The sequence below is a fragment of the Celeribacter sp. genome, from assembly GCF_048270365.1.
GTDB lineage: Bacteria > Pseudomonadota > Alphaproteobacteria > Rhodobacterales > Rhodobacteraceae > Celeribacter.
This window is the reverse complement of the sequence record NZ_JBLWTA010000007.1, coordinates 1-225843: the sequence shown is the minus strand read 5'-3', so window position 1 is coordinate 225843 and position 225843 is coordinate 1. Positions and strand designations below refer to the sequence as shown.

The window sequence follows — 225843 nt, the reverse complement described above, 5'->3', positions numbered from 1 at the left end:
TTCATTTTAAACGGCGCGATTTCCTGTTTGTTTCGAGGTCAGATTACATAAAAGTGATTCGCTCGCTAGGGGAGAAATGCCGCAGCCAGCACGAATTCAGCAAAAATACCACAATATCAACGGCAGGTTGTGCCCGGTTTTGCAAAATATAGCATAGTTTCACAAATCTAGACTCCAGAAACGCACAAAGACCTGTTTTCTCCTAGAGAGCGGCCCGCATCCGACGCAGCCGAAGCGCATTGGAGACCACAAAAACGGACGACATCGCCATCGCGCCAGCCCCCAGCATAGGCGACAGTTGCAGCCCGAAGGACGGGTACAGCACACCGGCGGCCACGGGAATGAGCGCGGCGTTATAGGCGAAGGCCCAAAACAGGTTCTGCCGAATATTGCCCATGGTTTTGCGGCTCACGTCCACGGCGGTGACCACCGCACTCGGATCGCCGCCCATGAGCACCACATCGGCGGCTTCGATGGCGACATCCGTGCCGGTGCCGACCGCGATGCCCACATCCGCCGAGGCCAGCGCGGGCGCATCGTTGATCCCGTCGCCGACAAAACCGACAGCGCCGTGGCTTTCTTTGAGGGCCGCGACGGTTTTCGCTTTGCCCTTCGGCAGAACCTCGGCCTCGACGTGATCAATGCCAAGATCACGCGCCACGGCCTCCGCCGCGCGGCGCGTGTCACCGGACACCATCGCCACTTTGATCCCGCGCGCATGAAGCGCCTCAATGGCTTTGCGCGACGCCGGACGGATCGGGTCGGAAATGCCGAGGACCATCGCAGCCACGCCATTGCGCGCCACGAGAACCGGAGTGCGGCCTTGGTCGGCCAGCTCAGCCAGCGGCGCTTCAAAGGCGCTGACGTCGATCTTTTCGCGGGTCATCAGACGCATATTGCCAACCAAAAGCGAAACATCCCCGATCTCCGCCTTGATGCCGTGACCTGCAATCGCGCGGGCCTTGTCGACCTCCGGCAGGCGCAGCCCGCGTGCCTCGGCAGCGCGCTCGATAGCACGGGCAATCGGGTGTTCGGATTTTGCCTCGACGGCGGCCACCTCGGCCAAAAGCGCGGCCTCGTCGCCCGCCAGCGTCACAAGACCGGTGACATCCGGGCGGCCTTCGGTCAGCGTGCCGGTCTTGTCGAAAGCGATGACTTTTACCTCTTGCAAAGCTTGCAGCGCATCGCCTTTGCGGAACAAGACACCCAGCTCGGCGGCGCGCCCCGTCCCCACCATGATCGAGGTCGGAGTCGCCAGACCCATCGCGCAGGGACAGGCAATGATCAGCACCGCAACACCTGCGACCAAGGCATGCGCCAGCGCGGGCTCCGGCCCGACGGCAAACCAGATCACAACGGTCACGGCGGCCAGCGCCATCACGGCAGGCACGAAATACATCGTCACCTTATCGACGAGCGACTGAATCGGCAGCTTGGCGCCCTGCGCCTCTTCGACCATGCGGATGATCTGAGCCAGCATCGTGTCCGCGCCGACTTTCTCGGCGATATAGGTCATTGCGCCCTCGCCGTTGACGGTACCGGCGATGACCGGACTGCCTTCGGCCTTGGCGACCGGGATCGGCTCGCCCGAAATCATCGCCTCATCGACATGGCTGTCACCCGTGAGCACCTTACCATCCACCGCGATCTTTTCGCCCGGACGCAGGTGCAACACGTCGCCGACGACGACCTCTTCAATGGGCAGTTCGATCACTTCGCCGTCACGTTCCACCCGCGCGGTTTTGGCCCGCATGCCCGCGAGTTTGCGAATGGCCTCGCCGGTGTGCCCCTTGGCCCGCGCTTCCAGAAAACGCCCCAGAAGGATCAGGGTCACAATGACGGCGGCGGCTTCGAAATAGACGTTCTGCGCGCCCATCGGCACCGCTTGCGGCCAAAAGGTCACGAGGGTGGAATAGAGAAACGCCGCCCCGGCGCCCAGCGCGACCAAAGCATTCATATCCGGCCCGCCTTTCAACAAAGACGGAATGCCTTTGGCAAAAAACACCCGACCCGGCACGGCCAGAACCACAGCGGTCAAAGCAAATTGCACCATACGCCAGAGCCATTCCGGCACCGTCATCATCCACCAATGATGTAGCGCAGGGATTAGATGTCCGCCCATTTCAATGATAAAGACAGGCAGAGTGAGCGCGGCGGCGAGGATCAGTTTCGATTTGAGCGCGCGCGCCTCATCGGCTTTGCGGTTCTCCGGCGCGGCGTCGCGGTCGATGCGCGGCTTGGCCTCATAGCCTGCTTTCGCGATGGCCTTTGTGAGGCTCTCGACATCCTGCACACCGCTCAAGAATGTGACCGTCGCCGTCTCCGCCGCCAGATTGACGGAGGCCTCCGTGACGCCTTCTTCCTGCGCCAAAGCGCGTTCAACCCGGCCAACACAAGACGCGCAGGTCATGCCGTGGACGTCAAACACCAGTTCCTCGACCCGCGCCGGATAGCCCGCCTTGTCCAACACCGTCACGAGATCGGAGACCTTCACCGCATCGCCAAACGACACCTCCGCCGTCTCGGTCGCGAGGTTCACATTGGCGGTCTCGACACCTTCTGTGCCCTTGAGCGCGCGTTCGACACGGCCCACACAAGAGGCGCAGGTCATACCTTCGACGGAAAGGCGGGTGGTGTGCATTTTGTCGCTCTGGCTTTTGGATCAGGATCGGCTACATATGTAAGGCAATGAATGCGTGAAGGCGAGTGCGGCCCCGCGTTCTCCGACAACTTCTCTCAGAAAGGCGACATTATGTCCGTATTTTCCGTCCCCGACATGAGCTGTGGTCATTGCAAGGCCTCGATCACCGAAGCCCTTGAGGCCATCGACGACACGGTCGAGATTGACGCCGACATGGACACACGCGAGATCGACGTGTTTTCCGAAGCGGGTGACGAGGCCATTCTTGTCGCGCTGAAAAATGCAGGCTACCCGGCAACGCTCAAATCCTGATCCCGTTCTTGACTTGCCGCCCTCCGGCCCATTGCAACACCTTCCGCGCCACGCGATAAAGGGGGGAACACGAGGGGCGGAGGGCGCAGGTCATGGCAGAAGCAGGTCTTTGGACGGGAACAGAGCTATTGCTCTGGGACTTGGATCATCCAAAAGCTATGCCCCAGCGTGTTGCGCTGCCCCAAGGTCTCACCGAAGACACCCGCCCGTCTCTCATTGCCGGTGCGAGGACAACACCCCGCACCCTGCCCTGCACGGCCCTGCCCGAGAACGTGCCAAATGGCACGATCCCCTCGCTGACGCAGACCAATCCCCTGACCGTGACCCATGGCGAAGAGGTCGCCATGGCGGGGTTCATTGCACTCAACCCCAAATTCGATGGCATCCTCTGTTTGCCCGGCGCGCAGAGCACGCTCTGGGCGCATGTGAGTGCCGAAGAGATCGTCTCCATGCGGCGATTTCTGACCGGAGCGATGGTGTCGAGTGCGCTTGATATGGGGCTGACCCTGACGGATGAGGATACCTTTAAAGAGGCGCTCTCCGACACGATGTCCCGCCCGGAAAACGCCGCCATGAGGTTGGCGAGCGCCCAGGCGGAGATGTTCCAAAACGGGATGAGCAAAGCCGAGGCGGCGTCCCTCGCCAGCGCCGCTTTGATCGGCGCGGAATTGGCGGCGACACGCGCCTACTGGCTCGGGCAATCCGTCGCCCTCATTGGCGCAGCAGAGACCTGCGCCCCCTATCGCGTCGCGCTCGACAGTCAATTCGTCCCTTTCATCGCAACCAATGAGGCCGCAATGTACCGCGCAGGTTTCCAACTCGCACAAGATCGGATCACGGGATGAAGACACAATTCGACAAGCTCCAAGACGGGCGTACCGTCCATGCGATCACCCTGTCGGCGGGCGATCTTTCGGCCACGGTGCTGACCTATGGCGCCATTCTCAACGACGTGCGGCTGCGCGGTGTGCCCTATGGGCTGACGCTGGGCAGTTCTGACATCGCCGCCTATGAGAACGGGCCGATGACTTACTTCGGCGCGATTGTCGGCCCGGTCGCCAATCGCATTGCGGAGGCGCAGGCCGAGTTGGACGGCGAGACCTTGCAGTTCGACGCCAACGAAGGCCCGACCACGCTGCATGGTGGGGAAAACGGGCTTCACACCGAAATTTGGGACATCGCGAGCCTGACGGCGACCTCTCTGACGCTCACCCTCACACTGCCCCATGGCAAGGGTGGTTTTCCCGGCAAACGGTTCCTGACCGCGCGCTATACGGTGTCGGCGCCCGCCACATTGACGCTTGAGCTAACGGCCACGACGGATGCGCCGACGCTGATAAACCTCGCCAATCATGCCTATTGGACCTTGGACGGCACGCCGACCACAGAAGGGCATGTGCTGCAGGTCTTTGCGGATCGCTATCTGCCCATTGATGCGCGGTTGATCCCGACGGAGATCACAGCGGTCGCAGGCACCGCGTTCGATCTGCGCGAAGGGCGCGTGCTCAGCCCCTCCGCCCCCCAGCGCTACGATCACAATTTCTGCCTCGCCGAGACGCGTGGCGCGGTGAAGCCCGCCGCCGTTCTGCGCGGCACCTCTGGCGTTGAAATGCGGATGGATACGACCGAGCCGGGACTACAGGTCTTTGACGCTGCCCCCATCAGCAGCGGCAATTTCGCCGGTCATCGAGGCGTGCCTGAGATCGGCTTTTGCGGCGTGGCGCTGGAGGCGCAGGGCTGGCCGGATGCGCCGAACCGCCCCGATTTTCCCGCCGTCCGGCTCGACCCGGATGAGACCTACCGGCAGGAAACGCGCTGGCAGTTCTCTAAAAAATAAGGCGGGGAACATCCCCGCCTCACTCTTTCCGCTTCATCTTAAAGCGCGCCCTCGTACCATTTACGAATGGCCGCACGACTGTCGTCATCGAGATACATGTAGCTGCCCGCCGGTGGCATCGCATGGGTCACCCCGGCCTGTAGCCAGATCTCTTTCGCGAGCGTCGCCACCTCCTGCGTGGTCTCCAAACGAATGCCCTTGGGCGGCGAGGCCATGCCCTCCCAATAGGGCTCTTTGGCGTGGCACATCGAACAGTTGGTGACGACGATGTCATGCACATCCTCGAACCCCTCGGCAGACGCGAATTTCTGTGCCAACGGGCCAAGGGCCGCCTCGTCTTCGCCACCGTCCTGCATGTAAATCCCGGCGGTCGACAGCCACATCACGATCAGGAACAGACCGACAGTGGCGCCCCAAGTCCACCACAGCATCCCCTTGCGCGCATGCATGGTGTTGAAGAAATGCCGGATCGTCACGCCCATCAGGAAGATCAGCGCGGCGATGATCCAGTTGTACTGCGACGCAAACGCCAGAGGATAGTGGTTCGACAGCATCATGAACAACACCGGCAGGGTCAGGTAGTTGTTATGGGTTGAGCGTTGCTTGGCGATTTTGCCGTATTTCGGATCGGGCGTGCGCCCGGCCTTCAGATCCGCGACAACGATTTTCTGGTTTGGGATGATGATGAAAAACACATTGGCGCTCATCACCGTCGCGGTAAACGCGCCCAGATGCAGAAACGCCGCGCGGCCCGAGAAGATCTGGGTATAGCCCCAAGCCATCGCCACGAGGATGATATAGAGAAAGATCATCAACCGGGTGTTGTCATCGCCGAACTTCGATTTGCACAGAAGATCATAGAGAATCCAGCCGATCGACAGCGACACGATGGAGACGATCACCGCCACCCAAGGCGCCATTTCCAAGACGTTCGGATCGACGAGATAAAGCTCGGCGCCAAGGTAATAGACCACGGCCATAAGCGCCGCTCCCGAGAGCCATGTGGCGTAGCTTTCCCATTTGAACCAGATGAGGTCCTCGGGCATGCGCGCCGGTGCGACCATGTATTTCTGGATGAAATAGAAGCCACCGCCATGGACCTGCCACTCTTCGCCTGCGACGCCTTGGCGGCGGTCGGAAGACGGATGCAGGCCCAGATCAAGCGCGATGAAATAAAAGGACGAGCCGATCCACGCAATCGCGGTGATCACATGGACCCAGCGCAGAGCAAATTCGGCCCATTCCCAGAAAATCGGTAATAAACTCATCTTAACTCCCCCGGTACGTCGAATAGCTGAATGGCGATAGCAAAAGCGGCACGTGATAATGGCTGTCAGGATCGTTGATCCCGAAGCGGATCGGAATTTGATCGAGGAACAGCGGCTCTTCGCCCGCTTGACCGGTGCGCTTCAAATAATCGCCCGCGAAAAAAATCAATTCATAAGTGCCGGTCTTGAATTTTTCCACGGGCAGGATCGGCGCATCTGTGCGCCCGTCGCTGTTGGTGACGGCTGTGGCGATTTTCTTATGGCTGTTGCCGGACACGCGATAAAGCGCGATTTCGATCCCTTCTGCGGGGAGGCCCTTGGCCGTGTCGAGAACATGGGTGGTTAAAAAACCGGACGTCATGGAGAAGCTGCCCAAATTGTTAGCGTTTACATGCAAGACTGTCGGAAAGCTTTGAGCGCGGCAACAATCATTCTCGCCAGATTGCATACAAAAGAGTATTCGATATTCACAAGCCTACCAATTAGTCAAAAAACACGAAGGCCAACGGAAATGCCGAAAAATCCACCGCGTTATGTTCGAAACATGTCTGGTTATGGCGCTCATGCGCCCGATCCGCAGTGGCCTGGTGGTGCGAAAGTCGCGGTGCAATTCGTGTTGAACTATGAGGAAGGCGGCGAAAACTGTGTCCTGCATGGCGATGAGGCCTCGGAGGCCTTTCTGTCCGATATTGCGGGCGCGGCCATGTGGAAGGGTCAGCGCCACTGGAACATGGAATCGATCTACGAATATGGCGCGCGCGCCGGGTTCTGGCGGCTGCATCGCCTGTTCACAGGCGCGGAGATTCCCGTGACGATCTACGGCGTGGCCACCGCTTTGGCCCGCTCCCCCGAACAGGTCGCCGCGATGCAAGACGCGGGCTGGGAAATTGCCTCGCATGGCCTCAAATGGGTCGAGCATAAAGACATGCCCGAGGAAGAAGAGCGCGCGGCGATTGCCGAGGCCGTGCGTCTCCACGAGGAAGTCACCGGCGAGCGGCCCTATGGCTGGTACACCGGGCGCTGTTCTGCCAACACCGTGCGCCTCGTATCTGAGGAGGGCGGGTTTGATTATGTGTCCGACACCTATGACGATGACCTGCCCTATTGGCTCGAAGTCGGCGACCGCGATCAGCTCATTATCCCCTACACGTTAGAGGCCAATGACATGCGCTTTGCCACGGCTCCCGGCTATATCACCGGCGAACAGTTCTTTACCTATCTCAAGGACGCCTTCGATGTGCTCTATGCCGAAGGCACGGAAAACACGCCGAAGATGATGAACATCGGGCTGCATTGCCGTTTGATCGGACGTCCGGGCAAATTGGCGGGGCTCAAGAAGTTCATCGAGTACATCAAGCGCTTCGACGACGTTTGGACTCCGCGGCGGATCGACATCGCGAAACATTGGGCCGCGACGCATCCGCATCAGCGCAAGGCGAAGCCGTCTCAGATGTCCAAAGAGGCGTTCGTCGAAAAATTCGGCGGTATCTTCGAACATTCACCATGGGTGGCGGAACGGGCTTGGGGGCTGGAACTCGGTCCCGCGCATGACACGTGGATCGGTGTGCATTCCGCGCTCTGCCGCGCCTTCCGCTCCGCCTCCGTCGCCGAAAAGGACGGCGTGTTGATCGCGCATCCCGACTTGGCCGGAAAACTGGCGCAGGCCAAACGCCTCACCGCTGAGAGCACCTCGGAACAGGCCTCGGCAGGCCTCGATGCGCTGACCGACGACGAGCGCGCCACCTTCGAGCGACTCAACAGCGAATACACCGAAAAATTCGGCTTCCCCTTTATCATCGCCGTGAAAGACAATACCAAGGAGACAATCCTCGCGGCCTTCCACGCCCGACTGGACCATTCCAGAGACGAAGAATTCAAAACGGCCTGCCAACAGGTCGAACGGATTGCGTGGCACCGCTTGCAGGACATGGATTTCTAAGAGACACCAATGAGCTACGAATACACCTACTGCGCCCCCACGGGCGGCCTGCCCGATCAGAACAATCACGCACGTGAACGTGCCGTGTTTACCAATTCCTATGCCGTCATCCCACATGGGGTGATGTCGGACATCGTCGTGAGCTATCTGCCCGGCTGGGACAAGACCCGCGCCTGGACCCTGGCCCGTCCGATGACCGGCTTTGCCGAAACCTTTGCCCAGTTGATCGTCGAGGTCAGCCCCGGCGGCGGGTCCACCGATCCGGAACCCGATCCGTTGGCGGAATGCGTGCTTTTTGTCCTCGCAGGTCATATGCGCATCACCATCGGCGCGCGAGCCTATCAGCTTGAGCCCGGCAGCTATGTCTTTGTCGCGCCGGGTGACAAATACACCGTGCAAAACGACAATGACACGCCCGCGACCTTCGTGTGGATTCGCAAGCGTTACGAAGCCGTGCCGGGGATCGACGCGCCCGAAAGCTTTGTCACCGCCGATATGGAAAAACCGCCGATCGAGATGCCGAACACCTCGGGCTATTGGTCGACCTCGCGCTTTGTCGATCCGCATGACCTGCGCTATGATTTCCACGTCAATATCGTGACCTTCCTACCCGGCGGCACCATTCCTTTCGCGGAGACCCATGTGATGGAGCACGGTCTCTACGTGTTGCAGGGGCGTGGCGTTTACCTTCTGAACCAAGACTGGGTCGAGGTTTCCGAGGGCGATTTCCTCTGGCTGCGCGCCTTCTGCCCGCAGGCCTGCTACGCCGCCGGTCGACGCCCTTTCCGCTACCTGCTCTACAAAGACGTGAACCGTCACGCGAAGCTGGAGCTGGGATGAACCGCAACATCACCACAAAACCGCTCACGCCGGAGGCCTTTGCGCCTTACGGCGATGTGATCGACGCCAAAGGCGCGCCGGATAAGATCATCAACCAAGGCAAATGCGGACGCTACCACGACCGTGCCTCGGTCGATGTGACCCCCGAGACCGGCGGGCGTGTCGGCGTGTCGGTGTTTCACGCCGAGTTGCGGGACTTTCCCTATGCGCTCGACCTGATCGAACGGCACCCGGAGGGCTCGCAGTGCTTTGTGCCGATGTCCGCCGATCCGTTCCTGATCATCGTCTCCGATGGCCCCGACGCCAAGCCCCACGCTTTTGTCAGTGACGGCACACAGGCGATCAATTTCCATAAGGGCACATGGCACGGCGTCCTGACCCCCCTGTCCGGCAACGGCATGTTCGCCGTGATCGACAGAATCGGCGCCACCCCCAACTTAGAGGAGCATTGGTTCGAGACGCCGTGGGAGGTCATAGAGGGTTAAGACGGCCTCGTTTTGTGCGCGCGTCGGCAATCTGCGATTTTCGGTCACTTTCCCTCTTGACCCTCTGAGCCGATCCGTCTACCTACGCGGCACTTCGGCGGAGTAGCTCAGTTGGTTAGAGCAGCGGAATCATAATCCGCGTGTCGGGGGTTCAAGTCCCTCCTCCGCTACCATATCCCCTACATCTCAGACTGACACCTCGCGCGACCACAAGCGCGTCGATTGCATTCGGTTTGCCCGCAATCGCTCCCGACCGATTTTGTCCAATCTCTCGGCACAGTTGCGCATCGGGCTGCGGCACATTGCCTTACCCAATAGATTTACTTGCAAGCAATTCGATACCTCACAGGTATTACGACATATCCCGCAAGGCATTGAGAAAGAGGTGGATCACCGTCAGATTCCCCGCCAGCCTTACAGACGGGAGGAGTCATTATGCGCAATATCACAATCGACAACATCACCGATGCCGTTATCAAATCCATGGATACGGACATCCCCGCGCGCAACATGGAAATCATGAAAGCCGCGCTCAAGCATGTTCATGAGTTCATGAAAGAGGTCAATTTGACCTATGATGAATGGCTGGAAGCCATGGAATGGATGCGCCGCGCCGGCGATATTTCCAGCGACGCGCGCAACGAATTCATCCTGATTTCCGACATCATGGGCGTCGAAGTTCTGGCCGATATGCTCGACAAGAAACCGACCCATAACGAAACCATCTCGACCGTGCTCGGGCCGTTCTACCGCGAAAACCCGCCGGTGCTTCCGAAAGGCGCCTCGATCATCCAGAAGGATTTCGAAGGTCAGGAAACGGTCCGCGTCTCCGGCACGATCCGCGACACCGACGGCAACCCGGTGCCGGGCGTGACCATGGACGTCTGGGAAGATGCGCCCAATGGCCTTTACGAACAGCAAGACCCGGATCAGCCGGACTTCAACCTGCGAGGGCGGTTCATCACCGACGAGAATGGCGCATATGAATTCGTCGCCATCCGCCCGGTGCCCTACCCGATCCCCTATGACGGCGCTGCCGGTGAGCTTTTGAAATACATGGGGCACCACCCGATGCGCCCCGGTCACGTGCACTTCATGATCATGAAGGATGGCTATAAGACCCTGATCTCGCAGATTTATGACAGCACGACCGAATATCTCGACAACGACAGCGTGTTTGCCGTGAAAGAAGACCTCATCGGCGAGATGGTCAAAGCCCCCGAGGGCGCCGACACCGATCTCGTGATGACGTTTGATTTCGTGATCCGCGACAACGCGCTTGTTGAAAGCGTCGCAGCCGAGTGACCCGATAAACCCTTTGGATGGGCTTCGGCCCTTCCTCTTCAGGAACGGCACGCTTCCCCGTGCTGTTCCTCCAATTGAACGTCTGGGAATTGCCATGAACACCCCCCTTTCCGCACAACCGCTCACCGGCCACCCCCAGGGAGACCTGATGGAGGCGACGCGCATTCGCGCCGTCACCTCTTGGATCATTGAGGCCCCGACCCGTCGCAAACACAAGCTGTCGAACACCTCCATCAGCTATCAGGGCTATGTCTTCGTCCGCGTCACATTGGACAATGGCGTCGAGGGCTTTGGCGAGGCCTCCACACTGGGTGGTCCGCGCTGGGCCGAGGAAAGCGTCGAAGCGATCAAGGCCAATATCGACACCTATCTGGCGCCCGCGTTGATCGGCAAACCGGCCTACCTGCTGGAAGCCGCCGCCGGTGACATGGCCAAGGCCTGCAAACGCAATTACGCCGCGAAATCCGCGCTCGACACCGCGCTTTTGGATGCCACAGGCAAGAGCCTTGGCGTGCCCGCACATGTGCTTCTTGGTGGCGCGCGGCGAACGTCCTTTTCTGCGATTTGGGCGCTGGCGTCGGGTGACGCGGCGCAAGAGGTCGAAGAGGCGCAGGGCATGATCGAAAAAGGTTGGTTCAACCGCTTTAAGATCAAGCTGGGTTTTGCCGATCCGCAAACCGATCTGGACCGTTTGGCGGCGCTGCAAAAGGCCCTGCCGACCGGCACGGACATCATCGCCGATGTGAACCAAGGCTGGTCCGAGGCCGATTTCATCCGCTACCTGCCGCGTCTCGCGGATCTTGGCGTGAGCTTGGTGGAGCAACCCCTGCCCGCCGGTCAAATGGCCGCCATGGCGCGGATTTCCGAGCGCTCACCGATCCCGATCATGATGGATGAGGGCGTTTTCACACTGGAAGAGGCCCTCGACGGCTGCGCCCGCGCGGCGGGCTCCGTTCTGTCGCTGAAACTGTGCAAACACGGCGGTGTGCATCAACTCAAACAAGTCGCGGGCATCGCGCAGGCGGCGGGCGTACAGCTCTACGGCGGTTGCCTTTTGGAAAGCTCGGTCGGGGCCGCGGCGCATTTGCATGCCTTTGCCACCTTGCCGGCACTCGAATGGGGCACCGAGCATTTCGGGCCGAAAATCCTGATCGAAGACCTCTGCCGCAACGCGCTCAAATACGAGAATTTCGAGGTGCATTTGCCGGACGGCCCGGGTCTGGGCGTCACGCCCGATCTCGACCTGATCGAAAAATACGCCCGCAAAGATTGAGGACCAAACATGACACATGACCTGCGTGTCCGCTTTGAGGACATGGGCCGGAAACTGGCCGAGAAACCGCATCTCAAGCGGCTCGGCGCGCTGTTTTCCGAAACCGTCCTGATTGAGATCGACGGCAACGAATATTACCTCGCCTTTCACCGTGGCGCGCTGGAGCGCATGACCGAAGGGCCGAGCCGCCAGACGCCCTGGCGTTTTGCGATCCGCACCGACGGCGAGGCGCTTGAAAAATTCTGGCAGCCGATCCCGGAGCCGTCGTTTCATGACATCTTCGGCTTTGTCAAAACCGGGCGTGGCCGGATCGAAGGCGACATTCTCGTGCTGGTGAAAAACCTGCGTTTCTTCAAAGAATTCATGGCGCTTGGTCGCCCAGAGGAGGCCGCAGCATGAGCGCGCAACCTGCATATGAACCGATTATCGGCCGCTATGTGACCATCGAGGTCAAAGGCCGCAGCTACCGCGTTTTTGTCGAAGAGGCGGGTCAGGGCCAGCCGGTGATCTGTTTCCACACCGCTGGCGCCGACAGCCGCCAGTGGCGCCACATCATGAACGATGCGGAACTCACAGCCAATTATCGCTTCATCGCCCCCGACATGCCGTGGCATGGCAAAAGCCTGCCGCCCGAGGGGTTCGAGGAAGAGGAATATCTTTTGACCACCGAGGTCTATGTCGAGACCGTGTTGAAACTGGTCGAGGCGCTGGCGCTGGAAAATCCGATCTACGCGGGCTGTTCCATGGGCGGGCGCATCGCGCTGCAACTCGCGCTCAACAACCCGGAGCCGTTCAAGGGTTTCATCGCCATCGAGGCCTCGGATTTCCAGCCGGCGTGGTATGACATCGACTGGTTCCACCGGCCCGATGCCCATGGGGGCGAAATGGGGGCCGCTTTGGTGTCCGCCAATATCGCACCGCAGGGGCCGAAAGCCGAGCGCTGGAACACCCAGTGGATGTTCATGCAATCGGGGCCCGGCGTGTTCCGCGGTGATCTGAATTTCTACACCAAGGACGACAGCCTTGTCGGCAAGCTGGGCGGCATCGATACGTCGAACAAACCCCTGCACATCATGGTCGGCACCTACGACATGACCTGCACGCCCGAGGACGCCAAACGCACCGCGGATCAGATCCCCGGCGCCACCCTTGCCGTGATGGACGGGATCGGGCATTTTCCGATGAGTGAAAACCCCGCCACCTTCCGTCCGCATTTCGTCGAAGCGCTCGCGAAAATGGGCTGAAGGGGCTGCCAGAGGGCCTCTCTTGGACTTTAAACGTCTGAAATACTTCATCGCCGTGGCCGAAGAATTGCACTTCGGCCGCGCCGCCACGCGCCTCGGCATGGCGCAGCCGCCGCTGTCGCGTCAGGTGGCCGCACTCGAAGATCAGCTGGGCGTCAAACTCTTTGACCGCAGCCGCAATCAAGTGCGCCTGACCGACGCGGGCGAGGTGCTTTTGGACCGCGCCCGCGACATTCTCGCCAATCTCGACAGCGCTTACCGCGAGGCCACCCAGATCGGGCAAGGCGGCGCCGGGCGGCTCAGAATTGCCTTTGTCGGCTCCGCGACCCACGGCCCGCTGCCGACGCTGATCAAATCCTTTCGCTCGCATTACCCGAATGTCGATCTGTCGCTGTCGTCCATGAACAATGCCGATCTTGAGCGTGCGTTGATTCAACGCGACATCGACATCGCGGTCGCCCGCCCGCATCTGTCCGGCGCCGAAGAGCTGCGCTCCGCGCAACTGTTTTGCGAACCGCTCATTCTGGCGCTGCCCGATGGCTCCACCCATGCCCGAAGCACCAAGCCCGTGCAGCTCAACACGTTGAAAGACGAGACCTTTGTGCTCTATCCGCGCCGCCCGCGCCCGTCGTTTGCCGATTTCATCCTGCGCACCTGCGCCGAGGAAGGGTTTTCGCCGAAAGACCAGATTTTCGCACAGGATTATCAAACCGCGATCTCACTCGTGGCCGTCGGCGTCGGTCTGGCCGTAGTGCCCGAAAGCGTGTCGCATTCGCCGCGCTCTGGCGTCACCTATCGCCCCTACGAAGGCCATAATCCCGGCACCAGCCTGACGGCCCACGCGCGTCTCGACAATCGCAAGCCTCAGGTGCTGAATTTCTTTTCCTTGCTGCAAAAGTTCACACGGCGTGCCTCTTAGGCCACCACAAGCTGGCTTTCACCACAACCCCGCGTAACCGCTTTTCGTCGGCCCAAGTTGCGGGTAACATCACACCATGTCTGCGCCCGCGCCCTCCCATCGAGACATCGACCCCGACAGGATGATCGCCTGCCCGGCCTGTGACGCTTTGCTGGTCGACCGGGATGTGGCGATGGGCGACACCGCCTCTTGCCCGCGCTGCGGAACGGTGATTGAGGCGCCACGCCCCTTGGCGATGACCCGGATCATCATGCTGGCTCTGGCCGCGCTCATTTTAATGATCGCCGCCGTGTTCTTTCCGTTTCTGGAACTGGGCGCGGCGGGCATGGTGCGACGCAGTTCGCTTTTGGACACGGTGATGGCCTTTGCGACCGGGCTAACAGCCCCCTTGACCATTGCCATGGCTGCACTGATCGTGATCCTCCCCGTGACACGGTTTCTCTCCCTTCTATATGTGTTGGGACCGATGGCCTTTGGCTGGCGCCCCGCGCGTCATGCCGCAAGCGCCTTTCGTCTGGCCGAAGCGCTCAGGCCTTGGGCCATGGCGGAGGTCTTTATCGTCGGCGTCGCCGTGGCACTGGTCAAAGTGGCGGGGCTGGCGCATGTCTCTTTGGGGCCTGCGTTCTGGGCCTTTGTGGCCTTGGTCATCGTGACCGTGTTGAAAGATAATTTTATGAGCAGAGTGACCGTTTGGAAAACGCTGGACGCCCGCCGCACATCCTGACCGCGCGCGACGCGGGCCTTGTCGGCTGCACGCAATGCGGCAAGGTGCACCTGCCCTCTGCGGCGGTCTGTGGCCGGTGTGGCGCGGCACTTCATGCGCGCGACATCGCCAATCTGCAAAAGGTCTGGGCCTGGCTGATCGCAGGGATGGTGGTCTATATCCCCGCCAATCTTTACCCGATGCTTGCCACCGCCAGCCTCGGCCATACGACTGAAAACACCATTCTCGGCGGGGTGGTCGAGCTGATGCATCATGGCTCTTACGGGGTGGCCGCCATCGTCTTTGTCGCCTCGATCATCATTCCGGTCGCCAAATTCATCGCCATCGCCTTTCTCGGTCTGACCACCACGCGGCGGGTCCGCATGTCGGCGCATCATCGTCACTTGCTGTTCGAAGTGGTTGAATTCATCGGGCGCTGGTCGATGATCGATGTCTTTGTTGTCGCCATCCTCTCCTCTCTGGTAAGGCTGGATTTCGCCGCGACGATCACACCGGGGATCGCCGCGATCAGTTTCGCGCTCTCTGTGGCCTTCACCATGATGGCGGCCCTGAGTTTCGATGAACGCCTGATTTGGGATGCTTTGGAAGATGAGTGACACAAACGAGCAAAAGCCCGAGACGGGCCCCGCAGACATAGTGATCTCGCCGCCCAAACACAGCTTTTGGCGCAATCTGTCCTATGTCTGGCTGGTGCCTCTCGCGGCCCTCGTGGTTACGCTCTTCATCGCTTGGCAAAGCTGGGCCGAGCGCGGCCAGCGGATCGAAATTCTGTTCGAAAACGCCGCAGGGATCACCGCCGATGAGACCACATTGCGGTACAGGGACGTCGAAATCGGCGTCGTCGAGGATGTGAAATTCGCGCCTGATCTGGCCTCCGTCGTCATCGGCGCGCGGATCGACCGCACCGTCGCCGCCTCTCTCCCCGAAGATGCGCAATTCTGGATCGTCCGGCCAGAGGTCTCCGCCAGCGGCATCACCGGCCTCTCCACCGTGCTTTCGGGCGCCTATATCCAGGCCGCTTTCGACCCCGTGCCCGAGGCGAAAGCCACGCGTTTCACGGGCCTCGAAGAGACACCGCTGATCCTGCCCGGCATGCGCGGCACGAAAGTGACGCTGCGCACCGATTCCGGCAGTCAGCTCACCCCCGGCGCGCCGATCTTTCACCAAGGCATCGAGGTTGGCAAAATCGAGACCCCGCGCCTGACGGACAGTGGCGAGGGCGTCATGGTCGATGCCTTTATCAACGCGCCCTATGATCGCCGCCTGACCAGTGCTGCGCGGTTCTGGCAGGTCTCCGGCTTTTCGGTCAACATCGGCCCCAGCGGGCTAAACCTCTCGGTCGGCTCGATTGCCAGCCTCGTGCGCGGCGGCATCGCCTTTGACACGGTGGTCTCCGGCAGCGAACCGATCCGCAGCGGGCAGGTGTTCGATCTTTACGACGACGAAGACACCGCGCGCGCCAGCGTGTTTCGCGAGGAAATCGAGAACCCGGTCGATCTGACCGTGGAATTCGACGAATCCGTCAGCGGCCTGACGGCTGGCTCCTCGGTGGTCTACAAAGGCGTCAAAATCGGCTCTGTCTCCTTCCTTGGCGCCTTCATCGAAGAGCGCAATGACAGCCAAGAGGTCGTACTGCGCTCGGTGATCTCCATCGACCCGCAGCGGCTGGGCTTAGATGCCGAGGCCCCCACCGCAGAGGTGATCGCCTTTTTCTCGAATGCGGTCAAAAACGGGCTGCGCGCACGGTTGGCGACGCAAAGCATTTTTAGCCGCTCCCTCGTGGTCGAGCTGGTGGAACTGCCCGATGCCGCGCCGGATACGCTGGGCATTTTCGCGGAAACGGCACCTTTGTTGCCCTCTGTCGCCTCCGATCTGCCGGATATGGGCGCCACCGCCGAGGGGCTTTTGCAACGGGTGAACGACCTGCCGGTCGAGGAACTTTTGGATCAGACCATCGCCACATTGGCCGCCGTGGAGAGCCTCGCGGGGGACGAAAACCTGCGCGCCGCCCCCGATGCCTTTGTCGCGCTTCTGGACGATGCGCGCGGCCTCATCGGCAGCCCGGAGACCCAAGCCCTGCCCGCAGAGTTGAACACCGCCGTCTCGGAACTGCGCGCCGTCGCCGAACAGTTGCGTCAGGCCGATGCGGTGAACCGCCTCGTCGCCGCACTTGATGCCGCCGAAGAGGCCGCCACCTCCGTCACGGATGTCGCGGGCAAGATTGACACGGCGACCGAGACCCTGCCCGCTCTGATCGCGGATTTGCAGGCGCTCACCGAAAAAGCCAATGCGCTTGAGGTCGAACAATTCTTGGCCGCTGCCTCCGCCTTTCTCGAAGGCGCGGACCGCCTGGTCGACACGCCCGACATGCGCGCGCTTCCGGCCAGCTTGACCGGCGCGTTGGACGAGGCGCGCGAGGCCTTGGCCGAATTGCGCGAAGGCGGCTTGATCGAGAACACCAATGCGACGCTGGCCTCTGCGCGCGAAGCGGCGTCTGCGGTCGAGGATGCCACCGCGAACCTGCCGGAGCTGTCGCGCCGGATCGAGGCGCTGGTGGCCGAGGCCGAGCGCACCCTATCGGATTACGGCTCGCAATCCAGTTTCAACCGCGAGACAATTTCGTCGCTGCGCGAAGTGCGCGCCGCCGCCGAAGCGCTCAGCAAACTCGCCCGCGCCATCGAGCGCAATCCCAATTCCCTCTTGTTTGGACGGTGATCGATATGGTTCGTTTTCTCCCCCTCGCTCTTCTGGCCCTCACCGCCTGTGGCGGCACCGAGCCGCGTTATCTGATCGATAGCGCCCCCGCAGCGACCACGGCCGAAACCACGCAAGTGCGGATGCAGGTGGCGACGCTGGAGATGCGCGAGGTCTCCCTACCCGCCTATGCCGAAGAGTCGCAGATTTTGATCGAGGGGGCGGATGGCGCCCTGACGCCTTTGGACAACGCGCTCTGGGCCGACGAGCCACGCCGCGCCGTGACCCTGCGTCTGGCGGAGGCGATTTCGCGGGGCGGCTCCGCAACGGTCGCCGCCGAGCCTTGGCCGCTTGAAACGCCTGCGCAGGCCGCTGTGCATGTGCAGGTTTCCGATATGTTGGCGCGCGCGCCAGGACGATCAGAGGGACAATCAGAGGGACAATTTGTCCTGAAAGGTCAGTTTGCGGTTTCCTCTTATGACCATGTTGTGCGAGAACGGATCAGTCGGTTCGACATCTCTGTGCCATTGCCGGATGCGAGCCCCGCAAGCATTGCCCGCGCATCGGGTCAAGCGCTGCAAAATTTGGCGATTGAGATCACCCAAGACCTGCGCCGATAACTTTCTCCGATTCAATTCCTGTCAAGCGCTATCTACATATTGACAGTAGACCCCCTCAGGAAGCTATATGATGTTGCTTCGGTTCCATCGACTCGTGTCGGTGGCTAAGAGGGAAGATCGGTGTAAATCCGGCGCTACCCCCGTAACTGTAAGCGGTGAGCGAGGTTGAAAATGCCACTGGGGCCGCCCTTTGAAAGGGGCTCTGGGAAGGCCAGCCAAGCCATGATCCGCGAAGTCAGGAGACCTGCCAAAGCGGAACAGAACCACGAACGGAGGGTTCGGGGGCGCGGGGTTTCCGCTGTCCTCGGCACGACACAAGAGGACAAAGAGCAATGACCGCCCAGACCGCGACCCAGAACGCCACCGACACCATCATCGTTTACTCGAAACCCGCCTGCGTGCAATGCACCGCCACGACGCGCGCGCTCGATGCCAAAGGCATCAGCTACGATGTGATCGACCTGACCCAAGACGACGACGCCATGTCCCGCGTGACCGGCCTCGGCTACCGTCAGGCACCTGTTGTCGTCGCCGGTGAGGATCACTGGTCCGGCTTTCGTCCCGACATGATCGCACGCCTGTCCTGATCCGATGTCAGACGTGTGTCCAGAGCCGGCGCTGCCAAGCGGCTTTCCGGATATCGTCTATTATTCTTCCACTTCGGAAAACACGGTGCGTTTCGTCGACAGGCTCGGCCTTCCGGCGAAACGCATTCCGATCTCTCCGAAGGATACGAGGCCGGTGATCGACCGGCCTTTCGTCCTGATCTGTCCGACCTATGCGGATGGCGAGGGGCGCGGCGCGGTTCCGAAACAGGTGATCCGCCTCTTGAACGATCCCGACACCCGCGCGCTGCTGCGTGGTGTGATTGGGTCTGGAAACCGAAATTTCGGCACTTTGTTTGCCAGCGCGGGCGATGTGATCGCCCGGAAATGCAATGTCCCGCTGCTCTACAAATTCGAGCTGGCGGGATTTGACAATGACATCGCGCGGGTTCGCGCCGGATTGGAACAGATGGGCCGGAACCTCGGCCTCGCACAAATGGGGGATGCGCCATGCTCGACGATGGCTTGAAGAGTGGCCAAAAATCTGGCCTGAATGGCACCACGGATTATCACGCGCTCAACGCGATGCTCAATCTCTACGACGAGAACGGGCATATCCGTTTTGAGGCCGACCGCATGGCGGCACGTCAATATTTCCTGCAACATGTGAACCAGAACACCGTGTTCTTTCACTCGCTCGACGAGAAGCTCGGCTATCTCGTGGAGGAAGGGTACTATGAGGCGGCGGTTCTGGACCAATATTCCAAGAACTTCATGCGCAAGATTTGGGACGACGCCTACGCCAAGAAATTCCGTTTCCCGACCTTCTTGGGCGCCTTCAAATATTACACGTCTTACACGCTGAAAACCCGCGACGGGCAGCGCTATCTTGAGCGCTATGAGGACCGTGTGGTGATGACCGCGCTGGCTCTGGCGCGCGGTGACGAAGCTCTGGCTTTGTCCTTCATGGACGAAATGCTGTCGGGTCGTTTCCAGCCCGCGACGCCGACGTTTTTGAACGCAGGCAAGCAATCCCGTGGCGAGTTGATCTCTTGTTTCCTTTTGCGTCTCGAAGACAACATGGAAAGCATCGGTCGCGGCATCAACTCCGCGCTGCAACTGTCGAAACGCGGTGGCGGTGTGGCGCTTTTGCTGACCAACATCCGCGAGCACGGCGCGCCGATCAAAGGTATCGAGAACCAGTCTTCGGGCGTCATTCCGGTGATGAAGCTCCTCGAAGACAGCTTTTCCTACGCCAACCAATTGGGCGCACGTCAGGGTGCCGGTGCCGTTTACCTGAACGCGCATCACCCTGATATTATGCGGTTTTTGGACACCAAACGCGAAAACGCCGACGAGAAAATCCGCATCAAGACGCTGTCTTTGGGCGTGGTGATCCCCGACATCACCTTTGAGCTCGCCAAGAAAAACGCCGATATGTATCTCTTCTCCCCGCATGACGTGGAAAAGGTCTACGGCGTGCCCTTCTCTGAAATCTCGGTCACCGAGAAATACGAAGAGATGGTGGACGACAAACGCATTCACAAGAAAAAGATCAACGCGCGGACCTTCTTCCAGACCATCGCGGAAATTCAGTTCGAAAGCGGCTATCCCTACATCATGTTCGAGGACACGGTGAACCGGATGAACCCGATTGCGGGTCGCATCAACATGTCGAACCTCTGTTCCGAGATTTTGCAGGTCAACGAGGCCTCCGAGTTCAACGATGACCTGTCCTATAGCCACCTTGGCACCGATATTTCGTGCAACCTCGGCTCGCTGAATATCGCGAAAACCATGGACGGCAAGGATCTGGGCCAGAGCGTCGGCACCGCCGTGCGTGCGCTGACCGCCGTGTCGGAAATGTCCGCGATTGACTCCGTGCCCTCGATCCGTCGCGGCAATGACGAAAGCCATGCCATCGGCCTGGGCCAGATGAACTTGCACGGCTTTTTGGCCCGCGAGCACATCCATTACGGCTCCCCCGAAGGCGTCGAATTCACCTCCGTCTATTTCGCCGCCGTCGCCTATCACGCGATCCGCGAGAGCAACGCTTTGGCGCGCGAACATGGCGAGAGCTTCAAAGGCTTTGCCGACAGCGACTATGCCAATGGCAGCTTCTTCGACAAATACACCGACCGCGATTGGTTGCCGGAAAGCGAAAAGGTGACATCTCTCTTCGAAGGCATGGACCTGCCGACCCGCGAAGACTGGGCCAAGCTCAAAGAGGCGGTGATGAAGGACGGGCTTTACAACCGCAACCTTCAGGCCGTGCCGCCGACCGGGTCTATCTCCTATATCAACAATTCGACCTCCTCGATCCATCCGATTGTGTCGAAAGTTGAGATTCGCAAAGAGGGCAAGATCGGCCGCGTCTATTACCCGGCCGCCTTCATGTCGAACGAGAACCTAGACTACTACCGCGATGCCTATGAGATCGGGCCGGAAGCCCTGATCGACACCTATGCGGCGGCGACCGAGCACGTCGATCAGGGGCTGTCCCTGACGCTGTTCTTCCCGGCAGAGGCCACCACGCGCGACATCAACAAAGCGCAGATTTACGCGTGGAAAAAAGGCATCAAGACCATATATTACATCCGCTTGCGTCAGGCTGCCCTTGAGGGCACCGAGGTGCAAGGCTGCGTGTCCTGCACGCTCTGAGGAGAAAGAGTATGAAAGACATGACCGATATCCGCATTCCGCGCGCGATCAACTGGAACCGTCTGGAGGACGACAAGGACCTTGAGGTCTGGAACCGTCTGACGGTGAACTTCTGGCTGCCGGAAAAAGTGCCGCTGTCGAACGACATTCCGAGCTGGGCGACGCTCAAGGATTTTGAGAAAACCCTGACGATCAGGGTGTTTACGGGCCTCACGCTTTTGGACACGATCCAGAACACCGTCGGCGCGCCGTCTCTCATGCCCGATGCGGTGACGCCGCATGAAGAGGCCGTTCTGACCAACGTCGCCTTCATGGAGGCCGTCCACGCGCGGTCTTATTCCTCGATCTTCTCGACGCTCTGCTCAACGAAAGAGGTGGACGAGGCCTTCCGTTGGTCCGAAGAGAACCCGCATCTGCAAGCCAAGGCGCGGGCAATTCTCGAGACCTACGCGCCCGGAAACGATCCGCTGAAACGCAAGATCGCTTCGGTGTTCCTCGAAAGCTTCCTGTTCTATTCGGGCTTCTACCTTCCGATGTATTGGTCGTCGCGCGCGAAGCTCACGAACACCGCCGATCTCATCCGGCTGATCATCCGCGACGAGGCGGTGCATGGCTATTACATCGGCTATAAATTCCAGCGCGGTATGGAGAAGCTGCCGGAAGCCGAGCAACAGGCGCTCAAGGACTATGCCTATAGCCTTTTGTTCGAGCTTTACGAGATCGAGAACCAATACACCGAGGAGCTTTATGACGAGATCGGCCTGACCGAGGACGTCAAAACCTTCCTGCATTACAACGCCAACAAGGCGCTGCAAAACTTGGGCTTTGAGGCGCTTTTCCCGCCGGAGGTCTCCGAGGTGAACGCCGCTATTCTCGCCGCGCTCAGCCCCGACAGCGAGAACCACGACTTCTTCTCCGGGTCGGGCTCCAGCTACGTGATCGGCAAGGCGGTCGCGACCGAGGACGAAGACTGGGATTTCTGATCTCGGGCATCGCAAAACCAAAAACGGCAGGCCGCAAAGCCTGCCGTTTTTCATTTGTGATATAACCTCTTAGCGGATCGCCAAACCGGCCTCATCGAACAGATGCGTGCGGCCCTCACCGAATTTCAGCCCGACCTTTTCACCCGGCTGATGTGGCGCATCGCCCAGATCACGAATGGTCATCTGCCCCGCGCCGTTTTCGGCATCGACGATGATGTAAGTGTCGGCGCCGAGGTATTCGACCACATCGACCACACCATCGAGATCACCCTCGCCGGGCGACACGATGGAAATGTGCTCAGGCCGAATGCCCAGGTCCTTGCCCTTATCGCCCTGTCCCGTTGAGGCTGCCGGAATGACGTTCATTTTCGGAGAACCAATGAACTGCGCGACGAAGAGGTTGCCGGGGCGTTCGTAAAGCTCTTTCGGCGAGCCAACCTGCGCGATCTTGCCCGCTTCCAACACGACGATGCGGTCCGCCAAAGTCATCGCCTCGACCTGATCGTGGGTCACATAGATCATCGTGGATTTCAGCGAACGGTGCAGTTTCGCAAGCTCATAGCGCATCTCCACGCGCAGCGCAGCGTCCAAATTCGACAGCGGTTCATCGAACAGAAACGCCGTCGGATCGCGCACGATGGAGCGGCCAATGGCGACACGTTGCCGTTGCCCACCGGAGAGGTCTTTCGGACGTCGGTCGAGATAGTCGTCGAGCTTCAAAACCCGCGCGGCCTCGTCGACCTTTTGCTTGATCACATCCTTCGGCTCACCAGCGGCTTTCAAAGCAAAGCCCACATTGTCGCGCACCGACATATGCGGATAAAGCGCATAAGACTGGAACACCATCGCGAGGCCCCGTTTCGATGGCGGCTCGGCGGTGGCGTCACGCTCGCCCACGAAAATCTTGCCGCGAGAGGTCTCTTCCAGACCCGCAATCATCCGCAATAGCGTCGATTTCCCACAGCCGGACGGCCCCACAAAAATGATGAATTCGCCTTCGTCGATCTTAAGATCAACGCCCTTGATCACCTGTACGTCGCCGAACCATTTCTCGACGGCCTGTAGCTCAATGCTCGACATCGCTTACTCCTTCACAGTCTGTTGCGGGGCACGGGTCTGACCGCACCACGTCAGCCAGACGGCAGCCGTCCAGCCAAAGGAGGCCCCGCCACAGGGCGTGCCATCCATCGGATCGTAATATTCCCAAAACCCACCGCCCTCGATCAGGCGCGCGGTCTCGTCGCGAAGCCGCGCTTCGGCCTCTTTGCGGCCCATGTCCTTGAGCCCCATGGCGATGAGCGAATTGACCACCGGCCATGTCGGCCCGCGCCAATAGCGCCGCGGCTCGAACCGTTCGCTGTCCGGGTCGGCGGAGGGGATGCCGTAGGACACCTTGTCCCAAATCCGCGCGAAATGGGCGTCCAGCGCCGGGCGCGACACCCCCGCGAGATAGGACAAGAAGGCCCCCGATCCCAAGACATTCGCGAAGTTTCCGGTCCGCATGTCATAGGCGTCGAACCAGCCCTTTTCGGCGTTCCACATCTTGTCGAGCCCCTCACGAAGCTGCGCCTCTTGCGCCTGCAAATTGGTGACATCCTCACCCAAGATGCGCCCCAAGGCGATCAGGTCAGAGAATGCCCGCAGAAGCACAAAGGTGATCCCCGGATCGGCCATCAGGAAGGGACCGTTCTCGACCATCTCCCGGTCGTCCCAATTCACGGAACGGCCAAAGGCAAGGATCGCCAGATAGCGGTCGTAATCCCATTTCTGCGGGCGCTCCTCGACTTTGACATGGGTGGTGTCGCGGCGCAGATAGGGGTCGTCCTCATTGATCGCAATGCCCTCCATGCCGAGGTCCCAATCGGGGCAATTGTCCCGCCCACTCTCCCAAGGATGGATGATCGCGACAGGCCCGTCTTTGCAGCGTTCCTTGATCCACCAATCATGCCAGGCGACCAGTTTCGGATAGAGCGCTTTCACATGCGGCAGGCCCGCTTCCGGGTTCCTCTCATAGATTTTCCGAATGAGCGTCGCGGCCACGGGAGGCTGCGAAATGCCCGAGGTCGGCGGCTCATGGGTCGCGCCCCAGACCTTAGGCCCCGGAAAATAATCCGGGTCGACCTTATGGAAAATGATATGCGGCACCATGCCGGTGTCCCATTGCGAGGCGAACAAAAGCTCGACCTCCGCCCAAGCACGGGTCATATCGAAGGTCGCATAGCCCCAGGCGGAGAACATGCTGTCCCAGTTCCACTGATAGGGATAAAGCCGCGCGGTCGGGATGGTGTAGCCGCCGCGATCATTGCCCAAAAGGACATCACGGGCGGCTTGGTCGATGGGGTTTTGATGTGTCATCCTTTCACACTCCCCGCCGTCAGGCCCTTGGTCATGAATTTTTCCAGCCCCAAGAACAGCGCCATGATCGGCACGGTGGCGATCACCGAGCCTGCCATCAGGTGTTGCCGTGGGATTTCCGACGAGTTGAGTGAGGCAATCCCGCGCGTCAGGGTGAATTTCGACGGATCGTCCAAAAGCATGAAGGCCAAGAGGAACTCGTTCCACGCGATCATGAAGACGTAAAGCGACACGGAGGCAAGCGCGGGCAAGCTGAGCGGCAGGGTGATTTTCCAAATCACCTGAAGCCGTGAAAGCCCGTCCATCAGCCCGGCTTCTTCGATCTCTGCGGGCAACCCGCGGAAGTAGCCTTGGAGCATATACAAAGCCACCGGGATCGTGGTCACCGGGTAGATCATCACGATGCCGGTGATCGAATTGCGCAGCCCCATCATCGAAAAGGCGATGTAGATCGGAAGCGCCAGAACGATCATCGGCACCATGTAGATCAAGAGGATAGACCGCGAAAACGCCGCCTGCCCTCGGAACCTCAGACGCGCGACCGCATAGGCGCCAGGAATCGCGAAGAGAAGCGTGATGAACACGGTCAGCACCGAAATGTAGAACGAGGTCCACATATAGGAGCCGAAATTGAACTCCGTGATCAGCTCGACATAGGAGCGGAACAGACCCCAGCCTTGCGACAGGTCGATGGAGAAATCCAAGGGGTTCTGCATCAGCTGCGCCTGGTTTTTCAGACTGGTCATCACCATCACGTAGAAGGGAATGACCACGATGGAGGTGAAGAAAATATAGCCAAACCCCCGGAGCGTGCGGATCACCGCATCCTCAAACTCATGCCGCGTCAGAGCGCCCATGATCAGCTCTTCGACAAAAACCTTGAGCGGCCAGCCGATGCCGATCCCCATGAACACAGCCGCCGCTACGCGCGCCACCAAAGAGACGTTGCCGGTCAGAACCGGGCCGATCCCAAGCGACAGGGCAATAAAATAGACCACAGTGAGTAGAGCGGAGGCGACCAAAGTCGTCCCGCCCCAGACAAGCGCCAATCCCGTGGGAATGCCAAAAATCACGGACCACGTCAGAGAGGGCCGGAACGCTTCGCCGGTGGCGAAACTCATCGCCACAGCGACGGTCACCGCGATGACAAATGTCCACAAAACGCCCAAGGCGGGGCCGGTGAGATATCCGAAACGGAGGTGTTTCATAGCCCCTCCTCCTTCGACATGAATTTGAAGAAGAACACGGAGAACAACAGCAGACAGGCAAAGATCACCACGGCCACCGCAGCACCCGCGCCGATGTTCGACACCGCAAAGGCCTGTTCATAGACGTTCACGGTCAACACCCGCGTGCCCGCGTTGCCGCCGGTCAAAAGGAAAATGTCGTCGAACTTGTTGAACGTCCAGATGAAGCGCAACAGGAAGAGCACCGAGAGAATGCCCAAGAGCTGCGGCAGGCTGAGATACCAGAACTGCTGAAACGGCGAGGCGCCATCCATATCGGCGGCCTCATACATATCGGTCGAGATCGACTGCATCCGGGCGAGGATGAACAGGAACGACAGCGGGAAATAGCGCCAGATTTCAAAGAGCGTCACCATGATCAGCGCCAGGGGCCGTTCACCAAAGAAGTTGATCGCCTGATCTGTCACGCCCATCTGCACCAAAAGCGCGTTGGCGGAGCCAGAGAAGGGATCGAAGAGCAAAATCCACGCAAAGGCCACCGCGATCACCGGCGCCACATAGGGGAAGAGGTAAAGCCCGCGCAAAATGCCTTGACCCTTGAAGGAGTGATTGAGCAGCAAGGAGGCGAAAAGCCCCATGACCAGCGCACCCACTGTGCCAAAGACCGTGTAAAACAGGGTCACTCCAAGAACGGAAAAGAACTCGCCTCCGTCAAATACGGACACAAAGTTCTTTAAGGTGAACTCATTGTTGGTGAGCACGAAAGAGGCTTTGCCATCGACCTGAACCGGCGTGTCCTCGACATCGCCCTCCGCATCGAACCACGCCTGCTCGGTCACGACAGGGATGTTCAGCGTCTCACGATAGCCGCCCTCCCAATCGCCCAGATCACAGGACAAAATCCCCTCGGCGATCTCACAGCGCGGGTCCAACTCCCCCGCCAGCGTCAGCCCCTCTGGCCATGCGTCTTCCAATGTCACGCCGGTGATCTCGGATCTCGGAGACGAGTTGCGCAGCCGGTATCGAAGCGTCGCCTCATCGCCTGCCGCCGCAGGACGGCCCCGCAGGTCTTCGCGCACGACCGTATCCGGCGCCCGCAAATCCGACAGTGAGACGGGTTTCACGGAAATCCAGAAGATCGCCAAGAGCGGCAGGATTACGACCAGTGAAACGGCTAAAATCGTAGGGGTCAAAAGGCCCCAGGCAAGGCGCGCCTCGGAACGGGCCAGAGGCCCGGCCCCGCGCGGAGGTCCGATGTCCGACATGGAAAACTCCCTGTCTGTTCTGAAAGAAAGGGGGTGCGTGCACCGCACCCCCGAAAGGCGCTTATTCGATCGCGCCCAGTTCGGCGTTCATCTCGGCCACGGCCGCCGCCGCGTCGATTTCACCGTCGATATATTCACGCACCACGCGGTTGATGACCTGAGAGTTGATCATCTTGGAGGCGAGCGTCAGTTGGCCTTCGGTCACACCCCAACGCTGAGCCACGTCGAGACCGCCGACGATTTCGTCGATCATGTCTTGCGCATAAAGATCACCCAGCGGCGCTTTGCGGTCCACACCGGCTGGCAGCTCTGCCCATTCCTTGGCGAACAATTCCGGGTCATCCGCTGTGCCACGACGCACCGGGAATTTGCCCTCGGGCGCGATGGACAGCGTCTGGGTGTAGCCCTCATCCATGGAATACATCACGAATTCCTCGGCAGCATCCGTATCCGCATCCGACGTGATGCCGAAATAACGGATGTCACCCCAGGCCGCGCCGTCCGGGTTGGACGGACCGGAGAAGGTCGTCACGATGCCGGTTTTCGAGGCCAATTCGCCAGAGGTCGGATCGTCGTTGATCGTGGGTGGCGAGCTGTCGCGCAGGCCGGCCAGCTCATCGAGGATGAAGGGCGACCAGATGATCATCGCCGCATTGCCAGAGAAGTAGAGCGTGCGGGACTGGTCCCAATAGAGATCACCCGGAGGCGAGGCTTCGGCGATGGCTTTATAGAAATCAAGCACTTCGGTGGTTTTCGTCTCATCCAAAGGCGCAAAACCACCCTCGTCCACCGGGCTCACGCCATTGGCGAGGAAGACATGTTCCAACACCTGCGACATGAAGTTTTCATCCACCTTGGTCGCGGCCACGAAGCCATACATTTCCGGCGGATTGTGGAGCTTTTCAAGTGCCGCTTCGACAGCGGCATAAGAGGTCGGCGCCTCAAGCCCCGCTTCGTCGAAGAGGTCCTTGCGATAGACGATCATCTGGGTCCAGCCATCGACCGGCACGGAGGCATAGCCATCATCCATCGCCGCCATCCCCAGAGCACCGGGGGCGAAGGTGTCGACGCCCAACTCTTCGATCACGTCGGTGGCGGCATCCATATCGAGGATCCCCGCCTCGGCCCAAGGCAGCGCATATTGCAGCGTGTGATAGATCACATCCGGCAAATCGCCCGCAGCAAAGGCCGCAGTGGCCCGCGTGCCAAGCTCGGCCTCGGTCACCGGGATCACCTCAACAGCCGTGCCGGTTTTTTCTTCGAACGCCTTGGCCATCTCTTCTTGTTTCGCCAAACGATCCGGCTGTTCCTCGGTGGTCCAGAACCGCAACGTGTCGGCACTTGCCGCAAAGCTGGTCAACGCAAGCGCGGTCGCCGCCGTTGTCAAAAGGATGTGTTTTTTCAGTGTCATCGCTCTCTCCCTGAGTTGATGCATTCAATCGTTACGACTGCGATCCACCGACAGGCGGATCACATGATGCGCCAGTTCTTCTGGCGTCTTGTCCGGACGGCCCGTCGAGCCTCCCGGGCGAAATTCTGCGGCAATGAGATCTTGTTGAAGCGGCGCATTGAGATCGCGCACCCGCGCCATAAGCATCGCACCCAAAGCCGCGCCGGCTTTTCGATTGTCGACAGCAAAGGTGGCCAAACGCGGCCACATCGCCTGCGCCTCGGGCGAGCCGTCATAGCCGATGATCGACAGGTCCGACCCGATCTTGAGCCCCATCTCATGGGCGACGTCATAAACCCCGCGTGCCAGAGTATCGGTGGCGCAAAGAATGGCGGTGGGCGGCTGTTCCAGAGCCAACAACTGACGCGTGGCCTTGGCGGATTCTTCCGGGTCCAGCACCTCTTCGATCATCAAGGCCGGGTCAAACGCCAAGCCTTCCTGCTCAAGTCCCGCGCGATAGCCGTCGCGGCGCAGATGCGAATAGGCGTAATGGCTGGCAGAGCCGATATAGGCGATCCGCTCATGTCCCAGTTGCGCCAGCCAAGTCACGGCCTCTGCCATAGAAGCCTCACTCAACGCATCAAAATAGGACGTCTCAGCGTGATTTTTACTGCGGCCATAGCAAATATAAGGTGCATTTTCGCGATCCAGAAAGGCGATGCGCGGATCGTCCCACAACACGCGCGGCAAGATGAAGCCATCGGCTTTGCGATGCAAAATCAGGTCGCGCATGATCCGCAAGGTATCGCCTTCGCTCTCAGAGGTCGCGATGGTGAGCGTCCAGCCTTCAGCAGAGGCGGCTTGGGTCAATCCGGCGAGGAATTCAGCCAGAAACGGCGCGTGGGCGTCATGTTCAGACAGCTCGATCACGAGCCCCAAAGAACAGCTGCGCCCTGTCTTGATCGCCTGCGCCTGGCTCAAAGGACGATAGCCCATCGCCTGAGCGGCACGAATGACACGAATGCGGGTGGTTTCGGAAATATCCGGATAACCGTTCAACGCACGGGAGACTGTGCCCTTCGTCAGACTGAGCGCCTGAGAAAGATCGGTGATCGTCACCCGCGCATTATCGCGGGAGCGTCGATCCGGTTTTACGTCTGACCTCACCTGATTCGCCTCCTCACCATCACAAGAAACTCCGAAACCGGTTTCGGCAACGCGTTTTTATCAAATAGTCCATTTTGGCAGCGCGGCAAATTTGCTGCACTGCCAAAATGGAAGCTATTGATTGGAGGGGGATTTTTCAGGCGATGCGGAAGACCTTGGCCGCCTCTTCCTTGGAAATATTGGCCTTGTCATGGGTCGAGGTCACCCGGCCTCGCTCCATGAAAACAAGGCTGTCGGCGAGGTCGTAAGCAAACTCGAAATACTGTTCGACCAGCACAATCGCCATGTCGCCACGGTCCCGCAAAAGCGAGATCACGCGGCCGATTTGCTGGATGATATTGGGCTGAATCCCCTCGGTCGGTTCATCCAGAAGCAAAAGCTTTGGCTTGATGATCAACGCGCGGGCGATGGCCAATTGCTGCTGCTGCCCGCCGGACAAATCGCCGCCGCGCCGGTGCATGAACTCCTTGAGGATCGGGAACAGCTCAAAGATTTCATCGGGGATAAAATGTTCGGATTTCGGCAAACAGGTGAACCCGCTTTCGAGATTTTCCTTCACCGTCAAAAGCGGAAAAATCATCCGGCCTTGCGGCACCACGGCGAGGCCTTTCTTGGCCAAATCATGCGCAGGCACACGCCCGACATCTTCGCCGTTGAGCATCATCGAGCCACCAGACCGCGGGTGCGTGCCGGAGATCGCCTTGAGCAAGGAGGTTTTGCCCACGCCGTTCGTCCCCATGACACAGGTCACTTTGCCGGCCTCGGCCGAGATGTCCACGTCATAAAGAATTTGCGAACCGCCGTAATGGAGAGAGAGGTTCTTCACATCGAGCATGGTAGTCTCTCCTTATCGACCCAAATAGACGTCAATCACGTCCTGGTTTTGCGTTACGTGATCCAGAGAGCCCTCGGCCAGAACCGATCCCTCGTGCAACACGGTGACCTTGCACTCGAGCCGGCGGACGAACTCCATATCGTGTTCGACCACCACCACGGCGCGGGTTTTGGCGGCCTCTTTCAAGATGTCCGTCGTGTGTTCACGCTCGCCCAAGGTCATCCCGGCGGCTGGTTCATCGACCAGCAAAAGCTTCGGGTCCTGCGCCAGAAGCATGCCGATCTCCAACCATTGCTTTTGCCCATGCGACAGCTCGCCGGATTTGCGCTCCAACTGGTCGGAAAGTCCGATCTCGGCGGCAAGTTCCTCGACCTTTGCCAAATCCTTGAACTTCGGACGAAAGAACAGAACTTTGAGCGGATTGCGGTCGTTTTTGACCGCCATCAGCAGGTTTTCGAACACCGTTTGGTCCTCGAACACCGTCGGACGTTGAAATTTGCGGCCAATCCCGGCGCGGGCAATCTTGGCCTCGTTCATGCCAATGAGATTGCGCGACAGCTCGCCCCAGAGAACCTTGCCCTCATCGGGTTTCGTCTTGCCCGTGACAATATCCATAAAGGTCGTCTTGCCCGCCCCGTTGGGTCCGATGATAGCGCGCATCTCGGCGGGGCCGATCTCGAAGGACAGGTTGTTGATCGCCTTGAACCCATCGAAAGAGACGGAAATGCCGGAGACTTCGAGAAGTGTGCCTTTATTGCTCATTTCTCCGCCTCCTCTTCGCGCAGGCTGCCTTTGTCGGGACCAAGCGGCACGCCGTGCCGGTTTGGCGACATGCGATGGGTGATCAGGTCGAACAACCCGCCGATGCCTTTGGGCGCGAACAGGGTGACGAGGACGAAGGACAGGCCCAGAAGCACCAACCACCAATCAACCCATTTGATCGTGTAAAATCCGAGGTTGATGTCGGGCGCTTGCCCGCCTGTGAAATAGGTCGAGACCAGCGAGACGAACCCGGCGCCGATCACCGCGCCGTAGATGCGGCCACGTCCGCCGATGGCGACCCAGACCGCGAGGTAGATGGAGGCGATGGGGGCGATCTCGGCGGGATTGATGATGCCCGCTTGCGGATAATAGAGCGCCCCACCGATGGCCGCGATCACGGCGGTGAGGGTAAAGACGAAAAGCTTGAACCCTTCGACGGAGTAACCAAGGAAACGTACCCGCGCCTCGTCATCTCGGATACCGCGAATGACGGAGCCGAATTTGCCGGAGACGATGAAGGCGGCGATCAGATAGGTGAGCAGAAGCGCGAAAGCCGAGGCCCAGAAGAACCAGATCGAAATATTGTCCTGTGAGATCGCATCCGCGCCGGGCAGGTTTTGCAGGCCCGAAAGGCCGTTGTTGCCGCGTAGACCGCTGTCGTTCTGGAAGAGGTAGAGCGACAAAGCGAGGGTCATCGCCTGGGTCAGGATCGACAGGTAGACGCCCGTGACCCGCGAGCGGAAGGCCAGCCAGCCGAAGACCAGCGCAAGGATACCGGGAACCAACACGACCAAAGCGATCTGCGCCCAGAAACTATGGGCGAACGTCCAGATCAGTGGGAAATCCGACGAGCCAACGACACCGAAAATCTGCGTCCCGATGGCGTCCGAGATTTCCGACGACGTGGGTGGAATGGGCGCATTGGCCATGCTCTCAATCACGATGATCTCGGTGCGAGCATACATCAGCCACATGCCAATCATATAGCCGCCCAGACCGAAAAAGGCGAAATGGCCCAAGGAGAGGATACCCGTGTAACCCCAGACCAGATCCATCGCGATGGCCACCAAAGCGAGGCAAAGCGTCTTGCCCAGCGTTTTGACGAAAGAGGTCGAAAGCGCGCCGGAGCCATAGGCCTCCGACATGAAGGTGACGGCGAGGGTGAAGATCGCAAGGACCGCGATGAACACCATAAGGGAGGGGTTTTTCTTGAAGATTTCCATGGATCAATCCCTCTTAATCGCCAGCGGCACGGCCCTTGAGAGCAATGATGCCCTTGGGTCGGAACTGAATGAAAATGATGATGAAGACGATCATATAGGTCTGCGCCGCCAATGTGTTCGACGGGTTGAACCATTCGATGCCCTTTTGCAGGAAGCCAATCATGGTCGCGCCCAAGAGCGTGCCCCAAATGTTGCCAACGCCACCGACGACCACGGTCATGAAGCTTTGGACGATATAGTCGGAGCCCAGCTCGGAGGTGACTTTCGCATAGAGCCCGATCGCCACCCCGGCGATGCCGGCGATGCCGGAGCCGAGGCCGAAGGTCAGCATGTTCACCTTGTCGGGGTTGATGCCCATGGAGGCCGCCATGCGCGGATTTTGCGTCACGGCGCGGGTCTCGAGGCCCAGACGCGTTTTCTTCATGATGAAAAGGAAGACGCCCAGAAAGATCAGCGCGAGGATGAAGATCGCGATGCGGATGTAGGAGATCGACACAACGTCGTTGAAGGACAAAGCGCCATCGAGCCAACCGGGCGAGGTCAGCGGGCGAGCCTGAGTGCCGAAGATGTTCTTCGCCAACTGCTGCAGCGCGATGGACACACCGAAGGTCGCCAAAAGCGTTTCCAGCGGACGGTTGTAAAGCCAGCGAATGATCAGCCGCTCCATCGCCACCCCGGCGGCGAAGGTGACGGCAAAAGCCAGAGGGATCGCGAGAAGGATCGAGACGGTGTAATCCGGCACGATCTGTTGCACGACATAGCCGGTGTAGGCCCCCATCATGATGAATTCGCCATGCGCCATGTTGATCACGCCCATGACGCCGAAGGTGATCGCCAACCCGATGGCAGCGAGGAAATAGATCGAGGCGAGAGAGAGACCATCGAGCGAGAGATCGAAAAACTGGTTCAGCCCGACAGCGCGGTTGATCGAAGCCAGCGTCGCCTCGGCGGCATCGGTGACCGCCTGTGACGGCTCATCATAAACCTCGGCAAAGCGCAGGCCCGTAACGGCCGCCTCCATCGTGAAATTCGGATCGAAGGCGGGCACAACGCCCTCTTGCGCCAGCACCGTATAGGCCCGGTCGCGGGCCTCTTGCGTGTTCAGATCGGCCAAGGGCACGCCTGCGACGGCGCCATTTTCGATATGGGTTTCGAGGGCGGCTTTGCGCTCTGATATACTCGGCTGGGTCTCGATCACGCCTGCGGAGACCAAGAGGTCATAGGCCGCCTCGACCGAAAGATCACGCGACCCGGCACGCAACTCGCGTTTGACATTGGCCGCCTCGGACAGGCCCTCTGCGAGCACGATCCTGGTCGAGATCACCGGGTTGAGGGCTGCCCGCGCATCCAATGAAAGCGACCCTTTGAAACCTTCGATGGCCTCGACCCGCGCGGTCTCATCGGGGTCATAAGAAATGGTTAAAAGCCGTTCGGCGGTCTCTTTGAGCGCTTTGATCTCCGGATCGGTCTCTCCCTCAATCGAGGCCCGCAAAGGGGCAAGGTGCGCGGCTTCGCCATTGCGCTGAATGGCCAAAAGCGCCTCACGACGAAGGTCGGGATCGGGCGCATTCAGTTGAAACTGCACCAAAGCCGCGCCGATCATCGCGCGGATGCCGGAATTTGGTTTCAGCTGTTCGAGATCGTCTTTCGTCGCGGCACCAACACTTTCTCCCGTGGCAAAATCGATCAAATCATAGGTCGAACTGTCGATCCTCTCGGCCTTGAAAAACAACCCGTCGCTTGTGCGTTGCCACATGTCCCTGGCTTGCCAGGCCTGCAACACATCCTGCGCCGCAGGCAGACCGGACCCCGCGATAGCGTCAATAGCCGGACCGATGGTGCGACGTGAAGATTGAGAAATGACCTCGGCGTGCTCTTGCAGCACATCCTGAATGGTTCGGTCCTGCGCCTGTGCCGCAAAGCTACAGGACAGCATCAGCAGGCAAGCTGCAATAAAGCTGCGAAGCATGAAATGTCTTTCCGAGCGGGAGGAAGAGAGGGCGAAAGCCGCCCTCTCCAGAGGCATCAGATCAGCTTAGTAGTTGGATTTGAGCTGAACGCAGGTCTCGGTCTCGGTGTTGTACATGCCACAACCGAGGTCTTTCCAATCGGAGACCAGAACGGCGCTCTCCGGCAGGTAGTCGGTCCATGCGTCGCCCGGCACCTCTTCGGTCTGGGAGATGATGTCGAACTGACCATCGGCAAGGATTTCGCCGATCAGCACCGGTTTCGAGAGGTGATGGTTCACATTCATGATGGCGGTGCCGCCGGTGAGGTTCGGGAATTCCTGGCCGTACATCTCGGCACGCACGGCATCGACATCGGTGGAGCCGGCGGCTTCGACGGCGTTCACCCACATGTTGAAGCCGATGTAATGCGCTTCCATCGGGTCGTTGGTCACGCGGGAATCGTCACCGATAAAGGCATGCCAAGCGTCGATGAAGGACGCATTCTCTTCGGTGTCAGCGGACATGAAGTAGTTCCAGGCCGCGAGGTGACCGACGAGGTTGGAGGTGTCGAGACCCGACAGTTCCTCTTCGCCCACCGAGAAGGCTACGACCGGAATGTCATCAGCGGAGACGCCCGCAGCGGCGAGTTCTTTATAGAAACCGATGTTCGCGTCGCCGTTGATGGTGGAGATCACGCCAACCTTCTTGCCATCGGCACCAAGTGCGACAACATCCGCCACGATCTTGGACCAGTCGGAATGGCCGAAGGGCGTGTAGTTCACGAAGATGTCTTCCTCCGCGATGCCTTTGTCTTTCAGATAGGCTTCGAGGATGTTGTTCGTGGTGCGCGGATAGACGTAGTCGGTGCCGAGCAGAGCGAATTTCTCCACGCCCAACTCATCGAGGAAATAATCCGTCGCGGGGATCGCCTGTTGGTTCGGAGCAGCGCCGGTGTAGAACACGTTCTTGGACGATTCCTCGCCTTCATATTGCACCGGGTAGAACAAAAGGCCGTTGAGTTCCTCGATCACCGGCAACACAGATTTGCGCGACACGGAGGTCCAGTTGCCGAACATCACATCAACGTCGTGCACGGTCAGAAGTTCGCGCGCTTTCTCGGCAAACAGCGGCCAGTCGGAGGCCGGGTCGACCACGACGGCTTCGATTTCACAGCCGAGCACGCCGCCCTTGGCGTTCTGCTCCTCGATGAGCATCAGCATGGTGTCTTTCAGCGTGGTTTCCGAAATGGCCATCGTCCCCGACAGCGAATGCAGCACGCCCACTTTCACCGGGCAGTCGGCAGCCATGGCGCCAGAGGCAATCGCGGTGCTTGCAAACAGAGCAGAGGCCAGAGTGGCTTTGAATTGAGTTTTCACTTCCATGTTCCCTTGTTGGAAGCCGCAGAGCTGTCACGCTTCTCACGAATGAGATATCCAGTATTTTGTTTTTTATGGATAAAACGCCAACAGCCCCCTTATGCAGCGTTAAAGATTTACATCTCTTGTGCTTCGGCCAAAGAGGCTTTCGCACATGTCCCCGCGGCGGGTGGTGATCCATCTGAAACCCTGAGGTCTGAGGTTCCCCTCGCACCGCACAAGAAGTCTGGAGTTGCCCCAAACACGCACACAAGACTGTATACATATGAGCGGGGCGCAAATGAGCCGGGTCGCAAGCTCCGCCTAAATTTTAGTCAGACAAAGCGATCAATGACGCTTTGCTGCGCGTCGCCAAAATTCTGCCGGACCGCAGTTGTGTGAGCACGAATCCATCGCCCACCTCTCCGGTTGCACCAGAAAATAAGACTCTAAACACAAAATTAGGGGCTTGCTGCCATGATCCATCCGATCGGTTCGACGCCCGGACCGCAAATCGACGTGAAATTAACGACTGGAAAGTGTTGGATCAGATGACGACGACGCGTGACATAAAACATCGTATTGGCAACATTTTCGGCTCTGTCGCAGCCAAAATTCTCGGGATCTTGTTTGCACTGGTGGGCACCACTTTGGCGGCGATTCTCGTCTCCGGCTCCTTGATCTCCACAATCAATGATGAAGCAGAAAATCTGGTCACTTCGTCCCTTCCGCCTCTCGAAACCGCCTCTGAAATTTCAAATGCTGTTTCCTCCCTCAAAGACACCGTGAACACTTTATTGATCACCAACTCGCACTTGGCGATCCAAACGGCATTGAACGATGTTGAAGAGGCCAGCGCACATCTCCAGAGCCACATGCAAAGCGTCGATCGCACGAAATATCCCGGGCTGGACGAAGAGATGGCGACACTCACCGCCAATCTCGCGACCCTGGAGGAGGCGCGCGCGCAGGAGCTTGAGGCACAAAAACTGAATATGCAGGCGCTCGCCGAGTTGAGTCAGGATGCCCGCACCCTGAGCGATGACTTGCAAAGCCGCATTGAGGGCGCCTCTTTTTCTCTACTCATGGCGGGAAACACCGCCAGCTCGAAATCAAGCCGCAACCTGAGCCAATTGCTCAAACGCGATGTCGATGCGCTCAAACTCGCCCTGATGCTAAAGGCCGAACTCAACATGTCCGTCGGACTGACCCAGGCTTTGCTCGAGACCAATGATTTCGGTTTGCGCGCTGAGCTTCATGAAAAGGCCATCGCGGGACAAACCCGTGTCGAGGCGATCTTGGACGATATGGAAAAGAACAAAGTCGCCAAAGGCTATGTCGACACGCTGCGCGACGCGTTGGCTTTCCCGGGAGAATTCCTGACCCTGTCGCCATCCGAAATGAAAACCCGCGCACGTCTTTTGCATGCTGCTCAAAACGATCTCGACGCCCAAGTGTCCAGCATTGTTGAGCAGACACTGTTCACATTGGACAAGGAAAGTGCCGAGGCCCTGGACACCAATGAGGAGGTGCTCAAAGGTCTTCTGGACACGGATGTGCGTCGCATCACGGATCTGGCCCGCTTTGACACCACCATCAAAACCGTTCTGATCAAAGCCATGCAAGGTGCCGCCTCCAACAACAGCGGTTACATTCAGGCCCTTCAGTTCGAAATCGATGAGATCACCCCCAAACTCGAGGCAGATATCGCCGAGCTCCCCAAAGAGCTCCACGCGATCTTGTCCTCCGTTTTGACTCAGGTGGACCCGAACACCGGTTTGCTGGCCACGCGCCTCAAAACGCTGACCGCGCGGAGCGAAGGCTTTCTCGCCACATCCGCCGTCTCTGAGGATTTGTTGAACATTTCCGAAATCGTCGTCCAGATTTCCAGCGACTCCATTGCCGACATCTCGTCCGCAAGCCAGGTCTTAATGTCGACCGCACAAGGTGCGTCGAAAACCATGGGAGGCATCACCGCCTTCGCCATTGCGATTGTCCTCGCGGCGCCCATTCTGACCTATCTCTTCATCATGCGACCGCTCAGCGCCGTCACGGCAAGCACAGAACGTCTGGCCGTTGGGGAAATGTCCGAAATCAAACGCGTCGGCGGACGTTACGGTGAGATCGCACGGCTCTTCTCCGCCCTGAGCGTGTTCCGCAACAACCTTGTGGAAAAGGAACGCATGGAGGCCGAAACCGCCGAGCGCAAACAAAAAGAAGCCGAAGCGAAGGCCCAAGCCGCAGAAGACGAACGAGCACGCGAAGCCGCGGAACAAGACCGTAAAATTGAACAAGAACGTCGGGAAAGAGAACAGGAAGCCCGTGCAGAAGCCGAACGCCGCAAACTCGAAGACGCTGCCGAGGCAGAGCGCAAAGCACGGCATGCCGAACAGACGATGGTCGTCGACGCTTTGGCCGACGGTCTGCGCCGCCTGTCCAAAGGCGACGTGCGCCTGACCATCGATCAGGTCTTCCCAGATGGCTATGAGCAACTGCGCCAAGACTACAATGCAGCCGTCCTGTCCCTGCGGTCCGTGGTTGAGAAACTCTCTGGAACCTCGCAAACGATCCACACCAACTCGAGCGAAATTTCGAATGCGGCGAATGATCTGTCGCAGCGCACGGAACGCGCCGCCTCGATGTTGGGTGAAACCGCCTCTGCTCTGACCGAATTGACCGCCGCCGTCAAATCCGCAGCCGATGGCGCAGCCTCCGCCAACAACACTGTGAATGGCGCAAAGGCCAATGCGCAAAACGCAAGCACCGTCGTGCAGCAAGCGATCTCCGCTATGGACGCGATCTCGGATTCCTCTGAGAAGATTTCGAAAATCATCTCCGTCATCGACGATATCGCGTTCCAGACCAACCTTCTGGCTCTCAACGCTGGTGTGGAGGCGGCACGCGCGGGAGACGCCGGTCGTGGCTTCGCCGTCGTTGCCTCTGAAGTTCGTGCCCTGGCACAAAGATCTTCGGAAGCCGCGCGTGAGATCAATTCTTTGATTTCGGTCTCCGGACAAGAAGTCGGTCGTGGCGTGACCCTTGTAGATCAAACGGGCGAAGCTCTGCGTTCCATTGTTCAAGATGTGTCCGTGATTTCCACCCATATGGCCGAAATCGCCACCTCAGCCGAACAGCAATCGGCCGGCATTTCCGAGATCAACAGCGCCGTCGCCAATCTCGATCAGACCACGCAACAAAACGCTGCCATGTTCGAACAAACGACCGCCGCAAGCTTCTCGCTGGCGAATGAGGCCTCGACGCTCAACGATATTGTCGCACAGTTTGTTTTGAGCGACACAGGCAGAGACCAAATGCCTCTGGATGATGAGACAGGTCCTGTGTCCTTGGCCTCGTAGCCCGATCAGGGACGAAAGGTGGTGATGCCAAAATACGCAGATGCCTGTCTTTTGTCCCTGAATGACATCACATGCAGAAAAGACAATCTGGGTATGTTCTCACGTCATTAAATCTGGATAAAACCTTGATATGTCTCAAGGAAGATACACGGCACTTGGATGCAATTATCCGAAGCCGAAAATTCCAGCACAGCAAGGATTGCACGTGACCATATTTCAGAACGTCCCATTCGATCAGCTAAAGGTCGGAATGGAAGCCGAGGTCCGACGCCTCTGCGTCGCAGATGACCTTTACGTCTTCGCCCATGCCTCCGGAAACCTGAACCCAATGCACCTTCCTCACGAAGATGGTGATAAGGATGGCAAACCCGAAGCCGTCGCACCGTCTTTTTGGGTCGGCTCTCTCATTTCAGCAGTGCTGGGCAACAACCTTCCCGGCCCGGGAACGCTCTATAAATCTCAGAACTTGAAATTTCTCGGGCGCGCGCATGCAGGCGATGAACTGATCGCCAGAGTCAAACTGATCCATAAAAGCGATGCCCGGAGCGCGATTTTCGAAACGACAGTGTCTCTCGCCGATGGCACCCTCTTGGTTGAAGGCGAAGCCGAAGTGATCGCCCCCGAAACACATGAGAGTTTCGACATTCATGATGTCCCCGGACTGACGGTCGAAAGCCACCGCCATTTCGACAAATTGCTCGAAATGACCTCCGATCTTCCCGCCACTCGCATGGCCGTAGTCGCCCCGGAAGAGCCAAATTCGCTGCGCGGCGCCATGATGGCGGCCGAACACAATCTGATCACACCCATTCTCTTGGGCGACCAAGATAAAATCCGCAGCACGGCGAAAGAATTGGGATTGTCGCTCGATGGTATCGAATTGATCCATTGCACCACTCATCGCGAAGCCGCGCAACTGGCCGTCACCATGGTCCGCGAAGCCCGCGCCAGCGCGATCATGAAAGGCCACCTGCACACGGACGATCTCTTGCGCCCCATTCTGAGTTCGAATGGCGGCCTCAAAACTGGGCGTCGGCTCAGCCATATTTTTGTGATGGATGTGCCCGGTCTCGATCATCTTCTGATGGTCTCGGACGCCGCCATCAATATCGCCCCAGACCTGCCGACCAAAGTCGACATCGTGCAAAACGCGATCGATCTGGCGATCAGCCTCGGCATCGAGACCCCGAAAGTGGGCGTCCTTTCCGCCGTCGAAACCGTCAATCCTAAAATCCCTTCCACCTTAGACGCGGCGGCGCTCTCGAAAATGGCGGACCGCGACCAGATCAAAGGCGGGATCGTAGACGGCCCGCTCGCCATGGACAATGCAGTCAGCCTGACCGCCGCCAAGACCAAAGGGCTCAAAGGCGGTGTCGCAGGACATGCTGAAATCCTCATCGTGCCGAACCTTGAAAGCGGCAATATGCTGGCCAAGGAATTGACTTTCATCGCGCATGCCGAAGCCGCAGGCGTCGTGATCGGCGCGCGGTGTCCAATTGTTTTGAACTCGCGGTCAGACAGTGACAAATCCCGCCTGGCCTCTTGTGCCGTCGCGGCCCTTCACGCCAAACGCGCGCGGGAGATTACCTGATGGGTCAACGCATTCTCACGATCAACGCGGGCTCTTCTTCGGTCAAATTCGCGCTCTACACCTCTGGCGAAACGCCGGACTGTCTGGCGCAAGGCCTGGTGCAGGGCATTGGATCGACCCCGAGTTTCAAATTCAAATCCGGGAGGCCGACGGACACAAACCTCATCGACGCGAAAGATCAGACCCAAGCACTCGAAGTCATTCTGAAAGAGATTACCCCTCTACTCGACGGCCAAGACGTCGCAGGCGTCGGGCACCGGATCGTCCATGGCGGTCCCCTGCGCGCCACGCCCACGGAATTGACCGAGGACGTACTGGCCGATCTAGCGACCTTCAACCCGCTGGCCCCGTTGCACCAGCCACACAACCTGTCGGCCGTCGAGGCGGCCAAAGAGGCTTTCCCTTACGCGCTGCAAATCGGCTGTTTCGACACCGCATTTCACCGCAATCACCCATGGGAAAACGACATCTACGCCATCCCGCGCAAATATTATCAACAGGGCGTAAAACGCTATGGCTTTCACGGGCTGAGCTACGATTATGTCTCACACCAACTCGTGCGGGATCACCCAGAGCTGCACGGCAAACGGATCATCATGTGTCATTTGGGCAGCGGCGCGTCGATTTGCGCGGTCAACAATGGAGTGTCGATCTCATCCTCCATGGGGTTTTCGCCGCTGGATGGCATCCCAATGTCCACCCGCTCGGGCCACCTCGACCCCGGGATCCTTTTGTATCTCATGGAGACAGAGGGCATGACGGCCAAGGAACTGACCCACATGCTCTATTACGAATCCGGATTTCTGGGCCTGTCGGGCATCAGCCATGACATGCAGGTGCTCGAAGCCTCGGACGCACAGGGCGCCAAAGATGCTGTCGAGTATTTCGTCTACCGTGTGCGACGAGAGATCGGTGCCATGGCGGCAACGCTTTCGGGCATTGATGCGCTCGTCTTCTGTGGCGGCATCGGGGAAAATTCTCCCAATATTCGCCTCCAGATCATCGAACGTCTGGGCTTTTTGGGCATCGAACCCGATATCAAAGCCAACGCTCGAAACGCCACACGGATTTCCAAAGGCGCCACGCCCGTCTTCGTCCTGCCGACGGATGAGGAACAGGTGATCGCCAATGCCGTAGCCAAGGCGCTTGTGCCCGCGCATTAAGCCCGTGGGTTAACTCTCTGCGCTCCGCAACACACGTGCGGGGCGCACCCGCATGGCGCGCCATGAGAACAAGAGCGATGTCAAAGACGTCACAAAAATACCGCCTATAACGATCCAAAGCGCGGCCCCGAGCGACAGGGTGAAATCGGCCTCCATCACGAAATGAAGCACCGCCCAAGCGGCCGTCGCGCCAGAGACTAAGGCAACCAAACCAGCACCCAAACCAAGGATCAACGCACGCAACGCAAAACTTGTCAAAATCCGCGCCCGCCGTGCGCCCAAGGTTTTCAACACCGCCGCCTCATAGCGCCGACGCTCTTCGCCCGCCGCCGCCGTGCCGATCAGGACCACGGCGCCGGTCACCAGCGTCGCAATCGCACCCAAAGTTGTGGCGCTGGCGATGCTTTGCAGCACGGAGACCACACGGTCGATGGCATCGCGCACGCGGATCGTGGTGATGTTCGGATAGGCCCGCGCCAGATCTCGGATCAGCGGCGCTTCGGCCTCTTCCTCGGCATAGATCGTCGCAATCCAGGTGTGCGGCGCACCTGCGAGGGCGACCGGGTTCATGGTCAAAACAAAGCCCATTCCGGCGCCGGAGAAATCCACATTGCGAAACGAAGTGATCGTCCCGGTGATGTCGCGCCCGAGGATGTTGACCGTCATCTCATCGCCGAGCTTCAAGCCCATTTCTGCAGCTTCTTCGGCGGCAAAACTGATCTGCGGCGTGCTGTCTTCTGCGCGCCACCATGCGCCTTCGGTCACCTCGGTGTTGTCAGGCGGTATCGCTGCGTATGTGATGCCGCGGTCTCCGCGTAGCACCCAATGCGGACCTGCGACCTCTTGGGCATCGCGGCCATTGATCTGGGTGATCAGACCTCTGAGCATCGGCGCACTTTCGAACCGGGTGACGCCGGGATCACCTGTGACCCGCGCGGTGAGGCCGTCGATCTGATCCGGTTGAATATCGACGACATAATAGGACGGCGCGCGTTCCGGCAGTTCCTGCGCAATCGCGCCGCGCATATTGGCGTCGATCTGACCGATGGCGGAGAGCACCGTGAGACCGAGCCCAAGGGACAGCACGACAGAGACCGCTTCGCCCCCCGGCCCGCCGATGGACCCAAGCGCCAAACGCAAGGGCAAAGGCGCGCCCCGCCAACGTGACAGGCGGCGCGCAATTGCGGTCAGGGCACGGCCTGCCAACACGAGAAACACGAAGGCAACGGCCAGCCCGGCGAAGGCCCAGAGCACAAGGCTTTTGCTGTCGGAAAAACTGACGGCCACACCTACGAGTGAGGCAATCAGCAGGACAATTGCCGCAAGATAAGGCCAACGCGGCCAGCCCCGCAGACCGAAGAGCGCGTCGCGATAGAGCGCGGCCGGGCGAATGCGCTCAGCCCGCGCCAAGGGCCAGAGTACAAAAATCGCGCTGGCAAGAAAGCCATAGAGCGCGGCCTCCACGAGCGGCATGAGATGCGGCGTGGCCTCGACAGGCACCGGCAAAAGCGTGCGAATGATGGGAAAGGCGATCAGCGGTAGCAAAGCACCAACCACCAGTCCACCGAGGATGGCAAAGCCCGACAAGGTGCCAATCTGAAACGCATAGGCGAGGAAAATCGTGCGCCGCTCGGCGCCGAGGGTTTTCAGCGTCGCGATGACCGAGATTTTGCGATCAAGATAGGCGCGCACAGCGGCAGAGACGCCAACCCCGCCAACAGCCAGCCCTGCCAGACCGACAAGGACCAGAAAGGAGCCGAGCCGATCCACGAACCGGTTCACGCCGGGGGCACCGTTGCGGGAGTCACGCCACCGGAAACCGCCGGAAGCGACCTCGGCCTCGGCACGGGCTTTGAGTGCGTCGAGATCCGTGGTGTCCGGCAGATCGAGCCGGTAAGCGCTTTCGAACAGGGTGCCGGGCGCCAAGAGACCGGAGCTTTGCAAGGCGCTCAGAGAGGTGATGCTGCGCGGCCCAAGCGAGAACCCCGCGCCCGCGCCATCCGGCTCGCGGGTCAGCTCGGCCATGACGACAAAGGGCACATCGGCCAAAGTTACACGATCGCCGATCTCAAGGCCCAGCCGTTCGAACAACATGCGATCCAGCACAATGCCGGGCACACCATCCTGACCGGCCAGCGCCTCTGACAGCGGAATATCCGGGGAAAGCCCAACCGTCCCGATCAGGGGATAGGCGCTATCGACGGCTTTCACCTGCGTCAGCGCGCGGTCTTCGCCCGCGCCCAGCATCGAGCGGAAATCGGCAATTTCGGAAAGCGCCAGAGAGTGGCCTTCCATCCAAGCACGTTCACCCTCGGTGGCGAAGCGGTAGGTGAATTCCATCTCCGCATCGCCGCCCAAAAGTGCGGCACCCTCGCGGGCGAGGCCTTTGGAAATCCCGTCGCGCACAGAGGTCACCGCCGCAATCGCCGCGACACCCAACAACAGGCTGAGGATTAAAACCCGAAAGCCTTTGACGCCCGCACGCAATTCGCGCCGAGCGATGGTCCATGCCAGCCGCGTGCTCACGCCTGTGGCTCCGCATCAATCCGACCGTCGCGCAACCGAACAACACGGTCACAGCGCGCCGCAAGTTCAGGCGAATGCGTGACCATGACAAGGGTCGCCCCATGGCGATCCCGCAGCCCCATCAACAATTCCATGATCGCCTCACCCGTCGTGCCATCGAGATTGCCCGTCGGCTCATCGGCCAAGAGCAATTCGGGACGCGGTGCAGAGGCCCGCGCCAAGGCGACACGTTGCTGTTCTCCGCCCGACATTTGCGCGGGATAATGATCTGCGCGTGCATCAACACCCACGGCCTCCAGTTCTGCCCGCGCGCGCTCGAACGCGTCGGTCACCCCCGCAAGTTCCAGCGGGATCGCGACATTTTCCAAGGCTGTCATCGTCGGAATGAGGTGGAAAGACTGGAACACCACCCCCATATGATCCCTGCGAAACTGCGCCAGTTGATCTTCGTTCATGGCACTCAGATCGCGTCCGAGCACCGACACCCGACCGCCGCTGGCCTGTTCCAGCCCACCCAAAACCATGAGGAGCGACGACTTGCCCGACCCCGACGGCCCAACAAGCCCAAGCGTCTCGCCGCGTTTGACCTCAAGTGAAATGCCGCGCAAAATGTCGACTGGCCCCGCATTGCCATCCAGAGACAGCTGGATGTCTTGGGTGGCGATGATCGGCTCTGTCATGATGGGTCCTTGAGGAGGTATCTTATTGATCTTTGTCACATATGGGGCGGCCCGCAGCCTCGGCAACCGTCTCTCTCTCATCTTGGTCAAGATTGTCTTGATAACCCTGCCCGCGATGGCCGCCTCAGAGCCAGTACGCATCGTGGCCCTTGGGGATAGTCTGACGCAGGGCTACGGGCTTATCCAGCAGGACGGGTTCACCGCGCAATTGCAACGCTGGCTCGATGCCCATGAGGCGGAAGCGACCATCGTCAATGCGGGTGTGTCTGGCGACACGACGGCAGGCGGGCTGAGCCGAGTCGATTGGACGCTGACGCCGGATATCGACGGCATGATCGTGGCGCTTGGCAGCAATGATCTGTTGCGCGGGCTGTCGCCCGAGCTGTCGCGGGCCAATTTGACCGGCATTATGGAGGCGGCAGAGGCAAATGACATTCCTGTTCTGCTGGTCGGCATGCAGGCCCCTGGCAATTATGGCGCCGAATACAAAGCGCAATTCGATGCGATCTACCCGGAACTGGCCGAAGAGTTCGGCACGCTCTATTTCGAAGGTTTCCTGAAACCGCTCACCGATTTGGCACCTTGGGAACAGATGCTCGACACCCATATGCAGCCCGATGGCATTCACCCGAATGCAACCGGCGTGTCGGTCATTGTCGAAGCGATGGGGCCGACGGTTGCCGAACTTGCCGATCTGGCGCGAAAGTGAATTTACTCAGGGCTTTGGGTGATCGTCGTAGTCGCCGGTGAGGATGCGGTTCGCATCCCCGTCCGGGTCGTCATATTGCCGCGAACGGATCGACCAGAAGAACCCCGCAAGCCCAAGCCCACCGAGAAAGATCGAGATCGGGATGAGATAGACGAGCACGTTCATGATTTACCTCGGAGGCGCAAAGCATTGAGCGACACGGTGATCGAGCTGAACGACATGGCCAAGGCGGCCGCCAAAGGCGTGGCGAACCCCGCCAAGGCAATCGGCACAGCGATCAGGTTGTAAAGCGTCGCGATATTGAAGTTTTCCTTGATCCGCTTGGTGGCGGAGACGGCGACCTGCGTGGCCTCGCCCAAGGGCGCGAGCGTTTTGCCCAAAAGCACCATGTCAGACACGACCCGCGTCGCCTCCAAAGCAGAGGCCGGGGAAATCGACACATGGGCTGCGGCCAGTGCTGCGGTGTCGTTGAGGCCGTCGCCCACCATCAGGACCTTGCGCCCGGAGCGGGTCAATTCACCCACGCGCAGGGCTTTGGTCTCCGGCAGGCATTCTGCATCCCAGGCTTCGATCCCGATCCGCCGGGCAATGTCGGCCACGGCGGCGGGCGCATCGCCGGAGAGCAGGACCACATCCTTGCCCTGACGTTTCAGCGCGGCGACCGCCTCAGCGGCACCGTCGCGCAGGTGATCGACAAAGGCGAAAGCAACAGGCGCGTCCTCACCGATCTTGAGATAGGTGGCGGTTTGCGACAGGGCGTCCGCGCCGAGCCAAGTGGCGCGGCCAAGGCGCACAGTTTCGCCGTTCAATTTGCCCTCGACACCCTGCCCCGGCACCTCAACGATATTGGTCACATTGGCCGGGGTCACGTCGGCGGCACGTGTGGCATCATAAAGCGCGGCGGACAAAGGATGCGCAGACCCCGCAGCCAAGGCCATCGCCACACCGCGCGCATGCGGCGAGATTTCGCGGAGGTTCGACAGCTCCGGCTTGCCCTCGGTCAGAGTACCGGTCTTGTCGAAAACCACGGTGTCGACCTCGGCCAGACGCTCGAGCGCGGTGGCGGATTTGATCAACATCCCTGCGCGGAACAGATGCCCGGAGGCAGCTGTAGTCACAGCAGGTACAGCGAGACCCAAGGCACAGGGACACGTGATGATCAGAACCGCGACCGCGATGTTCAACGAATGACGTACATCACCCGTGCCGATCATCCAGCCGACAAAGGCAAACAGCGCCAAAAGATGCACGACGGGCGCGTAAATCTGCGCCGCACGGTCGGCCAGAGAGGTGTATTTGTTGCGCGAGGTTTCCGCCATGGCGACGAGATCGGCCATGCGATGCAGCGAACTGTCCTCGCCTGCGGCGGTGACCTTGACCACCAGTGGGCCGGTCAGATTGACCTCGCCTGCCGAAACGATGGTATCCACACCCGCCTCAACCGGCAGGCTTTCGCCCGTCAGCAAAGAGCGGTCCAACTCGGAGGCGCCTTCGACGACGATGCCATCCACAGGCACCCGCGCGCCGGGCACGACGCGCACCAAAGCCCCTTTCGCCAGTTCGGTGATCGACACCACGGTGCCGTCGGCCAAAGTGGCGCGGGGCACTTCGAGGGCGGCCAGTTCTTCGGCGGCGGAGCGCGCCACGGAGCGGGTGCGGTAATCGAGATAGCGCCCGGCCAGCAGGAAGAAGGTCAGCGACAAAGCCGCATCGAAATAAGCGTGACGCCCGGATTCCATCGTCTCGAACAAAGACATGCCACCGGCCAGAAGAATGGCGAGCGAGATCGGCACATCCATATTGAGGCGCTTGGCCTTGAGCGCGGTCCAGGCAGAGCCGAAAAACGGCTGCGCGGCATAGGCGATCGCGGGCAAGGCGATGGCGGCGGAAATCCAGTGGAACATGTCACGCGTGACATCGGAGGCGCCGGACCAAACCGCAACGGACAGGAGCATCACGTTCATCATCGCGAACCCTGAGACCGCGATGCGGGTCAGGATGGCGCGGCCTTTCTTGTCCGTTTCAGTCGCAGAGATCGCGCCCGCGTCCAGCTCATAGGCCTCGTAACCTGCGCGGGTCAGCGCACCGATCAGCGTGTCGACAGAGACGTCTTCGTCGGCTTCGATCTGCGCGCGTTTCAGCGTCAGGTTGACCCTTGCTGCGCGCACGCCGGGTTGTTTCATCAACTCGCGTTCGACGCCCGAGATACAGGCCGCGCAGTAGATCGCGGGCAGAGACAGGACAAAGCGCGTGTCACGCACATCACGCGCATGCGCCGCCTCTTCGGCGGCGGGGGCCGCAACACAGGCCGGACAGGCCGAGATTTGGACCTCAGACATGTTGGTCTCCCGCGCTCAGCGCTTCACATGAATGACAATGCGTTGGGTGAAATGCGTGCCGTCCACCGCCTTGGCGACCATGCGGTAGTTCCAGTTGCCTTCAGCGAGCTTGCCGGTTTCGGCCACATAGGCCTCGCCGTTGAACACGAACTCCGGGTCTTGGTCATCCACCACAGTGGTCGCGCGCCCTAGTGTGCCGCTGATCTCGGCGACCTCGACGGGGTTGCCCTCCGCATCGCGAATATAGACAAAAAGGTTTTCCTGATCGTCCACCGCCTCGACGGTCCAGCCCAGAGCTTCCTGAGCTTCTTTGTCACGATTGAAGGTCTGAGAGACGCCGTAGGAGTTGGCGGTCTCGAGGCCAGGGAAGGTCTTCACGGCCTGAACGGCCATGAAGATGTTGACACCGATGATGATGGCAAAGGCCGACACCGTGATGATGAGGACGTGTTTACCGGTAATCTCTTTTCCAGTGATTTCGCGTGCCATGTTTATTGCCCTCGCCCATTGAACACCGAAGAGACGGAGACGCGTTCGTTGGACTCGCCGTCTTCGACCCAGAAAGTGAACTCTGTGCGGTCGGACGTCGCCGCCTCGGAGCCTGCGGGGGCTTCGACATAGGCGCGCACGATCCGCATTTCGTCGGCGTTCACGGGGATCGTATCGCCCGCGTCCGTATCGGAATCCTGCAACGTCACCGTCAGAGTATCGTCGCCCGTGACGCTAACACGGAACTCACGGGTTTCGCCATGCTTGTTGCGCAGACGCAGGTCGTAAATGTTGCGGATCGCGCCATCGGATTGCAGGACGTAGGTCGGGTTGCGCACCGGTGCCACGGTCATGTCGATGTCGGAGCGGATGAACAAAGCAAATAACAAAGCAAAGCCCACTGCGGACCAGAGCACCGTGTAGAGAATGGTGCGCGGGCGGAAGATGTGTTTCCAGACGGGCTTCGGCTCTTCCCCCGCGATCTCACGCGGCTCGTCGGTCAGCGCCATATAGTCGATCAGGCCACGCGGCTTGCCGATCTTATCCATCATTTCGTCGCAGGCGTCGATGCAAAGCGCGCAGGTGATGCACTCAAGCTGTTGCCCATCGCGAATGTCGATGCCCATCGGGCAAACGTTCACACAGGCCATACAGTCGATACAATCGCCAAGGTTCTCCGCGCCTGCGCCCTTGCGGTGTTTGCCGCGCGGTTCACCCCGCCAGTGACGGTAGCCGACGACCAGCGTGTCTTCATCCATCATCGCGGCCTGAATACGCGGCCAAGGACAGGCGTAGATACAGATTTGCTCCCGCGCGATGGCGCCAAAGAACACGGTCGTCGCGGTCAGGATCGCCATGGTCAGATAGGCCACAGGATGCGCATGCCCGGTCACCAGATCGATCAAAAGCGTCGGCGCATCAGTGAAATAGAACACCCAGGCCCCGCCGGTCGCCAGACCGATCAGAACCCACGAGAGGTATTTGAGCGCCCGCAAGCGGACTTTGCGGAAATCCCATTTCTTTTGACGATGCAGACGCAGACGCGCGTTGCGGTCGCCTTCGATCCAGCGCTCGACCAGAATGAACAGGTCCGTCCAGACGGTTTGCGGGCAGGCATAGCCACACCAGACACGCCCGGCGGCGGAGGTAAACAGGAACAGGCCAAGCCCCGCCATGATCAAAAGACCCGCGATGAAATAGAATTCATGCGGCCAAATCTCGATCCAGAAGAAGAAAAAGCGACGATTGGCCATGTCGATCAGGATCGCCTGATCCGGCAGCTCAGGCCCACGGTTCCACCGGATCCACGGCGAGAGGTAATAAATCCCCAGCGTGATCGCCATGATGATCCATTTGAGATTCCGAAACTTGCCTTTGACACGGCGCGGGAAAACCGGCTCGCGGGAGGCGTAAAGTTTTTCTTCGGGGGGGGTGTCGGTAGAGCTCATGGAGCGTTGCCTTTTTACACTGTTCGCGTTTTCACCTTATTGCGGGCGAGGGTTTACAGAGCCTTGATGTGAATCAAACTTTTGTGACCCTCGGGCAAAGATGCATCAAAAACACGCCTTTTTCCTGCGACATCCTGCCTCACACCTCCCGATGCGAAGAGAACATCGATAGAAAAAGCCGCGGCGCTGGCGTGCCGCGGCTTTCAAAATTTGTGGACACCGACCCCGAAGAAACGCGCGAACAGGATCAAGGGCCGGTGCCGCAACCCGAGCGTCGCCGCCCGGATTCGAGTGTTATTGGCCGCCGCCCAACTGGTGGACGTAGAGCGCGGCTGCGTTCACTTCGGCTTGCGACAGACGCTGGCCCCAGGCCGGCATCACGCCGAAACGGGCGTAGTAGACCGTCTCGTAAACCGTGTCGTGATCACCACCGTAGAGCCAGATGGCGTCGGTCAGGTTCGGTGCACCTTGGTAGATGTCACCCGTGCCGTCTTCGCCATGACAAGAAGCACAGTTGACTTCGAACACTTCCGCACCAGCGGCCGCGAGATCGAGATCATAGGTGCCACCCACGAGGTTGGTGCCGTCGCCTTCGGGATCAGACAGGGACATGGCAAACGCCACGGCCTGATCGATTTCCTCTTCGGTCAGCAGCTCGTCTGCGCCGAATTTCGGCATCTCGGAGTAGCGGGCCTCGTCGGTTTCGTTACGAACGCCGTGCTGAACGGTATAGGCCACCTCGTCGATGGTGCCACCCCAGAGCCAGTCGTTGTCCAGCAGGTTCGGGTAACCTGTGTTGCCAGCAGCCCCCGAGCCGTGACACTGCGAACAGTTGGCCCGGAACACGGCAGCGCCCATGTTCACACCATAGTTGTGCACGTCAGAGCCAACCTCGATCGCGGTGATGTCGGCGGCTGCAAGCTCTGCGTTCACGGCTGCGTTCATCTCCTCGAAAGAGGCGATCTTGTCGGCCACTTCGGCGCGGGTCGACCAGCCGAGCATCCCGGTGGTGGCGCCTTTGACCAGCGGCCATGCGGGCATGGCGATGGTATAGGCAATGCCCCAGATGATGCAGAGATAGAAGGTGTAAAGCCACCAACGGGGAAGCGGGTTGTTCAGTTCTTCGATCCCGTCCCACGAATGGCCCGTGGTTTCCACGTCTTTCTTATTGCTCATGTCCTCGCCTCCTTTTCGGCGGGTTTGTCTTCATGCCGGAAGATGATGTCGGCCGTGTCACGATGTTCCTTGCGGGAGCCCGGGCGAAACGCCCAGAACACGACGCCCACAAAGAACAGGAACATGGCCAAAAGCACCCAGCTGTCGGCAAATTCGCGAAGGATGTGATAATCCATCTCATCAACTCCTTAGCGGGAGGCGTCGGGCGTAAAGGTCGAGAAATCGACCAGAGTACCGAGCATCTGCATATAGGCGATGAGGGCATCCATTTCCGTGATACCGTCTTGACCGTCGAAGTTGGACACAACAGCGCCGGGGTAGCGTTCCAGAAGGCCATCGGTGTCGGCCCACACATCCACCTGCGTTGCAAAGTCTTCTTTCGCCAGCTCGATCATCTCGTCGGTGTAAGGCACACCCACGATGCGATGCGCGGACAACAGATCCTCGATATATTCGCCATCGATGTAACGATCCGCGAGGAAGCCATATTTGGGCATCACCGATTCCGGGACCACGGATTGCGGATCGGTGAGGTGATCCACATGCCAGGCGTCCGAATACCGACCGCCCACACGGGCCAAATCGGGTCCGGTCCGCTTGGACCCCCACTGGAACGGGTGATCGTATTTCGATTCCGCTGCCAGCGAGTAGTGACCGTAACGTTCCACCTCGTCGCGCATCGGGCGGATCATCTGCGAGTGACAGACATAGCAGCCTTCACGCACGTAGATTTCCCGACCGGTGAGCTCCAGCGGGGAGTAGGGGCGCACGCCCTCTACATCCTCGATGGTGTTTTCCAGGTAGAACAGCGGAGCGATCTCGACGATCCCGCCCACGGTGACGACCAAAAGGGCGCCAACCATGAGAAGCGTTCCGTTGGTTTCGATGATCTTATGCTTATCAATGAGAGCCATATTCGAAACCCTCCCTTATTCGGCCGGCACGGCAGCAGCTTCAACCGCTTTCACGGGGCTGCGACGCACGGTCATGACGAGGTTGTAGCACATGATGATCGAGCCGGTGAGGTAGAGCACCCCGCCCAAAGCACGCACCACATACATCGGATGTTTGGCGGACACGGTGTCGGCGAAAGCGTTCACGAGGAAGCCTTGGCTGTCGACTTCGCGCCACATCAGGCCTTCCATGATACCGGTCACCCACATCGACGCGGCGTAGAGCACGATGCCGATGGTGGCGAGCCAGAAGTGCCAGGACACGAGACCAAGCGAATAGAGACGCTCACGGTTCCACAAACGCGGCACGAGGAAGTACAGAGCACCAAAGGTGATCATCCCGTTCCAGCCCAGAGCACCGGAGTGCACGTGACCGATGGTCCAGTCGGTGTAGTGAGACAGCGAGTTCACAGCCCGGATCGACATCATCGGACCTTCAAAGGTCGACATGCCGTAGAAGCCGATGGAAATCACCATCATACGAATGACCGGATCGGTGCGCAGTTTGTCCCATGCGCCAGACAGCGTCATCAGACCGTTGATCATCCCACCCCAGGACGGCATCCAGAGGATCACGGAGAACACCATGCCCAGCGTCGACGCCCAGTCGGGCAGCGCGGTGTAGTGCAGGTGGTGCGGACCGGCCCAGATGTAGAGGAAGATCAGCGCCCAAAAGTGGATGATCGACAGTTTATAGGAGAACACCGGACGTTCGGCTTGTTTCGGCACGAAGTAGTACATCATGCCCAGGAAGCCTGCGGTCAGGAAGAAGCCCACAGCGTTGTGGCCATACCACCACTGTGTCATCGCGTCCTGAACGCCGGACATCACCATGACCGAGCGCGAGCCCAGGAAGGAGATCGGGATCGCCAGGTTGTTGACGATATGCAGCATCGCGATGGTGATGATGAAGGACAGGTAGAACCAGTTGGCGACGTAGATGTGCTTTTCTTTGCGCTTGAAGATCGTGCCCATGAAGGCCAGCAGATAAGCCACCCAGACGATGGTCAGCCACAGGTCGATGTACCATTCCGGCTCAGCGTATTCTTTCGACTGGGTCACCCCCATCAGATAGCCGGTCGCGGCCAGGACGATGAAAAGGTTATAGCCCCAGAACACGAACCAGCCGAGGCCGCCGCCCCAAAGACGCGCCGCCGAGGTGCGCTGCACCACGTAGAAAGAAGACGCGATCAAGGCGTTGCCGCCAAAGGCGAAAATCACCGCGGAGGTGTGCAGCGGGCGCAGACGCCCGAAGTTGCCGTATCCTTGCAGGAACTCGAAGTTCAACTGCGGGAAAGCAAGCTGGAAGGCAATGAACGTCCCCGCGAGGAAGCCCACAACGCCCCAGCCGGCGGTGGCGATGACACCGGCGCGCACAACGCCGTCAAGATAGCCGGTCGGAGCCGGTTTGACGTCACCCGTCGTGCGCAGGGTGTAGATAAAGGTGATGGCTGCTGCGGCCATAAAGATGAGCGCATGCACTTGATATGCAAAATCACGCCCGTAGTTGGCGGCAAGGCCGAAGAGAATCACGGCGATCCCCAGCACTGCCAGCTTGATATAGTTCCACATGTTGCGTCCCTTCGTTCATTCGCCCTGTTCTTTGGGCATAGTCGTCCCGCGTTCGACCCACGGGTGCCGACAGTGAGCGGTTTGTCTCACATCTCTGTGACCAGCCTTGATCTGAGTCAAAACACTCACATTTAGGATTTTTCTGCGTTAAATTCCCAGTCTCTCTCTTTTGAACCGCGATGATCCGTCGCAGGTCTGTCCGCAGTCCTGTTCGCAGGACAATTCTGCCCCTTCTCAGCGATTTCACAAAGACAAAATGCAACCCTCACGTGCACAAACCGTAAAGAGGGGTATTTTTGTTGATCTCAATCAATGCGATACTCACTGAATGGACTCATGATCTGTTCAGAAACGATAGATACGCGAATGGAGGCGGACATGCCCTTCAAGACCATCACAACCATCATCTGCAATATGGACGCCGACCGTCATGCGCTTGACGCAGCGGTGGCTCTGGCCCGACGCGAAGAGGGGCACCTCGACGTGATTTGCCTCGGCCTCGACCGGACACAGCCGGGATTTTATTACGCTGGCACCAACGCCATGGCTTTGCAGGACAACCTGCAACAGGCGCAGGCCGACAGCAAAAAAATCGAGGAAGAGGTCAACGCCTACCTCAAGGCCGAGGAAATCCCCTGGGTCACCAACCCGGTGACGGCCCAGATGGCCGGTCTGACCCCGCAGCTCGCGCATTTCCTGCGCTTCTCCGACGTGGTCGTCCTGCCCCGCCCCTATGGCGCCGGTCGCGGACATGAACACGAAGAGATTCTCGAAGCCGCGCTGTTCTCCGGCCATGTGCCCGTGCTCGTCGTTCCCGATGGCGTGAACGTCCCCGCCAGCATCGACCGCGTGGTCGTGGCTTGGAACGAAAGCGCCGAGGCTCTGGGCGCCGTGCGCTCCGCTCTGCCGATCCTGCAAAAGGCCGATCTGGTGGACATCACCATCATCGATCCGCCGCAACACGGGCCCGACCGCTCCGATCCGGGTGGCACCCTGTGCCAGATGCTCGTGCGTCACGGTGTACGTGCCGAGGTTTCCGTTCTGGCCAAAACCATGCCCCGCGTCTCCGACGTCTTAATGCGTCAACTGACCGACAAGGACGCCGACATGCTGGTGATGGGGGCCTACGGTCACTCGCGGTTCCGCGAATCCATCTTGGGTGGCGCAACCCGGCATATGCTTGAGCTTGCCGAGCTTCCGGTGCTGATGTCACACTGACATCTCATTGATAGAAAAAGAAAAACGCGCCTCAGGGCGCGTTTTTTCATGCCTTTCTGTCGACCTGATTTCAGATCATCAGGCCGCCGTCGGTGTCATCGCCGGTCTCGATCTGAAGCCGATCGAAATCGGGAATCACCACCTTGCGCTTGCCCTCAAGCGTGATCACCCCATCGCGTTTCAACGCAGACATCTGGCGCGACACGGTTTCCAGCGTCAGCCCGAGATAATCCGCCATAGCCTCTCGCGTGAGCGGCAGTTCGAAATTCATGCCGTCGCCGGCGGTGGTCAGCTCGAGAGACGCTTCGCGCCGCGCGATGATGGCCAGCAGAGAGGCAATCTTTTCCCGCGCCGTCTTGCGCCCGAGAATCAACATCCACTCCCGCGCCGCATCCAATTCGTCGAGCGTCATTTCCAACAGGCGCTGGCTGACATGCGGCGTGCGCAGCATCATCTGCTCAAAGGGTTTGCGCCGAAAACAGCACAGCGTCAGATTGGACACCGCGACCACATCATAAGGCGCCGCATCGCGCCCAGGACGTCCAAGGAAATCCGACGGCAGCAAAAGACCCACCATCTGGGTTCGCCCGTCTTCCATCGCTTGGCTCAGGGACGCCACGCCAGTCACGACAGAGGCCACGAAATCCATACGGTCCCCGGACCAGACAATCGGCTGCCCCGCCTCATAGGAGCGATAATATTTGATCGCATCCAGTTCCTCGAGCTCATCCGTTTCGCACCGCGCACAAACGGCCCGGTGGCGGATCGGGCAAGAACCGCATTCCTTATGGTCAAATGTCATATCGCTCATCAGTGCGCTCGCAATTCTTGATCTGGGTCAATGCACCAAATCTATGATTCACTAGAGCGTATCCCTATGAACAAACACACGCAACTCCGCAAGCTTGGCCTCTTCGATGCCCGTGTGCCTCGGTACACGAGCTATCCGACAGCGCCGCATTTTGGCAACACAACCTCTGCGGAGGATGTGCAAGGCTGGCTGAATTCCCTGAATTCTGCACAGCCAATCTCGCTCTACGTGCATGTGCCTTTCTGTCGGCGCCTCTGCTGGTTCTGCGCCTGCCGGACGCAGGGCACAAGCACCGCAGGCCCGGTGGCCACCTATGTCGAGACGCTCAAGGCGGAACTGGCCCTGATCAAGGCGCAGCTTCCCAAAGGCATCGAAATCGGCCACCTGCATTGGGGTGGCGGCACGCCGACTTTGCTCGAAGCCGAGATGATTGCGGACCTTTCCGCCGCCATCCGCGATGTGGCGCCTTTCGCCCGGGACTATGAATTCTCCGTCGAAGTGGACCCGAACGAAATCGACGACGCCCGTCTCGATGCGCTGGCCGAAGCGGGGATGAACCGCGCCTCCATCGGGGTGCAGGATTTCGATCCGCAGATTCAGGAAACCATCGGTCGCATTCAGTCCTATGAGACGACGAAAGCCGCCGTCGACGGGCTGCGCGCGCGGGGTATTCGGTCTCTGAACGCCGATATCCTTTATGGCCTGCCCGGTCAAAACCCTGAGAAAATCTCCGAAAGTGTTCAAAAACTCCTGTCGCTGTCCCCCGACCGTGTGGCGCTTTTCGGCTATGCCCATGTGCCGTGGATGGCGCGGCGTCAGAACATGATTCCGACCGACGCGCTGCCGACCCCCGAAGAGCGGCTTGACCTATTCAACATCGCTCGCGATCTCTTTGTCTGGGACGATTACGCCGAAATTGGCATCGACCATTTCGCCAAGAAGGGCGATGGCCTTGAGGTCGCGCAGCGCACCGGCAAACTGCGCCGCAATTTCCAGGGCTACACCGACGACAAATGCCCGACCATGGTGGGCGTCGGCGCCTCGTCGATTGCGAAATACCCGCATGGCTATGCCCAGAACCAGCCGTCCACCTCGAAATATCAGGCCGAGGTGCGCGCCGGAAACCTGCCCATCGCGAAGGGTCATGTGTTCTCGCCGGAAGATCACCTGCGTGGCCGCATCATCGAAGCCCTGATGTGCGATTTCCGCGTCGAATCCGCAGAGCTCGCACAGAACTTCGGCCTCTCCGCCGAAGGGTTCGACGCCTTTGCGACCAGCGTGCAAGAGGCCTTCCCCGAGATGCTCGACATTTCACCGGAGCGCATCGTCATTCGCGAAGAGGCGCGGCCTCTGACCCGCATGATCGCCCGACATTTCGATGCCTATGACATGACACAGGCACAGCATTCCTCGGCGGTTTGACCCCGCTCATATCGCTCTTCAAAGACCCGCTTATGGCGGGTCTTTTGCTGTCCGCCCCTTGCCTTCCCCTCTTGCCTTCCCCGGCGAATTACAGGACACCCGGCGCAACAACCGGAGACCGACCATGGACATTCTTTCCCGCCTTCAATCCATTACGCCGCATGTGCTCACGGGCGAGGACGCCCTGCCCTATGGCCGCGATTGGGTCGGGAAATACGAAACCGCTCCGCTGGCCGTGGTGCGTCCCGCCACGACCGAAGAGGTCTCTGCCATTTTGGCCCTTTGCCATGAGACCGGTACGCCCGTGGTGCCGATGGGCGGCAACACCGGGCTGACGGGGGCCACCGCCGCAGAGGGCGCTTTGATCCTTTCCCTCGATCGGATGCAAACCATCCGCGAGATCCGTCCCGAGGCGCGCCTCGCTGTGGTCGAGGCCGGGGTGATCCTTCAGAACCTGCACGAGGCCTCCGCCGAGCATGGCCTGACATACCCGATGACCTTTGGCGCGAAAGGCTCCGCACGGATCGGCGGCACTTTGGCCACCAACGCGGGCGGTTCCAACGTGCTGCGCTACGGCAACACCCGCGACCTCTGTCTTGGTATTGAGGTCGTGTTGGCGGACGGGCGTGTGCTCGATCTCATGAGCGAGCTGCACAAAGACAATTCGGGCTACGATCTGCGTGATCTGATCATCGGCTCCGAAGGCACCTTGGGCGTGATCACCGCCGCCGTGGTGAAACTCGCGTCCCTGCCCTTGGCCTATGCCTCCGCCATGGTCACCGTGCCGGATCTCTCCGCCGCGCTTGATCTGTTGAACACCTTGCAAACCCGCACCGGCGGCATGGTCGAGGCGTTTGAGTATATGCCGCGCGACTATATGGCGAATTTGAAACGCTTCCGCGCCGATCTGACCCCGCCTTTGGGCCATGATCAGGACCATACGATTTTTCTGGAAGTCGCCTCAACCATGGCGCGCGACTGCATCCCCGACGAGACTGGCCAACTGCCGCTCACCGCGCATCTCGAAGAGACGCTGGGCGAGATGTTCGAAGAGGGCCTCGTACTCGACGCGGCACTGGCACAGAGCGAGGCGCAGCGACGTGTGATGTGGGAAATTCGCGAGGCGGCGGCGGAAATTTCGGTGGCGATCAAGCCCGTGGTGATCAACGACCTCTGTGTGCCTTTGGATCAGATCGAGACCTTCCTGAGCCGCGCCGAGACCACGCTGCGTGCGCTCGATCCCGGCTTTGGCACCTGTGTCGTGGCCCATCTGGGCGACGGCAACATTCACTACACGGTCTATCCGAGCACGGATGATCTTGCCGATCCGCTGATGGAAGCGGTGGAGGACATCGTGAAAGACATGCGCGGCAGTTTTTCCGCCGAACACGGCATCGGGCTGTCGAAACTGCCGTCGATGCGGCGGCGCAAGGACCCGGTGGCTTTGGAGATGATGCGTGCGGTCAAGGCGGCGTTTGACCCGAAAGGGATTTTGAACCCCGGAAAAACGCTGCCCTAAGCGTTATTTCCAGTCAAAGAACCCGGCGCCCGCACGTTCCAAAAGCTTTGTCGCAAGTTCAACACCCATCGCCGCGCCATTTTCGACCGGACCGGAGATTTCATCCATCAGGCTCTCAGAGCCATCGGTGCGCAAAATCTCGCCACGCAGACGCAGCGTGCCGCCTTCGATCTGCGCCAGACCCGCGATTGGGGTCTGACAAGAGCCGTCGAGTTTCGCCAGAAACGCGCGTTCACAAGCCATCGCCTGTCCCGTCGGCACATGGTGCAGCGCGGCGAGCATCTCGGCGATATGGCTGTCAGCCGCGCGATGTTCGATTGAAATCGCGCCCTGCGCCACGGCGGGGAGCATCTCTTCGGCGGTGACCGCCTGACGCGGCACGTCGTCATAGCCCAGGCGGTTGAGCCCGGCCATGGCAAGGAAGGTCGCATCGGCCACACCCTCTTCGAGTTTGGTCAAACGGGTCTGAACGGAGCCGCGGAATTCCACGACGTTGAGATCGGGCCGCTTGTTCAAAAGCTGCGCTTTGCGGCGCAGGGACGACGACCCAACGGTCGCGCCCAACGGCAAATCTGCAAGCGCCTTGCCATCCAGCGTGATGAACGCGTCAAAGGGGTTTTCGCGCTCCAAAAACGTGCCGAGCACCAGACCCTCAGGCTGTTCCACCGACATGTCTTTCGTCGAATGCACCGCAATATCGACCTCGCCGTTCAACAGCCGGTCTTCGATCTCTTTCGAGAACAGCCCCTTGCCGCCCAACTCGCGCAGCGCGCGGTCCTGTACCCGATCGCCGCGCGTGGAGATCGCGACGATCTCAAAGACCGCTTCGGGCAGATCGAAAGCCTGCATCAACAGCGCGCGCGTCTCATAGGCCTGCGCCAGCGCAAGCGGGGAGCCACGGGTGCCGATTTTCAGCGGTTGAGCGGGGGTCGGGAGCGTCAATGTCATGGCCAAGGCTTACCTGCGGCGGATCGGCCTGACAAGCGCGGAAAGTGCCTTGTGCGCTTGACAAATCCGCGCAAGGCAGGGACCAGTGCGGGGCAGTATGAATGGGAGGCCCAGATGACCGACAAGACGATCCTGAAAGCTCTGAAAGGCGAAACGCAAAAGGTTCCGCCGATCTGGATGATGCGTCAGGCCGGGCGGTATCTGCCGGAATATCGCGCGACGCGGGCGGAGGCCGGGGATTTCCTGTCGCTGTGCTACAACTCCGATCTGGCCGCCGAAGTGACGCTTCAGCCGATCCGTCGGTTCGGCTTTGACGCCGCGATCCTCTTTGCCGACATCCTTTTGCTGCCACAGGCCTTGGGCGCCGATCTCTGGTTCGTCACCGGCGAAGGCCCGCGCCTCTCGACCATCACCGAAGACGCCGATTTCGCCAAGCTCAAAGGCAAGGACGACATCCACGACAAACTCTCGCCGATCTATGAAACGGTAAAAATCCTCTCGACCGAGCTGCCAAAAGAAACGACGCTCATTGGTTTTGCCGGCGCACCCTGGACCGTGGCAACCTATATGATCGCGGGCCGTGGCACGCCGGATCAGGGGCCTGCGCATGCGCTCCGCGAAGGCAACAATGCCTTGTTCGAGAAGGTCATCGACCTTCTGACCGTTTCGACCATCGAATATCTCGACATGCAAATTCGTGCGGGTGCCGAAGTGGTGAAAATCTTTGATAGCTGGGCCGGGAGCCTCAAGGGGGAGGCCTTTGAAAAATACGCAGTCGAGCCAGCGCGGATCATCACCCGCGAATTGAAACGTCGCCATGGCGACATTCCAGTGATCGGTTTTCCGCGCGAAGCGGGCGACGGCTACATCGATTTCCACAAGAAAACCGGCGTTGATTGTGTGGCGCTCGACAATTCCGTGACACCCGAATGGGGCGCCGAACATGTGCAGGTGGACGGCTGTGTGCAGGGCAATCTGGCCTCCTCACATATGGTTACGGGGGGGCAAGCCCTGATCGACGAGGTGCGCCATGTGCGTGCCGCCTTCTCAAAAGGCCCGCATATTTTCAACCTCGGCCATGGCATCACGCCGGATGCAGACCCGGACAATGTCAGCCTGATGATCGAGACATTGAGAGAGACCGTCTGAGCGATCCCGAACGACAAAGCCCCGCCAAAGAGCGGGGCTTTTCTTTAGTCCTCATCGTGTGACGCGCTGTTGAGCACGCCCCGATAATTCAACCAAATCTCTTCGCACTGATCGCGCGCCCACGGACCGCAACCGTGCAGGATTTCGTATTTCCCGATGAGATACGGCAAAGATCCGACACTCGGCGCCTTGTGGAACTGCCCCAACAACAGCACTTTCTTTTCCATATCCGACAGCTCCGCCCGCAAGATGCGCGCATATCTTTGTCGCAACTCAGAGGCCCGCTTTTCATCCGTGACAGGCAGGGCCTCAAGCTCTTCGAGACAGTACCGCAGGAAATTGTAATACCCACCCGGAAACATCTCCCGCGCATCCTTGCCAAGGCTCTGGCTCTCCCTTTCGCCGACATCCTCACACAAAGTCAGACATTGGTCCTGCGCGTCTTGATTGGCCTGCATCTCTTTCTGCTCGCGCAGCCAAAGGTCATGCCAAAACATGAATTGTGCATGGAACTGACTTTGCATTTGCAAGGATTGCTGGGCCTGAAACTGTGCCACCTGTTGGTTGTGCGCATCCGCCGCACGGGACAATTCCCGGGTCTGTTCCTCGACACTTTTGCGAGTTAAGGACAATTCCTGACGCTGCCAGGTCAGGGACACCAGAAATCCCGCAAAGGCCAGGCCGCTGAACAACGCGTTCAACAGCCCCATGGAATCGCCAAGCTCATTCCAGGCCAGATTTGTCGGACGGTCCAAAGACAGAACACTCCAGACATTGATCGCAAACAAAACCGCAACCAGCATCAGCGCCAAAAAGGCGAACCCATATTTTTTCATAAACATCCTAATGCACATAAAGACTTAAAGTATATCTCACACCCACTTCGCCATCGGCGGCAGGGACATCAAGACCGCATCTGGGTTGTGGCCCGTTTCAAGGCCAAATTTCGTGCCGCGATCATAGACAAGGTTGTATTCGGCATAGAGGCCCCGGTGGACGAGTTGGCGATCTTTGTCCATCTCCGACCACGGCATGTCGCGGCGTTTTTCTGTCACACCGAGAAAAGCCGGAAGGAAGGCGCGGCCCACGTCTTGGGTAAAGGCGAAATCCTTTTCCCAATCTCCGGTGTTCAGATCGTCGTAGAAAATTCCGCCGACGCCCCGCGCACGGCCCCGGTGCGGGATGTAGAAATACTCGTCCGCCCAGGCTTTGAAGCGCGGGTAATAGTCGGGATCATGTGCATCGCAGTGTTCTTTTTGCACCGCATGAAACGCCGCCGTGTCTTCAGAATATTCGATGCAAGGATTCAGATCGGAGCCGCCGCCGAACCACCAGCCATGCGGGGTCCAGAACATCCGGGTGTTCATATGCACGGCAGGCGTATGCGGGTTCTGCATATGCGCGACCAGCGAAATGCCTGCCGCCCAAAAACGCGGGTCGTCTTTCATCCCCGGCAGACCTTTGCGCGCGGCCATCGCCATTTGGGCACGCTCACCCAAAGTGCCATAGACGGTGGAGACATTGACGCCGACCTTCTCAAACACGCGTCCGCCGCGCATGACGGACATCAACCCGCCACCCGCGTCCGAGCCGTCTTCAGACTCGCGCTCAGTCTCGGTCACCTCGAACCGACCTGCGGGACGCCCGGCGAAAGGACCGCTCAACTGCGTGTCTTCGAGGGCTTCAAAAGCCGAAACGATCTGATCGCGCAGGTTGCGAAACCACGCGCTCGCGCGTTCTTTTTCGGTCGTCATCTCGTGGCTCATCGGGCGTGGTCCTTCTCTTTCTGCGCAGCATGCCAGAGGTAACAGCAATCCTGTAGCGGCGGCAAGTTCCCTTCCCCTGCGACGGAAAGGCGCTATGGTGGCGTGTAAACGTCAAAAGGAGACTCGTTATGCGTTGGCTCATTCCCCTCGCCATTGTGCCGCTGCTCGCGGCCTGTTCAGAACAACAGATGTGCATCTCGCGCGCGACCAAAGATTTGCGCCAAGTGCAAGGTTTTATTGCCGAAGCCGAGGGCAATCTGTCACGCGGCTATGCCTTGGTCGAAAAGCAATATGTCGATTATGACATCCGCCGCTGTGGCACCACGGATGAGGGCAAGGCGATCTATTGCCGTGAGCGCGACATCCAAACCCGGCGCGTGCCGAAATCCATCGACCTCGATGCCGAGGCCGCAAAACTTGCGGCTCTCCAAAAGAAAGAGGTGCAGCTTTCGGTTCAGGCGCAGGCCGCCGTCGACTCCTGCAAAATTCAATATCCTGAGTAAGGCTCAGTGCGTCGGCGCAAGCACCGGATCCACCAGGGTCCGGCCACCGTCGACCGTCAGGATTTGCCCGGTCATGAACCCGGAACAATCCGACGTCAGATATTGCACCGTCTCCGCCACTTCCGAGGCGGGGGCGACGCGGCCGAGGGGCGTCTTTGACACGATCTCGCCCCGAAAATCCGGGTTTTCGGCCAATCTGTCCTTGAGGCTCGAACTCATCACCGACCCGAAGGCCACCGCATTCACCCGGATGCGATGCGGCGCGAGAGACACAGCCATGGCGCGGGTCATCTGATCAACTGCCGCCGACGAGATTGAAAAGGCCAAAAGCTCCGGCTGACACCGCCGCGCCGCAATCGACGACAGATTGACGATCGAGCCGACCAAGCCCTCATCGTCATCGGATTTCTCAGAGTTCTTGATCATCCATTTCGCCACCTGTTGCGTCAGACGCAGCGAGGTCATCAGGTTCTGCTCCAGAAGATCGGCAACATTGTCCTCCTCGACCGAGAGAGGATCGCTCATCAACACCTGACGCGAGGCATTCACGAGGATATCGACACCGTCAAAGGCGTCAATCGTCGCAGACAGCAGATTGGCGATGGTCAGTTTTTGACGCAAATCCCCGGCGAAATAGGCCAGTTTGGTCTCTTCGGCCTCGGCCTCTTCACCGTATTCGGCGACCAGGCTGGCCTCATCCATATCGGCGCACATCACATAGGCGCCTTGCTCCAGAAAATGCCGCGCGACGGACAGACCGACGCCATTGGCGGCACCTGTGATGATGGCCACCTTGCCCTCAATCGAAAAGCTCATCAGAGACTCCCTGTTGTGTTAGCGCCGAGACTAAAGCTTTGTGGCGGCCCTGCGAAGGGGTTTCGCAGCGTGAAGCAATTTGAAACCGCCGGTGACGGCAATCTCATCGACCGTGCCAAAGAGAGAGGCAAGTGTCGCCTCATAGGGCAGTTGCCGGTTGGCCACCAGCCAAAGCTGGCCCTGTGGTGACAGCATCCGTGCCGCGGCGGTGATAAAGGCCTGACCCAGTGCCGGGTCCGCCGCCCGCGTGGTGTGAAACGGCGGGTTCATGATCACCGCATCCAAAAGATGCGGCGGCTTGAATTTGGTGGCGTCTTCCCAATGGAACTGTGCGCGCTCGTCCGTGATATTGTCCTTCGCAGAGGCAATCGCGGCGGCTTCGGCCTCGACGAGATGCAGCTCTTTCACACCTTCGCGCGCCAGAATCGCGCGAGACAGATAGCCCCAGCCCGCGCCAAGATCGGCGATGCGCGCCGGAAGTTTCGCAGGCAAAGCCTCGGCCAGCGCCTCGGACGCCTTGTCAATGCGGTCGACGGAGAACACGCCCAGTCGGGTGGTAAAGCCGTCGATCAAATGGAGCGGTCCGGGATTGGCCCAGTCCGAGAAATCCCCCCCCGAGAACCGGATCGCCTTGCCATGCGCTTTGGAGACGACCTGCGTCTCGACCCGTTTCTTGATGTCTTTCCAGAGGCTGTCGATGCCATCGGTCTTTTGCCCGTCTACAATGACTTGGTCCGCGCGCGCAGCGGCATCTGCAATCAAGGCACGCGCTTCGGCCTTGGCACGCGGCACAGCGACGATGGCGAGATCGAATTGACCGTCTGCTTCGGTCACGACCTCATAGCCTTGCGCTTTGAAGGCGTCGGCATCGGGTTTAAAGCCCTGCACGATCTGTACCTCAGCACCTTTCAGCGCAGAAAGATCGGCGTCGGAGCGCGGGCGATAGACCGCGACACGGGACGGGGGAGCCCCATCAAGCAGGAGGAAAAGACGCGGAGACACCATGTCAAACAGGCGAAACGCCTATTCCTTTTCCATGGTGCATTGCAGCGGATGCTGATGCCGACGGGAAAAATCCATGACCTGCGTGACCTTGGTTTCCGCGATCTCATGCGGGAACACGCCAACCACGGCGAGGCCCTTTTTGTGCACGGTCAACATGATCTCCGTCGCCTGCGCATGTCCGATCCCGAAGAACCGTTCGAGCACCAACACGACGAATTCCATCGGCGTGTAATCGTCGTTGAGCAACATGACCTTGTAAAGCGGCGGACGCTTCGTCTTCGGCTTGGGTTTGAGCGCAAGACCGACATCGCCGTCCTCATCCGAACGGTCGTCATTGTCAGCCATCATCTGCGGTGCGAGGATCACTCGGGCCTCCGATTGTCGCGTCTCTGGGGTTTGGGTTCACCTTTGCCGATATATAGCCCCTTTTGCGCATGAATAAAGAGCGTTATGCCCAAACCGGTAAAGGAGCGCCGACCGGATGACCGAAAAACTCGCCACAATCGCCTTTGATGCCGACGATACGCTTTGGGAAAACGAACAGTTTTTCCGCATGACACAGGAGCGTTTTGCCGCCCTTCTGGCCGATTTTACCGAGCCCGATCATCTTTCTGAGCGGCTTCTGGCCGCCGAACGTCGCAACCTCGGAGCCTATGGATTCGGGATCAAGGGATTTGTCCTCTCGATGATTGAAACTGCGATTGAGGTGACCGAGGAACGGGTGCCTGCCTCTGTGATTCAGGAGTTGATCTCTGCGGGGCAAGAGATGCTGCGCCATCCGATTCACCTGTTGGACGGCGTGGAAGAGACCGTTGGCACGCTGGCCGAGAACTATGAGATTCTTTTGGTCACCAAAGGCGATCTCTTGGACCAAGAACGCAAACTGGCCCAATCCGGGCTGGGCGATCTCTTTGATGGGATCGAGGTGGTCTCGGCCAAAACCCCCACCGTCTACAGCACCATCTTTGCCCGCCACAATGTCGCCCCCGAACGCGCCATGATGGTCGGAAATTCGATGAAATCCGACGTCATTCCGCCGATTGAGGCCGGGGCCTGGGGTGTTTTCGTGCCGCATAATTTCACTTGGGAAATCGAACATGCTGAGGCGCCGATGGGACATCCCCGTTTTCACGAATTGCCGCGCCTGACCGAATTGCCCGCGCTCATTGAGGCGATTCAAAAAACTTGAGCCGAAACAACGCCTGATTTGGTAGTACAATAGCCCCGGCACACCACATTTGGCGTTGCAAGTCAGCACCCCTTGAAAACCCTTGAAAATTCATTGTTTTCTCGCACGAAAGCTTGTGCTACCGTGACCTCAATAAGCTGGGCGAAATGATCCGGCATGACGAGGCAGAGTTATCATGAAGAGCAACGTGCAAGCGCGGGGTATCCTGCGTGCCGTTTCAAGGCGTATTTTTCCTCTCCTACTGATCGCATTCGCGGTGACGGTCTCTGTGACCTCGCGCGCCATGGCGGCCGAATATGCGGCCCTCGTGATGGATGCGCGCAACGGGAAGGTGCTTCATGCCACCAACGCCGACACGCGATTGCATCCAGCCTCTCTCACCAAGATGATGACGCTCTACATCGCGTTTGAGGCGATTGAACACGGCGAGATCGGGCTGGACGACTTGGTCACCGTGTCCCGCAATGCCGCCTCTGAGCCGCCGTCGAAACTTGGCCTCAAGCAAGGTCAGCAGATCAAGCTGCGCTATCTCATCCGTGCCGCCGCCGTGAAATCCGCCAACGATGCCGCCACCGCCATCGGCGAGGCCATTGAAGGGTCTGAGGCCGCCTTTGCCCGCCGCATGAACCGCACCGCCAAGGAACTTGGCATGTCGCGCACGACGTTCAAGAACGCGCATGGTCTGACGGAGGCCGGTCACCTGTCGACCGCCCGCGACATGACCGTTCTGGGGCGTCACCTGTTCTACGATTACCCGGAATATTACAACATCTTCTCGCGCCAGACCGCCGATGCCGGCGTGCGCACCGTCTCCCATACCAATTCGCGATTCTTAAGCTCCTATACCGGCGCGGACGGGATCAAGACGGGCTATACCTCGGCTGCCGGGTTCAACCTCGTGGCGTCTGCGCATCGCGGCGACGAGCGCATCATCACCACCGTGTTCGGCGGGCGCTCCACCGTGTCGCGCAACGCCAAAGTGGCGGAGCTGATGGATCTGGGCTTTAAACGTGCGCCCAGCCGCGTGGCCGTCTCGAAACCCGCAAGACCGCCCTATCTCGGCAAGGTCGGCGGTGCCGTCATGGTCGCTGGCACCCAAGACGATCCGCGCGTGGCCTCCAAGGTCATCCGCGTGAACATCAAGATGACGTCGAGCCCGCTGCCAAAGCCGCGCCCGCTGCAAGGCTTGGCACCGGAGGAGGAGCAAATGCTCCTCGCCGCCTCTGACGATGTGTTCAATGCGCTTGCCAAGGCCGAAGAAGAGGCCGCTCTTCTGGCTGCCGCGACCAGCGCCGCGGATGAGGCCACCACGCTACTGGCAGAAACGGCGCGGGCGCAGCAGGCGCCGACGCCGACCCTTGTCGCGGCCAGTGCTACGGCTGCCCCCAGCATCTCCCCCCTGCCCCGCCCGGAGCGGATTCAGCTTGCGTCAGTTGAGCCGACAGCCGCGGCCCTCATGCCGACAGAAACCGCAATGGCCTCGGCTGTGGCGCCAGAGGTCGCGCCGGAAATTGTCACGCGAATCTCGACCTCCGGCAACCGCTATTGGGGGATCAACATCGGCACCTATAATTCCGAATATGCCGCGCGTAAGGAGCTGTTGAAGACCGCTCTGACGGAGATCGAAATGCTCGATGGTGCGCTGCGCAAAGTGGTGCGGACCAACCGTGGCTTTGACGCGAATTTCCTCGGCATGACGGAGGATATGGCCGCAATGACCTGTCGCCGTCTGGAAGCCCGTGGCACGGAATGTTCGACGGTTGGCCCGTCCTGATCGTCCGAAACCAATGCACAGAATACAAAAAAGGCGACCCTTGCAGGTCGCCTTTTTTATTCCGGCACATGAAGAGGAAAGGCGTCAGACGCCCGCGCCCTCTTCGACCTTGAGATCGAGCGCAGCACTGACCAAAGCCTTGGTGTAAGCCTCTTTCGGCGCCTCGAAAATTTCTTCCGCCGTGCCCATCTCGACCACATCGCCACGCTTCATCACCAAAACCTGATGCGACAACGCGCGCACCACGCGCAGGTCGTGAGAGATAAACAGGTAAGCCAGTTTGTGTTTGACCTGAAGTCGACGCAACAGCTCGACGATCTGCACCTGCACCGTCATATCGAGCGCGGAGGTCGGCTCATCCAGCACCACCAGACGCGGGCGCAGAATCATCGCGCGAGCGATGGCGATGCGCTGACGCTGCCCCCCGGAGAATTCATGCGGATAGCGATGCCGGGTCTCGGGATCGAGGCCGACCTCGCGCATGATGTCGATCACCGCCTGCTCATTGGAGGCATAGCCCTCGACATGATGCACGCCGAGGCCCTCGGCGATGATCTGCTCCACCGTCATCCGGGGTGACAGCGAGCCGTAGGGGTCTTGGAACACGATCTGCATATCGGCGCGCAGCGGGCGGAGTTTGCGGTTGGACCAGCCCTGGACGTCATGGCCCATCACAACAACCGGCCCCTGCGAGGAAATCAGCCGCATCATGGCGAGCGCCAGCGTCGTTTTCCCCGACCCGGATTCGCCCACGATGCCCACGGTTTCGCCCGCACGGACAGACAGCGTTGCGGCATTCACCGCCTTCACATAGCCCACCGTCTTGCGCAGGAACCCGCGCTGGATCGGGAACCAGATGCGCAGGTCTTTGGTCTCCGCCACCACCTCCGCGCCCTCTGGCACGGGATCGGGATGGCCCGCGGCCTCGGCGGCCAAAAGCATCTGCGTGTAGGGGTGTTGCGGATTGTCGAAAATCTCTGTCGTGACGCCGGTCTCAACGATCTCACCATTTTTCATGACACAGACCCGATCGGCAAACTTGCGCACGATGTTCAGGTCGTGGGTGATGAACAGCATCGACATGCCGAGGCTCTGTTTCAGCTCAGCCAAAAGTTCGAGGATCTGCGCCTGAATGGTCACATCGAGCGCGGTGGTCGGCTCATCCGCAATCAGCAATTCGGGCCGGTTCGCGAGCGCCATAGCGATCATGATCCGCTGACGCTGACCGCCGGAAAGCTGATGCGGGTAATCTTTGAGGCGGCTTTCCGGTTCGTGGATACCAACCTGATTCAAAAGCTCAATCACACGGTCCCGCGCCGCCGTGCCTGTCATCCCGTGGTGAATGAGCAGCACTTCGGAGAGCTGTTTTTCCAACGTGTGCAGCGGGTTCAGAGAGGTCATCGGCTCCTGGAAAATGAAACTGATGTCATTGCCTCTGAGTTTGCGCAGCTCTTTCTCAGCCGCGCCGACAAGCTCCTGCCCCTGATAGGTGATCGAGCCTTGCGTGACCGCCGTGTCGGGCAAGAGGTTCACACAAGACAGCGCCGTCACCGATTTGCCAGAGCCGGATTCGCCCACGAGAGCGACGGTTTCGCCCTTCTCAACCGAGAAGGACACGCCTTTCACGGCCTCGACTGTCTGGCCGTCCTGACGAAAGCCGACCCGCAGGTCTTTGTACTCTAAAAGGCTCATCGAAAGGTCTTCCTCGGGTCAAACGCATCTCGCACGCCTTCGAAAATGAAGACCAAAAGCGAGAGCATGATGGCATAGGTGAAAAAGGCGGTGAAAGCGAGCCAAGGCGCCTGAAGGTTCTGTTTCGCCTGAAGCGTCAGCTCGCCCAGAGAGGGCGCCGAGGACGGCAGGCCAAAGCCCAGAAAGTCGAGAGAGGCCAGCATGCCGATGTTGCCGGTCACGATGAAGGGCAGCATGGTCAAGGTCGCCACCATCGCATTGGGCAACATATGGCGGAACATGATCGTCCAGTTGCCAACCCCCAGCGCACGCGCCGCACGGATATATTCGAAATTCCGCGCCCGCAGGAATTCGGCCCGCACCACGCCGACAAGCGCGGTCCAACCAAAAAGGATGGTGACAAAGACCAAGAGCCAGAAACTTCGTCCCAATATGGCGAAGAGGATGATGATCACATAAAGCGCGGGCATCGCGCCCCATATTTCCAACACGCGTTGGAAAATGAGATCGGTGCGCCCGCCGAAAAAGCCCTGAATCGCGCCGGCGACGACACCGATGAGCGAGGAGGCGAGCGAGACCACAAGCGTGAAAAAAATCGACAGGCGGAAGCCATAGATCACCCGTGCGACCACATCGCGTTTGGTGTCATCCGTGCCCAGCCAGTTTTGCCGCGTCGGCGGCGAGGGTGCGGCCCCCGGTCCCTCGACCTGCGTGTTGTAGGAATAGCGAATGGGCGGCCAGATCATCCAGCCTTTCTCGATCTCTTCGCCATTGACCACACCGTCTTGGGCGTCTTCGAGATAGGCGTCGGGATCGTCGAAACAGTCGACCATGCCGCCGGTCTCGATCAGGCATTGCACCTCGGGATAGCGATAGACGGCTTCGGTCCTGAAATCGCCGCCGAACTCGGTTTCCGGGTAGAATTTGAAGATCGGCATGTAATAGCCGCCGCGATATTGCACGAGGATCGGCTTGTCGTTCGCGAGGAACTCGGCAAAGAGCGACAGGCCGAAGAGGATCGAGAAAATGATCAGCGACCAATAGGCGCGGCGGTTCGATTTGAAATTCCGCCAGCGACGGCGATTGAGTTCGGACATCTTCATGTGTCCCTCCGCTCAAAGTCGATCCGCGGGTCGACGAAGACATACATCAGATCCGACAGGATGCCGATCAACAGACCAATGAGGCCAAAGAAGAACAGCGTGCCAAAGATCACCGGATAGTCGCGCGCCAGAGCCGCCTCATAGCCAAGACGCCCCAAGCCATCGAGGGAGAAGAGCGTCTCGATGATCACCGAACCGCCGAAGAACACGCCCAGAAACAGCCCCGGAAAGCCCGCGATCACGATCATCATCGCGTTGCGGAAGACGTGACCATAAAGAACACGGCTCTCGGGCAGACCTTTGGCCTTGGCGGTCACCACATATTGTTTGCGAATCTCATCGAGGAAGGAGTTCTTGGTCAAAAGCGTGAGCGTGGCGAAGGACGAGATCACGGAGGCCAGCACCGGCAAGGTGATGTGCCAGAAATAATCGCCGATCTTGCCCAGCCACGACATCTGATCCCAATCGGGAGAGGTCAGGCCACGAAGTGGGAAAATCTGCCAATACGACCCGCCCGCAAACAGAACCAAAAGCAGGATCGCAAAGAGAAAGCTCGGGATCGCATAGGCGGCGATGATGATGCCTGAGGTCCATGTGTCAAACTTCGATCCGTCCCGCACCGCCTTGCGAATGCCAAGAGGGATCGAGACCAGATAGGAAATAAGGGTCGCCCAAAGCCCCAAGGAAATCGACACCGGAAGCTTGTCCCAGACAAGGTCAAGCACGCCCTCGGATTTGAAATAGCTCTCCCCGAAGTCGAAGCGCATGTAGTTCCACATCATCGTGAGGAAGCGTTCCAAAGGCGGTTTGTCGAGGCCAAATTGCCGTTCGAGATCGGCAATGAACTCGGGCGGAAGGCCCCGCGCGCCGGCGTACTCGCTTTGATAGGCGGTGTTTTCGGTCGTATTCGCGCTGCCCGCATCGGCTTGGGTGCCGGTGATCGTCTCGAACACATCGCCCTCACCTTGCAAATTGGCAAGCACCTGTTCGACCGGACCGCCCGGCACGAATTGCGTCAGCGCAAAGTTCACCACCATGATCCCGATCAGCGTCGGAATGATCAACAGCACACGCCGTAGAATATAGGCTCCCATGAACCGTCCTGCTCTTTATTGTTTTCTCAGCGTCTTTACTTCAACGCGCCTGCCGCACGCAATTCCGCTTCGCGGTCGGCATTCACCCACCAGAAATCCAGATAGCCCAGATCGAGCGGCGGCATCGTGTCCTCATCGGGGTGCTCATACATGTCGTAATAAGCGACCCAATAGCTGTCGTTCATATGCGCAGGCACGATGAAATAGTCGTAGCGCATGATCCGGTCAGCGGCTTTGACCATCGCCGCCATGTCGTCATAGGTCTCGGCGTTCAGGATTTCCTTGCCGATCGTTTCAATCGCCGGGTTGCAATAGCCCGCCGGGTTGAAAATATCGTCCACTTCCTCACAGCCGTACTTTTGCAAGAACCCGGCGCCTTCTTCGAAGCCATTGGAATAGCCGTCGAAGATCATGTCGTAGTCAAAGCTTTGCTTGCGCGCCTGATATTGGTTCGGGTCGATCCGGTTGTAGCGTGCATCCACGCCCAGCGCGGTCAGGTTTTCGACATAGGGTTTGATGATGCGGTCCCAGGACGGGCTGTAATGCAGGATTTCAAGCGACAGGACCTCGCCCGAAGCGTTGCGCATCTTGCCATCGTCGCCGGGGGTGTAACCCGCCTCGGCCAGCAAAGCCGTGGCCTGACGCATATTGCGACGATCCAAAGAGCGGTCGCCGGAGCTGTGCGGCAAAAACGCCTCTTCGGTAAAAATCGCCTCGGGCAGATCGTCTTTGACACCTTCGAGCACCGCAAGTTCTTTACCCTCCGGCAGGCCGGTCGCCATCAGCTCCGGCGTTTGCCAAAAGCTTTCGCGCTGGGAAAACAGCCCGTATTGCAGCGTCTCGTTGGTCCAGGTGAAGTTATACATCAGCCCTAGCGCCAAACGCACATTGCGGTCCTGCAACTTCTCGCGCCGCAAGTTGAACAGGAACCCGGTGGCGCCGGGAATGCTGCCGTTATGCAGGGTTTCCTTTTTCACCCAGCCATTCTCAAGCGCCGGAAAATCGTAATTCGTCGCCCAGACCAGCGAGGAGAATTCCTGGCGGAAGGTGATGTCACCGGCTTTGAAGGCCTCAAACGCCGCGATGGTATCGCCGAAATAAGTCACGCGAATGGTGTCGAGGTTGTTGCGCCCGACGTTGAACGGATGCTCCGCCCCCCAATATTCGGGATTGCGGGTGTATTCGACCCATTGGCCGGGGTCATAGGCGGTCAACATATATGGCCCGGTGCCCGGCGAGGTCTCATAGCGTTTCTCATCGAGGCGGTGGCCGGTTTCCTCGAACCACGCCTTTTTCATCACCAGCGTCGCGCCCGCCTGACCGATCAACCCGCTGCGCGGAATGTCCGGTTGAAAGGTGAACTTGACGGTGTGTTCATCGAGCGCTTCGACCTTTTCGATCATCGCGGACACACCCGCGCGCCAGGACGGCGTGCCCTCGGCAATGAATTTATTATGGGTGTAGACCACATCCTCGGCGGTCATCGGCGTGCCGTCGGAAAAGGTCACATCGTCACGCAGGTGGAAAATCACCCAATCCTTGCTCTCCGGATATTCGATGGTCTCGCACAGCACACAATAGCTGGCCGATTTATATTCATCCGCCGTCCCGCTCATCAGGCGCTCATACATCGAAGACGACAGGAGCGCGGGCGTGCCGGACAGTGTGGAAAAGGGGTTCAGACTGTCAAATGTGCCCACGTTGCCAAGGATGATCTCGCCCCCTTTCGGGGCCTCCGGGTTGACGTAATCGAGATGATCGAAGGGCTCGTCATATTTCGCCTCGTCCCAGTCTGAGTACCAGGTCGAGGTGATGATCTTGTTCGCCCCATCGCCGTCCGCAACGTTCTGAGCCTCCTGGGCCAAGGCCGCCCCGGACATAAAGCCGAGCGTTGCCATGAGAGGAAAGACGCGGGCGAAGGGGCGTTGGATCATATTCAGGTCTCCGGGAGGCGTTGAGGACGTCAGGGGTCTTGCAACAGACGGTAATGTGCCGGACCACCGGGATGCAAGTTACATGCGCTCGAATTTACGTGATCGGAGGCGCCGATCCCAAGCTCTGCACAAAACAAAACCCCCGCTGGTGCGGCCAGCGGGGGTCTCATAATCTGCACGCGATGCGCGGATCGCGCCGTTTAGCCAGAGATCGACTGAAGATAGGCCACGATATTGGCGCGATCTTCGACCTTTTTCAGACCGGCAAAGGACATCTTGTTGCCCGGCACGGCGTCTTTCGGGCTTTCCAGATAGGCGTTCAGAGCCTCAGCATCCCAAACGCCGCCATGGGTCGCCATCGCGTCCGAGTAGGAAAAGTCGCCAACAGAGGCCAGCGCACGCCCGAACACGCCATCGAGGTGCGGCCCCGTGCCGTTCGAACCGTCAATCTTGTGACAGGCTTTGCATTTGCCAAAGACTTTCTCGCCCTTGGCCGCATCGGCAGAGGCCAAAAGTTCGTCAAAGCTCACTTCGACCGCTTCTTCTTCCGCAGCATCGTCATCGCCGGTGGCAATAACATAGGCCTGAACCTGTTCACCGTCATGTCCGGTGGCGTCCATGGCATAGATGGAAGTGGCGGCCCAGTTGCCGAGAAGGAAGATCAAGAATGTGCCGCATACGCCGCCCACGATCTTGGTAAGGGTCATAGTGTTGAACATATTGCGTTCCGTTCCTATAGGTTCGTCGCGCGATATCTACCCGCTTCCCATGATTCATTTCAAGGTATAAGACCGAAACCCGGACAAGTTAGCGCAGATCAAACGCAGGAAAAGGGATAAAAATGGCCGCTCGCATCGCATTTCAGGGGGAACCCGGCTCTTATTCGCATCAAGCCTGCGCCGATGCCCGTCCCGATTACGACCCCTTGCCCTGCCCGACCTTTGAGGACGCGATGGAGGCCGTGCGCTCCGGTGCCGCCGATCTCGGCATGATCGCGGTCGAAAATTCGACCTATGGCCGGGTGCAAGACGTCTATCATCTTTTGCCCGACTCCGGTCTGCATATCATCGACGAGACCTTCGTGCGGGTGCATGTGAACCTTTTGGGCCTGCCCGGTACGAAAATTTCCGACATCAAAACCGCCCGCGCCATGTCCGTCCTTTTGGGACAGGCCCGTGGCTTTATCCGCGAACATGGCATCACCACCGTCAACTGGTCCGACAATGCCGCCGCCGCGCGGTCGGTCAAGGAAGAAGGCAATCCCGCGATCGGTGCTTTTGCCTCCGAGCTTGCCGGCGAGATTTTCGGCCTCGACGTACTGGCCCGTCATATCGAAGACCACAAACTCAACACCACGCGCTTCCTGATCATGGCCCGCGAGCCGAATTATGAGCGCCGCGCCGAGAAGATGGTCACCGCCTTCATGTTCCGCGTCCGCAACATCCCTGCCGCGCTCTATAAGGCGATGGGTGGATTCGCGACCAATGGCGTCAACATGACCAAACTCGAAAGCTACATGGTCGACGGCGTCTTCACCGCGACGCAATTCTACGCCGACATCGAAGGCCACCCGGAGGACGATAATGTCCGCCTCGCGCTGGATGAACTGCGGTATTTCACCGAAATGGTCGAAATTCTCGGCGTCTACCCGGCCGACCCGCGCCGGACCTGAGATGCCTGCAAACAGGGTTAAAGCGGCTTTCGTTTAATCTGAATCAGATTGAGCGAAAAACGTTGCCACGCTGAATTAATATTGCTGCGTTTCTCAAAAATTGAGTGCCTTAAGGTTTTTGAGAAACGCTTTAGCGCTTCGGCGCGCCCTGATATTGCTCAGACAGGTGTTCGCAGTATTTCTTGACCCGCTTCTCAAAGCGTTTCTGCAGGGTCGCTTTCGCAAATTTCACCGATTGCACGAGGATGCGTGCGGACAACGTCTTGGGCCGCACCTCATAGCCGATGGTCACCCGTGTGCGCTGCGGCGACAGGGGCACAAGCTCGGACTTGATCTCCATGTTCAACCCGCCGGAGACCGCCGTCGCGGCCAGCGTGTTCGGCGCGTCGCATTCGACGATCTCGGCATCGAGGTCGCGAATCTTGCCCCGAAACGGCACTTTGAGCATCCAGCCCGCCCCGACATCGCGCGGCTGGTGCGTCGACTTGCGCGCCACCTCGATCCCACGACGCATGGCCTGACGTTCGAGCCCTTCGAAATCCGTGAAATGTTCGAAAACGAACTCTGCCGGGGCTTCAATGTCCTGACGCGTCGAGAATTTCATGCCTGCTCACCTGTTACCTTCCGCAGATAGGTTATTCCGTTATTCCCAATCATCCGCAAGCCACTTGGCCATCAGAACCTGCGCGATGGCGCCTTTTCTTGCGGGGGAAATCTCCGGGTGCTGTCCGGCCATCGCCAGAGCCAGCTCTTCGCGCCGCACCCAGCGGGCGTCTTCGATCTCGACCGGGTCGATGATGATCTCCGTGCTCTCCGCCTCCGCCCGACAGCCCAGCATCAGGGACGCCGGGAAGGGCCAGGGCTGGCTGGTGACGTAAGAAACCTTGCCGACACGCACGCCCGCCTCCTCAAAAACCTCGCGTCGCACGGCCGCCTCGATGGGTTCCCCCGGTTCGACGAAGCCCGCAAGCAGGGAATACATCCGCTCCGGCCAATTTTCGTTGCGACCCAACAAAACGGCATTGCCACGGGTCACCAGCATGATCACGACCGGATCGGTGCGCGGAAAATGCGAGGCCCCGCAGGCAGGGCATTCCCTCTGCCAGCCGGCCTGAGACATTTCCGTTTTGGCGCCACAGGCCGCGCAAAATCCGTGGCTGCGATGCCATTCGAACAGCCCCCGCGCCGTGCCTGCCATCTCCGCCTCAAGTGGTGTGAGCGTGGTCATCACCGCCCGCAGATCGCGGAATGTCAGTCCGTCCAATTCCGCAAACACCAGGCTTGCGCTCGACCACGGCGAGGGGTGCGCGGCATCGTCATCTGCGACCAGTGGCTCGAACGCACTGACATCGCGGGCAAAAACCGGCTGACCGCCGGGCAGAAGGCCTAGGAAAAGCTCCTGCGCCTCAGCCGCATCGACGCGCGCGGCACTGAGCAGCGCCAAGGCGCCCTCCGCATCCGTCGGCACATGCCCGCGCCAGATCGGCATCACAAGCGCATCCACCTGTCCCCGCATCACCTCGGCCTTGGCCCTCAGATGCGCAGCTCTGTTCAATTCTCCGCCAGCAAGCGGCACCAAATCCTGTTTCATGTGATTGGCTTACGCCCGGTTGCCTGTCAGAACCAAGACACCCCGACATTGCGGCAATCGCGACGCAGATTCTCTGTTGCCAATTTACGACAAATAACAATAATACAATCCAAGGTTGTGCACTTTGCCCAAATGGCAACCCAAAATGGATTGCCTGACTGTTTTCTAATGGTAAATTCGTAAACGTCACATCTTTGTCTTGTGGCGGAAAGATGGTCGCATCACCCTCAGACTCAGGCCCCGTTTCAAGACATGGAGTAGCCAGATGAACCATCTGAAAAAACACATAAATCGCCGGGGTTTTCTGTCCGGCACAATCGCAGGAACTGCTTTGATTGCTCTTCATCCCTTTTCGGCCCGCGCCAGCGCCAACCAGGCCCATTTGCGGATTATGGAAACCACGGACCTGCATGTTCATGTGTTTCCCTATGACTATTACGCCGACAAGCCTGTAGACACGGTGGGCCTCGCCCGCACCGCCGCGCATATCAATGACATCCGTCATGAGGCGACCAATGCGATGCTTTTGGACAATGGCGATTTTTTGCAGGGCAATCCGATGGGCGACTTCATCGCCTATGAGCGTGGGATGAAAGAGGGTGACATGCACCCGGTCATCACCGCGATGAACACGCTGGGCTTTGACGCGTCGACCTTGGGCAACCACGAATTCAACTACGGCATTGATTTTCTGATGAAGGCGCTGGCGGGCGCGAATTACCCGGTGATTTCCGCCAACGTCGTCAAGGAAATGGGCGCCACGCCCCGCGAAGACGTCACGCTTTTGCCGCCCTATGTGATCCTCGATCGCGAGATCACCGACGGTGCGGGCGAAACACATAAGATCAAGATCGGTCTCATTGGTTTCGTGCCGCCGCAGATCATGATGTGGGATCGCAAGAACCTCGAAGGCAATGTGAACGCCCGCGATATCGTCGAGACCGCCCGCGCCTATGTGCCTGAGATGAAAGAAAAAGGCGCCGATCTTATCATCGCGCTGAACCACTCTGGCATTGGCTCTGCTGAGCATACCGAGGGCATGGAAAACGCCTCCGTGCCACTCGCGGAAATCGACGGCGTGGATGCACTTTTGACCGGCCACTCGCACCTCGTTTTCCCCTCTCCGACCTATGATGGCTACGCCGCCGTCGACAGCCAAAAGGGTCTGATCCACGGCAAACCCGCCGTGATGGGCGGCTATTGGGGCTCGCATCTGGGCGTCATGGATTTGCTTTTGGAATATGAAGGCGGAGCCTGGCGCGTGGTGACCAGCGCAGTCGAGACCCGTCCGATCTCGCGCCGCGAAGAAGATCGCTCGATCACGCCGCTGGTGGAAAGTGTTGAGCCGGTTCTGGCCTCCGTGCAGGACATTCACGACCAAACGCTGGCCTATGTGCGCCGCGCCGTTGGCAAAACCAATGCGCCGCTGCACTCCTATTTCGCCCTCGTCGCCGATGATCCCTCGGTGCAGATCGTCTCCAACGCCCAGCTTTGGTACATCGGCGAGATGATGAAAGGCACAGACCACGAAGGCCTGCCGATCCTCTCCGCCGCCGCGCCCTTTAAGGCCGGGGGCCGTGGCGGCCCGGAATATTACACCGATGTGGCGCCGGGGGATGTGGCGATCAAAAACGTCGCCGATCTCTACCTCTACCCGAATACAATCCGTGCCGTACGCATCAATGGGGCTCAGCTCAAGGGCTGGCTAGAACGCTCCGCAGGCATGTTCAATCAGGTCGAAAAAGGCGCGAAGGACGCGGTTCTCCTGAACCCCGATTTCGCCTCCTACAATTTCGACGTGATCGAAGGGGTGGACTATCAGATCGACATTTCACAGCCTTCGCGGTTCGATGCCAACGGCGAGCCGCTGAACTCGGACGCCTCGCGGATCGTCAATCTGACAGTCGATGGCGCGCCCGTGACCGATGACATGGAGTTTATCGTCGCCACCAACAACTACCGCGCGGGCGGTGGTGGCACCTTCCCCGGCGCCGATGGCTCCACGGTGATTTTCGAAGGCCCCGACACCAACCGCGACATTATCGTGCGCTATATCGTCGAGCAAGGCACCGTCAATCCGACCGCTGACAACAACTGGTCGCTGGCGCCTCTGGGCGACACCACCGTGTTGTTCCAAACCGGACCTGCGGCGCGCACGCATCTCTCTGACCTCAAAGGCCTGACCATTGAAGACGCGGGCGAAGGCACAGACGGATTCGCCCAATTCCGCATCACGCTCTGAGCCGATCTGGTCCAATTGCGCGCATTTCGACAAAGCGGCCGCATCTTGTGGCCGCTTTTTGTTTACCAAATGGGCAAATAAAATTTTTCCGCCATTTTTTTACGCAGGCATTAAGGTTGTATACATGATTGTGAACCTCAATCTCGCAGGCGCCCGAATGGCACGCCATTCTGAGCCGGAATGACACAGGGAATTTTTCAGGGGAAAAACATGCTCTACAAATCCATCACCACCATGGCTGCCTTTGCGCTGACCGCGACGGCCGCCACCGCCGAGACCGCGATGCCCTTCGCGCTCGACTGGAAATTCGAGGGCCCCGCGGCCCCCTATTTCACCGCGCTGGAAAAAGGCTATTTTTCCGACGCCGATCTGAGCGTTGAAATCTCCGCAGGTCAGGGCTCGCTCGACGCCATTCCGAAAGTCGCCACCGGCGCGTTTCCGGTCGGCATGGCGGACATCAACAGCCTCGTGAAATTCCTCGACCAAAACCCCGGCGCGCCGGTCATCGGCATGATGATGATCTATGACGCGCCCGCATTCGCCGTGGTCGGTCGCAAATCTTTGGGCATCGAAGCCCCGAAAGACCTCGAAGGCAAAATCCTCGGCGCGCCGCCGCCGGATGGCGCATGGGCGCAATTCCCGATCTTTGCCGCCGAGAACGATCTCGACATGGAGGCGATCACCGTCGAGCCCGTCGGCTTCCCGACCCGCGAACCAATGCTGGCCGAGGGCAAAGTCGATGCTGTCACTGGCTTTAACTTCTCGTCCTTCCTGAACCTCGTGCGCTTAGGCGTGCCGGAGGATGACATTTCGACCATCATGATGTCGGATTACGGCGTGAACCTTTACGGCAACGTGTTGATCGTGAACACCGATTTCGCCGCCGAGAACCCGGACGCGGTCAAAGATTTTGTCTCCGCCGTCACCATGGGCTGGAAAGACGCCATGGCCGATCCGAAGGCCTCGGTCGAATATATGATCAAGTACAACCCGGCCTCGGACCTCGACCTTGAGACCCGCCGTCTCGAACTGGCGCTTGAGGGCAATGTCTACACCGATTACGTCGCCGAACATGGCATGGGCGGGATCGACGCGGAGCGCTTTGCAGGTTCGCTTGAGCAGCTCAAAATGGTCTACGAGTTCAACGCAGAACCCGACGCGAGCCTCTACTTCACCGAAGATTACCTGCCCGCCGCTGACGCGCGCATGCTGAAGTAATCGACCGCGAAGACTTTGGCGGGCGCGGGACCTCAAAGAGGCTCGCGCCCGTTTTCATGTGGGCAAAAAAGAGCGGACAAAATGGCAAATCTCATAGATATCAAAGGCGTGACCCACGCCTACAAGACCGACAACGGCCCTCTGCCCGTTCTCGACGACCTCAACATCTCCGTCCCCGAAGGCGATTTCTGCGCCGTGGTCGGGCCATCCGGCTGTGGCAAGTCCACACTGACGAAGCTCATCGCCGGGCTGATGAAGCCGGATCAGGGCGAGGTTTGGCTGCATGGTGAAAAGGTCACCTCTCCGCGCTCGACCGTTGGCATGGCGTTTCAGAACCCGGTGATGCTGGAGTGGCGGACGATCCTTCAGAACGTGCTGCTGCCGCTGGAGATTGTGCCGAACAAGATGAGCAAACGCGAGAAAGAGGAACGTGGGCGCGAACTTTTGGCGCTTGTGGGCCTTGAGGGTTTTGAGGACAAACGCCCGTCTGAGCTGTCCGGCGGCATGCGTCAGCGGGCCTCTCTGTGTCGCGCCATCGTGCACAAACCCGACGTGTTGATCATGGACGAACCCTTCGGCGCGCTTGATGCCTTTACCCGCGAAGACCTTTGGCAAACGATGCATGCGCTTCGTGCCGAAGAGCCCTTCACCGGCGTGCTGATCACCCACGATCTGCGCGAAAGCGTCTACCTCGCCGATGAGGTCATCGTGCTGTCGGGTCGCCCCGCCACGACGCAGCATGTGGAGAACGTCAAACTCGACGGGCGCACCGATCTTGAGGTGATCTACACCCCCGAGGCGACCGATATTTTGCACCGCCTGCGCCACCAGATCGAGATCGCGCAAGGCCGCGCGACGGATGGGGAGGCGGCATAATGAAAACCTTTCGGAAAATCGCCACACCGACCATTGCCATCCTCATGTTCCTCGCCTTCTGGGAGTTCATCGTCTGGGTGAACCAATGGCCGAACTACAAAATGGCCTCTCCCTCCGACCTGATCCCGGCCTATACAAAGTATTGGAATCTCTTCCTGATTTACGGCTGGCAAACGCTCTGGCGCACCGTCATCGGGCTTTTGGTCGCCGTCGTGTTTGGCACGTTGATCGGCATGGTCATGGGCTTTTCGCGCACCATGCGCGACGCGCTTTATCCGCTTTTGGTCGGCTTCAACGCCATTCCGAAAGCCACCGTTGTGCCGGTGATCGCGCTCATTCTGATCGGCCAACACGATTTGAACACCGTGCTGATCGCCTTCATGATTTCCTTCTTCCCGATCTCGGTTGCGGTCTCCATCGGGCTTTCGACTTTGGAGCCGGAATATCGCGATATTCTTCGCTCTCTCGGGGCATCGAAATGGACAATTTTCTGGAAGATCGCCCTGCCGAAAACCCTGCCGGAATTCTTCGGCGCGTTGAAGGTCGCGGTGACGCTCGCCTTCATCGGCACCAACCTGATGGAGATCGTCGAGCCGCACGGCAAGGGCCTCGGGCACCTGTTCGACAGCGGCAAGATCAACGCCGATTACCCGCTGATGTTCGCGGTGCTGATCGCTTTGGCATTCTTGGGGATCGTGCTCTACTACATCGTGGTGGCGCTTGAGAAAATCTTTGCCGGTTGGGCGGAACGCCCACAGGGATGATGTGCGGAACGCCCACAGGGGTGATGTACGGAACGCCCACAGGGATAAGATCAAAAGGGGCGCCGATCTGGCGCCCCTTCTCATTCTGCGTGAAACGTTCAGAGCTGACGCGTCGCGAAGTACCAATCCACGACCTTCTGCCCCTCCGGCGCATTGGCAATTTTTTCCTGCGCGGCGGCGGCAGTCGGCGGGGTCGGCACGATCACCGCATCGCCCGGTTTCCAGTTCTCCGGCATCGCGCATTTGTTTTCATCGGCCGCTTGCAGCGCCACCACAAGGCGGTGAATCTCATCCACGGAACGGCCCGCGTTCATCGGATAGTAAACCATGGCGCGCAGGATACCGTTCGGGTCGATGATGAACGTCGCCCGCACGGCGGCGGTGTCGGAAGCCCCCGGCTGGATCATGCCGTAGGCATTCGCGACCTTCATCGAGAGGTCGGCGATGATCGGGAATTTGATCTCGACGCCCCAGTTTTCCTTGATGTTCAGCATCCAGGCGATGTGCGAATAGTGGCTGTCGATGGACAGGCCCAAGAGCTCTACCCCCATGGCGTTGAACTCATCTTGCTTACCCGCGAAACCGATGAATTCCGTGGTGCAGACGGGCGTGAAATCGGCCGGGTGCGAAAAGAGGATCAGCCATTTGCCCTTGTAATCGCCGAGGGTTTTGACGCCATCGGTGGTCAGCGCCTCAAACGCCGGGGCAGGTTTGTTCAGTTGCGGGCCAGTTGCGGTTTCGATGTGATCGGTCATATCTTTGTCCTTTGTTTTATATGTGTTTTTCGCTCCAAGGCGTCGCCGCCCTTTCGATGACACAGAGATAGCTCTTGCGAATTCATTGTTGAAACGAATAAAAAAGATCAAAGTAATTGAGAAATTCGATCAATGATCCTGCCTACTCTGCGCCAGCTTCGCTTCCTCACCGCTCTTGCCGACGAGTTGCATTTCGGACGCGCCGCCGAGCGTTGCTTTGTCACGCAATCGACCCTCTCGACGGGCCTCAAAGAGCTCGAAGGCACCCTCGGCGCGCCCATCGCCGAACGCACCAAGCGCAGCGTTTTGATGACCCCTCTGGGCGAAGAGATCGCGGCGCGCGCCCGCGTGATGCTGGCCGAGGCGCAGGACATGGTCGAGCTGGCACAAAGCCAATCCGGCACGTTGCGCGGCACCTTGAAACTTGGCACCATTCCGACGGTCGGGCCTTTTCTCTTTCCCCGCCTCTTGCCGCGCTTGCGTCAGGACTATCCCGACCTGCGGCTCTATATGCGCGAGGAATTGACCGAACACCTGATCGCGGGCCTGCGCGCCGGGCGGCTGGATGTGATCCTGATCGCGCTGCCGTTTGAGACCGGCGATCTGGAGATGGAAAGCCTGTTCGAGGACGATTACCAACTCGCCACAGCGCCCGGCCATCGACTGATGTCCGACCGCCCGATCGGTGGGCCGGATTTGGACGACGAGACGCTTTTGCTTTTGGAGCGCGGGCATTGTCTGCAACGTCATGCGCTTTCGGCCTTCCCGGAGAGCCACGCGAAACAAGACGAAACCTTTGCCGCCACCTCGCTGCCGACCCTCGTCGCCATGGTTGAGGAAGGCCTCGGCATCACGCTTTTGCCACAGCTGGCGATTGACGCGGGCGTGACGCGCAACACCGACATCCACCTGACGCCGCTTTTCGGCACCAAACCGCGCGAGGTGGTTCTGGCCTGGCGCAAAAGCTCGGCCCGGAGCGCGGACTTTCACCTTCTGGCAGGGCTTTTGCGCAAAGAACGCACCCGCCTCGGCAGTTGAACCGCCCTCTTGCTTTCCCGTACTGTCATCATTATGTAACGCCATGAGAGGTTGGCGCGGGCGAGCGCCTCGCCAACCCGGTCAGGTCCGGAAGGAAGCAGCCGTAACGAGCCCCGCTTGGGTCGTTGTCCAGCCTCTCACCTAAACCTTAACTGCATGCCGAGGAGGAAATTGATGATTGTCGCTACCGCCCCTCGGGCAGCCGCTTAAGGCCTATTCCCATCATCGGACTGCCCGAAACCGTTCCCTTCCGCCGCCCGTTCGGCGCGGAAGCCCTTTCGCGTTTTGCAAGGCAGACCAATGACATCTAATCTCAATATCCTCGGCTGGTCCCAATTTTTCAACGGCCAGCTCAATCTCACCGAAGCCGAATCTCTCACGCCCGTGCGCCTCTCTGAGGTACGCCGCCGGTCCGTCGTGGCGCTCACGCCCGAGTTGGAGCGCCGCGAAATCGCGCTCACTGGCGATCATGTTGCGACCGATATGGCCGTGGGCGATTTTGCCCTCACCGATGGCGAACGGCTGATCCGGGTGTTGGACCGAAAAACGGTGATATCCCGCAAAGCCGCCGGTCTCGCGGCGCAGGCACAGTTGATCGCGGCCAATATCGACACGCTCTTTATCACCACGTCGTGCAACCTCGATTTCAACGAGGCGCGGCTGGAACGCTACCTCGCCATCGCGATTGAGGCAGAGGCCATGCCGGTGATCGTCATCACCAAGGCCGACAAGCCCGAGGACATACCCGCAGACATCTACGAGGACCGCGCCAAGGCCCTCTATGAGGGCGCCGAGGTCCTCTTGATCAACGCCAAATCGTCCGAGGACATCGCGCGCCTTGAAAGCTATTGCGGCACGGGCCAGACGATTGCTTTGGTCGGCTCGTCCGGTGTGGGCAAATCCACCATCGCGCGCGGCCTCACTGGCGAAGACATCGAGGTCGGCGACATCCGCGAAGACGATGCCAAGGGGCGGCACACCACCACCGCGCGCTCGATGCACCGGATGCACGCCGGGGGCTGGCTGATCGACACGCCGGGGATGCGGGAGCTGGCGCTGCATGACGCCTCCGAGGGCATCGCGACCCTGTTTGAGGACATCACTGACCTCGCCACAGAGTGCAAATTCTCCGATTGCCAACATCGGACCGAACCGGGCTGTGCCGTGCGCCGCGCGGTGGAGGCCGGAGATCTCGATCCGGACCGTGTCGAGCGCTGGCGCAAGCTGGTGGACGAGGACACGCGAAACTCCGAGACCATCGCAGACGCGCGCGAACGGGGGCGGAAATTCTCCAAGATGGTGAAAACCACCATGAAGGCGAAAAAGGCCCGACGTGGCGAGTGAGCCGCTCTGAAATGAGGTTGCGGGGAGAGGTCCCCGCCCTTACCTTAGAGCGGAACACAGAAAAGGGCCCTCGCATGACCGACACCACCACCGGCTACAAGGTACTGGCGCGCAAATACCGCCCGGAAACCTTTGTCGATCTGATCGGTCAGGACGCCATGGTGCGGACCCTGAAAAACGCCTTTGCCGCCGACCGGATTGCGCAGGCGTTCATCATGACCGGCATTCGCGGCACCGGCAAAACCTCCACCGCGCGGATCATCGCCAAGGGCATGAACTGTATTGGCACGGACGGCACCAGTGGGCCCACCACGGAACCCTGTGGCACCTGCGAACATTGTGTCGCGATTTCCGAGGGACGCCATGTCGATGTGATGGAAATGGACGCTGCCTCGCGCACCGGTGTTGGCGACATTCGCGAGATCATCGATTCGGTGCACTACCGAGCGGCATCGGCGCGCTATAAAATCTACATCATCGACGAGGTGCACATGCTCTCCACGAGTGCGTTCAACGCGCTCCTGAAGACCCTCGAAGAGCCGCCCGCCCACGTCAAATTCATCTTCGCCACCACGGAGATTCGCAAAGTTCCCGTGACGGTGCTGTCGCGGTGCCAGCGGTTCGATTTGCGCCGGATCGAGCCGGAGGTGATGATGAACCACCTCTCCGGGATTGCCGAGAAAGAAGGCTCAGAAGTCGCGCAGGACGCGCTGGCGCTGATCACCCGCGCCGCCGAAGGCTCGGTGCGGGATGCGCTGTCTCTCTTGGATCAAGCCATCTCTCACGGCGCAGGCGAGACCACCGTCGATCAGGTCCGCGCCATGCTGGGCCTTGCAGATCGCGGTCGTGTGCTCGATCTCTTCGACATGATCATGGCGGGCGATGCCGCAGGCGCGCTTGAGGAATTGGGCGGGCAATATGCCGACGGCGCCGACCCTCTGGCCGTGCTGCGCGATCTGGCCGAAATCACGCATTGGGTGTCGGTGATCAAGATCACGCCCTCCGCCGCCGAAGACCCCACCATTGGCCCCGACGAGCGCGCGCGTGGGCTTGAAATGGCCGAAAAACTGCCGATGCGAGTGATGTCGCGCATGTGGCAGATGCTTTTGAAAGCCATCGAAGAGGTCTCCGCCGCACCCAACGCGATGATGGCGTCTGAAATGGCGATCATCCGGCTCACCCATGTCGCCGACCTGCCGATGCCCGAAGATTTGGTGCGCAAGCTCAATGAACAAAACCCGCCGCCGCGTCCTCCTTCGGGTCCGGCGGGAGGTGGCGCGCCTGCGGGTGGCGGTTCGACACATGCGCAAGGCAGTGCGCAAGGGGGGGCGCCACGCGGCCCGGTCCACGGAGCGACCATGTCGTCCGGCGCCGCGACCGCAACGGCTCTGGCTCCAGAGGCCTCTCTCGCCCGCTTCACCAGTTTCGAAAGCGTCGTCGCCCTGCTCGAAGAACACCGTGCCGGCACGCTTTTGATCGAGGCCAAAGAGAATATGCGCATCGCACGCTACGCGCCGGGGCGGATCGAATTTCAACCCTGGGGCAAAGCCGCGCAGGACCTTGCGCCGCGCCTTGCAGATCGCCTTCACCGCCTGACCGGCGTGCGCTGGATGATCACCATCGCGGAGGCCCCCGAAGACGTCCGCACGATCTACGAGATCGAACACGCCGAAGAGATGGCGCTGCGTGCCGAAGCGATGAAACAGCCCATCGTCGCGAAAGTGTTCGAGCTGTTCCCCGATGCGAAAATCTCCGATATTCGCACCCCGGAAAAAATTGCCTCTGAGGCCGCCACTGAGGCGCTTCAGGAAGTCGAAGATGAATGGGACCCGTTCGAAGAGTGAACGCGGCCCACATGATTTAGGAGAAACGTGATGTTAAAAGGCCTCGGCGGCCTCGGCGATATGGCCGGGATGATGAAAAAAGCCCAGCAAATGCAAAAGGATATGGCCGAGCTTCAGGAAAAGCTCGACACTATGACCGTGGTGGGCGAAAGCGGCGCGGGTCTCGTGAAAGCCACGGCGACCGCCAAGGGCAAACTCACGGCGCTGGACATTGATCCGTCGATTTTCCATCCCGACGAGAAAGAAGTGGTCGAGGATCTGATCCTCGCCGCAATCAAGGATGCCCAGGCGAAAGCCGCCGAGAAATCCGAAACCGAAATGAAATCCCTGACCGAGGGCCTTGGCCTTCCGGCTGATTTCAAGATGCCGTTCTAAAACGTGAGCGGACGGCAGGACATCGAGGATCTGATTGATCTGATGGCGCGCTTGCCGGGGCTTGGGCCTCGGTCGGCGCGGCGTGCCGTTTTGCACCTGATCCAGAAGCGCGGACGGTTGATGCAGCCCTTGGCGCAGTCGATGCAACAGGTCGCGGACAACGCGCGCGAATGCCTGCGCTGTGGCAATATTGGCACCGGCGATCTCTGTGACATCTGCGCCGACGAGCGCCGCGCCAATGGCGAATTGTGTATTGTTGAGGATGTCTCCGATCTTTGGGCGATGGAACGCGCGGGCGTGTTCAAAGGCCGCTACCATGTGCTGGGCGGAACGCTCTCGGCGCTCGATGCCATCGGGCCGGAGGAGCTGCGCATTCCTCTGCTTGTGCAACGCGTGGCCGATGAACAAGTGCGCGAAGTGATCCTTGCCCTGGGCGCCACCGTCGATGGCCAGACCACCGCGCATTACATTTCCGACGAATTGTCAGGCCGCTGCGAGGTCAGTTCTCTGGCCCAAGGTGTGCCGGTCGGGGGCGAGCTTGATTACCTCGACGACGGCACGATCACCGCCGCGCTCACGGCCCGCAAACGCCTCTAAAACCTCATCCAATAACAAAAAAACCCGAAGCCGAAGCTCCGGGTTTTGTTTTTACAGAGGAGGCGCCTCTTAGGCGTCGTCGTCCTCGTCATCCGAATCCGGAAGGTTGAAGAAGCTGTCGGCATCCGGAACGCTCTCGTCACGCTCGTCTTCGTCGTCTTGCGACAGGGAGAAGGTCTCCAGCCCGGAAATCGCGGTCGGGATTTTCGGCTCATCTGCATCGGCAGACAGGGAATCTTCGGTCGACAACAGCTTGCGACGCTCGTCATCCGTCATACCAGCCGCGAGGTTTTTCGACGCTTTTTGAACCGCAGCGTCCAACTCAGTCTGTTTACACAGGCCCAAAGCCACCGGATCGATCGGCTGCATGTTGGCGATGTTCCAGTGAGTGCGCTCGCGGATCGACTGGATCGTCGGCTTGGTGGTGCCCACGAGTTTCGCGATCTGACCATCGGACAATTCCGGGTGGAATTTCACCAGCCAAAGGATCGAATTCGGACGGTCCTGACGTTTCGACAGCGGCGTGTAGCGCGGACCACGACGTTTTTCTTCGCCCTGAGCGGCCGCGTTGAACTTGAGTTTCAAACGGTGCATCGGGTTTTCTTCCGCCGTTTTGATCTCTTCGGCAGTCAATTGATTGTTCGACACCGGATCGAACCCACGCACGCCGCCGGCGACGTCCCCGTCGGCGATGCCCTGAACTTCCAGCTCATGCAGACCACAGAAATCGGCGATCTGTTTGAAGCTCAACGTGGTATTGTCGACCAACCAAACAGCGGTGGCCTTTGCCATAATCGGTTTTGCCATGGGTCACACTCCTTAAAAATGCGGCTCTCCCCGGATACACCTTTCCCGTCGCCTCAAAGGGCTTTCCCCGGCTGGGGACGGTTCTCGTTGTCGGGGAACTTGGGCGCTGTATAGTGCGGATCGAGAAAAGAGGAAAGAGAAAATGCGTCACCGCATCGTGAGTGCCCTTGTGGGGCTTGGACTTTTGACTGCCACGCCCGGTTTCGCCGATGGCGAACCTGCGGGAGATTTCGACTATTACGTGCTGGCGCTGTCCTGGTCTCCGACATGGTGCGCGCTTGAGGGCGAGGCGCGCAACTCTCCGCAATGCGATCAGAACTTCGGCTGGGTGCTCCATGGCCTCTGGCCGCAATACGAGCGCGGCTGGCCGTCTTATTGCAACACCACCGCCCATGACCCGTCGAAACGCGAAACCGCCGCCATGGCCGACATCATGGGCACATCAGGGGCGGCTTGGTATCAATGGAAGAAACACGGCCGCTGCTCCGGCCTGTCGTCGCAAGATTTCCTCGCACTGTCCCGCGAAGCCTACACCCGCATCACCCGTCCCGAGGTGTTTCGCAAACTTAAGGACGACGTGAAACTCCCCGCTTCCGTGATTGAGGACGCCTTTCTCAAAGACAACCCCGCGTTTGAGCCCAACGAAATCACCGTGACCTGCAAAGCCTCGCGCATCCAAGAAGTCCGCATCTGCCTGACCCGCGATCTGGAGCCGCGCAAATGCGGCACGGATGTCATCCGAGACTGCACGCTGGACGATGCGCTTTTTGAGGCCATCGACTGAGTATTTCTGGCACAAAGGAGACGAGGCGGTTTCCTTTGTGCCTCAAATACTCAAATCTCCAGTACGATCTTGCCGATATGCGCACCGCTTTCCATATGCGCGTGCGCTTTCGCGGCATCATCCAAGGCATAGGTGCTGTCCATCACCGGACCAACCTGCCCCGCTTCGATGAGCGGCCAAACCTTGCTCAAAAGCGCCGAGGCGATCTTGGCCTTGGCCTCATCCGATTGCGGACGCAGCGTCGAGCCGGTGAGCGTCAGGCGTTTCATCATCACCTGCGCGAAATTCACTTCGGCTTTCGAGCCTTGCAGAAAGGCGATGTTGACCAGACGGCCTTCCATCGCCAGCGCCTTGATATTGCGGGAGATATAGTCGCCACCGACCATATCGAGGATCAGGTTCATACCGCCTTCGGCTTTCGCCACTTCGACGAAATCCTCGTCGCGATAATTGATCGCGCGCTCGGCGCCCAGCCCTGCGCAGGCTTTGCATTTCTCCGCTGAGCCCGCAGTGGCAAACACCCGCGCACCAAAGGCCCGTGCCAATTGGATCGCGGTCGTGCCGATGCCGGACGAACCTCCATGCACGAGAAACCGTTCTCCGGCCTGCAAGCCGCCGCGCATGAAGACATTCGACCAGACCGTGAAAAATGTCTCGGGCAGGCAGGCGGCCTCTTTCATGGACATGCCTTTGGGCACGGGCAAAGCATGTGCCGCAGGTGTCGCGACATATTCGGCGTAGCCGCCGCCGGGCAAGAGCGCGCAGACCTGATCACCGACGCGCCACGCGCTGACCGCAGCGCCCACGGCGACAACCTCCCCCGCGCCTTCGAGACCCGGAAGGTCCGACGCACCGGGGGGCGGATTGTAAAGCCCGGCACGTTGCAGCGCGTCAGGCCGGTTCACGCCAGCATAAGCCAATTTGATCACGATCTCGTCGGCTTTGGGCGTCGGCACAGGGCGCGTGCAGGGTTTCAGTACCTCAGGGTTCCCAGCTTCGGAAATTTCGACCGCACGCATCATCGCTGGCAAACTCATTATTCCACATCTCCCGTGCTCTGCGTGCCCGGCACATCGCTGCGGCCCACACCCGCAGGCGCCTTGACCTTCGACAAGACCGCATTGGGCAGCGCGAACATGGCAGACAGTGCCTTGTTGCCCCGCACCGTGGCTTTGGCTTTTTCGATCTGCATCACATCGTCGATGCGACGGTCAAGAAAGGCCTTGGTGTCGACAAACCCTTCGCTGTCGTCGCCGAGCCAAAACAGCACGGTTGAGGCAAAGACCCCCGACAGCGTCGCGCGTTTGGTGTACCAGTTCACGTCATCTGACGTGTCCCCCAAAGCGGTCCAGATCGTATCCGCTGTTTCCCACAGCAGCTTTGTCCCTTCAGGTGCATAGATCGGCAGCGAGAAAAGCGACATGCCACGCCGCACCACTTCGCGATCCACCGATTGCAATCGGATCCAAACCGCATGGGCAATCCGGTCGCGAAACCGCATGTCTGAGAGATCTGCCGCCTCCAGAGCCACCACCATCTCCCGGTCGCCACGTTTGTGATAGGCCGCCGCGAGATCGACCGATCCACGCGGGGCTGCGACCTTGGCCAAACCTTCGGAGACGTCCGAATCAGCCACGGCGGCTTTGAAGGTCTCAGGCCCCCAACCGTCGAACACCACGTGAATCAGCGCCGCATCGAGCAGTTTTTCACGGGTCGGATCGGGATAAGCGGTGGTTGGCATGTCTTTGTCCTCCTTCACGGTCTCGGGCATAGTAGACAAGCTAGGATGACTTTGCTATACGGCCACTTCCTGCAATTTTTGCAAATCTAACTTAGGAAGGTGGTGACACCACATGCAGGTTAGCGTTCGTGACAACAACGTCGATCAGGCCCTCCGGGCTCTGAAGAAAAAACTTCAACGTGAAGGCGTTTTTCGTGAAATGAAGCTCAAGCAACATTTCGAAAAGCCGTCCGTGAAGAAAGCGCGCGAGAAGGCCGAGGCCGTCCGCCGTGCCCGCAAGCTGGCTCGTAAAAAAGCTCAGCGCGAAGGCATGCTCTAATTAGAGCGAGTTCGACGTTTCGAACGATCCCTTACGGGATATATAAAAAATACAACCCCCGGCAGCGCATGCTCCGGGGGTTTGTTTTTGTCTTCGATCAGACCGCGCCTTAGCCCTTGCGGCGCGGCGTGGCATCGCCCCCGCGTGCGGGCGGTTTGCCACCTTTGCGATGCGGCTTTTTGCCTGCCGGTTTGGAGCGGTCAAATTTCGGCTTCTCGAATTTGGCCTTGGGCTTGCCGGCCCCAGCCGGAGCAGCACCCGCAGCACGCGGTTTACGCGCAGGCTTGGCAGGCGCATGAACCGCATCGTCGCGTTCTTTGCGCGGCTTTTTCTCATAGGGCTTCTTGTTGGACGCCTGGGCCGCGGGCTTTTTGTCAAAAGAGCGTGGCGAGCGCTCCTGCCCCTCGAAATACTCCTGCGACGAGGTATTCCCACGAGGTTTGTCGAAGCGTTTCTTCGGAGCGCCTTTACCGGGACGCCCCGCAGGGCTTTGACGCGGCGCAAAGGCCGGTGCGCCGGGCAGAGCCGTCACGGTGATCTCATCTTCGAGCGACGCATTGGGGCCGAGATGATCCATGAAGCCCGAGAGAGCGGATTCTTTCAGCTCCACAAAGGTCTCATCGTCCTCCATGCGGATTTTGCCGATCTGGGCTTTCTCCAGATTGCCTGCGCGGCACAGAAGCGGCAAAAGCCACCGCGGCTCAGCGCGCTGGTTGCGCCCGACCGACAGCGACACCCAAGCCGACGGACCGAATTCCGCACGCGGGTCTTGCGGGCGTTTTGCTGTATGGACATTCAACTCCTCAGGCGCGGAAAGCCCCGCGCGATAGAGGCGCAGACAGGCGACCGCGATCTGTTCAGGCGTGAAACGATCATGAAGTTTTTCGGCAAATTGCAACTCACCTTCCGTCAGCTCCGCCGCCCAAGCCGGATCGTCCATCAAGCGGCTTTCATCGAGCGCGAGGATTTCCTCGGCAGTCGGCGCATATTTCCATTCCGCGTCGATCTTTGCCCATTTCAACAGACGTGCGGCTTTTTTCGCCACATTGTCCGGCGCGATCAGGACCGAGGTCCCTTTGCGACCGGCGCGCCCCGTCCGACCGGAGCGGTGCAAAAGACCCTCAGTGTTGGTCGGAAGATCGGCGTGAATCACCAGTTCCAGATTGGGCAAGTCGATCCCGCGTGCGGCCACGTCGGTGGCGACACAGACGCGAGCCCGCCCATCGCGCAGCGCCTGCAACGCGTGGCTACGCTCGTCTTGCGACAGCTCGCCCGAAAGGCTCACAACGGCGAAGCCCCGGTTCGAGAACCGCGCTGTCAAACGCGCCACGGCGGCGCGGGTGTTGGCGAAGACGATCGAGGTCTGGCTGTCGTGATAGCGCAGGAGGTTGATGATCGCGTGCTCGGAATCGCGCGGCGCACATTGGATCACCTGATAGGAAATGTCGCTGTGCTGTTCGCGCTCGCTGATCGTGGTGACGCGCACGGCATCGCGTTGATACGTCTTGGCAATCTCGGCGATGGACTTCGATACGGTTGCAGAGAACAACAGCGTGCGACGGTCCTCGGGCGCTTCGCCGAGCATGAATTCGAGGTCTTCACGGAAGCCCAGATCGAGCATCTCGTCGGCTTCGTCGAGCACGATGGCGCGAATATCCGAGAGGTCCAGCGCACCACGCGTGATGTGGTCGCGCAAACGACCCGGCGTGCCGACGACGATATGCGCGCCACGCTCGAGGCTGCGGCGTTCGGTGCGGGCGTCCATGCCGCCGATACAGGTCGAAATGCGCACGCCGGTCTTGCCGTAAAGCCATTCAAGCTCGCGGGCCACCTGCATCGCCAACTCGCGTGTCGGAGCGATGGCCAGAGCCAGCGGGCTTCCGGCATGATCGAACCGCTCCGCATCGCCCAAAAGCGTCGACGCGATGGCAAGGCCGAAGCCCACGGTTTTGCCCGAACCCGTCTGGGCCGACACCAAAAGATCCGCCTCCGCAAGCTCGGGGGCGGTGACGGCAGTTTGCACGTCGGTAAGTGTGTCAAAACCGCGCTCGGCGAGCGCGTCGGAAAGGGGCGTCAGCATCAGGGGAAAATCCGTATGGGCGCCCAAACACAGGCGCAAGATAGCGTCGTTTAGCGGGTTTGGGCGTGGGAGTCCACAGAAAGCCGCATCAGGGATGGATCCGGCAGGCAGGCGGACTGAATTTTTTTACCACGGAAAAGACCAAAGAGAAGATTTCCCGAGCGTTAAGGTTCATCAGATTAAGGTGAATGCGCCAGAGAGCGGTCAGCCGTATTCGGGCCAAAGCACAGATCAGGCCTCAGCCGCTTCGATCTCAGCCCATTCCTCATCCGTGAACACGCGGGACCTCGACAGGAAACACCTGCCCCGCCCGGTATCCAGCGAAAACCCGGCGCCGTGGCCGGGGCCTGCATCCAGGATCATCTGGCTGTGCCGCCAAATCTCGAACAGGCTTTCGGAAATCCAAACCGCCGCGCCCGCGACCTCGCCCAGTTTGATGTCACGCGCACCGATCAAATAGTCGCCATCCTTGAAGCACATCGGCGAGGAGCCATCGCAACATCCGCCCGACTGCACGAACATCACGGGACCATGCTCCGCGACAATCTCATCGAGAAGGCTGCGGGCGGCGTCTGTGAGGATCACGCGATCAAGGGGCATTGTTCCGACTTTCGAAAGCGGGGCATATGCGCACCCAAGGGGGGAGGAGGTATGCGCATATGCCCCGGGATAAGCCAGGAACCCGGGCTTAGCGGGAGCTGGGTTTAGAAGAAGCCCAGCTTGTTCGGGTTGTAGGAGACGAGCATGTTTTTCGTCTGCTGGTAGTGATCGAGCATCATCTTGTGGTTCTCACGGCCCACACCCGACTGTTTGTAGCCACCGAAGGCCGCGTGAGCCGGGTAAGCATGGTAGTTGTTCACCCAAACACGACCGGCCTGAATGTGACGCCCGAAGCGGTAGCAAGTGTTCATATCGCGCGACCACACACCGGCGCCAAGGCCGTACATGGTGTCGTTGGCGATCTGAAGCGCCTCTTCTTCATCCTTGAAGGTGGTCACGGAGACAACCGGGCCAAAGATTTCCTCTTGGAACACACGCATCTTGTTGTGGCCTTTGAGGATCGTCGGCTGGATGTAATAGCCACCGGCAAGATCGCCGTTGAACTTGGCCGCATCGCCGCCCACGAGAACTTCGGCGCCTTCTTCGCGACCGATGGTCAGGTAGGACAGGATTTTTTCCTGCTGCTCGGAGCTCGCTTGCGCGCCGACCATGGTGTTGATGTCGCGCGGATCGCCTTGTTTGATGGCTTTCACACGGGCGATGCAGCGTTCGATGAACTCTTCGTAGATGTCTTCCTGAATGAGCGCGCGGCTCGGGCAGGTGCAGACCTCACCTTGGTTGAAGGCGAAGAGCACGAACCCTTCGACAGCTTTGTCGAGGAAGGCATCGTCTTCGCGCATCACGTCGGAGAAGAAGATGTTCGGGGATTTGCCGCCGAGCTCAAGCGTCACGGGGATCAGGTTCTCGGTGGCGTATTGCATGATCATGCGGCCGGTTGCCGTCGAGCCGGTGAAGGCGATTTTCGCGATGCGCGGCGAACGGGCCAGCGGGGCACCCACTTCGGCGCCATAGCCGTTGACGATGTTGAGCGTGCCAGCCGGCAACAGATCGGCGATGAGTTCCATCATCACCATGATCGCAGCCGGGGTCTGTTCCGCCGGTTTCATCACGATACAGTTGCCCGCAGCCAGAGCCGGAGCAAGTTTCCACGCCGCCATCAGGATAGAGAAGTTCCACGGAATGATCTGGCCCACAACGCCCAGCGGCTCGTGATAGTGGTAAGCCACGGTGTCCGCGTCGATCTCGGACATCGAGCCTTCCTGACCGCGCAGCACGCCGGAGAAGTAGCGGAAATGGTCAACCGCCAACGGAATATCGGCGGCCATGGTTTCCCGAATCGGCTTGCCGTTGTCCCAGGTCTCAGCGGTGGCGATGATTTCGAGATTCTCTTCGATACGGTCGGCAATCTTCAACAAGATGTTGGAGCGTTCCGTCGCGCTGGTCAGGCCCCAAGCCGTTTTCGCAGCATGGGCGGCGTCCAGCGCCAATTCGATGTCAGCCGCGTCAGAACGGGCCACTTCACACACTTTCTCGCCGGTGATCGGCGTGGTGTTGTCGAAATAGCGGCCATTGACGGGCGGGGTGAACTTGCCGCCGATGAAGTTGTCATAGCGGGATTTGAAAGGCGACGCGTATTTTGCGCTGGCTTCGGTTTGTACGTTCATGGGGTCCTCCTCGAGTGTTGGCATGACGTCCTCCACGTCAGCCTATGATCCGAAGGTGACCGCTCACTTAACTCGGGTCACCCCCGACTTTAGTAGACGCAGCGCAGCAATGTCTCACCTCTGAGACAGGTGCGTGTCAATTTTCGCCGTTCTCGCCGATCCCGAGCCGTTTCATCCGGCGATAGAGGGTTGCGCGTCCGATCCCAAGTTCGCGCGCCGCAGCCGACATATTGCCGCCCGCCCGCGCAATGGCCCGTTTGAGCGCGGCGCGTTCGGCGCGCTCGAGGGCGGAGACGGAGCTATCGCGCCCCAAAATATCAGAGGCCGGACGCGGGTCGATCACCGTACCAAGCCCCAAGCCATAGGCCCGGCGCGCCGCCCGCGTGGCCCCGATCACGAGATCGTCCTGATCCACGGCGAGCAAGACCGCGCCCTCGGGGCGATCCTCTGGCCCTGCGATGATCCGGGCTTTTGGAAAGGCCGCGCGGAAAGCCTCCGTTTCGATCTGTTTCGCGGTTTGCGCCACAACGCCCGCGATCAACCTTGCATAGGCCTCCGTCTGATCGGCGCGACAGGAGGACACATCCAACGCCGCGATCAATTCGCCATCGGGCCCGAAGATCGGCGAATCCATACAGGACATCGCCGTGTTGCGGCTCATGAAATGCTCATCGCGGTGAATAATCAGATTGCGGCCTTCGGCGATACAGGTGCCGATGCCATTGGTGCCCTCGGATTGTTCCGACCAATCGAAACCCGCCCAAAGGCCCCAGGCCTGAAACGTGTCGCTGTCGGCATCTTTCGAGCGCTGATCCAAAATGACGCCATCGCGATCCGTCATCAACACGGAACAGCCGGTGTTGCCCACCATCTGGAACAGGTGATCGAGCTTAGGCGTGGCCAAATCCATGAAGCCTTCCAGCCGCGCGCGACGTTCCTGGATTTCGAGATCGGAGAACCGTCTTGGCTGCGGCGTGCGGGTCGGATCAAGCCCGTGCTTCTTCATCGAACGTCGCCAACTCGCGGTCAGACGCGTCCCGACCGTGTCTGATTCGACGGCAGAAATGATGTGATCAGCGTGACTTGTGCGCATTTTTCGCCGCCTCCTCCCAAACGCGGCTTGTGTTAGCCTTACCATAGGGAAGAGCGCTTCGCCAAATCCCGGTTGCGTGAGCCTGTTGAACCGGCATCAAACCGGGAGAGCCGTGGTCTTGAACACCGTGCGCATGGCGAAAGACGACTGCATCGTTTGAACCCCCGGCAGCCGCACGAGTTGGCGGTGCACTTCGGCGAAATGGTCGGTGTCGGCGGACACCACCTTGAGGATGTAATCCGCCTTGCCCGCCATGAGATGACATTCCAACACGTCCGGCATATTGCGCACGGCCTTCTCGAAAGCGGCCAGAATATCGTCCGCCTGACTGGTCAGGGTCACTTCGACAAACACCGTTGCCCGGCGATCGAGATGGCGTGGGTCCAGAAGGGCGACGTAATCGCGGATGATGCCCTCCGCCTCCAGACGCTGCACCCGGCGATGACAGGCCGAGCTCGACACATTGGCCTCTTGCGCCAGATCGGCGTTCGAAATCCGGCCACGCCGCTGCAAAATGCGCAAAATGCGGCGATCTGTGTCGTCGAGCTTCGTCATGTTGCGCATTTCTCCCGATTACGCGGTCATTTTGACCATAATCTTTCACGTTTATTTTTTTACGACAAGCGGCGGCGGAAACCGAACGTGCCTGCGTATTATAGATGTGTCCCCGTTGTTGGTGACCGGAAGGCGCCAGCAAAAAGGCCCGTTGGATCTGTCCAACGGGCCTTATCAGTCACCTAAGTGATTCACTTTTTGAGCGAGTCGCGGATTTCGATCAGGATATCAAGCTCGGACGGACCGGCCGGCACCTCGGGCACAACCTCTTCCGGTTTCTCGGCCAGGGACTTCACCTTGTTGACATAGCGCACCAGCATGAAGACCACGAAGGCGATGATCAGAAAGTTGATCACGGCCATGAAGAACGAGCCATAGGCGAAAATCGACGCCCCCGCCTCGCGCGCCGCCTCCAAAGAGGTGCCCGCCGCCACATCGCCGGAAATCACAGCATAGCGGTTGGTGAAATCGAGACCGCCGGTGAAAATCCCGATGATCGGGTTGATCAGGTCGTCGACCATGGATTTGACAATCGCAGTGAACGCCGCGCCGACGATGATGCCGACAGCCATATCCATGACGTTGCCCTTGGCGATGAACGCCTTGAATTCTTTTAACATTTGGAATGCCCCACACAACTTAGAGAAGGATGCCGCACCTGCGAGATACGGCTGTGCACATTGCATAGCACAATGGCGCACATGTGCAGCGGTTTTTTTAAACCGCAAAAGCAATAGTTTGAAACCAGACAAATGCCGAACCCGCCTCGTAGGAGACCTGAATGACCCAATCCGTCACCCATCCGATCACTGCCCGCTGGCCCGCCGAAACCCCTGAAAAACTTCAACTTTATTCCTACCCCACGCCCAATGGGGTCAAAGTCTCCATCGCGCTTGAGGAAATGGGCCTAGACTACGAGGCGCATCTCGTGACGCTCGCCGACGCCGATGTCAAAAGCCCGGAGTTCCTCGCCCTCAACCCGAACAACAAAATCCCCGCGATCATCGACCCGAACGGGCCGGAGGGCGAACAGATCGAACTGTTCGAAAGCGGCGCGATCCTGATTTACCTGGCCGAGAAGACCGGCAAGTTCCTCTCGAAAGACCCGAAAACCCGCTACGAGACGATCCAGTGGCTGATGTTCCAAATGGGCGGCGTCGGCCCGATGTTCGGCCAACTCGGGTTCTTCTACAAATTCGCGGGCGCCGCGATGGAAGACCCGACCGCACGTGATCGTTATATCAACGAGAGCAAACGTCTTTTGAACGTCCTCGAACAGCGCCTCGAGGGCCGCGACTGGATCGTGGGCGAGTACTCCATCGCCGATATGGCCCTTGCGCCCTGGATCAACGGCCTTGAATTCTATGGTGCGAAAGAGGTGCTGGGCTATCACGACCTAAAAAACGTACCGGCCTATGTCGAGCGCTTCTATGCGCGTCCTGCGGTGGCCAAGGCCATCAACATTCCGCCGCGCCCGGAGTAAGCCCTGAGAAACAAGAGAGGCACATCCGACGCCGTAGCTCGCGCCATCGGCTTCGGAGGCCTCTCCACCGCCATCGCAGAAAATTTGCGATTCAGCTTTTTTACAAAGTCTTTTAGGGTGAGCGAAAATCTCCTCAGAGAGCAGCCATGACACAGACACCCTCGGCCCGCCTTTCCCACCCTGCGGACACGCACCGCATCACGCGTCTGTTTTTCGTGGTCATCACCGCCTATTTCCTCGCGCAATTGGCCTTGCGGCTGATCCTTGGCGGCGCGCTTGAAACCGACGAGGCGGAGATGCTGTTGATGACGCCCGGCTTGCGCTGGGGCTACGGGCCGCAATTGCCGCTCTACAATTGGCTGCAAACCGTTTTGTTTGCGCTTTTTGGCGAAACGCTTTTCGCCTTGTCCCTGCTTAAGAACCTGTTGCTCTGGGCCACCTACGCCTGTCTCTTCCTCGGCTTGCGCGCCTTTGTTCCGGCGCGCGTGGCGGCACTGACGGCAGTCTCTTTGTTCCTCATCCCGGATATTGCCTGGGAGGCACAGCGCGCGACCACGCATTCCAACATGTTGCTGGCGACCATCTCCGCAAGTTTCGCCGCCTATCTTTGGGCTCTGAAGACCGGCCAATGGCGGCATTGGGTGCTGTTCGGTGTGGCGCTTGGGCTGGGCGGGATCGCCAAGTATAATTTCTGGGCCATTCCGGCCGGATTGCTTTTGGCCACCCTGAGCCTCGCCCAGACCCGCCGCATGCTCACACGCCGGGCGCTGATTGCCCCTCTTATTGCTCTGGTGATTGTGGCTGGACCTTATCTTTGGATGGCCAACAACCCAGATCTCTCCCTGTCCTCTGTCGGCAAAATGGACATGTCCGGTGACGCGAAACAGATCATCCCGGAAGGGGCCTCCCTCTACATTCAGGGTGTGCTGATCCTCACCCTTCTGCCCGCGCTTGTGGCCGGGGTGTTGTGGACCTTTTCGCGCAAGACCAAAGCTGTCCTGGGATCGGCCGAGGGATCGCATATCGTGACCACGCTGTTTTTGCGCACATTTGTCATTCTGGGCATCGCGGGGCTTATTCTCGTTTGGCTGGCCGATGTCGGACATATCACGCCACGGTGGCTCTTGCCGATTGTGCTCCCTCTCGTAATCGGCGTGTTCCTCCGACTCACGCCTCGCATGGGGCGGCGCAGCGCCATTGGCTATAGCGCGACACTCGCCGTTCTGGCAGTTCTCGTGATCACAGGGCTGTCGCTCGATCGCTACAAAGAGGGTGCCCGGCGCGACCTCGACTTTGCCCCGCTTGCGACGCAGATCGAAGAGATGCACCTCCCCCAGAACACGCTGATCGTCGCGGATTTCTACGTTGGCGGCAATCTTGCCCGGATCAGACCGAATTGGATCATCCGCTCCGACCTTCCGGCCTCCGCGCGCTCGGAAACCACGGAGCATATTCTGCTCATAAGCCGCTCCTCAAAGACCGACGCCTCCCTACAAGAGCTGGCCGTCCGGGTGGATTGGCCTCATGCAGGACAGGCCAGCTATGCCAGTGGTCAGCAAATCGACCTGCCTTTCCATCATAGCGAGCGCAGCCAACCGTTGCGCCTGCTCCTTGGGACAGTGGACCAATGACGATGACACGCGCGCAGACCTCGCACGACCGGCGAGACGCCAACGTCTTTTACCTCATCCTCTTCGCTTATTTTGCCGTTCACACCGTTTTGCGCACGCTCCTTGGCGGCACGTTCGAGTACGACGAAGCGGAAATGTTCGTCCTCGCGCAGGACTATCGTCTCGGGTATGGCCCGCAGACGCCGCTTTACAACTGGTTTCAGGCCCTCGCCTTCGACCTCTTCGGCCCCACGACTTTTGCCATCGCGCTGCCCAAAAACATCCTGCTCTTCGCCACCTATGCCCTGACCTTCGACGGGCTCCGCCGCCTCGTTTCGGTCCGGTTGGCCATCGTGATCACACTGTCCCTGCTGTTGCTGCCGAATGTTTCCTGGGAGGGGCAACGCGCCGGGTCTCACAGCATTGCCATGCTCGCCCTGATCGGTGCCACGCTGAACGTTTTCGCCCGTCGTCTGGCCGCCGCCGAGAAAGGCGAACACGCTCTGGCGCATGCGGCCCTGCTGGGACTGGCGCTCGGGCTTGGCGGCATTACGAAGTATAACTACTGGCTCTTCCCCCTGCCTCTGCTGCTGACCGCTGGCGTCTTTCCCGAGGTGCGCCGGGTGTTCTGGCGCAAAGATCTCCTTCTGACACTGGTCATCGCCTGTGCCATTCTGGCCTTGCCCATGGGGTGGATTTTGACCCATCCAGATATGGCGACCTCGACCAGTGAAACGCTTTACAGACCCTCCGACCTGACTGCCCTGCCGCGCTCGCTCATTGGTGTCACAACCATGCTGCTGGAAACCTTGGCCGGGCTCATCCTGCTCCTTCTAACACTGATCTGTCTGCGCCTTCCCTATGGGCGGCGCATCTTTGCGATCGGTCCCGCGCCCTTGCTCGCGCGCTGGATGCTGCTGTCGGGCCTCGCGGGTCTGGCCATCGTCGCGGTTCCGGTGATCGGCTTTGGCGTCACAGACGTTCAGGCGCGCTGGCTCATCCCCTTGCTGATCTCTTTCGCCTTTGGCCTCATGCTTTGGGTCGCGCCCACGCTTAGCCCCCGTATCTTGCGCAATTTCCTGCGGTTTTGCGCCTGTCTTGCGCTTTTGATCATTGTCGCCATCGCCGACACACGGTTGCGCGGCGCGGGCAGCGACTCTCTCGACATCGAGGCTCTGGCGCAACGCATCGAACAGGACCTGCCCGAAGGCGCCATGCCGCCCGCAGTCGTCAGTTTCAATTTCTACTATCCCGGCAACTTGAAGTATCTGCGCCCCTCATGGACCGCTTTGCCGGCGCAACCCGGCGGCTCGATCCCTGAGAATCTGGAGCGCATTGTCGTGATCGGCATCGATGAGCCTGAAAAGATCGCGCGCAAACTTGCGATCCATGGTCTCACACCCGAGACCACCGAGCTTGGCCCGGTGACCATGGCCACCCTGCCCTATCGGTTCGAAGACCCCGATGTGACCCGCGATGTGCCCTATATCATCATCCCATTAAAAAACGGCGCCCGCTGAGGCGCCGTTTCTTTTCCGTCTAATGGCCTGAGCCTCAGCCGCGCAGCGTGCCGCCGGTGGCTTTTTCGACCTTGGCGATGATCTTCGCCGACAGCTCTTCGAGGTCTTTCTCCTTGAGCGTGCCACCCGTGGGCTGAATGCGCACGGTGATCGCCAGAGATTTCTTGTCCTCGCCCAAAGAGCCGCCGATGAACTCGTCAAAGACGCGCACCTCTTCGATCAGCGCCTTGTCGGCGCCCCCGGCTGCGTTCACCAGATCAAGCGCGTTGACGCCCTTGTCGACGACAAAGGCAAAGTCGCGTTCGACCGCTTGCAGATCATTGGTGAAAAACGCCGACCGCGCGATTTTCGCGGCTTTAGGCATCGGCGCCTCTTCGAGGTAGACGGTGAAAGCCACAGCGGTGCCTTTGACGCCCATCTCCTTGAGGACCTTCGGGTGCAGCTCGCCGAATTCGGCCAGAACCTTTTTCGGACCGAGGCAGATTTTCCCCGAACGGCCCGGATGGAACCACGGCGAAGTGTCACGCAGGATTTGCGCCTTGGCGGGCGCGCCGATGGCGGCCAAAACGGCCTCCGCATCGGCTTTCGCGTCATAAAGATCGTAGCTGCGGCGTTCGCCATGCACGTCTTTCGCCCCCGTCGCGCCGACCCGCAGACCGGAAATTTGCGCACGCTGCTCGCCCGGCTCGCCGCCAAAGAACGCAGGGCCACATTCGAAGAGGTTCAGATCGGCAAAGCCACGCGCCTGATTGCGCGTTGCCGCCGCCAGAAGACCGGGCAAAAGGTCCGGGCGCATGTGGCTCATCTCGGACGAGATCGGGTTTTCCAGACGCACCGCATCGGTGCCGCCGCCAAAGAGTTCCGCAGATTTCTGGTCGATAAAGCTGTAGGTCACGCATTCATTGAACCCGAGACCCGCTGCCTGATGGCGCGCAGAAGATTCACGCACCTGCATCGGCGTCAGGATTTGTTTCGCCACGCCGGAGGGGCGTTTCATCGGCTTCGGCTCCAGATGCGTGAGGCTTTCCACACGGGCGACCTCTTCCACGAGATCCGCCTCGCCCAAGACATCGGGACGCCAGCTCGGCACTTGCGCCATATCGCCGTCCATCACAAAGCCCAAGGACTCCAGAATAGCCACCTGACGTTCCGCCGGGATGTCCATACCGACGAGGCTCTGCACCCGGTCGGTGTCGAGGTGATAGGCGCGGGACACGTCCGGCACTTCGCCGGCGATCACAACCTCAGAGGCCTCGCCCCCGCACAGCTCCAAAATCATCGCCGTCGCATCGTCCAGCGCCTGCATGTTGTAAGCCGAGTCAATGCCGCGCTCGTTGCGATAGCGCGCATCCGAATTGATCTTGAGCGCACGGCCACCTTTCGCGATGTCGAGATGGTTCCAGAACGCCGCCTCGACAAACACATCCGTGGTTTCATCCGTGCAGCCGGTCTCTTCGCCGCCCATGATGCCGCCGATGCTCTCGACCTTACCACCCGAGAAAATGCACATCGCGCCTTCGGGCATTTTGTAGGTCTTCTCGTCGAGCGCCAAAAGCTCCTCGCCGCCTTTCGCGCGGTCGATCACCAGACCGCCCTCCACCGTCGCCGCGTCAAAAACGTGCAGCGGGCGGTTGCGGTCGTAGGTGAAGAAGTTGGTGACATCGACCAGAATGGAAATCGGGCGCAGGCCAATGGCGGTCAGACGATCCTGCAACCATTTCGGCGAGGGACCGTTTTTGACGCCTTTGATCAGACGCCCGCCAAACACATGACACCCGTCTTTCGCGGGTTCGGTGATCTCCACCGAGATTGGGTTCGGGAATTTCGCCTCGACTGTCTCGACCTTGAGCGATTTCAACGTGCCAAGACCCCGCGCCGCGAGATCGCGCGCGATGCCATGGACGCCCAACGCATCGGGGCGGTTCGGCGTGATCGCGATCTCGATCACCGGATCGACTTTCGACGGCTGATGTTTCGCCAGCCAGTCGGCGAACTCCATGCCGATCTCGCCGTCTTCCAGCTCGATGATGCCGTTGTGCTCGTCCGACAGCTCCAGCTCACGCTCAGACGCCATCATGCCATGGCTCTCGACGCCGCGGATTTTGCCGACGGAAATGGTGATGTCGAGGCCGGGAATATACATGCCGGGTTTCGCCAAAACGGCGGTGATCCCCGCGCGAGCATTCGGCGCGCCACAGACGATCTGGGTCATGCCCTTGTCCGTCTCGACCTGACAGACCCGCAACTTGTCGGCGTCGGGGTGTTTTTCAGCCTCTTTGACCTTCACGAGTTTAAAGCCCTTAAGCTTGTCGCGCGGGTTCTCGACGCCTTCGACCTCAAGCCCGAGATCGGTCAGCGCGTAAAGGATGTCATCGAGGCTCGCCTCGGTTTCCAGATGCTCTTTGAGCCAGGAGAGTGTGAATTTCATGGGGTCTCCCTAGGTTTCTTCGCGCTCGGCAAGATCAGCGATGCGACCCATTTTGAGCAGTTTAATTTCGCGCATCAGGCGCAATGTCGGTTTGGCGGCAAAAAGAAGCGAGCCGATCAGAAACAGCCACGTCCCCGCCTCTTGCAGGTCTTGGTAAAAAAACAGGATCGACCCGATGACAAAACAGATCGCCGCGCCGAAATCCACCAGCGTATGCGCCAACTCATAGGCGGCATAGACGCGATGGGTCTCGTCGCTTTTGGTGCGGTTTCTGTTGTCGAAAAGGGTCATATCCGTCTCTTATCGCTCAGCGCAGGCCTAAATCTTCGACCAATTCAAAGGTTTCAAACACCAACATCGTGTCGCGGTCCAACACGCCTTTGGTGCCAAATGCCTTTGCGGTGCGTTTGCGCCACGCTTCGATGTCTTTGTCTTCCCCCTCAGCCATGGCCATTTGCGGGGTCACGTGGCGGAATTTGACCTTATCGACGCTCACGGTGCGCACCACCATGGCAGGCGCGCCGTCCCAGTCGGCGATGATGTCACAACGGCCCACTTGCGGCAGCGCGTCTTGGTCATTCTCGAACTCGGACCACGGCAGGCAGGTGGCGGTTTTCTGTTTGGCGGCGACCAGTTTGTTGAGATGCTCCACCCGACCTTTGGTTGCGCCCAACTGAAACGTCCCCGCCCCCGGATAGGTGACTTGGAGGTCTTCCATGTTGTCGTCTGCGTTGGTCATTTTGGAGTCTGTCGCCTTAGAAAGTTAGATCGGTCAGCGCGTAAAGGATGTCATCGAGGCTCGCCTCGGTTTCCAGATGCTCTTTGAGCCAGGAGAGTGTGAATTTCATAGTTCCATCCCCGTGTGTTGGGAGATTTTCTTTTTCAAAAAGCCAACGGCAAGGGCTTTAACGATTTCAATCGAGGCACTTCCACCTGTTTCTGCAACAGCGTTCTTTGTCTTGGACCAAATGCCCTCATCACGAATGGCATCAAGGTAATCGTGACCCTCGAAAGTTACAGATCCCCAACTTGGCATCCCACTCCCCATTGAAATTGGACCAACCTGAATAAATCCCGCTTGCTGCAAAAGTTGAATTTGATAACTGTCCTCAGCATTAAAAAATGCATTTCCTGCAAGTATTGCTCTGCCATGAACGTCATTATCATCTTCAATGAAGCATAGAATCTCCCTCATACGGTCAAGATTTCGCTTAGCCATTACCCGTGAATCCCCCCCGCCAGCGTCGGCGTGCCAAGCGCGCTAAACCCATAGTGACGCAGCCAGCGCAGGTCAGAGTCAAAGAACGCCCGCAGATCCGGGATGCCGTATTTCAGCATCGCCAGACGGTCGATCCCCATGCCAAAGGCAAAGCCTTGCCATTCTTTCGGGTCAATGCCGCCGGCGGTCAGGACTTTGGGGTGCATCATGCCGGAGCCCAGGACTTCGAGCCAATCGTCGCCCTCGCCCACGGTCACGGTGCCGTTTTCCCATTTGCACTGCACATCCACCTCGGCGGAGGGTTCCGTGAAGGGGAAATGCGAGGCGCGGAAGCGGGTTTTGACCTTGGTGCCGAAAAACGCGGTGTAGAACTCTTCGAGCACCCATTTCAGGTTCGCCATGGAGATGTCCTTGTCGATGGCCATGCCTTCGACTTGGTGGAACATCGGCGTGTGGGTCTGGTCGTAGTCGGAGCGGTAGACACGGCCCGGCGCGATGATGCGGATCGGTGCGCCTTGGTCGATCATAGTCCGAATTTGCACCGGCGAAGTGTGGGTGCGCAACACGTTCGGCGCGCGCTCGTCCCCCTCGGCGCGGTGCATGTAGAAGGTATCATGCTCTTGGCGCGCCGGGTGGTTCGGCGCGATGTTGAGCGCGTCGAAATTGTGCCAGTCGTCTTCGATCTGCGGGCCTTCGGCCACCGCGAATCCAAGGTCCGCGAAGATCGCGTAAATCTCTTCCGAGACACGCGAGATCGGATGGATCGACCCTTGCGGACGCTGACGCCCCGGCAGGGTCACATCGAGCCATTCCTCGGCCAGACGCGCATCCAAGGCGGCATCTTCCAGCGCGACCTTTTTGGCGGCCAGCGCAGAGTTGATCTCGTCTTTCAACGCGTTGAGCTTCGGCCCCATGACCTGACGCTCTTCCGGGCTCATCTTGCCCAGTTCGCGCATCTTAAGCGCCACTTCACCCTTTTTGCCGACGGCCTGAAGACGGATGTCCTCAAGAGTGGCCTCATCTCCCGCCTGCAAGATGGCGGTGAGGTATTTGTTCTTCAGATCAATCATCTGAACCCCTCGTATTCATTGGTCCCCGCCTCGATACCACGAGAGACCCAAAAGACAAGAAGCCGCGAGACCCCATGAGGTCCGCGGCTTCTAAAAACTGTAATTCCCTGTGAGGGGAGCTTACGCGAGCGCGGCCTTCGCCTTATCGACGATGGCACCAAACGCATCCGGCTCGTGGATGGCGAGATCGGCGAGGACTTTACGGTCCACTTCGATGCCAGCCAGCGCGAGGCCGTTGATGAATTTGGAGTAGGTCAGCGCTTCGTCATGCGAACGCACGGCAGCGTTGATCCGCTGGATCCACAGGGCGCGGAAGTTACGCTTGCGGGCCTTACGGTCGCGGGTCGCGTATTGGTTCGCCTTGTCGACGGCCTGAGTTGCGGTGCGGAAGTTCCGGGACCGGGCGCCGTAGTAACCTTTGGCGGCCTTCAGAACTTTTTTGTGACGGGCGTGGGTAACGGTACCACCTTTGGTGCGGGACATGTGTCTCTCTCCCTAATTAGCGGTTGTAGGGCATGTAGGACTTCACGATCTTCGCATCGGGTGCGGAGAGCGTGGTCGTGCCACGTGCGTCACGGATAAATTTCGTAGTGCGTTTGATCATGCCATGGCGTTTGCCGGCCTGACCTGCTTTGACCTTGCCAGTGGCGGTCATTTTGAAGCGCTTTTTGGCGCTCGACTTCGTCTTCATCTTAGGCATTTCCATCTCCTTTGGTTCGATGGTTATCAGCGCGACTCGGCATGCCATATCGCCGGACGCGCCCCATGAGCGGCTGCCATTACAGCCGATAGGACCATTTAGCAAGCCTTGTGATGCTCACGCATGGAAAAAAGACCGGATTCGCGAGATCACGCGCAGAACGGCCTCCGGGATATCCTCGAAACGGTAGCCTTCCGGGTGCAACACGAGGGCCGAGACGAACATCACGCCCCCGGCCACGATCATACCGGTCGCGACCCGCGGGGAACGCACCTCGGAGTAGGCTTTGATAGCATTGGGCACGGCGAGCAAAATGAGCACCGCACCCAACACAAGAAGGAAATCCGTACCCACGTGACTGTGCCGTTATTCCGGATCGGTGTTGAAGATCAGCCGCTCTTCACAAGGCGCGACCCGCAAAATGTTGGTCGACCCCGGCTGGTTGAACGGAATGCCCGCAATCACCACGATCTTGTCTTCTTCGGTCGCAAAACCCGAGGTGCGCGCGGCGCGAGCCGCATTGACCACGGCCATTTTGAACCGCTCCACCTCACCGGTCATCACGCAATGCATACCCCAATAGAGGCAGAGCTTGCGCGCGGTGTTGCGGCGCGACGTCATGGCGATGATCGGCACATGCGGACGTTCGCGGGCCGTGAGCGCGGCGGTGGTGCCGCTCTCGGAATAGCAAACCACCGCTTTGACATCGGTGGTTTCCGCAATCTCGCGGGCGGCCGAGACGATGGCGTCGGCGGTGGTGTTGCGCTTGATCCCGGCGCGCGACGCGTCGAGCACATCACGGTAGACCGGATCGCTTTCAACCGACACGGCCACGTTGTTCATCGTGGTCACGGCTTCGATCGGATAATTGCCCGCAGCGGATTCCGCCGACAGCATGATCGCATCGGCGCCCTCGTAAATGGCGGTCGCCACGTCGGAGACCTCGGCGCGGGTCGGCATGGGGCTTTCGATCATGCTTTCCAGCATCTGAGTCGCGACGATCACCGGCTTTGCCACCGCACGGCAGCGCCGCGTCAGGCGTTTCTGGATCGGCGGCACGGCCTGCACCGGCAATTCGACGCCAAGATCGCCACGGGCCACCATGATCCCATCGGACACCGCGAGGATGTCTTCGAAGGCATCGACAGCCGCAGGTTTTTCGATCTTCGCCAAAACGGAAGCGCGACCTTTCACCAGGTCCTTGGCTTCCAGCATATCTTCGGGACGTTGCACAAAGGACAGCGCCACCCAATCCACACCCAACTCGCAGACGAATTCGAGGTCTTTGCGATCTTTCGGCGACAGAGCGGCCAGCGGCAGCACCACGTCGGGTACGTTCACGCCTTTGCGGTCGGAAATCGTGCCGCCGACGGTGACAACACAATCCGCGTAATCCGACCCGCAGTCTTCGACCTTGAGGCGGATTTTGCCGTCATTGACCAACAGCGAGGACCCCGGCTGCAAGGCCGCGAAAATTTCGGGATGCGGCAGTTGCACGCGCACCCCGTTGCCCGGCGCATCGTCAAGATCGAGGCGGAACTTGTCGCCCTCTTCGAGATCATGCGCGCCAGAGCCGAATTTGCCGACCCGAAGTTTCGGCCCCTGCAAATCCGCCAGAATGGCGATCGGGCGACCGAGATCGGTTTCGATCTTGCGGATGATGGCGTGACGGGCACGAATTTCCTCGTGATCGCCATGGCTCATGTTCAAACGGAACACATCGGCGCCGGCCTCTGACAGCGCGCGGATGGTGTCGTAATCATTGGATGCGGGGCCCAGCGTGGCCACGATTTTTACATTCCGAAGACGTCTCATATCTGCCGATAGTCCTTTTCTTTCCATCGCATCATTTTCGCGGGCCACGCTCTCTATGCAGTAAATGTTAGCGCATGACAACTGGCACACCGCCAAGAAACCGCTTAATGGAGATATGAAAGCGAAAGGTGACGCAAAAATGACCTTAATCCCTTCTTATCATGCTCTTGGTGAAAATCGAAGCGGACGTTGGCTTGTCACCTGCGATCATGCCACAAATCGCGTCCCCCCGGAGATCGGTCCCGATCTTGGCATTGGCGCGGACGACATGGCACGTCATATCGCCTATGACATCGGCGCGCTGGGGGTGAGCCGCGAATTGGCCCGCCTATTGGACAGCCCGATGATCCACACGGATTTCTCCCGTCTCGTGATCGACCCGAACCGGGGCGAAGATGATCCGACCTTGGTGATGAAACTCTATGACGGGACCATCATTCCCGCCAACCGCCACGCCGATGCGGCAGAGGTCGAGCGGCGTCTCGCGCTGTTTCATCGCCCCTATCACGACGCCTATGAGGCGATCTGTGCCGCGCGCGACGATGTGGTGATCTGCGCCATCCATAGCTTCACGCCGCAACTCAAAAACCGCCCGCGCCGGCCCTGGCAGATCGGCATTCTCTCGGCTTACGACAAACGCTTTACCGCCCCCTTCATCGCAGCGCTCGAGACCTCTGAGGCCTTGCAAGCGGAGGCCGAAAAGATCGGCGAACGTTTGGTCATCGGCGACAACGAACCCTATGACGGCCACCTGCCAGGGGATGCCATCGACCGCCATGCGCTACATCACGGGCGGCTGAACCTGTTGATCGAACTGCGCTCCGATCTCATTGAAACAGCCGAAGGCCAGGCCCATTGGGCCGCGCTTTTGGCGCCTATCCTCACCGACACCCTGACCAAAACCGGAGTATAACCATGCCCCATGTCGTCATCGACTTTTCCGAAGGCCTCGAGCGAAGCCACGATATCCAAGCGCTCTGTGAAGCCGTCTTCGACGCGCTTATTCTCGATGTGGAAATCAACGCCCCCGCACTCAAAACCCGCGCTCGTCCCCAGCCCTATTTCAAAATCGGCACGGAGCCCGATACCTTCGCCCATGCCACGCTCTATCTTTTGACGGGCCGCGATGACGAGACAAAGGCCCGGCTGTCGGATATTGTCCTGAAGGCGATGGACGGGATCATGCCGACGGTCGGCAGCCTCTCCGTCGATGTGCGCGACATGAACACAGCCGCCTATGCCAAACGCGTGAGAGGATAAGACATGCCCGAGATTGATGAGAAAACCATGGTGGAGATCGAAGCAGCCGCCTTTCGCACGCTGCGCGATCACCTGATGAACAAACGACCCGATGTGCAGAACATCGACATGATGAACCTTGCTGGTTTCTGTCGCAATTGCCTGTCGCGCTGGGTGCAAGAGGCCGCAGGCGAGCGCGGCATCGAGATGTCGAAAGAAGAGGCGCGTGAACTGTTTTACGGCATGCCCTATGACGATTGGAAAGCACAAAGCCAGACCGAGGCCTCGCCCGAGCAACAGGCCGCCTTCGAAAAGGCTTTCGCCGAGAATGTCGGGAAAGAATTGAAAGAATGAAGCCCGCAGAGCAACTTGCGCAATTCACCCGCGAGGCACTGATCGCAGGACAAAGCCGCGATGACATCGGCACCGCTTTGCGCGAGGCGGGATGGGCCGACAGCGAAGTGCGCGAGGCTCTGAGCGCCTGGTCCGACACGGCTCACATCCCGCCGGTGCCGCGTCCGCGCCCCTATGTCTCTGCACGGGAGGCATTTTTCTACGCACTGATGTTCGTCGCGCTGAGCATGACCGCCTGGCACATCGTCGACCTCGGGTTCGACCTGATCAAACGCTGGCTCTCCGACACGCCGCGCCCCTCTTTGACCAACCGCTCCATGCGCTGGTCCATCGCGGCACTGATCGTATTCTTCCCGCTGTTCATGCTGATGCAACGCTCGGAGGCCCGCAAGCTTGCCCGCGACCCAAGCCACAAGCGCTCTGTCGTGCGCAAATGGTTTGGCTACAGCGCCCTGTTCTTTTCCTCCATCGCGCTGCTGGGCGATCTTTTGGGGGCCATTTATGCGCTCTTGAATGGCGAGTTGACGCTTGAATTCATCGCGCAGCTTGTGTTGGTCGCGGCCGTCGCGGGCACTGTGTTCAGCTATTTCCAAGGCGCCATGAAGGATGCCGAAGATGGACACTAAGCCTTGGCCGCAAGTGGCGCTCACTCTCCTTGTCGCGGGCGTTCTGATCGCGGGGCTGCTTACAGTCGGCGGTCCTGAGGCCGGGCGGATCGAGAAACGGGACGATCAACGCTATTGGGATTTGATCGCTCTGCAAAGCCAGGCCCAATGCCTCGCGCGCGCAGCCGGTGAACCGCCTGCCACTTTGGACAACACGGAGACCTGTTCCCTGAATATGTCCGAGGTGGCTTTGTTGCCCGAAGAAGGCTACCGCTATCTGCCGCAAGACGACGGCAGTTTTAAAGTCTGCGCCGAGTTCGAAGACATCGACACCCTGCGCACCCGACAATGGCGTCAGGACATCTCCGAAAACGGATGCCTCAGCGGCAAAACCGACTAAAAGAAAAGGCCCGCACAGTGCGGGCCTTTTTGCATCAGATCACTGTGAGATCGGATCACAACGCCGTTTTCGGCATCTCGTCGATGTAAATCTCACGCAGGCGCGTGGACACCGGACCCGGTTTGCCGGTGCCGACCGTCACACCGTCGATCTCCACGACCGGCTGGGTAAAGCCCGTGGCAGAGGTCGCGAAAGCTTCATCCGCATTCTGGGCCTCTTCGATGGTGAAGGGGCGTTCCTCGATCTTCATCTGCGCCTCTTTGGCGAACTTGAGGATCGCGGTTCGGGTGATGCCATGCAGGATGTCGTTGGACAGCTCGCGGGTGATGATCACACCGTCTTTGACGATATAGGCGTTGTTGGCATAGCCCTCGGTCACATAACCATCCTCGACGAACCACGCGTCGGTCGCGCCGGCTTTCTTGGCCTGCATCTTGGCGTAGGACGGCCACAAAAGCTGCGTGGTCTTGATGTCGCGACGGCCCCAGCGCAGATCCTCGACGGAGATCACCTTGATGCCCTCATCGAGCGCTTTGTTCGAGGTGATTTTCTTGGCAAAGGTAAAGAGCACGATGCCACCCTTCACCTCTTCGGGGTCCGGCCAGACGAAATCACGGTCGGCGCCCGCACCACGGGTCACCTGAAGGTAAATCCCGCCCTCTTCGAGGTTGTTCTTCTCGATCAGCTGGTGGTGGATCTCCAACAGCTCGTCCATCGTCACCGGCGACACCATATCAAGCTCCGCCAAAGAGCGCTGAAGACGGGCGACGTGGCCCTGAAAGTCGATGAGCTTGCCATTCAGGACAGAGGTCACCTCATAAACCGCGTCCGCCATTAGGAACCCGCGGTCGAAAATGGAAATTTTTGCCTCGGTTTCCGGCAGGTAGTCGCCGTTCACGTAAACGGTGCGTGTCATGGTGGTCTCCTTGAGATACAGGTCTTAAGCTATCAGCCCCAAAGCGCGCGCAGAGGCGGGTGAACGCCCTCCGCGTCATAGTGCAAAGGTTCCGGTCGGTCTTCGGCCAAAAGCAATGGCCCGTCAAGGTCCACCACACGTGCGCCTTGAGCCACGATCACGGCGGGCGCCATCGCCAAAGATGTGCCGACCATACAGCCGACCATGATGCCATAGCCTTCGGCCCGCGCCGCCTTGCGCAGCTCCAGAGCTTCGGTGAGCCCGCCGGTCTTGTCGAGCTTGATGTTGATCACATCATATTTGCCCTTGAGATCCGGCAGGCTCGCCCGGTCGTGACAGGATTCATCGGCGCAGACCGGAAGGGGTCTCTCAATCTCCGCCAACATATCGTCCCGCCCCGCGGGCAAGGGTTGTTCCACAAGCTGCACGCCAAGCCGCACCAGATGCGGCGCGAGGTCTGCATAGACCTCCGCGGTCCAACCCTCATTCGCATCGACGATAATCTTCGATGTCGGCGCGCCGCGACGCACCGCCTCAAGCCGCGCCATGTCGTCGGGCGTGCCGAGTTTGATTTTCAACAGCGGCCGATGCGCATGTTTGGCCGCCGAACGCTCCATTTCTTCGGGAGAGGCCAGCGACAGCGTGTAAGCCGTGATCATCGGAACAGGCGCTGGCAGATCGAGCATTTCCCACACCCGCCTCCCGGCCTTGGAGGCCTCCAAATCCCACAACGCACAATCGACCGCATTGCGCGCGGCGCCTGCGGAAAGCGCCTCTTGCAAGGTTGCCCGCGTGATGTCTTCGGGCAGGCCTTCGATCTCGGCGGCGACACTCTCGAGACTCTCACCATAGCGCGCATAGGGCACACATTCGCCCCAGCCGGTCTGATCACCCTCCGTGGCGCGCACCGTGATCACCTTGGCCTCGGTGCGCGATCCGCGCGAGATGGTGAACACTTCGGCCAGACGAAAACTCTCGGAGGCGACGGTCAGTTTGGGCATGGGATGTCCTGCGTTTGGTCCGTTTCGTAAAAAGGGCGCCCGAAGACGCCCCTCAATCTTAGAGTGCTGCCAAAGCATCGGCCAGACGGTCCGCGCCCTGACGGAACGGATCGACGGCGGGCAACCCCATTTCTTCCTCGACCTTGGCGAGATAGGCGAGCGCCTCCTCCTCGGACAGGTGCTGGGTGTTGATCGAGATGCCGACCACCTGACAGTCCGGGTTCGCCACTTTCGCGAGGTTGAGCGCCGTGTCCCGCAGCGCCTCAAGCGACGGAAGCGAGAACCCCGGCAGACCGCGCATATGTTCGCGGGTCGGTTCGTGACAGAGGATCAGCGCATCCGGCTGACCGCCATGCACCAGCGCCATGGTCACGCCAGAGTAGGAGACGTGGAACAGGCTGCCCTGTCCTTCGATCAGATCCCAGTGATCCGCATCGTTGTCCGGCGTCAGATATTCGATGGAGCCCGCCATGAAATCGGCGATCACGGCATCAAGCGGCACACCGTCGCCGGTGATCAGAATGCCGGTCTGGCCGGTGGCGCGGAAGGTCGATTTCATGCCCTTTTCGCGCATGGATTTGTCCATCGCCAGCGCCGTGTACATCTTGCCCACGGAACAATCGGTGCCGACGGCGAGGCAACGCTTGCCGGTCCGCTTCACGCCATTGGCGATCGGGTATTTCACAGACGGGATGCGCACGTCGTGCAGCGTCCGGCCAAAGGTTTTGGCGACGGCGACAAGGTCTTCTTCCTCGCGCAGCAGGTTGTGCAGGCCGGAGGCAATGTCGAACCCCTCTTCAAGCGCGTCGATCAGAACCTTTTTCCACGCCGGGCTGATCACGCCGCCGCGGTTAGCCACACCGATGACCAAGGTTTTGGCCCCCGCCTCTTTCGCAGCCTTTAGGTCCATGTCGGGCAGTTTCATATCAGCCTTGCAGCCTTCCATGCGGAACTGGCCGAGGGCGAATTCGGGGCGCCAATCCTTGATCCCTTGCGCCACTTTCGCAGCCAGTTGGTCAGGGGCGTCGCCGAGGAAAAGAAGATACGGTGTTTCGATCATGGTGCAGCACTCCGGTTGCGTTTGTCCCAGAGTGACCGAGATTCGATGCAAGGTGCTTCGGATTTTGCGTCAGAGAAGTTGACGGAATGGGAGATTATCCCATTCAAATCATATATTTTGGGATATTAATTGCTAAGTTCAGTAAATAAGCAGTTTGAAAACTTTATTTAATGTTCTGTCGCGGGATATGCCGCAGGCGCAAAAACCTCCTTGCCACACGGCACGCAAGATAATAACAATGCATTCGACATTTTGGAAATATCATTGCGAGAGGAGCGCCAATGTCCTTCCGACTCCAGCCCACCCCCGTGGACCGCCCGAACCGCTGTCAGCTGTTCGGCCCCGGATCGAACACCAAACTCTTCCCGAAAATGGCCGCCTCCGCAGCGGATGTGATCAATCTCGACCTCGAGGATTCGGTCGCGCCCTCCGACAAGGACGTGGCCCGCGCGAATATCATCGAGGCGATCAACACGATTGACTGGGGCAAGAAAACGCTGGCCGTGCGGATCAACTCGCTCGACACGCCCTATTGGTATCGCGATGTCGTGGACCTCTTGGAACAGGCGGGTGAGCGGCTCGATCAGATCATGATCCCGAAAGTGGGCTGCGCCGAAGACATCTATGCGGTCGACGCGCTGGTCACCGCCATCGAGCGCGCCAAGGGCCGCACGAAAAAGATCAATTTCGAGGTTATCATCGAATCCGCCGCCGGCATCGCGCATGTCGAAGAGATCGCAGCCAGCTCTCCGCGTCTCGTCGCCATGAGCCTTGGGGCGGCGGATTTCGCGGCCTCGATGGGCATGCAAACCACCGGCATCGGCGGCACGCAGGAGAATTACTACATGCTGCACGGCGACACGCGGCATTACTCCGACCCGTGGCATTGGGCGCAGGCCGCCATCGTCGCCGCCTGTCGCACGCACGGCGTTTTGCCGGTCGACGGGCCGTTTGGCGACTTCTCCGATGACGAAGGCTACCGGGCACAGGCGCGGCGCTCCGCGACGCTGGGCATGGTCGGCAAATGGGCGATCCACCCGAAACAGATCGCGCTGGCCAATGAGGTGTTTACGCCGTCTGAAGAGGCCGTCACCGAGGCCCGCGAAATCTTGGCCGCGATGGAACAGGCCAAAGCCAATGGCGAAGGCGCGACCGTTTACAAAGGCCGTCTGGTCGACATCGCCTCGATCAAACAGGCCGAAGTCATCGTGGCGCAGGCCGAATTGATCGCCAAAAGCTAATCCCCTCTGTTAATCCCCTCCGTCCGTGCGGGGAGGCACGGTCGTTGAGGCGATAACGCCCCGAGGCTTTGGCTTCGGGGCGTTTCTTTTCGCAGATTTGCGAGCCTGCGAGACTGCAATCCCCAGCGTATTTTCATGCTGAGTTGCACCCGCGCGTGAAAATAGCCATATACGGGGTCGAAACCGTTCGGAGGTCCGCATGACTCACTATCTCGAATTCGAAAAACCCTTGGCCGAGATCGAGGGCAAAGCCGAAGAATTGCGCGCCTTGGCCCGCAGCAACGAAGAGATGGACGTCGAAAAAGAAGCCGCCGCTTTGGACAAGAAAGCCGCGGATATGCTCAAGGACCTCTACAAAGGCCTGACCCCTTGGCGCAAATGTCAGGTTGCGCGCCACCCGGACCGTCCGCATTGCAAGGACTATATCGAGGCGCTGTTCACCGAATATACACCCTTGGCGGGTGACCGGAATTTCGCCGATGACCATGCGGTTATGGGCGGTCTGGCACGCTTTGGCGACCAGCCTGTCGTGGTGATCGGTCAGGAAAAAGGCCATGACACCAAATCCCGCATCGAGCGCAATTTCGGCATGGCGCGCCCCGAGGGCTATCGCAAAGCCATTCGTTTGATGGATTTGGCCGACCGCTTTGGCCTTCCGGTCATCGCGCTGGTCGACACCCCCGGCGCCTATCCGGGCAAGGGCGCGGAAGAGCGTGGCCAATCCGAGGCCATCGCGCAATCCACCGCGAAATGTCTCAAACTGAAAGTGCCTATGATTTCCGTGATCATTGGCGAGGGCGGCTCTGGCGGCGCGGTTGCTTTTGCGTCATCTAACAAACTCGCGATGCTCGAACATTCGGTCTATTCGGTGATTTCGCCCGAAGGCTGCGCCTCGATCCTCTGGAAAGACGCCGAGAAAATGCGTGAGGCCGCAGAAGCGCTGCGTCTGACCGCGCAGGATTTGCAGAAACTTGGCGTGATCGACCAGATCATCCCCGAACCGCTGGGCGGCGCACAACGCGACCGTGAAGCGACAATTGCCGCCGTGGGCAAGGCCATCGAGGCGATGCTCGCCCCGCTGCAAAAGAAAAAGCCGGAGACCATCCTCAAGGACCGCCGCAAGAAGTTCCTTGAGATGGGGTCAAAAGGGCTGGCTGCGTAAATCTGACTTTCGAGTATTTGATCTGCAATGAAGAGGCCGTGCGATTTGCGCGACCTTTTTGTGTCACCACATGCTTTTGGCGGCGCGTTCCGGCCATTCTTCGTCATAGGCCTTGCCGCCGACCCGACCGTCAGTGAGTGCCGCGAGGATTTGGCCAACGCTGGGCAGACCCTCGCTGTCGTCGCGCCCGTCCCAAAGAGCGGCGCGCATCAGGGCGCGGGCGCATTGGGTGTAGATCTCCTTGATTTCAAAGACGATGACGGAGCGGGGATGTTTGCCGTTCACCTCAAAGGATTGGCGCAGATCGTCGTCCAGCGTCACGAAAGCCCGCCCGTTGATCCGCACCACATTGTTGGAGCCGGGCACAAAGAGCATGAGAGAGGCGCGCGGGTCGCGGACGATGTTGCGCAGACTGTCGATGCGGTTGTTGCCCATCCAGTCGGGCAGCGCGAGCGTGCCGGGGTCCAATTCGCGCAGCACCGGCTCTTTGTCACCACGTGGTGTGGCGTCCGTGCCCTCCGGGCCGACGGTGGACAGGATGCAAAAGCGGCAGCGGTCCAGCCAGACACGAAACTCCGGCGTCATGCGGCGCGCGATCTTGTCGGTGGCGGCAGGCCCCGGTGTGCCGTAGAGAGCTTCGAGGGTGGAGATATCTGTGACGTATTTCATCATGCCCAGCATCTAGCGCAACAAGATCACTGATCTATGACGTTTTGACCGGCCCCTCAAAGCCCGCCTCGGCCATCAACCGATCCGAGGCCGCCTCGACGGTGGTCTCCAGCTCTGCCATCACCTCTTTCATCTCGCGCCCCGCTTCGATCCGGGGCAGGAATTCCACCACCGCAAGGCCGGGTTTGCGGTAAACACCATGACGCGGCCAGAACACGCCAACATTGGTGGCGGCGGGCACGAGCGGCTGTTCGGTCTGCTCATAGAGCACCCCGGTGCCGATTTTATAGGGCAGATGCGCGCCCGCCGCGACACGGGTGCCCTGCGGGAAAATGATCAGCTGACCGGGCAGAGAGGCGCCGGATTTCACGTCCGCGATCATCTTTTTGATCGCCTGCCCACGCTTGCCGCGATCCACGGCGACACAGCCGATGCGCTTGGCGTAATATCCGACGATGGGGGTCCAGACGAGTTGCTTTTTCATGATGAATTTCGGACGCGGCACCGCCGAGACGATCAAAATGATGTCGAAAAAGCTTTGATGTTTGGCACCGATCAAAACCTCATCGGTGGGAACTTCGCCCCGGATTTCGGATTTGAGCCCCACGAGCCAGCGCGCGGACAGGCGCACCCAGTGGCAATAGGTGCGGCAGGCGAGATAGGCATAGTCGCGTTTGAGGATAGCCAGAGGCGTGAAGACAATCGCCAAAAGGGCCATAGCCAGATACATCTGGATCACGAAGATCAGGGACAAAATCCACTGGATCGGATAGGGCATCACATCAGCCTTCTCAGAGTTTGGGTCGCGGCCACCCGCGTGGCGACAAAGGCCACGAGCGCGGCCAGAACGGGGATCAACAGAGGCCAGAGCCATTGCATCCCGGAAAAGCCGAGCCCCGTCAGGAAGCCGCCGGCCTCATCGGCGCTCGGCAAAAGCGCGACGGCGATCATTCCGAAGACCGTGCCAATGACAGCGCCGGAGAATCCGCGAAAGGTGAAGCGACGCACAAAGGCACTGGCAATAAAGCGATCCGTGGCACCGACGAGACGTAGAGTGCGGATCACCTGCGCCGTGGCGGCCAGAGCGGCATTGGCGGCCAGAGTGATCATGCCACCGGTGACGCCCGCGATCAACAAAAGGGACACTATCCCCAAAAGCCGCAGACGCTCAGCGGCGCGTACAAGAGGCCGACGCCAACGGGTGTGATCGTCAAGCACGGCACCGGGAGCTTCGCCCGCCAGACGCAAGCGCAGGCCCTCGGCATCGAAGCCATCAGAGGTCTCCTGCACATCGATCAGCACCGGCAAAGTCAGCGTATCGAGCGGCAGATCGGGGCCAAACCAAGGCTCCAACAGGGCGGTCTCTTCCTCGGCGGTCAAGAGCCGCGCTTCACGCACGCCCGGCGTGGTTTCCAAAACCTTGAGCGCAGCGTCGGTTTGCGCCTCGATCTGATCGGCGGGGGCCGAAATGCGCACGGTAGACCCACGGGCAAGTTCGGTGCCCCAGCGATCTGCCAAACGCCCCGTCGCCATGGACAATGCCAGCGCGAAGACCGCGAGAAACCCCATGGCCGCCGCCGTGATCACGGTCAGCTGCGCCGTAAACCCGGAGGGCGGCACGACGCGACCCGAGGCACTTTCGTTGAAATTCAGGAAGGACAAGAGAAAGGATTTCACAGATCCGCCCCCGATTGTTGGATGCGGCGATTGGAAATCCGCAACACGCGGGCCTGCACCTGCGCCTTGGCCTGACGAATGAGATGCAGGTCATGGGTGGCGATCACCACGGTTTTGCCCATGCGATTGAGTTCAATCAGCAATTGCAACAGACGCAGGGACATCTCCCAATCGACGTTGCCGGTGGGTTCGTCCGCAAGAATGATCTCAGGCGACATGATCACGGCGCGCGCAAGTGCGGCACGTTGACGTTCGCCGCCGGACAATTCGGGCGGACGCGCCTTGGCCTGATCCGACAAGCCGACCCAGTTCAATAGATCGTCCAAATCCCGATCATCGCGCTCCCGGCCCGATACGGACAGCGGCAAAGCGACATTGTCGGCAAGATTCAAATGGTCGAGAAATTGGCAATCCTGATGCACAACCCCGATCCGACGGCGCAGTTCCGCAACCTCATCGCGTTCCATCTGGCGAGTGTCTTCGCCAAAGATCGACACGCGACCGGCGGTAGCCTCAAGCTCACGGTAACACAGTTTGAGAAAGGTGGTTTTCCCCGCGCCCGACGGCCCGGTCAGGAAATGGAACGACCCTGGCGCCAGCGTCAGGGACATTTCTGTCAAAAGCTCTCGCCCACCGTAGCCGTAGCCTGCATCATGAAACTCGATCACATGTCACCTCTGCGAACCCATCCCGTTTAGCGTCGCTTCTTCGCGACAGTTTTGCCTCACTGGTCAAAACCTTTCAATGCAACTGTCGCAAAAACATGGACAATCTTCCTCTGAACGTTAAGAATCCCGAAAAACAGCGCGGTTATGCTTGGGGGAGCACGCGCATATCTGTGCGGCAGGGGAAGAAATGCGGTTAATTTGTCCCAATTGCGGAGCTCAATATGAGGTCGATGCGCGTGTCATACCCGACACGGGCCGTGACGTGCAATGTTCAAACTGCGGGCACACCTGGTTTCAGAATCCTGCGCATATGGACAATGAGCTGGCCGATGAGCTTGGCTATGAAGTGCCGCAGGAGGACGACGCTCTTGCGGACAGTGCAGACGCCGAACCTGAGGCGCCCGAGTTTGATACGGCGCCCGAACCGGAGGCCGAAGCTTACGAAAGCGAAGCCGACATTGAGGATGCTGTCTCGGCGCTGACACAGGCCGAGGCCTTGCCCGAAACGGAGCCTGAACCCGAAGTCGAACCGGCCCCTGTAGAGAGGGCCATCGCGCCAGAGAGTTTTGAGGCCGATGAGGTCGACCCAGTCGAGGCACCTGTCGAACCGACGTTCGAAGAGGATGATGAGGACGAACCCGAAGCCGCCGCGCAACCGGGCTCTGCTCTGAAGGACAGCGTGCGGGACATCCTGCGCGCCGAGGTCGAATTCGATCAGTCTATGCGCCATAGCGAAGGCGAAACGTTAGAAACCCAACCCGATCTCGGGCTGGAAGAGCCGGCACAGGACGCGGCCAAGAAAAGCCTGCGTGATCGCATGGCGCGTCTGCGCGGGTTGGACCCGTCGGACCCCGGCATCATCGCCGGTGGCGTCGCGGCGGCAAGCGGCAAGCGGCGTGATCTTTTGCCCGACATCGAGGAAATCAATTCAACGCTCAGCGCCGCGTCCGAGCGGGACGATGATGGCACGGTCCCTGACGAGGACACCCGTCGCAGCCGTGCTGAACGTTCGGGATTTCGCAGTGTCTTTTTGACGCTGGTGCTGACGGCGGTGGTGCTTGTGGTGCTGTATCTGCTCGCGCCGGTGATTGCATCCAAAGTGCCCGCTCTTGCGGGCGTGATGGAGTCCTACATCATTCTGGCGAATGGCTTCCGCGGCTGGCTGGATCAGCTTCTCTCTGGTGCCAGCGCGCGTTTGACTGCGCTCTTGGGCCAGATCAGCGGCACTTAAAACGCCTCAGAACTGATCGAGCAGGCGATTGAGGTAATCGCGCTCTTCCGCTGTGCGCTCTCGATCCTCGGTGCGGCGACGGATTTCGTCCAAAAGCTCCTCTGCGCGACGATAGACATCCTCGCCTTCGTAGAATTCATCGTCGGACCCAAAACGCCCCGTGTCACCGGGTCTGCGCCCCAAGGGATCACGTCCCTGCGGCTCGCCGCCCGCGCTGCCTTGGCCGTCTTGGCCCTCTTGATCTTGTTGCTGTTGCGCCTGCTGTTCCCCAAGCTGACGCATGCCTTCACGCAACGCTTCCATCGCCTCGGCCTGACCGTCGAGCGCGCCGGAGAGATCGCCCTCACGCAGCGCCCGCTCGGCCTCTTCCATGGCACGATCCGCACGATCCAAAGCCCCACCGAGACTGTCTTCGCCGCCGCCCTGCCCGCTGGGAAGATTGCGGCGTTGCTGACGCAGCGCATCGCGCAGGGCCTGTTGCCGTTCGGACAGCGTGCCTTGATCCCGGCCAGATCCTTCGCCTTGGTTTTCACCCTGGCTCTGGCCTTGGCCTTCTGAGCCGCTGTCCTGACCAGACGGAGCATCTTGGCCCTCTTGGCCCTGGCCTTCTTGACCCTGTCCTTCTTGACCCTGTCCTTCTTGGCCCGGCTGATCCTCGCCAAACTGGTTTTGCAGATCGGAAAAGGTGTCGTCATTCAGCTCCTGCTGATCGCGCAGCGTGTCTTGCAGGCCTTGCATGCCCTGATTGCCTTGGCCGCCCTGCCCCTGGCCTTGCGTCACCCGCATGTTCTCCAGCATTTCGGCCAACATATCCATGAGCTGCTGCGCCTCGGCCATGCGGTCCTGCTCCATCAGCTCCTGAATGCGGTCCATCAATTCCTGCAACTGATCCTGCGTGATCTGTTGGCCTTGATCCCCCTGATCCGGCATGTCCGTGCCGTCGTCTTCGGGGCCCTGCTGTTCGGCGAGTTGCTGCATGTAATCGCGGGTCGCCTCGCGCAGCTCCTGCATCAGCTCTTCGATCTCTTCGGGCGTCGCACCGTCGCGCATCGCTTGGCTCAGGCGCTCCTGCGCACGCTGCAGACGGGCCAGCGCCTCTTTCAACTCGCCATCTTCCAACTCAAGCGCGATGTCCCAAAGCGTCTCAGCGATGTCCTCGACCTGCGCGTCGCTCAAAAGCCCGTCGCGCCCTTCGATTTGACCGATCACCTCACGCAGGCGGATGTAGCTTGTCATCTCGTCGAACATTTCGCTCGGATTGACCGAGACCGCGCGCAGCACCTGCGCCGCACGCGTCGCATTTTCACGGTTCCACAAAAGTTCACGCCGCTGATCCACGATCGCCGCCGCCAGCGGGTCAAAGAACCGACGCGTCGGCAGGATGCTCTCCGCGAGAGCCGCCGTGCTTTCCTGCCCCGCCTCGTCCCAAGCGCTCAGCGACAGGCGCACGGGCAACCCCGCGAAAGGATGCTGGGCAAGGTTTTCCGCGATCAGCCCCTCGATCTCGCGACGATCCCCGGTTTGCGGCAGCATGACAGGCACAGAAATCTCATCGCGCGGTTCGGGCGGCAGGACATAGCCATATTGCCGCGCAGTCGCGTCGAGATCGCGGGTGATGGTCAGGATGGCGCGGCTGATGCCGAAATCATCGGTGAGGCGGAAATCTTGTCGCGCTTCGCCCGACGGCGCGCGGGTCATCGGCCCCGTGAGTTCGGCCACGGGGGGCGTATCGGGCTGCAACGCCACATCCCAAAGCCGCCCCGTGGGGCCGTCGATCTCGATCTCGCCGGGCTGTTCGATCTGAAAATCGGGGCGATCTGCGGGCGCATCGCCGGACACGGTTTCGCGCAGGGTCAACACGCCGTCTTCGCCATAAAACCGCAGGGTCACATCGGCGCCTTTCGGCACCTCGAAATTGGGATCGAGGTCGCCCAGATAAAGCGTCGGTTTGCCGGAGTAGGCAGGCGGGCGCACCCAGCCCTCCCAAATCGGCCCCATCGCGACCTCAGACCCCGTGTCGCCGAGATCGGTGACGGAGCCCATCCGCTCAAACGAGCCGAACACAAGCCCCATGCCCAAGGTCGTCAGGGCGATGAGCCTGAACGCAAACGGGTCGCGCGGCGCAAGATTGAGCGTCGGGGCGACAGCGCGGATCGGGGCCAGCCTTTGGATCATGCGATTGCGGTGGGCGGTCCAGATCGCCTCAGAGGCCGTATCGCCCGCGCCGACCAGCGCGTGATCGGAAAGCGCCTGCAACGGTCGCCCCGGCAGCTGCGCATCGACGCGCGCCGTGGCCTCTCCCCGTGTCGGAAGCCGTAAACGGCGTAACCCGAAGACAAGAGACAAGATGAGTGCAAGGCCAAAGACAGCGAGCACAGACCAAAGCGCCCAAAACGGAAGCGCGTCTTGCACGCCCAACATGGCAAGACCCGCCGCGAAGACCACGAGAGAGAAAGCCGGCCAGAAGGCCTGCGCCAGACGCTCGACGACGAGCCCCGCCCCGGTCGCACGCAGCGCAGTGGACACGCGCCGCGCAAGCGGGCGGTCGAGTGTCTCCGTCAGGTGTCGAGCTGGGTCGCGGTCAGGTTCCATGCATCTCGATTCGGCGGTTCAGTTTTCGTTCAAAACACCCGCGCCGAACCGCGCAGACGTCAGAGCCACACAGGGATGCTATCGCGATTTATCATCTCGTCATAGGTCGGACGCGGCCGGATGACAGCGAATTGATCGCCTTTCACCAGAACCTCCGGAATGAGCGGACGGGAATTATATTCCGACGCCATCACCGCGCCATAAGCGCCCGCGGAGCGGAAGGCGACCAGATCGTCTTCGCTGAGCTTCGGCATGTTGCGCGCCTTGGCAAAGGTATCACCCGTCTCACAGACTGGACCGACGATATCGATCGGCGCCTGTTCGGCGGCAGCTTCCGGTTCCACGACCGGAATGATGTCGTGATAGGCGTCATACATCGAGGGGCGCACGAGGTCGTTCATCGCCGCATCGACGATCAGGAAATCACGCCCCTCGCCATGTTTGAGATAGATGACGGAGGACACGAGAATGCCCGCGTTGCCGGAGATCAGACGCCCCGGCTCGATCTCGATCTCGCAGCCGAGATGCCCGACCGTGCGTTGGATCATCTCGCCGTACTCAATGGGCAGCGGCGGCGCTTCGTTGGAGCGTTCGTAGGGAATGCCAAGCCCACCGCCCAGATCGAGACGGCGGATGTTGTGGCCATCGGCGCGCAGCGTCTCGGTCAGTTCCGCCACCTTAGTGAAGGCCTGCTCGAACGGCTCAAGCTGCGTCAACTGCGAGCCAATATGTACATCAATGCCGACCACGTCGATGCCGTCCATCTTGGCGGCGCGGGCGTAGACCTCACGACAGGTGGCAATCGGGATGCCAAATTTGTTCTCGGATTTGCCGGTAGCGATTTTCGCGTGGGTCTTGGCGTCGACATCCGGATTGACGCGCAATGCGATGGGGGCCTTAACGCCCAACGCGATTGCCACCTCGTTCAAAGCCTCAAGTTCCGGCTCGCTTTCGACGTTAAACTGACGAATGCCACCTTCCAAAGCCTGACGCATCTCGGATCGCGTCTTGCCAACGCCCGAAAACACGATGCGCTCGCCCGGAAGACCCGCCGCTTTCGCCTTGAGATATTCGCCAATCGAAACCACATCGATGCCCGCACCCAGCTCGCCCATGAGTTTCAGAACGGCGAGGTTCGAGTTTGACTTCATCGCGAAACACACGAGGTGATCCATCCCCGACAGCGCCTCGTCGAAGAGGGTGAAATGCCGGGTCAGCGTGGCCGTGGAATAGACGTAAAACGGCGTGCCGACCTGGGCTGCGATTTCGGACACGGGGACGTCTTCGGCGTAAAGCACGCCGTTCTTGTAGAGGAAGTGATCCATAAGTGGTGGTCTTTCGATAAGCGTGTCCGACGCAGGACTTTAGTTGGCCGGGAAATGGATATTGATGGAGGTATCCGTGAAGCCGCCGCCTTTCGAATTCACACCCACAGTGGTCGACATGCCGACATCCGGTTTCACCGGCTCGCCAGCCACACCACAGGCGGAAAGCCCAAGCGCCATCATCAAAGACATTACAACGCGTTTCATCCGAGCACCTCTTTCCAACGCTTGATCTGAGCACGCACCTGTGCGGGCGCGGTCCCCCCGTAGCTTGTGCGAGAAGCGACAGAGTTTTCAACCGTCAAGACGTCATAAACGCCCGTCGTGATGGCTTCATGAACGGAATTCATCTCTTCAAGGCTCAAATCCGGAAGATCGACACCTTTTTTCTCCGCCATGGCGACGAGCGCGCCGGTGACATGGTGCGCATCGCGGAACGGCAGACCAGCCTCACGCACCAACCAGTCGGCGAGATCGGTCGCGGTCGAGAAACCAGAGGCAGCCGCAGCCCGCAGATTGTCGATGTTGGCGGTCATGTCGGAGACCATGCCGGTCATCGCAGCCAGAGCCAGCATCAGGTTGTCGGCGGCATCGAAAACTTGCTCTTTGTCTTCCTGCATGTCCTTGGAATAGGCCAAGGGCAGGCCTTTCATCACCGTCATGAGGGCGACATTGGCGCCAAAAATCCGCCCGATCTTGGCGCGGATCAGCTCGGCGGCATCGGGGTTTTTCTTTTGCGGCATAATAGAAGAGCCGGTCGAGAAGCGATCCGAGAGCGTCACAAAGCGGAACTGAGCCGAGGACCAGATCACCAACTCTTCGGCAAAACGCGACAGGTGCATGGCGCAGATCGAAGCACAGGACAGGAACTCAAGCGCAAAGTCGCGATCCGCAACGGCATCGAGCGAGTTCGCGGTCGGGCGATCAAAGCCCAGCGCCTCCGCCGTCATGTGGCGGTCAATCGGGAAGCCCGTGCCCGCAAGGGCCGCGGAGCCCAGCGGGCTTTCGTTCATGCGGGCGCGGGCGTCTTTGAAGCGCGACAGATCGCGGCCCAGCATTTCGACATAGGCCATCATGTGGTGGCCCCAGGTGACGGGTTGCGCGGTCTGAAGATGCGTAAAGCCCGGCATGACCCAATCGGCGCCTTTGTCTGCCTGAGCGATCAAGGCCCGGATCAGCGCCTCAACGCCAGCGATGGCGCCGTCGAATTGATCACGTGTCCAGAGCTTGAAATCGGTGGCCACCTGATCGTTGCGCGAGCGCGCGGTGTGCAGGCGCCCGGCGGCCTCGCCGATGATCTCTTTGAGGCGGGACTCGACATTCATATGAATGTCTTCGAGTGCTGTGGAAAAGGTGAACTCGCCCGCTTCGATCTCTGACAAAACCGTGAGCAGGCCTTCCCGAATGGCCTCGGCATCGGTATCAGTGAGGATGCCCTGTTTGGCGAGCATTGCCGCATGGGCGCGAGAGCCTGCGATGTCTTGGGAAGCCAGCCGTTTGTCGAAATCAATGGAGGCGTTGATCGCTTCCATGATGGCGTCAGGTCCGGCAGCGAACCGGCCGCCCCACATCGCGTTTGATTTCTTATCGGTCATGGACGTGTCCCGCATGTTGAAAAAGCTGATTGTCGCCACCCTTTATACGGCCCTGAGCCTGGGTGCAATTCCTGCCACCGCGCTCGACATCGAGGCCGCGATGGCTCTGCGCGAAGGCAGCATGCAGAAATTAGGGTTCCATACGGAGCCGAAAGAGGTCAGTGCGCTGGCCTTTACGGATCTTGACGGCAATGAAGAAACGCTTGCGGAGTATCAGGGGCAGTATGTGCTTTTGAATTTTTGGGCCACGTGGTGCGCCCCCTGTCGCAAGGAAATGCCCGCACTGGATGCGCTATCTGCGGAATTCGGCGAACGCGGCCTGACCGTCTTGCCGATTGCCACAGGTCACAATCCCATCCCGGCCCTGAAAAGCTTTTTCGAGAAGGCAGAAATCAAGACACTCCCCCTGCGCGTCGACGCGAAAGGCGCCATGGCGCGTGAGATGGGAGTTTTGGGTCTGCCCGTTTCGATCCTGATTTCCCCCGAAGGAAAGGAGATTGCGCGCATGACCGGTGATGCGGAGTGGTTTTCCCCCTCCGCTCAAGCGCTCATGACATATGTTATCGACGCGCCATAGTCGCCTGATACTGTAGTGTCCCGTTGAAACTGCGCGGCATCGCCGCTTCGACCAATGTTTTGATTTTATCGGCAAGCTCCAGAATCTGCTCCAAAGTCCTGTCGATTTCGACATGAAATGTGTCGAGTTGATCGATGACCGGCGTCAGAGAGACCGACTGCGCCCCAAGGCGCCCCGCCTCCACCCGGCACAGCACACGGATCGAATCCAACCCGGTCACCAACTGTCGCAGGTCCTTGGCGGACCGCGTCAAAGCGGTCACATCATTGAAAACGGACATCAAAACTTGTCCCGCCTCAAGCGTATACTCATCCAGAAGCTTGGTCAGAATTTCCACTTCTTGCTGAAATCCATCTTTCTCCGTGCCGCGGGACAAAGCCTCCGAGGCGACGGTTTTAACCTCTCGCTGAAGACGCGAGGCCGCCATCATGAAAAGCCCCTGATACACCCGCAAGATCACGGATTCAGAGAGGCTTTTGTTTTCGGTTTCGACCCGAAACCCGCCCAGATGGTTCGTCACCTCATCGGACATCAGCCGGTAATTCTGTGAAATGGCAGAGATCGGCCCGCCAGCGGGTTCCAATCGTGACGCCACGATTCGCATATTCGATGGAATTCCACGAATTTTCGCAAAAGACGCGAACAGGGATTGCTGTTGTTCATCCAAAGATTTCAGCGTCGGCAGCAGGTTTTTAAGACTTTGCAGGCGACCGTCCTCTGCACGTGACAGCGCATGATCGCGGGCATGCATTTCCTGAGCAATCGCATATGAGCTAAAGGCACCATAGCTCGGAAACCCCATCTCCTGCAGTTTGGCCCGGATCGCAGCGGCACTTTGTTCAGGCGTAAGGCCCTCTTGTTCTTCTAGTTTCAAAATTTCGGCATAGGCGGCCTTGGCACTGTCGAACACTTTCGACGTCGGCTTCAGCCGCACGGAGACATAGCCGCCCTGAATTGGGGAAATGATGGCATAGACCCAATAGTACCGGCCATCTTTGGCCCGATTTTTGACATAGGCCCCTGTGGCCAGCCCCTTTTTGATTCGCTCCCAGAAAATGTAAAAAACGCCCTTGGGCATATCCGGATGACGAATGATCTTATGCGGCGCGCCAACGAGTTCCTCCCACGAGTATTCGGACACCCGACGAAAGACCTCATTGCCGGCGGCGATCACACCGCGTTCGTCCGTTCGCGAAAAAAACAGCTCTTCGATTTCAAATGGAGCTTCGTCTTTATGTGCAGCAAAGCTGGTTGTGGAATATTGGAGCGACATGTCAGTTCCCATTGTCCTGTTTGCAACAGAGAACCAAAGCTTGCTTTCTATCTGGTTAAGTTCGACGGCCCAGCCCAACATTTCTCATGAAAAGACGTCTCTTCTACAAATGCGCATTCCCGACAGGTTGCTGCGACATATTGAACCGACAATTCTAAGTAAATCTGTCTCATATTGTGCCGATCACTGCACTTAAAGACAAAAAGTCATAAATCTCAAAGCTTTAGGTAATTGATAAGCTATTTACGAAATTTCTCATAAAAACCTGCAATTTACCCGCCGTTATCCCAAACCGTTCAAATTAAAGACTGGAATGCGAATGCGATACAAGGTGACGGGATGAACGACTCTTTCTATGACCATAACGATTTGGGAAGCCCGCTGTCCGCAGCGATTGCGAGCCGGGATCGGAACACCATGGAGATGGTTCAGGAGGCCTTGCGCAAAAAGCAGGTGATGCTGGCCTATCAACCCATTGTTCAGACCTTGCGCCCGGATCGTCCCGCCTTTTACGAGGGCCTTGTCCGCGTGCTCGATAAAACCGGACGCGTGATTCCCGCCCGCGAATTCATTGATGTGGCCGAAACCACCGAGACAGGCCGCGTGCTCGATTGTCTGGCCCTCGAACTTGGCCTGCGCGCCCTCGACGAACATCCCGATCTGCGCCTGGCGATCAATATGTCCGCGCGCTCCATTGGATATCCGCGCTGGAAAGAGACACTTGCGGCGGGACTAGCCAAGGGGCCGACCATTGCGGAGCGTCTGATTCTCGAAATCACGGAAAGCTCAGCCATGGTCATGCCCGATCTGGTGTCTGTTTTCATGTCGGAGTTGCAGGCAATGGGTATCTCATTTGCCTTGGACGATTTCGGCGCTGGCTACACGGCCTTTCGCTATCTCAAGGAATTCTATTTCGACATCGTGAAGATCGATGGTGAGTTCATTCGTGGCATTGCCTCGAACCCGGACAACCAAGTGCTCACTCAGGCGCTGGTCTCTGTCGCGAAACATTTTGACATGTATACAGTCGCCGAATTCGTCGAAAACTCTGCGGATGCAGAATATCTGACGGAAATCGGCATCGACTGTATGCAGGGTCACTATTTCGGTGCGGCGACCATCGACCCGGTTTGGCGCAATCGCGACGAACAACGGAAAGCGGGCTGAGTATAGACGTAAAAACGGCGGCAAAGCGCCTCAGAGCCTTGATGAAGGTTGATTATGCTGCGGACGCAGCATAGACCTGACGCGGGGAGTCGAGCAACTTTGTTGCAAATTTCACGCCCTTTGGGCAATCTCCCCTTGAAGCAATGGGAGAGAGATTGTCACCATGACCAACGTCGTTATCGCATCCGCAGCACGGACCGCCGTCGGAAGTTTTTCCGGCTCCTTCGCCAACACCCCAGCCCATGAGCTTGGCGCCTGTGTCCTTGAGGCGCTTGTGGCGCGTGCGGGCATTGAAAAAGGGGAAGTGTCCGAAACCATCCTCGGTCAGGTTTTGACCGCGGGCCAAGGCCAAAACCCGGCCCGCCAAGCCCATATCAACGCTGGCCTGCCGCAGGAATCGGCAGCCTGGAGCATCAATCAGGTGTGCGGCTCCGGTCTGCGTACCATCGCTCTCGCCGCACAGCATATCATGCTGGGTGATGCAGAGATCGTCTGCGCGGGTGGTCAGGAAAACATGTCCCTCTCCCCCCATGTCGCCAACCTGCGCGCGGGTCACAAGATGGGCGATATGAAGTTCATCGATTCGATGATCAAGGATGGCCTCTGGGATGCCTTTAATGGCTACCACATGGGGATCACCGCTGAAAACGTCGCCAACCAGTGGCAGATTTCCCGCGAAATGCAGGATGAATTCGCTCTCGCCTCGCAAAACAAGGCCGAAGCCGCCCAGAAAGCGGGCAAATTTGCGGATGAGATCACGCCCTTTACTGTGAAAACCCGCAAAGGCGAAACGATCGTCGACCAAGACGAATACATCCGTCACGGCGCCACCATTGAAAACATGCAGAAACTGCGCCCCGCCTTTGATCGCGACGGCTCGGTCACCGCAGGCAACGCCTCCGGCATCAACGATGGGGCCGCCGGTGCGCTTTTGATGTCCGCGGAGAACGCCGAGAAACGTGGCATCAAGCCGCTCGCCCGCATTGCGTCCTACGCCACCGCCGGTCTCGATCCGTCGATCATGGGTGTCGGCCCAATTTTTGCCTCGCGCAAAGCGCTCGAAAAAGCCGGTTGGAAAGCCGAAGATCTGGACCTCGTCGAGGCCAACGAAGCCTTTGCCGCTCAGGCCTGCGCTGTGAACAAGGATATGGGTTGGGATCCGGCCATTGTGAACGTCAATGGCGGCGCTATTGCCATCGGCCACCCGATTGGGGCCTCTGGTGCGCGCATTCTCAACACCCTGCTCTTTGAAATGCAGCGCCGCGACGCCAAGAAAGGTCTCGCCACACTCTGCATCGGTGGCGGTATGGGTGTTGCCGTCTGCCTTGAGCGCGATTGATCCATGAGGGGGCCGTCATGGCCCCTTCATCTGCTCTTGTTAGGCTGATCCGACGGGATGAGAGAAAATATTCCGCAACTGCATAAGCAATATTGTTGCGATTGAGAAATATTTTAAGTAACAAGATTTCCAAGAAAACAGTGATAAGGAGGATATCATGTCGAGAGTCGCTCTTGTGACCGGGGGATCACGCGGGATTGGCGCAGCCATTTCCATGGCTTTGAAAGAGGCGGGCTACGCCGTGGCCGCGACCTATGCCGGCAATGACGAGGCAGCCGCAAAATTCACCGAAGAAACCGGCATCAAGACCTACAAATGGTCGGTCGCTGATTATGACGCCTGCGCCGAAGGCATCGCCATGGTCGAAGCAGATCTCGGTCCGGTCGACGTTCTGGTGAACAATGCCGGCATCACCCGCGACGCGCCGTTCCACAAGATGAGCCGTGAGCAATGGCAGGAGGTCATGGACACCAACCTGTCGGGCGTGTTCAACATGACCCACCCGCTCTGGCCCGGCATGCGTGAACGCAAGTTTGGCCGCGTGATCAACATCAGCTCGATCAACGGTCAAAAAGGCCAATTCGGTCAGGCCAACTACTCCGCTGCGAAAGCCGGTGACATCGGCTTCACCAAAGCACTGGCGCAAGAAGGCGCGCGTGCGGGCATCACCGTGAACGTGATCTGCCCCGGTTATATCGCGACCGAAATGGTCATGGCCGTGCCGGAAAAAGTGCGCGAGTCGATCATTTCGACCATCCCTGTGGGCCGTTTGGGCGAACCGGAAGACATCGCGCGCTGCGTTGTGTTCCTGGCCTCCGATGAGGCGGGCTTCATCACCGGCTCGACCATCACGGCGAATGGCGGGCAATACTTGGCCTGATCGGGACTGCAAACGCCATAAGCGATTGGGGCTGCATGAGTGCGGCCCCTTTTTTATTGCTCTCCCGGTAAAATCCGCCTTAATCGCCGACATGACCAAAACCACTGCCACTGCCATCGGATTTATCGCAGTCCTGCTTTGGGCGCTTTTGGCCCTGTTCACCGTCGGCGCACGAGAAGTGCCCGCGTTGCAACTCAATGCGGTGTGCTTTGCCATAGGCGGCGCGATCGGGGTCGTTTGGACCACCGTCAGCAAACGCTGGCATGAGCTGCGCGATGTGCCTCTGTCGATCTATGCCTTTGGCACCGTGGGGCTTTTTGGCTACCACTTCCTCTATTTTTCCGCCCTCAAAGCCGCGCCCCCCGCCGAAGCCGGGTTGATCGCCTATCTCTGGCCTTTGCTGATCGTACTGTTTTCGGGACTTTTGCCGGGGGAACACCTGCGCCCGCTACATCTGGTGGGCGCTGCGGTGTCCTTCCTTGGCGCCGCGCTCATCGTTGCGAAAGGCGCCTCGTTTGCCGGGGACTTTACGCTGGGCTACCTGCTTGCGGCGGCCTGCGCGCTGACCTGGTCGAGCTATTCGGTGATTTCGCGCCGGTTTCAATCGGTGTCGAGCATGGTCGTCACGGTCTATTGCCTCGCCACGGCCGCGCTGTCCCTGATCGCACATCTGGCGCTGGAGGACACAGTCTGGCCCTCGACCCAACTTGGCTGGGCGAGCATGATCGCGCTCGGGCTTGGGCCCGTCGGTGCCGCATTTTATGTCTGGGATATCGGGGTGAAGCGCGGAAATATCCAGCTTTTAGGCACCGCATCCTATGCCGCGCCCTTGCTGTCCACGCTTGTTTTGGTCGGCGCGAAGATCGCTGAACCCCGCGCCACCTTGATTGTATCGGCCCTGCTGATCACAGCGGGCGCAGGGCTGGCCGCCTATCAAAGCCGCCAGTCCCAATCCTAAAGCGCCTCAGGTCGTGGAAAGACGGGCAATTTCTTCTTTGATACGGAGTTTCTGTTTCTTCAGATCGGCAATCCGAAGGCCATCGGAACCTGGCGAACGCTGGGCGTGTTCGACGGCCTCCGAGAGGGATTTGTGCTTTTTCTTCAGTTCCTCGATGTGGGACGTCAAGCTCATGTCTTCTCCTCTCTGTTAAGGTACAGCTTTGTAAAAGCTATGTAACAAGTGCACCATAGATTTTGAGTCGTGTCACGGTCTGTTTTTGGAACAATGTGACGCATGGATGGTCGCATGCGAAATATTGCCAAAACCTTAATGTGACCACGGCAAGGAAGCGCCATCTCGCAAAATCGTTAACACATCGTCAGCGTAGCTCTCGCCATCGTGTTCGTGACGCACGCCTTTGTGCATCAGAAGGGCTGGTTCGAGGACAAAAGCGGCCCGACCGCCTTTGCGCGCCTGAACCAGAACCAGTTCGGCGGCCCGACCGACACGGGGCTGGACCGGGCGCACCCGGATCGAACCCAAGCGACCCTCCATCGCGCAGATCAGCTCCGGCAGGCGATCCGCTTTCTGGATCATCGTCAGATAGCCCTTCGGTTTGAGCCGCCGCGCCGCCACATCGACCCAGTCCCCCAAAGGCGTCTCTCCGGCCAAAGCCAGATCACGCCCGGCATCCTCGGCCGCCGTCGAGCGGCTGCGCTCGTAATAGGGCGGGTTGGCGATGACGTGATCAAAACTCTGGGCGCGCAGCTCTGACGGCAAATGCCGTAAATCTGACGTAAAAACAGTGAGATCGGCGCGGTTTTCCTCGGCGTTCCGGCGCGCGAGATCGGCGTAGAAAGGTTGAATCTCCACACCAGTCAGGCGCAGATTTTCAACGCGGGCGTGCAGGCACAAAGAGGCGACCCCTGCCCCACAGCCCAGCTCAAGCATGCTTTCACCGGGTCGCGCAGGCGTGGCCGCGGCCAAAAGCACAGGATCGACCCCGGCACGATACCCTTTGACGGGTTGATGGATGTTGAGCAGACCACCCAGAAAAGCGTCACAGCTCAGATCGGCTGTCGTGCTCACAGATCCTCCAATTCGAAATCATTGTCCTTGAGTATGCGCCGCGCCTGAGTGAGGTCTTCGTCGCGCACCATGAGACGGCGCGGCAAAATGCCGATGCTGCCCTCAAGGACGCTCATATGGACGTCCATTTCAAAGCAGTCTATATCCTCCCCGGACAGAAGGGCTTTGGCATAAACGATCTGGGTCGGGTCGGTGGTGCGGAGAAGCTGTTTCATCACATTGATTTAACGGCAGTCCGAAAGGTTTGTCGAGCAGAGCAAGCGGGGGATCGCACATGGGGCTGGAGAAAGTGGATCTGGAGAAAGCTGCCGTCAAGCCGCATGAGAAACTGGCCCTGGCTTTGGCGCCGGAATTGGACGCAGTGAATACGCTGATCCGCGAGCGCATGTCCTCGAAACACGCGCCCCGCATCCCCGAAGTGACCGCGCATCTGATCGAAGCAGGCGGCAAGCGCCTGCGCCCGATGCTGACGCTGGCGGCGGCGAAGGCCTGTGGATATGACGGTCCCTATCACGTGCATCTCGCTGCGACTGTGGAGTTCATCCACACGGCAACGCTGTTGCATGACGATGTGGTGGACGAAAGCGCTCAGCGTCGCGGGCGTCCGACGGCCAACCTGTTGTGGGACAACAAATCTTCGGTTCTGGTCGGGGATTACCTTTTCGCGCGCGCGTTTCAGTTGATGACAGACGCGGACAACATGCGCGTGCTGCAAATCCTGTCGAACGCCTCGGCGACGATTGCCGAGGGCGAAGTGCTTCAGCTCACCGCAGCGCAGGATTTGAAGACGGATGAAAACATCTACCTGCAAGTCGTGCGCGGCAAAACCGCAGCACTGTTTTCCGCGGCAACCGAGGTCGGTGGCGTTCTGGCCGAGGCCGATGAGACGATGGTCAAAGCGCTGTTCGACTATGGCGATGCGCTTGGGATTTCTTTCCAGATTGTCGACGACCTTTTGGATTACTGGGGCTCGGAGCAGACCGGCAAGAACATCGGTGACGATTTCCGCGAACGCAAACTGACCCTGCCGCTGATCAAGGCGATCGCCAAAGGCGACGATGAAGAACGCGCCTTTTGGGTGCGGACGATCGAGAAGGGCAAGCAGGAAGACGGCGATCTCGACCATGCGATTGCTCTGCTGAACCGTCACAACGCGCTGAAAGACACGCGTGACGTGGCGTTGGAGTGGTCCGCGAAAGCCAAGGACGCGCTCAAGGCCCTGCCCAATGGCGAGATTGTCGAGATGCTCTCAGACATCGCAGACTACGTGGTCGCCCGCGTCCGCTAAGGGAGCGATTACTTGACGAAACGGAGCGCCAAGGCGCCAGTTTCGTCGCTGATCCATTGCCGCGACTGGACGATCTGACGACTGCCGCGTTCGATCCAAAAGAAATTGACGAAATCCGTCTCACCGTTGCGGCAGGTCTCTAAGAACAAATCCGTATTGGCGGTGTAGGCCTCGCTCAGCTGCACGGCATCCTGTTTTTGGAATTCCACGTCGCAGCGGAAGGCAAGCGTGCGCGCCTGATTGTCGCCGTCGAGACGGGTGACGAAATGCTCCGTGATCCGATTTTGACCCGTTTTGAGCGCAGCCAGTGTCTGACGCGCATCCCCGGCCATCTGATCATCGCCAAAGCCACGGGTCGCGATGATCATGCCATCGACCATCCCCAGAGACAGGTTGTCCGGAGAGACCCAGGTGGATTCACCTTTGGCATTGGTGGTTTGCCGGGCGAACAACGTATAGGCGTTCTCCTGCGTTTGCAGCGAGCCGATATAGGTTGGCGCATTGGCGTCACGCGCAGCCACAAAGGCGGCATTCGGCTCGGCCTCATCGGCGCCTTGAAAATAGTCCTTGAGCAAGCGGCTGCCCTCAGGATTGGAGGAACAGGCCGCCAAACCCACCAAAAGAACAGCAACAAGAGGGATGCGGCGCAACATGTCGGTCATCTCCAGAATTTGCCCCAACGGTCTTCCAACTCGTTGGTTTGCGAGCCGCGAACGACCTCGTAGAGGCGATTGCGTACATCAAGACGTGCGCCACCGTCCCGCAGAACCGGGCGGATGGTCGTACCATAGCCGCCTTGCGTCGCGGTGCCGCTCAGCCAGTCGATCGGCACCGTGAAACGTATCCCCTTGTCGAAAGAGCCTTCGCCAAAGTCATCGAAGGACACATCCGTGAGGGTAAAGAAAGCACCGACCCGGAAGCCGTTGTCGAATTCGCGATCCAAGGAGAAGGTCGCGCCATAGTCGCCCGCGAGGTAACGTCCGACATCGACCTGCCCCAGATAGCCCCCGCCGAAATCATAATAGGCAGAGGCATGACCGGTCACGATGTCATACTCCTGAAAGCCGAACAGCTGATCGAACTCGCGTTTCTTGGCATAGTTGAGCTCAGCGCCCAGCGCGAGCGGGCCATTGACGGGCTTCCAAAGCAGCTCACCGGAGACGCCACCATACATGGTTTCTAAATAGCCTGCCGTCACGCGGCCAAAGAGGTTGGTGCCGGGGCGAAAGAAATATTCCGCCGTCAGATGCTTGATCTCAAGATCGGATTGCGTCGCATAGGACACGCTGTCGGTGCGCACATGCGGCAGAACGGAGTTCGAGGAGCGCGTGCTTTCATCGAGGTTGCCGACGAGCGGCTGACGCAGCGTGCCGGAGAAGATCAGCCCCCGCATCGGGGTAAAGGACGCCTCAGCCTGAAGACCCGCATCGGCACGAATGGGGTCATCGGGATCGAACAGGGCCGGGTCGAGATAGGGCGTGAGACGCCAATCGAATTTCGGATAAACCCCTGCGATAGATTGGGTTTCCGTTCGCGGCGCATCCTCGATCCGGGCGCGGGTGTAAGATCGCCATGTGCCATCCAGATCGTATTCCAACTCCTCAAGGTCGGACCGGCGCAGCGTGGTCCGCGAGGTGGTCATGCCGTTCGCGGTCGCTTCGAGACGAAAGGTCGTGATCTCCGCCGGTAAGGTATTGGCCAACACCCGCGCGGTGCGGCCCAGCGCCTGAGCCGTGGCGGGATAACGCCCGTTGACGAAGCGCACGGTGGCGGTGCTGCCCGCAACCGAAATGCCCTCAAGAGCGATCCCCTCCGCTTCGAGTGCGGCATAGGTGCGGCTCTCGCGGGTTTGAATGCTGGCCTCATCCCAGGACAGCGCGGCCGCGGTGCGACGCGGCAAAAGGGCGGGAGGTGCGTCTTCTATGCCACTGCTATATTTCGGGTTTTGCGGATGAACCGGTAGGCTGGCCAAGAACCCGACCTCGGAGCCATGCAACGCGTAAACCGTCAGAGCCCCGCCGTTCTCGAACCCATAGGAGAGCGAGGCATTGATCGGCGTCTTATGTTCAAACCCGGCGTTGGCGACTTCTGTTTCATAGGCGTCGGAGGAATATTCGAGCGCAAAAGACAGCCGCGGGCTGATCTGATAGGCAAGCCCACCGAACAGGGCTGCATCGCCTCGGAACCACTGGTCCAAGTCAAGTTGTCCCGTATCGGTGCCCGAAAAAGGGCGTGTTTTGAATTCATCCGCGATGACGCCCAGAGGATTCTGAAACCCACCATAGCTGCTCAGACGTCCCCAACCGATCCCGCCTGTCACAGAGAGGCGGTCGTCCATGAAATGTTTGGTCGCGGCAAGATATTCAGAGCCATAGACGCCTGTGCCCCCGAAATCGCGAAGCCCAACGACCATAGAGGGTCGCAGCCCGGTTTCCTCGGCCAGCAAATAGCCGAAATCGAAACTGCGGTCATAGCGTGCGCCATCGCCGCCATCAAAACTGTCGACGATCGCATAGCGGAAGGAGCCAAAGATACGGGGCGTGAGCTGGAAGCTCAGGGTGTATTTTTGAACGCCGCTGTGAAAGGCCGAAGACAAAAGCAACGTGCCGTCCTCGAAGACTTCGCCAGTCGGCATATCGATCAGGCCGGGCGTGCCGAATTCCGAGACGGGAAAGCGCAGATCAACATCCTGAGCATGCGCTGCGCCGATACTCAGGAGAAGCAGAGAGGTCGAAAGTCCGAGGCTTTTATGCAATACGGTCACGGTTCCACCCACACGCGATGATTTTGCATTGCAGCATAAATCATAAAGCCCCCCTGTGAACCCCAACCTTAAGTTGAGCGCTACTCTGCTTAGACCTGTGTCCGAATTGCAGCGTGTTGCGTGCCCAACGCGCGCTGGTTTTCATGTTTGATAAAGGATTTTCTTTAGCTCTTGGGCGAACCGCATCGAAGTCTCGGCTTGCGATGTGCTTGGCCTGAACCATGAGCAAAGGACCCTACAATGTCTGACCCCTTTAAGAACCGCGCCCCGTCTCTGAACGGTCCGGCAACCGATCTCAGCCCGGTTACACCGTCCAACACAGTGGATTTCGCGACGGTGGCTGTCGCGCTTTATGTCGAAGGCGCAGGCAATCTGTCGATCGTCACGCAAAAAGGGGAAACCCGGACGGTGGCCGTCGCAGATTTTGCCATTCTTCCGGTTGGGGTCCGCCGGGTGAACGCCACCGGAACCACCGCCACGGGCATCCACGCCTTTATGGTGGGGTAAAAACATGCTTGGACTGGATTATGGCCTCATGGGGTGTGCGATGCGACAGCGCACCTCGGTCGGCTTTTCCCCGACAGACGTGAGCGGGCTGATCGCATGGTACGACCCAAGCGACCTGACGACGCTCTTTCAGGATGCCGCGATGACCACCCCCGTGACGGCGGATGGCCAGCCGGTCGGCGCGATGCGCGACAAGAGCGGGAACGGGTATGACCTGAAACAAAACACAGCGACAGCGCGCCCGACGTATCGCACCGATGGCGCCGCACATTGGCTTGTGTCCGATGGTGTGACCGGCCGCCTCGAGGCCCTTCTGAGCCTTTCGAGCGATCCCTCTTTGTGCTTTCATTCGGCGCATAGAATCCTGAACAACACGGCCAAAGACGACATTCGTCTCTTTGACCTCGGGGTCGGCAATGGTGCCTTGGCGGCGACATTCGGGACAGGAAATTATGGCTGGCGCCATAACAACGGGAACAACCTGTTTGTCCCCGCTACTGCGGGCGCCGACGCCGTCGGATCATGGGAAAGAACGACGGGAGACACCTATGGGCAATCACGTTTCTATCTGAATGGCGTACAGCAAACGACATCCAGTTCGGCGAACGGCACGAATACTGTGACCCTCTCAGACACAAACTTTTTCCTCTTTGGCAATCCCGCAACCACAGGCTACATGGCAAATGTCAGGCTTTATGGCGCGATCATAACAGCGAGCAACCCTGCGGCAGACCGGTCTGCACTGGTCTCATTTCTCCAACAACAATACTGAGGCGCGATACGTAGGGCGCCTAAAAAATGGCCTCTCATATAGGGGTTTCTACTCGCAACCCATGCGGCTTGAGTAGAAACCCTGCCTTGGAGGAATCGAACCTAGACAAAGCCCACGAAACGCGAAATGTTCGGGGAAGGAGACCCATCTGCCATAGGCTTTCGCAAAAAAGGATCTACCTGCCCATGATTGTATCGCGCGAACTCGGCTTTGTTTTCATGCACAATCCCAAGGTGGCGGGAACCTCTGTGCGAGATGTTCTTGAGCCCCTGCGCGATACGCCTTTCGACTTTGCCAATAATTATCCCGATCCGCTGACCGGAGAGCGCATCATTGATCGCAGCCATATCGGCATTGATGAATTCGCGCATTTTTACCCGGACATTTGGCAGACGACCCTTTCACTGCCCTTTTTTGCACTGTACCGCGATCCCAAAAGCCGTTTTCTGGCAGCGGTGAATCAATATTCCAAAATGTACGGTGATGTGGACATTCGCTTCGCTGATCAAGCCAAACGCAGTGCCTTTTTCAAAAAGCTTCTTGAGGCGCTTGATGCCCTCGGCGTTGCAGAAAATGCCATGGAAAATCACGAATATGCGTTTTTTCGCCCGCAGTGGATTTTTTTGAAATCGGAACGCGCCGACGCAAAAAATCTGGACATTCGCCCTTATCCCGTCTCCGCCTTCAAGGATTTTGCCGCAGACATTTCGAACATTCTGGGCCGCGATCTCCATTTTGCTCGCGAGAACAGCAGTGAGCAGTTTTCTGTCGGAGGCCCGATGGGGGCCATCCTATCCAACAACACGATCAAGAAGTCGCTGCGGCGTCTGCCTGGAGCGATGACGGCGATGTCTCTTTTGCGCAAAAGCCGCAAAACGGACACTGAGCGCGAAAATCTGCAACCTGAGGTACGCTATGGTCTCAACGACCGCGACCTTGAGGCATTTGATCGTTTCATTGCACGATTTTATGCGAAAGACTTGGATCATTTCCGCGCCCTCGGCACGCCTTTCGACCGTGTGTATGAAACCAGTACGGTTTGACAGAATGAACAATACCCAAGAGGTAACCCTGCCTGCCAATCGAGCTTATTTTTCGTTCAAACACAAAGCCCTACGTGCGATTTGGTCGATGACGTGGCTGATTTTCGCAAGCTGGACCCCGAAGAAATTCGCACCCTGGCGCCGTTTCCTCCTGCGTTCGTTTGGCGCAACGATTGAAGGAAATTCGGATGTCAGAGGCTCAGCGCGCGTTTGGTATCCTCCGAACCTGCAAATGGCCTCTCACTGCATTCTGGCTGACGGGGTGCAATGCTACAATATGGCGCCCATCCGGCTCCATCTGAGCACGATCGTGTCGCAACGCGCGTTCCTCTGCGGCGGCACGCATGATTACACGAAAGGGGATCACCCCTTGATCACACGCGCAATTGAAATCGGTCCTCATGCATGGGTCGCGGCAGAAGCCTTTGTCGGGCCGGGCACCATCGTCTCCGAGGGCTGTGTCATCGGCGCGCGTGCGGTTGTGAACGGGCGCCTTGAGCCCTGGAGTGTCTATGCAGGCAATCCGGCCAAGCGGATCAAGGAGCGCTTGATCGACTGGAAAGAATCTGCCTGATGCGAATACTTCATGTGACACCAACATATTACCCGAATGTTGGAGGCATCGAAGCCGTCATACGCAACATGTGCCGCGAATTGAGGGAACGCGGACATGACGTTGCCGTCGCACATCTTGAAACCGGCCTGTCGCAAGGTCAGGACCGCGATGAAGAATGTGACTTTCCGATCTACCGAATCCCGCTTCTGGGGCATCGTCTGCTCGGATTGGCGCCAGGACTTCGCAAGATTGCAAAGGAGTATGACATTTTGCATGTTCATGATCCGCAACTCATGGCGATTACGGGTTCGGTCCTGCTTTATGCACGCATCATGCCTCGCGTTCTAAGCTCACACGGGTTTTACGGACATACGAAAAATCTTTCACAGTTCAAGGCGCTACACCAGAAACTGGCCTTCCCGCGTCTTTTGAAATCTTACCATTCGGTGCTTGCCGCAAGCAAAAGCGATTTTGCCCACGCATCCCTCTACGCCGACAACATTGAACTGTTCGAAAATGGCATCAACGTCGCAGCCTTTGCGCCTCAGCAACCGCTTTCTGAGAAGGACTTGCATCGTTGGATTTATTGGGGCCGCATTTCCCAGAACAAACGTCCAGACCTGCTTGTAGATCTGGTCAAGGCCTGTGCGGATCGCGGTCACAACATCCATCTGACGATCACCGGGCGTCCGTTCGACGATATGCAAAGCACTTTGAAGGCACGTCTGGCGGATCTGGACATGCCAGATCATTTCGACCTGCGCCCTCCCATGGATGACGCCGCGCTCAAAGCCACGATGGCGCAGGCGGGCGTCTTCGCCTCCGCTTCAGAATATGAGGGCTTTGGCCTTACGTTTATCGAGGCAATGGCCGCAGGTCTCGGCATCATTTGCCGAGATGCTGAGCCCATGTCGGAGTTCGCCAACAGCTCTGGAGCCGGGATCGCCGTTGATTTCAGGGATGTGGATCGAGCCGCAGCACAGGTCTGCGATTTCCTGGATCAACACGCCAACACCATAAGCGCGTCAGCGCGCAGATTCGCGGCCAAATACAATTGGTCCGACAAAATATGCGATCTGGAACGCGTCTACGACAGCGCCCTTTCGGCTCACAACACACCCTCTTCTACCAAAAGATCATAGGGCGTCAGCCCACGATCCGAAGCGCGTGTTTCCAATTCGAACAGCTTGGCCTCGACGAGGGTGCGATACCAATAGGCTTGCAGGAAATGAAAGAAAAACCCCTCTTTCCCATCCAGAAACCCACGCCCGAAGATGTAGCGATAGACAAAATACAAACTCGCCCGCAGCGTTGAGGGGATCCGCGTGTAGACCTTTTCCTTGAGCCAACGTTTGCGCGCGGCCTGCCCGCTCATTGTCTCCATACCCGCGTCTTTCGTCGTCCGCTCCCGCTCCATGATTTCCACCATGTCATAGACTTCCCGCGTCGCGTAACCGTTGTGCTTGGCCACCCACCACGACAGATCGTTGAGGTTGTGATCCACCAGATCGCCGCCCTCAATGGTTTCGCTTTGAACGTTCTCAACGATGACATGCTCATCCATCCAACGTTGCTCAATCCGGCCCGCGCCCGTGCGCCAGACCCTCAGCATCATCGCCGGATAGAAAAAACCATGCGTGATAGGGCGCCCGAGGAAAACCATCTTGCGCCGTAGGTAAAGCGCGTTCACCGTCTCATTGGGCGCGGAAAGCCATGTCTTCAAAGAGGTCCTCAGCCCGTCTTCCAGATACTCATCAGCATCGATGCGCATGGTCCAGTCCGAAGTGATGTCACAGCTATCCAAGCCGAACTGAAATTGCGTCGCGTAGTTCTTCCACGGATTTCGCGCCACCTCCGCCCCAAGGCTCTCGGCAATCTCCACCGTGCGATCCGTCGAGAAACTGTCGATCACGCAAACACGTTCCACAACGCCATCCAGCGACCGGATACAGCGCTCGATATGCTGCTCTTCGTTGAAAGTTAGGATGATGGCGGTGATGGTGTGCATCAAACGGCCTCTTTCTTGGCGATCTCAGAAAAGGCCATGCGCAGCGCTTCAGAACAGGCTTTGGCCGAATACACGTCTTGCTGAAGCCTCTGTCCATTGTCGCCGATCTGCCTCAACCGCGCCTCAGGAAGCACCTTGAAATCACGCAAGGCCTCGCGCAGTTCCTCTGCGCTTTCGCCGATGCGGATCGCGGCATCATGCGTAAATCCAAGCGGCAGGTTACACGCCTCTGTCATCAGCACCGGCAAGCCGATCGCCCAGGCTTCCAAAATACTCATCGGCAAGCCCTCGCTCTTGGACGGCAAGATGAACGCATCCGCCGCAGAGTAACTCAAAAGCCGGTCCTCACCATATTGCGGGCCCGCGAAAGTGATATTCCCATAGGTGTTTTCAACTTCGGAAATCTTAGCCTCAAAGCCCCCTGCTGCATCGACCCAGCCGCAAAAGACCAAATGGACGGTGTCAGCAAACCCCGGATCAGACGCCGACAGAGCCTCCCAGGCCGAGACCAATTCACGCCAGCCTTTTTTGTCATGTATCCGCCCAAAGAAAAGCAGCACCCGCCGATCTTCCATCTCGGGCCGCCACCATTTCGGCCGCTGGGTGGCGCGCGGCAGGGTCGGTACGAAATTCGGCACCACAAGCACCTTGGCCTCCGGCACCACGGCTTTGACGTCCTCGGTCTCTTTCGTCGTCAAAACATGAAACAGACTTGCCCGCTTCAGAAACCGGGAATGAAACACCAAAGACACCGCCTTTTTCAGCATCTTGGAACGCGCGAGAATCCAGGCCTCCAACATCCCGTGCGGTGTCACGACATAGGGCCTCTGATGCGCCGCACTCCAGCGCAGCGCAGCAAGGCAATGATACATCCAAAGCCCGTGCACATGAGCGATGTCGTAGTCGTGCGACTTCAAAAACCGCGTCATCTCCGGCGCATAACCGAACCCACGCAGCCGATGGCGTTCGAACGTATGGATCTGAATATCGGGCCAATCCGCCCGCGCCTCTTCAAAGCCATCTGAGCGAAGAGTGACAACTGCGATCTCAGTGTCATCTCGTTGTGCCCATTCCCAGGCCAAAAGCCGCGCCGCCTCGGACACACCGCCCCCGCCCCGCGTTATGGTGGGAAGGATCAAAACGATCTTAAGCGGACGATCCGTCATGGTGCGACCTCGCCCCGAAACACGAGTGCCTCGACGGCTCGCGCGAAAGAGGCCACATCTCCAATCTCCGCGGTCTGTCCGGCCCCGATGCTTAGCTCACGCCACAGGGCCTCGTCCTCGCCCACAAGCGCCATATATCGCGACAGCCCCACCGCGTTGCCAGGCTCGAAAATGAACCCGTTCTGCCAGTTGCGAACAAGCAAATCCCGCGCACCGCAGACCTCGCTCACGAGGACGGGAACGCCCATCGCCTGCGCCTCGATCACCACATTGCCGAACTGTTCCTCGATGCTCGGCAGGATCAACGCCAGTGTGTCGCCCAGCGTTCGGGCAATCTCATCGGTTTGCACAAAGCCTCGAAACACCAAGTGATCCGTGAGACCGAGTTCTTTGACCTTCGCCTTGATATCCGTTTCCAATGGCCCGCTGCCACAGAGGTGCAGCTTGCGCGGCGCCTGCGTCCGCGCCGCATAAAGCGCGTAGGCCTCAAGAGCCAACATCAGGTTCTTTTTGGGAATGAACCGCGCGACGATGGTGAAGTGGCGGTCGGCGAAGGGCGTGCCTTCGGGGGCTGTGGGTTTGCCCGCCAGATCTCGAATACGTTGCACCGAAAGCGTATTATATTCGCCCTCAATTGGAGTGACGCCCAAGAACCGAAAATACTCTCGCGTGCGAATGCCCGACCCAAGCGCCCCTTTGTAGGGCAGGAGGATGAGTTTCTTAATCAGCTCTCGCGCCGGCTTTCGTGGCAGATCATCGAACTTCGCGCAGCCCATGATGTAAGGCCGTCGTCCGGTCAGTGTCAGCCAGAACGCGAAGGCGGCAACATGCGGGCGCTCGTAATTGCACAGAAACCAGCTTGTGCCGCGATACCGCAAAGAAAGCTTGATCAGCGCGATAAGTTTACGGATTTTGGAGGCGCCTGCCCCGTCGTGAAGGGTGATTTTTTCAAAGCTGTCCCGTGTCTCACTGACCCAGTCATACTCTTCGGAGTGCTTCCGTTCCTCAACACCGAGACATGTCGCACGCCCATCCAACTGTCGAACAACGGCATCCACCCGATCCGCATGCATCGGACCAAAGTTGTCCCAGAGAAAAGCGATGCGGGTCATGCGCGCGCTCCTGATCGACTTGCCTTCACAAGAAAACGACGTATGGGGCGCAAAATGCTTTCATAATTTAAAAGCAGCAACGCGATGAGCAACTGGCGATAGGTATTTCGCATTGGGTAAGTCTGAGCCACGATAAAGAAAAGCGTGATGAACACGGACGTTGCGAGCAATTTTACAGGTGTTTTTGACGCATCTAGTTTGGCGTTTCCTCGATACAGGAGGAACAAAGTCAAACCGTAGATCAAGATATACAAAAGCCCGAAGTGATAGACTTCTCCTATCGCACTCATCGGCACATACCGATGAAGTCTAACCTGATGGCTTGTCCGAATACTTCCGAAACCGTCGATTGAAGACGGAAAAGGAGAAAAGGAAAGGATTTTGTATATTTCTGCAAACTCTGCATCGAACCGGATAGAGTCGGTTGTGACGAAAATGCCTTGCACAACAGAACCGACAAAAATCCTCCAGATCGGTACATCTCGGGCGGCATCAGACAGAATAAAATGAGTTGGGATCGCAGCTATGCCAAAAGTTCCGGTTGAACGTCCATGAAGCGCAGTTACAAACATCAGAACGCACATGGAGAATGCAGCCACTGCTGCCAGACGGTGACGCGGCGATGATCCAAATAAAAGCAAACTGATCGCAATGGCGATAAAGATCATCCCTGACGACCGTGAAGCGCTCGCCAGAGAGATCAGCAGGCTGGGAACAACCATCAAAAAACCGAGGATTGCGGCTCCCGAATTTCCCTTCAAATAATTTGCAGTCGCTAAGGCAGCGACCAAAACCCCCAAAAGACCGAGACTTGATTTTGCCAGCTCGGGTATCGCGCCCCCAATTCTCATTCCTTCCGAACTGCCAATCAGGAGGTAGGTATTATTCCTCCACAACACACCGAGATCAATCGTTCCCAGTCGAATGACCAAAATGAAGAACATCAGCAGATACAATATTTGAGAGATTTTTTTCAGCTTTATTTCCGAAAGCTTTTGGTAGTTCAGACTTTTTTCCTGCTGAATCCCGAGAGTGGCCGCATAGATGAATGCATAAAGCACCCCATAAAATAAAACGCCAAACGCAGGACTGTAGTAAAACGTACCAAGGCTACCTGCGGAGAAGGATGAGCCAGAAAACGTAAAGGAACTGTATAAAAAGAAAGTTTGTGCAACAATGATATAGCCAAATGTCATCAGCGCAGCCGAAGCCAAATGCAGCCTGCGTGCCGCTTCTGCAAACAAGAGGAGTTCCAAGCCGAAAACCAGAAGATATACCACCGTTAGGAACTCCTCATAGTCTTCAAAGCAATCGCCGCATCCGTCACGACCAAGGCAACGAGCACCGGGACAATCGTATTCGGCGAGACATACGGCATCAGCGCGCAGGCGAGGTACAGACCGAGGGCAAGGAAGGCGAATTCGGACTGACGATTCACGGCGATCAAGCGCGTGCCCAATGTCGTCCAGACGGCACAAAACGCCGCCGCAAGCCCCAGAAGACCAAACGCGAGACGGCTTTGCACAATTTCGCCATGCGACATCGCGGAAATCACAGTCGGACCGATCAGAAAGAGGGCGAGTGCAGCAGGGATCATGACACCAAGTGTAAGCCCCATGTTCAACTTCATCAAACGTGCCGTCAGCGCATGATCTTCTGCCACTTGAGAACGGGTCAGTTCAGGCAGGCTGGCGCGTGTCAAAAGCCCTGAAAACTGCATCGGAATCCGGGTCAGCATCCGGGTCGTGGCAAAGATCGCCGCCGCCGCAGGGCCGAACACCCAACCGATGGTCAACACGACGCCCTGCAACCCGAAGGAATTTGCAATGGTCAGGGTCAAGGCGGACAGAGACGGCGAAAACAGGCGTTTGAGCGTCGTCTTTTCCGCATGTTTCCAACCGACCCGGCTCCACGGCTCGCGTTTCACCTGAATGCGGGAGAACAGAACAAGGCTGATCAACCGCGCAATACATTGGGTCATGGCGGCCTCGATGAGACCAAAGCCCAAGAACACCCCAATCAGCACCGCAAGTGAGCCCGCGAAATAAAGCGCGTCGTACACCGCAGTGCCCAAAGCGTATTTATGCGTGGCCTGAAACACAATTTTGCGAATGCTCATCTGCATGGACAGAAGAGCGGCCATGACGATAAATGCGATCGACCAAGCGATCTCATCGCGCCCAAAGGGGCCTTGCGTTCCCTGATCAGAGAGCGCGGCCCACCCAAAGGCGCCCGCCACACAGATCAGCCCGATTGCAACCGTCACCAGCGTCAAAAAACTCCACACGGTTTGAAAGGCGATGACGGCAGCCCCCGTATCCTTCCGCTCCATCGAGGCCGTCAAATCCACCCCCGCCGCAACGCCAAGCCCGAAATCCGACAGCGCCAAATAGGTCGGGATCGTCGAGATCATAAGCCAGACACCAAACCCATCCACGCCCCATGCTTTCGACAGCACAGGCACGGCAACGAGTTGGGCAATCATGATCCAAATTTTGCCAAGAAGATTGGCGCCGGTTCCATGAACCAGCCTCTGAAACGCAGGACTGAGACGAGACATGCCAGTCGACAAATCTGTCACCCTACCCCTCCAAAGACACCGGTAAGTCCAGCCCGTGCTCTTTCAAAAGCGCCACACGTTTGGCAGCTTTCAGGTCTTCCTCAACCATCTCTGCGCACATCTCTTGCGCGGTGATTTCCGGCACCCAGCCGAGTTTTTCCTTGGCCTTCGTCGGGTCCCCCAACAGAGTTTCCACCTCGGCCGGGCGAAAATAGCGCGGGTCGATGCGCATGATGACATCGCCCACCGTCAACGCGGGCGCCTTATCGCCAGTCACCCCAGAAACGATGGCAACTTCATCCACGCCCTCGCCAGAGAATTCCAGCTCGATCCCCAACTCCCGCGCGGTCCAAATGATGAATTCGCGCACGGAATATTGCACCCCGGTGGCGATTACGAAATCTTCGGGCGCGTCCTGTTGCAGCATCATCCACTGCATCCGCACGTAGTCCTTGGCATGGCCCCAATCGCGCAGCGCGTCGATGTTGCCCATGTAGAGACAGGGCTCAAGCCCCATAGCAATGTTGGACAGGCCCCGCGTGATCTTACGCGTCACGAAGGTCTCGCCACGGCGCGGGCTTTCGTGGTTAAAGAGGATGCCGTTACAGGCGTACATGCCATAGCTTTCGCGGTAGTTCACGGCGATCCAATAGGCATACATCTTGGCCACAGCATAGGGCGAACGCGGATAGAAAGGCGTGGTTTCTTTCTGCGGAATTTCCTGCACCTTGCCGAACAGCTCCGAGGTGGACGCCTGATAAAAGCGCGTCTTCTTTTCCAGCCCCAGAAAACGGATCGCCTCCAACAGGCGCAGCGTCCCGGTGGCATCCACATCGGCGGTGTATTCCGGCGCCTCAAAGGACACGGCGACATGAGATTGCGCACCGAGATTATAGACCTCATCCGGCGCGATGTCGCGCAACAGACGCGTGAGGTTCGAGGTATCGGTCAGATCGCCGTAATGCAGCTTGAGACGCGCCTTATCCGTGTGCGGGTCTTCGTAAATATGATCCACGCGCTGCGTGTTGAACAAAGAGGCACGACGTTTGATCCCGTGAACCTCATAGCCTTTCTCAAGCAAAAACTCCGCCAGATAGGAGCCGTCTTGACCAGTAATGCCGGTGATCAGTGCCTTTTTCATCTGTTTCATATTCCTTCAGGTTTTACTGCGCATGTCAGTGGTACTTAGACGTCTTCGACAGATACGCGCCTAACGGCGAGATGTGTCATTCGCGTTTCGAGCCGGTCCAAAATCGCCGACATATCCCAGTTTTCCAAAGCTCTTGTCCGCGCCATGCGACCGTAAGCGAGACGTTGCTCAGGATCATCTAAAAGTGCTTCGATCGCCTCAGCAAAGGCAATCGCATTCCCGGGCTCCGTCACAAGGCCTGCGCCCTCGACTTCTTGGGCGAGAGCCGTTTCCGGATAGGCCGTGGCGACAACAGGTCGCCCAGACGCCAGCATATTCGTCAGCTTAGACGGCAGCACCAGTTCAGCCACCCCCGCAATCTGCGGCAGCAGATGCACATCCGCCATGCCTAACGCATCGCTCAGTTTTTCGAAGGGCTGGAGCGGATAAAAGCGGATATTTTTTAGACCTTCTGCCTTCTGCTTGAGCGTCTCCAGAAAAGGTCCTTCACCACAGATCACAAAAGTCAGATCATCGCGCTCCGCCAAGAGCCGCGCCGCCTCGGGAATGATTTCCAACCCCTGCTTCGCCGCCACATTGCCCGAGTAATACGCCACGTAGTCCGTCTCGATCCCAAGTTCGGCGCGCATTGGCGAAACGCCTTCGATCACCTTGACCTTCTTCAGGTTCGCCCAATTGCGGAATTCGAAAATCTTTTCTTCAGGAATACCGTTTTTGCGCAATTTATCGAGCATCGGCCCGGAGATGGAGCTGATCACATCGAATTTGCGCATCATCCAGGCCTCAAACGCCCGCGCCGCCCGACCGAGACGGCTTTCCGGCGCAATCGCCCCCGTGGCAAAGGCGGCCTCGACCTCGAAATCCTGGATGTGAAGCCAAAGCTTCGCCCCCGTCAGACGGGCCGCCACCCAAGCCGTCACGGCGGAGACCAGCGACGGCGCGACCACGAATACGACATCGGGGCGGCCCCGGAGGGCATCCGAAATCATGCGGGGAAACGCCGTCATGGCAAAGCTTGCGTAATGCAGCATCCGGGTTTTGGCGGTCGGCACCTTGGGGACATAGAGCGGACAATGCACGACTTTCGGCCCCGCCTCCGCGGCCTGGATCGTTCGATAGCCGTATCTGGGCCAACCCGGACGCAGATGCCACTGCGGGTAATAAGGATGCGCACAAAGCACCGACACATCATGCCCGCGCGCGGACATCTCCTGCGCGAACCCTGTCGAATAAACCGCAATCCCGATTTCTTCCGGCGCATAGTTCAAACTGAGGCATTGTACTTTCAAATCACCACCGCTTTCTCAAGCTACAGAAAGGACCACCCAGCGCGCGCCCAAGGGTTGATATGCGACCTTAGCACCCCCAAGGTGACGCTAAGACACTTTGGTATTTACGCAGCACAGGTCATCATTATGCAAGCGCAGAATACACCACCCTTGTGCAACTGCAGAAAAAATGTCACGCAAGTAAGGAGAAAGATCGCCACACGTGTCGGTTGTGAAACTTTTTCTTGCCGTCGCGCCTAAAATTCAGACTTTTCAACAGCTGAACGAGAGCAATCGATGACGAAGAAAATTTATATCGCCGGACACCGCGGAATGGTTGGCGGAGCGATCATGCGCCGCCTGCAACACCGGCAGGCCGAGGGCGAAGATTTGATCCTCATCACCCGCACATCTGACGAGTTGGACCTGACAAATCAGGCTTCCGTGCGTCATTTCATGCAAACGGAAAAGCCCGATCAGGTCATTTTGGCGGCGGCAAAAGTGGGCGGCATCATCGCCAACAACAGCTACCCCGCACAGTTCATCTACGAGAACCTGATGATCGAGTGCAACGTGATCCACGCGGCCTATGAATCGGGCGTGAAAAAGCTTTTGCAACTCGGGTCATCCTGCATCTATCCGAAACTGGCCACTCAACCCATGCGCGAAGACGCGCTCTTGACCGGGACGCTCGAACCCACGAATGAACCCTATGCCATCGCCAAGATCGCCGGGATCAAACTCTGCGAAAGTTACAACCGGCAATACGGTGTCGATTACCGTTCTGTGATGCCCACAAACCTCTATGGCCCCGGCGACAATTTCCACCCGGAGAACTCCCACGTCCTGCCCGCCTTGATCCGTCGTTTTCACGAAGCGGCCCAGCGTGGGGACGCGCGTGTGACAGTCTGGGGGTCCGGCAAACCAATGCGCGAGTTCCTGCATGTCGACGATATGGCCGAAGCCTCGCTCTTTGTTCTGGATCTCGACGACGAAACCTATCAACGCGAAACCGAACCGATGCTCAGCCACATCAACGTCGGCTCCGGCACGGATGTGACCATTCGCGAGCTGGCCGAAACCGTAGCGCGTGTCACCGGCTTTGAGGGCACACTGGACTTCGATGCATCGAAACCCGACGGCACCCCGCGCAAATTGATGGATGTCAGCCGTCTGGCCCGCCTCGGCTGGACAGCCACAATCCCTCTGGGGCAGGGCATCGAAGAAACCTACGCTTGGTTCCTCGCACAAGGCCTGGATCAACTTCGGTCTAAATAAGCGGAAATCCACTGATTTCCTGATCGTTTTAAAGGCAGAGACCGACCCGCCATGGTATAACCGAAACCAAGACCCGAAAGTCGCATGTGTTTGCGCCAAATGACAGCAAACATGCAGAGTACTGGCAAATTGCAGTGAATGAGAAAAACGTGTCCCTAGATCGCCCCATACGACAAGCTCCGCAAAACGCGTCTGCCGAAGATGATGTGATCGATCTTGGCGCCATCCTGAGGACGATGTGGCGCCAAAGACTTTGGATTCTGGTGAGCGTTGCGCTCTTCACGGCACTTGGGGCCTTTTATGCCTATAAAATCGCCGTCCCGAAATATCGCGCGACATCCGTTGTCCTCCTCGATACGGCACAGGATCAACTGATCGACCTCGGCGCTGTCCTGCCGAGCCTCGGCGCCGAATCCGAAGCCATCAACACAGAAGTCGAGGTCCTCAAAAGTCGTCGGCTTCTCGAACGCGTGGTCAACGCCGCCGATCTGACACAGGACCCCGAATTCAACGGCGCACTGCGCCCGCTGAGCCTCAAGGCAAAACTCAAAAACCTTGTGACTGGTACGACACCGGTCACACCGAGCGCAGAGCAACAGGTCACCAGCGCGATCAATGCGCTTTTGAGCCGGATCTCGGTGCGCAACCTGCCGAACACCTATGTCCTGCAAATCACGCTGGAGACGGAAAACCCCGCAAAATCCGCGTTGCTCGCGGACACGATGGCCGAACAATACATTCTCTATCAGATGGACGTGAAGTTCGAAGCGACCCGAGACGCCTCCGAATGGCTCACCTCACGTGTCGCAGATCTGAAAATCGAACTTGAACAAGCCGAAGCCCGCGTCGCGGAATTTTCCTCCAATTCAGAAGTGGTGAGCATAGAAACCGTGCAGGCCCTCGAACGTCAGCTGAAAGAGCTGCGCGATCGGCTACAGGCGCTTCGGTCCTCTTTGACCGCGGACACAGAACGTTTGAGCGCCTTGGAAAACGCACAAGACGCATCTCCCGAAGAAAAAATCGTGCTGGCGGACGATCCGCGCCTTGAAACGATCTTTCGCGAAAACGGGCCCAGCCCCGCGTTCGAAGCGCGTTTCCGCCAGATTGTCAATCTCGCCGATGTCCAGGTTCAGCGGACACAGGCCCAGGTTCAGGCCTTGATGACAAGCGTCAGTGCACGCGAAACGGATATTGCACGGCAAAGCGATGAGTTGATCCAGCTTCAGCAACTGACACGCGAGGCCGAGGCCAGCCGCCTGCTCTATGAATATTTCCTGAGCCGCCTCAAAGAGACCTCGGCCCAAGAGGGCATTCAGCGGGCAGACAGCCGTATTTTGTCGAATGCCGTCCTCCCCTACGGCCCCTCTGAACCGCGCAAATCGCTTATTCTGGTCATGTCCGCCCTGCTCGGCACCATCATTGGCGTCGGCGGCGTGTTGCTTCGAGAAATGCGCCAGAACGGCTATCGTCAGCCCTCCGAACTTGAGGAGGACACCGGCCTCCCCGTCATGGGACAGGTGCCGCTTTTGCCCACATCGAACCGCCGACAGGCGCTCGAGTATCTGGCCATGAAACCCACCTCCGCCGCCGCAGAGGCCGTGCGCAACCTGCGCACATCCGTGCTTCTGACCAGCCCGGATAAATCACCGAAAGTCATCATGCTCTCCTCCGCCTTGCCGGGTGAGGGGAAAACCACGGTCTCCTTTGCACTGGCGCAGAATTTCGTTGGACTCGGCAAAAAAGTCCTGTTGGTCGAAGGCGACATTCGGCGCCGGGTCTTTAGCCAATATCTCGACGTGAAGGACGCCAAGGGCATGATAGCCGTGCTTTCGGGGGAAACCACCCTGACCGAGGCGGCAATCCACGATCCGGTGCTCGGCGCGGATATTCTCATCAGCGAGCAAACCGATGCGAACGCCGCCGACATCCTCTCGTCGCAACAGTTCAAGACCTTCATCGACACCGCCCGTGCAACCTACGACATCGTGCTCATCGACACGCCGCCCGTGCTCGTGGTGCCGGACGCCCGTGTCGTGGCTCAGCTCGCCGATACGCTCCTATTCACGGTGCATTGGGACAAAACGTCCAAGACACAGGTACGGGACGCCCTGCGCATGTTCGAAATGGTCGGGGTCCGCCTCAACGGGCTGGTGCTCAACCAGATCGATCCGAAAGGCATGAGAGAGTATGGCTACGGCGACAGCTACGGGGCTTACGGAGCTTATGGCAGCAAATATTATACAAACTGATCATGCTGCTTAAATTTTCACACATTTAAGGACACGGATGTGATGCGCAGAAGCCTCTTCCACGATTTTGCTATCGAAACCGAATGGTTTGAAAGGCGTTTTTTGGCTATGAATTGTCACACCGATAAGATCACATAGGGGCAAGATCCATGCGTATTGCAGTCGCCATTCTTACCGCCCTAGCGCTCTCCTCCTGCGGGACAGTGTACAAGAGTCAGCGCGTTGTCGCGGGAACAACGGATGAGGCGAAAGTCCGCGTGATGGACGTGACGCCCCAGTCGGTTCTTGTCGCCAACAGATCGTCCTACTCCCCGCGTGAACTTCCCGCAGTTTTCAACATGACAAGCGGCACAGGCGGCGGCCTTCGTGGCACCGGCGCAGTACCCGAGCCGGCTTATACGGCTCAGACCCGCCCGAACGCCCTTGAGACCCGTCTTCCGCCGGAAGTCACCCTGCAGCCCTACAAGATCGGTGTCGGCGATGTGATCCTTCTGGCCACGCCGTCCGGCAATTCCATCGAGGAACTGACCGGCCTTTTGGCAGCGCAAAACAGCCGTCAGGGCTACACCGTACAAGACGATGGCAGCATCGCGATCCCGGATGTCGGACGTGTGTCCATTGCGGGCATGACGCTTGAAGAAGCGGAAGCAAAACTGTTCCAAAGCCTCGTCTCCGCCCAGATCGAACCGACCTTTAGCCTCGAAGTCTCGCAGTTCAATTCCAAAAAAGTCTCGATCGGTGGCGCCGTGGGCACCCCTGGCGTGGTCCCGATCACCCTGACCCCGCTTTATCTGGACGAAGCGCTCGCCACTGCGGGCGGCACGACGGCGACGAATCTCGATTACACCTCCGTGCGCCTTTATCGCAACGGGACGATCTACCAAATCCCGCTTGAGGAGCTCTATTCCAAGAGCAGCATCAAGAAAATCGTGCTTCAGCCCGGCGACAGCATTTTCGTCGACGACACTTATCAACTCGATCAAGCCTCCGCCTATTTCGCGCAGCAAATCCAGCTTGCGCAATATCGCCAAGGCGCACGTTCGACGGCCCTTACCCAACTTCAGGCAGAGGTCGGTCTGCGGCGCGCCCAACTTGACGAAGCCCGAAACAACTATCGCGCACTCACCGAATTCGATGCCACGGACCGCGACTATGTCTACCTGACCGGCGAGGTGAAAACTCAGGGGCGGTTCGATCTTCCGCTCGGTCGTCAGGCCAGCCTCGCTGATGCGCTCTATGAGGGCGCAGGAGGGATCGCGACAAGCTCGGCAGACCCCCGCCAAGTCTATGTCCTGCGCAGCTCCGCAGATCCGATGGAATTCGACTCCCTGACAGCCTGGAAACTGGACACCAGCAATGTTGCTGCACTGGCTCTGGCGACCCGCTTTGAATTGCGCCCAAATGACATCGTGTTCATCGCCGAGCAACCGGTCACACGGTGGAAACGCACCATCGATCAGATCACGCCGACCATCATCTCGATCGGGGCCAATGCGGCAAACGGGTGACGTGATTGAATTTACGACTGGGGAAAGAGTAAGCAACAGGCTCAGGAATTGTGCCGTTCGTGTGACGCGACTGGCCTGAAAGCCTCCGTTTTCGGTAAAAAAGCGGGAATTAAAGCTTTCCTCATGCATTTTTGCGATGAATCGCGTACACTCAACTTAAAGACGATTTAGATTCCCCTACTGTACAGGGGAGCCCTCCCTCGAAAATTGTGAGTTCATCATGTCCAAATATGCCCTCCTGACGATCACAGCCCTCGCGCTCTCAACGACCAACGCGGTGGCACAATCCACCTCTGCAATCGATTGTAGCCTCGCAGCCAACGCCAACAGCCCGGCATGCATCATTCTTCCGCCTGTGGGCGATGTGCAGAACTTTGTGCCCTTCATCGCGCCTGCCCTCGCGGCGGCCGGTGTTGCGGCTCTCGCAGGTGGCGGAAGCGCGGATTCCACCACCTCCACGACGGCCACCACGTCGACCACGAACTAAAGCGTTTATATGACGCTGCGCGTAAGGCATCCTTCGGGGTGCCTTTTGCATTTGAGAGCCTAACACGCGTCGGGCTCAACACTTCCTTAGTCCTTCTCTGTTGTACTCCATGCTGAACCGATCCGCGTCGGAGCTGGGGAAGAACACCCCGATGTTTTCATCAGGGGTGTTGCCATGCTTATCAAAACCATCACGCGCTTTGCCGTCCTATGCGTAAATCTGTTTCTTATCGCCCTTATGCTGGCCGGAACGTCCGCCGACGCAGCACAGTCGCGGTCAAACCAACCGGGCGCAACGATTGTCATCACCGGCGATCCGGGCGGAAGCGTGAAGGCGCGGTATAATGAAATCGCTGAGATCAACCGCCTTGGACAAAAGGTCGAAATCCGCCGCGGCGAATGCGTCTCGAGCTGCACAATGTTTCTGGGCGCCGACAATGTCTGCGTGTCGCCCCGGGCCAGCTTTGCGTTTCACGGACCCTACCGGCTCGGCACTAAACTGAGCCCTGCAGAATTCGATCATTGGTCAAACATGATCGCCGCACATTTCCCAGAGCCGCTCCGTCAATGGTACATGACCACGGCGCGCTATAAGATTTACAACGTCACCCGCATCTCCGGCGCGGAAGTCATCCGAAAAGGCGTAGCGCGCTGTCGGTGAGGCATGATCGCGACCCCACCCACACATTCGACACCCCAAAACGTTAACGCCGCCAGATTTGAAAATGCAGTTTCGTAGAGTTTGTGATCATGAATTCTACGAATTGGGCATATTTAACGCAGAGGCAAGATCACTCGCCTTAAACGCGACTTCTCCTAGACTTCACACAGGTTACACATCTATCAGAGAAAGAGTAGGTAACGACTTTTGCGGATCAGGGAACGAACAAATGCCATTGATTACACCGGTTATTTTGTGCGGCGGTTCTGGAACTCGGCTTTGGCCTCTTTCGCGAAAGAGTTACCCAAAGCAATTCGTCCCACTGGTCGATGAACAAACGCTGTTTCAGGCCTCAGCCAAACGTCTGAGCGGCACGAGCGGCAAACTGGACTTTACGGCCCCCACGGTGCTCACTGGCTCAGACTTTCGCTTCATCGTCACCGAACAGCTTTCCGCCATCGGCATCGATCCCGGCGCCATCCTGATCGAACCGGAGGGTCGCAACACCGCCCCCGCGATCTTCGCCGCAGCGCTCTATCTGGTCGAAAAAGACCCGGAAGCCATCATGCTGGTAGCGCCGTCTGATCATGTCGTGCCCGATGTCGCCGCCTTCCATACTGCGATTGAAAAGGGCCTCTCTGCAATCGAGGCCGGCAAGTTGGTGACCTTTGGGATCAAGCCGACGCACGCGGAAACCGCCTATGGCTATCTCGAACTGACCGCTGAACCGGACGCCTCCGGCTCCGCCGTCGATCTCAAACAATTCGTGGAGAAACCCGACGCGGACCGCGCCGCCGAAATGGTCGCGGCAGGCACCTTTCTCTGGAACGCCGGGATTTTCCTGTTCAAGGCGAAAGACATCATCGCCGCCTTCACAAAATACGCCCCGACCCTGACGGCCCCCGTCACGGAGGCCGTGGACATGGCACAGGTCGATCTCGGCTTCCTGCGTCTCGACCCCGAGGCCTGGACCAAAGCCGAAGACATTTCCATCGACTATGCCGTGATGGAAAAGGCCGACAACCTCGCCGTCGTGCCCTTTGACGGTGGCTGGTCCGATCTGGGCGGCTGGGACGCGGTCTGGCGCGAAGCGGGCCCCGACGAGAACGGCGTTGTGACCTCCGGCGATGCGACCGCAATCGACTGTAAAGACAGCCTTATTCGCTCCGACAGCGACCGTCTCGAAGTGGTCGGCATTGGGCTTGAGAACATCATGGCCATCGCAATGAATGACGCGGTTCTGGTCGCCGACATGTCCCGCGCGCAAGACGTGAAAAAAGCCGTCACCGCGCTCAAGGCCAAAGGGGCTGATCAGGCCACGCAATTCCCGAAGGATCACCGCCCCTGGGGCTGGTTCGAAAGCCTCGTGGTCGGCGGGCGATTTCAGGTCAAACGCATCCACGTCCACCCCGGCGCGGCGCTCAGCCTGCAAAGCCACTTTCACCGCTCTGAACATTGGATCGTGGTCGAAGGCACCGCACGCGTCACCGTCGATGACGAGGTGCAACTGGTGACCGAAAACCAATCCGTCTACATCCCACTGGGCGCCGTCCACCGGATGGAAAACCCCGGAAAAGTGCCGATGGTTCTGATCGAGGTGCAAACCGGGTCTTACGTGGGTGAAGACGACATCATCCGCTACGAGGACGTCTATTCCCGCGGCCAAGGCGCGAAAGGGTAAGCACGATGGCTCCCAAATTCGGCACCAGCGGGTTGCGCGGGCTTGTCACCGAGCTGACGGATGAGCTCGTTGCGGATTATGTGCATGCCTTTTTGAGCACGGTGCAACCTGACACGCTTTACGTGGGTCAGGATTTGCGGCCCTCCTCGCCACGCATCGCTGAAACCATTTGCGACACGGCACGGGGGGCGGGCGTGGATGTCATCGACTGCGGCGCGCTCGGCACACCGGCGCTGGCGCTATCCTCCATGGCCGCCAAAGCCCCCGCGATCATGGTGACCGGAAGTCACATTCCCGCGGATCGCAACGGTTTGAAATTCTACCTTGCGGATGGCGAAGTGTCGAAAACGGACGAGGCGGCGATCAACGCGGCCTATGCGCAAAAATCCCGCTATGAGGGCAAGGCGAGTGGCACCTATCAGGAGGCGCCTGAGGCCGAAACGCACTATATTGCGCGCTACATCGACGCCTTTGGCCCGGATGCCCTCAAGGGCCTCAAAATCGGTGTCTACCGCCATTCTTCCGTGGCCCGAGACACGATGGAAGCCATTTTCACAGGCCTCGGCGCAGACATCGTGCCGCTGGCCCATTCCGACACGTTCATCCCCGTCGACACCGAAGCGGTCGATCCCGAAACCCGCGAGAAACTGCGCGCCTGGTGTCAGGACAATCACCTCGACGCGATCGCCTCCACCGATGGCGATGCGGACCGGCCGATGCTCACCGATGAGACCGGCAAGGTCATTCCCGGCGACATTCTCGGCGTGCTGAGCGCGCAGGTTCTGGGTGCAAACTCCGTGGTCACGCCGGTCTCCTCCAACGACATGGTACGCCGCCTGCCGGAGTTCGATGAGGTGATCCTGACCAAGATCGGCTCGCCTTTCGTGATCGCTGGCATGGCCGAGGCCAAACATCCAGAAGTCGTTGGCTTTGAGGCCAATGGAGGCTTTCTTCTGGGCTTCGAGGCCATGCTCAAGGCCCCGCTGTCGCCCCTTCCGACCCGCGACTGCATTCTGCCGATCCTCGCCCCTCTGGTGGCCGCAAAACAGGCCGGGCAAAGCCTGTCTCAACGGGTCGCCGCCTTGCCGCCGTGCTTCACCGCCGCCGACCGTGTGCAGGAGATTAACCGTGATAAGGCAAAGGTCTTTCTCGACAATCTGATTGCAGACAGTGACACGCGCGCGACCTTTTTCGCACCCTTCGGCACGATTGCCGCGATGGACCTCACCGATGGGCTGCGCGTCGATTTCGACAGTGGCGATGTGCTGCACCTGCGCCCCTCGGGCAATGCGCCGGAGTTCCGCATCTATGCTCAGGCCCAGAGCGAGGACCAAGCGCTCTCATTGGTGAAAGCCGCCTATCAGGACGTCGCAAAAGCCGTGCTGTAAGGCCTAAAGCGCGCTCTGCAAATACTCCACTTGACCATCCGCGATGAGCGCCGCCGTCAATCGTCCGGTGGCATAGGCCCCCGTGTCGATGGAAATCACCCTGTTGCGCTCCTGCGGCATGTCGACGATCGTGTGGCCATGCACGATCCAAACCCGATCTGGCCGCATCTGACGCCGAAAACCCCGGTGCCCCCACATCAAAGTCTTTGGATCCTGCTCCGCGATGGGCTTGTCCGGATCGGCCCCGGCATGGACCACGGCCACATTGCCGCTTTGGAAAGAGAACGGCCTTTCCGCCAGCCAAATCGCCAACCCTTCCGGCATCCGCTCCAAAAGCTGATCCCGTGCACGCACCAAGGCCTCGGCAGAATTCTCGATCCCAAGCTCGAAGGCGCCAAAGCTTGCCATGGTCTGTAACCCGCCATGGCGCATCCAACGGTTCCCCGCCGCGTCCGGCGCCACCAGAAACTGCAACATCATGTCTTCGTGGTTGCCACGCAGGCAGATCGTGTTCGGGCGCTCCGCCTCGATCTCCCGAAGCCGCGTCAGAACCTCTGCGCTGTGGTCGCCGCGATCAATGAAATCGCCGACAAAGACCCAGCGCGCGCGCGGCGCCTGTATCGCAAGCTTATTCAAAATGTCATCGAGACAGCGGAGCTGGCCGTGAATATCGCCAACAACGGCCAAATCCTCGTCCGGTTTAGGCAGGCTTTGCGACCTCCGAGAGGTGAATGTGATGTCCGGCACCGGCTGGCGACGCAAACGTTTGAACATCTGGCGATCCCCTAAAGCGTTTCTCAAAGAACTTGAGGCACTCAATTTTTGAGAAACAGAGCAATATCAATTCAGTGTGGCAACGTTTTTCGCTCAATCTGTTTTAGTTTCAACGAAAAACGCTTTAGCCTGTCATCCGGGCATCGTGCTGGCGGATTTCACCCACCACCAGGGATTGCCCTCGGCCAGTTGCAACGCGGCAGCATCGGCCTTGTACCGCTCTTCGAACAGCGCAAAACAGGTGGCTCCAGAGCCCGACATGCGCACCATCTGCGCGCCGGGCGCCAAAGCCAAAGCCGTGAGCGCCGCCGCCACTTCGGGCACAAGTTTCACCGCAGGACGTTCCAGATCGTTGCGCTGCGTGCCGAGCCAATCGATGAAGGACAGGCTATCGGGCCAGTCAGACAAGAGACCCGGCATCTCCATATTTTCCTTTCTTGCCAAAGCCTTGAACACCTCCGGCGTCGACACTTCGACACGCGGATTGACCAACACCATGTGCAACGCAGGCATGGTCACGGGCGTCAAATCATCGCCGATCCCGCGCATCCGCACGGGCTTTGCCGCCAGACACACGGGCACATCGGCGCCCAAAGACAGGGCCTTTTCCGCTGAAACCGGCGTCGCACCCAGTCGCGCGGCCGCCCGCAAAGTGGCCGCCGCATCACTCGATCCGCCACCAATGCCGGACGCGGGCGGCAGGTGTTTGTCGAGCACCATCTCCATCGGCGCCCCCGCTAGCTCCGCCGCGCGCATCACCAGATTTGTCCCATCCGTGGGCACGCCCTCGGTAAAAGGGCCGGTCACAGTCAGCGACGAGGTGGCGGCGGGCGTCGCCGTCACCTGATCGCCCAAATCGATAAAGGCCACCAGACTGTCCAAAAGATGATAGCCATCGTCGCGCTGGCCGGTGACGTGAAGCGTCAGGTTGATCTTGGCGGGCGCGAAAACCTTGACCGTCATCAGCCGTCCTGCCCTGCCCGCGTCGGCTCTTCGCCCTCGTCGATCAGAACGCGGTCCAGCCCGACGTCGATCTTGCGACGAATGCGATCCGCCTCATCCTCTTCCGGCTCGAACGACAGGGCACGGTGCCACTGAAACCGCGCCTCGCGATCCCGGCCCACGGCCCAGTAAACATCGCCCAAATGGTCGTTGATGATCGGATCGACCGGCATCAATTCGACGGCCCGCTCCATCGGCTCGACGGCCTCTTCATAGCGGCGCAGACGGTAGAGACCCCAGGCGAGGCTGTCGGTGATATAGCCGTCCTGCGGCCGTGCCTCGGCGGCCTTGCGGATCATATCCATCGCCTCATCGAGGTTGGTTTTCAGCTCCAGAAACGAGTAGCCGAGATAGTTCAGCACACGCGGCTGATCGGGTTCGAGCGCCAAAGCCTGACGCAGGTCGGATTCGGATTTTTCCCATTCGCCCAGCCGCTCATAGGCCGTACCACGCGTGAAATAGAGCGGCCAGAGCCCGCGCGTTGGCGGCTGATGCCGCTCGATCACGACGGAATAGGCCTCGACCGCCTCTTCGTAGCGCTCAGTGCTGCGCAGGGCATCGCCCAGAGCAATATGGACATTGTCCATCTCGGGGTAAGACTTGGTCAGTTGCCGCAGCACCTCCAAAGAGGCCTCGTCCTTGCCCGCCGCGCGCAGGGTTTCGGCGCGTCCGAGGTTTGCAATCGGAAAGGCCGGATCATCCTGCGCAATGCTGTCATAGGCTGTGGTGGCAAGATCGTAATTGCCCAGACGCTCCAAAAGTGCTGCCACGTTCAACACATAGGCGGCCTCATCCGGGCGAAGTGCCTCGGCGATGCGGGCGTAGAGCAGGGTGTAGGCGTCATCAAGCCCGCCATCGAGCGCGGCGGCCACGGCAAAGAACACATCGGCGATGCCGTCGCTGGCGCTGCGCACAACGTTGAACGGCACGGTTTCGCCCGCAGACAAAGCGGCACGCATCTCTTCAAGCTCTGGGTCCAATACGCCCTCGCCGAAGGCACCGTTCAAGACCTCAAGCGCCTCACCATTACGTTCGAGTTGGCTGAGGATTTCGACCTTCGCCAGAACAGACGTCCGCGCGTCCCGCACGCCGTCCTCGGTCAGGATCGCCAACGCGCCTTCGTAATCACCGACCAGCCCCAGGGCCAAGGCCTTGTTATAGGCGCCAAAATGTTCAAAGCCTTCGCCAAGACCAGTGCCCTCGTCGAACAATTCCAAAGCGCCGGACATATCGCCCTGACCGATATGCGCCCAGGCCAACATGAGACCATCCACCACGGTGCTGATGCTTTGCCCATTTTCAAGAGCTGCGATGAGACCGTCGTAATCGCCATCGCGGGCCAACAGCGTCAGCTCGGCCATGGCGGCGATCTGGTTGCCCGGCTCGATCTGATTCAACAGCGCGGAATAGCCTTTGGCGGCGTCGAATTCCCCCATAGAAATATGTGCCGAAATCACGGATTCGAGCAGGACGGGATTTTTCGGGTCCGTCACCAGCGCGCGGGTGGCATAGGTCACGAGATCCTGAAAGCTGCGGTCCATCGTCGCCTGACGCGCGGCCAGATAGGGGCCCGCATCGGCCATGGCGGAGGCGGGCGCAAGCGCGGCACTGCTGCCAAGCAAGAGGCCAATGGCCGTAAGGGCGGAAATCATGCGGCCGCTGCGTTGTGTCACCTGTGGTCTCCTCGGACATTTTCCTGCGTGGCCCTGAGACTAGCCGCCAAACCGCCGCACCGCAATGCAAACGGGGGCCGTGTTGGCCCCCGTGGTTGATCTTGGAAAACACGTTGCCGTGAAAGGCTTACATGTTCGGATAGTTCGGGCCGTCGCCGCCCTGGGGCACCGTCCAGGTGATGTTCTGGCTGGTTTCTTTGATGTCGCAGGTTTTGCAGTGCACGCAGTTCTGGAAGTTGATCACGAACTTCGGCTCTTCACCCTCTTCGGTCAGATATTCGTAGACACCCGCCGGGCAATAGCGCGCCGACGGGCCGCCGAATTCTTTGTAATCGACGTCAATCGCCACCTGCGGGTCCTTGAGTTTCAAGTGACAGGGCTGGCTCTCTTCGTGGTTGGTCGCCGCGAAGGACACGTTGGTGAGCCGGTCAAACGAGATCACGCCATCGGGTTTCGGATAGTCGATCGGTTTGAATTTCTCCGCCTTGCCGGTCGATTGCGCGTCGGTTTTGCCGTGTTTCACGGTGCCAAACAGAGACCCGCCAAAAATCTGGTTGGTCCACATGTCGAACCCGCCCAGTGCCAGCGACGCGGTGAGGCCGAATTTGGACCAGAGCGGCTTGACGTTGCGCACACGCTTCAAATCCTTGCCGACCGCGCCCGTCCGCAGCTCGGTCTCGTAGCCTCCCAGCGTGTCGCCGGAGCGGCCCTCTTGGATCGCCGCAAAGGCGTGTTCCGCCGCCGCCTTGCCCGACAGCATGGCGTTGTGGTTGCCCTTGATCCGCGGCACGTTGACGAGGCCGACGGAACAGCCCAGCAAAGCCCCGCCCGGAAACGCCGCTTTCGGCATCGACTGATAGCCGCCCTCGGAAATCGCGCGGGCGCCGTAAGCGACGCGTTTGCCGCCCTCCAAAAGCTCCTTCACCAGCGGGTGCTGTTTGAAGCGCTGGAATTCCATGTAGGGGAAGAGGTAGGGGTTCTTGTAGTTCAAGTGGACCACGAACCCCAGATAAAGCTGATTGTTTTCAGCGTGGTAGACAAAACCACCGCCGCCCGCGTTCGACCCCAACGGCCAGCCCATCGAGTGCCAGACCTTGCCTTCGCGGTGCTTTTCGGGGTCGATCTCCCAGATCTCTTTCATGCCGAGACCGAATTTCTGCGCATCGCGGCCGTTTGAGAGGTCGTATTTCGCGATGATCTCTTTCGCCAGAGACCCGCGCACGCCCTCGGAAATCAGCACATATTTGCCGTGCAACTCCATGCCCGGCTCGCTGTCCGGCCCGATGGTGCCGTCGGCCTCAAGCCCGAAGACACCGGCAACGACGCCTTTGACCTCGCCATTGTCACCATAAACCAGCTCAGAACACGCCATGCCCGGGAAAATCTCGACGCCCAGCTCCTCGGCCTGCTCTGCCATCCAGCGGCAGACATTGCCCATCGAGACGATGTATTTGCCGTGGTTCGACATCAGAGGCGGCAGCGGAAAGTTCGGGATGCGGATCGACCCGGCTTCGCCCAGCACGTGGAAATGGTCTTCCTTCACCTCGGTGGTGATCGGCGCGCCGCGCTCTTTCCAATCCGGGATCAAAGCGTTCAGACCCACCGGATCGAGCACCGCCCCAGACAGAATATGCGCGCCCACCTCGGAGCCTTTTTCCAACACGACGACACTCAGATCGGCGTCCAATTGCTTGAGCCGGATCGCAGCAGACAGACCCGCAGGACCAGCCCCCACAATCACGACATCATATTCCATCGCCTCACGCTCGATTGCTGACATATCTGTTCTCCCTGGCTCTGGCGGCGTTTGTTGGCCTAAGTAACCTTTATGCGAGGGCTTGGTCAATTTCCGCCGTGCTGTTTCGTGACGTCCCAAAGGCCCTGCGACGCATAAAAACTCGCAAAAAGGCAAATATTGCGACAGTGAACAGCACAGATGCGTAGCCATCCACCGCGTAATGCCATCCTGTATAGACAGAGAGGAACAGAATCGTCGTCGCAAAGGCGATGCCGACAGGGGCATAAAACCGCGAACGTTCCGACACATAAAGCGCCCAGATCGTCGCCATCGCCACATGCATCGACGGGAAAGCGGAAATGCCGGAGCCGCCGAGTTGCGCACCTCCATTTTCGACATATTGAGCCCAAAGCGCCTGTTGCACACGGTCGACGGACGTGCCCGGGAAGGTCAAATCGGACAGCGACGCCACCATTGGCGCGAAGTGATCGCCGCCCGTGACCAGATCGGCATAGATCGGCCCGACGGAGGCAAACACAGTCGCCAGTACATTGCCGAGCAGAACCCAAGACAGCGCATAGAGGCTCAGGTAGCGGGCCTTGCGCGCCGGATCGCTGTCGCCCAGAGCCAAAAGCATGGGGAAAGAAAAGGCAAACGCGCCCCAGAGACCGGAATAGGTGAAGGCCGCACCATCCGTGTCGATCCAGCCGCGCAGATCATGCGCCACCTGCCAGGCATCGCGCCCGCCGTGCAGCATCCGGTCCCATCCGGCCAGCATCGGATCGGCCCAAAACGGCATGAGGGTCGGGATCACCGCCTTGAACAACGTGTAGCCGGAGACCAGTGCGACGGTCGCCGCGAATCCCAAAGCCGCCTCGCCTAAGCGTCGCGGGTGTTTCCACGCGAAATAGCCGAACAAAGGCAAAGTCCAAATTACCCAAGGCCCCGCGCCCATATAGGCGATGGTCGAAAGGGCAAAGCCGACGATGCCGGGGATATGCGCCGTCGTGCCACGGATCAGCACCGTCGCCACGAGGGCGAAGAGAAAAAAGACAAAAGAAAATCGTGCGAACCCGACCACGCGCAGCCCCTTTGGCATTTGGATTTCCTCGCAAGATGCATCTTTAATTGGGCACAAATACGACCGCAGGGCGGGAATTTTGCGAAATGAGGAAACAAAAGTCTCTGAGGCGTTCCAGAAAACCCCCTTGAAAATCCCCTGCATTCCGGGTCAGGTAGGTCGACAAACTGAAACAACACAAGCACGCGGAGACCCCGACAGGTCACTGCAGTGCTTTTTTCGTGCAGATGAGTGGCCCTATGGAAAAGATTCTCATGACCCGCGCGGGCTATACCGCGCTGAACGACGAGCTAAAAAAACTGAAATCCGTGGAGCGCCCGGCGATCATTCAGGCGATTGCGGAGGCCCGCGAGCTTGGCGATCTCTCGGAGAATGCCGAATACCATTCCGCACGCGAGAAACAGAGTTTTATCGAAGGTCGGATCAAGGAGCTCGAGGGCGTCCTGTCTCTCACCGATGTGATTGATCCGAAAACACTTTCGGGCGCGGTGAAGTTCTCCGCCACTGTGACCATCGTCGATGAGGACACGGATGAGGAAAAGACCTATCAGATTGTCGGCGAGCACGAAGCCGACATCGAACGCGGGCTTTTGAACATCAAATCACCGCTCGCGCGCGCCCTCATCGGCAAGGACGAAGGCGACAGTGTCGAGGTGCGCACCCCGGGCGGAGAAAAAGCCTACGAAATCCTCAAGATCGCGTATATCTGATCGAGAAAACGCGGTCGTGGAGGCCAGCTTGGCAGACGAAAGCCCGAAAAAAATCGAACTCGGTGTGTATCAGCGTCCTGAAGATGCACCGAAAATCACCGCGACCGAAATGATCGCCGCGATCCTGTCGCTGGTGTGGCTGGCCATGACGGCCGGCTATTTTATGATCGTTGGGACAGGCACAAGCGAAGGCGGATTCGACAGCATCCGCTTCGTGATGATGATCATCGCGATCTTCATGCCGATTGCGATGATCTGGGTCGGGGCGCTCGCCGTGCGGGCCTCTGTCACGATGCGCGAAGAGAGCCGCCGTTTGCAGGCCGCGATCTCCGCCATGCGGCAAGCCTATCTGTCCGGGCAACAGGGCGGTTCGAACGCCACTGTCGAGAAGAAACTCGAAGAGATCGCCGCCGCCCAACGCAAGACCGAGAGCACGCTCGCCACATTCACCTCGATCCGCCCGGGCCAGACGCCCGCCGAGGACAAGCTGGCGATCCCCGCGCCTGCGTTGATCGAGGATCAGGCCTCTTTGGCGCTTGGCACCCCTTCGGAAAGCCTCGCGCCGCCGCTGTCGGTTGCGGATTTCATCAAGGCGATGAATTTCCCGGAAACCGCCGAAGACAAAGAGGGCTTTCGCGCGCTCCGTCGCGCGCTGTCGGATCGCAAGGTCAGCCAGTTGATCCATGCCGCCCAAGACGTTCTGACGCTTTTGTCGCAAGACGGCATCTATATGGACGATCTGCGCCCCGACCGCGCCAAGCCCGAGATTTGGCGCCGCTTTGCCAAGGGCGAGCGCGGCCATGCCGTCGCCTCTTTGGGCGGGGTGCGGGACCGGTCGTCTTTGGCGCTCGCTTCCGCACGGATGAAACAGGACGCGATTTTCCGCGATGCCGTGCACCATTTCCTGCGCAAATTCGACAAGACCTTTGCCGAGTTCGAACAGACCGCCACGGATGAAGAAATCGCCGCCCTGTCGGATTGCCGCACCGCGCGCGCATTTATGCTTTTGGGCCGTGTGACCGGCACTTTCGACTGACGCGCGCCATCCGCATCAGCATTCGCAAAGCCCGTCTTCACATTTCGCCATTGGCCCTGACCGCAGCTCTCCCCTAGGGTGCAGCGGTTCCCAACACGTTGATCTCATGTCTTACTCACCCGCCACACAGCAATTTCTCAAAGGGGCCAAGGACGGCCTGCCCTTTCACATCGTGATCTGGCCCTTCGCCGCGATTTTCGGCGCGATTGCCACTCAGGCGGGCCTCAATGTCGCCGAGGTCATGGGGTTCTCCATCCTCGTGATCGCAGGCTCCGCGCAATTGGCCGCGCTTCAGCTCATGACCGAAAACGCCCCCACCGTGATCGTACTGGCCACCGCTCTGGCCGTGAACCTGCGCATGGGGATGTATTCCGCCGCGTTCACGCCGCATATCGGCAAGGCCTCGCTCGCGACCCGCGCTTTTGCCGCCTATATGCTCTATGATCAGCCCTACGCACTGGCGAGCATCAAGTTCGAGAAAGAGCCCGATCTCAGCCTGTCCGAGAAGCTCGGCTATTTCTTTGGCGTCGCCATTCCAATCGGCATAGCCTGGTATCTTTTGACGCTGGCAGGCGCGCTTTTGGGCGAGATGATCCCCACCGACATCGGTGTCGATTTCGCCGTGCCGATCACGTTTCTGGCCGTCGTCGCCCCGATGCTCAAGACGCTGGCGCATGTCGCCTCGGCGCTGACCTCCGTCGTGCTGGTGTTGGTGTTGAGCTTTATGCCTTACGGCACCGGGCTTTTGGTCGCCGCTGTCGCCGCGCTTTTGGTCGGCGCACAGGTGGAAAGCTGGATGGAAAAGAGAAAGGCCGCGGCATGATCGAGGCAAGCCCGACGCAAATCTGGATCATCATCATCGGAATGGCCATCGGCACCTTCCTGATCCGCTTTTCTTTTCTGGGTCTGGTGGGGGATCGCCCCCTGCCCGCGTGGCTCTTGCGCCTGTTGCGCTATACGCCTGTCGCGGTGCTGCCCGCCGTGGTCGCGCCGATGCTGATCGGGGCCAAGGCCGACACCGATCCGCTGCGCCTGTTCTGCGCAGCGGTGACAATCATCATCGGGGTCTGGACCAAAAACGTGCTCTGGGCGATCCTTGCGGGGCTTGGCCTGTTCTTCGGTCTCGGCGCGTTTCTGGGTTAAGCCCCACCACGGGCCAGCAACAGAGGCGGCGCCTGAATGAGCCGGCCATTATCGTCCGGGCTGTCATCGTAGTGCTTTTTCTCGGTGACGCCGGGCTGTTCGGCAAACCATTGCATCAGCTTTTTCGGCGACATGGTGCGCGGCGCGCTTTCAAACCCGGGCAAGCCAGAAAGAATTTCCGAGACACTGCTGGCGCACATCGCCTTGGGCACGGCGCCGTAGGCCTGCACCTTCGCCAGCGCCAGAGTGGCGACCTCGGGGCTGACGTCGATGGTCTGCTCGACCACATGCCAGCTCACCCGCGCGTGGTAATCGATGTAAAAGGCAACAGCCGGATCGCTCATGCCGAAATGCACGTCGTTCCGCTCCGGCAGATGCGGGTGATAAAACGTGCCCGCCGGGTCAAAGATCAACCGCTCGGAGGGCGCATTGACCATCAACGCCGAGTGACCGCCGCCGCCGTGGCGGTTGTTGATCACGGTGAAAAGCGTCAGTTGATAGGGCGCGCCGTGGACGTAATGCGACCGCGCGACCTCCGTATCGGGCGCCCATTTCGGTTCAGCGGCCCCACATGCAGTGAGAACGACAAGCGACAGGAGCCAAAAGGCTCGATGCAAGATGTGCAAAGTTTCGGCTCCTGGCCTATGTGATAACTTAGCCGTTAAAGACGGCAGCGATGATCAAAACGATAATGGACGCGGCTGCAACCCCGATCGACCATTTGATGAAGCCATCAAAGGTCTTTTCTTGTACGGAAATATCCATTTCGCCGTGTTTGTGGTCTGACATTGTGCGTTTCTCCTCCCGGTTTGGGTGTTTTCTTATGAATTAGACGATTCACAAACACCTGTCACGCCTTGGCGTCACCTTCTGCCTCTTCAACATCGCGCTCCTGTTCCAGATCGGCCACAAGACGGAACCCGATCCGCGCGGGCGGCGCCATCGGCGCCTGTTTCGGCAAAGCGCGCAGCATGACGTTCAGTTGGGTGACATGTTGGATGAGCTGGGTCTTGGTGCCCGTCTCATCCGAGCCGTAAAAGGTCACAATGTCAGGATCGAAAAAGCCGATGCCTTCGATGCGCATCACGCCGGTGTCAGAGCCGGCAAAGCCCATGGCGATCTCATGTTCGCTGTCGAGTTGTTCCTCGAAATTCTGGATATAAAGGATGAGGCGCTCATAGGCCCATTCGGCGGCGCTTTTCTCTTCGACCGGCTTTCGTACCATGGCGTTGGGCAGGGGTTTCTGCTCCGCCGTGCAGGTCTCCGGGTCGGCATGGACCACACGGGCCTGCGGCAGCGCGGCCTCTTCATGGGCTTCGGCGGTGGTGCGAATCTCGTCTGACGTGTGCGTGGGCATGATTTAAGCTCCTGTTTGCCACAGGATGGCACCATCTTCGCGCAGGCGTCCAGTCACAACGCCTTTGCGTTCGAGGTGACGGCAATGCGCCATGGCCTCGACCATAGCGAGGCCGTATTCGCCCTCTTTGATCGGACGTTTGAACAGCACATCGAAACAGTCGCAAGCGGTGCGCGGTTCCGACAGCACTTCGGTCAGCCGCGCCAGAGCATGGCGGTGGTTGTCGATCAAATGGCTGAGCCGCGCAGGCAGGCCGGTGTAGGGCAGCTTGTGCCCGGTGAGCACCAACTGGCTGTCACGCGCATGGGGCACAAAGCGCTCACAGGACGCAATCCAATCGCCCACCGGATCGGCCATCGGCTCGGTCGGAGAGACGCCAAGGTTCGGAGAAATCCCACCCAAAAGCTGATCGCCACCGATGACCAAAGCCTCGTCGCGGCGCCAGAAGGTCAGATGTTCGGGCGCATGGCCATCGCCGGTGCGAATATCCCAAATCTGCCCACCAATCTCTATCTCATCACCGTCCTGCAACCGTGTGTATCCAAGGGGCAGCGGGCTCACCGCATCGGCGGTGTTGAAGGGGCGCTCGGAGAGGCGCTTGGCGTAGACCTCCTCCGACATGCCGCAGGACCGCCAAAAATCACACATTTCAGGTGTTGGCGCGTCCTGAATATCAAGCCGCAACATACGTGCCATGAGATAGGAGGTCCGGCTTGTGAGCAATTCCGCGCCATGGTCGGACATCAACCAGCCCGCGAGACCGACGTGATCGAGGTGATGGTGGGTCACGATCACGCGCTTGATTGGTCGCCCACCAAGAGGCCCCGCCATAAATGCCTGCCAAAGCTCCCGGCTTTGCGGCGTGTCGACGCCGGTGTCGACCACGGTCCAGCCCTCGCCCTCATCAAAGGCGAAAACATTCACATGCCCCAAGGGCGGCGGCAAAGGCATCCGGGTCCAGAGCACGCCGGGTTCGATCTCGACCACGCCCCCCAGTTCTGGTGGCTCGAAGGGCGTGCGGATCGGGTCAGTCATCAGGCAGTCAGGTCCTCTGGGGCCAAGGCATAAATATCCTCCGCACCCAAACGCGCCTGCGCCAGAAGAGCGGTGTGCTCGGGCAGCATACGGTTGATGTAGAAAGCTGCAAGGCGCGCGCGCGGACCATCGCCGCCCTCGGCAATTGCGGCCTTGAGGTGATAATAGCCGCCCAGCACGCGGGCAAAGGCGCGCAGGAAGGGCACAGCCCCGGCAAAGCGGTCGTTCATCGGCAGCGCCAGCATCGCCTCGACGCCTTCGCGCAACGTCTCGGCGGCATTCCAGACGGCTTTCGCGCGGTTCGGAAGCGTCGCACGGGCGGCTTCGGCAAAGACCTCGATCTCGTCCAAAATCCCAAAGGCCGCATCACCGCCGTCCATCAATTTGCGGCCCACGAGGTCCATCGCCTGAATGCCATTCGTGCCCTCATAGATCGAGGTGATCCGCGCGTCACGGGCATATTGCGCCGCGCCGGTTTCCTCGATGAAACCCATGCCGCCATGCACCTGCACGCCGATCTGGGCAACCTCGTGGCCGATGTCGGTAGAGAACGCCTTGGCAATCGGAATGAGGAACGCGCCGCGTGCCTGTTGATCCGGGTCGGACCGCCCAAGGTCCAGCGCCACACCGCAGGCCAGCGCAATCGCGCGCGCCACATAGGTGTCCGCGCGCATAGAGGCCAGCATCCGGCGCACATCGGCGTGGTCGATGATCCCCACGCCCTCATTGCCCAAGGGCGATTTGCCCTGAACCCGGTCCTCCGCATAGGCCAGCGCCTTTTGCGTGGCGGCCTCGGCGATGCCGACGCCTTGGACACCGACACCCAGACGCGCGTTGTTCATCATGGTGAACATGCATTTCATGCCTTGGTGTTCTTCGCCGACGAGCCAGCCTTTGGCCCCCTCATAGGCCATGACACAGGTCGGCGAGCCGTGGATGCCGAGTTTATGTTCGAGGCTCACCACATGAAGGCTGTTTGCCTTGCCCAAAGACCCGTCCTCATTCGGCAGGATTTTCGGCACCATAAAGAGCGAAATGCCCTTCGTTCCCGGCGCCCCATCGGGCAGTCGCGCCAGCACGAGGTGGCAGACATTCTCGGAGAAATCATTGTCGCCCCAAGTGATGAAAATTTTCTGGCCGGTGATGGTGTAAGAGCCGTCGTCATTGCGCTCCGCCTTGGTGCGCAACGCGCCCACGTCAGAGCCCGCACCCGATTCCGTCAGGTTCATCGTTCCGGTCCATTCGCCGGAGATGAGTTTCGGGATATAGAGCGCTTTGATCGCGTCCGAGGCGTGGTGTTCCAGCGCTTCGATCTGACCTTGGGTCATCAAAGGCTGAAGCGACAGCGACAGACAGCCGCCGGACATCATCTCATTGACCGCCGTTGCCACCGTCAAAGGCAGGCCCATACCGCCATTCTCAGGATCGGCCAGCATGCCGATCCAGCCGCCCTCGGCAATCTGACCATGGGCCTCAGCAAAGCCCGGCGAGGTTTTCACCACACCGTCGGAGAGCGCGGCAGGCGTCAGATCGCCGCCACGGTCCAGCGGCGCGACCACATCGCTGGCAAGTTTGCCGGCCTCGGAGAGGATCGCCGCGATGGTCTCCGCATCCACATCTTCGAAACTGTCGCTCTCCAGGACGGACGCGAAATCGACGATGTGATCGAGAATGAACTGATAATCCGAAACCGGCGCGCGATAGGTCATATAGGTCTCCTCCTGAGCGGGACAGTTTAGCAAGCCTATGAGTCACCGCAAATTTGTCTATGAGACTAACGAACCCCTCTGCGCGTCCCAACCCGAACGCTGCGTCACGGGGCTCTGCGCGGCGATGGGTGATCAGGCGCGCCCGGCGTCGACGGACAAAAGCGCGGGGCTGACGCCGAGAGAGTTGAGCGCCGCTTCCCATTTCTGCGCATCGGGCGTGGCAAAGATGATGTCGTGATCCGCATCGCAACTCAGCCAACCGTTCTGCGCGATCTCGCCCTCAAGCTGACCCGGCCCCCAGCCCGCATAGCCGAGGCACAAGAGCCGATCCAAAGGCCCGCCCCCCAATGCCATATCACGCAAGATCTCGCGCGAAGCGGTCATGGCATAGCCCTCACTCACCGACATCGAGGCATGATCGGCGTCATAATCCGTCGAATGCAACACGAACCCGCGCCCGACCTCGACCGGCCCGCCGAAATGAACGGGCAAGGGCCGCATGTCGGGGCTTGGACGAATCTCCAACTGATCGAGGACATCGGCCACGGCGATTTCCTCGGAGCGTTTGTTGATCATCAACCCCATCGCGCCCTCGGCGGAATGCGCGCACATGAAAACCACCGCGTTATCAAAGCGCGGATCGCCGATGCCCGGCATTGCAATCAGGAGTTTACCTGTCAGATCAGAAGAAACGGGTTCCATAGGCCCACATCACCGCAATGTGCCGGGAGGTGCAAGGCTTCGTCACGCAGATGTTGGCGCAAAATGACGCGGAAGGGCGCCGGGACCGCCGCACAGGAAAGACATTTGGGCAACAGAATGCCCCTCTTCACGGCCAGATCGTCCAAATGTGAGTTTGTAACGATCTGCTCCCTCCTTATATCGAACCTATGAAAACACCTTTCGCGCCGCTTGCCACCGCTCTTTGCCTCGCCCTCTCCGCCCCTGCCGCACATGCGCAGGAGGCCTCCGATATGGCGCGGATCGACATTCTGCCCGGGTGGCAGATGGACAACGGGCACCGCATGGCCGCGATCCGCATCCGACTTGCGCCCGGCTGGCACACCTATTGGCGCAGCCCCGGCGAAAGCGGTATTCCCCCGAGTTTTAATCTCGCAGGCTCCGACAATCTGTCCCACATGGAGCTGCACTGGCCGGTGCCGGAGCTCTTTTCCGACAATGGCATGTGGTATCTCGGCTATGAGCATGAGCTGATCCTGCCGATTGAACTGGTGCCCGAGACCAATGGTGACATTCGGCTAAACGGCACGATGGATCTGGGTGTGTGCAATGACATCTGCATGCCGATGCAGGCGCAATTGAACGCGACGCTCACGCCTGAGGGCAAAGGCTCCATGAACAATCAGATCAAGGCGGCTCTGGCGGATCGTCCGACGCCCGTGGCCAATGTGAAATGCGATGCCGCACCTCTGCGCGACGGGATGCGCCTGACCGCGCATTTGAACCTGCCGTCGCTGCCGTCTGATGTGGTCGCTGTGATCGAACACCCGGACCGTTCCGTCTGGGTGTCCGAGGCCCAGATGCAGCGTAAAGGCGGCACGGTGGAAGTGCAAAGCGATCTGGTGCCCGCGGAGGCCCAGCCGTTTTTCATCGACCGCTCCGCACTGACCATTTCCGTCATCGGCGGCGGGCGCGCCTATGAGGCACAGGGCTGCACCGGAAGCTAAACTCCAAACAATTTAAAAGCCGCGAGACGGGTCAGATTTTATGTCCGTCCCGCACCCGCATCCCCGCCACCACCATATAGGTCGAGGCGAAAGCCGCGATCAGCCCGATCAAGAACAACGCCAAAGCCGACCCGAAACTGCCGGAGCCAAAGAGCATCGGCAACACACCGGGCAGGACCACCGGCCCGATGGTCATCACGAACCACAGAGCGGCAAAAGCGACAGCACCGATCAGCACCTTACCGACCGTGCCGGTGCGTTTCGGATTGAACAACCCGCGCCGCAACGCTGCCACCTGACGCGCCACATCAAGCTGCATCGCCAAAATGGCCGGCACCAGCGTCAGCACAATCACCATGCCAAAGCCCAAACCATAAGCCAGTGTGATCACCGTCGGCTTGAGGAACTGCGCATCCGCCGAGCTCTCATAAAGCAGCGGCGCCAGCCCCAAAACCGTGGTCATCGTGGTCAGCATCACAGGTCGCAAACGGTCGACGGCAGCGTCTATGACCGAGGGGATCAGCCCCCGGTCACGGCCATATTCATCCACGGTCGAGACCAAAACGATGGAATCGTTGATGATAATCCCGGTCATCCCAATGAGCCCCACGATGGAGAACATCGACAAAGGCACGCCCCAGATCGCATGACCGTGGATCGCACCGATGAGGCCAAAGGGGATCACCGACATCACCACGACAGGCCGTGTCCAGCTTGAGAAAATCCACGCCAGCGTCAGGTAAATCCCCAGGAGCACGCCAGAGAGACCAAGGAAGGCGTCGGAGATAAAGCGGTTCTCCTGCTCCGCGAGGCCGGAAATCCGGTGCGTGATGCCGAATTGCGCGTCCAACTCCGGCAGGATTTCATTGCGAATTTCATCCTGAAGCTCCGCCGAACGCGCCGCATTGCCCTCGTCCATATCGCCGGAGACGGTGAGAATCCGAAGCCCGTTTTCGCGCCGCACGGTGGAAAATCCGGTCTTGCGTTCAACGGTGACAATATCGGAAAGCGGCACATAGGCGCCCGAGGCCGCGCGCATCTGGGTACGGTTCAGGAAATCGGCGGTTAGCTCGTCTTCGGGCACTTCGACCTGAATGCTCGCGGTGCGCACGCCTTCGGGAAAGGTCGCCGCCTCGATACCGCCCAGACGATGCGCCAGAACCGAGCCCAGCGCGTCGATGGTAAAGCCCAGCGCCTCGCCCTGTGGCGTCAGTTCAAGCACCAGCTCTTCCTTGTCGTAAGACAGGTTGTCTTCGAGGGCCGAGACTTCGGGGAATTGCGACAGGCGGGATTTGAGCTCTTCAGCGGCGGCCTTCAGCGTCTCGGACTCGGCACCGTAGAGATCGACGTCAATCGCATCGCCGCCGGGGCCAAACCGCCCGCGCCGGAAGGACACGGTTTCCGCCATCGGATGGTTCACCACCTCCTCTCGCAGATCGCTGACAAAGGTGGCGGAGGAATAGGGGCGCAGGTCGGCGTCGATCAATTCGACCGTGATGCCGCCCAGTTGGTAATCCTCTTTGCCATTGGTTCCCGACAGGCCACGCCCGGCGTTCGAGCCGATCTGGGTGATCACATAGACCAGAGGATTGGTGCCATATTCGTCCTCGTAGCGCTGGCCAACGGCCTCAGCCGCGCGCTGCAACTCCTGCGCCATGGCGATGGAATCACTCCTGAGACCGGCGGGCACCATGGCGAAGTTGCCGGTGATCACGGGCTGTTCCGGCGAGTTGAAGAACCTCCACTGCACCTGACCTGAGATCAGCAAGGAGATTTGGAAGGCCAAGAGCAACACAGCCCCCGCCACCACCGGATAGCGCAGTTTGACGGACCATGTGACCAGCGGACGGAACAGACGTTCGCGAAACACCCGAAAGCCTTTGTCGACCTGACGCGAGGGCCAGTCGTACCAATGCGACCGCGATTGCGCGGTCAGGGAATGGCTCAGGTGATTGGGCAGAATGATGAAACATTCGATCAGCGAGGCGATCAGCACCACGATGACGGTGAAGGGAATGTCGGAGATCATATCCCCGAAACGCCCCGAAATGGCGGTCAGGCCAAAGAAGGCAATCACGGTGGTCACGGTCGAGGAGAACACCGGCGCGAACATCCGTTTCGCGGCATTCTCCGCGGCCTCGACGGGGCCTTCGCCCAGACGCCGCACCCGAAAATCCGCATGTTCCCCCACCACGATGGCGTCATCCACAACGATACCCAAAGTGATGATCAGCGCGAAAAGCGAGATCATATTGATCGTTAGACCGGCGGCATACATCATCGCGATGGCCGACAGCATCGCGACCGGAATCCCCGCAGCCACCCAAATCGCCGTGCGCGCATTCAGGAACAGAAACAGCAGGATCAGCACAAGTCCCAGACCCATCGCACCATTCGACAGCAACAGATCAAGCCGGCCTTGAATGGACTCCGCCCGCGTGCGGTAAAGATCGAGCGTCACCCCTTCGGGCAGGGTCAACTCCATCTCGGCGGCGACCTCTTCGACGATGCTCTGAATGCCGATCGCATCGCCCATATCAGACCGCGCCACCTGCACCGACACCGCCGGATTGTCGCCCACGAAAAACGCCTCATTGCGGTCCACGCCGTTGACCTCGATGCTCGCCACATCGCCGATGGTCAGTTGCGAGCCGTCGTCATTGCTGCGCAGCACGATGCTGGCAATATCTGCCGCCCCGCGTTTCTCGACGCCCGTGCGCACCCGCGCGCCGCCGTTGCCGACATTGCCCGCGGGGCTTGTGTCGGCGGCCGAAGCGATGGCATTGGCGATCTCTTCCATCGAGACGTCATGTTCGATCAGGCTCAGCGTCGGCACGCGCACGATGGTTTCAGAGGCCGCGACGCCGGAGATTGTCGTCCGCGTCACGCCCTGTGCAAAGAGCCGCGCGACCAATTCGTCCGCAAACCGCGCCAGCTGATCCAGCCCCACAGGTCCGGTGATCGCCACATCGGTCACGCGATCCGTCCAACCGCCCCAGCTCACCTCGGCATCATCGGCCCCATCGGGCAGTTCGGTCACCGTGTCGATGGCCGCATTCACATCGTCGGCGGCGCGCTGCATGTCCCAGCCCGGCTCGAATTCCAGCGTGATATTGCCTCGACCTTCAATCGAGGTCGCGCTCGATTCCAACACGCCCTCGACGGCCAAAAGCGTGGGCTCGAGCACCTGCACGATGCCATTGTCGACGTCTTCCGGCCCAGCACCGTCCCAAGCGACAGACACGCGCACGCTGTCGACCACGACATCCGGGAAAAACTGCGACCGCATCTGCGGGATCGCGGCAAGACCGGCACAGATCAAAAGCACCAGCACAAGGTTCGCCGCCGTCCGGTGGCGCGTGAAATAGGAGAGAATGCCTCTCGCCTTCGCCAATCCTGCTTCCTGCACAGACATCGCTTAGCTCCCCATCCGCTGTTCGAGACGCTCGACCAGATCGGCGGGCACTTGGTCTGCGGCAAGCTGTTCCTGAACGCGGACACGCATCTCTTTGGGCATGTCGTCAGTGCTGGCGACAAAGGCCAAAAGCGCGGCGCGGCGGTCCGCGGTGAGGGCGATCATATCGGCTTCGGCGGCGCCCTGTGCCACGCCCTGGGCCGCACCTTGTCCCGCCTCTTGAGCACCGTTCACGCGCACCCGAATGCCCGCCCCCAACAAGGGCGAGCGCTCGGCGACGACCTGACGTCCGACCAAGCCCTCGGTGTCGATGATCACATCATCGCCCTGACGGCGCAGCACGGAGACGGGCACCTCTTCGAGACGGCTTTGTTCGGTCACCGCCAGCACTGTGTTGTTGCCCCCAACAGCCGATGCGGGCACCAGGGCCACAGCGTCGAGCACAGGTTCTTCCAGCTCCACCGTCACGAAATCGCCGGGCCGAAAGCCCAGCACATCGTCAAGCCGCGCATAAAGCGTCCGCCCGCTTTGCCCCGTCGCAACGGCGGCACTTTCGCGCACGACGCGGCCTTGGGCCTTGAGATCCAGCCCCGCCACATCCAGCGTCACGGTGACATCCATCTGCGGCAGACGCGCGCGGTCGGTGACCAGCCGGGCGTATTGTTCCGTGGAAATGCGAAACGCCACCTCCAACTCGTCGGGATTGATCAGCGTGGCGAATTGCTCGTTGGAACTCAACAACGTGCCCAGCGCGCCGGACACATCACTCAGCACCCCGTCGAAAGCGGCCGTGACCGTCATGTCGTCGAGCGTGCGCTGCATGTTATCGCGGTCGATCTCGGCCCGCAGCACGGAGGTTTTCGCACTGTCGACGGCGGCCTCCGCATCGGCCAGAGCCTGACGCTTCGACAAAACGGACTGACCGGCGGCGGCATGGGACAATGCGGCCTCCTCCACGGAGCTGGCGCTGCCGACGCCCCGGTCGAACAGGCTTTGCTGACGGTCGAGCGCGGCCTTGCGCAGATCGAGCTGCGCGCGGGCGGCCTCCAGATCGTCGGCGGCAATCGTTCGGGCACGTTCGGCGTCACGCAGATCGGCCTCGGCCTCCAACAGATCGGCCCGCGCCACGCGAAGCGCGGCATCGGCGTCTTCGGTGTCGATTTTAAGGATCACCTCGCCCGCCTTGACCGCTCCGCCCTCTTCAAAGGCCTCGGACAGCTCGACAATCCGCCCGGCATCCGGCGCGCGCAGCTCAAGGCTTCGGCGCGCGGCGATCTGACCGTAGCTGGTGAGCATCGGGGTAAGTCGCTGCGGTATCACCTCCGTGACATTGACCGCAAACTGACGTTCACGCACCTGCGGCGGCATGCTTTCGGCGGCCAGACGGGCCTGATAGGCAGAATAGACCCGATATCCGGCCCCGACCAATAGGGCGAGCGTGGCGCAGGTCAGGAACAACCCAATCAGGGAACGGCGGAGAAATCGCATAGAGGCGGGCCTTTTGTGCTGGCGTCAATTGCTTGGAGGCATCAACACCTCGCTCATGGTTCAAAAGCATACGATGCACGCGCCGATTTCCGGCGCGGTTTTTTGTCACCTCACGGAATTGTTGGTTAAAGCGTTCTTCAAAAAACTTGAGGCACTCAATTTTTGAAAAACGCAGCAAGATCAATTCCGTGTCGCAACGTTTTTCGCTCAATCTGATTCAGATTAAACGAAAAACGCTTTATTTTCGGCGCTTGTGCTCTTCGAGGCGTGGGAAAATCTGAACAAAATTGCAGGGCTTGTGACGATAATCGAGCTGAAATTTCAGGATCTCGTTCCAGGCATCCTTGCAAGCACCGGTCGAGCCCGGGAGCGCGAACAGATAGGTGCCCCCCGCCACGCCTCCGGTCGCCCGCGATTGCACGGCCGAGGTGCCAATCTTTTGCATCGAGACGATGGTGAAGACCGTGCCGAAAGCGTCGATTTCCTTTTCATAGACATCGCGATGCGCCTCGACCGTCACGTCGCGGCCCGTAAGCCCCGTGCCACCGGTGGAGATCACCACATCGACGTCTTTATCGTCGATCCATGCCTGAAGCGTGTCACGAATGAGCGGACGGTCATCGGTGACGATCTTGCGATCCGCCACCACATGCCCGGCCTCTTCGATCATCATGACCAAAGTGTCGCCGGATTTGTCGTCGTTAAGCGTGCGCGAATCCGAGACGGTCAGAACCGCAATGCGCACGGGAATAAATTCGAGGGTGTCGTCGATATGGCTCATGATGCCTCCGATAAAGGGCGGTGCCCTATGATTTCAGCTTGGCCTGAATGTCCAAGAGATCGGCCCAGGCCTCACGTTTCGCCACGGGCGTGCGCAAAAGATAGGTCGGATGCATCATCGGCATGGCAGGCTTGCCCAGCACCTTTTGCCATTGACCCCGAAGCCTCGTGATCCCGGCACGGCCCAGAAGCGCGGTGCAGGCCCAATTGCCCATGAGCACGATCACATCCGGATCGGCAAGCTCGATGTGGCGGATCAAAAACGGTTTCAGCATCGCGATCTCGGCGGGCGTCGGATCGCGGTTTTCCGGCGGACGCCATGGGATCGGGTTGGTGATGTAAAGCGCATGTTCCGCGTCGGGCGAGGTCCGATCCAGACCGATGGCCGCGAACATCTTGTCCAACAACTGCCCTGAGCGCCCGACAAAGGGCTTGCCCTCAATGTCCTCATCCCGCCCCGGCGCCTCGCCGACAATCATCACGCGGGCTTTCGGATTGCCGTCCGAGAACACGAGATTGCGCGCGCCGCGTTTAAGATCGCAAAGCTCAAACGCCTCAAGCGCCTCGCGCAGCGCCTCCAAACTCCCCGCCGATTGCGCCAGCTTCAACGCAATCTCGGATGCGTCTTCCTTTTTCTCGGGCACGAAGGCCTGCGAGGCGTCAGGGGTTGCTGCCGCAGGTTTCGGCGCTTTTTCCGGGATTTCATAGCGATTGACAGGCGTCTCGGAGATCGCCTCGGCCGCGCCAAGCTCGATCTGCCACTCCAAAAGAGCGTGCGCCTCCCAATAGTCGATCTGAGTCTCCATGACGGCCAAGCTACAAGGCCCGGACGAGGAGGTAAATCGCGTAAAAGTCGAGAATGGCGCATTGCCCGCCCGCGCGTGCTTTTCTATAAGCGGAGGAAAGCACATAGGGGGCATCTCACATGGCATTCCGGCAAAAACACCTTCTGGGGATCGAGCCGCTTCATCCCGATGAGATCACCACCATTCTCGATGTGGCGGAGCGTTACGTCGACCTGAACCGTCAGGCCGACAAACATTCCGACGCCCTCAAGGGCCTCACCCAGATCAACATGTTCTTCGAGAACTCGACGCGCACGCAGTCGTCTTTCGAACTCGCGGGCAAACGTCTTGGCGCCGATGTGATGAACATGGCGATGCAGGCCTCTTCGATCAAAAAGGGCGAGACGCTGATTGATACGGCGCTGACCTTGAACGCCATGCATCCTGATTTGCTCGTCGTGCGCCATCCGCACTCCGGTGCGGTCGATCTCTTGGCGCAAAAGGTCAATTGCGCGGTGCTGAATGCGGGCGATGGCAAGCATGAACACCCGACGCAGGCTTTGCTCGATGCGCTGACGATCCGGCGCGCGAAGGGCCGGTTGCACCGTCTCAACATCGCAATTTGCGGTGATATTGCCCATTCTCGCGTGGCGCGCTCGAACCTCATGCTCTTGGGCAAGATGGAGAACCGCGTGCGTCTTGTCGGCCCGCCGACCTTGGTGCCGCAGCAGTTCCGCGAATTTGGTTGCGAGATTTACGACGACATGTCCGAAGGTCTGAAAGACGTCGATGTGGTGATGATGCTTCGCCTGCAAAAAGAACGCATGGATGGCGGATTTATCCCGTCAGAGCGCGAATATTTCTACCGCTACGGGCTGGACGCCGACAAGCTGGCGCATGCCAAACCCGACGCCATCGTCATGCATCCGGGGCCGATGAACCGCGGCGTCGAGATCGACGGCACCATCGCCGACGACATCAACCGGTCCGTCATCCAAGAACAGGTCGAAATGGGCGTCGCCGTGCGCATGGCCGCGATGGATTTGCTCGCGCGCAACCTCAAGGCCTCGCGCGAAGAGGCGGGGGTGATGGTGTGAGTGACGCGCTCGACATACCACATTCCGGGCAAAAGCTGATCTGGGCCTTCTCTTACGAAGGCCCGATAGACGCACTTGAGGCCCTTTCCCCCGAGGAGCTGGCCGAAACTTTGGGCCTTTGGGCCACGCCTGTGATGGACCATGTCGAGCGCTTCGATCTGGACAGCATGCGGGACTATGGCTTTGCGCGCTATCTCTCGGAGGCCAGCGGGTTTGAGATTGGCGAGGACACAAGCCGCCTCGATGCGCTCACCGGGCCAGTTCTTCTGATCCACGCCAAGGCGCTCAATGAAAAAGACACCCGCTTTGCGCCAGAACCGCCCTTTGCCCTGATCGGGCGCTACGGCACCAGTCTCGACATCCCGCCGGTGATCGGGATTGAGAGCGACAGCGCCAAAGGCCAATTGCCACAGGGCAAGCCGCCGAAATCCTCGGCGCGCATCTCCGGCATGGTGGCCACCTTTGTTCTCATTTTCCTCGCGGTCTTTGTCGCCGTCTTCGTCTGGATCGGCGGATGACCGAGGGCTGGGCGGATATCCTCCACCCCAATGAGCGGGTGCTGTGGCAGGGCCAGCCGGATCAACGCATCCAATGGCGTGGCCCCGGCCTGCCGTTTGCGTTTTTCGGCGTGGTCTTTGCGGGATTTGCCCTGTTCTGGATGGTGAATGCTTTTGCGGCAGGCGGGTTCTGGATTTTCGGCCTGTTCCAATTCGTCACCGGCCTCCTCGTGGCATTTGCGCCTCTGCTTTTGGGCCCCTTCATCGCGCGACGTACCTGGTATTCGCTGAGTTCCCGCCGCGCGTTTTTCGCAAGCGACATGCCGTTCTCCGGCAAAACCCTATTGGCCCTCGACCTGCGTCCCTCTTTGGGTGTCGAGTTCGATGGCCAAGACCCCGGCACCATCACGTTCAACGCCCGCGCAGAGCCGATTGTCGGCGAACAATTCGACAGCGCGCCCGCGTTTGCTCTTATCCCCGACGCCCGCACCGTGTACGGGCTGATCCGCGATATTCAGAAAGGCTCCGTATGACCATTTTCACCAATGCCCGTCTGATCGACCCGGAGGTCCAGACCGACACGCTTGGCTGGCTGCGCGTCGAAGGCGATGTCATCGCGGAAAGCGGCACAGGCACGCCGCCGATGGGCGAAACCGTCGATTGTGGCGGCAAATGCCTTGCCCCGGGGATCGTCGATCTCGGCGTGAAAGTGTCGGAGCCCGGTGAGCGTCACAAGGAAAGCTTTGCCTCCGCCGGACGCGCCGCCGCTGCCGGGGGCGTGACGACCATCGTCACCCGCCCCGACACCCTGAGCGCGATTGACACGCCCGAGGTCTTGGAATTCGTCCAACGCCGCGCGGCCAGTGATGCCATCGTCAAAGTCAAACATCTCTCCGCTCTCACCAAAGGCCGCGAGGGCCGTGAGATGGTCGAGATCGGGTTTATGCGGGATGCGGGCGCCGTGGCCTTTACCGATTGCGATCATGTCATCGAGAACACCAAAGTGTTGCAGCGCGCGCTAACCTACGCGAAATCCTGTGGCGCGCTGGTGATCGGCCACCCGCAGGAGCCGGGTCTGTCGAACGGCGCCGCCGCGACCTCTGGCAAATTCGCCGCTTTGCGTGGCCTGCCCGCCGTGTCGCCGATGGCGGAACGCATGGGGTTGGACCGCGATCTGGCGCTGATCGAGATGACTGGCGTCTCTTATCACTTTGACCAGATCACTACGGCCCGCGCACTGCCTGCGCTGGAACGCGCGAAACAGAATGGCTTTGATGTAACGGCGGGCGTGTCGATCCACCACCTGACGCTCAATGAGCTGGACGTCGGCGATTACCGGACGTTCTTCAAAGTCAAACCGCCGCTGCGCTCCGAAGACGACCGTTTGGCGATGGTCGAGGCCGTGGCTTCCGGGTTGATCGACGTGATTTCGTCGATGCACACGCCGCAAGACGAAGAGAGCAAGCGTTTGCCTTTTGAGGAAGCCGCCTCGGGTGCCGTGGGACTTGAAACCCTTCTGCCCGCCGCGCTGCGCCTCTATCATGCGGGTCAATTGACCCTGCCGGAACTGTTCCGCGCGATGGCGCTGAACCCGGCGAAACGGTTGGGATTGGCCTCTGGGCGTCTGTCCGAGGGCGCGCCTGCGGATCTCGTGCTTTTCGACCCGGATGCGCCTTTTGTGCTGGACCGCTTCAAGCTCCGTTCGAAATCTAAGAATACCCCCTTTGACGGCGCACGGATGCAGGGCATTGTCAAAGGCACCTGGGTGGACGGGATGCGGGTGTTCGACGGCTGAGCCCAGTAAAAGTATTTAAATTACGGAAAAGACCATGACGCTTCTCTTGATGATCATCACCGCGCTTTTGGCCTATCTTTTGGGCTCGATCCCTTTTGGCATCGTCATGGCGCGGCTGTTCGGTTTGGGCGATCTGCGCCAGATCGGGTCGGGCAACATCGGCGCGACGAATGTTTTGCGCACTGGCAACAAAGTGGCGGCCTTTTTGACGCTTTTGGGCGACAGCGGCAAAGGCGCGTTGGCTGTGATCTTGGCGCGGGCGCTTTTGGGCGAACAATTGGCCGGCATCGCCGGGCTGTTTGCCATGCTCGGGCATCTCTATCCGGTGTTTTTGCGCTTCAAAGGTGGGAAAGGCGTCGCGACCTTCCTCGGCACGCTTTTGGCGCTCTCTCTGCCTGTCGGGCTTTTGGCCTGTGGCACATGGCTTTTGGTGGCGGTGATCACGCGCTACTCAAGCCTGTCGGCCCTGATCGCCGCCCTTCTGGCGCCGATCTACACCGCGTTTTTCTACCATTTGCATGGCGCAATATTGGTGCTCATCCTGACCGGCCTGATTTTCTACAAACACCGCGAGAACATCGCGCGGCTCAAGGCCGGGACAGAGACCAAGATCGGTCAGAAGGGCTAACACGCCCTCTTATCAATAGCTGTATTCGCCGAACACGCGGGTGACGTCGCCGTTCCAGTCGCCTTCGAAATGCGCGATCAGCTCGTCTGCGGGCGCTTGGCCGGTTTCGATGCTGTCCTTGAGCGCGCTCAGGAAATGGGTCTCGTCCGGCACCATGCCGCCCGCGCCCGCACGACCACGGGCTTTGAGACCGGCTTCGGCAATCGCCACACATTCGCGCGCGAGATCGAGCATTTTGACACCGCCCACTTCGGCGTTCAGCGCATCGACGGAGGCCGCCACGCGTAGCTCTTCGCGGAACTCGGGCGTCCAACCTTTGATCAGATCGGAGGTCGCATCGAGCGCGCTTTGATCATACATCAGCCCGACCCAAAAGGCCGGAAGCGCACAAAGACGACGCCACGGACCGCCATCGGCGCCGCGCATTTCCATGTATTTCTTGATCCGCGCCTCGGGGAACAAGGTCGTGAGGTGATCCGCCCAATCGGACATCGTCGGCTTTTCGCCAGGCATCGCGGGCAGTTCGCCTTTGAGGAAATCGCGGAAGGACTGGCCCAGCGCGTTGATATATTTGCCGTCGCGGTAGACAAAATACATCGGCACATCGAGGGCGTATTCGACATAGCGCTCAAAGCTCATGCCGTCTTCAAAGACAAACGGCAGCATGCCGGTGCGCGAGGCGTCAAGGTGCCGCCAGATGCGCGAGCGCCAAGATTTGTGACCGTTGAGCTTGCCCTCTTTGAAGGGCGAATTGGCGAAGAGCGCGGTCGCGACGGGTTGCAACGCCAGAGCGGTGCGGAATTTCTGCACCATATCGGCCTCGGAGGCGAAATCGAGGTTCACCTGCACCGTACAGGTGCGGCGCATCATGTCTTTGCCGGTCTCGCCCACGGTCGCCATATAGGAATCCATCAGCTTGTAGCGACCTTTCGGCATCAACGGCATCTCGTCGTGCGTCCATGTCGGCGCCATGCCAAGCCCGATAAACCGCGCGCCCACTTCGTCGGCGATGGTGTGCACTTCCTTGAGGTGTTCGTTCACCTCGTCACAGGTCTGGTGGATGTTGTCCAAAGGCGCACCGGACAATTCCAACTGGCCACCCGGTTCGAGAGAGATATTTGCCCCGTTTTGCTCAAGCCCGATGAGGTGTTCGCCCTCGAAAATCGGGTTCCAACCATAGCGATCCTGCAAGCCTTCGAGGATCGCCTTGATCGACCGCTCACCCTTATAAGGCAGCGGTTTCAGAGCGTCTTCGCAATAGCCGAATTTCTCGTGCTCGGTGCCGATTTTCCACTGGTCTTTGGGCTTACAGCCCTCAGCGAGATAACCCACGAGATCGTCATAGCTTTCGATCGGCCCGCCGCCGGATTGAGGAATAGACATGGGGGAAGGTGCTCCGAAAGAGTTGCAAATCGTTCGGGTACAGTTGTGCGATGCGGGCGGCGAAGTCAATGCGGCCTGCAGCTTCTGTGATTTGCGCTCAGTGAAGAACCGCTGTGCGTTTCCGCCAGATCACGACCGGGTGATCCGGGGTCTGTTTGATTTGGCGCAGCATTTTTTCCGTCTCAAGTCCCTCAAGCGTGACAAAGACATCGAACAGCGCCTCGGCGCCGTGGGCGTTGACCGGAATGGTCAAAGGCGGCTGTCCGGGGGCGTCCAATTGCCAATGCGCATGGCCTTTTCCAGTGGGAATGAGGGTGACGGCGGTCAGCGCCTCGATCTCGACCTGCCCGCCCGTCAGAGGAGAAAAGAAAGAGACGACACCTTCGTCCACTTCGACAGCGCCAAAGCCCCCGCCACCTCGGTCGAACCGGGCGCGCTGAATGGCCGCAATGGCGAAAATGACGGAGAGCACGGTGACCCCCAGCGCGATCCAGCGCATGACGCCAAAGGACGACGCAGCCCAAAGCCCCATGAGCGCCACGACCACAAGCGCCACGACAACCTCGCGCCAGCGCCAGAGCATGGCTTTCACCTCGGGGCGCATCACCAGTCTCCGAGCTGTTGTTGCCAAATGGTCAGCGCCGCAACCGCCGCCGTATCGGCGCGCAGGATGCGGGGACCGAGGGACACCGCATGAGCAAAGGGCAGCGCGTGAAGGCGCTTGCGCTCGGCCTCCGAGAACCCGCCCTCTGGCCCGATCAGGATGGCCCATTTGCCACCTTTGACATCGCCAAGCGCTTCCTCTGCCCCCACAAGCGTCTCGTCACAGAACATGATCTGTCGCTCCACGTCCCAATCGGACAAGAGCCGGTCGAGTTTGACCAGATCGGCCACCTCGGGCACATAGGTCCCGCCGCATTGCTCGGCGGCCTCGACGGCGTGGGCCTGCAACCGGTCTTGCCGGATGCGTTCGGAATTGGTGAAATCGGTGGCCACGGGCACGATGCGTTTCGCGCCCATCTCGGCGGCTTTTTCGACGATGAAATCGGTGCGCGCCTTCTTGATCGGGGCGAACAAGAGCCAGAGATCGGGCGGCATCTGCAAATCGCGGGTCTTTTCGCGGCAGGTCAATTCGCCACCGCGTTTTCCGGCCTGCGTGACCTCGGCCAGAAACTCGCCATCGCGGGAGTTAAACAGCGCGACAAAGGCGCCCTCTCCCTGGCGCATCACGCCAAAAAGATAGTGCGCCTGATCCCGTTCCAGAGGAATGGATTGCCCCACTGCCAGCGGGTGATCTACATAGAGCCTGATTTTCGCTTCAACCATGGACATTACATATGACCGATGAGCAGCCAACACCAGAGATGAACGGACAAGTGGCCGATGCGGTGAAGGGCAATTGGGTGGACCACCGGGCCCCGGCCTGGACACGCCCCTACCTGCGGATGTCGCGGGCGGATCGGCCCGTGGGCACGTGGTTGTTGCTCCTGCCTTGCTGGTGGGGCGCGCTTTTGGCCTCGGCCGAGGTCGGCACGCTCAGCCTGCGCACGGTCTGGATCATCATTGGTTGTGCTCTGGGCGCTTGGTTGATGCGCGGTGCGGGGTGTACGTGGAACGACATCACCGACCGGGATTTCGACGACAAAGTTGAGCGCACCAAAAGCCGTCCGATCCCCTCCGGTCAGGTCACGGTCAAACAGGCCGCCACTTGGATGATCGTGCAAAGCCTCATTGCCCTCGCGATCCTTTTGACCTTCGGCAAGCTCGCGATCCTCTTAGGCGTCATCTCACTTTTGCCCGTCGCGATCTATCCTTTCGCCAAGCGATTCACGTGGTGGCCGCAGGTGTTCTTGGGCATCGCCTTCAACTGGGGTGCGCTGTTGGCCTATGCCGCCGTCGCAGGCAAACTCACCACGGCGCCTGTGTTTCTCTATCTGGCGGGCATCGCCTGGACGCTCTTTTACGACACGATCTATGCGCATCAGGATAAGGAGGACGATGCGCTCATCGGCGTGAAATCCACCGCGCGGCGGTTCGGCGACGAAACGCCGCGCTGGCTCAAACGCTTTCTCGTGATCACCGTTGTGCTCATGGCCGCAGGCATCATCGAGGCGCTGGCGGATCGTTCGGTTCTGGCGCTCGTCGTGGGGCTTGGCGCGCCCTGGGCCATGGGTCTGCACATGACCTGGCAGATGGCACGGCTCGACACCGAAGACCCGGATCGCTGCCTCTATCTGTTCCGTGCGAACCGCGACACAGGGCTCTTGGCTGCGCTGTTTCTTGCCATCGCGGTCTTCCTTTGATTGCAGCAATCCGCCGAACCCCCTAAGACAAAGGCCAAAGTCACAAACAGGCGTCTTGTTCCCTGATGCGCATTTCAGAATTCCTACCCGTCTTCGCCGCCCTCATCGCGGGCCTCATCCTAAGCCTCGGGGCCGCCGCCATCGGAGCCACAGTGATCGAGACCACCTCGACCAAAGCCGTGGACAACCAATTGGCGATGCGCGGCTATGACTGGGTGGATGTGCAGGGCGACGGGTTGCAGATTGTGCTCACCGGCACCGCGCCGGACGAACAGACGCAACTGGCCGCCCAGCGCGCTGCGGGCCATGTCGTCGATCCCTCCCGCGTCATCAATGTGATGAACGTCGTGCAACAAGAGGCCATCCCCGCGCCGCGGTTTTCCATAGAGATCCTGCGCAACGACAGTGGCATTTCTCTGATCGGTCTAGTGCCCAGCGGTTGGGATCGCGAAGGGTTCATCGAGGCCCTGAAACGCGCGAGCGGCACAGGTTCTGTCGCCGATCTTCTGGAACAGGCGGATTATCCGGTGCCGGAAAACTGGGGCGACGCCACCGAATTCGGCCGCACCGCAATCGGTCTTTTACCGCGCTCGAAAATCTCCATCGCCGCCGACGGGATCACGCTCACGGCTCTGGCCGACAGCAAGGATCAAAAGATCACGTTTGAGCGCGCCCTGATCCGCGCCCTACCCGACACGCTGCCGGTGGCCATCGACGTGGCCGCCCCCCGCCCCGTGATCACGCCCTTCACCGTGCGCTTTATCATCGACGCAAATGGCCCGCGCTTTGACGCCTGTGTCGCCGAAACGCCGTCGGGTCACGCCCGCATTCTGGCCGCCGCGAAAGCCGCAGGCATCGAAAACCCGACCTGCACCATCGGCCTCGGCTCACCGACATCACAATGGGCGTCGGCCGTCGAAACCGGCATGCGCGCACTTCAGGATCTGGGCCAAGGCAGCATCACCTATTCCGACGGCGACGTCAGCCTGATCGCCGCCGAAGGCACCGCCACGTCGCTCTTCGACAGGGTCGTGGGCGAGCTGGAGGCTGACCTGCCCGCCACCTTCACCCTGCACAGCAGCTTGCCGCAGGCGGAAACCGAGGCCGAAGAACAAACCCGCCCCGAGTTCATCGTGATCCGCTCCCCCGAGGGCCAGACGCAACTCCGTGGCCGCATCGCCGATGAGCGCAGTCAGGCCGCGACAGAAGCGCTGGCCAAAGCCGCCTTCGGCAGCGCCTCGGTCTATTCCGCGATGCGTGTTGACGACAGCCTGCCCGAGGGTTGGTCCCTGCGCGCCATGGCCGCCATCGAGGCGCTGGCCGAGCTGAACCGGGGCTCCACGACCATGACCGAGGACCTCGTGACCGTACGCGGCGAGACCGGCAACGAAAACGCCCGTGCCGAGATCGCGAGTCTTTTGTCTGCGAAACTGGGCGACGGCGAACAATTCACCATCGACGTCACTTACGTGCGGAAACTCGATCCGGTGCTGAACCTGCCGACGCCACAAGAATGCGTGGCGCGCGCCAACCAGCGGATCGCGGCGAGCAAAATCGTGTTTGATCCCGGCTCGACCGAGCTGAACGATGCGGCCAATGAGACCCTCGACCAGATCGCCGAGGCGCTCAAGGATTGCGAAGACGTCGAAATGGAGATCGGCGCCCACAGCGACAGCCAAGGCGGCGAGGAGATGAACCTCAACCTCTCGACCCAACGCGCCAATTCCGTGCTCGACGGGCTTCTGATGCGCCGTGTGGCCGGCGTGCGCTTTACCGCGCAGGGCTATGGCGAAGGCCAACCCATCGCGGACAATGACACCGAAGAGGGGCGCGAGGCGAACCGTCGGATCGAATTTAAATTGCTGAACGCGGAAGAGCCCGAAACGGCAACACCGCAAGACGAGGCGCAACAGGAAGCGTCTGAGGAACCGCAGGGGGAAAATGCGGCGCCTGAGGCCGAGGATGCGACGACAGAGGGTGCGGATACCGCGCCTGAGGACGACGGGGAAACCGAAGAATGAACAGAACCGAATTGATCATCGCGACTGCGGTCGTGCTTTTCATCGCCTTTTTGCTGGGCTGGTTTGCGCATTGGCTGATCCACCGCTTTGTGCGTGTGGGTCAGGGCGAGATGAACGATCTCGACACCATGGCGCAGCAATTGCACGAGGCCGAGGAACAGCGCGATCAGGCGATCCACTATTATCAGCAACGCGAATCCGAGCTGACCACTCAGGCCAATCAAACCGATGCGGAACTGCGCGCGGCGATGGAAGGTCTGCGGGAGGCGCGTCAAGAAGCCGAAGAACTACGCGCCTATATCGAACGGCAAAACGCGGGGTAAGACCCCCGCGTTTTCTCTTTTGGGCGTGACTTAGTCCGCTTCGATCATGTCCACGCGCGTGGCGTGACGGCCGCCTTCAAATTCAGCGGACAGGTAAGCATCCACGATGTCGAGTGCGAGGCCCTCGCCCACCACACGCGCGCCGATGGACAGCATGTTGGCATCGTTGTGCTGACGGATCATCCGGGCGGAGAAGCTGTCGGAACAGACACCGCAACGGATGCCTTTCACCTTATTGGCCGCCATCATGATGCCTTGGCCGGTGCCGCACAGGATGATGCCCAGATCACAGTCGCCAGAGGCGACAAGCTCCGCCGCCGCCTGCCCGTGTTTCGGGTAATGCGTGCTCTCCGGCGTGGTCGGGCCGATGTCGACGGCCTCATAGCCCTGGTCCGTGATATGTTTGGCAATTGCCTGACGCAGCTCGATGGCGGCGTGGTCGCTAGAAAGCGCGATACGTTTGGTCATGGTTGGTTTCTCGGTCGTTGTCTTGATCAAAATCTGCGGGCTCACCAGCGGTTCAAAGCCTCTTCATCGGCATCTTTCGCGGCGACCCAATCGGCGCCCTCGCGCGTCACTTCTTTTTTCCAAAAAGGCGCGCGGGATTTCAGGTAATCCATGAGATATTCGGCGGCCTCAAAGGCCTCCACCCGGTGGCGGGCGGCTGTGGCGACCATCATGATCTGATCCCCGGGGCGGAGCTGACCGTGACGGTGGATGACGAGGCAATCGGTGAGCGACCACCGCGTGGCGGCTTCTTCGGCGATCTTGGTGATCGCCGCCTCGCACATGCCGGGGTAATGCTCGATCTCCATATGCTCCAGCGTGCCGCTGTCATCGCGCACCAGCCCCGTAAAGCTGACCGTCGCGCCGGTGTTGGGCGCTTTGCCAAAGCCTTTGAGTACCTCGGCAAGATCGAAATCTTCGAGCTGGACGGAGATCTTCATTTCAGCCACCCGTCATCGGAGGGAAGAACGCCACCTCGCGCACGCCGTCCAAGGAGGCGTCGAACTCGGTCAATTCCTGATCCAGCGCCACGCGCAGGGATTTGAGATCGGAAAATGCCAGATCGTAGCGCGGCTCGCGGGCTTTCAATTCCTTGACCAGATCCATCACGGTCGCGGCCTCGGTCTCCACCGTCTCGCGCGGCTCCCCGATGCGTTCGCGCACCCATGCGAAATAAAGCACGTCAATTTTCATGGCTGTCTCGCAGGTAGGGCATGGCTTTTCTCAGATAGTCCCAGCCAGTGATCACGGTCAAAATCCCGGCAATCCAGAAGATCATGAGACCCAGCGTGAACAAGAGCGCCATCGACGTCGCGCCATAGGCAAAGAGCACGGCAATGGCGACCATCTGGGCCGTGGTTTTCCACTTCGCGAGTTTCGTGACCTTCAAAGTCCCGGCGGTGTCGCCCAAGAATTCCCGCAGACCAGACACAAAGGTCTCGCGCAGCAAGATGAAAGCGGCGGGAATGACGATCAACGCATTCGCCCCATGCAACATGGTCAAAACCGCAATCGCCGTGACCACCATCGCCTTATCGGCGATCGGGTCCAACATGGCGCCGAATTTCGACATCTGGTCCCATTTGCGCGCCAGATAGCCGTCGAGAAAATCGGTGATCGAGGCGGAGGCGAAGAGGATCAGCGCAGCCCAATCGGCGACGGGGCGCGGCAGGATCAGAAAAACGAGCGCCACCCCCGGCGCGCAAAGCAGCCGGAAGACGGTGAGAATATTAGGCAGGTTCCATGTCATGGCTCTCTCCTTACCCCGTCATCCGTTTTCATGGAAGAAGTCGTAGATGGTCTGGGCCACTTTCTCTGAAATTCCGTCCACGGCCTTAAGATCGGCGAGGTTCGCGCCCGACACCGCCTTGGCCGAGCCGAAATGCGCCAAAAGCGCCCGTTTGCGGGTCGCGCCCACACCGGGGACTTCATCGAGCCGCGTGAGCCCCATGGCTTTCGAGCGTTTCGCCCGGTGGGTGCCGATGGCAAAACGGTGCGCTTCGTCACGCATGCGCTGGATGAAATAGAGCACCGGATCATTGCGTCTGAGCGCCATGACGCGGTGGCCGATGCGGTGGAATTCTTCCTTGCCCTGATCGCGGTCGATGCCTTTGGCGACGCCGATCATCGGTACGTCTGTGACCCCCTGTTCGACCATGATTTCATGCACAGCAGAGACCTGCCCCGCGCCGCCGTCGATCAACAAAAGATCGGGCCAGAGACCTTTGGTGCGATCCGGATCGTCTTTCAAAAGGCGTTTGAATCGCCGCGTCAGAACCTCTTTCATCATACCAAAGTCATCGCCCGGCGTGATGTCGTCACCGCGGATGTCGTATTTGCGGTAGTGGTTCTTCATGAAGCCTTCCGGCCCCGCGACGATCATCGCGCCAACCGCATGCGCGCCCTGAATATGGGAGTTGTCGTAGACCTCGATGCGCGCGGGCACCTGCGGCAGGTCGAAGGCCTCTTTGAGACCTTCGAGCAGTTTCTCCTGCGCCGCCCCCTCGGACATTTTCCGGCCCAGACTTTCGCGGGCGTTGCGCAGTGCTGAGGCGACAAGCTCCTGTTTCTCGCCACGTTGCGGGACGAGGATTTCGATTTTCTTGCCGGCCTTCTCAGACAAAGCCTCCGCCATCAACTCGCGCTCTTCGATGTCATGCGACAGGATCAACTGACGCGGCGGATCGCGTTTCTCGTAGAATTGCCCGATGAAACCGGCCAAGACCTCTTCGGCCTCCGCACCGTTGGTTTTCGGATAGAAATCCTTGTTGCCCCAGTTCTGATGCGCACGGATGAAGAAGACCTGAACACAGGCCTGCCCGCCCTCCATATGCAGCCCGATCACATCGCCCTCGCCCACCGTGCGCGGGTTGATGCCTTGGGCGGTCTGCACATTGGTCAGCGCCCGGATCCGGTCACGCAACCCCGCCGCCTTCTCGAACTCCATGGAATCGGAGGCCTCTTGCATGTCATGCGCCAGCTTTTCCTGAAGCCCCGAGTGCCGGCCTTGCAAGAACCGCTCCGCCTCATTCACCAGCTCGGCGTAATCCTGTTTCGAGATCTTGCCGACGCAAGGTCCCGTGCAGCGTTTGATCTGGTATTGCAGACAGGGCCGTGTGCGGCTCTCAAAATCCACGTCCGAACAGTTCCGCAGCAGAAACACCTTTTGCAACTGGTTCAGCGTGCGATTGACCGAGGAGGCCGAGGCGAAGGGGCCGTAATACGACCCTTTGCGCTTGCGCGCGCCGCGGTGTTTGGTGATCTGCGGGAATTCGTGATCATGGGTGACGAGAATGTTCGGAAACGATTTGTCGTCGCGCAGAAGCACATTGTAGCGCGGCTTGAGCTGTTTGATCAGGTTTTGCTCTAAGAGAAGCGCCTCGGTTTCCGTCCGCGTGGTCAGGAACATCATCTGCGAGGTCTCGGAAATCATCTTGGCGATCCGCGCCGAATGGCCATGCGGACGCGCATAGTTCGAGACCCGGTTTTTCAGGTTCTTCGCCTTGCCGACATAGAGCACGTTATGTTCGGGATCGAGCATGCGATACACGCCCGGCGAGCCGTCGAGCTGTTTGACATAGGCATCAATCACCTTGTGACCGCGCGGGATGTCTTTACTCGCCTCCGGACTCACCTCTGTGCTCTCCAAAGCGCTTTCTTTTGGGGTCGTCTCTTCGCTCATTTGCCTGTCTCTGATTCCCGTCTCTGGCTGCAATCTTATCGCACTGGGGGCAAGAGGAAACTCATCCACGATTCCTGTGGATAACCCTGCCGATAAGTTTTCGTGAACCGCGATTTTCCCTTGTTTCCATGCGCTTTCGTGAGTTTGCCCAAAAAACAGTCACATTTTTAAGTCACTGATTTTAAAAGAAATATTTTCAAGCCCTCCGCAAATCATTGAAATGATTTACATTTTAGTAACGGAAATGAAACAAATCGGCCAAAGGTGCAAAACTTTCCGCGACAGCCTGCCGCGGGGTCACTCTGCGACATCCACATCGGGCGTTTCCCAAGCCAGGTGTTGCCCGCTATCAGGACAGATCAACTGCCCAGTCACAGCGCTTGCACCCAACAGATACCGCAGTGTCGCGCAGACATCCTCGGGGTCCACGCCACGTTTCAAAAGCGTGGCCCTTTGTTGGGTGGCAAAGGCCTCATCCGACTGGCGCGCGCCCTGTAGGGTTGGCCCCGGCCCGATGCCATTCACACGCACCTTCGGGGCCAGCGCTTGCGCCGCCGTTTGCGTCAGCGTCCAGAGCGCGGATTTGGCCAAAGTGTAGCTCATGAACTGGGGCGTCAGCTTGCGCACCCGCTGGTCGATCATATTGACCACGAGCCCCTGCGCCACGGGCCGCCCACGCGCGTCCACAACCGGTTCGGGCGCCTGCGCCGCGAAGGCTTGCAGCAACACGAACGGCGCGCGCAGGTTGCTTTCCATGTGCCGATCCCAGCTTTGACGGGTCACATCCGGCAGGCTGTCCTGTTCAAAAATCGAAGCGTTGTTCACCAAAAGCGTCAAAGGCCCGCCCAAGGCCTCCGCGGCACGCGGGACCAGCGTCTCGACCTGTGCCTCGTCCAAGAGATCGGCTTGCAAAACAGAGGCCTTGCGCCCCATGCCGCGCAGTTTCGCAACCAGCTCCCCGGCGGCCTCCGTCGAACGGTTGCAATGCACCGCGACATCGAACCCGTCCTCCGCCAAGGCCAAAACCATAGCCCGGCCAAGCCGATGCGCCGCCCCGGTCACAAGCGCTCTTTTGTCCTGCAAAATCCTCTCCTCAGCTCAGAACAGCCATAACATAGAGGACATATAGGGCGGAAAGGACGATCCCCCAAAGGCGGGTGATGTCGATGCGTTTGAGCACGAACACACCGAGGATCATCGAAGATACGAGCATCACCCAGATGTCGAAATCCATCAGCTCGGCATCGACCGGAAGCGTCCCGACAAGGCTCGACACCCCGATGATGCCCAAAAGGTTGAACATGTTCGAGCCGATAACGTTGCCAAAGGCCACATCGGCTTGTTTGCGGAGCGCCGCCATCACCGTGGTCGCAAGCTCGGGCAAGGAGGTGCCAAGGGCCACAAGCGTCAGGCCGATCACGGTTTCAGAGACACCGAAAGCCCGCGCGATATTGGTCGAGGCATCGACGAGAAGATCCGCCCCCAAAGGCAAACCGATGAGACCGGCAACGAGAAAACCGATGATCTTGGTCCAAGGCATATCGGGATCGGCGCCCTCGACCTCTTCTTCCTCGACATCGCGCTGCGCCACGCGGTGACAACGCGCCTGGTAGATCGCATGGCCGATCATCGAGAACAGCGCGACCAAAAGCACGACCCCGGCGATCCAGTCGAATTGACCACGCATTGCCAAAAGGATGAAAAGCACCGTCGCGCCGATCATCTGGAGGTAAGATGCGCGGGTGGAATTGTCGATCACATGCAGCGTCGAAATCAGTGCAGGAATGCCCAAAACCAGCAAGACATTGGCGGTGTTCGAGCCGATCACATTGCCCAGCGCCAGCCCCGGCACACCATCCAAAATCGCCGAGATGGAGACCAGAAGTTCAGGCGCGGAGGTGCCAAAGGCCACAACGGTCAGCGACACGATCAGCGCCGGAATGCCAAGTCGCAGCGACAGGTTCACAGCGCCACGCACCAACATGTCGCCCGCCACGAGCAAAAGCACCAAACCGGCGACCGCGTAAATGAAATCCATCAGGGTTTGCCCTTTTCACAGGCGCATGCGCCCTTGCCTATTTTGTAACGCCCGCAGCGGGGGCATTTCATGTCTTTGAGTTTTTGCTGTCCAGGAAAGCGCAGCCGTCCGAAGATGGCCAAGACCATCATGAAGATCAGGAAAACGCTGATAACCTTGAACATCATGGCGTCAGAGCCCGAACCTGGCCCAAAGCGCCTGTTCTTCGACCTGCGCCGTCAGACCGGAGGCCAGTTCAGTCCCGAAGCGGCGCAGCAGGGGACGTTTCGGTCCGAACACCGTCAAACGCACCTTATCGCCGTACATCTCTTTCATCTTCGGCACGAGATGGCCGAGGCCATCCGCGAGGCCCAGTTCGATCCCCTTCGCCCCGGTCCAGAAGGCGCCATCGAAAAGCTCGACCTCTTTCGAGAGCCGCTCCCCGCGAGAGGACGTCACGTGCTGGATAAAGGCCTCGTGGATCTCTTCCTGAAGCCCTTTGATCCGCGCCACGTCTTCGGGGTTTTCCGGGCGGAAGGGGTCCATCTGGCTTTTCGATTTACCGGAGGTGTAGACCCGACGTTCGATCCCGTGCTTGGCGATCAGTTGATCAAAGCCGAAGCCCGCAGAGATCACCCCGATCGAGCCGACGATGGAGCTTGTATCGACGAAAATCTTGTCGGCGGCACAGGCCAGCCAATAGCCGCCCGAGGCCGCGACATCTTCGACAAAAGCATAGACCGGAAGCTCTTTTTCCGCCGCCAGACGCGAAATCCGCGCCGCAATCAAAGACGATTGCACCGGCGAGCCGCCCGGCGAATTGATCGACAGCGCCACTGCCGTGGGCTTGCCCTTGCGAAAGGCGCGCTCGATGGCGGGCGCAAGGCTTTGGTCGTTCAAACCGCCCTGACGGGTCATGATCGCGCCATTCAGACGCACGACATTGACCCTTGGCGGGCCATTGCGGAAAGGGATGCGAAGTTTCATGTCCTTGGATGTAAAGTGCGCCCCCCGGACAAACAAGGGCGCGAGACAAAGCCCCGCGCCCTTTTTTTCACCTTTTACTCAGATCAGATCAGTCTTCGGCACAGGCCGTGAAGGCCCCAGCCAGAGAGCCCATCAGATCGCCATAGAACCCGGCCCCCGGCGTCAGGTCGACGCCCAGCGGGTCGATGACCGCGCTTTTGGCTTCGGTGCCGTCCAGCACGGTGTTGACAAGACCCGCGTTGAATTGCGGCTCGGAGAACACACAGGTGATGCCGATCTCTTTCACCTTGTCCTGAATTTCACGAATGCGCGCGGGGCTCGGCGCGCTGGCGTCGCTGATCGAGATCGAACCTGCCGCCGACAGACCGAAACGGTTTTCGAAATAGTTATAAGCATCGTGGAAGACGATGAAGTTCATCTCGGTGAGCGGCGCCATCTCTGACTGAATCTCCGCGATTTTCACGTCCAGCGCCTCTTGGGCGGCGGCGGCATTGGCGCGGTAGGTTTCCGCGTTTTCCGCATCGAGCGCGGCAAGCTCTTCCGCGATGACACCCAACCAGACCCGGCCGTTCATCGGGTCGAGCCAAGCGTGACCGTCAGTGCCCTCATGAGCGTGATCATGGTCGTCGTGACCATCGTGATCATCATGCCCTTCGTCTTCATGCGCGTGATCGTCGTGGTCGTGATCGTGGTCGTCGTGATCCTCCGCCTCATGCGCATGATCGTCGTGGTCATCATGCGCCTCTTCTTCATGCCCATGATCGTCGTGGTCGTCGTGGTCATGATCGTCATGCGCCTCAGCCTCATCATGATCGTGACCATGCTCATCCTCGCCATGCACATGACGCTCAAAGGTCGCCCCTTCACGGACCTCCAACACGGTCGCCCCCTCGACATTCGCGAGCGGCACGGACAGCGTCTGATCGCCGATCTCGTCGATCACCTCATCGAGCCAGGGTTCGATTTTCGGGCCGGTCCAGAACACGACATCCGCCTGTTGCACCGCGCGCGCATCGGAGGGGCGCAGAGCATAGCCATGCGGCGAGGCGCCCTGCGGCATCAAGACGGAAGGCTCGCCCAGATCGCCCATCACCTGCATGACCAGAGAGTGAATCGGCGCCATGTCGGTCACGACATTCGGGACCTCGGCCTGCGCGGCGGTGACGTGTGCGAAATGTGCGCCCGCGAGAACAGGAACAAAGAAAAGGGAGGAACGTAGGGACATTCTGGCCTCAGGATTTGGTGTGTTATGTTATTACGTGACGGGCTTGATATATCACAGGTGATAACATATCAAGTCCTCCTGTCACGAGTCTCCTCAAAGACCCACCCCCGCGCCTCGCGCCCTCACGGAGCACACCCTCATGGACCCGAACCCGATCGGATTTCAAAAGCACGATCACAGCCATTGTGTCGCCGATGCCGTCGCCGAGGCGGATCGGACGTGTCAAAAGGCCGGGCTGCAACTGACGCCTGTGCGCAAACGTGCCTTGGAAATCCTGCTCGAAGAACACCGTGCTTTGGGCGCCTATGACGTGCTGGCCCGCTTGGCCGAAGACGGCTTCGGCAGCCAGCCACCGGTGGCCTACCGCGCCCTCGACTTTCTGACAAAGAACGGCTTTGCCCATAAGATCGAGCGGCTGAACGCCTTTATTGCATGTGCGCATCCGGGCGACATTCACACCCCGGCGTTTCTGATCTGCACCACCTGCGATGCGGTGGCGGAGGCGGAAACCGATCCCTCGCACAGCCTGTTGAACCAGATCGCCGACACCACGGGCTTTCGCATCAGTCGCGCGGTGCTGGAGGCCGAGGGCACCTGCCCCAATTGCCTCGCCAACGATCAGGCGAAAGACCCGAAATGAGCCTCGTTGCCGTAGACACGATCAGCCTGCATCTCGGCGGACGTCAGGTGCTGGATCAGGTCTCGCTCGACATCGAGCCGGGGGAGATCGTCACCATCGTCGGTCCGAACGGCTCCGGCAAATCAACGCTCTTGCGGGTCATCATCGGGGCGCTTTCGCCCAAGATCGGCAAGATCACCCGCAAGAAGGGGCTCAAGATCGGCTATGTGCCGCAAAAGCTGCACATTGATCCGACCCTGCCGCTGACCGTGCGCCGGTTCCTGTCGCTGCCGAAGCGCGTGAGCGATGATGCCGCCCATGCCGCGCTTCATGATGCAGGCGCAGGCCATCTGTGCCACCATCAGATGACATCGCTTTCGGGCGGACAATTCCAACGCGTGCTTTTGGCCCGCGCGCTTTTGACCGATCCCGATCTGTTGATCCTCGATGAAGCGACCCAAGGCCTCGACCAACCCGGCTCCGCCGATTTCTACAGCCAGATCGAGCGGCTGCGCCGAGAAAAAGGCTGCGCCGTACTTATGGTCTCGCATGAGCTCCATGTCGTGATGGCGGCCTCGGATCGCGTGATCTGCCTCAACGGTCATGTCTGTTGCCACGGCGCGCCGGAACATGTCGCCTCCGCGCCAGAATACCGCGCGCTCTTTGGCACCGGCACCCATGGCGCGCTGGCGTTTTATCGGCATGACCATGACCACGATGCCTGCGATCATGATCACACTTCTGATCACCACCATCACGATACAGCACATAAGGAAAGCGCATGAGCCTTTTGGATGATTTCATCGTCCGCGCGGTCTTGGCCGGGCTGGGCCTCGTTCTGGCCGCCGCCCCTCTGGGCTGTTTCGTCGTCTGGCGGCGCATGGCCTATTTCGGCGACGCCACGGCGCATGCGGCCTTGTTGGGCGTGGCTCTGGCACTGGCTTTCAACATCTCGATTTTCGCCGGTGTTCTGAGCATCGCCCTGATCATGGCCGTGACCGTCTCTGCACTCTCGGGTCGGGGCTTTGCCATGGACACGATCCTTGGCGTCATGGCGCACAGTTCGCTGGCCTTCGGCCTCGTCGCCGTGTCCTTTGTGCCGGGCGTTCGGGTCGATCTCATGGCCTATCTCTTTGGCGACATCTTGGCCGTCGGGCGCAGCGATCTATTGGTGATCTGGCTTGGTGCGGCTTTGGTCGTGGGGCTGTTGTATTGGCGCTGGTCGGCGCTTTTGACCGCGACGCTGAACCCCGATTTGGCCTATGCCTCCGGCATCTCGCCCAAGCGCGAACAGATGATCCTGTCGCTCGCGCTCGCTCTGGTCGTCGCCGTCGCCATCAAAGTGGTCGGCACGCTGTTGATTGCCGCGATGCTTTTGATCCCGGCGGCCAGTGCGCGCACCTTTTCGCGCACGCCTGAGCGCATGGCCGCCATCGCGATGGTGATCGGCGTGCTCTCCGTCCTGGGCGGCATCCAAAGCGCCTTTACCTTTGACACGCCGACCGGCCCGACCATTGTCTGCGTCGCGGCGTTTTTGTTCGTGGCCGCCAATCTGGTGCGGCTTCTGCGCGCTCAGGTCAAATAAGAGCTGAGCGCCGCCTCCACACCCTCACGGTAGATCATCGAAAGCCAGCGCGCGAAAGCCTCCGCAAACTGCGGCTCTTCCGCCAGATCGCCATAGATGTGGCGCATGGAAAGCCAAGCTTTCGGGTCGATTTTAGCCTTGGCCGCCAGAGCTGTCAGATCCGACCAGAACGGATCATTGGGCGCAATCTCGGTCCCATCTTCACGTGAACCCAAACAATAGCGCGCCCAAAGCGCAGAGCTGAGCGCAAGTCCTTCCGGCGCAATCCCCCGTGCAAGACAGGCGTGGATCGACGGCACAAGAAAGCCCGGTTGCCGCGACGAGCCGTCAAAGGCCACGCGCCGTGTGGTGTCGACGATCTTCGGATTGGAGAACCGTTCTTTGATCAGCGTGACATAGGTCTCTGGCGTGAACTCCGGCACCGGCGCGATATGAGGCATGATTTCCTCGCGCTCGACTTTTTCGAACAAAGCAACGATCAAAGGATGCGCCATACAGCCGGAAATCGTCGCAACGGAAAGCAATTCCCCGACGGCCGCAATCACCTGATGGCCGCCGTTTAGGATACGGATTTTCATCGTCTCGTAAGAGTGCACATCGTCTGAAAATGTTGCCCCCGCCTTGTCCCAATCGGGACGGCCCGCGCAGAAATTATCCTCGATCACCCATTGCCGAAAATTCTCATGCGTGACGGGCACAGCGTCCTCGATGCCGAACTCCTTTACGAGCTCCAACTCTTTCGGCCCGGTCGCGGGCACAATGCAATCGACCATGGCGTTAGGGAAGCTGCACTCGGCATCGATCCACTCGGCCAAATCAGGATCGGACAACTTCGCGAGCGACACCACCGTTTGGCGCAACACCTCGCCGTTGCCCTGAAGATTGTCACAGGACTGCCCGGTGAAAGGTCCGACCCCACGATCCCGACGCAGCTTCAACGCGGCGACCATGGCACCAAAGGCCGTGCGCGGGCGCCAGGGGTGTTCGGCGTCATGAACAATATCCGGGTGCGTGGCGTCAAACCCTTTGGTTGCTGGATCGATATAATAACCGCCTTCGGTAACAGTGAGCGCGACGATGCGAATGTCGGGCTGCGCCATGCGTTCGATCAGCGCACCATTGCCCGCCTCGACCGGAACATAGTCGATCATCGCACCCACGACCTCCGCCGAAGACCCCGCCGGGTCCAGCTCGATCAGTGTGGTCAGGTAATCCTGCGCTTCGAACTTCAGACGCATCTCCTCATCATAGGGACGCACACCCGCGCCGACGATGGCCCAATCCTGTGCCTGCCCCATCTGCATCAGACGGTGCAGATACCAGGATTGATGCGCGCGATGGAAATTGCCGAGACCGATATGAACGATGCCCGGCGTGAGCGCGCTCCGGTCGTAGCCCGGGCGTTTGACCGTCTCTGGCAAGTCCTTGAGGGTTGTGTTCGATAGCTTCATGATACGTTTCACCTCAACTCATCCACTGGCCGCCATCGACGTTATACGTCTGCGCCACGATGTAATCGGCCTCGGGCGTGGCGAGGAACACGGCCATGCCGGTCAGGTCCTCCGCCCGGCCCATGCGCCCGAAAGGCACGGCCTCGCCCACTTCTTTTTTCTTTTGGCCCAAGGGCTTGTGTTCATATTTGGCAAAGAACGCATCGACCCCATCCCAATGCTCGCCCTCCACCACGCCGGGTGCGATGGCGTTGACGTTGATGCCGTAAGAGATGAGGTTCAGCCCCGCCGATTGGGTCAGGCTGATGACCGCCGCTTTCGTTGCGCAATAGACCGCCACCAAGGGCTCGCCGCGCCGCCCGGCCTGCGAGGCCATGTTGATGATCTTGCCGCCCTGCCCGCGCGCGATCATGTGTTTCGCCACCGCCTGCATCATAAAGAGCGGACCAGAGACGTTGATCGCAAAGGCGCGCTCAAAGTCGTCGCGGGTGATCTCGACGAGGGGTGCTGCGGTAAAGATCGCGGCGTTGTTGATCAGAATGTCGATGCCGCCGAGGCCTCCGACCGTCTCTGTCACTGCGCGTTCAATGCTGCCCTGATCCGTCACGTCAAGCTCGACCGCGATGGCCGCCGCGCCGATCTCGGTTGCGGCAAGACGCGCGCGCGCGATGTCGATGTCGGCGATGGCCACACGCGCCCCTTCCGCGACATAGGCCTTGGCAAATGCCAGCCCGATGCCGCGCGCCGCCCCCGTGATTAACGCAGTTTTACCCGACAGTTTCCCGGCAAGCCGCATCATGCGATCCTGAGCCCCTCGGCATCGAAGCGATGCAGATTGGCCTCATTCGGCGTCAACCAAACAGTGTCGCCATAGGATAGAGACACTTCGCCGGAGGCGCGCACGGTCAGAGGCTCGACCTGACCCTCGACCGTGACGTGAAAGAACGTGTCGGAGCCCAAATGTTCCGACACACCGATCTCGCCTTTCCACGTTCCGCCCTCGGTCGAAATTGCGAGGTGTTCGGGGCGGATGCCGATGGTGGTGGCATCATGTTTGGCCGCCTCTGCCCCGGTGATAAGGTTCATTTTCGGCGAGCCTATGAAACCCGCGACGAAGACATTGCGGGGGCGATTGTAGAGTTCGAGCGGCGAGCCGACCTGTTCGATATTGCCCGCGCGCAGAACGACGATCTTGTCGGCCATTGTCATGGCTTCGACCTGATCGTGGGTGACGTAGACCATCGTGGTGGCGAGGCGTTTGTGCAGCTCGGAGATTTCCAACCGCATCCCCACCCGCAGCGCCGCGTCGAGGTTCGAGAGCGGCTCATCGAACAGAAACGCCGCCGGCTCGCGCACGATGGCGCGTCCGATGGCGACGCGCTGACGCTGACCGCCCGAGAGTTGTCCCGGCTTACGGTCGAGGTAATCGGTGAGGTTGAGCGCCTTGGCCGCTCCCTCGATCCGGCGCTCCTGTTCGTCTTGCGGCAGACCCGCCATTTTCATCGGAAAGGCGATGTTTTTGCGCACGGACATATGGGGATAGAGCGCGTAAGATTGGAACACCATCGCGAGACCGCGTTTCGCGGGCGGCAGGTTGGTGGCGTCTTCGCGGTCGATACGGATCTGGCCGCCAGAGACATCTTCGAGCCCCGCGATCAGCCGCAACAATGTGGATTTCCCGCAGCCCGACGGGCCGACGAAAACCACAAACTCGCCATCCTCAATGGTCAGATCCAGCGGCGGAATGACTTCGATGTCTCCGAAGGCCTTGCGCACTTTATCAAGTGTGATGCGTCCCATGTCGAAGGTCCTTTTCTTATTTGACTGCGCCGAAGGTCAGGCCCCGGACGAGTTGTTTCTGGCTGAACCAGCCCATGATCAGGATCGGCGCGATGGCCATGGTGGAGGCGGCGGACAGTTTCGCGTAGAACAGGCCTTCGGGGCTTGAGTAGCTGGCGATGAAGGCCGTCAGGGGGGCCGCTTTCGCGGCAGTCAGGTTGAGGGTCCAGAACGCTTCGTTCCACGCAAGGATGATGTTCAACAACACCGTCGAGGCCATGCCGGGGATCGCCATCGGCGTCAGCACATGGATGATTTCTGAGCGCAAACTGGCCCCATCCATCCGCGCGGCCTCCAGGATTTCCCCGGGGATTTCCTTGAAATAGGTGTAGAGCATCCAGACGATGATCGGCAGGTTGATGAGCGTCAGAACGATCACCAGACCGATGCGCGTGTCGAGCAATCCGAGATCGCGGAACAAGAGGTAAATCGGGACCAACACACCAACTGGCGGCAGCATTTTGGTCGAGAGCATCCACATCAAAACGTCCTTGGTGCGCTTGGCGGGGACAAAGGCCATCGACCAGGCGGCGGGCACCGCGATGATCAGACCCAAAAGCGTCGAACCGCCGGAGATGATCACCGAGTTCATGAAGTGCCGGAAATAGTTCGAGCGCTCCTGCACCGTGGCGTAATTGTCCAGCGTCCAATGGAAATTGAACCAGACGGGCGGATCGGCGATGGCAGCGGCCTCGGTCTTGAACGAGGTCAGGATGGTCCAGAGGATCGGGAAAAAGATCGCGATGCCGATGGCCCATGCAAAGACGGTGGTGACGAGTTTGCGCCGGGTCGAAACGGAACGTGACATGAGTTCGCCTCCTTACGCGTCGAGGTTCTTGCCGATCATCCGCATCAGGAAGATCGCAACGATATTGGCGAGGATGATGGCGACGACGCCACCGGCGGAGCCACCGCCCACATCGAATTGCAGCAAGGACTGCATATAGATGAGGTAGGTGAGGTTTGTGGACGCCGTGCCCGGACCGCCATTCGTAGTCACGAGAATCTCGGCGAAGACCGACAAGAGGAAAATCGTCTGGATCAGGATCACCACGGTGATCGCACGCGCCAGATGCGGCAGCATGATGTACCAGAACCGCTTGATCCACGGCGCACCATCCATTTCGGCCGCCTCGAGTTGTTCCTGATCGAGAGACTGTAAAGCGGTCAGCAGGATCAGCGTCGCGAAGGGCAGCCATTGCCAACTTACGATGCCGATGATCGAGGCCAGAGGCGCCGAGGACAGAAAGTCAAAGGGCTGCAACCCCAACGCTTTGGCAGCATGGGCAAAGAGACCGTTCACCGGGTTCATGAACATGTTCTTCCACACCAACGCCGAAACGGTCGGCATGACAAAGAAGGGCGCGATGACCAGAATGCGCACGATGCCCTGACCGAAAAACGGCTGATCGAGCAAAAGCGCCAAAAGGATGCCGCCGATCACGGTGACCACCAGGACGCCAACCACCAGCGCGATCGTGTTCCAAAGCGCGGCAAAGAACGCAGGGTCCGTGAGGAAAAAGCGATAATTCGTGAGCCCGGTGAATTCCTCCATCCCCGGCATCAACAGATTGTAGCGCAGGAAAGAGAAATAGAGCGTCATCGACAGCGGGATCAGCATCCAGCCCAAAAGCAAAAGAACAGCGGGCAAGATCATGAGCCGCGCGCTCATGCGAGAATGTTTCGTGGCCATGTGATGTGCCTCGGCGATCAGAGGGAAAAAGGCGGGCCGGTACTAAAGACGCCGGCCCGCGAGGAGGACGGTTTACTTGATGTATCCGGCCTTCATCATCTCACGCTCGGTGAGTTTCTGGGCGTTGTCCAAAGCCTGTTCGGCGCTCATCTGACCGGCCAGAGCCGCTGAGAATTGCTGACCCACGGCAGTGCCGATGCCCTGAAATTCCGGGATCGCAACGAATTGCACGCCCACATAAGGCACCTCATCCACGGTCGGGTTCTTGGGGTCCGCGGACAGGATGGACTCAAGCGTCATCTTCGCGAAAGGCACGCTCTGATATTCCGGGTTCTCGTAAAGCGACTGACGCGTGCCCGGCGGCACATTGGCCCAACCTTCTTTCGAGGCGACGAGCGCAGTGTAGTCTTTCGACGTCGCCCATTCGACAAAGGCTTTCGCCGCGTCGACTTTCTGCGTGCCCGCCGGAATGCCGAGGTTCCATGCCCAAAGCCAGTTGCCACGCGGACCCAGACCATTGTCCGGTGCCTGCGCGAAACCGACGCTGTCGGCCACTTGGCTGTCGCTCGGGTTGGTCACGAAAGAGGCCGCGACGGTGGCGTCGATCCACATGCCGCATTTGCCGGTCTGGAACAGCGCGAGGTTCTCGTTGAACCCGTTGCCCGACGCGCCCGGAGGACCGTAATTGTTCATCAACTCAAGATAGTCGTTGAGCGTGTTGGCCCAGGCCTCGCTATCGAACTGCGGCTTCCAATCCATGTCGAACCATTTCGCGCCGTAGGAATTGGCCATCGCCGAGAGGAACGCCATGTTCTCGCCCCAGCCCGCCTTGCCGCGCAGGCAGATGCCGTAGACCTCGTTGTCCTTGTCGGTCATCGCGGCGGCGGCTTCTTTGATGAAGGCCCAAGTCGGCGCGTCGGGCATCTCAAGACCGGCCTTTTCCATCAGGTCGGTGCGATACATCACCATCGAGCTTTCACCATAGAACGGCGCCGCGTACAGCTCGTCATCGACGGTCAGGCCATCGCGGATCGCGGGCAGCAGATCGTCGACGTCATAGCTCTCCGGCAGATCGTTCAGCGACACAAGCCAACCACGCTCGCCCCAGATCGGCACCTCATAGGTCCCGATGGTCATCACGTCGAACTGCCCGCCTTTGGTGGCCACATCCTGCGTCACCCGTTGGCGCAGCACGTTCTCCTCCAACGTGACCCACTCCACCTCGATGTCGGGATGTTTGGCGTAAAAATCATCCATCAGACCCTGCATGCGGATCATGTCGCCGTTGTTGACGGTGGCGACCGTGATGGTCTCGGAAGTGGCCCCTGTCGCCAATGCAGCAAGAGCGCACGCCCCCATGAGGGCGCGGAAAGTCGTGTTCATGATATCCTCCCATTAGATTTGAGCATTTGCCCATATCATGAACTAATGCTCACCTATGTGCGCATTTCTGTCAAGACGCTTTTCCAAAACGCCCATAACGTCATCTTTCACGGGAAAGTTTAGTTAGAAATCAAATCCCTGGCGGTGCGCTCATCAGTGAAAACACCGGCCAACAACCCACCCCCCAGTGCCGCACGCAGCGCCGGAAGCTTGGAGTCGCCCGCCGCGACACAGTAAACCGGCATCTCCTGCACCGGCACTTGCACCCCGACCATGCGGTGATTCACCGGGTGATCGAGGTAGCGACCAGCACCGTCGAAAATATGGCCGCAAATCTCGCCGACCCCACCGGCAGCCCGCAGATCAGTCAGTTCTTCGGCGGTCAGAAACCCGTCCACATATAGCGGCGCGTCATCGCCCATCTGCCCGATACCGACGATGGCGAGATCGGCAGATTTCGCCAAGGCGCGCGAGGCCTTCACATGCGGCAGGGACCGATAAAGCACCAGCTCCGCGTCATCCCGCGCCGAGACCGGGGCGGACATCGGGTAATGCTTGGCGCGGGTCTTTTCCGCAAACCGCATGATGACTTCATAAAACGAGGCAGAGCCGTCCGGCGCAACATTGCCAATGAGCGACACCAGCTTGTGATGCGCGCCATCGACGGTGCGCAGATGTTCGACCACGGTCTTGAGCGTCCGGCCGGTGCCCAGCGCAAAGGTTTTTGACTGCCTGTCCTCGAAGAACCGTTCCAACACCGGCGCGACAAAGGGCGCCAGCCCGATCAGCGGATCGGCCCCCGCCCCGATCCCCGGCGAGACCCAGGCCGCCTCCAACCCGAACCGATCCTTGAGATCACGTTCCAATTCCAGACAGCGCGCAATCGGATGGTCGATCCGCACCCGGATCAACCCTTCGGCAGAGGCGCGCGCCACGAGCCGCTGCGCGCGTTGACGGGAAATGCCCAGCTCCTGCGCGATCTGGTCCTGCGTCATCCCGCCGACAAAGGACAACCACGCTGCACGCGCCGCCAAATCGCGCGGCGAGACATCGCTGTCCTCGGCAAAGCCTTGCACATTTCCTTTGGTCATGACCCGGATATTCCCCCGCAAAGATGCGATGTAGAATGAAAGAAATCCGCGAATGATGCAAACATGCGATGCGGCTCGGCCCCGTTTGCGCCGCTCAGATCGAGCCCGCGCAGGTGGCTTCCGCCGGTGAAGCGCCAGACGGTCATGCCCGCCGCCAATCCCGCCTGCACCCCCGCAAGCGAGTCCTCGATGACGAGGCAACGGCTTGGGGAGACACGGTTTTTCTCCGCGGCCAAAAGGAAAAGATCGGGAGCAGGTTTGCCGCGCGAGACCTCAGAGGCGGTGGTGCATCGCCCCTCGAAGAGATCGCTGAAGCCCACGATGCGCAACGAATCCGCCAAACGCGGCGGGCTTGAACTTGTGGCCAGGGCATAGGGTACAGAGAGCTGTGTGATCACCTCACGCACGCCTTGGATGGGGCGCAACTCTTGTTGAAAGGCCGCGATCAGACGCGCGCGATAGGCGGCTTCGAACCCCTCCGGCAAGGTCAGGCCGAACTCTTCGCGGATCTGTTGCATCACGACCGGATAGCTGCGCCCAAGGAAATGCCGCGCCACATACTCCGCGTCGATCTCGACCCCAAAGCCGGCCAATTCGTCGATCAACATGCGCGCGGAAATCACCTCGCTGTCGATCAGAACGCCGTCACAATCGAAGATCACCAGATCGAACATCGCCCCTCCGTCACGCTGGTTGCTGCGCGCCTTATGGCAGAGCGAATACCATCAGCCAAGCTCAAGCGTCGCCACACCGAACAGTGTTTCGGGATGGCCCGGCTGTGGCGGCGTGCCGCGATACATGCGGGCGGTCTCAAAAGTGGCCTGCCAGCCGAGCGACACGAGGCGATTGCAAAACGCGCCCTGCACGCCCGGCACGTCCAGAATGGCGCGTGTCTGGCCCAGCGCCCGTGCCACAGTGGACATCAGCGCCAGAGCCGCCTCGACATCAGGTGCAATCAGAGGTCCGATCTTGCAGCCGTCGCGACAGAGCCGCGCGGTGGCAAAACCGACCGGACCGTCAGGCCCGTCCAACACCACAGTGCGGCGGGTCTCCGTGTCGAAAAGCCAAGAGGACAGAAACCGGGGACGCAGAAAGCCATTGGCCAAGAGATCGAGCTGACCGAGATCGGCGGCCTCACGCGGACCAAGACCCCGCAGGCCCTCGCAGGTCACATCCGGCACAGGCCCCTCGAAGCGATGGGTGGCGCCGGTTTTCTCAAAACCGGATTTGGCATAATTCGCCTGTTGCTCCGCCACACCATCGAGACCGACAGTGCGCGTGCCTGCGTGCTCAAGCGCATGACTCCAGAGTTTCAGCCCGATCCCGCGCCCGCGATATTTCGGCTTACAAATATAAAGCCCTAAAAAGGCAAAGCCCGGCGAATGGTTTACGACCGAAATCGCCGCCGCCAAGCCGCTTTTCTTTTCCGCGACAAAGAAGCCGTCCTGATCGGCACATGCGAAGGCGTCTGCATCCTCAAGCCCCGGGTTCCAGCCCTCTTCGGCGGCCCAGTCGAGCATCGCCGCAACCTCTGCGGGGCTTGCGCCGCGCAGGATCAATTGAGCGCCTCTTTCAGGGATTTCGGCACAGACGGCTGATCGCGCAGATCGAGCGAGGTCAAAAGGTCCAGAAGGTGATGTTTCATCAATTCCTCTGCGGCAGCGCCATCCCGGCGGGCCAGCGCCTTGATCAGTGCATCATGGGCGTGGCTTTCACAAAGCGCCGTGCGCCGCTGCCAATAGAGCGCGATGATCAGCGATGAGCGCGACACCAGCTGGGCTATAAACTCCGCGACGGTGGATTGGTCGGCGATGCGGGCGATCTCGACATGGAACATGCCGGACAGGTGCAATGCGCGGCCCGTGTCGCCGGCGTGCAGCGCGGCATGTTCTTCGTCGATATGCTTTTGCAGAATTTTGATGTCTTCGGGCGTGGTACGTTCGGCGGCGGATTTCGCGGTGCGGGGCTCCAACAGAGACCGCGCCTCGAAAACCTCGCGCGCTTCTTTGACAGAAGGTTGCGCAACAAAGGCACCGCGATTGCGTTTCAACTCGACCAGACGGTCATGGGCCAGTTCCTGTAACGCGGCGCGCACCACGGTGCGGCTCACGCCGTAAATCTCACCGACCTCGTCCTCGCTCAGCTTCATGCCCGGCGACAGGCGATGTTCGTGGATGGCTATGGCAAGGCTCTCCGCGACCCTTGCGCTCCCGCTTTCCCTCTGATCCGCCTGACCCTGCATGTTTTTATCCTTCACACTCGACCGTTGTCCTAGTTTCCGCCCTCGCTTCCGATTCTCAAGTCTGGAAGGGAAATAATATTGTCTACGTCATTGTATACGATTTTAGCGCATAATTAATGCACTCTTATGTACGAAGCGCACAAACAGCAGGCATTTTATGCCCAGCGGCGCTGCAACTGCGAAAAAAACTTCGGCTCAGACAAAAACCGGACAAGCGTAAACCCATCGAAACGCAAGCAGCAGGTGAGATATGCGCTCTGGTAAAGACCTGGAACTCGTGGCACTGACCAAGCGCTATGGCGACACCACCGCCGTGGACGCGGTCAATTACGTCTTTAGGAATGGCACCTATGTGTGCCTTTTGGGCCCGTCGGGCTGTGGCAAATCCACGACGCTCCGGATGATCGCCGGGCATGAAAGCGTCACCGACGGCTCGATCCTCTTGGACGGTTTCGACATTTCGCACCTGCCGCCCGCCAAACGCGGCACGGCGATGATGTTTCAAAGCTACGCGCTCTTCCCGCATCTGAATGTGCGCGACAATGTGGCGTTTTCCTTGCGCATGAAAGGTGTCGACAAGGCCGAGCGCCATAAAGCGGCGGGCGAGATGCTTGAGCTGGTGCATATGACCGATTTCGCGGATCGACTTCCGGCGCAACTCTCAGGCGGTCAACAACAGCGTGTCGCCCTGGCCCGCGCTCTGGTGACGAAGCCCCGCGTCCTGTTGCTCGATGAACCGCTCTCCGCGCTCGATCCGTTTTTGCGCATCAAGGTGCGTGCGGAGTTGAAACGCATTCAACGCGAGCTGGGCATCACCTTCCTGCACGTGACCCATGGTCAGGACGAAGCCTTGGCTTTGGCTGACGAGATCGTGGTGATGAACAATTCCATCATCGAACAGGCCGGTCCCGCCCGCGAGGTGTGGAACACGCCGAAAACCGAATTCGTTGCGCGGTTCATGGGCGGTCACAATGTGATCTCTCTGGATGGCGCCAAAGTCGCGCTGCGTGCCGATGAGGTAAAGCTTGGCGATACGGGTTTGCCTGCGACCGTGACCTCCGTCGAATATCAGGGCGCTCATGTGGCGATGACTTCGATAACGGGCGCAGGCGAAGAGGTTCTGGCCCTCGTGCCCGAAAGCACCTTCTTTTCCAATCCGAAAAATCCGGGCGATGCGGTGAGCCTCGCCTGGGACGAGGGGCGGCTGCACCGCCTCCAAGCCTGATAAAAAACCACTCCAACAAGGGATGAACTTACATGTCTAAAATGCGTTACTCGCGGCGTGCCGTGCTCAAAGGCGGTGCCGCTGCCGTTGCCGCCTCGGCCCTTCCGGCGCCGATGGTCTGGGCCCAGGAAATCAAGGACATCACGCTGCGCCAATTCGGCACCGGCGTGTCGAACCTCAACGATGTGGCCAATAAGGTGAAAGAAGACCTCGGCTTCACGCTTGAGATGACCGCTCTGGATTCCGATTCTGTGACCCAGCGCGCCGCGACCCAGCCCGACAGCTTTGACATCGCCGACATCGAATACTGGATCTGTAAGAAAGTCTGGCCGACTGGCAACCTTCAGGCCATGGACACCTCGAAAATCGCCAATTACGACAAGATCGTCGGCATTTTCCGCAGCGGCAAACTGACGCCCGAAAGCACCATCGCACAGGGCACCGCACCGCATTCTGTGGGCTTCGTCGATGGCCCGGGCGGCACCTCCTTTGCCGATGAAGAGACCGGCTGGATGACCCTCATCCCGACGATCTATAACGCGGACACGCTGGGCATCCGCCCCGACCTGATCGGCCGTCCGATCGAAAGCTGGACCGAGCTTTTGAACCCGGAATTCAAAGGCAAAGCCTCGATCCTCGACATTTCCTCGATCGGCATCATGGATATGGCGATGGTCTGCGAAGCCATGGGCGAGATCCAATATGGCGACAAGGGCAACATGACCCGCGAAGAGATCGACAAGACCATGGCGATCTTCACCGAGGCGAAAAAGAACGGCCAGTTCCGCGCCTTCTGGAAGACCTTCGACGAGTCCGTGAACCTGATGGCCTCGGGCGAGGTTGTGATCCAATCCATGTGGTCTCCGGCGATCACCGCGGTGAAATCGCGCGGCATCGACTGTGTCTACCAGCCGCTGAAAGAGGGCTATCGGAGCTGGGGCGGCGGCATCGGCCTGTCGTCTTCGCTGTCTGGCATGGCGCTCGAAGCGGCCTACGAATACATCAACTGGTATCTCTCCGGTTGGGTCGGCGGCTATCTGATGCGCCAAGGCTACTACTCCGCAGTTCCGGAAACCTCGAAAGACTTCATGACCGAGAACGAATGGGGCTACTGGTTCGAGGGCAAGCCCGCGACCGACGTCATCACCTCCCCGACCGGCGACGTGCTGGCCCAAGCGGGCGACACGCGCGATGGCGGGTCGTTCTACGACCGCATGGGGGCTGTGGCCTGCTGGAATGCTGTGATGGACGAGAACCAATATATGGTTCGCAAATGGAACGAGTTCATCGCGTCCTAATGCAAAGAGGGGGCGCTGCCCCCTCCACCGTGCAGGCGTCACGCCTGCACGCCTCCTCCCCCGGGATATTTTGAGACAGAAGAAGGCACACGATGCTCAAGAACCGTCACATCCAGGGCTGGCTTCAGGCCTCGCCTTTGACCCTGATCCTGATCGGGTTCCTGATCCTGCCGATCATCACCATCGTGGTGGTGAGTTTCTGGCAGGCCACCGAGTTTTCGATCATCCCGGCGTTTACGCTTGAGAATTACGAATTCCTCTTCGGCTCTCCGGTGACCTACAAAGTTTTTTTCGCGACCTTTAAATATGCCGCGATCACATGGGCGCTGACCCTCGCGATCGGCTTTACGGTTGCCTATTATCTGGCTTTTCATATCCAGAACCAGACAACGCAGATCGCACTGTTTCTCTTGTGCACCATCCCGTTCTGGACCTCGAACATCATCCGGATGATTTCCTGGATCCCCTTTCTCGGGCGCAACGGCATCGCGAACTCCATGCTGCAAAGTTGGGGCGTGATTGATCAGCCGCTTGAATGGCTGCTCTATTCCGATTTCTCCGTGATCCTCGCCTTTGTGCACCTCTACACGCTCTTCATGGTCGTGCCGATTTTCAACACGATGACGCGGATTGATCATTCCTTGATCGAGGCGGCCCGCGACAATGGCGCCAGCGGATTTCAGACCCTAACCCACGTGATTTTGCCCCTCACGAAGCCCGGCATCATGATTGGAACGATCTTTGTGCTGACCCTCGTGATGGGCGATTTCATCACCGTGCGGTTTATGTCCGGGTCGCAAAAGGCCAACGTCGGGCGATTGATTTCGAACGACATTTCCCTGCTGCAATATCCGTCCGCCGCCGCCACCGCCGTGATCCTTTTGATCACCGTCTTGATCGTGATCGGCATCCTGTTGCGCTTTGTCGATATCCGAAAGGAGCTCTGAGCCATGGAAAAGAAATCCAAATCCTTCTACGTGCTCACCGCCTTCTTCGGATTGTTCATCCTGTTCCTCTACGGCCCGACGCTGACCATCGGCATCCTGTCGTTCCAAGGCCCCGGCGGCGGGCTTACATTTCCGATGCAGGGCACCTCGCTCAACTGGTTCCGCGAGCTGTTCCAAGAACAGGCCGTGGGCGACATCTGGGGCAGCTTCCGCCGCTCCTTCGCGCTTGGCCTCATGGTCATGGTGACGACCGTTGTGGTCTCTGTCATGGGTGGTTTTGCCTTCCGCAAACGCTTTTATGGCTCCGGCATCCTGTTCTACCTGATCATCGCCTCGCTGGTGATCCCCTCGATCCTGATCTCTCTGGGGGTCGGCCTGATTTTCAACCAATTCGGCTTGAAAATTCACTGGGCCACCTCGGGCTTTGGCTCGCAGCTCACCTGGACCCTGCCCTTTGGTCTGTTGATCATGTTCGCTGTGTTCAACCGCTTCGACAAATCCTTTGAAGAAGCCGCCCGCGACCAAGGCGCCTCCCCTTGGCAAACCGTGCGTTATGTGGTCTTGCCGATCATCGCGCCCTCGCTCATCGGGGTTGGCCTCTTTGGCTTTACGCTGTCCTATGACGAATTTGCGCGGACCCTGTTGACCGCAGGCTCCTACAACACGCTGCCTCTGGAGATTTTCGGCATGACGACCAATGTGACCACGCCAGTGATCTACGCTTTGGGCACGATGACCACGCTGTTCTCGCTACTGATCATCGGGGCGTTCCTGTTGACCGTCTGGGTGCTGGGCAAACGCCGCGCCCGGTTCGGGTCGGATGCGGGCAAAGGTGTCTGAGGCAAGCCGTGAAAATTCTCTTTCTCAACCCCAATTCCACCGAGGCCATGACCGAAAGTGTTGTGGCAACGGCCCGCGCGACCTTGCCCGAAGCGGAGATCCTCGGCTGGACCAACCATGATGGCCCGCCCGCCATTCAAGGCGCTGAGGATGGCGCGGCGGCTCTGGCCGGACAAATGGCGCTTTTGCCGAAAGCCCGCCTTGAGGCTGTCGATGTCATCGTCATCGCCTGCTTCGACGACACTGGCCTCAATGAGATGCGCGCCGAGGCGCATTGCCCGGTGATCGGCATCGGACAGGCGGCCTATCACATGGCGCTTTTGATGGGGCAAAACTTTGGCGTGGTGACCACGCTCGACGTCTCCCTGCCTGTGATCGAAACGAACATCCGAAACCAAGGCTTCAGCACCCAATGTCTCGGCATCAAAGCCAGCGGCATTCCGGTGCTCGACGTCGAAGAGGGCCGGCCCGAAGTGCTGGACCGGTTGGCCGAGAACATCCGGAGCATGGGCGATGCGGGCGCCTCGGCGATCATCCTCGGCTGTGCGGGAATGTCGGCGCATCACGCGACGCTCTCCGAGCAAACCGGGCTGGTGCTGATCGACGGGGTGCGGGCGGCCACCGCACTGGCGCAAGCCATGGGGCGGATGCAGCAACACGCGGGTTAAGCCTTTAGTGCGAACTGAGCCAGGCCGCATTGCCGCGCGCCAAGAGACTGTCCTCCGGGATGTCGGGCAGGCTTTGCGGCACAGCCTGCTTTGCCACAGTCACAGAGCTCTCGAAGTCGAGCCCCAAGATGCGCAGCATCGCCGCCACGAAGGCCTCTACATCCACCGCTTCTCCGGCCATGATCCGCCGCAGGATCGCGATGGTGCCGACTTCGAGCATGTCGAAAATCAGGCTCTCCGGCACGTCCTGAAACGCACCGCACGCAATCCCGTCGGAGATGAATCGCGGCCCGGTTTCACAAAGCACAGCGGCAAAACTGAAACTGCGCCGCCCGAGACGCGCGGTGAATTCGAGGAACAATGTGTTCCGCCGGGCGATCTCGATGAACACGTGAATGCCATGGGCAATGCGCTCCGCCGGTGGCTGGCTCAGGTCGACGGAGTCCTTGACCAGCAAAACCACCTCGCGCCCAAGCGCAATCCGCGCCGTTTCCAACGCGTCTTCGATCGTGTCGAAATAGTTGTAAAACGTTCCCCGCGACACGCCCGCGCGGCTCACCACATGGTCGATCACCGTGCCATTCAGGCCGCGTTCGGCAAAGACCAAAATGGCGGCTTCGATCAACCGATCCAGCGTCTTTTGTCGCCGTTCTTGGCCGACCCGCGTGCGGTGATCTTCTTTCGGATGCTCGTGCCTCTCGCTCATTTTTCCGCCTCAGGTTTGACGCCGAACACGATGCAATAAAGCGCGGGCGCGAACAAAAGTGTGATCAACGTCCCCGCGATGATGCCGCCCATCATGGCAAAGGCCATCGGCCCCCAGAACACCTGACGCGAGATCGGGATCAGTGCCAAAGAGGCCGCCGCAGCCGTCAAAAGGATCGGACGCGCGCGGCTGTCGGAGGCCTCAAAGACAGCCGCCCAGCGCGATTTACCCTCGCGGCGCAAATCCTCAATCGCCTGAATCAGGATGATCGAATTGCGGATCAGGATGCCGAACAGGGCCAAAACCCCCAGTAGCGCCACGAAGCCCATCGGCGCCCCCGCCGTCAAGAGCGAGGCAACCACACCAATCAGCCCCAAGGGAGCCACGGCCATGACGACGAACATCAGGCGGAAGCTCTGCACCTGTATCATCGTCAGCGTCAGAATGATCAGCAGCATGATCGGCATCACCGCCATGATCGGCGCCTGACTGTCGGCGCTGCTTTCCACCGTGCCGCCGACCTCGACCGTATAGCCGCGCGGCAATGTCTCGGCGAACTCCGCCACGATGGGGGCGAGATCATCGACAATCGTGGCCGGCAGATCGTCATTGGCAATCGCCGCCTTGACTGTGATCACCGGCGCGCGGTCTTCTTGGCGGATCAACGGCTGTTCGGTGACCCAATCGAGCGTCGCAATGGAGGACAGCGGGATGGCCACGCCTTGAGTGTTGGCGAATTGCAGGTTCTCGAGCGCAGTGAGCGTTTTGCGATCCTCTTCGGCGCCCCGGATTTCGACATTGATCAGGTCGCGGTTCTGGCGGATTTGGGTCACCGTCGAGCCCTCGAAGAGCGACGACAGAACCCCCGCAACATCGGATTGGGTCAGACCCAATTGCCGCAGACGCGCCTGATCGAGATCGACCCGCACCACCCGCGTCGGCTCATTCCAATCGAGGGCAATCGCCGTCAGCCGATCATCCGCCGCAATCGCCGCCGCAAACCCTCGCGCATGATCGCGCAGCTCGGCATAATCCGGCCCGGAGACCCGGTATTGCACCGGCTTGCCGACCGGTGGACCCATCTCAAAGGTCTTGGGATAGAATTCCGCCGCGGGCAACGCCTCGGAATAGGCACGGATTTTCGCAATCAACCGATCCCGCGCCTCCAGATCGGGCGTCATGATCAAAAGCTGGCCAATGTTGGGGCCGGGCGTGAGAGATTCGAGCGTCAACACGACACGCGGCGCGCCCGTTCCGGCATAAGAGGTCCAAAAGCTCACCTCGACTTGATCCTTCAGCCAGGTCTCGAAACTGGCGATGGTGCTGTCCGTGGCATAGATGCTCGCGTTCTGGCGTAGGGTGACATCGACCACGACTTCGGGGCGATCCGAGCTTGGGAAAAACTGTTGTTCCACTTTGCTCATCCCCACGACCGAGAGGCCGAAAACGACGAATGTCAAAAGCACGGTGAGGAATTTATAGCGCATCGCCAGCCGCAACATGACGTGGAACCGGCGCCGCAGCCAGCCGGGCTCGCCGTCATGATGCTTCCACTTCTTTGGCAGGAAGGTGGCGCCCAGCACAGGCGCGAAAAGCACGGCGACGATCCAGCTCAGCACCAGAGAAATCGCGATCACATAGAACAGCGTGCGGGTGTATTCGCCCGCCTGCGAACTATTGAGCCCGATGGGAATGAACCCCGCCGTGGTGATCAGCGTGCCGGTCAGCATCGGCCAGGCAATCGAGGTCCAGGCATAGGACGCCGCCTTGCGCCGCCCCTCGCCCAGCTCAAGCCGCGAGATCATCGTCTCGATCGCAATCATCGCGTCATCGACCAACAGGCCCAGCGCAATGATGAGCGCCCCGAGAGAAATCCGCTGCAACGTGATGCCCAGCATCTCCATGCACACGAAAGTCAGCGCCAGCACGAGCGGGATCGTCAGGCTGACGACAAAGCCGGCGCGCATGCCCAAAGACACGAAACTCACCGCCAAAACGATCACCACCGCCTCGATCAATGCCTTGACGAAATGCCCGACGGAGTCGTCCACCACCTTCGGCTGATCGGCGACGTGATGCATATCGATCCCCATCGGCAAAAGCGCAGCCTGCTCCATCATCGTGCGGTCAAGTTCCTCGCCGAAATCGAGGATATTGCCGCCGTCCAGCATGCCGATCTTGAGGCCGATGGCAGGCTCGCCGTTAAAGCGGAACAGCTCGCTCGGCGGATCGTCATAGCCCTCGGAAATCTCGCCGACATCCGAAAGCGTGAAGAAAATATCGCCCGAGCGCAAAGGCGCCTGCGCCAGCGCTTCGACGGTGTCGAACTGGCCGGTGACGCGCAGCAGGATGTTCTCGTCTTCTGTGGAAATCATCCCCGAGGGCACGATCTCGTTCTGCGCCGACAGGGACGACAAAACCGCACCAGCGTCGAGGCCAAAGGCCGCCAGACGACGCGCGGAGAATTCGAGGTGAATCACCTGATCGCGGGTGCCGAACAGCTCGACCTTACCCGCCGCATCGAGGCTTTGCACCACATCCCGGATGTCCTCGACATAGTCTTTCACCTCTTCGGGCCGGAACCCGTCGGAGGTGAAGGCATAGATCGTGCCGAACACATCGCCGAAATCGTCATTGAAGGAAAAGCCTTGAAATTCCGAAGGAAATTCAGGGCGAATGTCGGACATCATCTGGCGCACGCGGGTCCAGGAGGGCGTAATCTCGCTGTTGGGCACATCGTCGCGCAGATCGACATAGACCATGGAAATGCCGGGATAAGTCACGGAGCGCGTGCCATCGAGCGTCGGCAATTCCTGCAATTTGCGCTCGATCCGGTCGGTGACCTGCGTCACGGTCTCCTCGGCAGTCGCGCCCGGCAGGCTGGCGGTGACGATCATGGTACGGACGGTGAAAGACGGGTCCTCTTCGCGCCCCAAACGCATGTAACTCAAAGCGCCTGCGACCACCGCGACGAGCATCAGAAACCAGATGAAGGAGCGATGCCCCAGCGCCCAATCGGACAGGTTGAACCCTTTCATTGCAAACGCTCCCCGACCTCTTGGCCGTCTTCCAATCCGTGAACCCCGTGGGTGATGATCTCGTCGCCTTCTGCGAGGCCTTCTTTGATCACGATGCGATCCCCGACCTCGGCGCCCAGCATGACGGGCGTGAAATGCGCGACCCGCGTGTCGCCCTCTGCCGTGACACGCCAAACGCCCGGTGCCTCAGTCGTTCCGCCAATCGCCGTTTGCGGCAGGGTCATCACAGGCGCTCTGTCGCTATTGTAGCTCGCCGTGATCAGGGTGCCGATGCGGTAGTCCTCCGGCGGATCGATCAGGATCAGACGCAGCCGCCGCGTGTCGAGACTGGTCTCCGCGACCGGTTCGATCACGCTCAGCTCCGCTTCGACCGGCGCCACACCTTCGGCGCGGTGATAGACCGTGAAACGCGCATGCGCTGGGATGATCGTGGCAAAGCTTTCCGCCACATCGATGATCGCCTCACGCCCCATAGGGTCGGCGATTTCCATCACGCTCACACCCGGGCTGACCATCGTGCCCGGTTCGACATCCGTGCTCAAAACGATGCCGTCACGCGGCGCGATCAATTGGCCATAGCCAGCCGCCTCGCGCGCGCGGACCAGATCGGCGCGGGCACTTTCCGCTTGAGCCACGGCGGCATCGCGGGCGGCACGCGCCGCCTCGATCTGGGCCGTGGTGGCGACATTACGGGCCAAAAGCGCCGCGACACGATCATACTGCGACTGCGTAAATTCCGCCTGCGCCTCGGCCGAGGACAGAGCCGCCTCAGCCACCGCAACATCTTGCGCCAACGTGATCTGATCCAGCGTCGCAAGCCCCTGCCCCGCCTTGATCCGGTCCCCCGCTTCGACATTCATCGCGGCCAAACGTCCGCTGGTCTGAAACGCCAATGAGGCCACATCCTCGCCCCGGATCACGCCAGAGAACTGCCGTTCGACGGAAGGATTCGCGGAGACGTATTCAGTGACAACCGGGCGCAGGCCTTCGACCACAACCTCGGAGGTTTGAACCGGGCCTGCGGCCAACAGGGGAGTGGCCAAGCTGAGAAAAAGGCCCAAAGCGATCCGTTTCATTGTGTCGCCTCCATGCTCTGAACTTTGCGCCCATCGTACAAAAGATGCGACCCGGCGCCGACGACGAGATCGCCGTCATGCAGCCCCTCGGACAGTTCGATTTGCGTATCGTCATACCCCGCAATCGTTACCGGCATCAGGGACACGGTGAAACCAACGGGGTCGACAAGCCAGACAGCGGGCCCCTCGGCATTGGCGCTCAGCGCCGTCCAGGGCAGCACGATCCGGGTGTCCGTCATGACCGCAGCGCGACCGGAAATCGACGTGCCGATGGGGATATCTTCGGTCCGTTCGACCGGAATATCGGCACGTATTTCGACGGTCCCGGTGGCGTTCAAGACGGGCAAAACCTCTGTGACCGTCGTGATGAAAGGCGGCAGCGGGCCGTTCGGGTCCAACTCGACCTCACGCCCGCGCATCCGCGACAGACCGGCCGCATCGGGGGCGAGGAAAATGGCCTGCAAGTCGCCTTCAGGCGCGAGCTGCACCACGGCTTTGCCGGCGGAGACCACCTCGCCAAGGTCTACAAAACGATCGGTGACGATGACATCGCGCGCGGCGCGCAGGACGGTGTCGTCCTTGGCCTGTTCCGCCGTTTCCAAAAGCGCTGCGGCCTGATCCCGCGTGGCTTTTGCGGCCAGATAGCTTTGCTGCGCCTCGTCATATTGCGCCTGTGTGCCGACGCCGCGATCCAAGAGGCTCTGGGCACGGGTGCGCGCCTGATCCGCCTGAACAAGCGCGGCCTCTGCGGCATCAAGATTGGCCTTGGCTGCGTCCAGCTCGGCCACAATATTGGTCGGATCGATCCGGGCGATCACCTCGCCTGCTTTGAAATGCATGCCGATCTCGGCGTTGAATACGTCGATCTGGCCACCACGCCGAAACGACGCCGGAAAGCTGTCGGAGGCCTCGACCGATCCCACCAGCCGCAACTCCTGTTCGATGGGGTGCGACTGAGCCTTGATCAGTTCGACGACCACAGGCGTTTCCGCGAAAGCGGAGATGGGAAGCAACGCTATCGCGAGCCATCCGACTGTTTTTCCAACTGTCTTTCGCGGGGTCATGTCCGTCTCCTGACATTTTTGCGGCCGCAACATTGGCCGTCGCCTTGATATGCACTTTGGTCTATGTCTTTCAAACATTAGAAATGACACTTCCGTCAATATTAAATTTGATCGCATTTCCTTTTGTGAACGCGATGCTCTTCGAGATCTTTTATAATTTCATCTACAGATAAAGTTGACAGAAAAACTAAGGTTTAATATCCAGAGACAAGGACCGAAGCATTTCGGCGAGTCGCGTGGACAACGCGGCATCCTTGGCAAGCAGAGACGAGACACGTCCAGCCAGTCTTGGTGATTTTAACCGCGCGATAAACGCACCGCCCACCCGCAAGGCAGGCGGGTCAATATGACCGATGAAACCGACAAGACCGTAAAGGCCTCTGATATGAACGCACATGTAACTTCGATGACCGCAGATGCAGGTCAACTCCCCCCCGTCGATGCCCGTAGCCTGATTGCCGATGGCAGCACGCGCCAGATCAATCTGGACGGCCAGCTTTACACCCTGCGCATTACCCGCGCCGGAAAGCTGATCCTGACCAAATGACAGCGCATCAGCTGAAGGCGCAGATGCGTCCCGCATTCGGAGAGATGAGAAAAGCTTTGCGCTTCATCTCTTCGATTGCGACGCGTGGGTAGGGCGCGAACTCCCCTCCACAGGAGAGGCTGCGTCCCGTCTCTGCACAGGTATCCGTTAACATGTGCATGTTAGCGCACACCAATGTTCGTTTCTTGACCTTGAGGCAACTTGCCGCACGTGAGAAGAGCGCGGTGTTCATTTGTGCCACGTGATCGTCTTGGGGAGGAGGGGCGATCATTTTACGCGGTTCAAATGACAGTGAAAACACTGTCTCTTAGGATATGAAATGACCGAAGAAACCTCCTCGAAGCAGTCATGGACATGGCTGCTCGTCCTGCTTGGCGCAGTATTGGCGCTGGTGGGAATCGGACTGGCTGGCGGCGGCGTGATGCTGATCACGCGCGGCGGCAGCTGGTATTATCTGCTCATGGGCCTCGCACTTGTGGCCTCCGGCGTTCAGATCATGCGCGGCTCGCCGAGCGGCACGATCATCTACACCATCGCCTTTGCCCTCACCGTGGTCTGGGCGTTCTGGGAAGCGGGCCTCGATTTCTGGCCGCTGCACGCCCGGATCTTTACCTTCCTGATCATCTTCATGCTCATGATGGCGCTGCATCCGCTGACGCTCAAACGCGCCGGCCGTGCGCCGATGACGGGACCGTTCCTCGGCATTGCCGCGGTGTCTCTGGTTGTCGTTCTGGGCATGGTCTGGGGCATGTTCCAGCCGCATGGTCAGCATAATTTCGAGATTGCTTCGGGGGAAACACCCGTCGCCGAAGGCGCGCCGACGGATTGGAGCAGCTATGGCTCCACGCCCGACGCCACGCGTTTTGCGGCGCTGGATCAGATCACGCCCGACAACGTCGACGAGCTTGAGGTCGCTTGGACCTTCCGCACTGGCGACATTCCGGACTCCCCCAATGGCGGCGGCTCCGAAGATCAGGGCACCCCATTGCAAGTCGGTGAAGACCTCTATTTCTGTTCGCCCAATAACATCGTGATCTCCGTGAACGCGACGACCGGCGAAGAGAACTGGCGTCATGATTTCCCGACGGACACCCGCACCTGGGTGCGGTGTCGCGGTCTGGCCTATCTCGACACGTCTATTCCGCTCGAACAGCCGACCGTCGAGGGCGCAACACCTGTGACCCCGTTCAACCTGCCGGAAGGCGCCGCCTGTGAAAAACGCATCTACATGAACACCATCGACGCGGTGCTCGTGGCTTTGGATGCCGAAACCGGTGAGCTTTGCGAAACCTTTGGTGACGCGGGCATGATCGACCTGAAACAGGGCCTGGGGGACGCGCAAGCGCCGCTCTACTCGCTGACCTCTCCGCCGCTTCTGGCGGGCTCCACCATCGTTGTGGGCGGACGTGTTGCCGACAACGTGGCGCTCGATATGCCGGGTGGTGTGATGCGTGGCTTTGACGCCATCACCGGCGAGATGAAATGGGCTTTCGATCCGGGCAACCCCGAAGATCGCAACGCGCCTGCCGACGGCTCCGCCTATACGCGGTCTACACCGAACGTCTGGGCGCCGATGACCTATGACGCGGCAAGCAACACCGTGTTCATGCCGGTCGGCAACGCCGCCATCGACCTCTGGGGTGTGGAACGCACGCCGGAAGACGAGAAATACGGCGCCTCCATCCTTGCCCTCGACGCCACCACCGGCGACGAGAAATGGGTCTATCAGACCGTGCACCACGATCTGTGGGACTTTGACGTGCCGATGCAGCCGACGCTGATCGACTTCAAAGGCACGCCTGCGCTGATCTTTGGCACCAAGGCCGGGCAGATCTTTGTGCTCGACCGTGCGACGGGGCAACCGTTGACCGAGGTCACAGAGATCGACGTCAAACCGGCGACTATTCCGGGCGAAAAATACGCCCTGAAACAGCCGCTCTCCGTTGGCATGCCGCAAATCGGGGCGCAAACTCTGACCGAGAAAGACATGTGGGGCGCGACCCCGTTCGATCAGATGATGTGTCGCGTGATCTTCAAAGGCTATCGCTACGAGGGTCTCTACACCGCGCCGGACACCGATTATTCGCTGTCCTTCCCGGGCTCGCTTGGCGGGATGAACTGGGGCGGTCTGTCCTATGACCCGACCGCGAACACCATCTTCATCAACGACATGCGTCTGGGCCTCTGGGTGCATATGATGGAACAGGACCCGGATGCTGCGGCCTCCAATGGCTCCGAAGCCGTTAACACCGTGATGGGTGGCGTTCCGCTCAAAGGTACGCCCTACTCCGTCAACAAAAACCGCTTCCTCTCGCCGCTGGGCATTCCCTGTCAGGAACCGCCGTTCGGCACGCTGACCGCCGTCGATCTCGACACGCAGTCCGTCGCCTGGGAGGCGCCGCTTGGCACGGTTCAGGACACGGTTCTTTTCGGCATGAAGATGCGTCTTCCGATGCCTGTGGGCATGCCGACCATCGGCGGGTCTCTGTCGACGCAGGGCGGTCTGGTGTTCTTTGCCGCCACGCAAGACTACTGGCTGCGTGCCTTTGACAGCGCGACTGGCAAAGAGGTCTGGAAAGTCCGCCTGCCGGTTGGCTCGCAAGGCACGCCGATCTCCTACGTTTCTCCGGAAGACGGGCGTCAGTACATCGTGATCTCTGCTGGCGGTGCCCGTCAGTCGCCGGATCGCGGCGATTACCTGATCGCCTACGCCCTGCCGCAAGGGTGAGGATACGGACGCTGGCCGGTTCTCGCGACGGGCCAGCACATCTCCCCTTCGGCTGAACGGCATTTGGGGACACGCACAAAAAAACGCGCCAGATAATCTCTGGCGCGTTTCTCTTTGTCAGGACCTATTCCAGACCGATCAGAATTCGAAGACCAGCTTCATACTGACCGACGTGGTTTCAACCGATCCGATCTTTTCATAGGCGTATTCGGCGTTGAACCGCGCGCCGCTGTCGGTATCGACAGACATGATCGACAGGCCCAGCCCGGCACCGCAATCTTCCTCTGTTGTGCCCATATCGACCCATTCACAGCTCAGCTTCGGCTGAAGCGCAAAAGAGGTCTGGGTCAGCTCGGCACTCAAGCCATCAAACGGAACGATGAATTCGGGGACAAAGCTCAAACGCCCGGTAATCCCCCCCCGATCTTAGGTGGATGCGGAAGTAGAATTTTCTCGGCAGGATGAACGAGGAGCTTCCGATGAAGAAGACAC

At 59.6% G+C, this 225843-nt stretch carries 218 protein-coding genes, 1 tRNA gene, 1 other RNA gene, 1 pseudogene and 1 riboswitch; of the genes and pseudogenes, 97 read left to right on the top strand and 124 right to left on the bottom strand.

Annotated features, from left to right (window positions below; translation table 11 throughout):
- Positions 1-202 precede the first annotated feature (202 nt).
- Positions 203-2641, bottom strand: a complete 2439-nt coding sequence (locus tag ACN0X0_RS11855) for a heavy metal translocating P-type ATPase (RefSeq protein WP_417279317.1) — start codon at positions 2639-2641, stop codon at positions 203-205.
- 111 nt (positions 2642-2752) lie between these two features.
- On the opposite strand from ACN0X0_RS11855, the gene ACN0X0_RS11850 reads away from it, so the two are divergent.
- The 3 genes from ACN0X0_RS11850 (at position 2753) to ACN0X0_RS11840 (ending at position 4790) form a co-directional block, all read left to right on the top strand.
- Entirely contained in the window at positions 2753-2953 is a 201-nt protein-coding gene (locus ACN0X0_RS11850) for a heavy-metal-associated domain-containing protein (RefSeq protein WP_417279316.1), read from the top strand.
- Positions 2954-3045: 92 nt separating this feature from the next.
- On the top strand, positions 3046-3798 hold the full coding sequence (locus ACN0X0_RS11845) for a 2-dehydro-3-deoxygalactonokinase (protein ID WP_417279315.1): 753 nt from the start codon (positions 3046-3048) through the stop codon (positions 3796-3798).
- A complete protein-coding gene (locus ACN0X0_RS11840) occupies positions 3795-4790 on the top strand; it encodes an aldose epimerase family protein (RefSeq protein ID WP_417279314.1) in 996 nt (331 codons plus the stop codon). Before ACN0X0_RS11845 ends, ACN0X0_RS11840 begins: the two co-directional genes overlap by 4 nt.
- A 38-nt stretch (positions 4791-4828) precedes the next feature.
- Here ACN0X0_RS11840 and ACN0X0_RS11835 read toward each other — a convergent pair whose 3' ends face one another.
- Together ACN0X0_RS11835 and uraH are read right to left on the bottom strand one after the other, a co-directional pair.
- A complete protein-coding gene (locus ACN0X0_RS11835; RefSeq protein WP_417279313.1) occupies positions 4829-6058 on the bottom strand; it encodes a urate hydroxylase PuuD in 1230 nt (409 codons plus the stop codon).
- Position 6059: 1 nt separating this feature from the next.
- Positions 6060-6419, bottom strand: coding sequence for a hydroxyisourate hydrolase (gene uraH, locus ACN0X0_RS11830; protein WP_417264347.1), 360 nt, complete (start codon positions 6417-6419; stop codon positions 6060-6062).
- A 150-nt stretch (positions 6420-6569) separates the two neighbouring features.
- Here uraH and puuE point away from each other — a divergent pair, with 150 nt between their 5' ends.
- From puuE to nrdF, 17 genes are all read left to right on the top strand, one after another.
- Complete coding sequence (gene puuE / locus ACN0X0_RS11825; protein WP_417279312.1) at positions 6570-7997, top strand: allantoinase PuuE; 1428 nt, start codon at positions 6570-6572, stop codon at positions 7995-7997.
- A gap of 9 nt (positions 7998-8006) precedes the next feature.
- Positions 8007-8837 carry a bifunctional allantoicase/(S)-ureidoglycine aminohydrolase gene (locus ACN0X0_RS11820; protein WP_417279311.1) on the top strand — a complete coding sequence of 277 codons (831 nt, stop codon included), beginning with the start codon at positions 8007-8009 and terminating at the stop codon, positions 8835-8837.
- Positions 8834-9322 (top strand): ureidoglycolate lyase, encoded by a 489-nt coding sequence (locus ACN0X0_RS11815; protein ID WP_417279310.1) that lies wholly within the window; start codon positions 8834-8836, stop codon positions 9320-9322. The genes ACN0X0_RS11820 and ACN0X0_RS11815 overlap by 4 nt, the downstream gene beginning before the upstream one ends.
- Before the next feature lie 96 nt (positions 9323-9418).
- Positions 9419-9495, top strand: a tRNA-Met gene (locus ACN0X0_RS11810).
- A gap of 262 nt (positions 9496-9757) precedes the next feature.
- Positions 9758-10627 carry a dioxygenase gene (locus ACN0X0_RS11805; RefSeq protein ID WP_417264351.1) on the top strand — a complete coding sequence of 290 codons (870 nt, stop codon included), beginning with the start codon at positions 9758-9760 and terminating at the stop codon, positions 10625-10627.
- Positions 10628-10721: 94 nt separating this feature from the next.
- Complete coding sequence (locus ACN0X0_RS11800; RefSeq protein WP_417279309.1) at positions 10722-11900, top strand: muconate/chloromuconate family cycloisomerase; 1179 nt, start codon at positions 10722-10724, stop codon at positions 11898-11900.
- Between the two features lie 9 nt (positions 11901-11909).
- Entirely contained in the window at positions 11910-12299 is a 390-nt protein-coding gene (locus tag ACN0X0_RS11795) for a hypothetical protein (protein ID WP_417279308.1), read from the top strand.
- On the top strand, positions 12296-13144 hold the full coding sequence (locus tag ACN0X0_RS11790) for an alpha/beta fold hydrolase (protein WP_417279307.1): 849 nt from the start codon (positions 12296-12298) through the stop codon (positions 13142-13144). The genes ACN0X0_RS11795 and ACN0X0_RS11790 overlap by 4 nt, the downstream gene beginning before the upstream one ends.
- A 22-nt stretch (positions 13145-13166) precedes the next feature.
- Positions 13167-14063: a LysR substrate-binding domain-containing protein gene (locus ACN0X0_RS11785; protein WP_417261167.1), complete on the top strand. Its 897-nt coding sequence runs from the start codon at positions 13167-13169 to the stop codon at positions 14061-14063.
- A 76-nt stretch (positions 14064-14139) separates the two neighbouring features.
- The gene (locus ACN0X0_RS11780; protein ID WP_417279306.1) at positions 14140-14787 is read left to right on the top strand and encodes a paraquat-inducible protein A; all 648 of its coding nucleotides are present in this window, start codon (positions 14140-14142) and stop codon (positions 14785-14787) included.
- Positions 14754-15383 (top strand): paraquat-inducible protein A, encoded by a 630-nt coding sequence (locus tag ACN0X0_RS11775; RefSeq protein WP_417279305.1) that lies wholly within the window; start codon positions 14754-14756, stop codon positions 15381-15383. Before ACN0X0_RS11780 ends, ACN0X0_RS11775 begins: the two co-directional genes overlap by 34 nt.
- Positions 15376-17502, top strand: coding sequence for an MlaD family protein (locus ACN0X0_RS11770; protein WP_417279304.1), 2127 nt, complete (start codon positions 15376-15378; stop codon positions 17500-17502). Before ACN0X0_RS11775 ends, ACN0X0_RS11770 begins: the two co-directional genes overlap by 8 nt.
- A gap of 5 nt (positions 17503-17507) precedes the next feature.
- Positions 17508-18101, top strand: coding sequence for a PqiC family protein (locus tag ACN0X0_RS11765; protein ID WP_417279303.1), 594 nt, complete (start codon positions 17508-17510; stop codon positions 18099-18101).
- Positions 18102-18163: 62 nt separating this feature from the next.
- Positions 18164-18368, top strand: a riboswitch (cobalamin riboswitch).
- A gap of 65 nt (positions 18369-18433) precedes the next feature.
- The gene (nrdH, locus tag ACN0X0_RS11760; protein WP_417279302.1) at positions 18434-18688 is read left to right on the top strand and encodes a glutaredoxin-like protein NrdH; all 255 of its coding nucleotides are present in this window, start codon (positions 18434-18436) and stop codon (positions 18686-18688) included.
- A gap of 4 nt (positions 18689-18692) precedes the next feature.
- On the top strand, positions 18693-19175 hold the full coding sequence (nrdI, locus tag ACN0X0_RS11755) for a class Ib ribonucleoside-diphosphate reductase assembly flavoprotein NrdI (protein WP_417279301.1): 483 nt from the start codon (positions 18693-18695) through the stop codon (positions 19173-19175).
- Complete coding sequence (gene nrdE / locus ACN0X0_RS11750; protein WP_417279300.1) at positions 19157-21307, top strand: class 1b ribonucleoside-diphosphate reductase subunit alpha; 2151 nt, start codon at positions 19157-19159, stop codon at positions 21305-21307. Before nrdI ends, nrdE begins: the two co-directional genes overlap by 19 nt.
- Positions 21308-21318: 11 nt before the next feature.
- Positions 21319-22290 (top strand): class 1b ribonucleoside-diphosphate reductase subunit beta, encoded by a 972-nt coding sequence (gene nrdF / locus ACN0X0_RS11745; RefSeq protein ID WP_167602596.1) that lies wholly within the window; start codon positions 21319-21321, stop codon positions 22288-22290.
- A 69-nt stretch (positions 22291-22359) separates the two neighbouring features.
- Here nrdF and ACN0X0_RS11740 read toward each other — a convergent pair whose 3' ends face one another.
- The 11 genes from ACN0X0_RS11740 to urtA form a co-directional block, all read right to left on the bottom strand.
- The gene (locus ACN0X0_RS11740) at positions 22360-23370 is read right to left on the bottom strand and encodes an ABC transporter ATP-binding protein (protein ID WP_417279299.1); all 1011 of its coding nucleotides are present in this window, start codon (positions 23368-23370) and stop codon (positions 22360-22362) included.
- Positions 23371-23373: 3 nt separating this feature from the next.
- Positions 23374-24645 carry an MGH1-like glycoside hydrolase domain-containing protein gene (locus tag ACN0X0_RS11735; RefSeq protein ID WP_417279298.1) on the bottom strand — a complete coding sequence of 424 codons (1272 nt, stop codon included), beginning with the start codon at positions 24643-24645 and terminating at the stop codon, positions 23374-23376.
- A complete protein-coding gene (locus tag ACN0X0_RS11730) occupies positions 24642-25853 on the bottom strand; it encodes an ABC transporter permease subunit (protein WP_417279297.1) in 1212 nt (403 codons plus the stop codon). Before ACN0X0_RS11730 ends, ACN0X0_RS11735 begins: the two co-directional genes overlap by 4 nt.
- Positions 25850-27097, bottom strand: coding sequence for an ABC transporter permease subunit (locus ACN0X0_RS11725; RefSeq protein WP_417279296.1), 1248 nt, complete (start codon positions 27095-27097; stop codon positions 25850-25852). Before ACN0X0_RS11725 ends, ACN0X0_RS11730 begins: the two co-directional genes overlap by 4 nt.
- Before the next feature lie 61 nt (positions 27098-27158).
- A complete protein-coding gene (locus ACN0X0_RS11720) occupies positions 27159-28508 on the bottom strand; it encodes an ABC transporter substrate-binding protein (RefSeq protein WP_417279295.1) in 1350 nt (449 codons plus the stop codon).
- Positions 28509-28532: 24 nt separating this feature from the next.
- Positions 28533-29654 (bottom strand): LacI family DNA-binding transcriptional regulator, encoded by a 1122-nt coding sequence (locus tag ACN0X0_RS11715; RefSeq protein ID WP_417279294.1) that lies wholly within the window; start codon positions 29652-29654, stop codon positions 28533-28535.
- 136 nt (positions 29655-29790) lie between these two features.
- Complete coding sequence (urtE, locus tag ACN0X0_RS11710; protein WP_417279293.1) at positions 29791-30489, bottom strand: urea ABC transporter ATP-binding subunit UrtE; 699 nt, start codon at positions 30487-30489, stop codon at positions 29791-29793.
- Positions 30490-30501: 12 nt separating this feature from the next.
- Positions 30502-31251, bottom strand: a complete 750-nt coding sequence (gene urtD / locus ACN0X0_RS11705; protein WP_417261182.1) for an urea ABC transporter ATP-binding protein UrtD — start codon at positions 31249-31251, stop codon at positions 30502-30504.
- Positions 31248-32474, bottom strand: coding sequence for an urea ABC transporter permease subunit UrtC (gene urtC, locus ACN0X0_RS11700; RefSeq protein ID WP_417279292.1), 1227 nt, complete (start codon positions 32472-32474; stop codon positions 31248-31250). The genes urtD and urtC overlap by 4 nt, the downstream gene beginning before the upstream one ends.
- Before the next feature lie 13 nt (positions 32475-32487).
- Positions 32488-34443 carry an urea ABC transporter permease subunit UrtB gene (urtB, locus tag ACN0X0_RS11695; RefSeq protein WP_417279291.1) on the bottom strand — a complete coding sequence of 652 codons (1956 nt, stop codon included), beginning with the start codon at positions 34441-34443 and terminating at the stop codon, positions 32488-32490.
- 66 nt (positions 34444-34509) lie between these two features.
- The gene (gene urtA / locus ACN0X0_RS11690; protein WP_417279290.1) at positions 34510-35805 is read right to left on the bottom strand and encodes an urea ABC transporter substrate-binding protein; all 1296 of its coding nucleotides are present in this window, start codon (positions 35803-35805) and stop codon (positions 34510-34512) included.
- Positions 35806-36329: 524 nt separating this feature from the next.
- Between urtA and ACN0X0_RS11685 the strand changes: the two genes are divergently transcribed.
- From ACN0X0_RS11685 to ACN0X0_RS11675, 3 genes are all read left to right on the top strand, one after another.
- Entirely contained in the window at positions 36330-39134 is a 2805-nt protein-coding gene (locus tag ACN0X0_RS11685) for a HAMP domain-containing methyl-accepting chemotaxis protein (protein ID WP_417279289.1), read from the top strand.
- A gap of 199 nt (positions 39135-39333) precedes the next feature.
- Positions 39334-40725 carry a bifunctional enoyl-CoA hydratase/phosphate acetyltransferase gene (locus ACN0X0_RS11680; protein WP_417279288.1) on the top strand — a complete coding sequence of 464 codons (1392 nt, stop codon included), beginning with the start codon at positions 39334-39336 and terminating at the stop codon, positions 40723-40725.
- Complete coding sequence (locus ACN0X0_RS11675; RefSeq protein WP_417279287.1) at positions 40725-41888, top strand: acetate/propionate family kinase; 1164 nt, start codon at positions 40725-40727, stop codon at positions 41886-41888. Before ACN0X0_RS11680 ends, ACN0X0_RS11675 begins: the two co-directional genes overlap by 1 nt.
- A gap of 9 nt (positions 41889-41897) precedes the next feature.
- On the opposite strand, the gene ACN0X0_RS11670 is transcribed toward ACN0X0_RS11675, so the two are convergent.
- Positions 41898-44414: an ABC transporter permease gene (locus ACN0X0_RS11670; RefSeq protein WP_417279286.1), complete on the bottom strand. Its 2517-nt coding sequence runs from the start codon at positions 44412-44414 to the stop codon at positions 41898-41900.
- Complete coding sequence (locus ACN0X0_RS11665) at positions 44411-45094, bottom strand: ABC transporter ATP-binding protein (RefSeq protein ID WP_417279285.1); 684 nt, start codon at positions 45092-45094, stop codon at positions 44411-44413. The genes ACN0X0_RS11670 and ACN0X0_RS11665 overlap by 4 nt, the downstream gene beginning before the upstream one ends.
- Positions 45095-45119: 25 nt before the next feature.
- On the opposite strand from ACN0X0_RS11665, the gene ACN0X0_RS11660 reads away from it, so the two are divergent.
- Positions 45120-45803 carry an arylesterase gene (locus ACN0X0_RS11660; protein ID WP_417279284.1) on the top strand — a complete coding sequence of 228 codons (684 nt, stop codon included), beginning with the start codon at positions 45120-45122 and terminating at the stop codon, positions 45801-45803.
- Between the two features lie 6 nt (positions 45804-45809).
- On the opposite strand, the gene ccoS is transcribed toward ACN0X0_RS11660, so the two are convergent.
- The 8 genes from ccoS to ccoN form a co-directional block, all read right to left on the bottom strand.
- Positions 45810-45968 (bottom strand): cbb3-type cytochrome oxidase assembly protein CcoS, encoded by a 159-nt coding sequence (ccoS, locus tag ACN0X0_RS11655; RefSeq protein ID WP_167602613.1) that lies wholly within the window; start codon positions 45966-45968, stop codon positions 45810-45812.
- Positions 45965-48142, bottom strand: a complete 2178-nt coding sequence (locus ACN0X0_RS11650) for a heavy metal translocating P-type ATPase (RefSeq protein ID WP_417279283.1) — start codon at positions 48140-48142, stop codon at positions 45965-45967. The genes ccoS and ACN0X0_RS11650 overlap by 4 nt, the downstream gene beginning before the upstream one ends.
- Before the next feature lie 15 nt (positions 48143-48157).
- Positions 48158-48631: a FixH family protein gene (locus ACN0X0_RS11645; RefSeq protein ID WP_226554659.1), complete on the bottom strand. Its 474-nt coding sequence runs from the start codon at positions 48629-48631 to the stop codon at positions 48158-48160.
- 2 nt (positions 48632-48633) lie between these two features.
- Positions 48634-50079: a cytochrome c oxidase accessory protein CcoG gene (gene ccoG, locus ACN0X0_RS11640; protein ID WP_417279282.1), complete on the bottom strand. Its 1446-nt coding sequence runs from the start codon at positions 50077-50079 to the stop codon at positions 48634-48636.
- A gap of 294 nt (positions 50080-50373) precedes the next feature.
- Positions 50374-51255 (bottom strand): cytochrome-c oxidase, cbb3-type subunit III, encoded by an 882-nt coding sequence (gene ccoP, locus ACN0X0_RS11635; protein ID WP_417279281.1) that lies wholly within the window; start codon positions 51253-51255, stop codon positions 50374-50376.
- Positions 51252-51431: a cbb3-type cytochrome oxidase subunit 3 gene (locus ACN0X0_RS11630; RefSeq protein ID WP_219785056.1), complete on the bottom strand. Its 180-nt coding sequence runs from the start codon at positions 51429-51431 to the stop codon at positions 51252-51254. The genes ccoP and ACN0X0_RS11630 overlap by 4 nt, the downstream gene beginning before the upstream one ends.
- Before the next feature lie 12 nt (positions 51432-51443).
- Positions 51444-52169, bottom strand: a complete 726-nt coding sequence (gene ccoO, locus ACN0X0_RS11625) for a cytochrome-c oxidase, cbb3-type subunit II (RefSeq protein WP_417261193.1) — start codon at positions 52167-52169, stop codon at positions 51444-51446.
- A gap of 15 nt (positions 52170-52184) precedes the next feature.
- Positions 52185-53780: a cytochrome-c oxidase, cbb3-type subunit I gene (gene ccoN, locus ACN0X0_RS11620; RefSeq protein WP_226554654.1), complete on the bottom strand. Its 1596-nt coding sequence runs from the start codon at positions 53778-53780 to the stop codon at positions 52185-52187.
- Between the two features lie 378 nt (positions 53781-54158).
- Between ccoN and ACN0X0_RS11615 the strand changes: the two genes are divergently transcribed.
- Positions 54159-54998: a universal stress protein gene (locus tag ACN0X0_RS11615; protein WP_417279280.1), complete on the top strand. Its 840-nt coding sequence runs from the start codon at positions 54159-54161 to the stop codon at positions 54996-54998.
- Between the two features lie 70 nt (positions 54999-55068).
- Here the strand turns inward: ACN0X0_RS11615 and fnrL are convergent, their stop codons facing one another.
- A complete protein-coding gene (gene fnrL / locus ACN0X0_RS11610; protein ID WP_417279279.1) occupies positions 55069-55809 on the bottom strand; it encodes a transcriptional regulator FnrL in 741 nt (246 codons plus the stop codon).
- Positions 55810-55875: 66 nt separating this feature from the next.
- Between fnrL and hemN the strand changes: the two genes are divergently transcribed.
- On the top strand, positions 55876-57231 hold the full coding sequence (hemN, locus tag ACN0X0_RS11605; protein WP_417279278.1) for an oxygen-independent coproporphyrinogen III oxidase: 1356 nt from the start codon (positions 55876-55878) through the stop codon (positions 57229-57231).
- A gap of 124 nt (positions 57232-57355) precedes the next feature.
- On the top strand, positions 57356-58750 hold the full coding sequence (locus ACN0X0_RS11600) for an FAD-binding oxidoreductase (RefSeq protein WP_417279277.1): 1395 nt from the start codon (positions 57356-57358) through the stop codon (positions 58748-58750).
- A gap of 3 nt (positions 58751-58753) precedes the next feature.
- Here ACN0X0_RS11600 and hemC read toward each other — a convergent pair whose 3' ends face one another.
- Positions 58754-59698 (bottom strand): hydroxymethylbilane synthase, encoded by a 945-nt coding sequence (gene hemC, locus ACN0X0_RS11595; protein WP_417279276.1) that lies wholly within the window; start codon positions 59696-59698, stop codon positions 58754-58756.
- Positions 59699-59812: 114 nt separating this feature from the next.
- On the opposite strand from hemC, the gene hemE reads away from it, so the two are divergent.
- Entirely contained in the window at positions 59813-60847 is a 1035-nt protein-coding gene (gene hemE, locus ACN0X0_RS11590) for a uroporphyrinogen decarboxylase (RefSeq protein ID WP_417279275.1), read from the top strand.
- 44 nt (positions 60848-60891) lie between these two features.
- Here hemE and ACN0X0_RS11585 read toward each other — a convergent pair whose 3' ends face one another.
- Positions 60892-61683: a hypothetical protein gene (locus ACN0X0_RS11585; RefSeq protein ID WP_417279274.1), complete on the bottom strand. Its 792-nt coding sequence runs from the start codon at positions 61681-61683 to the stop codon at positions 60892-60894.
- A 36-nt stretch (positions 61684-61719) separates the two neighbouring features.
- Positions 61720-62613 (bottom strand): oxygen-dependent coproporphyrinogen oxidase, encoded by an 894-nt coding sequence (hemF, locus tag ACN0X0_RS11580; protein WP_417279273.1) that lies wholly within the window; start codon positions 62611-62613, stop codon positions 61720-61722.
- A gap of 128 nt (positions 62614-62741) precedes the next feature.
- On the opposite strand from hemF, the gene ACN0X0_RS11575 reads away from it, so the two are divergent.
- Positions 62742-63116 (top strand): hypothetical protein, encoded by a 375-nt coding sequence (locus ACN0X0_RS11575; protein ID WP_417261202.1) that lies wholly within the window; start codon positions 62742-62744, stop codon positions 63114-63116.
- 3 nt (positions 63117-63119) lie between these two features.
- On the opposite strand, the gene ACN0X0_RS11570 is transcribed toward ACN0X0_RS11575, so the two are convergent.
- From ACN0X0_RS11570 to clpS, 3 genes are read right to left on the bottom strand one after another with little or no spacing between them, the layout of a single operon-like run.
- Positions 63120-63932: an SDR family NAD(P)-dependent oxidoreductase gene (locus ACN0X0_RS11570; protein WP_417279272.1), complete on the bottom strand. Its 813-nt coding sequence runs from the start codon at positions 63930-63932 to the stop codon at positions 63120-63122.
- A 30-nt stretch (positions 63933-63962) separates the two neighbouring features.
- The gene (locus ACN0X0_RS11565; RefSeq protein WP_417279271.1) at positions 63963-64937 is read right to left on the bottom strand and encodes a class I SAM-dependent methyltransferase; all 975 of its coding nucleotides are present in this window, start codon (positions 64935-64937) and stop codon (positions 63963-63965) included.
- 18 nt (positions 64938-64955) lie between these two features.
- Positions 64956-65282: an ATP-dependent Clp protease adapter ClpS gene (gene clpS / locus ACN0X0_RS11560; protein WP_226554718.1), complete on the bottom strand. Its 327-nt coding sequence runs from the start codon at positions 65280-65282 to the stop codon at positions 64956-64958.
- Positions 65283-65418: 136 nt separating this feature from the next.
- Between clpS and ACN0X0_RS11555 the strand changes: the two genes are divergently transcribed.
- Complete coding sequence (locus ACN0X0_RS11555) at positions 65419-66126, top strand: HAD family hydrolase (protein ID WP_417279270.1); 708 nt, start codon at positions 65419-65421, stop codon at positions 66124-66126.
- A 175-nt stretch (positions 66127-66301) separates the two neighbouring features.
- On the top strand, positions 66302-67900 hold the full coding sequence (locus ACN0X0_RS11550) for a D-alanyl-D-alanine carboxypeptidase family protein (protein WP_417279269.1): 1599 nt from the start codon (positions 66302-66304) through the stop codon (positions 67898-67900).
- A gap of 84 nt (positions 67901-67984) precedes the next feature.
- Here ACN0X0_RS11550 and ACN0X0_RS11545 read toward each other — a convergent pair whose 3' ends face one another.
- The 5 genes from ACN0X0_RS11545 to ACN0X0_RS11525 form a co-directional block, all read right to left on the bottom strand.
- On the bottom strand, positions 67985-69592 hold the full coding sequence (locus ACN0X0_RS11545) for an ABC transporter ATP-binding protein (protein WP_417279268.1): 1608 nt from the start codon (positions 69590-69592) through the stop codon (positions 67985-67987).
- Positions 69589-70695: an ABC transporter permease gene (locus ACN0X0_RS11540; RefSeq protein ID WP_417279267.1), complete on the bottom strand. Its 1107-nt coding sequence runs from the start codon at positions 70693-70695 to the stop codon at positions 69589-69591. The genes ACN0X0_RS11545 and ACN0X0_RS11540 overlap by 4 nt, the downstream gene beginning before the upstream one ends.
- Entirely contained in the window at positions 70692-71789 is a 1098-nt protein-coding gene (locus ACN0X0_RS11535; protein WP_417279266.1) for a microcin C ABC transporter permease YejB, read from the bottom strand. Before ACN0X0_RS11535 ends, ACN0X0_RS11540 begins: the two co-directional genes overlap by 4 nt.
- A 35-nt stretch (positions 71790-71824) precedes the next feature.
- The gene (locus ACN0X0_RS11530; RefSeq protein ID WP_417279265.1) at positions 71825-73723 is read right to left on the bottom strand and encodes an extracellular solute-binding protein; all 1899 of its coding nucleotides are present in this window, start codon (positions 73721-73723) and stop codon (positions 71825-71827) included.
- A 200-nt stretch (positions 73724-73923) separates the two neighbouring features.
- The gene (locus ACN0X0_RS11525) at positions 73924-74442 is read right to left on the bottom strand and encodes a c-type cytochrome (protein ID WP_417279264.1); all 519 of its coding nucleotides are present in this window, start codon (positions 74440-74442) and stop codon (positions 73924-73926) included.
- 122 nt (positions 74443-74564) lie between these two features.
- On the opposite strand from ACN0X0_RS11525, the gene ACN0X0_RS11520 reads away from it, so the two are divergent.
- On the top strand, positions 74565-75395 hold the full coding sequence (locus ACN0X0_RS11520) for a prephenate dehydratase (RefSeq protein ID WP_417279263.1): 831 nt from the start codon (positions 74565-74567) through the stop codon (positions 75393-75395).
- Positions 75396-75525: 130 nt separating this feature from the next.
- Here ACN0X0_RS11520 and ACN0X0_RS11515 read toward each other — a convergent pair whose 3' ends face one another.
- A complete protein-coding gene (locus ACN0X0_RS11515; protein ID WP_417279262.1) occupies positions 75526-75999 on the bottom strand; it encodes an SRPBCC family protein in 474 nt (157 codons plus the stop codon).
- Between the two features lie 39 nt (positions 76000-76038).
- Positions 76039-76986, bottom strand: coding sequence for an NAD(+) diphosphatase (nudC, locus tag ACN0X0_RS11510; protein WP_417279261.1), 948 nt, complete (start codon positions 76984-76986; stop codon positions 76039-76041).
- Between the two features lie 265 nt (positions 76987-77251).
- On the opposite strand from nudC, the gene ACN0X0_RS11505 reads away from it, so the two are divergent.
- The 4 genes from ACN0X0_RS11505 (at position 77252) to ACN0X0_RS11490 (ending at position 82086) form a co-directional block, all read left to right on the top strand.
- Complete coding sequence (locus ACN0X0_RS11505; protein ID WP_417279260.1) at positions 77252-79228, top strand: bifunctional 2',3'-cyclic-nucleotide 2'-phosphodiesterase/3'-nucleotidase; 1977 nt, start codon at positions 77252-77254, stop codon at positions 79226-79228.
- 210 nt (positions 79229-79438) lie between these two features.
- Positions 79439-80446 (top strand): ABC transporter substrate-binding protein, encoded by a 1008-nt coding sequence (locus ACN0X0_RS11500; protein WP_417279259.1) that lies wholly within the window; start codon positions 79439-79441, stop codon positions 80444-80446.
- A gap of 81 nt (positions 80447-80527) precedes the next feature.
- Positions 80528-81322, top strand: coding sequence for an ABC transporter ATP-binding protein (locus ACN0X0_RS11495; protein ID WP_417279258.1), 795 nt, complete (start codon positions 80528-80530; stop codon positions 81320-81322).
- Positions 81322-82086 carry an ABC transporter permease gene (locus ACN0X0_RS11490; RefSeq protein WP_417279257.1) on the top strand — a complete coding sequence of 255 codons (765 nt, stop codon included), beginning with the start codon at positions 81322-81324 and terminating at the stop codon, positions 82084-82086. Before ACN0X0_RS11495 ends, ACN0X0_RS11490 begins: the two co-directional genes overlap by 1 nt.
- Before the next feature lie 98 nt (positions 82087-82184).
- Here ACN0X0_RS11490 and ACN0X0_RS11485 read toward each other — a convergent pair whose 3' ends face one another.
- Positions 82185-82841: a peroxiredoxin gene (locus ACN0X0_RS11485; RefSeq protein WP_417279256.1), complete on the bottom strand. Its 657-nt coding sequence runs from the start codon at positions 82839-82841 to the stop codon at positions 82185-82187.
- Positions 82842-82973: 132 nt separating this feature from the next.
- On the opposite strand from ACN0X0_RS11485, the gene ACN0X0_RS11480 reads away from it, so the two are divergent.
- From ACN0X0_RS11480 to recR, 6 genes are all read left to right on the top strand, one after another.
- Positions 82974-83879 (top strand): LysR substrate-binding domain-containing protein, encoded by a 906-nt coding sequence (locus tag ACN0X0_RS11480; RefSeq protein ID WP_417279255.1) that lies wholly within the window; start codon positions 82974-82976, stop codon positions 83877-83879.
- Between the two features lie 44 nt (positions 83880-83923).
- Positions 83924-84022: signal recognition particle sRNA small type (gene ffs, locus ACN0X0_RS11475), an RNA gene on the top strand.
- A gap of 157 nt (positions 84023-84179) precedes the next feature.
- Positions 84180-85223 carry a ribosome small subunit-dependent GTPase A gene (gene rsgA, locus ACN0X0_RS11470; RefSeq protein ID WP_417279254.1) on the top strand — a complete coding sequence of 348 codons (1044 nt, stop codon included), beginning with the start codon at positions 84180-84182 and terminating at the stop codon, positions 85221-85223.
- An 11-nt stretch (positions 85224-85234) separates the two neighbouring features.
- Complete coding sequence (locus ACN0X0_RS11465) at positions 85235-87067, top strand: DNA polymerase III subunit gamma/tau (RefSeq protein ID WP_417279330.1); 1833 nt, start codon at positions 85235-85237, stop codon at positions 87065-87067.
- Between the two features lie 30 nt (positions 87068-87097).
- Positions 87098-87442 carry a YbaB/EbfC family nucleoid-associated protein gene (locus ACN0X0_RS11460; protein ID WP_167602651.1) on the top strand — a complete coding sequence of 115 codons (345 nt, stop codon included), beginning with the start codon at positions 87098-87100 and terminating at the stop codon, positions 87440-87442.
- Positions 87443-87445: 3 nt separating this feature from the next.
- Entirely contained in the window at positions 87446-88039 is a 594-nt protein-coding gene (gene recR / locus ACN0X0_RS11455; protein WP_417261222.1) for a recombination mediator RecR, read from the top strand.
- A 69-nt stretch (positions 88040-88108) separates the two neighbouring features.
- Here recR and ACN0X0_RS11450 read toward each other — a convergent pair whose 3' ends face one another.
- A complete protein-coding gene (locus tag ACN0X0_RS11450; protein ID WP_417279253.1) occupies positions 88109-88846 on the bottom strand; it encodes a DUF1013 domain-containing protein in 738 nt (245 codons plus the stop codon).
- A gap of 142 nt (positions 88847-88988) precedes the next feature.
- On the opposite strand from ACN0X0_RS11450, the gene ACN0X0_RS11445 reads away from it, so the two are divergent.
- Positions 88989-89630 (top strand): ribonuclease T2 family protein, encoded by a 642-nt coding sequence (locus tag ACN0X0_RS11445; RefSeq protein ID WP_417279252.1) that lies wholly within the window; start codon positions 88989-88991, stop codon positions 89628-89630.
- A gap of 50 nt (positions 89631-89680) precedes the next feature.
- Here the strand turns inward: ACN0X0_RS11445 and ACN0X0_RS11440 are convergent, their stop codons facing one another.
- A complete protein-coding gene (locus ACN0X0_RS11440; RefSeq protein WP_417279329.1) occupies positions 89681-90661 on the bottom strand; it encodes an NAD(P)H-quinone oxidoreductase in 981 nt (326 codons plus the stop codon).
- Positions 90662-90666: 5 nt separating this feature from the next.
- Entirely contained in the window at positions 90667-91371 is a 705-nt protein-coding gene (locus tag ACN0X0_RS11435) for a COQ9 family protein (protein WP_417279251.1), read from the bottom strand.
- Positions 91372-91483: 112 nt separating this feature from the next.
- Here ACN0X0_RS11435 and rpsU point away from each other — a divergent pair, with 112 nt between their 5' ends.
- The gene (rpsU, locus tag ACN0X0_RS11430) at positions 91484-91690 is read left to right on the top strand and encodes a 30S ribosomal protein S21 (protein ID WP_058263026.1); all 207 of its coding nucleotides are present in this window, start codon (positions 91484-91486) and stop codon (positions 91688-91690) included.
- 109 nt (positions 91691-91799) lie between these two features.
- On the opposite strand, the gene ACN0X0_RS11425 is transcribed toward rpsU, so the two are convergent.
- From ACN0X0_RS11425 to mscL, 6 genes are all read right to left on the bottom strand, one after another.
- A complete protein-coding gene (locus ACN0X0_RS11425; protein ID WP_417279250.1) occupies positions 91800-93770 on the bottom strand; it encodes a DEAD/DEAH box helicase in 1971 nt (656 codons plus the stop codon).
- 231 nt (positions 93771-94001) lie between these two features.
- Entirely contained in the window at positions 94002-94370 is a 369-nt protein-coding gene (locus tag ACN0X0_RS11420; RefSeq protein WP_417279249.1) for a DUF779 domain-containing protein, read from the bottom strand.
- Between the two features lie 104 nt (positions 94371-94474).
- Positions 94475-95995 carry an aldehyde dehydrogenase gene (gene adh, locus ACN0X0_RS11415; RefSeq protein ID WP_417261229.1) on the bottom strand — a complete coding sequence of 507 codons (1521 nt, stop codon included), beginning with the start codon at positions 95993-95995 and terminating at the stop codon, positions 94475-94477.
- A gap of 136 nt (positions 95996-96131) precedes the next feature.
- Positions 96132-97088, bottom strand: a complete 957-nt coding sequence (locus ACN0X0_RS11410; RefSeq protein ID WP_417279248.1) for a GAF domain-containing protein — start codon at positions 97086-97088, stop codon at positions 96132-96134.
- A gap of 96 nt (positions 97089-97184) precedes the next feature.
- Positions 97185-97643, bottom strand: coding sequence for an Lrp/AsnC family transcriptional regulator (locus tag ACN0X0_RS11405; RefSeq protein ID WP_167602660.1), 459 nt, complete (start codon positions 97641-97643; stop codon positions 97185-97187).
- A 191-nt stretch (positions 97644-97834) separates the two neighbouring features.
- Complete coding sequence (gene mscL, locus ACN0X0_RS11400) at positions 97835-98263, bottom strand: large conductance mechanosensitive channel protein MscL (RefSeq protein ID WP_417261231.1); 429 nt, start codon at positions 98261-98263, stop codon at positions 97835-97837.
- Between the two features lie 161 nt (positions 98264-98424).
- Between mscL and ACN0X0_RS11395 the strand changes: the two genes are divergently transcribed.
- From ACN0X0_RS11395 to ACN0X0_RS11385, 3 genes are all read left to right on the top strand, one after another.
- Entirely contained in the window at positions 98425-99126 is a 702-nt protein-coding gene (locus ACN0X0_RS11395; protein WP_417279247.1) for a glutathione S-transferase N-terminal domain-containing protein, read from the top strand.
- 146 nt (positions 99127-99272) lie between these two features.
- Positions 99273-100757, top strand: coding sequence for an ArnT family glycosyltransferase (locus tag ACN0X0_RS11390; RefSeq protein ID WP_417279246.1), 1485 nt, complete (start codon positions 99273-99275; stop codon positions 100755-100757).
- Complete coding sequence (locus ACN0X0_RS11385) at positions 100754-102256, top strand: ArnT family glycosyltransferase (protein WP_417279245.1); 1503 nt, start codon at positions 100754-100756, stop codon at positions 102254-102256. The genes ACN0X0_RS11390 and ACN0X0_RS11385 overlap by 4 nt, the downstream gene beginning before the upstream one ends.
- Before the next feature lie 34 nt (positions 102257-102290).
- Here the strand turns inward: ACN0X0_RS11385 and pheT are convergent, their stop codons facing one another.
- From pheT to pyk, 9 genes are all read right to left on the bottom strand, one after another.
- A complete protein-coding gene (pheT, locus tag ACN0X0_RS11380; RefSeq protein ID WP_417279244.1) occupies positions 102291-104684 on the bottom strand; it encodes a phenylalanine--tRNA ligase subunit beta in 2394 nt (797 codons plus the stop codon).
- A gap of 9 nt (positions 104685-104693) precedes the next feature.
- Positions 104694-104975 (bottom strand): YrhK family protein, encoded by a 282-nt coding sequence (locus tag ACN0X0_RS11375; RefSeq protein WP_417261236.1) that lies wholly within the window; start codon positions 104973-104975, stop codon positions 104694-104696.
- Positions 104976-104991: 16 nt separating this feature from the next.
- Positions 104992-105423, bottom strand: a complete 432-nt coding sequence (locus ACN0X0_RS11370) for an ASCH domain-containing protein (protein ID WP_417279243.1) — start codon at positions 105421-105423, stop codon at positions 104992-104994.
- Between the two features lie 105 nt (positions 105424-105528).
- Positions 105529-105903 carry a DUF2513 domain-containing protein gene (locus ACN0X0_RS11365; RefSeq protein WP_417279242.1) on the bottom strand — a complete coding sequence of 125 codons (375 nt, stop codon included), beginning with the start codon at positions 105901-105903 and terminating at the stop codon, positions 105529-105531.
- The gene (gene pheS / locus ACN0X0_RS11360) at positions 105903-106973 is read right to left on the bottom strand and encodes a phenylalanine--tRNA ligase subunit alpha (protein WP_417261239.1); all 1071 of its coding nucleotides are present in this window, start codon (positions 106971-106973) and stop codon (positions 105903-105905) included. Before pheS ends, ACN0X0_RS11365 begins: the two co-directional genes overlap by 1 nt.
- 120 nt (positions 106974-107093) lie before the next feature.
- Positions 107094-107456 (bottom strand): 50S ribosomal protein L20, encoded by a 363-nt coding sequence (gene rplT, locus ACN0X0_RS11355; RefSeq protein ID WP_167602670.1) that lies wholly within the window; start codon positions 107454-107456, stop codon positions 107094-107096.
- 16 nt (positions 107457-107472) lie between these two features.
- A complete protein-coding gene (rpmI, locus tag ACN0X0_RS11350) occupies positions 107473-107673 on the bottom strand; it encodes a 50S ribosomal protein L35 (protein WP_009572394.1) in 201 nt (66 codons plus the stop codon).
- Between the two features lie 117 nt (positions 107674-107790).
- Positions 107791-108027, bottom strand: coding sequence for a hypothetical protein (locus tag ACN0X0_RS11345; protein ID WP_417261240.1), 237 nt, complete (start codon positions 108025-108027; stop codon positions 107791-107793).
- A gap of 12 nt (positions 108028-108039) precedes the next feature.
- Positions 108040-109488 carry a pyruvate kinase gene (gene pyk, locus ACN0X0_RS11340; RefSeq protein WP_417261241.1) on the bottom strand — a complete coding sequence of 483 codons (1449 nt, stop codon included), beginning with the start codon at positions 109486-109488 and terminating at the stop codon, positions 108040-108042.
- Positions 109489-109627: 139 nt separating this feature from the next.
- On the opposite strand from pyk, the gene ACN0X0_RS11335 reads away from it, so the two are divergent.
- Genes ACN0X0_RS11335 through ACN0X0_RS11315 form a run of 5 tightly spaced genes read left to right on the top strand, consistent with a single transcriptional unit; the run spans position 109628 to position 112086 of the window.
- Positions 109628-110401 (top strand): N-formylglutamate amidohydrolase, encoded by a 774-nt coding sequence (locus ACN0X0_RS11335; RefSeq protein WP_417261242.1) that lies wholly within the window; start codon positions 109628-109630, stop codon positions 110399-110401.
- A gap of 2 nt (positions 110402-110403) precedes the next feature.
- Positions 110404-110748, top strand: a complete 345-nt coding sequence (locus tag ACN0X0_RS11330) for a 5-carboxymethyl-2-hydroxymuconate Delta-isomerase (protein ID WP_417261243.1) — start codon at positions 110404-110406, stop codon at positions 110746-110748.
- Between the two features lie 3 nt (positions 110749-110751).
- Entirely contained in the window at positions 110752-111081 is a 330-nt protein-coding gene (locus tag ACN0X0_RS11325; RefSeq protein WP_417279241.1) for a DUF1244 domain-containing protein, read from the top strand.
- On the top strand, positions 111078-111707 hold the full coding sequence (locus ACN0X0_RS11320; protein ID WP_417279240.1) for a DUF5671 domain-containing protein: 630 nt from the start codon (positions 111078-111080) through the stop codon (positions 111705-111707). Before ACN0X0_RS11325 ends, ACN0X0_RS11320 begins: the two co-directional genes overlap by 4 nt.
- Positions 111697-112086, top strand: coding sequence for a hypothetical protein (locus ACN0X0_RS11315; protein ID WP_417279239.1), 390 nt, complete (start codon positions 111697-111699; stop codon positions 112084-112086). Before ACN0X0_RS11320 ends, ACN0X0_RS11315 begins: the two co-directional genes overlap by 11 nt.
- Before the next feature lie 55 nt (positions 112087-112141).
- Here ACN0X0_RS11315 and ACN0X0_RS11310 read toward each other — a convergent pair whose 3' ends face one another.
- From ACN0X0_RS11310 to dgcN, 3 genes are read right to left on the bottom strand one after another with little or no spacing between them, the layout of a single operon-like run.
- Entirely contained in the window at positions 112142-113002 is an 861-nt protein-coding gene (locus tag ACN0X0_RS11310) for a D-amino-acid transaminase (protein ID WP_417279238.1), read from the bottom strand.
- Positions 113003-113034: 32 nt separating this feature from the next.
- The gene (gene dgcA, locus ACN0X0_RS11305; protein WP_417279237.1) at positions 113035-114003 is read right to left on the bottom strand and encodes an N-acetyl-D-Glu racemase DgcA; all 969 of its coding nucleotides are present in this window, start codon (positions 114001-114003) and stop codon (positions 113035-113037) included.
- Positions 114004-114061: 58 nt separating this feature from the next.
- On the bottom strand, positions 114062-115063 hold the full coding sequence (gene dgcN, locus ACN0X0_RS11300) for an N-acetyltransferase DgcN (RefSeq protein WP_417279236.1): 1002 nt from the start codon (positions 115061-115063) through the stop codon (positions 114062-114064).
- A gap of 281 nt (positions 115064-115344) precedes the next feature.
- Between dgcN and ACN0X0_RS11295 the strand changes: the two genes are divergently transcribed.
- Positions 115345-116304, top strand: coding sequence for an L-malyl-CoA/beta-methylmalyl-CoA lyase (locus tag ACN0X0_RS11295; RefSeq protein WP_417279235.1), 960 nt, complete (start codon positions 115345-115347; stop codon positions 116302-116304).
- Between the two features lie 199 nt (positions 116305-116503).
- The gene (locus ACN0X0_RS11290) at positions 116504-117466 is read left to right on the top strand and encodes an acetyl-CoA carboxylase carboxyltransferase subunit alpha (RefSeq protein ID WP_226554580.1); all 963 of its coding nucleotides are present in this window, start codon (positions 116504-116506) and stop codon (positions 117464-117466) included.
- 63 nt (positions 117467-117529) lie between these two features.
- Here ACN0X0_RS11290 and ACN0X0_RS11285 read toward each other — a convergent pair whose 3' ends face one another.
- The 4 genes from ACN0X0_RS11285 to ACN0X0_RS11270 are packed head-to-tail and all read right to left on the bottom strand — an operon-like array spanning position 117530 to position 120480.
- Positions 117530-118135 carry a pyridoxamine 5'-phosphate oxidase family protein gene (locus ACN0X0_RS11285; RefSeq protein WP_417279328.1) on the bottom strand — a complete coding sequence of 202 codons (606 nt, stop codon included), beginning with the start codon at positions 118133-118135 and terminating at the stop codon, positions 117530-117532.
- A 34-nt stretch (positions 118136-118169) separates the two neighbouring features.
- The gene (locus ACN0X0_RS11280; protein WP_417279234.1) at positions 118170-118913 is read right to left on the bottom strand and encodes a lysophospholipid acyltransferase family protein; all 744 of its coding nucleotides are present in this window, start codon (positions 118911-118913) and stop codon (positions 118170-118172) included.
- Positions 118913-119812: a cell division protein FtsX gene (locus ACN0X0_RS11275; protein WP_417279233.1), complete on the bottom strand. Its 900-nt coding sequence runs from the start codon at positions 119810-119812 to the stop codon at positions 118913-118915. The genes ACN0X0_RS11280 and ACN0X0_RS11275 overlap by 1 nt, the downstream gene beginning before the upstream one ends.
- On the bottom strand, positions 119809-120480 hold the full coding sequence (locus ACN0X0_RS11270) for a cell division ATP-binding protein FtsE (protein WP_226554576.1): 672 nt from the start codon (positions 120478-120480) through the stop codon (positions 119809-119811). The genes ACN0X0_RS11275 and ACN0X0_RS11270 overlap by 4 nt, the downstream gene beginning before the upstream one ends.
- 187 nt (positions 120481-120667) lie before the next feature.
- Between ACN0X0_RS11270 and ACN0X0_RS11265 the strand changes: the two are divergent.
- Both ACN0X0_RS11265 and ACN0X0_RS11260 read left to right on the top strand, forming a co-directional pair.
- A pseudogene (locus ACN0X0_RS11265) lies at positions 120668-120724 on the top strand (MJ0042-type zinc finger domain-containing protein); the annotation flags it as partial.
- Between the two features lie 66 nt (positions 120725-120790).
- Positions 120791-121711: a hypothetical protein gene (locus ACN0X0_RS11260; RefSeq protein ID WP_417279333.1), complete on the top strand. Its 921-nt coding sequence runs from the start codon at positions 120791-120793 to the stop codon at positions 121709-121711.
- Positions 121712-121717: 6 nt separating this feature from the next.
- Here ACN0X0_RS11260 and ACN0X0_RS11255 read toward each other — a convergent pair whose 3' ends face one another.
- The 4 genes from ACN0X0_RS11255 to argH are packed head-to-tail and all read right to left on the bottom strand — an operon-like array spanning position 121718 to position 127223.
- The gene (locus ACN0X0_RS11255) at positions 121718-124303 is read right to left on the bottom strand and encodes a DUF4175 domain-containing protein (RefSeq protein WP_417279232.1); all 2586 of its coding nucleotides are present in this window, start codon (positions 124301-124303) and stop codon (positions 121718-121720) included.
- 59 nt (positions 124304-124362) lie between these two features.
- Entirely contained in the window at positions 124363-125628 is a 1266-nt protein-coding gene (gene lysA / locus ACN0X0_RS11250) for a diaminopimelate decarboxylase (RefSeq protein WP_417279231.1), read from the bottom strand.
- A gap of 39 nt (positions 125629-125667) precedes the next feature.
- Entirely contained in the window at positions 125668-125835 is a 168-nt protein-coding gene (locus ACN0X0_RS11245) for an argininosuccinate lyase (protein WP_226554573.1), read from the bottom strand.
- Positions 125832-127223 carry an argininosuccinate lyase gene (gene argH / locus ACN0X0_RS11240; RefSeq protein ID WP_417279230.1) on the bottom strand — a complete coding sequence of 464 codons (1392 nt, stop codon included), beginning with the start codon at positions 127221-127223 and terminating at the stop codon, positions 125832-125834. Before argH ends, ACN0X0_RS11245 begins: the two co-directional genes overlap by 4 nt.
- A gap of 13 nt (positions 127224-127236) precedes the next feature.
- Between argH and ACN0X0_RS11235 the strand changes: the two genes are divergently transcribed.
- Positions 127237-127800, top strand: a complete 564-nt coding sequence (locus ACN0X0_RS11235; protein ID WP_417279229.1) for a TlpA disulfide reductase family protein — start codon at positions 127237-127239, stop codon at positions 127798-127800.
- On the opposite strand, the gene ACN0X0_RS11230 is transcribed toward ACN0X0_RS11235, so the two are convergent.
- Positions 127784-129073, bottom strand: a complete 1290-nt coding sequence (locus ACN0X0_RS11230; protein WP_417279228.1) for a PAS domain-containing protein — start codon at positions 129071-129073, stop codon at positions 127784-127786. The two genes, ACN0X0_RS11235 and ACN0X0_RS11230, sit on opposite strands and share 17 nt — an antisense overlap.
- Positions 129074-129412: 339 nt before the next feature.
- On the opposite strand from ACN0X0_RS11230, the gene ACN0X0_RS11225 reads away from it, so the two are divergent.
- The 4 genes from ACN0X0_RS11225 to ACN0X0_RS11210 all read left to right on the top strand — a co-directional run bounded on the left by ACN0X0_RS11225 (position 129413) and on the right by ACN0X0_RS11210 (position 133417).
- Entirely contained in the window at positions 129413-130240 is an 828-nt protein-coding gene (locus ACN0X0_RS11225) for an EAL domain-containing protein (protein ID WP_417261260.1), read from the top strand.
- 163 nt (positions 130241-130403) lie between these two features.
- On the top strand, positions 130404-131579 hold the full coding sequence (locus tag ACN0X0_RS11220) for an acetyl-CoA C-acetyltransferase (RefSeq protein ID WP_417279227.1): 1176 nt from the start codon (positions 130404-130406) through the stop codon (positions 131577-131579).
- Between the two features lie 157 nt (positions 131580-131736).
- On the top strand, positions 131737-132459 hold the full coding sequence (locus ACN0X0_RS11215) for a beta-ketoacyl-ACP reductase (RefSeq protein ID WP_417279226.1): 723 nt from the start codon (positions 131737-131739) through the stop codon (positions 132457-132459).
- 91 nt (positions 132460-132550) lie between these two features.
- A complete protein-coding gene (locus ACN0X0_RS11210) occupies positions 132551-133417 on the top strand; it encodes a DMT family transporter (RefSeq protein ID WP_417279225.1) in 867 nt (288 codons plus the stop codon).
- A gap of 6 nt (positions 133418-133423) precedes the next feature.
- On the opposite strand, the gene ACN0X0_RS11205 is transcribed toward ACN0X0_RS11210, so the two are convergent.
- The 3 genes from ACN0X0_RS11205 to ACN0X0_RS11195 all read right to left on the bottom strand — a co-directional run bounded on the left by ACN0X0_RS11205 (position 133424) and on the right by ACN0X0_RS11195 (position 134703).
- Positions 133424-133591 (bottom strand): YdcH family protein, encoded by a 168-nt coding sequence (locus ACN0X0_RS11205; protein ID WP_226554566.1) that lies wholly within the window; start codon positions 133589-133591, stop codon positions 133424-133426.
- Between the two features lie 135 nt (positions 133592-133726).
- A complete protein-coding gene (locus tag ACN0X0_RS11200) occupies positions 133727-134488 on the bottom strand; it encodes a tRNA1(Val) (adenine(37)-N6)-methyltransferase (protein WP_417279224.1) in 762 nt (253 codons plus the stop codon).
- Positions 134485-134703, bottom strand: a complete 219-nt coding sequence (locus tag ACN0X0_RS11195) for a DUF2007 domain-containing protein (protein ID WP_417261265.1) — start codon at positions 134701-134703, stop codon at positions 134485-134487. Before ACN0X0_RS11195 ends, ACN0X0_RS11200 begins: the two co-directional genes overlap by 4 nt.
- Positions 134704-134762: 59 nt before the next feature.
- Between ACN0X0_RS11195 and ACN0X0_RS11190 the strand changes: the two genes are divergently transcribed.
- Positions 134763-135776, top strand: coding sequence for a polyprenyl synthetase family protein (locus tag ACN0X0_RS11190; protein ID WP_417279223.1), 1014 nt, complete (start codon positions 134763-134765; stop codon positions 135774-135776).
- 8 nt (positions 135777-135784) lie between these two features.
- Here the strand turns inward: ACN0X0_RS11190 and ACN0X0_RS11185 are convergent, their stop codons facing one another.
- Positions 135785-136429: a YjbF family lipoprotein gene (locus ACN0X0_RS11185; RefSeq protein ID WP_417279222.1), complete on the bottom strand. Its 645-nt coding sequence runs from the start codon at positions 136427-136429 to the stop codon at positions 135785-135787.
- Between the two features lie 5 nt (positions 136430-136434).
- A complete protein-coding gene (locus ACN0X0_RS11180; protein ID WP_417279221.1) occupies positions 136435-138540 on the bottom strand; it encodes a YjbH domain-containing protein in 2106 nt (701 codons plus the stop codon).
- Positions 138541-138780: 240 nt separating this feature from the next.
- On the opposite strand from ACN0X0_RS11180, the gene ACN0X0_RS11175 reads away from it, so the two are divergent.
- The 5 genes from ACN0X0_RS11175 (at position 138781) to ACN0X0_RS11155 (ending at position 142560) form a co-directional block, all read left to right on the top strand.
- Positions 138781-139047, top strand: coding sequence for a spike base protein, RCAP_Rcc01079 family (locus ACN0X0_RS11175; protein WP_417261269.1), 267 nt, complete (start codon positions 138781-138783; stop codon positions 139045-139047).
- A 4-nt stretch (positions 139048-139051) separates the two neighbouring features.
- Complete coding sequence (locus ACN0X0_RS11170; protein WP_417279220.1) at positions 139052-139819, top strand: hypothetical protein; 768 nt, start codon at positions 139052-139054, stop codon at positions 139817-139819.
- Between the two features lie 185 nt (positions 139820-140004).
- Entirely contained in the window at positions 140005-140862 is an 858-nt protein-coding gene (locus ACN0X0_RS11165; protein WP_417279219.1) for a hypothetical protein, read from the top strand.
- 4 nt (positions 140863-140866) lie between these two features.
- Positions 140867-141436, top strand: coding sequence for a hypothetical protein (locus tag ACN0X0_RS11160; protein ID WP_417261272.1), 570 nt, complete (start codon positions 140867-140869; stop codon positions 141434-141436).
- The gene (locus ACN0X0_RS11155) at positions 141436-142560 is read left to right on the top strand and encodes a glycosyltransferase family 4 protein (protein ID WP_417279218.1); all 1125 of its coding nucleotides are present in this window, start codon (positions 141436-141438) and stop codon (positions 142558-142560) included. Before ACN0X0_RS11160 ends, ACN0X0_RS11155 begins: the two co-directional genes overlap by 1 nt.
- Here ACN0X0_RS11155 and ACN0X0_RS11150 read toward each other — a convergent pair.
- From ACN0X0_RS11150 to ACN0X0_RS11120, 7 genes are all read right to left on the bottom strand, one after another.
- On the bottom strand, positions 142527-143426 hold the full coding sequence (locus tag ACN0X0_RS11150; RefSeq protein ID WP_417279217.1) for a glycosyltransferase family 2 protein: 900 nt from the start codon (positions 143424-143426) through the stop codon (positions 142527-142529). The genes ACN0X0_RS11155 and ACN0X0_RS11150 overlap by 34 nt on opposite strands.
- Positions 143426-144592 carry a glycosyltransferase gene (locus ACN0X0_RS11145; RefSeq protein ID WP_417279216.1) on the bottom strand — a complete coding sequence of 389 codons (1167 nt, stop codon included), beginning with the start codon at positions 144590-144592 and terminating at the stop codon, positions 143426-143428. Before ACN0X0_RS11145 ends, ACN0X0_RS11150 begins: the two co-directional genes overlap by 1 nt.
- Positions 144589-145704, bottom strand: coding sequence for a glycosyltransferase (locus tag ACN0X0_RS11140; protein WP_417279215.1), 1116 nt, complete (start codon positions 145702-145704; stop codon positions 144589-144591). Before ACN0X0_RS11140 ends, ACN0X0_RS11145 begins: the two co-directional genes overlap by 4 nt.
- Positions 145701-146984, bottom strand: coding sequence for a hypothetical protein (locus ACN0X0_RS11135; protein WP_417279214.1), 1284 nt, complete (start codon positions 146982-146984; stop codon positions 145701-145703). Before ACN0X0_RS11135 ends, ACN0X0_RS11140 begins: the two co-directional genes overlap by 4 nt.
- 2 nt (positions 146985-146986) lie before the next feature.
- A complete protein-coding gene (locus ACN0X0_RS11130; RefSeq protein WP_417279213.1) occupies positions 146987-148189 on the bottom strand; it encodes a lipopolysaccharide biosynthesis protein in 1203 nt (400 codons plus the stop codon).
- A gap of 97 nt (positions 148190-148286) precedes the next feature.
- Positions 148287-149405, bottom strand: a complete 1119-nt coding sequence (gene gmd / locus ACN0X0_RS11125; RefSeq protein ID WP_417261279.1) for a GDP-mannose 4,6-dehydratase — start codon at positions 149403-149405, stop codon at positions 148287-148289.
- 44 nt (positions 149406-149449) lie between these two features.
- Positions 149450-150703, bottom strand: a complete 1254-nt coding sequence (locus ACN0X0_RS11120; RefSeq protein ID WP_417279212.1) for a WcaI family glycosyltransferase — start codon at positions 150701-150703, stop codon at positions 149450-149452.
- Positions 150704-150979: 276 nt separating this feature from the next.
- On the opposite strand from ACN0X0_RS11120, the gene fcl reads away from it, so the two are divergent.
- The 7 genes from fcl to ACN0X0_RS11085 all read left to right on the top strand — a co-directional run bounded on the left by fcl (position 150980) and on the right by ACN0X0_RS11085 (position 159933).
- Positions 150980-151960: a GDP-L-fucose synthase gene (gene fcl / locus ACN0X0_RS11115; protein ID WP_417279211.1), complete on the top strand. Its 981-nt coding sequence runs from the start codon at positions 150980-150982 to the stop codon at positions 151958-151960.
- Between the two features lie 149 nt (positions 151961-152109).
- Positions 152110-154209, top strand: coding sequence for a GumC family protein (locus tag ACN0X0_RS11110; protein WP_417279210.1), 2100 nt, complete (start codon positions 152110-152112; stop codon positions 154207-154209).
- 149 nt (positions 154210-154358) lie between these two features.
- Positions 154359-155717 carry a polysaccharide biosynthesis/export family protein gene (locus ACN0X0_RS11105; protein ID WP_417279209.1) on the top strand — a complete coding sequence of 453 codons (1359 nt, stop codon included), beginning with the start codon at positions 154359-154361 and terminating at the stop codon, positions 155715-155717.
- Between the two features lie 220 nt (positions 155718-155937).
- Positions 155938-156204 carry a hypothetical protein gene (locus ACN0X0_RS11100; protein ID WP_417279208.1) on the top strand — a complete coding sequence of 89 codons (267 nt, stop codon included), beginning with the start codon at positions 155938-155940 and terminating at the stop codon, positions 156202-156204.
- 174 nt (positions 156205-156378) lie between these two features.
- On the top strand, positions 156379-156864 hold the full coding sequence (locus tag ACN0X0_RS11095) for a hypothetical protein (RefSeq protein WP_417279207.1): 486 nt from the start codon (positions 156379-156381) through the stop codon (positions 156862-156864).
- 229 nt (positions 156865-157093) lie between these two features.
- Positions 157094-158545, top strand: coding sequence for a mannose-1-phosphate guanylyltransferase/mannose-6-phosphate isomerase (locus ACN0X0_RS11090; protein WP_417279206.1), 1452 nt, complete (start codon positions 157094-157096; stop codon positions 158543-158545).
- Between the two features lie 5 nt (positions 158546-158550).
- Entirely contained in the window at positions 158551-159933 is a 1383-nt protein-coding gene (locus tag ACN0X0_RS11085) for a phosphomannomutase (protein ID WP_417279205.1), read from the top strand.
- Between the two features lie 3 nt (positions 159934-159936).
- Here ACN0X0_RS11085 and ACN0X0_RS11080 read toward each other — a convergent pair whose 3' ends face one another.
- The 5 genes from ACN0X0_RS11080 to ACN0X0_RS11060 all read right to left on the bottom strand — a co-directional run bounded on the left by ACN0X0_RS11080 (position 159937) and on the right by ACN0X0_RS11060 (position 166219).
- Positions 159937-160707 carry a metallophosphoesterase family protein gene (locus ACN0X0_RS11080; RefSeq protein WP_417261288.1) on the bottom strand — a complete coding sequence of 257 codons (771 nt, stop codon included), beginning with the start codon at positions 160705-160707 and terminating at the stop codon, positions 159937-159939.
- A 132-nt stretch (positions 160708-160839) separates the two neighbouring features.
- Positions 160840-161670, bottom strand: coding sequence for a 4-(cytidine 5'-diphospho)-2-C-methyl-D-erythritol kinase (locus ACN0X0_RS11075; protein WP_417279204.1), 831 nt, complete (start codon positions 161668-161670; stop codon positions 160840-160842).
- Positions 161670-163382 carry a tetratricopeptide repeat protein gene (locus ACN0X0_RS11070; RefSeq protein WP_417279203.1) on the bottom strand — a complete coding sequence of 571 codons (1713 nt, stop codon included), beginning with the start codon at positions 163380-163382 and terminating at the stop codon, positions 161670-161672. Before ACN0X0_RS11070 ends, ACN0X0_RS11075 begins: the two co-directional genes overlap by 1 nt.
- 127 nt (positions 163383-163509) lie before the next feature.
- The gene (locus ACN0X0_RS11065; protein ID WP_417279202.1) at positions 163510-165162 is read right to left on the bottom strand and encodes an electron transfer flavoprotein-ubiquinone oxidoreductase; all 1653 of its coding nucleotides are present in this window, start codon (positions 165160-165162) and stop codon (positions 163510-163512) included.
- Between the two features lie 46 nt (positions 165163-165208).
- Positions 165209-166219 (bottom strand): phosphatase PAP2 family protein, encoded by a 1011-nt coding sequence (locus ACN0X0_RS11060; protein ID WP_417279201.1) that lies wholly within the window; start codon positions 166217-166219, stop codon positions 165209-165211.
- 221 nt (positions 166220-166440) lie between these two features.
- Between ACN0X0_RS11060 and greA the strand changes: the two genes are divergently transcribed.
- The 4 genes from greA to ACN0X0_RS11040 all read left to right on the top strand — a co-directional run bounded on the left by greA (position 166441) and on the right by ACN0X0_RS11040 (position 169090).
- A complete protein-coding gene (gene greA / locus ACN0X0_RS11055) occupies positions 166441-166911 on the top strand; it encodes a transcription elongation factor GreA (RefSeq protein ID WP_167602725.1) in 471 nt (156 codons plus the stop codon).
- Between the two features lie 28 nt (positions 166912-166939).
- On the top strand, positions 166940-167947 hold the full coding sequence (locus ACN0X0_RS11050) for a hypothetical protein (RefSeq protein WP_417261293.1): 1008 nt from the start codon (positions 166940-166942) through the stop codon (positions 167945-167947).
- A 106-nt stretch (positions 167948-168053) separates the two neighbouring features.
- Positions 168054-168770 carry an AzlC family ABC transporter permease gene (locus ACN0X0_RS11045; RefSeq protein WP_417279200.1) on the top strand — a complete coding sequence of 239 codons (717 nt, stop codon included), beginning with the start codon at positions 168054-168056 and terminating at the stop codon, positions 168768-168770.
- On the top strand, positions 168767-169090 hold the full coding sequence (locus ACN0X0_RS11040; protein ID WP_321365180.1) for an AzlD domain-containing protein: 324 nt from the start codon (positions 168767-168769) through the stop codon (positions 169088-169090). The genes ACN0X0_RS11045 and ACN0X0_RS11040 overlap by 4 nt, the downstream gene beginning before the upstream one ends.
- On the opposite strand, the gene ACN0X0_RS11035 is transcribed toward ACN0X0_RS11040, so the two are convergent.
- The 6 genes from ACN0X0_RS11035 to ACN0X0_RS11010 all read right to left on the bottom strand — a co-directional run bounded on the left by ACN0X0_RS11035 (position 169087) and on the right by ACN0X0_RS11010 (position 173893).
- A complete protein-coding gene (locus ACN0X0_RS11035) occupies positions 169087-169716 on the bottom strand; it encodes a hypothetical protein (RefSeq protein WP_321365181.1) in 630 nt (209 codons plus the stop codon). The two genes, ACN0X0_RS11040 and ACN0X0_RS11035, sit on opposite strands and share 4 nt — an antisense overlap.
- A gap of 28 nt (positions 169717-169744) precedes the next feature.
- A complete protein-coding gene (locus ACN0X0_RS11030; protein WP_167602729.1) occupies positions 169745-169879 on the bottom strand; it encodes an aa3-type cytochrome c oxidase subunit IV in 135 nt (44 codons plus the stop codon).
- Between the two features lie 61 nt (positions 169880-169940).
- Positions 169941-170447, bottom strand: coding sequence for a DUF6173 family protein (locus tag ACN0X0_RS11025; RefSeq protein WP_417261296.1), 507 nt, complete (start codon positions 170445-170447; stop codon positions 169941-169943).
- Between the two features lie 3 nt (positions 170448-170450).
- Positions 170451-171482 (bottom strand): MBL fold metallo-hydrolase, encoded by a 1032-nt coding sequence (locus ACN0X0_RS11020; RefSeq protein WP_417279199.1) that lies wholly within the window; start codon positions 171480-171482, stop codon positions 170451-170453.
- Positions 171482-173191: an acyl-CoA dehydrogenase gene (locus tag ACN0X0_RS11015; RefSeq protein WP_417279198.1), complete on the bottom strand. Its 1710-nt coding sequence runs from the start codon at positions 173189-173191 to the stop codon at positions 171482-171484. The genes ACN0X0_RS11020 and ACN0X0_RS11015 overlap by 1 nt, the downstream gene beginning before the upstream one ends.
- Positions 173192-173323: 132 nt before the next feature.
- Entirely contained in the window at positions 173324-173893 is a 570-nt protein-coding gene (locus ACN0X0_RS11010; RefSeq protein ID WP_226554528.1) for a YqgE/AlgH family protein, read from the bottom strand.
- A gap of 188 nt (positions 173894-174081) precedes the next feature.
- Here ACN0X0_RS11010 and ACN0X0_RS11005 point away from each other — a divergent pair, with 188 nt between their 5' ends.
- Positions 174082-174879 carry a protein-disulfide reductase DsbD domain-containing protein gene (locus ACN0X0_RS11005; protein WP_417279197.1) on the top strand — a complete coding sequence of 266 codons (798 nt, stop codon included), beginning with the start codon at positions 174082-174084 and terminating at the stop codon, positions 174877-174879.
- A 31-nt stretch (positions 174880-174910) separates the two neighbouring features.
- On the opposite strand, the gene ACN0X0_RS11000 is transcribed toward ACN0X0_RS11005, so the two are convergent.
- From ACN0X0_RS11000 to ACN0X0_RS10985, 4 genes are all read right to left on the bottom strand, one after another.
- Positions 174911-178294 carry an efflux RND transporter permease subunit gene (locus ACN0X0_RS11000; RefSeq protein ID WP_417279196.1) on the bottom strand — a complete coding sequence of 1128 codons (3384 nt, stop codon included), beginning with the start codon at positions 178292-178294 and terminating at the stop codon, positions 174911-174913.
- 3 nt (positions 178295-178297) lie between these two features.
- On the bottom strand, positions 178298-179782 hold the full coding sequence (locus ACN0X0_RS10995) for an efflux RND transporter periplasmic adaptor subunit (protein WP_417279195.1): 1485 nt from the start codon (positions 179780-179782) through the stop codon (positions 178298-178300).
- A 238-nt stretch (positions 179783-180020) separates the two neighbouring features.
- On the bottom strand, positions 180021-180563 hold the full coding sequence (gene moaB, locus ACN0X0_RS10990; RefSeq protein WP_417279194.1) for a molybdenum cofactor biosynthesis protein B: 543 nt from the start codon (positions 180561-180563) through the stop codon (positions 180021-180023).
- Between the two features lie 25 nt (positions 180564-180588).
- A complete protein-coding gene (locus ACN0X0_RS10985) occupies positions 180589-181368 on the bottom strand; it encodes a uracil-DNA glycosylase (protein WP_417279193.1) in 780 nt (259 codons plus the stop codon).
- Positions 181369-181487: 119 nt separating this feature from the next.
- Between ACN0X0_RS10985 and ACN0X0_RS10980 the strand changes: the two genes are divergently transcribed.
- Genes ACN0X0_RS10980 through plsY form a run of 5 tightly spaced genes read left to right on the top strand, consistent with a single transcriptional unit; the run spans position 181488 to position 185364 of the window.
- Positions 181488-182444: an aspartate carbamoyltransferase catalytic subunit gene (locus ACN0X0_RS10980; protein WP_417279192.1), complete on the top strand. Its 957-nt coding sequence runs from the start codon at positions 181488-181490 to the stop codon at positions 182442-182444.
- Positions 182441-182962 carry a hypothetical protein gene (locus ACN0X0_RS10975; RefSeq protein ID WP_417279191.1) on the top strand — a complete coding sequence of 174 codons (522 nt, stop codon included), beginning with the start codon at positions 182441-182443 and terminating at the stop codon, positions 182960-182962. Before ACN0X0_RS10980 ends, ACN0X0_RS10975 begins: the two co-directional genes overlap by 4 nt.
- A complete protein-coding gene (locus tag ACN0X0_RS10970; protein ID WP_417279190.1) occupies positions 182959-183474 on the top strand; it encodes an aspartate carbamoyltransferase catalytic subunit in 516 nt (171 codons plus the stop codon). Before ACN0X0_RS10975 ends, ACN0X0_RS10970 begins: the two co-directional genes overlap by 4 nt.
- The gene (pyrC, locus tag ACN0X0_RS10965) at positions 183471-184736 is read left to right on the top strand and encodes a dihydroorotase (RefSeq protein WP_417279189.1); all 1266 of its coding nucleotides are present in this window, start codon (positions 183471-183473) and stop codon (positions 184734-184736) included. Before ACN0X0_RS10970 ends, pyrC begins: the two co-directional genes overlap by 4 nt.
- Positions 184737-184770: 34 nt before the next feature.
- A complete protein-coding gene (plsY, locus tag ACN0X0_RS10960; RefSeq protein ID WP_417279188.1) occupies positions 184771-185364 on the top strand; it encodes a glycerol-3-phosphate 1-O-acyltransferase PlsY in 594 nt (197 codons plus the stop codon).
- 12 nt (positions 185365-185376) lie between these two features.
- Here plsY and ACN0X0_RS10955 read toward each other — a convergent pair whose 3' ends face one another.
- From ACN0X0_RS10955 to ACN0X0_RS10945, 3 genes are all read right to left on the bottom strand, one after another.
- A complete protein-coding gene (locus ACN0X0_RS10955) occupies positions 185377-186747 on the bottom strand; it encodes a glutamate--cysteine ligase (RefSeq protein WP_417279187.1) in 1371 nt (456 codons plus the stop codon).
- Between the two features lie 97 nt (positions 186748-186844).
- Positions 186845-187351, bottom strand: a complete 507-nt coding sequence (locus ACN0X0_RS10950) for a hypothetical protein (RefSeq protein ID WP_417279186.1) — start codon at positions 187349-187351, stop codon at positions 186845-186847.
- Positions 187351-188073 (bottom strand): 16S rRNA (uracil(1498)-N(3))-methyltransferase, encoded by a 723-nt coding sequence (locus ACN0X0_RS10945; protein WP_417279185.1) that lies wholly within the window; start codon positions 188071-188073, stop codon positions 187351-187353. Before ACN0X0_RS10945 ends, ACN0X0_RS10950 begins: the two co-directional genes overlap by 1 nt.
- Before the next feature lie 11 nt (positions 188074-188084).
- Here ACN0X0_RS10945 and ubiA point away from each other — a divergent pair, with 11 nt between their 5' ends.
- From ubiA to ACN0X0_RS10930, 3 genes are all read left to right on the top strand, one after another.
- Positions 188085-189050 carry a 4-hydroxybenzoate octaprenyltransferase gene (gene ubiA, locus ACN0X0_RS10940; RefSeq protein WP_417279184.1) on the top strand — a complete coding sequence of 322 codons (966 nt, stop codon included), beginning with the start codon at positions 188085-188087 and terminating at the stop codon, positions 189048-189050.
- A 65-nt stretch (positions 189051-189115) separates the two neighbouring features.
- Positions 189116-191071, top strand: a complete 1956-nt coding sequence (locus ACN0X0_RS10935; RefSeq protein ID WP_417279183.1) for an OmpA family protein — start codon at positions 189116-189118, stop codon at positions 191069-191071.
- The gene (locus tag ACN0X0_RS10930; RefSeq protein WP_417261313.1) at positions 191068-191394 is read left to right on the top strand and encodes a hypothetical protein; all 327 of its coding nucleotides are present in this window, start codon (positions 191068-191070) and stop codon (positions 191392-191394) included. Before ACN0X0_RS10935 ends, ACN0X0_RS10930 begins: the two co-directional genes overlap by 4 nt.
- A gap of 30 nt (positions 191395-191424) precedes the next feature.
- Here the strand turns inward: ACN0X0_RS10930 and rpiB are convergent, their stop codons facing one another.
- From rpiB to ACN0X0_RS10880, 10 genes are all read right to left on the bottom strand, one after another.
- Positions 191425-191862 (bottom strand): ribose 5-phosphate isomerase B, encoded by a 438-nt coding sequence (gene rpiB, locus ACN0X0_RS10925; RefSeq protein WP_417261314.1) that lies wholly within the window; start codon positions 191860-191862, stop codon positions 191425-191427.
- A gap of 41 nt (positions 191863-191903) precedes the next feature.
- Complete coding sequence (locus ACN0X0_RS10920; protein ID WP_417279182.1) at positions 191904-192341, bottom strand: molybdenum cofactor biosynthesis protein MoaE; 438 nt, start codon at positions 192339-192341, stop codon at positions 191904-191906.
- Between the two features lies 1 nt (position 192342).
- A complete protein-coding gene (gene moaD, locus ACN0X0_RS10915) occupies positions 192343-192594 on the bottom strand; it encodes a molybdopterin converting factor subunit 1 (protein ID WP_417279181.1) in 252 nt (83 codons plus the stop codon).
- On the bottom strand, positions 192584-193150 hold the full coding sequence (pgsA, locus tag ACN0X0_RS10910; protein WP_417261317.1) for a CDP-diacylglycerol--glycerol-3-phosphate 3-phosphatidyltransferase: 567 nt from the start codon (positions 193148-193150) through the stop codon (positions 192584-192586). Before pgsA ends, moaD begins: the two co-directional genes overlap by 11 nt.
- A gap of 18 nt (positions 193151-193168) precedes the next feature.
- Positions 193169-195082 carry an excinuclease ABC subunit UvrC gene (gene uvrC / locus ACN0X0_RS10905; protein WP_417279180.1) on the bottom strand — a complete coding sequence of 638 codons (1914 nt, stop codon included), beginning with the start codon at positions 195080-195082 and terminating at the stop codon, positions 193169-193171.
- 297 nt (positions 195083-195379) lie between these two features.
- A complete protein-coding gene (locus ACN0X0_RS10900; protein ID WP_417279327.1) occupies positions 195380-196168 on the bottom strand; it encodes an SDR family oxidoreductase in 789 nt (262 codons plus the stop codon).
- A 7-nt stretch (positions 196169-196175) separates the two neighbouring features.
- The gene (locus tag ACN0X0_RS10895) at positions 196176-197120 is read right to left on the bottom strand and encodes a calcium/sodium antiporter (protein ID WP_417279179.1); all 945 of its coding nucleotides are present in this window, start codon (positions 197118-197120) and stop codon (positions 196176-196178) included.
- On the bottom strand, positions 197120-197284 hold the full coding sequence (locus ACN0X0_RS10890; RefSeq protein WP_417279332.1) for a hypothetical protein: 165 nt from the start codon (positions 197282-197284) through the stop codon (positions 197120-197122). Before ACN0X0_RS10890 ends, ACN0X0_RS10895 begins: the two co-directional genes overlap by 1 nt.
- A gap of 7 nt (positions 197285-197291) precedes the next feature.
- Entirely contained in the window at positions 197292-198086 is a 795-nt protein-coding gene (locus tag ACN0X0_RS10885) for a S49 family peptidase (RefSeq protein ID WP_417279178.1), read from the bottom strand.
- An 88-nt stretch (positions 198087-198174) separates the two neighbouring features.
- Positions 198175-199311, bottom strand: a complete 1137-nt coding sequence (locus tag ACN0X0_RS10880; RefSeq protein WP_417279177.1) for a zinc ABC transporter substrate-binding protein — start codon at positions 199309-199311, stop codon at positions 198175-198177.
- Between the two features lie 139 nt (positions 199312-199450).
- On the opposite strand from ACN0X0_RS10880, the gene ACN0X0_RS10875 reads away from it, so the two are divergent.
- The 3 genes from ACN0X0_RS10875 to ACN0X0_RS10865 are packed head-to-tail and all read left to right on the top strand — an operon-like array spanning position 199451 to position 201515.
- Complete coding sequence (locus ACN0X0_RS10875; protein WP_226554503.1) at positions 199451-199951, top strand: Fur family transcriptional regulator; 501 nt, start codon at positions 199451-199453, stop codon at positions 199949-199951.
- Positions 199948-200715: an ATP-binding cassette domain-containing protein gene (locus ACN0X0_RS10870; protein ID WP_417279176.1), complete on the top strand. Its 768-nt coding sequence runs from the start codon at positions 199948-199950 to the stop codon at positions 200713-200715. The genes ACN0X0_RS10875 and ACN0X0_RS10870 overlap by 4 nt, the downstream gene beginning before the upstream one ends.
- Positions 200712-201515, top strand: a complete 804-nt coding sequence (locus ACN0X0_RS10865) for a metal ABC transporter permease (protein ID WP_417261324.1) — start codon at positions 200712-200714, stop codon at positions 201513-201515. Before ACN0X0_RS10870 ends, ACN0X0_RS10865 begins: the two co-directional genes overlap by 4 nt.
- Here ACN0X0_RS10865 and ACN0X0_RS10860 read toward each other — a convergent pair.
- The 10 genes from ACN0X0_RS10860 to ACN0X0_RS10815 all read right to left on the bottom strand — a co-directional run bounded on the left by ACN0X0_RS10860 (position 201503) and on the right by ACN0X0_RS10815 (position 211214).
- A complete protein-coding gene (locus tag ACN0X0_RS10860; protein ID WP_417279175.1) occupies positions 201503-202966 on the bottom strand; it encodes a mannitol dehydrogenase family protein in 1464 nt (487 codons plus the stop codon). The two genes, ACN0X0_RS10865 and ACN0X0_RS10860, sit on opposite strands and share 13 nt — an antisense overlap.
- 13 nt (positions 202967-202979) lie before the next feature.
- Complete coding sequence (locus ACN0X0_RS10855; RefSeq protein WP_417279174.1) at positions 202980-203762, bottom strand: L-iditol 2-dehydrogenase; 783 nt, start codon at positions 203760-203762, stop codon at positions 202980-202982.
- Positions 203762-204766, bottom strand: coding sequence for an ABC transporter ATP-binding protein (locus tag ACN0X0_RS10850; RefSeq protein ID WP_417279173.1), 1005 nt, complete (start codon positions 204764-204766; stop codon positions 203762-203764). Before ACN0X0_RS10850 ends, ACN0X0_RS10855 begins: the two co-directional genes overlap by 1 nt.
- A gap of 16 nt (positions 204767-204782) precedes the next feature.
- Positions 204783-205613: a carbohydrate ABC transporter permease gene (locus ACN0X0_RS10845; protein ID WP_417261327.1), complete on the bottom strand. Its 831-nt coding sequence runs from the start codon at positions 205611-205613 to the stop codon at positions 204783-204785.
- Positions 205614-205625: 12 nt separating this feature from the next.
- Positions 205626-206498 carry a carbohydrate ABC transporter permease gene (locus ACN0X0_RS10840; RefSeq protein ID WP_417279172.1) on the bottom strand — a complete coding sequence of 291 codons (873 nt, stop codon included), beginning with the start codon at positions 206496-206498 and terminating at the stop codon, positions 205626-205628.
- A 72-nt stretch (positions 206499-206570) separates the two neighbouring features.
- Positions 206571-207881 (bottom strand): ABC transporter substrate-binding protein, encoded by a 1311-nt coding sequence (locus ACN0X0_RS10835; protein ID WP_417279171.1) that lies wholly within the window; start codon positions 207879-207881, stop codon positions 206571-206573.
- A 119-nt stretch (positions 207882-208000) separates the two neighbouring features.
- Entirely contained in the window at positions 208001-208972 is a 972-nt protein-coding gene (locus ACN0X0_RS10830) for a sugar-binding transcriptional regulator (RefSeq protein ID WP_417279170.1), read from the bottom strand.
- Entirely contained in the window at positions 208969-209646 is a 678-nt protein-coding gene (locus tag ACN0X0_RS10825) for an HAD family hydrolase (RefSeq protein ID WP_417261330.1), read from the bottom strand. The genes ACN0X0_RS10830 and ACN0X0_RS10825 overlap by 4 nt, the downstream gene beginning before the upstream one ends.
- Positions 209647-209697: 51 nt before the next feature.
- Positions 209698-210531, bottom strand: a complete 834-nt coding sequence (locus ACN0X0_RS10820; RefSeq protein ID WP_417279169.1) for a GNAT family N-acetyltransferase — start codon at positions 210529-210531, stop codon at positions 209698-209700.
- Positions 210528-211214, bottom strand: a complete 687-nt coding sequence (locus ACN0X0_RS10815; RefSeq protein WP_417261332.1) for a GntR family transcriptional regulator — start codon at positions 211212-211214, stop codon at positions 210528-210530. The genes ACN0X0_RS10820 and ACN0X0_RS10815 overlap by 4 nt, the downstream gene beginning before the upstream one ends.
- A gap of 250 nt (positions 211215-211464) precedes the next feature.
- Between ACN0X0_RS10815 and ACN0X0_RS10810 the strand changes: the two genes are divergently transcribed.
- The 5 genes from ACN0X0_RS10810 to ACN0X0_RS10790 all read left to right on the top strand — a co-directional run bounded on the left by ACN0X0_RS10810 (position 211465) and on the right by ACN0X0_RS10790 (position 216192).
- Positions 211465-212439 carry an ABC transporter ATP-binding protein gene (locus ACN0X0_RS10810; protein WP_417279168.1) on the top strand — a complete coding sequence of 325 codons (975 nt, stop codon included), beginning with the start codon at positions 211465-211467 and terminating at the stop codon, positions 212437-212439.
- Between the two features lie 32 nt (positions 212440-212471).
- Positions 212472-213737: an ABC transporter substrate-binding protein gene (locus ACN0X0_RS10805; protein ID WP_417261334.1), complete on the top strand. Its 1266-nt coding sequence runs from the start codon at positions 212472-212474 to the stop codon at positions 213735-213737.
- Between the two features lie 92 nt (positions 213738-213829).
- The gene (locus ACN0X0_RS10800) at positions 213830-214684 is read left to right on the top strand and encodes an ABC transporter permease (RefSeq protein ID WP_417261335.1); all 855 of its coding nucleotides are present in this window, start codon (positions 213830-213832) and stop codon (positions 214682-214684) included.
- Positions 214685-214687: 3 nt separating this feature from the next.
- The gene (locus ACN0X0_RS10795; protein WP_417261336.1) at positions 214688-215524 is read left to right on the top strand and encodes an ABC transporter permease; all 837 of its coding nucleotides are present in this window, start codon (positions 214688-214690) and stop codon (positions 215522-215524) included.
- A gap of 8 nt (positions 215525-215532) precedes the next feature.
- The gene (locus tag ACN0X0_RS10790; RefSeq protein ID WP_417279167.1) at positions 215533-216192 is read left to right on the top strand and encodes an aspartate/glutamate racemase family protein; all 660 of its coding nucleotides are present in this window, start codon (positions 215533-215535) and stop codon (positions 216190-216192) included.
- Positions 216193-216196: 4 nt separating this feature from the next.
- Here the strand turns inward: ACN0X0_RS10790 and ACN0X0_RS10785 are convergent, their stop codons facing one another.
- Genes ACN0X0_RS10785 through ACN0X0_RS10770 form a run of 4 tightly spaced genes read right to left on the bottom strand, consistent with a single transcriptional unit; the run spans position 216197 to position 222076 of the window.
- Complete coding sequence (locus ACN0X0_RS10785; RefSeq protein WP_417279166.1) at positions 216197-216898, bottom strand: TetR/AcrR family transcriptional regulator; 702 nt, start codon at positions 216896-216898, stop codon at positions 216197-216199.
- Complete coding sequence (locus ACN0X0_RS10780; RefSeq protein ID WP_417279165.1) at positions 216895-219936, bottom strand: efflux RND transporter permease subunit; 3042 nt, start codon at positions 219934-219936, stop codon at positions 216895-216897. Before ACN0X0_RS10780 ends, ACN0X0_RS10785 begins: the two co-directional genes overlap by 4 nt.
- Complete coding sequence (locus tag ACN0X0_RS10775) at positions 219933-221012, bottom strand: efflux RND transporter periplasmic adaptor subunit (RefSeq protein WP_417279164.1); 1080 nt, start codon at positions 221010-221012, stop codon at positions 219933-219935. Before ACN0X0_RS10775 ends, ACN0X0_RS10780 begins: the two co-directional genes overlap by 4 nt.
- The gene (locus tag ACN0X0_RS10770) at positions 221009-222076 is read right to left on the bottom strand and encodes an efflux RND transporter periplasmic adaptor subunit (RefSeq protein ID WP_417279163.1); all 1068 of its coding nucleotides are present in this window, start codon (positions 222074-222076) and stop codon (positions 221009-221011) included. The genes ACN0X0_RS10775 and ACN0X0_RS10770 overlap by 4 nt, the downstream gene beginning before the upstream one ends.
- 385 nt (positions 222077-222461) lie before the next feature.
- Here ACN0X0_RS10770 and hemP point away from each other — a divergent pair, with 385 nt between their 5' ends.
- Together hemP and ACN0X0_RS10760 are read left to right on the top strand one after the other, a co-directional pair.
- A complete protein-coding gene (gene hemP, locus ACN0X0_RS10765) occupies positions 222462-222623 on the top strand; it encodes a hemin uptake protein HemP (RefSeq protein WP_219785121.1) in 162 nt (53 codons plus the stop codon).
- A 319-nt stretch (positions 222624-222942) separates the two neighbouring features.
- Positions 222943-225351 (top strand): membrane-bound PQQ-dependent dehydrogenase, glucose/quinate/shikimate family, encoded by a 2409-nt coding sequence (locus ACN0X0_RS10760; RefSeq protein ID WP_417279162.1) that lies wholly within the window; start codon positions 222943-222945, stop codon positions 225349-225351.
- A gap of 138 nt (positions 225352-225489) precedes the next feature.
- On the opposite strand, the gene ACN0X0_RS10755 is transcribed toward ACN0X0_RS10760, so the two are convergent.
- Positions 225490-225753, bottom strand: coding sequence for a hypothetical protein (locus ACN0X0_RS10755; protein ID WP_417279161.1), 264 nt, complete (start codon positions 225751-225753; stop codon positions 225490-225492).
- Between the last annotated feature and the right edge of the window lie 90 nt (positions 225754-225843).

What these genes read in the sequence shown, in the direction of transcription:
- plsY (WP_417279188.1), top strand. Translation starts at nt 184,771, where the DNA reads ATGACGCTTCTCTTGATGATCATCACCGCGCTTTTGGCCTATCTTTTG.
- ACN0X0_RS11520 (WP_417279263.1), top strand. Translation starts at nt 74,565, where the DNA reads ATGGCCGCTCGCATCGCATTTCAGGGGGAACCCGGCTCTTATTCGCAT.
- ACN0X0_RS11585 (WP_417279274.1), bottom strand. Translation starts at nt 61,683, where the DNA reads ATGAAAAAATATGGGTTCGCCTTTTTGGCGCTGATGCTGGTTGCGGTT.
- ACN0X0_RS11025 (WP_417261296.1), bottom strand. Translation starts at nt 170,447, where the DNA reads ATGCCCACGCACACGTCAGACGAGATTCGCACCACCGCCGAAGCCCAT.
- pgsA (WP_417261317.1), bottom strand. Translation starts at nt 193,150, where the DNA reads ATGACATGGAACCTGCCTAATATTCTCACCGTCTTCCGGCTGCTTTGC.
- fcl (WP_417279211.1), top strand. Translation starts at nt 150,980, where the DNA reads ATGACGAAGAAAATTTATATCGCCGGACACCGCGGAATGGTTGGCGGA.
- ACN0X0_RS11495 (WP_417279258.1), top strand. Translation starts at nt 80,528, where the DNA reads ATGGCAAATCTCATAGATATCAAAGGCGTGACCCACGCCTACAAGACC.
- ACN0X0_RS11855 (WP_417279317.1), bottom strand. Translation starts at nt 2,641, where the DNA reads ATGCACACCACCCGCCTTTCCGTCGAAGGTATGACCTGCGCCTCTTGT.
- ACN0X0_RS10865 (WP_417261324.1), top strand. Translation starts at nt 200,712, where the DNA reads ATGAGCCTTTTGGATGATTTCATCGTCCGCGCGGTCTTGGCCGGGCTG.
- ACN0X0_RS11195 (WP_417261265.1), bottom strand. Translation starts at nt 134,703, where the DNA reads ATGAAACAGCTTCTCCGCACCACCGACCCGACCCAGATCGTTTATGCC.
- ACN0X0_RS11210 (WP_417279225.1), top strand. Translation starts at nt 132,551, where the DNA reads ATGACCAAAACCACTGCCACTGCCATCGGATTTATCGCAGTCCTGCTT.
- dgcA (WP_417279237.1), bottom strand. Translation starts at nt 114,003, where the DNA reads ATGCCCAAACTGACCGTCGCCTCCGAGAGTTTTCGTCTGGCCGAAGTG.
- ACN0X0_RS11220 (WP_417279227.1), top strand. Translation starts at nt 130,404, where the DNA reads ATGACCAACGTCGTTATCGCATCCGCAGCACGGACCGCCGTCGGAAGT.
- ACN0X0_RS10780 (WP_417279165.1), bottom strand. Translation starts at nt 219,936, where the DNA reads ATGAAAGGGTTCAACCTGTCCGATTGGGCGCTGGGGCATCGCTCCTTC.
- nudC (WP_417279261.1), bottom strand. Translation starts at nt 76,986, where the DNA reads ATGAAACAGGATTTGGTGCCGCTTGCTGGCGGAGAATTGAACAGAGCT.
- ACN0X0_RS11535 (WP_417279266.1), bottom strand. Translation starts at nt 71,789, where the DNA reads ATGGGAGCCTATATTCTACGGCGTGTGCTGTTGATCATTCCGACGCTG.
- hemP (WP_219785121.1), top strand. Translation starts at nt 222,462, where the DNA reads ATGAACGCACATGTAACTTCGATGACCGCAGATGCAGGTCAACTCCCC.
- ACN0X0_RS11720 (WP_417279295.1), bottom strand. Translation starts at nt 28,508, where the DNA reads ATGACACTGAAAAAACACATCCTTTTGACAACGGCGGCGACCGCGCTT.
- ACN0X0_RS11365 (WP_417279242.1), bottom strand. Translation starts at nt 105,903, where the DNA reads ATGGCTAAGCGAAATCTTGACCGTATGAGGGAGATTCTATGCTTCATT.
- ACN0X0_RS11480 (WP_417279255.1), top strand. Translation starts at nt 82,974, where the DNA reads ATGATCCTGCCTACTCTGCGCCAGCTTCGCTTCCTCACCGCTCTTGCC.
- urtE (WP_417279293.1), bottom strand. Translation starts at nt 30,489, where the DNA reads ATGCTCGATGTGAAGAACCTCTCTCTCCATTACGGCGGTTCGCAAATT.
- ACN0X0_RS11685 (WP_417279289.1), top strand. Translation starts at nt 36,330, where the DNA reads ATGACGACGACGCGTGACATAAAACATCGTATTGGCAACATTTTCGGC.
- ACN0X0_RS11280 (WP_417279234.1), bottom strand. Translation starts at nt 118,913, where the DNA reads ATGCCCTATCCGATCCAGTGGATTTTGTCCCTGATCTTCGTGATCCAG.
- ACN0X0_RS11385 (WP_417279245.1), top strand. Translation starts at nt 100,754, where the DNA reads ATGACGATGACACGCGCGCAGACCTCGCACGACCGGCGAGACGCCAAC.
- ACN0X0_RS11145 (WP_417279216.1), bottom strand. Translation starts at nt 144,592, where the DNA reads ATGACGGATCGTCCGCTTAAGATCGTTTTGATCCTTCCCACCATAACG.
- ACN0X0_RS10810 (WP_417279168.1), top strand. Translation starts at nt 211,465, where the DNA reads ATGCGCTCTGGTAAAGACCTGGAACTCGTGGCACTGACCAAGCGCTAT.
- ACN0X0_RS11045 (WP_417279200.1), top strand. Translation starts at nt 168,054, where the DNA reads ATGTCTTACTCACCCGCCACACAGCAATTTCTCAAAGGGGCCAAGGAC.
- ACN0X0_RS11330 (WP_417261243.1), top strand. Translation starts at nt 110,404, where the DNA reads ATGCCCCATGTCGTCATCGACTTTTCCGAAGGCCTCGAGCGAAGCCAC.
- rplT (WP_167602670.1), bottom strand. Translation starts at nt 107,456, where the DNA reads ATGTCCCGCACCAAAGGTGGTACCGTTACCCACGCCCGTCACAAAAAA.
- ccoP (WP_417279281.1), bottom strand. Translation starts at nt 51,255, where the DNA reads ATGAGCAATAAGAAAGACGTGGAAACCACGGGCCATTCGTGGGACGGG.
- rsgA (WP_417279254.1), top strand. Translation starts at nt 84,180, where the DNA reads ATGACATCTAATCTCAATATCCTCGGCTGGTCCCAATTTTTCAACGGC.
- ACN0X0_RS11245 (WP_226554573.1), bottom strand. Translation starts at nt 125,835, where the DNA reads ATGAAACGCGTTGTAATGTCTTTGATGATGGCGCTTGGGCTTTCCGCC.
- ACN0X0_RS11065 (WP_417279202.1), bottom strand. Translation starts at nt 165,162, where the DNA reads ATGTCAGCAATCGAGCGTGAGGCGATGGAATATGATGTCGTGATTGTG.
- ACN0X0_RS11130 (WP_417279213.1), bottom strand. Translation starts at nt 148,189, where the DNA reads ATGATTGCCCAACTCGTTGCCGTGCCTGTGCTGTCGAAAGCATGGGGC.
- ACN0X0_RS10835 (WP_417279171.1), bottom strand. Translation starts at nt 207,881, where the DNA reads ATGAACACGACTTTCCGCGCCCTCATGGGGGCGTGCGCTCTTGCTGCA.
- ACN0X0_RS11080 (WP_417261288.1), bottom strand. Translation starts at nt 160,707, where the DNA reads ATGTTCAAACGTTTGCGTCGCCAGCCGGTGCCGGACATCACATTCACC.
- rpsU (WP_058263026.1), top strand. Translation starts at nt 91,484, where the DNA reads ATGCAGGTTAGCGTTCGTGACAACAACGTCGATCAGGCCCTCCGGGCT.
- ACN0X0_RS11390 (WP_417279246.1), top strand. Translation starts at nt 99,273, where the DNA reads ATGACACAGACACCCTCGGCCCGCCTTTCCCACCCTGCGGACACGCAC.
- ACN0X0_RS11645 (WP_226554659.1), bottom strand. Translation starts at nt 48,631, where the DNA reads ATGGCACGCGAAATCACTGGAAAAGAGATTACCGGTAAACACGTCCTC.
- ACN0X0_RS11570 (WP_417279272.1), bottom strand. Translation starts at nt 63,932, where the DNA reads ATGAGCTTTTCGATTGAGGGCAAGGTGGCCATCATCACAGGTGCCGCC.
- ACN0X0_RS10875 (WP_226554503.1), top strand. Translation starts at nt 199,451, where the DNA reads ATGGACCCGAACCCGATCGGATTTCAAAAGCACGATCACAGCCATTGT.
- ACN0X0_RS10840 (WP_417279172.1), bottom strand. Translation starts at nt 206,498, where the DNA reads ATGGCCACGAAACATTCTCGCATGAGCGCGCGGCTCATGATCTTGCCC.
- ACN0X0_RS11500 (WP_417279259.1), top strand. Translation starts at nt 79,439, where the DNA reads ATGCTCTACAAATCCATCACCACCATGGCTGCCTTTGCGCTGACCGCG.
- ACN0X0_RS11450 (WP_417279253.1), bottom strand. Translation starts at nt 88,846, where the DNA reads ATGGCAAAACCGATTATGGCAAAGGCCACCGCTGTTTGGTTGGTCGAC.
- ACN0X0_RS11840 (WP_417279314.1), top strand. Translation starts at nt 3,795, where the DNA reads ATGAAGACACAATTCGACAAGCTCCAAGACGGGCGTACCGTCCATGCG.
- ACN0X0_RS10890 (WP_417279332.1), bottom strand. Translation starts at nt 197,284, where the DNA reads ATGTTCAAGGTTATCAGCGTTTTCCTGATCTTCATGATGGTCTTGGCC.
- ACN0X0_RS11735 (WP_417279298.1), bottom strand. Translation starts at nt 24,645, where the DNA reads ATGACACATCAAAACCCCATCGACCAAGCCGCCCGTGATGTCCTTTTG.
- ACN0X0_RS11075 (WP_417279204.1), bottom strand. Translation starts at nt 161,670, where the DNA reads ATGACGGTCAAGGTTTTCGCGCCCGCCAAGATCAACCTGACGCTTCAC.
- ACN0X0_RS11285 (WP_417279328.1), bottom strand. Translation starts at nt 118,135, where the DNA reads ATGAAATACGTCACAGATATCTCCACCCTCGAAGCTCTCTACGGCACA.
- ACN0X0_RS11445 (WP_417279252.1), top strand. Translation starts at nt 88,989, where the DNA reads ATGCGTCACCGCATCGTGAGTGCCCTTGTGGGGCTTGGACTTTTGACT.
- ACN0X0_RS11235 (WP_417279229.1), top strand. Translation starts at nt 127,237, where the DNA reads ATGTTGAAAAAGCTGATTGTCGCCACCCTTTATACGGCCCTGAGCCTG.
- ACN0X0_RS10795 (WP_417261336.1), top strand. Translation starts at nt 214,688, where the DNA reads ATGGAAAAGAAATCCAAATCCTTCTACGTGCTCACCGCCTTCTTCGGA.
- ACN0X0_RS11315 (WP_417279239.1), top strand. Translation starts at nt 111,697, where the DNA reads ATGGACACTAAGCCTTGGCCGCAAGTGGCGCTCACTCTCCTTGTCGCG.
- ACN0X0_RS10845 (WP_417261327.1), bottom strand. Translation starts at nt 205,613, where the DNA reads ATGTCACGTTCCGTTTCGACCCGGCGCAAACTCGTCACCACCGTCTTT.
- ACN0X0_RS11190 (WP_417279223.1), top strand. Translation starts at nt 134,763, where the DNA reads ATGGGGCTGGAGAAAGTGGATCTGGAGAAAGCTGCCGTCAAGCCGCAT.
- greA (WP_167602725.1), top strand. Translation starts at nt 166,441, where the DNA reads ATGGAAAAGATTCTCATGACCCGCGCGGGCTATACCGCGCTGAACGAC.
- urtD (WP_417261182.1), bottom strand. Translation starts at nt 31,251, where the DNA reads ATGAGCAATAAAGGCACACTTCTCGAAGTCTCCGGCATTTCCGTCTCT.
- lysA (WP_417279231.1), bottom strand. Translation starts at nt 125,628, where the DNA reads ATGGATCACTTCCTCTACAAGAACGGCGTGCTTTACGCCGAAGACGTC.
- ACN0X0_RS10855 (WP_417279174.1), bottom strand. Translation starts at nt 203,762, where the DNA reads ATGCGGCTTGCCGGGAAACTGTCGGGTAAAACTGCGTTAATCACGGGG.
- ACN0X0_RS10775 (WP_417279164.1), bottom strand. Translation starts at nt 221,012, where the DNA reads ATGAAACGGATCGCTTTGGGCCTTTTTCTCAGCTTGGCCACTCCCCTG.
- ACN0X0_RS11095 (WP_417279207.1), top strand. Translation starts at nt 156,379, where the DNA reads ATGCTTATCAAAACCATCACGCGCTTTGCCGTCCTATGCGTAAATCTG.
- ACN0X0_RS10920 (WP_417279182.1), bottom strand. Translation starts at nt 192,341, where the DNA reads ATGAAGATCTCCGTCCAGCTCGAAGATTTCGATCTTGCCGAGGTACTC.
- nrdF (WP_167602596.1), top strand. Translation starts at nt 21,319, where the DNA reads ATGAAAGACATGACCGATATCCGCATTCCGCGCGCGATCAACTGGAAC.
- ACN0X0_RS11185 (WP_417279222.1), bottom strand. Translation starts at nt 136,429, where the DNA reads ATGTTGCGCCGCATCCCTCTTGTTGCTGTTCTTTTGGTGGGTTTGGCG.
- ACN0X0_RS11485 (WP_417279256.1), bottom strand. Translation starts at nt 82,841, where the DNA reads ATGACCGATCACATCGAAACCGCAACTGGCCCGCAACTGAACAAACCT.
- ACN0X0_RS10825 (WP_417261330.1), bottom strand. Translation starts at nt 209,646, where the DNA reads ATGTTCGATCTGGTGATCTTCGATTGTGACGGCGTTCTGATCGACAGC.
- ACN0X0_RS10970 (WP_417279190.1), top strand. Translation starts at nt 182,959, where the DNA reads ATGACCGAGGGCTGGGCGGATATCCTCCACCCCAATGAGCGGGTGCTG.
- ACN0X0_RS11555 (WP_417279270.1), top strand. Translation starts at nt 65,419, where the DNA reads ATGACCGAAAAACTCGCCACAATCGCCTTTGATGCCGACGATACGCTT.
- ACN0X0_RS11730 (WP_417279297.1), bottom strand. Translation starts at nt 25,853, where the DNA reads ATGAAACACCTCCGTTTCGGATATCTCACCGGCCCCGCCTTGGGCGTT.
- ACN0X0_RS11320 (WP_417279240.1), top strand. Translation starts at nt 111,078, where the DNA reads ATGAAGCCCGCAGAGCAACTTGCGCAATTCACCCGCGAGGCACTGATC.
- pheS (WP_417261239.1), bottom strand. Translation starts at nt 106,973, where the DNA reads ATGATTGATCTGAAGAACAAATACCTCACCGCCATCTTGCAGGCGGGA.
- ACN0X0_RS11260 (WP_417279333.1), top strand. Translation starts at nt 120,791, where the DNA reads ATGGACAATGAGCTGGCCGATGAGCTTGGCTATGAAGTGCCGCAGGAG.
- ACN0X0_RS11850 (WP_417279316.1), top strand. Translation starts at nt 2,753, where the DNA reads ATGTCCGTATTTTCCGTCCCCGACATGAGCTGTGGTCATTGCAAGGCC.
- ACN0X0_RS11530 (WP_417279265.1), bottom strand. Translation starts at nt 73,723, where the DNA reads ATGATCCAACGCCCCTTCGCCCGCGTCTTTCCTCTCATGGCAACGCTC.
- ACN0X0_RS10950 (WP_417279186.1), bottom strand. Translation starts at nt 187,351, where the DNA reads ATGCGCCCCGAGGTGAAAGCCATGCTCTGGCGCTGGCGCGAGGTTGTC.
- pheT (WP_417279244.1), bottom strand. Translation starts at nt 104,684, where the DNA reads ATGAAATTCACACTCTCCTGGCTCAAAGAGCATCTGGAAACCGAGGCG.
- ACN0X0_RS11630 (WP_219785056.1), bottom strand. Translation starts at nt 51,431, where the DNA reads ATGGATTATCACATCCTTCGCGAATTTGCCGACAGCTGGGTGCTTTTG.
- ccoG (WP_417279282.1), bottom strand. Translation starts at nt 50,079, where the DNA reads ATGAGCTCTACCGACACCCCCCCCGAAGAAAAACTTTACGCCTCCCGC.
- ACN0X0_RS10830 (WP_417279170.1), bottom strand. Translation starts at nt 208,972, where the DNA reads ATGACCAAAGGAAATGTGCAAGGCTTTGCCGAGGACAGCGATGTCTCG.
- ubiA (WP_417279184.1), top strand. Translation starts at nt 188,085, where the DNA reads ATGACCGATGAGCAGCCAACACCAGAGATGAACGGACAAGTGGCCGAT.
- hemC (WP_417279276.1), bottom strand. Translation starts at nt 59,698, where the DNA reads ATGACATTGACGCTCCCGACCCCCGCTCAACCGCTGAAAATCGGCACC.
- ACN0X0_RS11255 (WP_417279232.1), bottom strand. Translation starts at nt 124,303, where the DNA reads ATGGAACCTGACCGCGACCCAGCTCGACACCTGACGGAGACACTCGAC.
- ccoO (WP_417261193.1), bottom strand. Translation starts at nt 52,169, where the DNA reads ATGGCTCTCATTGATAAGCATAAGATCATCGAAACCAACGGAACGCTT.
- uraH (WP_417264347.1), bottom strand. Translation starts at nt 6,419, where the DNA reads ATGACGTCCGGTTTTTTAACCACCCATGTTCTCGACACGGCCAAGGGC.
- ACN0X0_RS11015 (WP_417279198.1), bottom strand. Translation starts at nt 173,191, where the DNA reads ATGACCTATCGCGCGCCGGTTTCGGATTATCAGTTCATTCTCGATCAC.
- ACN0X0_RS10760 (WP_417279162.1), top strand. Translation starts at nt 222,943, where the DNA reads ATGACCGAAGAAACCTCCTCGAAGCAGTCATGGACATGGCTGCTCGTC.
- ACN0X0_RS11105 (WP_417279209.1), top strand. Translation starts at nt 154,359, where the DNA reads ATGCGTATTGCAGTCGCCATTCTTACCGCCCTAGCGCTCTCCTCCTGC.
- fnrL (WP_417279279.1), bottom strand. Translation starts at nt 55,809, where the DNA reads ATGAGCGATATGACATTTGACCATAAGGAATGCGGTTCTTGCCCGATC.
- ACN0X0_RS11795 (WP_417279308.1), top strand. Translation starts at nt 11,910, where the DNA reads ATGACACATGACCTGCGTGTCCGCTTTGAGGACATGGGCCGGAAACTG.
- ACN0X0_RS10995 (WP_417279195.1), bottom strand. Translation starts at nt 179,782, where the DNA reads ATGCGATTTCTCCGCCGTTCCCTGATTGGGTTGTTCCTGACCTGCGCC.
- ACN0X0_RS10935 (WP_417279183.1), top strand. Translation starts at nt 189,116, where the DNA reads ATGCGCATTTCAGAATTCCTACCCGTCTTCGCCGCCCTCATCGCGGGC.
- ACN0X0_RS11725 (WP_417279296.1), bottom strand. Translation starts at nt 27,097, where the DNA reads ATGTCGGACATCGGACCTCCGCGCGGGGCCGGGCCTCTGGCCCGTTCC.
- ACN0X0_RS10945 (WP_417279185.1), bottom strand. Translation starts at nt 188,073, where the DNA reads ATGGTTGAAGCGAAAATCAGGCTCTATGTAGATCACCCGCTGGCAGTG.
- ACN0X0_RS11465 (WP_417279330.1), top strand. Translation starts at nt 85,235, where the DNA reads ATGAGGTTGCGGGGAGAGGTCCCCGCCCTTACCTTAGAGCGGAACACA.
- ACN0X0_RS10805 (WP_417261334.1), top strand. Translation starts at nt 212,472, where the DNA reads ATGTCTAAAATGCGTTACTCGCGGCGTGCCGTGCTCAAAGGCGGTGCC.
- ACN0X0_RS11460 (WP_167602651.1), top strand. Translation starts at nt 87,098, where the DNA reads ATGTTAAAAGGCCTCGGCGGCCTCGGCGATATGGCCGGGATGATGAAA.
- ccoS (WP_167602613.1), bottom strand. Translation starts at nt 45,968, where the DNA reads ATGAACGTGCTCGTCTATCTCATCCCGATCTCGATCTTTCTCGGTGGG.
- hemN (WP_417279278.1), top strand. Translation starts at nt 55,876, where the DNA reads ATGAACAAACACACGCAACTCCGCAAGCTTGGCCTCTTCGATGCCCGT.
- ACN0X0_RS11575 (WP_417261202.1), top strand. Translation starts at nt 62,742, where the DNA reads ATGCGTTGGCTCATTCCCCTCGCCATTGTGCCGCTGCTCGCGGCCTGT.
- ACN0X0_RS11020 (WP_417279199.1), bottom strand. Translation starts at nt 171,482, where the DNA reads ATGACTGACCCGATCCGCACGCCCTTCGAGCCACCAGAACTGGGGGGC.
- ACN0X0_RS10980 (WP_417279192.1), top strand. Translation starts at nt 181,488, where the DNA reads ATGGCATTCCGGCAAAAACACCTTCTGGGGATCGAGCCGCTTCATCCC.
- ACN0X0_RS10955 (WP_417279187.1), bottom strand. Translation starts at nt 186,747, where the DNA reads ATGTCTATTCCTCAATCCGGCGGCGGGCCGATCGAAAGCTATGACGAT.
- puuE (WP_417279312.1), top strand. Translation starts at nt 6,570, where the DNA reads ATGCCGAAAAATCCACCGCGTTATGTTCGAAACATGTCTGGTTATGGC.
- ACN0X0_RS11225 (WP_417261260.1), top strand. Translation starts at nt 129,413, where the DNA reads ATGAACGACTCTTTCTATGACCATAACGATTTGGGAAGCCCGCTGTCC.
- ACN0X0_RS11505 (WP_417279260.1), top strand. Translation starts at nt 77,252, where the DNA reads ATGAACCATCTGAAAAAACACATAAATCGCCGGGGTTTTCTGTCCGGC.
- ACN0X0_RS11215 (WP_417279226.1), top strand. Translation starts at nt 131,737, where the DNA reads ATGTCGAGAGTCGCTCTTGTGACCGGGGGATCACGCGGGATTGGCGCA.
- urtA (WP_417279290.1), bottom strand. Translation starts at nt 35,805, where the DNA reads ATGGAAGTGAAAACTCAATTCAAAGCCACTCTGGCCTCTGCTCTGTTT.
- ACN0X0_RS10770 (WP_417279163.1), bottom strand. Translation starts at nt 222,076, where the DNA reads ATGACCCCGCGAAAGACAGTTGGAAAAACAGTCGGATGGCTCGCGATA.
- urtB (WP_417279291.1), bottom strand. Translation starts at nt 34,443, where the DNA reads ATGCTTCGCAGCTTTATTGCAGCTTGCCTGCTGATGCTGTCCTGTAGC.
- ACN0X0_RS11085 (WP_417279205.1), top strand. Translation starts at nt 158,551, where the DNA reads ATGGCTCCCAAATTCGGCACCAGCGGGTTGCGCGGGCTTGTCACCGAG.
- nrdE (WP_417279300.1), top strand. Translation starts at nt 19,157, where the DNA reads ATGCTCGACGATGGCTTGAAGAGTGGCCAAAAATCTGGCCTGAATGGC.
- ACN0X0_RS11820 (WP_417279311.1), top strand. Translation starts at nt 8,007, where the DNA reads ATGAGCTACGAATACACCTACTGCGCCCCCACGGGCGGCCTGCCCGAT.
- ACN0X0_RS10880 (WP_417279177.1), bottom strand. Translation starts at nt 199,311, where the DNA reads ATGTCCCTACGTTCCTCCCTTTTCTTTGTTCCTGTTCTCGCGGGCGCA.
- ACN0X0_RS11540 (WP_417279267.1), bottom strand. Translation starts at nt 70,695, where the DNA reads ATGAAGATGTCCGAACTCAATCGCCGTCGCTGGCGGAATTTCAAATCG.
- ACN0X0_RS10785 (WP_417279166.1), bottom strand. Translation starts at nt 216,898, where the DNA reads ATGAGCGAGAGGCACGAGCATCCGAAAGAAGATCACCGCACGCGGGTC.
- ACN0X0_RS11800 (WP_417279309.1), top strand. Translation starts at nt 10,722, where the DNA reads ATGAACACCCCCCTTTCCGCACAACCGCTCACCGGCCACCCCCAGGGA.
- adh (WP_417261229.1), bottom strand. Translation starts at nt 95,995, where the DNA reads ATGAACGTACAAACCGAAGCCAGCGCAAAATACGCGTCGCCTTTCAAA.
- ACN0X0_RS11675 (WP_417279287.1), top strand. Translation starts at nt 40,725, where the DNA reads ATGGGTCAACGCATTCTCACGATCAACGCGGGCTCTTCTTCGGTCAAA.
- ACN0X0_RS11515 (WP_417279262.1), bottom strand. Translation starts at nt 75,999, where the DNA reads ATGAAATTCTCGACGCGTCAGGACATTGAAGCCCCGGCAGAGTTCGTT.
- ACN0X0_RS11780 (WP_417279306.1), top strand. Translation starts at nt 14,140, where the DNA reads ATGTCTGCGCCCGCGCCCTCCCATCGAGACATCGACCCCGACAGGATG.
- ACN0X0_RS11160 (WP_417261272.1), top strand. Translation starts at nt 140,867, where the DNA reads ATGAACAATACCCAAGAGGTAACCCTGCCTGCCAATCGAGCTTATTTT.
- ACN0X0_RS11805 (WP_417264351.1), top strand. Translation starts at nt 9,758, where the DNA reads ATGCGCAATATCACAATCGACAACATCACCGATGCCGTTATCAAATCC.
- ACN0X0_RS11325 (WP_417279241.1), top strand. Translation starts at nt 110,752, where the DNA reads ATGCCCGAGATTGATGAGAAAACCATGGTGGAGATCGAAGCAGCCGCC.
- ACN0X0_RS10885 (WP_417279178.1), bottom strand. Translation starts at nt 198,086, where the DNA reads ATGAAACTTCGCATCCCTTTCCGCAATGGCCCGCCAAGGGTCAATGTC.
- ACN0X0_RS11060 (WP_417279201.1), bottom strand. Translation starts at nt 166,219, where the DNA reads ATGCCAAAGGGGCTGCGCGTGGTCGGGTTCGCACGATTTTCTTTTGTC.
- uvrC (WP_417279180.1), bottom strand. Translation starts at nt 195,082, where the DNA reads ATGAGCGAAGAGACGACCCCAAAAGAAAGCGCTTTGGAGAGCACAGAG.
- ACN0X0_RS11770 (WP_417279304.1), top strand. Translation starts at nt 15,376, where the DNA reads ATGAGTGACACAAACGAGCAAAAGCCCGAGACGGGCCCCGCAGACATA.
- ACN0X0_RS11525 (WP_417279264.1), bottom strand. Translation starts at nt 74,442, where the DNA reads ATGTTCAACACTATGACCCTTACCAAGATCGTGGGCGGCGTATGCGGC.
- ACN0X0_RS10800 (WP_417261335.1), top strand. Translation starts at nt 213,830, where the DNA reads ATGCTCAAGAACCGTCACATCCAGGGCTGGCTTCAGGCCTCGCCTTTG.
- ACN0X0_RS11790 (WP_417279307.1), top strand. Translation starts at nt 12,296, where the DNA reads ATGAGCGCGCAACCTGCATATGAACCGATTATCGGCCGCTATGTGACC.
- ACN0X0_RS11090 (WP_417279206.1), top strand. Translation starts at nt 157,094, where the DNA reads ATGCCATTGATTACACCGGTTATTTTGTGCGGCGGTTCTGGAACTCGG.
- ACN0X0_RS11835 (WP_417279313.1), bottom strand. Translation starts at nt 6,058, where the DNA reads ATGAGTTTATTACCGATTTTCTGGGAATGGGCCGAATTTGCTCTGCGC.
- dgcN (WP_417279236.1), bottom strand. Translation starts at nt 115,063, where the DNA reads ATGATCGAAACACCGTATCTTCTTTTCCTCGGCGACGCCCCTGACCAA.
- ACN0X0_RS11150 (WP_417279217.1), bottom strand. Translation starts at nt 143,426, where the DNA reads ATGCACACCATCACCGCCATCATCCTAACTTTCAACGAAGAGCAGCAT.
- ACN0X0_RS11405 (WP_167602660.1), bottom strand. Translation starts at nt 97,643, where the DNA reads ATGACGAAGCTCGACGACACAGATCGCCGCATTTTGCGCATTTTGCAG.
- ACN0X0_RS10895 (WP_417279179.1), bottom strand. Translation starts at nt 197,120, where the DNA reads ATGGATTTCATTTACGCGGTCGCCGGTTTGGTGCTTTTGCTCGTGGCG.
- hemE (WP_417279275.1), top strand. Translation starts at nt 59,813, where the DNA reads ATGACCGACAAGACGATCCTGAAAGCTCTGAAAGGCGAAACGCAAAAG.
- ACN0X0_RS11420 (WP_417279249.1), bottom strand. Translation starts at nt 94,370, where the DNA reads ATGCCCCTTGATCGCGTGATCCTCACAGACGCCGCCCGCAGCCTTCTC.
- ACN0X0_RS11395 (WP_417279247.1), top strand. Translation starts at nt 98,425, where the DNA reads ATGACCCAATCCGTCACCCATCCGATCACTGCCCGCTGGCCCGCCGAA.
- ACN0X0_RS11425 (WP_417279250.1), bottom strand. Translation starts at nt 93,770, where the DNA reads ATGCTGACGCCCCTTTCCGACGCGCTCGCCGAGCGCGGTTTTGACACA.
- ACN0X0_RS11665 (WP_417279285.1), bottom strand. Translation starts at nt 45,094, where the DNA reads ATGACAGAGCCGATCATCGCCACCCAAGACATCCAGCTGTCTCTGGAT.
- moaB (WP_417279194.1), bottom strand. Translation starts at nt 180,563, where the DNA reads ATGAGCCATATCGACGACACCCTCGAATTTATTCCCGTGCGCATTGCG.
- ACN0X0_RS11290 (WP_226554580.1), top strand. Translation starts at nt 116,504, where the DNA reads ATGACTCACTATCTCGAATTCGAAAAACCCTTGGCCGAGATCGAGGGC.
- ACN0X0_RS11375 (WP_417261236.1), bottom strand. Translation starts at nt 104,975, where the DNA reads ATGACCCTTTTCGACAACAGAAACCGCACCAAAAGCGACGAGACCCAT.
- ACN0X0_RS11740 (WP_417279299.1), bottom strand. Translation starts at nt 23,370, where the DNA reads ATGTCGAGCATTGAGCTACAGGCCGTCGAGAAATGGTTCGGCGACGTA.
- moaD (WP_417279181.1), bottom strand. Translation starts at nt 192,594, where the DNA reads ATGAAAATTGACGTGCTTTATTTCGCATGGGTGCGCGAACGCATCGGG.
- urtC (WP_417279292.1), bottom strand. Translation starts at nt 32,474, where the DNA reads ATGGAAATCTTCAAGAAAAACCCCTCCCTTATGGTGTTCATCGCGGTC.
- ACN0X0_RS11140 (WP_417279215.1), bottom strand. Translation starts at nt 145,704, where the DNA reads ATGACCCGCATCGCTTTTCTCTGGGACAACTTTGGTCCGATGCATGCG.
- rpiB (WP_417261314.1), bottom strand. Translation starts at nt 191,862, where the DNA reads ATGACCAAACGTATCGCGCTTTCTAGCGACCACGCCGCCATCGAGCTG.
- ACN0X0_RS11040 (WP_321365180.1), top strand. Translation starts at nt 168,767, where the DNA reads ATGATCGAGGCAAGCCCGACGCAAATCTGGATCATCATCATCGGAATG.
- ACN0X0_RS10850 (WP_417279173.1), bottom strand. Translation starts at nt 204,766, where the DNA reads ATGGGACGCATCACACTTGATAAAGTGCGCAAGGCCTTCGGAGACATC.
- clpS (WP_226554718.1), bottom strand. Translation starts at nt 65,282, where the DNA reads ATGGCTGACAATGACGACCGTTCGGATGAGGACGGCGATGTCGGTCTT.
- ACN0X0_RS11765 (WP_417279303.1), top strand. Translation starts at nt 17,508, where the DNA reads ATGGTTCGTTTTCTCCCCCTCGCTCTTCTGGCCCTCACCGCCTGTGGC.
- ACN0X0_RS11410 (WP_417279248.1), bottom strand. Translation starts at nt 97,088, where the DNA reads ATGCGCACAAGTCACGCTGATCACATCATTTCTGCCGTCGAATCAGAC.
- ACN0X0_RS10985 (WP_417279193.1), bottom strand. Translation starts at nt 181,368, where the DNA reads ATGGAGACTCAGATCGACTATTGGGAGGCGCACGCTCTTTTGGAGTGG.
- hemF (WP_417279273.1), bottom strand. Translation starts at nt 62,613, where the DNA reads ATGAGCCACGAGATGACGACCGAAAAAGAACGCGCGAGCGCGTGGTTT.
- ACN0X0_RS11155 (WP_417279218.1), top strand. Translation starts at nt 141,436, where the DNA reads ATGCGAATACTTCATGTGACACCAACATATTACCCGAATGTTGGAGGC.
- ACN0X0_RS11310 (WP_417279238.1), bottom strand. Translation starts at nt 113,002, where the DNA reads ATGACACGCACCGTTTACGTGAACGGCGACTACCTGCCGGAAACCGAG.
- ccoN (WP_226554654.1), bottom strand. Translation starts at nt 53,780, where the DNA reads ATGTGGAACTATATCAAGCTGGCAGTGCTGGGGATCGCCGTGATTCTC.
- pyk (WP_417261241.1), bottom strand. Translation starts at nt 109,488, where the DNA reads ATGAGACGTCTTCGGAATGTAAAAATCGTGGCCACGCTGGGCCCCGCA.
- ACN0X0_RS11600 (WP_417279277.1), top strand. Translation starts at nt 57,356, where the DNA reads ATGGACATTCTTTCCCGCCTTCAATCCATTACGCCGCATGTGCTCACG.
- nrdH (WP_417279302.1), top strand. Translation starts at nt 18,434, where the DNA reads ATGACCGCCCAGACCGCGACCCAGAACGCCACCGACACCATCATCGTT.
- ACN0X0_RS11435 (WP_417279251.1), bottom strand. Translation starts at nt 91,371, where the DNA reads ATGCCAACCACCGCTTATCCCGATCCGACCCGTGAAAAACTGCTCGAT.
- mscL (WP_417261231.1), bottom strand. Translation starts at nt 98,263, where the DNA reads ATGTTAAAAGAATTCAAGGCGTTCATCGCCAAGGGCAACGTCATGGAT.
- gmd (WP_417261279.1), bottom strand. Translation starts at nt 149,405, where the DNA reads ATGAAAAAGGCACTGATCACCGGCATTACTGGTCAAGACGGCTCCTAT.
- ACN0X0_RS11205 (WP_226554566.1), bottom strand. Translation starts at nt 133,591, where the DNA reads ATGAGCTTGACGTCCCACATCGAGGAACTGAAGAAAAAGCACAAATCC.
- ACN0X0_RS11815 (WP_417279310.1), top strand. Translation starts at nt 8,834, where the DNA reads ATGAACCGCAACATCACCACAAAACCGCTCACGCCGGAGGCCTTTGCG.
- ACN0X0_RS11175 (WP_417261269.1), top strand. Translation starts at nt 138,781, where the DNA reads ATGTCTGACCCCTTTAAGAACCGCGCCCCGTCTCTGAACGGTCCGGCA.
- ACN0X0_RS10860 (WP_417279175.1), bottom strand. Translation starts at nt 202,966, where the DNA reads ATGAAGCTATCGAACACAACCCTCAAGGACTTGCCAGAGACGGTCAAA.
- ACN0X0_RS11170 (WP_417279220.1), top strand. Translation starts at nt 139,052, where the DNA reads ATGCTTGGACTGGATTATGGCCTCATGGGGTGTGCGATGCGACAGCGC.
- nrdI (WP_417279301.1), top strand. Translation starts at nt 18,693, where the DNA reads ATGTCAGACGTGTGTCCAGAGCCGGCGCTGCCAAGCGGCTTTCCGGAT.
- ACN0X0_RS11005 (WP_417279197.1), top strand. Translation starts at nt 174,082, where the DNA reads ATGAAAACACCTTTCGCGCCGCTTGCCACCGCTCTTTGCCTCGCCCTC.
- ACN0X0_RS11650 (WP_417279283.1), bottom strand. Translation starts at nt 48,142, where the DNA reads ATGTCTGAGGTCCAAATCTCGGCCTGTCCGGCCTGTGTTGCGGCCCCC.
- ACN0X0_RS11335 (WP_417261242.1), top strand. Translation starts at nt 109,628, where the DNA reads ATGACCTTAATCCCTTCTTATCATGCTCTTGGTGAAAATCGAAGCGGA.
- ACN0X0_RS11845 (WP_417279315.1), top strand. Translation starts at nt 3,046, where the DNA reads ATGGCAGAAGCAGGTCTTTGGACGGGAACAGAGCTATTGCTCTGGGAC.
- ACN0X0_RS11550 (WP_417279269.1), top strand. Translation starts at nt 66,302, where the DNA reads ATGAAGAGCAACGTGCAAGCGCGGGGTATCCTGCGTGCCGTTTCAAGG.
- ACN0X0_RS10815 (WP_417261332.1), bottom strand. Translation starts at nt 211,214, where the DNA reads ATGCAGGGTCAGGCGGATCAGAGGGAAAGCGGGAGCGCAAGGGTCGCG.
- ACN0X0_RS11010 (WP_226554528.1), bottom strand. Translation starts at nt 173,893, where the DNA reads ATGGAACCCGTTTCTTCTGATCTGACAGGTAAACTCCTGATTGCAATG.
- argH (WP_417279230.1), bottom strand. Translation starts at nt 127,223, where the DNA reads ATGACCGATAAGAAATCAAACGCGATGTGGGGCGGCCGGTTCGCTGCC.
- ACN0X0_RS10870 (WP_417279176.1), top strand. Translation starts at nt 199,948, where the DNA reads ATGAGCCTCGTTGCCGTAGACACGATCAGCCTGCATCTCGGCGGACGT.
- ACN0X0_RS11100 (WP_417279208.1), top strand. Translation starts at nt 155,938, where the DNA reads ATGTCCAAATATGCCCTCCTGACGATCACAGCCCTCGCGCTCTCAACG.
- ACN0X0_RS11165 (WP_417279219.1), top strand. Translation starts at nt 140,005, where the DNA reads ATGATTGTATCGCGCGAACTCGGCTTTGTTTTCATGCACAATCCCAAG.
- ACN0X0_RS11000 (WP_417279196.1), bottom strand. Translation starts at nt 178,294, where the DNA reads ATGTCTGTGCAGGAAGCAGGATTGGCGAAGGCGAGAGGCATTCTCTCC.
- ACN0X0_RS11295 (WP_417279235.1), top strand. Translation starts at nt 115,345, where the DNA reads ATGTCCTTCCGACTCCAGCCCACCCCCGTGGACCGCCCGAACCGCTGT.
- ACN0X0_RS10930 (WP_417261313.1), top strand. Translation starts at nt 191,068, where the DNA reads ATGAACAGAACCGAATTGATCATCGCGACTGCGGTCGTGCTTTTCATC.
- ACN0X0_RS11545 (WP_417279268.1), bottom strand. Translation starts at nt 69,592, where the DNA reads ATGAGCCTTTTAGAGTACAAAGACCTGCGGGTCGGCTTTCGTCAGGAC.
- ACN0X0_RS11565 (WP_417279271.1), bottom strand. Translation starts at nt 64,937, where the DNA reads ATGGTGTCTCCGCGTCTTTTCCTCCTGCTTGATGGGGCTCCCCCGTCC.
- ACN0X0_RS11490 (WP_417279257.1), top strand. Translation starts at nt 81,322, where the DNA reads ATGAAAACCTTTCGGAAAATCGCCACACCGACCATTGCCATCCTCATG.
- ACN0X0_RS11030 (WP_167602729.1), bottom strand. Translation starts at nt 169,879, where the DNA reads ATGTCAGACCACAAACACGGCGAAATGGATATTTCCGTACAAGAAAAG.
- ACN0X0_RS11615 (WP_417279280.1), top strand. Translation starts at nt 54,159, where the DNA reads ATGCCCTTCAAGACCATCACAACCATCATCTGCAATATGGACGCCGAC.
- pyrC (WP_417279189.1), top strand. Translation starts at nt 183,471, where the DNA reads ATGACCATTTTCACCAATGCCCGTCTGATCGACCCGGAGGTCCAGACC.
- ACN0X0_RS11370 (WP_417279243.1), bottom strand. Translation starts at nt 105,423, where the DNA reads ATGACCAACGCAGACGACAACATGGAAGACCTCCAAGTCACCTATCCG.
- rpmI (WP_009572394.1), bottom strand. Translation starts at nt 107,673, where the DNA reads ATGCCTAAGATGAAGACGAAGTCGAGCGCCAAAAAGCGCTTCAAAATG.
- ACN0X0_RS11230 (WP_417279228.1), bottom strand. Translation starts at nt 129,073, where the DNA reads ATGTCGCTCCAATATTCCACAACCAGCTTTGCTGCACATAAAGACGAA.